The 230,686-nt window shown below is 43.4% G+C and carries 184 protein-coding genes (1 of these 184 cut by a window edge); 86 read left to right on the top strand and 98 right to left on the bottom strand.

Annotated elements, in window-relative coordinates:
* Positions 1 to 29 precede the first annotated feature (29 nt).
* The gene (locus DBR43_RS04030; RefSeq protein ID WP_124578128.1) at positions 30 to 659 is read right to left on the bottom strand and encodes a DUF6266 family protein; all 630 of its coding nucleotides are present in this window, start codon (positions 657 to 659) and stop codon (positions 30 to 32) included.
* Positions 660 to 1,335: 676 nt separating this feature from the next.
* Between DBR43_RS04030 and DBR43_RS04035 the strand changes: the two genes are divergently transcribed.
* The 3 genes from DBR43_RS04035 (at position 1,336) to DBR43_RS04045 (ending at position 3,675) form a co-directional block, all read left to right on the top strand.
* Positions 1,336 to 1,560 carry a hypothetical protein gene (locus DBR43_RS04035; RefSeq protein ID WP_124578130.1) on the top strand — a complete coding sequence of 75 codons (225 nt, stop codon included), beginning with the start codon at positions 1,336 to 1,338 and terminating at the stop codon, positions 1,558 to 1,560.
* A 139-nt stretch (positions 1,561 to 1,699) separates the two neighbouring features.
* Positions 1,700 to 3,046 carry an adenylosuccinate lyase gene (gene purB / locus DBR43_RS04040; RefSeq protein ID WP_124578132.1) on the top strand — a complete coding sequence of 449 codons (1,347 nt, stop codon included), beginning with the start codon at positions 1,700 to 1,702 and terminating at the stop codon, positions 3,044 to 3,046.
* Positions 3,047 to 3,123: 77 nt separating this feature from the next.
* Positions 3,124 to 3,675, top strand: a complete 552-nt coding sequence (locus DBR43_RS04045; protein WP_124578134.1) for a NifU family protein — start codon at positions 3,124 to 3,126, stop codon at positions 3,673 to 3,675.
* 109 nt (positions 3,676 to 3,784) lie between these two features.
* On the opposite strand, the gene DBR43_RS04050 is transcribed toward DBR43_RS04045, so the two are convergent.
* From DBR43_RS04050 to DBR43_RS04070, 5 genes are all read right to left on the bottom strand, one after another.
* Positions 3,785 to 4,585: an inositol monophosphatase family protein gene (locus DBR43_RS04050; RefSeq protein ID WP_124578136.1), complete on the bottom strand. Its 801-nt coding sequence runs from the start codon at positions 4,583 to 4,585 to the stop codon at positions 3,785 to 3,787.
* A gap of 11 nt (positions 4,586 to 4,596) precedes the next feature.
* Positions 4,597 to 5,751, bottom strand: coding sequence for a prolipoprotein diacylglyceryl transferase (locus DBR43_RS04055; RefSeq protein WP_124578138.1), 1,155 nt, complete (start codon positions 5,749 to 5,751; stop codon positions 4,597 to 4,599).
* Between the two features lie 31 nt (positions 5,752 to 5,782).
* The gene (mtaB, locus tag DBR43_RS04060) at positions 5,783 to 7,102 is read right to left on the bottom strand and encodes a tRNA (N(6)-L-threonylcarbamoyladenosine(37)-C(2))-methylthiotransferase MtaB (protein WP_124578139.1); all 1,320 of its coding nucleotides are present in this window, start codon (positions 7,100 to 7,102) and stop codon (positions 5,783 to 5,785) included.
* Between the two features lie 53 nt (positions 7,103 to 7,155).
* A complete protein-coding gene (locus DBR43_RS04065; RefSeq protein ID WP_124578141.1) occupies positions 7,156 to 7,722 on the bottom strand; it encodes a UbiX family flavin prenyltransferase in 567 nt (188 codons plus the stop codon).
* A gap of 179 nt (positions 7,723 to 7,901) precedes the next feature.
* Positions 7,902 to 10,019 carry a sulfatase-like hydrolase/transferase gene (locus DBR43_RS04070; protein ID WP_124578143.1) on the bottom strand — a complete coding sequence of 706 codons (2,118 nt, stop codon included), beginning with the start codon at positions 10,017 to 10,019 and terminating at the stop codon, positions 7,902 to 7,904.
* A 180-nt stretch (positions 10,020 to 10,199) separates the two neighbouring features.
* On the opposite strand from DBR43_RS04070, the gene DBR43_RS04075 reads away from it, so the two are divergent.
* The 3 genes from DBR43_RS04075 (at position 10,200) to DBR43_RS04085 (ending at position 13,483) form a co-directional block, all read left to right on the top strand.
* Positions 10,200 to 11,069 (top strand): AraC family transcriptional regulator, encoded by an 870-nt coding sequence (locus tag DBR43_RS04075; protein ID WP_124578145.1) that lies wholly within the window; start codon positions 10,200 to 10,202, stop codon positions 11,067 to 11,069.
* A gap of 60 nt (positions 11,070 to 11,129) precedes the next feature.
* On the top strand, positions 11,130 to 12,974 hold the full coding sequence (locus DBR43_RS04080) for an alpha-L-fucosidase (RefSeq protein ID WP_124578147.1): 1,845 nt from the start codon (positions 11,130 to 11,132) through the stop codon (positions 12,972 to 12,974).
* A 122-nt stretch (positions 12,975 to 13,096) separates the two neighbouring features.
* A complete protein-coding gene (locus DBR43_RS04085) occupies positions 13,097 to 13,483 on the top strand; it encodes a hypothetical protein (RefSeq protein ID WP_124578149.1) in 387 nt (128 codons plus the stop codon).
* Between the two features lie 103 nt (positions 13,484 to 13,586).
* Here DBR43_RS04085 and DBR43_RS04090 read toward each other — a convergent pair whose 3' ends face one another.
* The 8 genes from DBR43_RS04090 to DBR43_RS04125 all read right to left on the bottom strand — a co-directional run bounded on the left by DBR43_RS04090 (position 13,587) and on the right by DBR43_RS04125 (position 23,164).
* On the bottom strand, positions 13,587 to 14,843 hold the full coding sequence (locus DBR43_RS04090) for a DUF2264 domain-containing protein (protein ID WP_124578151.1): 1,257 nt from the start codon (positions 14,841 to 14,843) through the stop codon (positions 13,587 to 13,589).
* 95 nt (positions 14,844 to 14,938) lie between these two features.
* Positions 14,939 to 16,570: a beta-N-acetylhexosaminidase gene (locus DBR43_RS04095; RefSeq protein WP_233602848.1), complete on the bottom strand. Its 1,632-nt coding sequence runs from the start codon at positions 16,568 to 16,570 to the stop codon at positions 14,939 to 14,941.
* 5 nt (positions 16,571 to 16,575) lie between these two features.
* Positions 16,576 to 18,018, bottom strand: a complete 1,443-nt coding sequence (locus tag DBR43_RS04100; protein ID WP_124578155.1) for a sulfatase — start codon at positions 18,016 to 18,018, stop codon at positions 16,576 to 16,578.
* 4 nt (positions 18,019 to 18,022) lie between these two features.
* A complete protein-coding gene (locus DBR43_RS04105) occupies positions 18,023 to 18,793 on the bottom strand; it encodes an SDR family NAD(P)-dependent oxidoreductase (RefSeq protein ID WP_124578157.1) in 771 nt (256 codons plus the stop codon).
* A gap of 11 nt (positions 18,794 to 18,804) precedes the next feature.
* Positions 18,805 to 19,944 (bottom strand): DUF4861 family protein, encoded by a 1,140-nt coding sequence (locus DBR43_RS04110; protein ID WP_124578159.1) that lies wholly within the window; start codon positions 19,942 to 19,944, stop codon positions 18,805 to 18,807.
* 62 nt (positions 19,945 to 20,006) lie between these two features.
* The gene (gene kduI, locus DBR43_RS04115) at positions 20,007 to 20,849 is read right to left on the bottom strand and encodes a 5-dehydro-4-deoxy-D-glucuronate isomerase (RefSeq protein WP_124578161.1); all 843 of its coding nucleotides are present in this window, start codon (positions 20,847 to 20,849) and stop codon (positions 20,007 to 20,009) included.
* Positions 20,850 to 20,875: 26 nt separating this feature from the next.
* The gene (locus DBR43_RS04120; protein WP_233602850.1) at positions 20,876 to 22,045 is read right to left on the bottom strand and encodes a glycoside hydrolase family 88 protein; all 1,170 of its coding nucleotides are present in this window, start codon (positions 22,043 to 22,045) and stop codon (positions 20,876 to 20,878) included.
* Between the two features lie 84 nt (positions 22,046 to 22,129).
* Positions 22,130 to 23,164 carry a LacI family DNA-binding transcriptional regulator gene (locus DBR43_RS04125; protein WP_124578165.1) on the bottom strand — a complete coding sequence of 345 codons (1,035 nt, stop codon included), beginning with the start codon at positions 23,162 to 23,164 and terminating at the stop codon, positions 22,130 to 22,132.
* Between the two features lie 258 nt (positions 23,165 to 23,422).
* Here DBR43_RS04125 and DBR43_RS04130 point away from each other — a divergent pair, with 258 nt between their 5' ends.
* From DBR43_RS04130 to DBR43_RS04140, 3 genes are read left to right on the top strand one after another with little or no spacing between them, the layout of a single operon-like run.
* Positions 23,423 to 24,163 carry a (Fe-S)-binding protein gene (locus tag DBR43_RS04130; protein ID WP_124578168.1) on the top strand — a complete coding sequence of 247 codons (741 nt, stop codon included), beginning with the start codon at positions 23,423 to 23,425 and terminating at the stop codon, positions 24,161 to 24,163.
* Positions 24,164 to 24,167: 4 nt separating this feature from the next.
* The gene (locus DBR43_RS04135) at positions 24,168 to 25,544 is read left to right on the top strand and encodes a LutB/LldF family L-lactate oxidation iron-sulfur protein (RefSeq protein ID WP_124578170.1); all 1,377 of its coding nucleotides are present in this window, start codon (positions 24,168 to 24,170) and stop codon (positions 25,542 to 25,544) included.
* Complete coding sequence (locus DBR43_RS04140; RefSeq protein WP_124578172.1) at positions 25,537 to 26,127, top strand: lactate utilization protein C; 591 nt, start codon at positions 25,537 to 25,539, stop codon at positions 26,125 to 26,127. Before DBR43_RS04135 ends, DBR43_RS04140 begins: the two co-directional genes overlap by 8 nt.
* Before the next feature lie 6 nt (positions 26,128 to 26,133).
* Here the strand turns inward: DBR43_RS04140 and DBR43_RS04145 are convergent, their stop codons facing one another.
* On the bottom strand, positions 26,134 to 28,056 hold the full coding sequence (locus DBR43_RS04145; RefSeq protein ID WP_124578174.1) for an ATP-binding protein: 1,923 nt from the start codon (positions 28,054 to 28,056) through the stop codon (positions 26,134 to 26,136).
* Between the two features lie 243 nt (positions 28,057 to 28,299).
* Here DBR43_RS04145 and DBR43_RS04150 point away from each other — a divergent pair, with 243 nt between their 5' ends.
* From DBR43_RS04150 to DBR43_RS04165, 4 genes are all read left to right on the top strand, one after another.
* The gene (locus DBR43_RS04150) at positions 28,300 to 29,826 is read left to right on the top strand and encodes a choice-of-anchor I family protein (RefSeq protein WP_124578176.1); all 1,527 of its coding nucleotides are present in this window, start codon (positions 28,300 to 28,302) and stop codon (positions 29,824 to 29,826) included.
* 118 nt (positions 29,827 to 29,944) lie between these two features.
* Positions 29,945 to 30,619 (top strand): response regulator transcription factor, encoded by a 675-nt coding sequence (locus DBR43_RS04155; protein ID WP_124578178.1) that lies wholly within the window; start codon positions 29,945 to 29,947, stop codon positions 30,617 to 30,619.
* On the top strand, positions 30,616 to 31,896 hold the full coding sequence (locus DBR43_RS04160) for a sensor histidine kinase (RefSeq protein ID WP_158622419.1): 1,281 nt from the start codon (positions 30,616 to 30,618) through the stop codon (positions 31,894 to 31,896). Before DBR43_RS04155 ends, DBR43_RS04160 begins: the two co-directional genes overlap by 4 nt.
* A gap of 63 nt (positions 31,897 to 31,959) precedes the next feature.
* A complete protein-coding gene (locus tag DBR43_RS04165; protein ID WP_199756950.1) occupies positions 31,960 to 34,377 on the top strand; it encodes a TonB-dependent receptor domain-containing protein in 2,418 nt (805 codons plus the stop codon).
* Here DBR43_RS04165 and DBR43_RS04170 read toward each other — a convergent pair.
* Entirely contained in the window at positions 34,374 to 34,922 is a 549-nt protein-coding gene (locus DBR43_RS04170) for a GNAT family N-acetyltransferase (RefSeq protein WP_124578182.1), read from the bottom strand. The two genes, DBR43_RS04165 and DBR43_RS04170, sit on opposite strands and share 4 nt — an antisense overlap.
* 143 nt (positions 34,923 to 35,065) lie before the next feature.
* Between DBR43_RS04170 and DBR43_RS04175 the strand changes: the two genes are divergently transcribed.
* Positions 35,066 to 35,617 carry a GNAT family N-acetyltransferase gene (locus DBR43_RS04175; protein WP_124578184.1) on the top strand — a complete coding sequence of 184 codons (552 nt, stop codon included), beginning with the start codon at positions 35,066 to 35,068 and terminating at the stop codon, positions 35,615 to 35,617.
* A gap of 107 nt (positions 35,618 to 35,724) precedes the next feature.
* Here DBR43_RS04175 and DBR43_RS04180 read toward each other — a convergent pair whose 3' ends face one another.
* The 5 genes from DBR43_RS04180 to DBR43_RS04200 form a co-directional block, all read right to left on the bottom strand.
* Positions 35,725 to 37,125, bottom strand: a complete 1,401-nt coding sequence (locus DBR43_RS04180) for a pyridoxal phosphate-dependent decarboxylase family protein (protein ID WP_124578186.1) — start codon at positions 37,123 to 37,125, stop codon at positions 35,725 to 35,727.
* A gap of 101 nt (positions 37,126 to 37,226) precedes the next feature.
* On the bottom strand, positions 37,227 to 37,646 hold the full coding sequence (locus tag DBR43_RS04185; RefSeq protein ID WP_124578188.1) for an OsmC family protein: 420 nt from the start codon (positions 37,644 to 37,646) through the stop codon (positions 37,227 to 37,229).
* Between the two features lie 79 nt (positions 37,647 to 37,725).
* Positions 37,726 to 38,025, bottom strand: coding sequence for a GNAT family N-acetyltransferase (locus tag DBR43_RS04190; RefSeq protein ID WP_124578190.1), 300 nt, complete (start codon positions 38,023 to 38,025; stop codon positions 37,726 to 37,728).
* Between the two features lie 29 nt (positions 38,026 to 38,054).
* The gene (locus DBR43_RS04195; RefSeq protein ID WP_124578193.1) at positions 38,055 to 38,363 is read right to left on the bottom strand and encodes a GNAT family N-acetyltransferase; all 309 of its coding nucleotides are present in this window, start codon (positions 38,361 to 38,363) and stop codon (positions 38,055 to 38,057) included.
* 15 nt (positions 38,364 to 38,378) lie between these two features.
* A complete protein-coding gene (locus tag DBR43_RS04200; protein ID WP_124578195.1) occupies positions 38,379 to 39,251 on the bottom strand; it encodes a pirin family protein in 873 nt (290 codons plus the stop codon).
* Positions 39,252 to 39,528: 277 nt separating this feature from the next.
* Between DBR43_RS04200 and DBR43_RS04205 the strand changes: the two genes are divergently transcribed.
* A complete protein-coding gene (locus DBR43_RS04205; RefSeq protein ID WP_124578197.1) occupies positions 39,529 to 40,500 on the top strand; it encodes a phosphatidylinositol-specific phospholipase C in 972 nt (323 codons plus the stop codon).
* 83 nt (positions 40,501 to 40,583) lie between these two features.
* Here DBR43_RS04205 and DBR43_RS04210 read toward each other — a convergent pair whose 3' ends face one another.
* The 7 genes from DBR43_RS04210 to DBR43_RS04240 form a co-directional block, all read right to left on the bottom strand.
* Positions 40,584 to 41,720, bottom strand: coding sequence for a TlpA disulfide reductase family protein (locus DBR43_RS04210; protein ID WP_124578199.1), 1,137 nt, complete (start codon positions 41,718 to 41,720; stop codon positions 40,584 to 40,586).
* Positions 41,721 to 41,838: 118 nt separating this feature from the next.
* On the bottom strand, positions 41,839 to 42,987 hold the full coding sequence (locus DBR43_RS04215) for a thioredoxin family protein (RefSeq protein WP_158622420.1): 1,149 nt from the start codon (positions 42,985 to 42,987) through the stop codon (positions 41,839 to 41,841).
* 4 nt (positions 42,988 to 42,991) lie between these two features.
* Positions 42,992 to 44,470, bottom strand: coding sequence for a PKD-like family lipoprotein (locus tag DBR43_RS04220; protein WP_158622421.1), 1,479 nt, complete (start codon positions 44,468 to 44,470; stop codon positions 42,992 to 42,994).
* 11 nt (positions 44,471 to 44,481) lie between these two features.
* Positions 44,482 to 45,213 (bottom strand): DUF4843 domain-containing protein, encoded by a 732-nt coding sequence (locus DBR43_RS04225; RefSeq protein WP_124578205.1) that lies wholly within the window; start codon positions 45,211 to 45,213, stop codon positions 44,482 to 44,484.
* A gap of 11 nt (positions 45,214 to 45,224) precedes the next feature.
* Positions 45,225 to 46,646 (bottom strand): RagB/SusD family nutrient uptake outer membrane protein, encoded by a 1,422-nt coding sequence (locus tag DBR43_RS04230; protein WP_158622422.1) that lies wholly within the window; start codon positions 46,644 to 46,646, stop codon positions 45,225 to 45,227.
* Positions 46,647 to 46,662: 16 nt separating this feature from the next.
* Entirely contained in the window at positions 46,663 to 49,929 is a 3,267-nt protein-coding gene (locus DBR43_RS04235; protein WP_233602858.1) for a SusC/RagA family TonB-linked outer membrane protein, read from the bottom strand.
* A 286-nt stretch (positions 49,930 to 50,215) separates the two neighbouring features.
* A complete protein-coding gene (locus DBR43_RS04240; RefSeq protein ID WP_124578211.1) occupies positions 50,216 to 51,436 on the bottom strand; it encodes a FecR family protein in 1,221 nt (406 codons plus the stop codon).
* Between the two features lie 247 nt (positions 51,437 to 51,683).
* Here DBR43_RS04240 and DBR43_RS04245 point away from each other — a divergent pair, with 247 nt between their 5' ends.
* Positions 51,684 to 52,286 (top strand): RNA polymerase sigma factor, encoded by a 603-nt coding sequence (locus DBR43_RS04245; RefSeq protein ID WP_124578213.1) that lies wholly within the window; start codon positions 51,684 to 51,686, stop codon positions 52,284 to 52,286.
* A gap of 19 nt (positions 52,287 to 52,305) precedes the next feature.
* On the opposite strand, the gene DBR43_RS04250 is transcribed toward DBR43_RS04245, so the two are convergent.
* The gene (locus DBR43_RS04250; RefSeq protein ID WP_124578215.1) at positions 52,306 to 53,190 is read right to left on the bottom strand and encodes a helix-turn-helix domain-containing protein; all 885 of its coding nucleotides are present in this window, start codon (positions 53,188 to 53,190) and stop codon (positions 52,306 to 52,308) included.
* 250 nt (positions 53,191 to 53,440) lie between these two features.
* On the opposite strand from DBR43_RS04250, the gene DBR43_RS04255 reads away from it, so the two are divergent.
* Positions 53,441 to 54,349, top strand: coding sequence for a M57 family metalloprotease (locus DBR43_RS04255; RefSeq protein WP_158622423.1), 909 nt, complete (start codon positions 53,441 to 53,443; stop codon positions 54,347 to 54,349).
* Between the two features lie 102 nt (positions 54,350 to 54,451).
* On the opposite strand, the gene DBR43_RS04260 is transcribed toward DBR43_RS04255, so the two are convergent.
* Entirely contained in the window at positions 54,452 to 55,840 is a 1,389-nt protein-coding gene (locus tag DBR43_RS04260; RefSeq protein ID WP_124578218.1) for a M60 family metallopeptidase, read from the bottom strand.
* Positions 55,841 to 55,972: 132 nt separating this feature from the next.
* Between DBR43_RS04260 and DBR43_RS04265 the strand changes: the two genes are divergently transcribed.
* The 6 genes from DBR43_RS04265 to DBR43_RS04290 all read left to right on the top strand — a co-directional run bounded on the left by DBR43_RS04265 (position 55,973) and on the right by DBR43_RS04290 (position 62,682).
* Positions 55,973 to 56,662, top strand: coding sequence for an aspartate/glutamate racemase family protein (locus tag DBR43_RS04265; protein WP_124578220.1), 690 nt, complete (start codon positions 55,973 to 55,975; stop codon positions 56,660 to 56,662).
* Positions 56,663 to 57,394 carry a transporter substrate-binding domain-containing protein gene (locus tag DBR43_RS04270; protein ID WP_124578222.1) on the top strand — a complete coding sequence of 244 codons (732 nt, stop codon included), beginning with the start codon at positions 56,663 to 56,665 and terminating at the stop codon, positions 57,392 to 57,394. It abuts the gene before it with no gap.
* 53 nt (positions 57,395 to 57,447) lie between these two features.
* On the top strand, positions 57,448 to 59,835 hold the full coding sequence (locus DBR43_RS04275) for a TonB-dependent receptor (protein WP_124578224.1): 2,388 nt from the start codon (positions 57,448 to 57,450) through the stop codon (positions 59,833 to 59,835).
* A 379-nt stretch (positions 59,836 to 60,214) separates the two neighbouring features.
* Entirely contained in the window at positions 60,215 to 60,796 is a 582-nt protein-coding gene (locus DBR43_RS04280; RefSeq protein WP_124578226.1) for a Crp/Fnr family transcriptional regulator, read from the top strand.
* A 63-nt stretch (positions 60,797 to 60,859) separates the two neighbouring features.
* Positions 60,860 to 61,831: a zinc-binding alcohol dehydrogenase family protein gene (locus DBR43_RS04285; RefSeq protein WP_124578228.1), complete on the top strand. Its 972-nt coding sequence runs from the start codon at positions 60,860 to 60,862 to the stop codon at positions 61,829 to 61,831.
* Between the two features lie 182 nt (positions 61,832 to 62,013).
* Positions 62,014 to 62,682, top strand: coding sequence for a DUF6624 domain-containing protein (locus DBR43_RS04290; protein ID WP_124578230.1), 669 nt, complete (start codon positions 62,014 to 62,016; stop codon positions 62,680 to 62,682).
* 6 nt (positions 62,683 to 62,688) lie between these two features.
* On the opposite strand, the gene DBR43_RS04295 is transcribed toward DBR43_RS04290, so the two are convergent.
* A complete protein-coding gene (locus DBR43_RS04295; RefSeq protein ID WP_124578232.1) occupies positions 62,689 to 63,294 on the bottom strand; it encodes an RNA polymerase sigma factor in 606 nt (201 codons plus the stop codon).
* Between the two features lie 120 nt (positions 63,295 to 63,414).
* On the opposite strand from DBR43_RS04295, the gene DBR43_RS04300 reads away from it, so the two are divergent.
* The 5 genes from DBR43_RS04300 (at position 63,415) to DBR43_RS04320 (ending at position 72,135) form a co-directional block, all read left to right on the top strand.
* On the top strand, positions 63,415 to 64,596 hold the full coding sequence (locus DBR43_RS04300) for a FecR family protein (RefSeq protein WP_124578233.1): 1,182 nt from the start codon (positions 63,415 to 63,417) through the stop codon (positions 64,594 to 64,596).
* Between the two features lie 168 nt (positions 64,597 to 64,764).
* Positions 64,765 to 68,274, top strand: a complete 3,510-nt coding sequence (locus tag DBR43_RS04305) for a SusC/RagA family TonB-linked outer membrane protein (RefSeq protein ID WP_158622424.1) — start codon at positions 64,765 to 64,767, stop codon at positions 68,272 to 68,274.
* Between the two features lie 11 nt (positions 68,275 to 68,285).
* Positions 68,286 to 69,824 carry a RagB/SusD family nutrient uptake outer membrane protein gene (locus tag DBR43_RS04310; RefSeq protein WP_124578237.1) on the top strand — a complete coding sequence of 513 codons (1,539 nt, stop codon included), beginning with the start codon at positions 68,286 to 68,288 and terminating at the stop codon, positions 69,822 to 69,824.
* 17 nt (positions 69,825 to 69,841) lie between these two features.
* Positions 69,842 to 71,365, top strand: a complete 1,524-nt coding sequence (locus DBR43_RS04315; RefSeq protein WP_124578239.1) for a TlpA disulfide reductase family protein — start codon at positions 69,842 to 69,844, stop codon at positions 71,363 to 71,365.
* 176 nt (positions 71,366 to 71,541) lie between these two features.
* Entirely contained in the window at positions 71,542 to 72,135 is a 594-nt protein-coding gene (locus tag DBR43_RS04320) for an RNA polymerase sigma factor (protein WP_124578243.1), read from the top strand.
* A 116-nt stretch (positions 72,136 to 72,251) separates the two neighbouring features.
* Here DBR43_RS04320 and DBR43_RS04325 read toward each other — a convergent pair whose 3' ends face one another.
* The 5 genes from DBR43_RS04325 to DBR43_RS04345 are packed head-to-tail and all read right to left on the bottom strand — an operon-like array spanning position 72,252 to position 80,595.
* Positions 72,252 to 72,923: a DUF4998 domain-containing protein gene (locus DBR43_RS04325; RefSeq protein WP_124578245.1), complete on the bottom strand. Its 672-nt coding sequence runs from the start codon at positions 72,921 to 72,923 to the stop codon at positions 72,252 to 72,254.
* A 22-nt stretch (positions 72,924 to 72,945) separates the two neighbouring features.
* Positions 72,946 to 74,124, bottom strand: a complete 1,179-nt coding sequence (locus DBR43_RS04330) for a DUF5000 domain-containing lipoprotein (protein ID WP_124578247.1) — start codon at positions 74,122 to 74,124, stop codon at positions 72,946 to 72,948.
* 18 nt (positions 74,125 to 74,142) lie between these two features.
* Positions 74,143 to 76,047, bottom strand: a complete 1,905-nt coding sequence (locus tag DBR43_RS04335; protein ID WP_124578249.1) for a RagB/SusD family nutrient uptake outer membrane protein — start codon at positions 76,045 to 76,047, stop codon at positions 74,143 to 74,145.
* 11 nt (positions 76,048 to 76,058) lie between these two features.
* On the bottom strand, positions 76,059 to 79,520 hold the full coding sequence (locus DBR43_RS04340) for a SusC/RagA family TonB-linked outer membrane protein (RefSeq protein ID WP_233602860.1): 3,462 nt from the start codon (positions 79,518 to 79,520) through the stop codon (positions 76,059 to 76,061).
* A 55-nt stretch (positions 79,521 to 79,575) separates the two neighbouring features.
* Complete coding sequence (locus DBR43_RS04345) at positions 79,576 to 80,595, bottom strand: FecR family protein (RefSeq protein WP_124578251.1); 1,020 nt, start codon at positions 80,593 to 80,595, stop codon at positions 79,576 to 79,578.
* Positions 80,596 to 80,857: 262 nt separating this feature from the next.
* Between DBR43_RS04345 and DBR43_RS04350 the strand changes: the two genes are divergently transcribed.
* A complete protein-coding gene (locus DBR43_RS04350; protein ID WP_124578253.1) occupies positions 80,858 to 81,880 on the top strand; it encodes an LLM class flavin-dependent oxidoreductase in 1,023 nt (340 codons plus the stop codon).
* 364 nt (positions 81,881 to 82,244) lie between these two features.
* Positions 82,245 to 82,940 carry a FadR/GntR family transcriptional regulator gene (locus DBR43_RS04355; RefSeq protein ID WP_124578255.1) on the top strand — a complete coding sequence of 232 codons (696 nt, stop codon included), beginning with the start codon at positions 82,245 to 82,247 and terminating at the stop codon, positions 82,938 to 82,940.
* A gap of 60 nt (positions 82,941 to 83,000) precedes the next feature.
* Here the strand turns inward: DBR43_RS04355 and DBR43_RS04360 are convergent, their stop codons facing one another.
* The 10 genes from DBR43_RS04360 to DBR43_RS04405 form a co-directional block, all read right to left on the bottom strand.
* The gene (locus tag DBR43_RS04360) at positions 83,001 to 84,776 is read right to left on the bottom strand and encodes an SGNH/GDSL hydrolase family protein (RefSeq protein WP_124578257.1); all 1,776 of its coding nucleotides are present in this window, start codon (positions 84,774 to 84,776) and stop codon (positions 83,001 to 83,003) included.
* A gap of 53 nt (positions 84,777 to 84,829) precedes the next feature.
* Positions 84,830 to 86,770 carry a beta-N-acetylhexosaminidase gene (locus tag DBR43_RS04365; RefSeq protein WP_233602862.1) on the bottom strand — a complete coding sequence of 647 codons (1,941 nt, stop codon included), beginning with the start codon at positions 86,768 to 86,770 and terminating at the stop codon, positions 84,830 to 84,832.
* A gap of 29 nt (positions 86,771 to 86,799) precedes the next feature.
* Positions 86,800 to 87,996, bottom strand: coding sequence for an AGE family epimerase/isomerase (locus DBR43_RS04370; RefSeq protein ID WP_124578259.1), 1,197 nt, complete (start codon positions 87,994 to 87,996; stop codon positions 86,800 to 86,802).
* A 10-nt stretch (positions 87,997 to 88,006) separates the two neighbouring features.
* Positions 88,007 to 90,109 (bottom strand): GDSL-type esterase/lipase family protein, encoded by a 2,103-nt coding sequence (locus DBR43_RS04375; protein ID WP_124578261.1) that lies wholly within the window; start codon positions 90,107 to 90,109, stop codon positions 88,007 to 88,009.
* A gap of 28 nt (positions 90,110 to 90,137) precedes the next feature.
* Positions 90,138 to 91,712 carry a sialidase family protein gene (locus tag DBR43_RS04380; protein ID WP_233602863.1) on the bottom strand — a complete coding sequence of 525 codons (1,575 nt, stop codon included), beginning with the start codon at positions 91,710 to 91,712 and terminating at the stop codon, positions 90,138 to 90,140.
* 24 nt (positions 91,713 to 91,736) lie between these two features.
* Complete coding sequence (locus DBR43_RS04385; RefSeq protein WP_124578263.1) at positions 91,737 to 93,002, bottom strand: MFS transporter; 1,266 nt, start codon at positions 93,000 to 93,002, stop codon at positions 91,737 to 91,739.
* The gene (locus DBR43_RS04390) at positions 92,999 to 94,165 is read right to left on the bottom strand and encodes a galactose oxidase (protein WP_124578265.1); all 1,167 of its coding nucleotides are present in this window, start codon (positions 94,163 to 94,165) and stop codon (positions 92,999 to 93,001) included. Before DBR43_RS04390 ends, DBR43_RS04385 begins: the two co-directional genes overlap by 4 nt.
* Positions 94,158 to 95,081 (bottom strand): dihydrodipicolinate synthase family protein, encoded by a 924-nt coding sequence (locus tag DBR43_RS04395; protein ID WP_124578267.1) that lies wholly within the window; start codon positions 95,079 to 95,081, stop codon positions 94,158 to 94,160. Before DBR43_RS04395 ends, DBR43_RS04390 begins: the two co-directional genes overlap by 8 nt.
* 94 nt (positions 95,082 to 95,175) lie before the next feature.
* The gene (nanU, locus tag DBR43_RS04400) at positions 95,176 to 96,747 is read right to left on the bottom strand and encodes a SusD family outer membrane lipoprotein NanU (RefSeq protein ID WP_124578269.1); all 1,572 of its coding nucleotides are present in this window, start codon (positions 96,745 to 96,747) and stop codon (positions 95,176 to 95,178) included.
* Between the two features lie 12 nt (positions 96,748 to 96,759).
* Positions 96,760 to 100,062, bottom strand: coding sequence for a SusC/RagA family TonB-linked outer membrane protein (locus tag DBR43_RS04405; protein ID WP_124578271.1), 3,303 nt, complete (start codon positions 100,060 to 100,062; stop codon positions 96,760 to 96,762).
* A gap of 167 nt (positions 100,063 to 100,229) precedes the next feature.
* Between DBR43_RS04405 and DBR43_RS04410 the strand changes: the two genes are divergently transcribed.
* On the top strand, positions 100,230 to 100,931 hold the full coding sequence (locus tag DBR43_RS04410; RefSeq protein ID WP_124578273.1) for a FadR/GntR family transcriptional regulator: 702 nt from the start codon (positions 100,230 to 100,232) through the stop codon (positions 100,929 to 100,931).
* A gap of 23 nt (positions 100,932 to 100,954) precedes the next feature.
* On the opposite strand, the gene DBR43_RS04415 is transcribed toward DBR43_RS04410, so the two are convergent.
* The 3 genes from DBR43_RS04415 to DBR43_RS04425 all read right to left on the bottom strand — a co-directional run bounded on the left by DBR43_RS04415 (position 100,955) and on the right by DBR43_RS04425 (position 103,008).
* Entirely contained in the window at positions 100,955 to 101,959 is a 1,005-nt protein-coding gene (locus DBR43_RS04415) for an ATP-binding protein (protein ID WP_124578275.1), read from the bottom strand.
* Entirely contained in the window at positions 101,956 to 102,309 is a 354-nt protein-coding gene (locus DBR43_RS04420) for a hypothetical protein (protein ID WP_073231553.1), read from the bottom strand. The genes DBR43_RS04415 and DBR43_RS04420 overlap by 4 nt, the downstream gene beginning before the upstream one ends.
* 246 nt (positions 102,310 to 102,555) lie before the next feature.
* Positions 102,556 to 103,008, bottom strand: coding sequence for a winged helix-turn-helix transcriptional regulator (locus DBR43_RS04425; protein WP_124578277.1), 453 nt, complete (start codon positions 103,006 to 103,008; stop codon positions 102,556 to 102,558).
* 149 nt (positions 103,009 to 103,157) lie between these two features.
* On the opposite strand from DBR43_RS04425, the gene DBR43_RS04430 reads away from it, so the two are divergent.
* The 3 genes from DBR43_RS04430 to DBR43_RS04440 all read left to right on the top strand — a co-directional run bounded on the left by DBR43_RS04430 (position 103,158) and on the right by DBR43_RS04440 (position 107,722).
* Positions 103,158 to 104,015, top strand: coding sequence for an SDR family oxidoreductase (locus tag DBR43_RS04430; protein ID WP_124578279.1), 858 nt, complete (start codon positions 103,158 to 103,160; stop codon positions 104,013 to 104,015).
* 261 nt (positions 104,016 to 104,276) lie between these two features.
* A complete protein-coding gene (locus DBR43_RS04435) occupies positions 104,277 to 107,054 on the top strand; it encodes a two-component regulator propeller domain-containing protein (RefSeq protein ID WP_124578281.1) in 2,778 nt (925 codons plus the stop codon).
* Positions 107,055 to 107,098: 44 nt separating this feature from the next.
* Entirely contained in the window at positions 107,099 to 107,722 is a 624-nt protein-coding gene (locus tag DBR43_RS04440) for a response regulator (RefSeq protein ID WP_124578283.1), read from the top strand.
* Between the two features lie 25 nt (positions 107,723 to 107,747).
* On the opposite strand, the gene DBR43_RS04445 is transcribed toward DBR43_RS04440, so the two are convergent.
* Positions 107,748 to 109,142, bottom strand: a complete 1,395-nt coding sequence (locus DBR43_RS04445) for a serine hydrolase domain-containing protein (protein WP_124578285.1) — start codon at positions 109,140 to 109,142, stop codon at positions 107,748 to 107,750.
* 327 nt (positions 109,143 to 109,469) lie between these two features.
* On the opposite strand from DBR43_RS04445, the gene DBR43_RS04450 reads away from it, so the two are divergent.
* From DBR43_RS04450 to DBR43_RS04485, 8 genes are all read left to right on the top strand, one after another.
* Positions 109,470 to 109,937 carry a RidA family protein gene (locus DBR43_RS04450; RefSeq protein ID WP_199756952.1) on the top strand — a complete coding sequence of 156 codons (468 nt, stop codon included), beginning with the start codon at positions 109,470 to 109,472 and terminating at the stop codon, positions 109,935 to 109,937.
* Positions 109,938 to 110,043: 106 nt separating this feature from the next.
* Positions 110,044 to 110,391, top strand: a complete 348-nt coding sequence (locus DBR43_RS04455) for a hypothetical protein (RefSeq protein ID WP_124578287.1) — start codon at positions 110,044 to 110,046, stop codon at positions 110,389 to 110,391.
* 113 nt (positions 110,392 to 110,504) lie between these two features.
* Positions 110,505 to 111,200, top strand: coding sequence for an ABC transporter ATP-binding protein (locus tag DBR43_RS04460; RefSeq protein ID WP_124578289.1), 696 nt, complete (start codon positions 110,505 to 110,507; stop codon positions 111,198 to 111,200).
* A complete protein-coding gene (locus DBR43_RS04465) occupies positions 111,201 to 113,696 on the top strand; it encodes a TonB-dependent siderophore receptor (protein WP_124578291.1) in 2,496 nt (831 codons plus the stop codon).
* 18 nt (positions 113,697 to 113,714) lie between these two features.
* Positions 113,715 to 115,157, top strand: a complete 1,443-nt coding sequence (locus DBR43_RS04470; protein ID WP_124578293.1) for a DUF3526 domain-containing protein — start codon at positions 113,715 to 113,717, stop codon at positions 115,155 to 115,157.
* Between the two features lie 7 nt (positions 115,158 to 115,164).
* Positions 115,165 to 116,532, top strand: coding sequence for a DUF3526 domain-containing protein (locus tag DBR43_RS04475; protein ID WP_124578295.1), 1,368 nt, complete (start codon positions 115,165 to 115,167; stop codon positions 116,530 to 116,532).
* A 78-nt stretch (positions 116,533 to 116,610) separates the two neighbouring features.
* Positions 116,611 to 117,432: a metallophosphoesterase family protein gene (locus tag DBR43_RS04480; RefSeq protein WP_124578297.1), complete on the top strand. Its 822-nt coding sequence runs from the start codon at positions 116,611 to 116,613 to the stop codon at positions 117,430 to 117,432.
* Positions 117,433 to 117,462: 30 nt separating this feature from the next.
* On the top strand, positions 117,463 to 117,921 hold the full coding sequence (locus tag DBR43_RS04485) for a DUF1569 domain-containing protein (protein WP_124578299.1): 459 nt from the start codon (positions 117,463 to 117,465) through the stop codon (positions 117,919 to 117,921).
* A 44-nt stretch (positions 117,922 to 117,965) separates the two neighbouring features.
* On the opposite strand, the gene DBR43_RS04490 is transcribed toward DBR43_RS04485, so the two are convergent.
* A complete protein-coding gene (locus tag DBR43_RS04490; protein ID WP_124578301.1) occupies positions 117,966 to 119,783 on the bottom strand; it encodes a DUF4153 domain-containing protein in 1,818 nt (605 codons plus the stop codon).
* 104 nt (positions 119,784 to 119,887) lie between these two features.
* Between DBR43_RS04490 and DBR43_RS04495 the strand changes: the two genes are divergently transcribed.
* The 3 genes from DBR43_RS04495 to DBR43_RS04505 all read left to right on the top strand — a co-directional run bounded on the left by DBR43_RS04495 (position 119,888) and on the right by DBR43_RS04505 (position 121,669).
* On the top strand, positions 119,888 to 120,436 hold the full coding sequence (locus tag DBR43_RS04495; RefSeq protein WP_124578303.1) for a hypothetical protein: 549 nt from the start codon (positions 119,888 to 119,890) through the stop codon (positions 120,434 to 120,436).
* Positions 120,437 to 120,710: 274 nt separating this feature from the next.
* Positions 120,711 to 121,184, top strand: coding sequence for a hypothetical protein (locus DBR43_RS04500; protein ID WP_124578305.1), 474 nt, complete (start codon positions 120,711 to 120,713; stop codon positions 121,182 to 121,184).
* A gap of 2 nt (positions 121,185 to 121,186) precedes the next feature.
* Complete coding sequence (locus tag DBR43_RS04505) at positions 121,187 to 121,669, top strand: hypothetical protein (protein ID WP_124578307.1); 483 nt, start codon at positions 121,187 to 121,189, stop codon at positions 121,667 to 121,669.
* 2 nt (positions 121,670 to 121,671) lie between these two features.
* Here the strand turns inward: DBR43_RS04505 and DBR43_RS04510 are convergent, their stop codons facing one another.
* From DBR43_RS04510 to DBR43_RS04550, 9 genes are all read right to left on the bottom strand, one after another.
* Positions 121,672 to 123,165, bottom strand: coding sequence for a PAS domain-containing sensor histidine kinase (locus DBR43_RS04510; RefSeq protein ID WP_124578309.1), 1,494 nt, complete (start codon positions 123,163 to 123,165; stop codon positions 121,672 to 121,674).
* 341 nt (positions 123,166 to 123,506) lie between these two features.
* Positions 123,507 to 124,529, bottom strand: a complete 1,023-nt coding sequence (locus DBR43_RS04515; protein WP_124578311.1) for a DUF4302 domain-containing protein — start codon at positions 124,527 to 124,529, stop codon at positions 123,507 to 123,509.
* A 21-nt stretch (positions 124,530 to 124,550) separates the two neighbouring features.
* A complete protein-coding gene (locus DBR43_RS04520) occupies positions 124,551 to 125,411 on the bottom strand; it encodes a substrate import-associated zinc metallohydrolase lipoprotein (RefSeq protein WP_124578313.1) in 861 nt (286 codons plus the stop codon).
* 1 nt (position 125,412) lies between these two features.
* Entirely contained in the window at positions 125,413 to 126,849 is a 1,437-nt protein-coding gene (locus DBR43_RS04525) for a RagB/SusD family nutrient uptake outer membrane protein (protein ID WP_124578315.1), read from the bottom strand.
* Between the two features lie 10 nt (positions 126,850 to 126,859).
* Complete coding sequence (locus DBR43_RS04530) at positions 126,860 to 130,414, bottom strand: SusC/RagA family TonB-linked outer membrane protein (protein ID WP_158622425.1); 3,555 nt, start codon at positions 130,412 to 130,414, stop codon at positions 126,860 to 126,862.
* A gap of 178 nt (positions 130,415 to 130,592) precedes the next feature.
* Positions 130,593 to 131,726 (bottom strand): FecR family protein, encoded by a 1,134-nt coding sequence (locus DBR43_RS04535; RefSeq protein ID WP_124578318.1) that lies wholly within the window; start codon positions 131,724 to 131,726, stop codon positions 130,593 to 130,595.
* 110 nt (positions 131,727 to 131,836) lie between these two features.
* Positions 131,837 to 132,424, bottom strand: coding sequence for an RNA polymerase sigma-70 factor (locus DBR43_RS04540; RefSeq protein ID WP_124578320.1), 588 nt, complete (start codon positions 132,422 to 132,424; stop codon positions 131,837 to 131,839).
* A 171-nt stretch (positions 132,425 to 132,595) separates the two neighbouring features.
* Positions 132,596 to 133,228, bottom strand: coding sequence for a LysE family translocator (locus DBR43_RS04545; RefSeq protein ID WP_124578322.1), 633 nt, complete (start codon positions 133,226 to 133,228; stop codon positions 132,596 to 132,598).
* Positions 133,229 to 133,312: 84 nt separating this feature from the next.
* Complete coding sequence (locus tag DBR43_RS04550; protein WP_124578325.1) at positions 133,313 to 133,759, bottom strand: DUF1569 domain-containing protein; 447 nt, start codon at positions 133,757 to 133,759, stop codon at positions 133,313 to 133,315.
* Positions 133,760 to 134,076: 317 nt separating this feature from the next.
* Between DBR43_RS04550 and DBR43_RS04555 the strand changes: the two genes are divergently transcribed.
* Positions 134,077 to 135,042 carry a hypothetical protein gene (locus DBR43_RS04555; protein ID WP_124578327.1) on the top strand — a complete coding sequence of 322 codons (966 nt, stop codon included), beginning with the start codon at positions 134,077 to 134,079 and terminating at the stop codon, positions 135,040 to 135,042.
* A gap of 147 nt (positions 135,043 to 135,189) precedes the next feature.
* Here the strand turns inward: DBR43_RS04555 and DBR43_RS04560 are convergent, their stop codons facing one another.
* The 4 genes from DBR43_RS04560 to DBR43_RS04575 all read right to left on the bottom strand — a co-directional run bounded on the left by DBR43_RS04560 (position 135,190) and on the right by DBR43_RS04575 (position 138,704).
* Positions 135,190 to 135,843 carry a class I SAM-dependent methyltransferase gene (locus tag DBR43_RS04560; RefSeq protein WP_124578329.1) on the bottom strand — a complete coding sequence of 218 codons (654 nt, stop codon included), beginning with the start codon at positions 135,841 to 135,843 and terminating at the stop codon, positions 135,190 to 135,192.
* Positions 135,844 to 136,043: 200 nt separating this feature from the next.
* A complete protein-coding gene (locus DBR43_RS04565; RefSeq protein ID WP_124578331.1) occupies positions 136,044 to 136,901 on the bottom strand; it encodes a helix-turn-helix domain-containing protein in 858 nt (285 codons plus the stop codon).
* A gap of 88 nt (positions 136,902 to 136,989) precedes the next feature.
* Positions 136,990 to 138,063 carry an NAD(P)-dependent alcohol dehydrogenase gene (locus DBR43_RS04570; RefSeq protein ID WP_124578333.1) on the bottom strand — a complete coding sequence of 358 codons (1,074 nt, stop codon included), beginning with the start codon at positions 138,061 to 138,063 and terminating at the stop codon, positions 136,990 to 136,992.
* An 89-nt stretch (positions 138,064 to 138,152) separates the two neighbouring features.
* Positions 138,153 to 138,704 carry a helix-turn-helix domain-containing protein gene (locus tag DBR43_RS04575; protein WP_124578335.1) on the bottom strand — a complete coding sequence of 184 codons (552 nt, stop codon included), beginning with the start codon at positions 138,702 to 138,704 and terminating at the stop codon, positions 138,153 to 138,155.
* A gap of 305 nt (positions 138,705 to 139,009) precedes the next feature.
* On the opposite strand from DBR43_RS04575, the gene DBR43_RS04580 reads away from it, so the two are divergent.
* The 6 genes from DBR43_RS04580 (at position 139,010) to DBR43_RS04605 (ending at position 148,257) form a co-directional block, all read left to right on the top strand.
* On the top strand, positions 139,010 to 139,510 hold the full coding sequence (locus DBR43_RS04580; protein ID WP_124578337.1) for an RNA polymerase sigma-70 factor: 501 nt from the start codon (positions 139,010 to 139,012) through the stop codon (positions 139,508 to 139,510).
* A 108-nt stretch (positions 139,511 to 139,618) separates the two neighbouring features.
* A complete protein-coding gene (locus tag DBR43_RS04585) occupies positions 139,619 to 140,602 on the top strand; it encodes a FecR family protein (RefSeq protein WP_124578339.1) in 984 nt (327 codons plus the stop codon).
* A gap of 71 nt (positions 140,603 to 140,673) precedes the next feature.
* Positions 140,674 to 143,241: a TonB-dependent receptor plug domain-containing protein gene (locus DBR43_RS04590; RefSeq protein WP_124578341.1), complete on the top strand. Its 2,568-nt coding sequence runs from the start codon at positions 140,674 to 140,676 to the stop codon at positions 143,239 to 143,241.
* A 20-nt stretch (positions 143,242 to 143,261) separates the two neighbouring features.
* Complete coding sequence (locus tag DBR43_RS04595) at positions 143,262 to 144,743, top strand: hypothetical protein (protein ID WP_124578343.1); 1,482 nt, start codon at positions 143,262 to 143,264, stop codon at positions 144,741 to 144,743.
* A 61-nt stretch (positions 144,744 to 144,804) separates the two neighbouring features.
* Entirely contained in the window at positions 144,805 to 146,070 is a 1,266-nt protein-coding gene (locus tag DBR43_RS04600; RefSeq protein ID WP_124578345.1) for an HmuY family protein, read from the top strand.
* 81 nt (positions 146,071 to 146,151) lie between these two features.
* Positions 146,152 to 148,257, top strand: coding sequence for a TonB-dependent receptor plug domain-containing protein (locus DBR43_RS04605; protein ID WP_124578347.1), 2,106 nt, complete (start codon positions 146,152 to 146,154; stop codon positions 148,255 to 148,257).
* A gap of 2 nt (positions 148,258 to 148,259) precedes the next feature.
* On the opposite strand, the gene DBR43_RS04610 is transcribed toward DBR43_RS04605, so the two are convergent.
* The gene (locus tag DBR43_RS04610; protein WP_124578349.1) at positions 148,260 to 148,850 is read right to left on the bottom strand and encodes a pentapeptide repeat-containing protein; all 591 of its coding nucleotides are present in this window, start codon (positions 148,848 to 148,850) and stop codon (positions 148,260 to 148,262) included.
* Between the two features lie 36 nt (positions 148,851 to 148,886).
* On the bottom strand, positions 148,887 to 149,435 hold the full coding sequence (locus DBR43_RS04615) for a TetR/AcrR family transcriptional regulator (RefSeq protein WP_124578351.1): 549 nt from the start codon (positions 149,433 to 149,435) through the stop codon (positions 148,887 to 148,889).
* Positions 149,436 to 149,521: 86 nt separating this feature from the next.
* Between DBR43_RS04615 and DBR43_RS04620 the strand changes: the two genes are divergently transcribed.
* A complete protein-coding gene (locus DBR43_RS04620) occupies positions 149,522 to 149,803 on the top strand; it encodes a hypothetical protein (RefSeq protein WP_124578352.1) in 282 nt (93 codons plus the stop codon).
* 52 nt (positions 149,804 to 149,855) lie between these two features.
* Here the strand turns inward: DBR43_RS04620 and DBR43_RS04625 are convergent, their stop codons facing one another.
* A complete protein-coding gene (locus tag DBR43_RS04625) occupies positions 149,856 to 150,278 on the bottom strand; it encodes a hypothetical protein (RefSeq protein WP_124578355.1) in 423 nt (140 codons plus the stop codon).
* A gap of 18 nt (positions 150,279 to 150,296) precedes the next feature.
* Positions 150,297 to 150,824 carry a hypothetical protein gene (locus DBR43_RS04630; RefSeq protein ID WP_124578357.1) on the bottom strand — a complete coding sequence of 176 codons (528 nt, stop codon included), beginning with the start codon at positions 150,822 to 150,824 and terminating at the stop codon, positions 150,297 to 150,299.
* A 449-nt stretch (positions 150,825 to 151,273) separates the two neighbouring features.
* Here DBR43_RS04630 and DBR43_RS04635 point away from each other — a divergent pair, with 449 nt between their 5' ends.
* From DBR43_RS04635 to DBR43_RS04670, 8 genes are all read left to right on the top strand, one after another.
* A complete protein-coding gene (locus tag DBR43_RS04635; protein ID WP_124578359.1) occupies positions 151,274 to 151,465 on the top strand; it encodes a cold-shock protein in 192 nt (63 codons plus the stop codon).
* Between the two features lie 133 nt (positions 151,466 to 151,598).
* Entirely contained in the window at positions 151,599 to 152,162 is a 564-nt protein-coding gene (locus DBR43_RS04640; RefSeq protein WP_124578361.1) for an RNA polymerase sigma factor, read from the top strand.
* A gap of 87 nt (positions 152,163 to 152,249) precedes the next feature.
* Entirely contained in the window at positions 152,250 to 153,398 is a 1,149-nt protein-coding gene (locus DBR43_RS04645) for a FecR family protein (RefSeq protein WP_124578363.1), read from the top strand.
* 149 nt (positions 153,399 to 153,547) lie between these two features.
* Positions 153,548 to 156,982, top strand: a complete 3,435-nt coding sequence (locus DBR43_RS04650; RefSeq protein WP_124578365.1) for a TonB-dependent receptor — start codon at positions 153,548 to 153,550, stop codon at positions 156,980 to 156,982.
* A 41-nt stretch (positions 156,983 to 157,023) separates the two neighbouring features.
* Positions 157,024 to 158,859, top strand: coding sequence for a RagB/SusD family nutrient uptake outer membrane protein (locus DBR43_RS04655; RefSeq protein ID WP_124578367.1), 1,836 nt, complete (start codon positions 157,024 to 157,026; stop codon positions 158,857 to 158,859).
* A 36-nt stretch (positions 158,860 to 158,895) separates the two neighbouring features.
* Positions 158,896 to 160,224, top strand: coding sequence for an SBBP repeat-containing protein (locus tag DBR43_RS04660; RefSeq protein ID WP_199756953.1), 1,329 nt, complete (start codon positions 158,896 to 158,898; stop codon positions 160,222 to 160,224).
* 18 nt (positions 160,225 to 160,242) lie between these two features.
* Complete coding sequence (locus tag DBR43_RS04665) at positions 160,243 to 161,676, top strand: right-handed parallel beta-helix repeat-containing protein (RefSeq protein ID WP_124578369.1); 1,434 nt, start codon at positions 160,243 to 160,245, stop codon at positions 161,674 to 161,676.
* Positions 161,646 to 162,200 carry a LacI family DNA-binding transcriptional regulator gene (locus DBR43_RS04670; RefSeq protein WP_124578371.1) on the top strand — a complete coding sequence of 185 codons (555 nt, stop codon included), beginning with the start codon at positions 161,646 to 161,648 and terminating at the stop codon, positions 162,198 to 162,200. The genes DBR43_RS04665 and DBR43_RS04670 overlap by 31 nt, the downstream gene beginning before the upstream one ends.
* A 143-nt stretch (positions 162,201 to 162,343) precedes the next feature.
* On the opposite strand, the gene DBR43_RS04675 is transcribed toward DBR43_RS04670, so the two are convergent.
* From DBR43_RS04675 to DBR43_RS04710, 8 genes are all read right to left on the bottom strand, one after another.
* Positions 162,344 to 163,648 carry an HlyD family secretion protein gene (locus DBR43_RS04675; RefSeq protein ID WP_124578373.1) on the bottom strand — a complete coding sequence of 435 codons (1,305 nt, stop codon included), beginning with the start codon at positions 163,646 to 163,648 and terminating at the stop codon, positions 162,344 to 162,346.
* A complete protein-coding gene (locus tag DBR43_RS04680; RefSeq protein WP_124578376.1) occupies positions 163,638 to 165,830 on the bottom strand; it encodes a peptidase domain-containing ABC transporter in 2,193 nt (730 codons plus the stop codon). The genes DBR43_RS04675 and DBR43_RS04680 overlap by 11 nt, the downstream gene beginning before the upstream one ends.
* 1 nt (position 165,831) lies before the next feature.
* The gene (locus DBR43_RS04685; protein WP_124578378.1) at positions 165,832 to 166,914 is read right to left on the bottom strand and encodes a hypothetical protein; all 1,083 of its coding nucleotides are present in this window, start codon (positions 166,912 to 166,914) and stop codon (positions 165,832 to 165,834) included.
* A 201-nt stretch (positions 166,915 to 167,115) separates the two neighbouring features.
* Positions 167,116 to 168,048: a grasp-with-spasm system ATP-grasp peptide maturase gene (gene gwsG / locus DBR43_RS04690; protein ID WP_158622426.1), complete on the bottom strand. Its 933-nt coding sequence runs from the start codon at positions 168,046 to 168,048 to the stop codon at positions 167,116 to 167,118.
* A gap of 113 nt (positions 168,049 to 168,161) precedes the next feature.
* The gene (locus DBR43_RS04695; RefSeq protein WP_124578382.1) at positions 168,162 to 168,359 is read right to left on the bottom strand and encodes a hypothetical protein; all 198 of its coding nucleotides are present in this window, start codon (positions 168,357 to 168,359) and stop codon (positions 168,162 to 168,164) included.
* Between the two features lie 34 nt (positions 168,360 to 168,393).
* Complete coding sequence (locus DBR43_RS04700) at positions 168,394 to 168,594, bottom strand: hypothetical protein (RefSeq protein ID WP_124578384.1); 201 nt, start codon at positions 168,592 to 168,594, stop codon at positions 168,394 to 168,396.
* A 163-nt stretch (positions 168,595 to 168,757) separates the two neighbouring features.
* Positions 168,758 to 168,961 carry a hypothetical protein gene (locus tag DBR43_RS04705; RefSeq protein WP_124578386.1) on the bottom strand — a complete coding sequence of 68 codons (204 nt, stop codon included), beginning with the start codon at positions 168,959 to 168,961 and terminating at the stop codon, positions 168,758 to 168,760.
* 604 nt (positions 168,962 to 169,565) lie between these two features.
* Complete coding sequence (locus DBR43_RS04710) at positions 169,566 to 171,695, bottom strand: alpha-N-acetylglucosaminidase (protein ID WP_124578388.1); 2,130 nt, start codon at positions 171,693 to 171,695, stop codon at positions 169,566 to 169,568.
* 209 nt (positions 171,696 to 171,904) lie between these two features.
* Between DBR43_RS04710 and DBR43_RS04715 the strand changes: the two genes are divergently transcribed.
* From DBR43_RS04715 to DBR43_RS04725, 3 genes are all read left to right on the top strand, one after another.
* Positions 171,905 to 174,247 carry a beta-galactosidase gene (locus tag DBR43_RS04715; RefSeq protein WP_124578389.1) on the top strand — a complete coding sequence of 781 codons (2,343 nt, stop codon included), beginning with the start codon at positions 171,905 to 171,907 and terminating at the stop codon, positions 174,245 to 174,247.
* A 449-nt stretch (positions 174,248 to 174,696) separates the two neighbouring features.
* Positions 174,697 to 176,610: a histidine kinase gene (locus DBR43_RS04720; protein WP_124578391.1), complete on the top strand. Its 1,914-nt coding sequence runs from the start codon at positions 174,697 to 174,699 to the stop codon at positions 176,608 to 176,610.
* Between the two features lie 18 nt (positions 176,611 to 176,628).
* Positions 176,629 to 177,375, top strand: coding sequence for a LytR/AlgR family response regulator transcription factor (locus DBR43_RS04725; RefSeq protein ID WP_124578393.1), 747 nt, complete (start codon positions 176,629 to 176,631; stop codon positions 177,373 to 177,375).
* A 226-nt stretch (positions 177,376 to 177,601) separates the two neighbouring features.
* Here DBR43_RS04725 and DBR43_RS04730 read toward each other — a convergent pair whose 3' ends face one another.
* Positions 177,602 to 178,993: a sulfatase gene (locus DBR43_RS04730; protein ID WP_124578395.1), complete on the bottom strand. Its 1,392-nt coding sequence runs from the start codon at positions 178,991 to 178,993 to the stop codon at positions 177,602 to 177,604.
* A 173-nt stretch (positions 178,994 to 179,166) separates the two neighbouring features.
* Between DBR43_RS04730 and DBR43_RS04735 the strand changes: the two genes are divergently transcribed.
* On the top strand, positions 179,167 to 180,216 hold the full coding sequence (locus DBR43_RS04735; protein WP_124578396.1) for a hypothetical protein: 1,050 nt from the start codon (positions 179,167 to 179,169) through the stop codon (positions 180,214 to 180,216).
* A 49-nt stretch (positions 180,217 to 180,265) separates the two neighbouring features.
* On the opposite strand, the gene DBR43_RS04740 is transcribed toward DBR43_RS04735, so the two are convergent.
* The gene (locus DBR43_RS04740) at positions 180,266 to 181,405 is read right to left on the bottom strand and encodes a hypothetical protein (protein ID WP_124578398.1); all 1,140 of its coding nucleotides are present in this window, start codon (positions 181,403 to 181,405) and stop codon (positions 180,266 to 180,268) included.
* Positions 181,406 to 181,722: 317 nt separating this feature from the next.
* Here DBR43_RS04740 and DBR43_RS04745 point away from each other — a divergent pair, with 317 nt between their 5' ends.
* Together DBR43_RS04745 and DBR43_RS04750 are read left to right on the top strand one after the other, a co-directional pair.
* Positions 181,723 to 182,391 carry a phosphatase PAP2 family protein gene (locus tag DBR43_RS04745; RefSeq protein ID WP_124578400.1) on the top strand — a complete coding sequence of 223 codons (669 nt, stop codon included), beginning with the start codon at positions 181,723 to 181,725 and terminating at the stop codon, positions 182,389 to 182,391.
* A gap of 105 nt (positions 182,392 to 182,496) precedes the next feature.
* Positions 182,497 to 182,988, top strand: a complete 492-nt coding sequence (locus tag DBR43_RS04750; protein WP_124578401.1) for a hypothetical protein — start codon at positions 182,497 to 182,499, stop codon at positions 182,986 to 182,988.
* Positions 182,989 to 183,026: 38 nt separating this feature from the next.
* Here DBR43_RS04750 and DBR43_RS04755 read toward each other — a convergent pair whose 3' ends face one another.
* The 3 genes from DBR43_RS04755 to DBR43_RS04765 all read right to left on the bottom strand — a co-directional run bounded on the left by DBR43_RS04755 (position 183,027) and on the right by DBR43_RS04765 (position 186,303).
* Positions 183,027 to 183,647, bottom strand: coding sequence for a hypothetical protein (locus tag DBR43_RS04755; protein ID WP_124578403.1), 621 nt, complete (start codon positions 183,645 to 183,647; stop codon positions 183,027 to 183,029).
* A 161-nt stretch (positions 183,648 to 183,808) separates the two neighbouring features.
* Complete coding sequence (locus DBR43_RS04760; RefSeq protein WP_233602865.1) at positions 183,809 to 185,374, bottom strand: MFS transporter; 1,566 nt, start codon at positions 185,372 to 185,374, stop codon at positions 183,809 to 183,811.
* A gap of 95 nt (positions 185,375 to 185,469) precedes the next feature.
* Positions 185,470 to 186,303, bottom strand: a complete 834-nt coding sequence (locus DBR43_RS04765) for an alpha/beta fold hydrolase (protein WP_158622427.1) — start codon at positions 186,301 to 186,303, stop codon at positions 185,470 to 185,472.
* 131 nt (positions 186,304 to 186,434) lie between these two features.
* On the opposite strand from DBR43_RS04765, the gene DBR43_RS04770 reads away from it, so the two are divergent.
* From DBR43_RS04770 to DBR43_RS04785, 4 genes are all read left to right on the top strand, one after another.
* Positions 186,435 to 186,749: a DUF6660 family protein gene (locus DBR43_RS04770; RefSeq protein ID WP_124578407.1), complete on the top strand. Its 315-nt coding sequence runs from the start codon at positions 186,435 to 186,437 to the stop codon at positions 186,747 to 186,749.
* 199 nt (positions 186,750 to 186,948) lie between these two features.
* Positions 186,949 to 187,743, top strand: coding sequence for a phosphatase PAP2 family protein (locus DBR43_RS04775; protein WP_124578409.1), 795 nt, complete (start codon positions 186,949 to 186,951; stop codon positions 187,741 to 187,743).
* Positions 187,744 to 187,856: 113 nt separating this feature from the next.
* On the top strand, positions 187,857 to 188,513 hold the full coding sequence (locus DBR43_RS04780; protein WP_124578411.1) for a hypothetical protein: 657 nt from the start codon (positions 187,857 to 187,859) through the stop codon (positions 188,511 to 188,513).
* 67 nt (positions 188,514 to 188,580) lie between these two features.
* The gene (locus DBR43_RS04785) at positions 188,581 to 189,156 is read left to right on the top strand and encodes a hypothetical protein (RefSeq protein ID WP_124578413.1); all 576 of its coding nucleotides are present in this window, start codon (positions 188,581 to 188,583) and stop codon (positions 189,154 to 189,156) included.
* Here the strand turns inward: DBR43_RS04785 and DBR43_RS04790 are convergent.
* The 8 genes from DBR43_RS04790 to DBR43_RS04825 form a co-directional block, all read right to left on the bottom strand.
* On the bottom strand, positions 189,129 to 189,860 hold the full coding sequence (locus tag DBR43_RS04790; RefSeq protein ID WP_124578415.1) for an SMI1/KNR4 family protein: 732 nt from the start codon (positions 189,858 to 189,860) through the stop codon (positions 189,129 to 189,131). The two genes, DBR43_RS04785 and DBR43_RS04790, sit on opposite strands and share 28 nt — an antisense overlap.
* 183 nt (positions 189,861 to 190,043) lie before the next feature.
* Complete coding sequence (locus DBR43_RS04795) at positions 190,044 to 191,732, bottom strand: sodium:solute symporter family protein (protein ID WP_124578417.1); 1,689 nt, start codon at positions 191,730 to 191,732, stop codon at positions 190,044 to 190,046.
* 10 nt (positions 191,733 to 191,742) lie between these two features.
* Positions 191,743 to 192,645 carry a DUF4886 domain-containing protein gene (locus tag DBR43_RS04800; RefSeq protein WP_124578419.1) on the bottom strand — a complete coding sequence of 301 codons (903 nt, stop codon included), beginning with the start codon at positions 192,643 to 192,645 and terminating at the stop codon, positions 191,743 to 191,745.
* Positions 192,646 to 192,710: 65 nt separating this feature from the next.
* Positions 192,711 to 196,181, bottom strand: coding sequence for a hypothetical protein (locus DBR43_RS04805; protein ID WP_199756954.1), 3,471 nt, complete (start codon positions 196,179 to 196,181; stop codon positions 192,711 to 192,713).
* Positions 196,178 to 198,763, bottom strand: a complete 2,586-nt coding sequence (locus DBR43_RS04810; RefSeq protein WP_124578421.1) for a glycerophosphoryl diester phosphodiesterase — start codon at positions 198,761 to 198,763, stop codon at positions 196,178 to 196,180. The genes DBR43_RS04805 and DBR43_RS04810 overlap by 4 nt, the downstream gene beginning before the upstream one ends.
* Positions 198,753 to 200,405, bottom strand: a complete 1,653-nt coding sequence (locus DBR43_RS04815) for a RagB/SusD family nutrient uptake outer membrane protein (protein WP_124578423.1) — start codon at positions 200,403 to 200,405, stop codon at positions 198,753 to 198,755. Before DBR43_RS04815 ends, DBR43_RS04810 begins: the two co-directional genes overlap by 11 nt.
* 33 nt (positions 200,406 to 200,438) lie before the next feature.
* Positions 200,439 to 203,591, bottom strand: coding sequence for a SusC/RagA family TonB-linked outer membrane protein (locus DBR43_RS04820; protein ID WP_199756955.1), 3,153 nt, complete (start codon positions 203,589 to 203,591; stop codon positions 200,439 to 200,441).
* Between the two features lie 144 nt (positions 203,592 to 203,735).
* Entirely contained in the window at positions 203,736 to 206,012 is a 2,277-nt protein-coding gene (locus DBR43_RS04825; RefSeq protein WP_124578425.1) for an FAD-dependent oxidoreductase, read from the bottom strand.
* A gap of 124 nt (positions 206,013 to 206,136) precedes the next feature.
* Between DBR43_RS04825 and DBR43_RS04830 the strand changes: the two genes are divergently transcribed.
* The 3 genes from DBR43_RS04830 (at position 206,137) to DBR43_RS04840 (ending at position 209,279) form a co-directional block, all read left to right on the top strand.
* Positions 206,137 to 207,168 carry a LacI family DNA-binding transcriptional regulator gene (locus tag DBR43_RS04830; RefSeq protein ID WP_124578427.1) on the top strand — a complete coding sequence of 344 codons (1,032 nt, stop codon included), beginning with the start codon at positions 206,137 to 206,139 and terminating at the stop codon, positions 207,166 to 207,168.
* 38 nt (positions 207,169 to 207,206) lie between these two features.
* Positions 207,207 to 207,875: a hypothetical protein gene (locus DBR43_RS04835; RefSeq protein WP_124578429.1), complete on the top strand. Its 669-nt coding sequence runs from the start codon at positions 207,207 to 207,209 to the stop codon at positions 207,873 to 207,875.
* Between the two features lie 513 nt (positions 207,876 to 208,388).
* Complete coding sequence (locus DBR43_RS04840) at positions 208,389 to 209,279, top strand: heparin lyase I family protein (RefSeq protein WP_124578431.1); 891 nt, start codon at positions 208,389 to 208,391, stop codon at positions 209,277 to 209,279.
* A gap of 397 nt (positions 209,280 to 209,676) precedes the next feature.
* On the opposite strand, the gene DBR43_RS04845 is transcribed toward DBR43_RS04840, so the two are convergent.
* Positions 209,677 to 210,150 carry a DinB family protein gene (locus DBR43_RS04845; RefSeq protein WP_124578433.1) on the bottom strand — a complete coding sequence of 158 codons (474 nt, stop codon included), beginning with the start codon at positions 210,148 to 210,150 and terminating at the stop codon, positions 209,677 to 209,679.
* Positions 210,151 to 210,500: 350 nt separating this feature from the next.
* Complete coding sequence (locus DBR43_RS04850) at positions 210,501 to 212,873, bottom strand: ABC transporter permease (RefSeq protein ID WP_124578435.1); 2,373 nt, start codon at positions 212,871 to 212,873, stop codon at positions 210,501 to 210,503.
* A 450-nt stretch (positions 212,874 to 213,323) separates the two neighbouring features.
* Here DBR43_RS04850 and DBR43_RS04855 point away from each other — a divergent pair, with 450 nt between their 5' ends.
* The 7 genes from DBR43_RS04855 (at position 213,324) to DBR43_RS04885 (ending at position 222,552) form a co-directional block, all read left to right on the top strand.
* The gene (locus tag DBR43_RS04855) at positions 213,324 to 213,635 is read left to right on the top strand and encodes a hypothetical protein (protein WP_124578437.1); all 312 of its coding nucleotides are present in this window, start codon (positions 213,324 to 213,326) and stop codon (positions 213,633 to 213,635) included.
* A 151-nt stretch (positions 213,636 to 213,786) separates the two neighbouring features.
* Positions 213,787 to 214,350 (top strand): sigma-70 family RNA polymerase sigma factor, encoded by a 564-nt coding sequence (locus tag DBR43_RS04860; protein ID WP_124578439.1) that lies wholly within the window; start codon positions 213,787 to 213,789, stop codon positions 214,348 to 214,350.
* 71 nt (positions 214,351 to 214,421) lie between these two features.
* A complete protein-coding gene (locus tag DBR43_RS04865; protein ID WP_158622428.1) occupies positions 214,422 to 215,396 on the top strand; it encodes a FecR family protein in 975 nt (324 codons plus the stop codon).
* A gap of 134 nt (positions 215,397 to 215,530) precedes the next feature.
* Entirely contained in the window at positions 215,531 to 218,980 is a 3,450-nt protein-coding gene (locus DBR43_RS04870) for a SusC/RagA family TonB-linked outer membrane protein (RefSeq protein ID WP_124578443.1), read from the top strand.
* A 20-nt stretch (positions 218,981 to 219,000) separates the two neighbouring features.
* Positions 219,001 to 220,767: a RagB/SusD family nutrient uptake outer membrane protein gene (locus tag DBR43_RS04875; protein ID WP_124578445.1), complete on the top strand. Its 1,767-nt coding sequence runs from the start codon at positions 219,001 to 219,003 to the stop codon at positions 220,765 to 220,767.
* Entirely contained in the window at positions 220,761 to 221,660 is a 900-nt protein-coding gene (locus DBR43_RS04880; RefSeq protein ID WP_124578447.1) for a metallophosphoesterase, read from the top strand. Before DBR43_RS04875 ends, DBR43_RS04880 begins: the two co-directional genes overlap by 7 nt.
* A gap of 49 nt (positions 221,661 to 221,709) precedes the next feature.
* Positions 221,710 to 222,552 (top strand): hypothetical protein, encoded by an 843-nt coding sequence (locus DBR43_RS04885; protein ID WP_124578449.1) that lies wholly within the window; start codon positions 221,710 to 221,712, stop codon positions 222,550 to 222,552.
* A 56-nt stretch (positions 222,553 to 222,608) separates the two neighbouring features.
* Here the strand turns inward: DBR43_RS04885 and DBR43_RS04890 are convergent, their stop codons facing one another.
* Entirely contained in the window at positions 222,609 to 224,981 is a 2,373-nt protein-coding gene (locus tag DBR43_RS04890) for an ABC transporter permease (RefSeq protein WP_124578451.1), read from the bottom strand.
* 229 nt (positions 224,982 to 225,210) lie between these two features.
* On the opposite strand from DBR43_RS04890, the gene DBR43_RS04895 reads away from it, so the two are divergent.
* Entirely contained in the window at positions 225,211 to 225,903 is a 693-nt protein-coding gene (locus DBR43_RS04895; protein WP_124578453.1) for a type II CAAX prenyl endopeptidase Rce1 family protein, read from the top strand.
* Between the two features lie 72 nt (positions 225,904 to 225,975).
* Positions 225,976 to 226,809, top strand: coding sequence for an alpha/beta fold hydrolase (locus DBR43_RS04900; protein ID WP_124578455.1), 834 nt, complete (start codon positions 225,976 to 225,978; stop codon positions 226,807 to 226,809).
* Between the two features lie 20 nt (positions 226,810 to 226,829).
* Here DBR43_RS04900 and DBR43_RS04905 read toward each other — a convergent pair whose 3' ends face one another.
* Entirely contained in the window at positions 226,830 to 227,306 is a 477-nt protein-coding gene (locus tag DBR43_RS04905) for an HAD domain-containing protein (RefSeq protein ID WP_124578457.1), read from the bottom strand.
* On the bottom strand, positions 227,303 to 227,725 hold the full coding sequence (locus tag DBR43_RS04910) for a hypothetical protein (protein WP_124578459.1): 423 nt from the start codon (positions 227,723 to 227,725) through the stop codon (positions 227,303 to 227,305). The genes DBR43_RS04905 and DBR43_RS04910 overlap by 4 nt, the downstream gene beginning before the upstream one ends.
* Positions 227,726 to 227,912: 187 nt before the next feature.
* Between DBR43_RS04910 and DBR43_RS04915 the strand changes: the two genes are divergently transcribed.
* From DBR43_RS04915 to DBR43_RS04925, 3 genes are read left to right on the top strand one after another with little or no spacing between them, the layout of a single operon-like run.
* Complete coding sequence (locus tag DBR43_RS04915) at positions 227,913 to 228,746, top strand: hypothetical protein (RefSeq protein ID WP_124578460.1); 834 nt, start codon at positions 227,913 to 227,915, stop codon at positions 228,744 to 228,746.
* A gap of 25 nt (positions 228,747 to 228,771) precedes the next feature.
* Positions 228,772 to 228,975 (top strand): hypothetical protein, encoded by a 204-nt coding sequence (locus tag DBR43_RS04920; RefSeq protein WP_124578462.1) that lies wholly within the window; start codon positions 228,772 to 228,774, stop codon positions 228,973 to 228,975.
* Positions 228,976 to 229,000: 25 nt separating this feature from the next.
* Complete coding sequence (locus DBR43_RS04925; RefSeq protein WP_124578464.1) at positions 229,001 to 229,204, top strand: hypothetical protein; 204 nt, start codon at positions 229,001 to 229,003, stop codon at positions 229,202 to 229,204.
* A gap of 18 nt (positions 229,205 to 229,222) precedes the next feature.
* Here DBR43_RS04925 and DBR43_RS04930 read toward each other — a convergent pair whose 3' ends face one another.
* The 4 genes in view from DBR43_RS04930 to DBR43_RS04945 are tightly spaced (at most 6 nt apart) and all read right to left on the bottom strand, a layout consistent with a single transcriptional unit that may run on beyond the window.
* Entirely contained in the window at positions 229,223 to 229,801 is a 579-nt protein-coding gene (locus DBR43_RS04930) for a YdeI/OmpD-associated family protein (RefSeq protein ID WP_124578466.1), read from the bottom strand.
* Between the two features lie 5 nt (positions 229,802 to 229,806).
* Positions 229,807 to 230,196 carry a DoxX family protein gene (locus DBR43_RS04935; RefSeq protein WP_124578468.1) on the bottom strand — a complete coding sequence of 130 codons (390 nt, stop codon included), beginning with the start codon at positions 230,194 to 230,196 and terminating at the stop codon, positions 229,807 to 229,809.
* Positions 230,197 to 230,202: 6 nt separating this feature from the next.
* On the bottom strand, positions 230,203 to 230,667 hold the full coding sequence (locus DBR43_RS04940; RefSeq protein WP_124578470.1) for an SRPBCC domain-containing protein: 465 nt from the start codon (positions 230,665 to 230,667) through the stop codon (positions 230,203 to 230,205).
* Between the two features lie 6 nt (positions 230,668 to 230,673).
* Positions 230,674 to 230,686 carry the 3' portion of an ArsR/SmtB family transcription factor gene (locus DBR43_RS04945; RefSeq protein ID WP_124578472.1) on the bottom strand. The gene runs 308 nt beyond the window's last position, so the window shows 13 of its 321 coding nt (coding positions 309-321); its start codon lies beyond the right edge, outside the window; its stop codon occupies positions 230,674 to 230,676.

A 230,686-nucleotide genomic window follows, 5' to 3' on the forward strand; every position in this document is an offset into this window, starting at 1 on the left:
CGCCTTTTTTGTTATAAGATATTTTGTATTTATCCATTCAGGTTTCCAAGATATGTACTATTGGAAATCCGCCTTCCATCAGCCGACTTAAAGCAGATATAGGCTTCTATTGGTTCATTCAACAGAGAGGTTTCCGTTACTTCCATTAAATATTGTCCTGCATCTCTTCGACACGCATTAAGTGTAAAAGTGGCGTACTCACTGAGCGGATGTAAAAGCAGAATCATCACGATATCATCACCATATCCCCCATTTCCATCCCAGCGGATATGAACACCTCTCTTTACCAGCTTCATCTTAAGGTTTGTTGAAACCTCAAGTTCTCCATAACTAAGTACCACTTTACTATAGTCTACACCGATATTAGGATATTCACCCTTCAATGCCTTCTTTTTATTATAAGAAGTAGCCAGGTTGTGTGCATTTTTAATTGTTCCGCTCGCTTCAAGTTCAAAGCTGGAATTGATAAAACCAGTGATAGGTCTTATAAGATCCATGGTAACCGACATGGCCTGATAGTTGGCCAACTGATTTATACTGGGCTTTTTGTAAGTTTTACCGATAGTTCGTACTACAGGCTGTCCATTTAACACATAAAAGACCAGATTTTTTATTTTTCCTCTTAGGGGGCCTAATACCCCATTTGGTGCTTTTGCCATAATAAATTTGATTAAATTGTTTAAATATTAAAGATAACTGAATTGCATGAATTTATTTTATGTCTGAGATATCTCAGCATTCATGTCTGTAACATCAGGCATAGCGCCTTTGTTTTTACCTGAAGTATAGCTTCCGATTAAATGGGTTTAAAAGGGGGAAAAGCCCTATCAGGCCCTCTCAACCCCTACCGTCAGCCTAGCCCTGGCCAGCTTTATTAAGGCAATGTTGTACCATTCTATCAGACTGCATCACCAGATGGGGGACAGGAATAACTGAACCAAAATAAACAAAGTTACCACCTTCTCAAGCCAGCTTTGATTTTAGCTCAGCATTTTACCCGCCTTTAACAGGCTTCCCAGCGGGCATGCACCAAGTATAGACCCTGGTTAGAGCCTGCATAACCACAAGCCGTTTTATTCGGGGTATTTACCAGGTTTTCAGCCTGCCCAAAGCAAAGATTTCAAGGCCTTATTCCTGATCTGACTTTACATAAAAATCCAGTTGATTTTGTGGTATTCCTGATAGCGGTTTGCATTGACCCCGATTCAGACCCGATTCCTCCCCTATTTCCGTCTAAAAAAATATTTTAAAAATATTTTCAAATACCCGGGTTACCTTTCTGACATTAGCGTATTAATCTGTAAAATTAGTTAATTACCTTAAAACAAAAATAGAATGAAAAACGCATTTAAATTTGGCTTTGCAGCTTTAGCAATCACTTTATCAGTAGCAGCTTGTACTTCAGAAAAAACTGGTACTTCTACTGACACTACTAAAACTGATTCTGGTGCAGTTGTTACAACTGTTGATACTACTGTAAAAGACTCAACTGTAAAAGATACTACTGTTAAAACTACAACAGAAGCAACTAAAGAAGCTGCTAAACCAGCTGCTCACTAGTTTAAATAACTTATAAAAAAAAGGCTTTGGAGATATCTAAAGCCTTTTTTTTGTGCCCTGGATTTATTTTAGCCCCCTTTCCCTTCCCAAAAACGGCTAATAATGCGTAACTTCGCGCCTGTAAACAACCATAATATTCATGAATTTATCTCCACTTCAAGCTATTTCTCCAATAGATGGCCGTTATAGAAACACCACTCAAAGCCTATCTAAATACTTTTCTGAATCTGCCCTCATCAAATACAGGGTATATGTAGAAGTAGAGTATTTCATTTCACTATGTGAAATCGGATTACCCGGATTAGCACAATTTGATAAAGCCAACTATGGAAAACTACGCCTGATTCATGAGCAATTCAATGATGATCATGCACAGGAAATCAAAGACACGGAGAAAATCACCAATCACGACGTTAAAGCAGTAGAATACTTCATCAAGAAACAATTTGATGAATTGGGTTTCCAGGACTACAAAGAGTTCATCCATTTTGGACTAACTTCTCAGGACATCAACAATACTGCCATCCCTTATACTTTTAAACTGGCGCTGAATGAAGTTTATTATCCAAACATCATCGGATTGATCAGCAGAATTAAAGAACTGGCTACAGACTGGAAAGATGTTCCGCTATTGGCGCATACCCACGGACAACCGGCCTCTCCTACCAAACTGGGAAAAGAGTTCCTGGTATTTGCAGAACGTCTGGAAATTCAGTTGAACAACCTTAAAAACATCCCGAACAGTGCTAAGTTTGGTGGTGCTACAGGAAATTTCAATGCACACCATATCGCTTACCCTTCCATCAACTGGGTGGATTTCTCGAATAACTTTGTCAATGAAGTATTGGGATTAAGCCGCGCGCAACACACCACTCAAATTGAACATTACGATCAGTTTGCAGCACAATGTGATGCCTTAAAACGAATCAACAACATCATCATTGACCTGGACCGCGACATCTGGGCGTACATCTCTAAGAATTACTTCAAGCAAAAAATCAAAGAAGGAGAAGTAGGTTCATCTGCGATGCCACATAAAGTAAATCCTATTGATTTCGAAAACGCAGAAGGAAATGCCGGCATAGCGAATGCCTTATTTGAATTCTTCGCAGCAAAACTTCCGATCTCCCGTTTACAGAGAGACCTGACCGATTCTACAGTACTGAGAAATGTAGGTGTTCCTATGGCACATACCCTGATCGCTATGGCCTCTACTTTAAGAGGATTGAACAAGTTGTTGTTAAACAACGAAGCAATTGCTGCTGACCTGGAAAACAACTGGGCAGTAGTGGCTGAGGCCATTCAAACGGTATTGAGAAGAGAGGCTTATCCAAACCCTTACGAGGCTTTAAAAGACCTGACACGTACCAATCAGAAGATCACAGCAGAGACGATGGCTACCTTTATTGATGGCTTAAACGTCAACGATGCAATAAAAGCAGAGTTAAAGCAGATTACGCCGTTTAACTATACCGGAGTATTTTAAGATATAATGACCTAAAACAGACATCGATAGCTTAAATTGCATCTTTGAATTATTTATTTTTGTAAGAAAAAAAGACAATGACGATCAACGTATATACAGAACAAACCCCTAATCCTGCCACCATGAAGTTTATGGTCAATAAGTTATTGATCAATGGCAGTGAAGATTTTGCGACTAAAGAGAGTGCTGAGCATTCCCCTTTTGCGAAGGAACTGTTCAAGTTCAACTTTGTGAACGGCGTTTTTTTTGCAAGTAACTTCGTGACCATTACCAAGACTGAAGACGCTGAATGGGCAGACATCGAGCCTCTTTTGAAAGAATTCGTAAAGGGTGCTGTAGAATCAGAATATAAGATCAAAGAAGAAACCAATGAAGTGGCTGCCGCTTTCGAAGGAACAGACATTGAGATCAAAATTCAGCAGATCCTGCACGACTATGTACGTCCGGCAGTAGAACAGGATGGTGGTGCCATCAGCTATAAATCATTTGAAGAAGGTGTCGTTACTGTAGAACTTAGAGGTTCATGCAGTGGATGTCCATCTTCTACCATTACTTTAAAATCGGGAATCCAGAACTTATTACAACGCATGGTTCCTGAAGTGAAAGAAGTGGTATCTGAAGCCTTGTAAAACAAGAACAACGATAAACAGAAAGGCCCATGACAAAAATCATGGGCCTTTCTTATTTTACCTTATCATCGCGAAACAACCTGTTTCCTAATTACATTTTCAAATCAGACTACAACTGGCTGTTAAAATGCGTATTCATCGTCGCTAAAATATCCTCGTGGATCAATCCGTTGCTCGCCAGGATTTCTCTTTTCTCCAGAAACTCTGCTCCACCGGAGAAGTTCATGATATTTCCCCCTGCCTGTTGTACAAGATAAGCTCCTGCCGCCACGTCCCAGGCATTCAGATTGTATTCAAAAAAGGCATCAAACCTGCCACAGGCCACATAAGCAAGGTCTGTTGCTGCCGAACCAATCCTCCTCAGTCCATGACACTTTTGCATCATTTCAGAGAACAACTGCATGTATTGCGCCTGCTTGTCAAACTGGTAATAAGGGAAACCGGTAGCCAGCAGGCTATCCGCCAGTGAGGTCCTGGTAGAAACCTGGATTTCTTTATTGTTCAGATAAGCTGCCCCACCTTTATAGGTAAAGAACATCTCTCCCCTGTTGATCTCATACACCACGCCGATAACCGGCTGGTCGTCCTCATAAAGGGCAACGCTGATCGCATAAGTTGGAATGCCATGGATAAAGTTCGTGGTACCGTCTAAAGGATCTATGATCCAGTTGAAAACCTCTCCCCTGCTATTGATCGTTTCTTCTTCTGTTGTAAATCCTGCACCGGGAATCAGCTTGGCTAAATTTCGCACCAGTTGCTTCTCCGCCGTTTTATCTACATAGGATACCAGGTCGTTCAGCCCTTTGAATTCTACTGCATTCGCATCAAAATTCATGGACTCCTTGCGGATAAAATTGCCGGTCAGCCGTGTGATGGCAACTACTTTAGAACAGAGTAATTCGTAATTCAAATCTTTGGATATTAATAATTTGCATGCTTTTCTTTATTCTTCACAGAATAGAGCACCAGAAGCAGACCAGACAGGAACAAGATGCTGGAAATTAATTCCGCCTGTGTAAAACGGATTCCGGCAACATTGTATTTGGTATTCACCCTGATCAGTTCCACAAAGAAGCGCTCCAGACCATTCATCATCAGGTAAATCCCGAACATCATGCCCGGCAGTTTAATGCGGTCACGGATCTTCCAGAGAATAAGGAATAAGATAAAGCAGACAATCACCTCATAGATGGGCGTTGGATATACCGGCGCGGCTAACTCATGACAAAATTTGCCGATACAGCCGGGAATAAGATTCCCTTCATTCGCCACATTGTTTGGATAGGTATAGGCCCACATCCAGTCGGGAAGCCAGCTAAAAGGTTTAGGGTTAAGATTGGTAATTCCCCAATCCCCGTCGCCCGACATATGGCATCCGATCCGGCCGACACTGTAAGCCAGCATCATTCCGGGACCACCAATGTCCAGCATGTGTAAGATTTTTACATTGTTCTTTTTGGCGATGTACAATACTGCGGCACCACCACAGATCAAACCACCGTAAAAAGTAAGTCCGCTGAAAGAAAGCAAACTGCCGATCGGGTCCTGAACAAAAGTATCCCAATGCTCCAGGTTATCGAATATTTTAGCGCCTAAAAAGCCCCATACTGCTGCCCAGACAATCATATTGCCCATCAGCTCGTAAGGGTGCTGCGTTACCTCTACTGTTTTAGGAGCAGGTAATTTAGTCCTGTTTTTTTCTTTATGGTCCCAGTAAGCAAAAAGACCCGCAAAGAACAGTCCGCCAAGCAGACTTCCTTTGGTAGACAACAATACCGTTTGGGCATCACTTACAAAAAGTTTATAATTTAATAAAGCGTAAACCAGTTTATAGCCGATCAGGAATCCGAAAATACCATTATAGAGCAGTTCGATGGTTGTTGCAGGTTTACCAATGGTGATCAGCTTTTTTATCGGATGTAAAAGCCCCAGGGCCTCTTTACGTTTAAATTCCTGGGTAAAAGCCCAGTAGCCTGCGATAAAAGCCAGCGCAACAAAAACGCCAAATGTATTAAAAGGAAGGGGTACCTGAACGCCGAAAAGATACTCTATAAAATGAGATACGGTTGGAAACATACGGATAAAAAAGTTTTATGCGAATATAGGATTAATGCGCTAAAACTTCTTCGGTTTCTGCAACTTCTACCTCTCCATCAGCAGTAAGTTCGATCAATTTCACTGTTTTGATCTCATTTACCATCACCGGATCATATTTCGCTTTTACTTTCACATAGTTTTTTGTGAAACCATGCATGAAACCATCTTTCTGGTCATCTTCAAAAAGCACTTCACCTACGGTACCAATCTGCGACTGGTAAAAAGCCCTGCGTTTTTTGTCTGATAAGATGTGCAGCATTTTACTTCGGTCTGCCCTCGTGCTTCCGGCTACACGGCCCTTCATCTCTGCCGCCGCGGTCTGCTCACGCTCAGAATAAGTAAACACGTGTAAATAGGAAATATCCAGTTCATTTAAGAACTGATAGGTATCTAAAAAGTCTTCATGTGTTTCGCCCGGAAAACCAACGATCACATCCACACCGATACAGCAATTTGGAATCAATGCTTTGATCGTGGCTACACGTTCAGTATATAGTTCTCTCTGGTAACGTCTTTTCATCAATCCCAGGATCTTATTGGATCCGGATTGTAATGGAATATGGAAATGAGGTACAAAGCGTTTGGAATGTGCTACAAACTCAATGATTTCATTGCTCAGCAAATTCGGCTCTATGGAAGAGATCCTGATTCGCTCAATGCCTTCCACTTCATCCAGTGCCCTTACCAGGTCGAAGAATTTATCTTCTCTCTTGCCATCCCTGATGCCGAAATCGCCCAGGTTAACCCCGGTAAGCACGATCTCTTTCACACCACTTTCTGCAATTTGCGCTGCGCGGTTGACCACATTTTCTATGGTATCACTGCGGCTTCCGCCACGTGCAAGTGGAATGGTACAATACGTACATGGATAATCACAACCGTCCTGAACCTTTAAGAAAGTCCGGGTTCTGTCGCCGATAGAATAAGCTGCAATAAAGTTGTGGTTAACTTTCTCAATGTTCTGCTGATGAATAACGGCCTTAGGCTGTTTGGTCAGGTCGGAGATGTATTCCACGATGCGGAATTTTTCTGCTGCGCCCAATACCATATCCACACCTTCGATTTCAGCAATTTCTACAGGTTTAAGCTGCGCATAACAACCCACAATAGTGATGTAGGCATTAGGTGCATATTTAAGTGCTTCCTTAACCACCTTGCGGCATTTCTTATCCGCATGTTCCGTTACGGAGCAGGTATTGATCACATATACATCTGCCGCCGCAGTAAAATCCACGACTGCATAACCTGCATCGGTAAATAACCTGCCTATAGTGGAAGTTTCAGAAAAATTTAACTTACAACCCAGTGTATAAAATGCAACCTTCTTCATTAGCCCTGATAAATTTCCTTAGAGAATTTGCAAAGATAAGTTTTTAGATGGGATTATTCCTCATTCCAGCGGAAACTATCCATACTAAGCCCGGCCAGGTCAATCACACGGCTGACCACCGTCTGGGCGACTTCTTCAATGCTCTTTGGAAGGCTGTAAAAAGAAGGACTTGCCGGGCAAATGATTCCGCCAGCTTCCGTTACTGTCTTCATATTATTGATGTGAATGAGGCTGAAAGGCGTATCCCGCACTACGGCGATCAATTTCCGGCGTTCTTTCAGGACCACATCTGCCGCCCGGCTGATGAGGTCATTGGAGATGCCATGCGCGATTCTTCCAAGCGTTCCCATGGAACATGGAATGATAATCATAGTGTCAAATTTTGCAGAGCCCGAAGCGAAAGGCGCATTGAAATCCATTTTCGGATAAAAAGTGAAGGGGTAAAGATCATAGTCTGCATTGCCCAGCTCAAAGCGCCAGACTTCCTTCGCATTGTCGGACATCACCACCCCTACCTTTTCAATCTGGTCAGAGAGCTTCAGCAGGTTATCCAGGAGCAATTTAGCGTAAATGGAACCACTGGCTCCGGTGATGGCAACGACGATTTTTTTCTTATTCATAACGCCGGTAAAGGTACGGAACCCCTATGAACAAAAAAGGGTCGAAAATAAATTTCCGACCCTACATCTACCTATGAAAAACATACCCTCGAAAGGGTAAGCCCAAATGTAATTAACTTTTTGATTAAATGAAAGTTTAAACACTTTTTTTTGCAATCTAAATCTTCTAAATACAAGGCTTAAAGCAAATATTTTACGCAATACAGATTTTTGTTGCTTAACAATGACCAATCAGATCTGCCTTCTTTATACTTCAGCACCAATTCTCCTGTTTCTCCCGCCTTTTTCAAGGCATAAATTTTAACCGGATGGTATCCGGCTTTCAACTTCACTGTTGTAAAAATTTCTTTACCCGACGTATATCCAAAGTCCGCATCCAGTAATTCTGCCTCATGTAACCGTACATAAGCTTTACCTTTCGTCTGAAGAGAGAAAGTATAATTTCCATCCTCAGGCGCTTTAAAATAAGCCTCATACAGGACCATCCCATCCGCAGTACCGGCAAGAACCTGCTTTAACCCTCCGGCTCCTCCTTTTTTCTGCGCCGCTTTCTCTTTTTCGGAAATTACCCATGGAAAGTCACCTTTAAAAAAGCGCCAGTTCAAACCAGGTTTGAGTCCTTTGGAAACAGGCGAAGCAGGAATGGCAGCTCCATCATAAGGACGGGGAGCTTCGGCATCCACCCTCCTTAGCTGCAAGACTTTAGCCTTCATTTTTTCCTGCATCTTCTGATAGGCAGGATCAGCAGCAAGGTTCTTTGTTTCTTTGGGATCGGTAACGACATTATAAATCTCAAAATCATCAGCGGCAGATTTGATCTGGTAACGGACACCCACCAAATCCCCGAAACGAATCATCTGCATCTGATCGCGCTTTCTTCCTCTCCGGCTTTCTTCGAACGATTTAAAATCCGGTGTTCTTCCACCTTCAGTATATTCTACATATACCTGTCCTGCTTCCTGTTTGCCTTTTCCGGTCAGTACAGGCAATAATGAGACCCCATCTGTTCTTGCCGGAACGGAGATCTTTGCTGCGTCAGCAAAAGTCGCCATCCAGTCTGACAACATGCTGGGGCTGCTGATGCTTTTTCCCGGAGCAATATGTCCCGGCCAGCTGGCCAGCGTAGGCATTCTCAGTCCACCTTCCCAGACATCTCTTTTGATCCCGTCGAAAGGGCCAAAACTTCCAAAAAACTCCGGACTGTTAGGGGCAAATCCTTTTGGAAGGTAGGATTCTATGGAAGGGCCATTATCTGATGTAAAAATCACCAGTGTATTTTCTGCGATGTTCAGATCCTGCAGCAGTTGGGTCAGATCCCCAACCGCATCATCAATCCTTCTGTTCGCCGTCGCATATCTTTTATACGTATCCGGCCAGGCAACTTCCGGAGTAGCCGCATTCTGATCGTCGTCATAAGTAGCATTCGCATAATCCGGATGCACATAAGTATCAATCTCTCCTGAAGCCGTATTGATCATATTTCCGCCTTTTCCGGTCCATTGCAATCCGCCTTTAAGACCGCTTCCTTTAGGATAAGCCTGAGTTGGCAATTCCAGTACCGCATGAGGGGCATCGTAGGCCAGAAACATAAAGAAAGGTTTTTTCGCGTCTTTTCCCTGCTCATGATCTACGATCCATTTTTTCGCATAGGCCGTCCACAGATCTGTGGTATAACATTTACTCAGCTCCGCAGCAACATTGGTATAATTGTCCCAGACCTGCTTTTTGCCGCGATATAATCCTTCATAAGGATAATGCTCATGGCCATCGGCATGCCTCATATAACCAAAGAACTGATCAAAGCCTCTTTTTGAAGGATGGGCGGGCCAGTTGGGTTCCTCTTTGGTTTCGCCCTGCAAACCCCATTTTCCAATCGCTGCAGTAGCGTAGCCGCCTGCTTTTAACATCCCCGCAACGGTATGGTTGTTTTCGATCTGTTTGTCGAACTGGTTATCTCTTACACTGGCATTGCCCTGGTTCATTCCCGTCATGAATGAAGCCCTGGAAGGGGCACAAACCGGGGCATTGCTATATTGATTTGTGAATTTGGCACCGGAAGCAGCCATCTGATCCAGATGTGGTGTCAATTGAAAAGGCAGTGCTTTGTTTCCCTTCTGCTGGCGCTGATTTTGAAAGAAAACACCAATATCACCATAGCCCAGATCGTCGGTAAGGATGAAAATGATATTCGGGGCAACTGGTTTTGATTTTTTTACCTGCGCCTGCAGCCTTGCAGGAAGAAAAGCAATGGGGATCAGAAAAACCATTACTGAGGTTTTCCAGGTTCTTTTGGTCATAATTTATTCGGTTTGTGTGTTGTTAAACCAAAGTTATTAGTTTTTATGGAATAGCATAACCGGAATTATTCAGCGAAATCGGCAATTATTAAGCAATATTGGCAGATTTAAGTGTAATTGTTAAATTACAAGGTATTTTTAAAAGATTTTTATACTTTTATCATTACCTAACCAAATATCATGAAGCCACAACTACTCAAAGTTTCAAACAACCTTGTGAATTCATTTAGTGCAAGAAGAGATAAGGTTCCTTACATCAACAACCGCTGGCATTACCATGCCGAGGTTGAACTGATCTATTTTAAAAAGGGCAACGGCACCCAGTTTATCGGAGACAACATCAAGCGTTTCAGATCCGGCGATGTCGTACTTGTAGGTGCACACCTGCCCCATTACTGGAGGTTCGACGACAGCTATTTTAATGAAGATGAGAAGAACAATGCCGATGTAGTGGTAGTCCATTTCAATGAGAACTTCTGGGGAAGCCATTTCCTGAACCTTCCGGAGAATAAAGCCTTAAAGCTGACCCTGGAAAAGGCACAAAGAGGGATTCAGATTCCCGATAAGAATAAAAAAGCCATTGGGGAACTGATCGAGTCTATCCTGCTTTCTGAGGGCTCCAAACGGATCATCTTGTTGATGGAAGCTTTGCTCGCGATTGAAAACTGCACGCCAAACCACCTGCTTTCTTCCATCGGTTTCCGCCACGATTTCGAGGAAATTGAGAACGACCGGATCAATGCCATTTACAATTATTCCCTGGCCAACTTCAAAAGAAAAATCCAGATGGAAGAAATGGCTTCCGTAGCCAATATCAGTCCGAATTCCTTTTGCCGTTATTTTAAATCAAGGACCCGAAAAACCTATACCCAGTTCATCAGTGAAATCAGGGTCGGACATGCCTGCAAACTGCTGATTGAGGACAGCATGAATGTAAAGCAGATCTGTTATGAAAGTGGCTTCCACAACTTCGCCAGTTTTCATAAACATTTCAAAATCATCACAGGAAAGAGTCCTTTAACTTATCAAAAATCCTATTTACAAAAATAAGCCTGCCTACAAACACACACACAAATACAACATTAACAAACGAAACCTACACACAATTCTATGAACAAGAAGACCTTACTGTCTTTTCTGTTTTTGCTGGTGTTCTTTTCAGAGAACAAAGCACAGGAAAGCAAAACCCAGGACAAGAACAATGCTAAAAAAATGGAATGGTTTACCGATGCCAAACTGGGGATATTTATCCATTGGGGCATTTATTCGGTCAACGGAATTTCCGAATCCTGGGCATTTTTCAATAATTACATCAACCATGATAATTATATGAAACAACTGGATGGGTTTAATGCCGCCAGTTACCAACCGGAAGAATGGGTAAAGCTCATTAAAGAAAGTGGTGCCAAATATTCGGTCATTACCACCAAACATCATGATGGAATCTCTTTATGGGATACCAAAGCCCCTAACGCAACAACGACGATCAAACATAGCGCTGCGAAAAAAGACCTCATCAGTCCCTTTGTAAAAGCTTTAAAAGCTTCGGGATTAAAAACAGGATTGTATTTCTCCCTGCCCGACTGGAGTTATCCAGATTATGATGTTTTCACAAGAGAGCATAAAAGATACAAGCTTACAGAAGAGCCTAAGCGATGGAACAAATACCTGAGCTATTACCATAAGCAACTGGACGAACTGTCTTCGAATTTCAAACCAGATCTTTTATGGTTTGATGGAGACTGGGAACATTCAGGAGAAGAATGGCAGGCACAAAAAGTGCTCAAAGGATTGCGCAGCTATAACCCCAACATCATCATCAATTCCAGGCTCAACGGCCATGGCGATTATGAAACACCTGAACAGGGAATTCCGGTGGTAAGACCTGCCGGAGATTACTGGGAACTGTGTTATACGATGAATGATTCCTGGGGTTACCAGCCTTACGATTACAAGTACAAATCCCCGAATATGATTGTAAGAACCCTGGTAGACTGTATCAGTATGGGTGGAAACCTATTACTTGACATCGGCCCTAAAGCAGATGGAACCATCCCTGAACAACAGGTAAAAGTGCTTAAAGGACTGGCCCGCTGGACCCAAAAACATGGAGAAGCAATTTACGGAACCCGTGCAGGAATCCCTGCAGGACATTTCGACGGAAAAACCAGTCTTTCCAAAGACCGCAAAACCTTATATCTATATGCAGACTGGGCACCATATGATGGAATTTTATACCTTAAAGGTATCCAGTCCAAAGTTAAATCTGCTAAAGTTGTGGGCAATAACAATCATGTCGAACTCAGCAAAAACGGAAATGACCTTAGTTTAAAGATCTCTGAAAGCTCGGTTGATGCGGATGTAACCGTACTTGCCCTTCAATTTGATGAACCTTTAAAACTGGAAGAAAAAACCAGTGTCAGCGTAAACCTGACGGAAAAGAAAAAAGAACCTGCAAAACAACAGATCACCGAAATTGCCAATGCACTGCAGGATGGAAACAACCCTTTCTTAAACACCAAACTGGCGGTAGACGGACTGGGATTTGAAACAGAAAAGAAAAACCTGAACCCGGAAGTCTACAACTGGATCACCAAAAATGCAGAAGGCCTGTTCCAAACAGGAAAAGGACTTCCTGAAGGACATTATCAGGGCAACAGTGCCTTATCTGCCGATAAGAAAACCGTTTATCTTTTTGTAGAAGGAAAGCCAACAGGCCCTATTGCCTTAAAAGGAATTAAGAACAAAATCGCGAGGATCAGGATTGTGGGTGAAGGCACAATGATGGAGCCTGAAATCTACAATAAACTGTATTGGAGTGCGATTCCTGGAATCATTTACATTCCGGTTCCACAGGACCGTCTGGACAAGAGCTTAACAGTGATAGCAGTTCTTCTGGATGGAGAGGTAGATTTATACCGGGAAAAAGTAGGCGCAATTGAAAGCAATTTATAGGTTTTCAGCGCCTCCCGGCCGGGACGTTTAAACAACTGATTAAAAAACCATTAGCCGAAAAATAAAATCGTTTAGCTGTAGCGTTTATCCGATGACAACCGTTTAGGAAAAAAACATGTTTTATGAAAAAAGGATTACTCTTATTATTCATCGCCATTTCGGCCCTCTCCTTCTCCTGTAAAAAAGATAAGGCTGCACCACGATCCCTTGAGATTTACGGTAAATGGAAACTGACAGAAACGATGACCGATCCCGGCGACGGAAGCGGCAAATACATGAAGGCAACAGGTGAGCCAAAATACCTCAATTTTAATAAAGATGGCAAATTGGAAGGCAATGCCCTCTCTTTTGATACCTTTCGCTATAAGATCCTGGATAGTACAAAGATGGAAGTCCTGTATAACGTTTACCTTCCGGCACAAATTTTCGGTTATAAACTTAGCGAAGAAAATCTGGAGATCTACCCTCGCTGCATTGAAGGATGCGGACTGCGGTTCGTAAGGCAGTAAAAAACAATATTTAATAAAAAATCGGGTGTGTTTTTTGAAACACACCCGATTTTAATTTTAAAAAACCTGTTACCTGTTTTAAATTAAAACCTTGCTGCCTACTTTAGAAATTTACCGCATGGTCTTCCTCGTAAGCCCCTCCCGACCAGGCTTTTTTTCCTGACCATTCTTCTGCCGGACTTGTCCAGAAAACATCATCCGCAGGCAAGCCTAAAGGCAAAAATCCCACACTACATAAATATAAACTTCCGGTACTGATATAGGTTTCGGCAGCCTGTGGCTGATGGCCGCAGAAGCCCAGCTGTAACCATCCTGTTGTACTAAATGTACCTTTCATTTCGAATTGTCTTTTCATGACTGCCGTGAGTGCAGAACGCACCTGTGCCGGACTGATCATCTTTGGCAACTGGCGGTTCAATGCCAGCTGTGCCAGTGGCTGGAAAGCCCCTACCCGATAAACTACAGACCTGCCGATTGCCGGATAAGTCGCCTCAGGAGAGATCATGCGCTCCTGACAGGCTGCATAACGCTGCATTCTTTTCAGCATCAGCTCATATTCCTCCGACTTCGCCAGTCCTTTTTCCGCCAGCACTTTCAGTATATCCACAAGCATTGGCTGGATCACAAAACCATTGTAATAGTCAAAATGAAACTTCTCTCCGTCACCATACCAACCATCACCTTTGTACCATTCCTTATGTTTGTCAATGGCATAAGTTACCCGTTCCTGCTCCCATTCTGCTCCAACCTTTAACAAAAACACTTCTACCATTGCAGAGAACAACAGCCAGTTGCTTTGTCCGGGTTTAATCCACCTCAGGCTTTTAAAAGCGCTGATGACCTGTTTTTTTCCTTCCTCCGGAAGTGGTTCCCAGAGTTGTAAAGGGGCACGTAAAAGAGCGTGCGACAAAAATGCCGCATCCACCAGCAACTGCGATTCTCCCCTTTTTACAAAATCAGTATAATCCGGAGAGGCAGGATTAACGATATTCAGAATGCTCTTCCTGGCCATCTCCGCAAACTCTGCCCTCTTTTTACCTTCTGCACTTTGATCAGCAGGCAAAGACAGCCATCCTGAAATCCCTGCCAGCGTACGCCCCAATGCTTCAAGATAAGTAACCTCTTCTACCTTCTTTCCATAACCCGCAGGTTTTTCCAGAGGCATATTTTTCTTTAACTCCTCTTTGCTCAGGTTTTTCAATACCGGCTCCGCAATGCGGATCATCAATGACACCCAATATTCCCGGTCCGATTTTGCAGGCATGAAAGTTTCCGGAATGGCAGCAATGGCCTTCCCCGGACTTACAAACCCAAACAATCCGGCTAAAGGGGCAATCTTAAAAAAGTTTCTTCTTTTCATTGGAACTTATTTGGTTGTTTTCGTGTTGTTTATTGATTTTTTTCGATCTTTTATTGTTTTTCAATGGTCCTCAAGAGTCCGCAAGCTCAGTTCAATTACAATTCAGTATTGAAACGTTTAACCCCCTTACCCACTTTTACAGGTTCCGGGTATTTACGACTTTGAAATGGATCATAATAATAAATCCCATCAGCCTCATAAAGTGCCAAATGCCCTTTTAAGCGTTCCATAAACTGCGGAAAATCTTTCTTTCTTCCTACAGACCAGGCGGCTTCTGCAAGCGCCGTAATCCTTGGAAAAAGCAAATAATCCAATCTTTGCTCCGTCTGAACCGTTTCTGTCCATAAGTTCGCCTGAATTCCTAAGATCTGGTTTTTATGAAGGGCCTGGGACTGGTAATCTTCCCCCGAAAAGGCGTATACATTTTCCAGCGCGTTATAAGTTTTATTCCACTTCCTGCCGTAACGGTGGGTGCTGTCCTGAACAAAATCAAAGTACAAAGGCAATCGCGGACATAAAACCGTTTCATAGCCTTTATTCAAGGCTGATTTCAATACCTCCGGCTTATCCTGTCTCCACCAAAAAATAATCGTCTTATCCTTTGGCAATCCTGCATCTGTCATCTCATCCCAAACCAGTAATTTGGCATTCATACGGAATAACGAATCCGCCATGCGTTTCATAAAATAAGTTTCTACCTCTTTTGTTCCGGCAAGATTTTTATCCTTCATTAAAGAAAGAATCTCCGGATCAACGGCCCATTTCTGATTGCCATAGCTCACTTCATCACCACCAAGGTGCACCATTGCAGAAGGGAACAACACATTCGTTTCTTTCAGGATATTGCTCAGGTAAGTGTAAGTCGCTTCTTTTCCAGGGTTAAACGTAAACTCCGGATGTCCCGGAGTGCCGCCACCACTAAATTCCGGATAGGCCTTATTCGCTGCTGTCGCATGTCCCGGCATATCTATTTCCGGAATCACCGTAATAAATCTTGCTGCAGCATAAGCCACCACTTCCTTTATTTGTTCCTGGGTATAATACTGTGCTGGAGCAAACTCATCCACATAATTTCCTATTCCCCCAACCAGGGCAAGCTTTGGATATCTTTTGATCTCGATCCGCCATGCCGGTTCATCGGTCAGGTGCCAGTGCAACTTATTCAACTTATAGAAAGCCATCCAGTCGAGGATGGATTTCAGTTTCTCCATGCCAAAGAAATGTCTGGACTCGTCCAGCATAAAACCTCTCCAGCCATAGCCAGGCTCATCTTCTATTTTCCATCCGGTCAAAGTCAGCAGGCCGGCTTTTGTTCTTTTACTCTGCCTGATTACCTGCAATAAAGAAACCGCAGCATAAAACGCACCCGTACTTTCTTTGGCCGCAATCGTAACCCCATCTCTATTGATCTCCAGACTATAAGCTCCGGCAGGCATTTTCTTTTTGGACGACAGCACAAAGCGGATGGCAGGCCCGCCTGTTGCAGGCTGCATGCTCAATGTCATTTGCTGTGTTTTCAATAATTCTTCCTGCAGGTATTGCGCGATGGGCTTAAACACCACATCTCCCGCTATGATTGGGGTATTTGAATTTAATACAAACCGGGCATCTGTTTTTGCCGCGGTTACCGGGGCCGGAATTACCGGACAGTAGTCCTGCGCGGATGCCATTCCGGAGCCCATGATCAGCAGGGCAAAAGACCATGCTTTAATTTTCAATTTCATCATCAACATTAATTTACTTTTCCTGCCGGCCTTCTGTTCGCACCGATACGTTTGGTCAGGCCATCTCCCAGGTCCTGTCTTGCTTCTTCCGCATATCCTTCGATCTTTTTAACGATCTCCGGGTAGCTTGCCTGTACATCATATTGTTCTCCAGGGTCATGCGAAAGGTTGTACAAAGCCATTTTCACCGGAGCATCAGGCGCAGGTCCCGGATATCCGTTTTTACCCGGCAATCCGGCAGTATATGTTCTGGAACTATGCGGAAATACCAGTTTCCAGTTTTTATAACGCACTGCTTTCAGGTTATTGACATCATAGTAATAGTAAAAAACTTCCCTTGGTCCTTTCTCTGTTTTCCCGGTTAGAAGCGAAGAAAAATCCATTCCATCGATTCTGTTTTTAGGCAAAGCTGCTTTCGTGATGGAAACGATCGTTGGCAATAAATCGATATTGACCATCAGCTGGGAGTTGACAGTTCCTGCAGGAATTTTCCCTGGCCAGCGGATGATACAAGGTACCCTTGTTCCGCCATCCCAGGCCGTTCCTTTTCCTTCTCTTAAGCCACCTGAAGAGCCCGCGTGGTCGCCATAGTTTAACCATGGCCCATTGTCGCTGGTAATGATCAGGATCGTGTTTTCAGACAATTTCAGTTCGTCCAGGCGTTTCATGATCTGCCCTAGCGACCAGTCCAGTTCCATCACCACATCGCCAAACAAACCTTGTTCACTTTTCCCTTTGAACGCAGCAGATGCGGCTAAAGGAACATGTGGCATCGGCTGTGCGAGGTACAGGAAAAAAGGATCTTTTTTATGATTGCTGATAAACTCAACTGCTTTCTTTGTTAAGGTGCCTGTGAGTTTCCCCTGGTCTTCCAGGTTGTCATTATAGGCTACTACTTTATCTCCCTCCAGAATGGGCAAACGGGGGTACTTTCCCCTGTAGGTACTGGAGTCCAGTGCTTTTCCATCGTATCCTACCGGCCACATGTCATGAGAATACGGAAGGCCGTAAAAGCTGTCAAAACCGAAATGCACAGGCAGGTAAGGTGCTTTTGAACCCAGGTGCCATTTGCCCAGCATTCCTGTTTTATATCCTGCCTTTTTCAATACGGAAGCAATTGTTTCTTCTGAAGTACTTAAAGCGGTTTTGGCTTCGGGACTTAAAGCATGGGCCAGGCTCAGTCTGTTTGGGTAACATCCGGTCAGCAATGCGGCCCTGGAAGGACTGCAAACTGCCTGTGCTGCATTAAAATGAGTCAGGCGCATGCCTTCTTTTGCTGCCCGGTTAAAATTCGGCGTTGGAATACCGGTCATCCCGTAGGGTTCCGTATCTCCGTAGCCCATATCGTCCATATTGATGATGATGACATTGGGGCGGTTCGTCTTTTTATCCTGCGCATTTACCGACAGTGTCAGCGCAAGTAATCCTATGATCAGTATCGTTTTTTTCATGCGCTTACCTCCCCATCCATCCGCCGTCTACGGTCATCACAGTTCCATGCATATAGTTCGAAGCTTCAGAAGCCAGGAAAACAGTGGGCCCTTTAAAGTCTTCTGCCTCTCCCCATCTTCCGGCAGGAATGCGTTCCATAATCGAGCGGCTTCTGTTTTCATCGGCCCTTAAAGCCGTCGTATTATCGGTAGAGATATATCCCGGTGCAATGGCATTTACATTCACCCCTTTTGATGCCCATTCATTGGCAAAGGCTTTTGTCAGCTGACCAATCGCACCTTTGCTCGCCGCATATCCCGGAACGGTAATTCCGCCCTGGAAAGTCAGCAATGAAGCCGTAAAGATCACTTTTCCGCTGCCTCTCAAAATCATCTCTTTTCCAATTTCACGGGTCAGGATAAAAGGGGCCGTTTGGTTTACTGCAATCACTTCATCCCAATATTCGTCTGAATGTTCTGCAATCGGCTGTCTCAAAATCGTTCCGGCATTGTTCACCAGGATATCAATCACCGGATGTGCGGCCTTCACCGTTTCGATAAAGCTTTTCAAAGAATTGCGGTCATTGAAATCACATTGATAAGCGGAGAAATTCCTGCCCAATGCTTTTACAGACTGTTCAACAGCACTATTTTCCAGTTCCAGGCTCGCAGATACGCCAATGATGTCGGCTCCTGCTTCGGCAAGGGCTTCGGCCATTGCCTTACCAATTCCGCGTTTACAACCCGTAACCAGGGCTATTTTACCTTTTAAATTAAATAAATTCAATACTGACATATCTCTTAAGTTTATTGAACAGTTACTTTTAAAGGCTGTTCCAGTGCTTGTTTAAAATTGTTCAGGTAGTCAAACCATGCAGCTGCAGTGGTGATTTCCTGTGCTTTGTTCCATGCCGTGCCATTGTAATACACGATCGCTGTTCCGTTTTTTGTACTCGTCTGGGTTAGCAATTGTTCGTTGCTCACCTTCATTTTCAGTTTAGGGTCCGCTACGATGGTACCGACACCGGTGATGCCATCTGCGCCATGCTGAGGTTCCCAATAGCCCATGATTCCCTGTTGCTCATCCAATAAAAGCTTTCCGGGTTCTGCCCTTTTGATGATGCCGACTACAACCGGTAAGTCCTCTGTACCTGCATATTCATAGTTTGCTTCTACCTTATTCAAATGAGAACCGGCATCCAGCGAAATCGTTTTGGTTACTTTTACCGATTTTCCATCCACATCCCAGTTGTCGTAGCTCAGCTGGAAGGTAAAGCGCAAAGGTCCCTGATCCAGGATTTTCCAGTTGCGGTAATTCATCGGGTAATAGATTTTATCCTTCACAACAGGCGCAATGTCGCCTCCACCTAAAGTCAGGCCTACATGGTAATAGTCGTTGCCATCCCCATGGTCGACATGGTATTCCCCTCTTTTATAGCGTTCGTTCAGGATCATCCTTGTGGTCCGTTTGCCCCAGATGTCTACTCCATAAGCCATTTCCTTTGGTGTTGCCTCCAAAGCTTTGCCATACATTCTGAAAGCTACTTTATCATTTTCCCAGGCAAAATCATCTTTACGTTCCGGCACATAACGGCCAAAAGTCTTCTGAACAGCTTTGGCTGCTTTCCCCGGAACAATGGATAGTTTAACCGCAGCATTTGGCGCCACATCCAGCTGAACCAGCAATTGCTGAGGATCGTCCTCTCCTTTATAGATCAGTTGAAAAGGGACTTCCTTGCTTGCGGCATTCAGTACTTTAAAATTTCCGGTATCGATGCCCGGGAATTTAGAAAGGATGCTTTTCCAGGAGATGGCCGTTACGGCTCCCGTTCTTTTTATTTTTGAAGTATTCTGAATGCTGACGATCGCTTTGCCGTTTTTTGTTTGCGCAGAAAGCACAAAAGGCAGGGTCGCGCATGCACACAAAAACAAGATTATTTTCTTCATTGGTTCCTACAGTTTAAGTTGATAAGGCTGCCCGGAACATTCCGGGCAGCCTTACAAATGATTTATCTCAGTTCGGTGATGGCACAGTGGTCCATATCTCCGTAATCCAGGTTCTCTCCCGCCATACCCCAGATAAAGGTATAATTGCTTGTCCCTGCTCCGGAATGGATTGACCAGTTCGGTGAAATGACCGCCTGTTCATTTTGCATCCAGATGTGTCTCGTTTCCTGAGGCTGTCCCAGAAAATGACAAACACTTTGTCCTTGTGGCACTTCAAAATAGAAGTATACTTCCATCCTGCGGTCGTGGGTATGTGCCGGCATGGTGTTCCAGACACTGCCACTTTTCAGTTCCGTCATTCCCATTTGCAGCTGACAGGTAGGCAGCACACTGTTCACGATCAGTTTATTGATCACCCTGTGGTTTGCCGTTTCTGCCGAGCCCAGTTCTACCACTTCCGCTTCTGCTTTAGAAACTTTTTTCGAAGGGTAAGTATGGTGTGCAGGTGCAGAGTTGATGTAGAATTTTGCAGGGGCATTGCCATCGGCCGAGCTAAAACTCACTTCCTTTGTCCCTTTTCCTAAATATAAGGCTTCTTTGAAATCGATTTCATAACTCGTTCCATCAGCAACTACGGTTCCTTTTCCACCAACATTGATGATGCCCAGTTCTCTTCTTTCCAGGAAATAGTTTGCTTTCAGGTTTTCCGGATTGGAAAGTAATACCGTTTCTTTTACCGGCATCACCCCACCGAAAATATAGCGGTCGTAATGAGATAAAGTCAGGTGGATGGCATCCGCTTCGAAAAGTTTTTCCATCAAAAAGTTATCGCGTAAAGCCTGGGTATCTAATTGTTTTCCTTCATTAGGGCTCAGTGCGAACCGGCTTTCAAAATATGTTTGCATCTTATCTTTTTTTTGTTGTTAATATTTTATGATTTTAAGTACCAGTTTTTATAACGGTGTAAAGCTTCCAGGAAGTAGTAATCCGCATAAGTTAAAGGCACATCAATTTCTGATTTATGAGGGATGGAACCTACGCTATGCATCAATAGGAAACCACCATTTTCTCCAAGTTTAGCACGATAAGCATCTGAAGCAAGGGAACGGATCATCTTTTCTGCCACAGCAACGTACATTTTACGGTCCTTTTTATCTGAATACTGCGCCAGTTCCAGTAAAGCAGAAGCATTTACCGCGGCGGCAGAAGCGTCGCGAAGTGCATTTGGAATTTCCGGTGCATCAAAGTCCCAGTAAGGCACCAGGTCTTTCGGCAGGTGCGGATTGGTAAGGATAAATTTGGCGATATTTTTGGCCTGGGTCAGGTAGCGTTTGTCTTTGGTAAAGCGGTACATCATGGTATAACCATATAATCCCCAGCTCTGTCCCCTGCTCCATGCAGATTCATCAGCAGCGCCCTGAGCTGTTTGTTTCTTTACAACTTTACCCGTTTTCATGTCATAATCTACCACATGGTAAGAACTGAAATCCGGACGGAAATGGTTTTTCAGGGTCGAGTTGGCATGGGTAATGGCAATCTCTTTATATTTTTTATCCCCGCCATGGTCGCTCACCCAGCTCAGCAATTCCAGGTTCATCATGTTGTCAATGATCACCGGGCCGCCCCATTTCTTACTCGCATTCCAGGATTGGATCACTTTCGCCGCAGGACGGTACCTTGTGGTTAATGAAGCCGCAGCAGTATCGATTGTGGCTTTATCTTCCGCTTTGTTAAAAAGGCGGTAAGCATTTCCAAAACTGCAATACATCATGAAGCCAAGGTCATGGTTTCCGGTATAATGTTTTTCCTTTTCAAGGATGCCAAGACGGGCATTTGCTTCTTTCAGGATCTCTGCATCTTTGGTATACTCATAGATATACAAAAGGGTTCCGGGATAAAAACCACTGCACCACCATTTGGTATCGCTTGTCTGTACTTTATCTGTCTTGGCATTATAGGTCTGAGGCATCACATCTGCCGGTACATTTTTGGCCAGCACCTTGTATTGCTGCTCCGCAAATTTAAATTGTTCATCAATCAACTGTCCCATTCCAATCTTTCCCTCCTCATTCTGGGCCATTAAGACCATACTGTTCATCATCAAACAGCTAAAAAAAACTACAAGCTTCCGCATAATCAATTATTTATTTCAAGTTTTATATTAAACACAGTATTCATTAACATTTTAAGAGGACATCCTTCTGATCAGGTCTACCGGGATCACGTAAGGCTTCGCCTTCAGTTCCGCGTTTTCATGTCCGTTCTTCAGTAAATCCATCAGTACTTCTACAATCTTTTTACCTACCAGATCCGGATGCTGTTCAATCGTGGACAAGGAAGGGGAAATGATTGAGGTTCTCGGGTCATTGGAATAGCCGGTCATTTTCAGCGCATCCGGCACCACAATTCCATTCTCTTTTGCAAATTCCAAGGCCGCAATTGCCGTGACGTCATTGGCTGCAAACAAAGCATCAGGGACTACCGGTCCTCCGAACATTATGGACATGGCTTCCCTGGCATTTTCATGTGTCAGTTCCTGATGAAATACCCAGTCTTCATTTATTGGAAGCTGGTGCAGTTCCATGGCTTTCCGGTATCCTGCCGTGCGGTCCTGGTAAAGGTTAGAGGTCAGTTTTCCGGAAATATGTGCAATTCTTTTACAGCCCGTTTCAATCAGGTGGGACGTGGCCAGGTAACCGCCCCGGAAATCATCCCCTTTAATAAAAGTAGCATTGTAAGGATCCAACGGAACGCGGTCGTAAAAGATCACCGGAATCCCGCTGTCTACCAACCTGTTGAAATGGCTGAAATCCGTGGTTTGTAAGGTACAGGCCACGATCAATGCATCTACTCTCGAAGAATATAAGATCTCTGCCAGCTCCTGCTCCATCGTCAGGAGGTCATTAGATTGACAAATGATCAGGTTATATCCGTGTTTATGTAAGCTGTTCTGAATCGTGGTGATGACCTCTGCATGGAAAAACATAGAAATGCGGGGAACGATCAGTCCGACGGTATGGGTTTTATTGCTCCTTAATCCGGAAGCCATCTGGTTTCTTCTGTAACCCAGTTGAGCCGCCATCTTCAGGATATCATTTTTCGTTTTCTCTTTGACATGAGGATGGTTATTCAGCGCTCTTGAAATTGTTGCCGGAGAAAGCTTTAAAGCTTCCGCAATGTCAAGAATCGTGTTCTCCTGTGGTTTTTTGTCCTTATTCATTAATTAAATTGAAATTATTGGAAATTAAACAAAGGCAAGCTAGTCATTTCTGCAATAAAATGAAAACGTTTTCAGTAATTTAAAGGTGACAATATCTCCTTCATTATTTTGGCAATATATTAAGCGCAATTGACGCAGAATCCTTAAATCCCTGTTCCCTTAAGATCAGGGCCAGAACGACCATACCAACGTTTTACTAAGGTTTTCATAATTCAATAAAAAAATCTACCTTCCATTTTTTATAGGAATTTCCAAGCTATGCACGTAGGCCTTTTTATCCCCTGTTACATCGACCAGTTTTACCCCAATGCGGCAATTGCCACGTTGAAACTCCTGCAGAAATTAGGCGTTAAGGTGAGTTATCCCATTCATCAGACCTGTTGCGGGCAACCGATGGCCAACTCAGGATTTGAGCACCTTACGACTGGCTGCAATGATCTTTTCATCAAAAACTTTGCGGAGTTTGATTACATCGTTTCTCCTTCCGGGAGCTGCGTTTTACATGTCAAAGAACACCTGCACAGTCAGGAGGAGGAAGAAAAGGCGGTCAATGTCCGTAAAAAAGTATATGAGCTGACAGAATTTCTAACCGATGTCTTAAAGGTGGATAAGCTCAGCGCACGTTTTCCTCATAAAGTAGGTGTGCACCAAAGCTGCCATGGTCAGCGCGGATTAAAGATGTCGCAGATGACTGAGCTTGTTGCCGCTCCATTTTCCAAGCCCATGCAATTGCTGCAAATGGTGCAGGACCTGGAACTGGTAGAATTGAGCCGTCCCGACGAATGCTGTGGTTTTGGAGGTACCTTTTGCGTGGCAGAAGAAGCGATTTCCGTGAAAATGGGGAAAGACCGCGTGGCGGATCATGTGAACCATGGCGCCCAATACATCACCGCTGCAGATATGTCCTGCCTGATGCATATGGAGGGAATTTTACGCCGCCAGAACAGTCAGGTGAAGGTTTTACATATCGCCGAGATCTTAAATGCAGAAGAAGTTTAAACAGATGAACACAGGAACAAAGGACCACGCAGGATTAGCCGATATATTTAACGAAGACGAAGCACGTGTAGACTGGCATGATGAAACCCTTTGGTTTGTTCGTGCCAAACGGGATAAAGCAGCACATACCCTTCCTGAATGGGAAGCGCTCCGCGAAAATGCCTCAAAAATCAAAGACAATGTGCTGTCCAACCTGCATGATTATTTATTGCAGTTTGAAGCCAAAGCCCAGCAGAACGGCATCACCGTACATTGGGCCGCCGATGCAGAAGAGCACAACCAGATTGTCCATTCGATATTAAAAGCACAAGGCGTTAGCCGGATTGTAAAAAGCAAATCCATGCTGACGGAAGAATGTCACCTCAATGAGCACCTGCAAAAGAGCGGCATAGAGGTCATTGATACCGACCTTGGCGAGCGCATCGTGCAGCTCGCGGAGGAACCACCAAGTCATATTGTACTGCCTTGTATTCATAAAAAGAAAGAAGAGATCGGAGAATTGTTCCATGAACACCTGGGCACTCCCAAAGGGGAGTCAGATCCTCAGTTTCTGACTGCCGCGGCAAGGGTTCACCTTCGGGAGAAGTTCCTGACCCGGAAAGCAGCCATCACCGGCGTCAATTTCGCCATTGCGGAAACCGGAGAATTTGTCGTTTGCACCAATGAAGGAAATGCAGATATGGGCGCACACCTTGCCGATGTACACATTGCCTGTATGGGCATTGAAAAGATCATCCCGAAAAGGAAACACCTGTCGGTATTTTTAAGGTTACTTGCCAGAAGTGCCACCGGACAACCGATCACCACTTATTCCAGTCATTTTAACAAACCCAGGGCCGGACAGGAAATGCACCTCATTCTGGTAGACAACGGACGGACCAGACAACTGGGAAGAGCCGATTTCCGCAATTCACTAAAGTGTATCCGTTGCGGCGCCTGTATGAACACCTGCCCCGTTTACCGCAGAAGCGGCGGACACAGCTACCATACCGCCATCGCCGGCCCGATAGGCTCTATCCTTGCGCCTAACCTGGACATGAAGGAATATGCAGATTTACCTTTTGCCTCTACCCTTTGCGGTTCCTGCACCAATGTATGCCCCGTAAAGATCAACATCCATGAGCAATTGTATAAATGGCGGCAAGTCATCGTAAAAGAAGGTTATGCCGACACGAAGAAAGCGCTGGCAATGAAGGCAATGGATTTTACCCTATCCAGTCCTTTTCTCTATAAAACCGCAGGAAAAGCCGGCCGATGGGTCATCAAAAATGCACCTTTCATGGTTAACAATAAGCTCAATGCCTGGTATAAGCAACGCGACATGCCGGAGCCCCCAAAACAGTCATTCAGTGAATGGTACAAGAAAAACAACAATGAATAGCAGAGCAGAGATCCTTTCCCGCATCAAAGAAAACCAACCGGAATTAACCAGCTTACCTGCTGAACTGACAGCCCCGCTGCAATATGCTGATCCGGTTGCCATGTTCAGTACCGTGCTCGGCAACATTGGCGGAACGACCGTTCCGGTAAGCAGCTACGAAGAGATTCAGGACCATATAAAAACACATTTTGCAGATCAGAAAAGGATTGTTTCTACCCTGCCGGAGCTTTCCCAGGTGACAGAAGCAGGATGGGAAGGACAAGATCCGCACAGCTATGAAGACATAGACATTGCCGTAATCAGGGCTCATTTCGGGGTCGCAGAAAATGCTGCACTTTGGGTAACTGAGGAATTAATGCAGCAGAGGGTGATTCCTTTTATTTGTCAGCAGTTAGCAGTGGTGGTTCAGCGCAAAGACATTTATTCCAATATGCATGAGGCCTATGGACAGGTTGCTGATTCCGTTTATGGTTTCGGAACGTTCATTGCAGGTCCTTCAAAAACTGCAGATATTGAGCAATCGCTGGTACTGGGTGCACATGGCCCAAAAAACATGACCGTCTTTATTATGGACCTGAATTAACTGTTTTTAGCATACAGACTGAACCGGCAGACTGAAATAGAAATTACTTCCTACGCCGGGTTCGCTTTTCAGCCCGATCTTCCCGTCATGGCGGGCAATGATGTCTGCGCAAAGGTATAAACCGATCCCAAAGCCGGAAGCATTCTTTACCTGCAGGTCATCTATCCGGTAAAAGCGGTCAAAGATCTTTTGCGTATGGTTGTTGTCAATTCCTATTCCGTGGTCTTCCACAGAAACCAGGACCTCATCACCCTGACGTTTTGCGGTAACAAGTACCTTTCCTCCCTGAGGAGAGTATTTAATCGCATTGCTGATCAGGTTGTCGATCACCTGTGTGATCTTATGGCGGTCTGCATAAATTAAAGGCAATTCTTCCGGATCAAAGCTCACGGGATGGTTTTTCTCCTGAAACAGGTAATCACTCGCCACATCAGCAATGATCTGGTTCAGGTCGATCAATTCTTTTTTCAGTTCCGTTTTATTTGATTCTATTTTAGAAAGGTCCAGGAAGCTATAGACCAGTTTGGTCATCTTATTGATCTGTCCTTCTATCCTCGTTCCAATACTGCTCACAAAAACAGGATCAGCCACCCCTTTCCCTGTTTTAAGTAACTGTGCATAGGCTTTTAAAGAAGTGAGCGGCGTTTTTAACTCATGACTGGCGATGGCAATAAAATCGTTTTTTTGAATTTCCTCATGTTTGCTTTCCGTGATGTCCATGACCGTTCCCAGCATCCTCAATGGCGTTCCTTCTTTGCTGAACAAGACTTTTCCCATCACTTTAATCCAGTAAATCACCTTGTCCGGGCGGATGATTCTGGCCTGATAATTATATTTTCCGGAGATCAGTGCGGTTTGAAAAGCAATTTCTACCGCGCCCGTATCTTCAGGATGGATGACCGCGCGAAGTTGCTCATGACTCAGGTCAGTCACTCCGGGATAACCAAACAAATCGGCCAGGCTGGAAGAATAAATGATGTCCCGCGTTTGAAGGTCCAGGTCCCAGCTTCCGATTCCTGTGGCTTCTGAGGCAAGGCGAAGTCTTTCTTCCGCATTTTCGATATTTTTCCTGGTCAGCACCTGTTCTGTAACTTCATTTGCCAGGGACAGCATGCCTGTAATTTCTTTCTTCGGCCCGTATACCGGTTCGAGGTTCAGGTCAAAATAATACGTTTCCATAACCCCGTTACGGTTGTAGGTCACAGGCGATTCTTTGCTGAGGTAAGGAACACCAGTCTCGACCACCTGCTTGTAGATTTCCCGGTAACCGGCTTCATGTAAGGAAGGGATCAATTCAAAAATAGAATGTCCAAGCACCTCTTCCGGCGCTCCTTTGTTCCACATTTTACAAATGGCCTCATTGGCATATTCGATCACAAAATCATCTTTTGAATACAAAGCCATGCCCATCGGGGCCTTCAAAAACATTTTATTTAAGCGCTGCTGCTGCAAAACCAGGTTCTCTTCTGAAGTAGCGGCCATTTCCTTCAGCATCACCTGGGCAGTCACGTTACTCGTGGTATTCACGATATAGCTCACTTCTCCCGTTTCGTTGAAGATGGGCTGATTGGAGTTGGACCAGTAAAAAGGCTCCATCTTACCGGTTTCACTGGAATAGATGTCGTATTTATAAATAGGAAGGTCTACTTTCTTTTTGGTTTTCATGACCTCCCGGATGGCCGATAATGCACGTTCCTTTCCTGAGGGGTCTTTTGTATTGTCCGGAAAAACATCAAACAGGTTTTGTCCGAGTAATTCAGTCCTGCTTTTCAGCGAGATCTCTACAAAGCGGTCGCTGACTGCAAGAATGGTAAAATGAGGGGCATTGGCCTTAATCACTACAGATTGAGGGGAGTCTTTGAAAAAAGACTGAAACATTACTCCTGTGTATAGAGAATCGTCCAAATCTTTTGAGTAACCATTGTTCATATCTGTTGAAATTAACCTTTAAGCCAGGTCTGGAGAAGTACAATTTTTATGCCCATGTTCTTTCAATGGAAAAATAACAGGTAAGTTTTTTCAATAAAGTCATTTTAGGTTAAGCCTTCCGCTATCGTTAACAATATCATAATCCAGACCTTAAAGCCGGATAACATCCCGGGAGTACTTTTGTCGGATTGGAACCACCATATATTTTACCAACAAGCCACATTAATTAAAAAACCTGCTTTTATGAAAAGAAACTTACTATTTGGTTTAATGCTGCTCGCCTTCCTGGGTTGTAAAAAAGATACCGTCAAGACAGTGGAAGAAACGCCTGAAGTCATCGTCAACGAAGATCCTGCCACATTTGCAGAGATCGGCAGCATTGATGTGGGTGATGAAGGGGCAGCAGAAATTACAGCCTTTGACCCGATCACAAACCGTTTATTTGTGGTAAACAATACCGCAAACAACAACAGGATAGACGTAATTGATTTCAAAGACCCGAAAAACATGACGAAAATCGGGAGCATCAGCATGGCTCCTTATGGCGGTCTGGTGAACAGCTTAAGCGTGTACGATGGAAAGCTCGCTGCAGCCATTGAGGCGGTCAATAAAACAGAAAACGGCAAAGTAGCTGTTTTTAAAACTAGTGATTACAGCGAAATTAAAGTGATCAGTGTAGGTGCGCTTCCGGACATGATCACCTTCTCTCCAGATGGAAAATACATCCTGACAGCGAATGAAGGGGAACCAAGTGCAGACTATACTGTAGACCCTATCGGTACTGTTTCCATCATTTCCGTAAATGAGAATTATGCAGTCAACACCCTTAATTTCGCCGGTTTTGCCGGACAACAAGAGGCATTGACAAAAAAAGGCTTCCGTATTTTTGGTCCGGGTAAAGACCTTCTGAAAGACATCGAACCGGAATACATCACTGTGTCTGAGGATTCCAAAACAGCCTGGGTAACCTTACAGGAAAATAATGCCATCGCTAAGATCAATATTACCACAAAAACCATTACAGACATCTTCCCTTTAGGATTCAAGGACTACAATACAGATGCAAACGGGATCGATCCAAGTGATAAAGACAAGGCGATGATTTTGGGAAAATGGCCGGTAAAAGGCATGTACCTTCCTGATGCGATTGCATTGCTGGAATCCGGGGGCACACCTTACCTGTTCACCGCAAACGAAGGTGACGTGAGGGAATATACCGGCGCCTATGTGGAATCGAAAAGAATTAAAGATGTAAAATTAGACCCGACTGCATTCCCTACAGCCAGCCTGTTACAAAAAGAGGATCAGCTGGGAAGGCTCAACATCACGACCACACTTGGAGATACCAATGGAGACGGCATTTTTAAAGAACTTTATTCTTTTGGAGCACGGTCTTTCAGTGTGTGGAACGGCAATACCGGTGCACAGGTGTATGACAGTAAAAACGAGCTTGAAGTAAAAACCATCGCGGCAAATTTATACGATGACAATAGAAGCGACGACAAAGGTGTGGAACCGGAAGGCATCGCAGTTGGTGCAGTAGGCACTAAAAAATTAGCCTTCATTGGAATGGAAAGAGCAGATGCAGTGGCGATTTATGATGTGACCAATCCTGCTGCCCCGACCTTTCTGCAGGTATTAAAAACCGGAGATGCTCCGGAAGGGGTGCTTTTCATCTCCGCTAAAAACAGCCCTACCAAAAAGAGTTTGCTGCTGATCAGCAGTGAGGGCGACGGGATCATCAAAGTATACACGCCAAAAACAATATAACTAAAACAATTAACGCTCAAGCCGTTGTAACGAAGCACCGTTACAACGGCTTTTTTATGCCCAAACCCCAACCCCGTAAATTCAGAAAGAATTCAGAATTGGCTTCTACCTTCGTCAGATGAAGATTTTGATCATAGAAGACGAGCCTGCTCTTGCAGAAAGCATTTCCCTGTACCTTTCCGGAGAAAGCTATCGTTGTGAGGTTGCCGGCAATTTCGATCAGGCCATGGAAAAAATATCCGGATACACTTACGATTGTATCCTGCTCGACCTGATGCTGCCGGGAGGTGACGGCATCCAGATTTTAGAAATCTTAAAAGCTCAAAACAAACAGGATGGCGTCATCATCATTTCTGCAAAAAATGCGCTGGACGACAAGATCAAAGGCCTTCAGCTTGGTGCTGATGATTACCTGGCCAAACCTTTTCACCTCCCTGAACTCGCCGCCAGGGTGTTTTCCATCATCAGAAGGAAACAATTCAGCAATTCCAATATCATTGAACACCATGAACTCACGCTCGATCTACTGGGAAGAACCGTACAGGTAAACGAAACCCTGCTGGCTTTAACAAGGAAAGAATACACTTTACTGCTTTATTTCATCGGAAATCAAAATCGCGTAATCTCCAAAAATGCATTGGCAGAACACCTTTCCGGAGACATCGCAGATATGCTGGACAGCCATGATTTCATTTATTCTCACATCAAGAACCTGAAAAAGAAACTCCATGAAGCAGGCTGCAGCAATTACTTAAAAACGGTTTACGCGACGGGTTATAAATGGGAAATATGAACAAACTGCTCTACAAAACACTAAAGCCCATTTCCATCTATGCTTTGCTGGTCCTGCTCCTCAGCATTCCAGCCTATTATTTCATTGTAGACCAGATCTGGGTAAATGAACTCGACAAACACCATTATGCCTTACGCGGAAAAATTGAATCCAGGTTTACGAAATTACAGCTCGCCGACAGCACGATTGAGCAGACGATTGACATCTGGAACAAAATAGAACCGGGATCGGTATTCACCCCTCATCCTACAAAGAACATCACCAAAGACAGCAGTTACTCCGTTATCCGCTTCGACGATTACCTGCAGGACAGGGAACAGTTCCGTTGTCTTTCTACCAGCATTCTGATCAATAATAAACACTATCGCCTGCTGCTGGAAACGAACATGGAAGAAATGGACGAGACCGTAATGGCCATATCTGTTGTCGCACTGTTCTTTTTCCTTCTGCTCCTGGCCGGATTTATCTTTCTCCTCAAACGCTTTTCCGGCAAAATCTGGCAGCCATTTTATGCGAGTCTCGATGCGCTCAAAGCTTTCCGGCTGAATAGCGATCAACCGATCCGGTTTGAGCCTACGGCGATCCTGGAATTCAACGAACTCAACCAAAGCCTGCAACGCTTAACCGAGCGGAACATCAACACCTATAAGCAGCAAAAGGAATTTACAGAAAATGCCTCCCACGAGCTGCAAACCCCGCTTGCCATCGTGCAGTCGAAATTAGACCTCCTGCTCCAGGACCAGTCCCTCAGCAAGGGGCAGTCGGCCATTGTCGCAGCCGCAAATTCAGCTTTGGCAAGAATCTCAAGGATCAATAAAAACCTGCTGCTGCTGGCAAAAATCGAAAATCATCAGTTCGAAGATGCGGAACAGCTGGATTTGTCCCTCCTGCTTCAGGAAACGGCAGATATCCTTGCCGAACACCTGGACAGCAAACAGCTGTCTTTTGAAATGAACATCCATCCCGGTGTATCTGTTCATGCCAATGGGGTACTTCTGGAAGTGATGCTCAACAACCTTTTCGTAAACGCCATCCGGCATAGCCCAAGGCATGGCAACATCAGCATCAGCCTGGATGCCGGCGGGCTCAGGATCAGCAATACCGGAACAACAGGACTGGAACCTGAAAAATTATTCAGAAGGTTCAGCAACACCTCTCCCCTGAGTCCGGGGACCGGCCTGGGCTTGTCTATCATCAAAGAAATCTGCGACCGGTACAGCTGGCCACTCAGTTATAGTTTTGAAAAAGATCAGCATACGTTCTTCATCCGTCTTTAGTCCAGAATTTCTCCAAAATCATCCGACAACTTTGTACCATCAGTTCCCCATTTATAAAAAACTATGATGATAAAAATAAAACACCTGATCCTCACATTTCTGTTCCTGCCTTTTGCAGCATGGTCACAACAACATATCGTTACGCTTTCCGGAACCGTAAAAGATGCCAAAGACAAAAGCAGTATCCCCTTTGTCAATGTCTTACTTAAAAATGAGAAAGACAGTACTTTCGTGGCCGGTGGCCTGAGCAATGACAAAGGCTTGTTCAGTATAGAAAACCTGAAAAGCGGCAATTACCTTCTGGTGGTTTCCTATATGGGCTATAAAACCAGGATCCAGCAGGTATTGATCGGCAACCTCAGTAATTTCCAGGACCTCGGAACGATTGCACTGGAAGAAGACGCAAAAGCATTAAAAGAGGTTGTCATCAGCGGGGCACAGGGCGATGGTTTAAATGCGAAAATGGATAAAAAGAGCTTTGCCCTTGCCGGAAATATCAGTCAGGCCGGAGGATCTGTGCTGCAGGCGATGAAGAACTTACCCGGCGTTACCGTTACACCCGATGGGAAACTGGAACTGAGGGGAAGCGACAAAATAGCCGTTTTGATGGATGGAAAACAAACAGCCATGACGGGCTTTGGCGGGCAAACGAGTTTAGACAATATCCCTGCATCTGCCATTGAACGGATCGAAATCATCAACAATCCCTCTGCAAAGTTTGATGCCAATGGCAATGCCGGAATCATCAATATCATTTATAAAAAGAACAAACAGGAAGGTTTTAACGGAAAGATCGGGCTCTCCTCAGGCCTGGGTGCCTTGTGGCAAAGGCAGGAAAACCTGCCCGGCATCCGTCCGCAATACCAGGGTACTCCTAAGTTCAATCCTTCGGTATCCCTCAATTACCGCAAAAATAAAGTCAACACTTTCTTCCAGGGAGACTGGCTTTATACCCGGACGCTGAACAGAAATGAATTTGCGGAAAGGACCTACGACAACGGCGACAGGATCGAACAGCAGGTCAAGAGGAACCGCATCACTACCTATGCAACGGCAAAAACAGGGATAGACTGGACGATTAACGAAAACAATACCTTCAATATCTCCGGTTTGTTTAACCGGGAAAAGATTACCGACCGCGGTGATATCCCCTACTTCAACAGCATCAGCAAGGAAAGGTTAAGGCTCTGGCAGTTCCTGGAAGATGAAGTAAAATATACCGCAACAGCTTCCGCCAACTATTCGCATCATTTCCAGCAACCCGGACATCAGCTCAACGCCAGTTTCAACTATACCTTTCACCGGGAAGATGAGAAATATTTTTTCACCAATATCATGCCTTCCTTTACAGGAGAAGATTCCTTTAAATTACTCTCTGATGAACAGGTATCAGACCTGAACCTGGATTATGTACGTCCTTTAAAATATGGCCGTATTGAGGGGGGATTAAAGTTTCGCCACAGAAGCATTCCGGTAAACATGCAGTTCTTCCCGGGACTGAATTCGCCTTTAGATGTCAATGCCGGTGGCTGGGCAGACTACAGGGAAACCATTCCGGCGCTTTACGGAAACTATGTCCTTGAGCACCATAAATTTGAACTGGAAGCAGGATTAAGGCTAGAATATGTAAAAGTAGATTACAAAGTAAATCCCGGTCACAATACCTACAAAAGTGACGGTTACCAGTACACCAAACCTTATCCGAATTTAAGGCTGGCCTATAAGCTGGACGACAGGAATAAGTTTTCCGTTTTTTACAATTACCGGATCGACAGGCCCAATGAAGTGGACATCCGGATCTTTCCAAAATACGATGAGCCGGAGCTGATCAAAGTAGGAAACCCGGCCCTTCGTCCTCAGTTTACCAGCAGTCTGGAACTGGGCTATAAAAACAATTGGGATAAAGGCTATTTATATGCAGCGCTCTACCAGCGGATTACCGATGGAACCATCACCAGGATAGCCACACCGGCTCCGGGAAGCAATATCCTGTACAACATTTTTCAAAATGCAGGACGAAGCTTTAATTCGGGAATGGAACTGATTTTTCAACAGAAACTCGCAGACTGGTTTTCCCTGAACACCAATGCCAATATTTACCAAAACACGATCAATGCTTTTAGCGTAGAGAATAAATACCCGGTACCCGTAATTTACTCCGCTACAAAGGAGCAATTGATCTCCGGAAATTTGAAGCTGAACGGCATGTTTAAGTTTGCCGGAAAATTTGAGGCACAGCTTACAGCCATCTACCTCGCCCCGGATATCATCCCTCAGGGTAAAATCGATTCCAGGTTTTCAATGGATCTGGGACTGAAGAAAAGTATTCAAAAGGGCGCAGGTGAGTTGTTTTTAAATGCAACAGACCTTTTAAACACCCTTAGTATCCGTAAAAACATCACAGGAAATGGATTCCGGATGCAGAGCAGGGACTATTATGAAACGCAGGTGTTCCGCTTTGGCTACAGCTACAAATTTTAAGATCCGGTTTTATTTAGTTCTTTTTTTGAACCAGGCTCCCTGAGCAAAAACCAATGTACCATCTCTTCTTTGATCACTTTCTGATAAAAGCCCAGACGCTCCAGGGTCTTGGTAGAACCTTCATTCACATGCATACAGCGGGCGGTAATCATTTTCACCTGCTGTTGCCTGAAGGCCCATTTGATCAGTCCGGCCCCGGCTTCAACGGCATAACCTTTACGCCTTGCTGCATCAACAATTCCATAACCAAGGTCTATTGATCCTTCCTGATCCGGCAGCCCTTTAAAACCGATATCCCCGATGATCGCTTTACTCTCTTTTTCAACGATCAGCCAGGATTCAAAACCTGAAGGTTCCTCCACCAGTTCCAGGTTGGTTACAATTCTGGGCAGTGTTTCCATCATGTCTTCATCAGGCCAGCCTTTGCTAAGGTTAAAGCCCATACCTGATAAGATCGTGTACTGCTGATTCAGTACTTCCTGTGCAATGGGAATCGTAAATGGAATTAAGTAAAGACGGTCTGTAGTTATCTTCTTGATTTTCATAGTGATTGAGCGTTCAATATTAAGCATATTTTTCTTCCTTAAACTATAGAATCAAAAACTTATTTACAAATAAAAAACGCCACTCAATTGAAATTACAGAAGATTATGCCGATTTTGGCCAGTAGCGCCATAAAAGAAGAGATATGAAAATTTTTGTAGAAACAGAGCGGATCATTATGCGGGAGCTCCTATTATCTGACAGTCAAAAAATGTTTGAGATGGATTCCGACCCGGAAGTCCATTTGTATTTAGGGAACAAGCCGTACACCCAAATTTCACAAAGCGAAGAAAACATCCTGTTTATCAGAAAGCAATATGAAGAAAACGGCATTGGCCGATGGGCAGTAATCGATAAAGAAAGTAATGAATTTGTAGGCTGGGGTGGTTTAAAGTTTATCACTACAGAAACCAATAACCGCAATCATTTTTATGAAGTAGGTTACCGCTTTCTTAAACAACATTGGGGAAAGGGTTATGCCACAGCATCAGCCAAAGCAGCTTTAAAATATGCTTTTGAAGAACTTCAATTAGCTACTGTCTATGCCATGGCACATGGAGAAAATGCAGGTTCCAGACATGCATTGCAAAAATCCGGATTGAAAATCACGGAACAGTTTGACCATGAAGGTATCAACTGTGACTGGTTTGAAATCACAAAGGAAGAATGGTTAAAAAAACAACATGAAGGACAATAAAACCATCATCGCCGCTGCACAATCCACTTCTAAAAAAGCTGATGTAAGCGCCAATACTGAGCATCACCTGCAACTGATTGCCCGCGCTGCGCAGCATCAGGCAGGGCTCAGATCTTTTTTAAGGCCTGATTTAATTCTTCAATCGCCACCAACACATCCTTTTCCGTCGTTCTCCAGTTCACAAAAGCAGCCCTGATCGCATGCTTCCCGCCGTAAACAGTGGGCGTCATAAAGACCACTCCCTGATCGTTCAGGATCCTCAGAAATTCAAAGGCCTTGTCCCCGGCTCCTTTCAGCGTAAAGCAAACTGTATTTAACCTTACTGGTGCTAAAAGTTCAAAGGCATCCTCTTTTTCAATAAATTCTGCCAGTTCCTTTGCCCTGGCAATACAACCTTCCACGATGTCCTGGTATCCTTTGGCACCATAAGCTTTCAGGGAAAACCAGGCGGGCAAAGCCTTCAAACGTCTGGAATTTTCAGGTAAGAAATTCAGGTAGTTAAAGTTGTCCAGGGGATCTCCGAGATAAGGTGCATTGGAATTCTGAAAACAGGCCATCTGCAACAGCCGGTGTTCTTTCTTAACCAGGAAAAAAGCGTTTTCATAAGGAACATTTAACCATTTATGACAATCGACCGTGATGCTGTCTGCCTGCTCCCATCCTTTTAACAGATGCGCATAAGCCGGGGCACAGGCTGCAAAAGCACCAAAAGCTGCATCAATATGCCACCAGAAATGATAGCGCTCCCTTAATTTAGAGATCGCTTCAAAATCATCAAAATCTACCGTATTTACCGTCCCTGCACTGGAAATCAGAATAAATGGAGCACCTTTTAATTCCAGGATCTGTTGTTCCAGATCGTTCAGATCCATGGCCTCCCTATTGCCGGGCATTACCTTTACTTTGATCAGGTTCTGACTCCCCAATCCCAATAAAGCGAGTGATTTTACCGCAGAAGAATGCGGCATTGCCGATAAGACCTTCAATGTTCCGGAGACTCCTGTTTTAGCGATGTCTTCCCCCTGTTGTGCACCAAGCCATTGTCTGGCGACTGCCAGACAGCTGAAATTAGACATCGTTGCACCGGTTACAAAACCACCAAGGTAGGCATCCTCAGGAAGCCTGAGCAATTGCAGCAGCAAGCGCACAGTTTCCAGTTCAATATTAGCAGAAATGTCTCCCTGTCCTTTAACCGTCTGGGTATTCTGATCGTAAACCGTAGCCAGCCAATCCCCTGCAATGGCTGCGGGAGTTGATCCTCCGGTAACGAAGCCCCAATATCTTGGGCCGGTAGAGGCTACAATAATGTCATCGAAACGGGATTTAAAGGCGGCGAGCGCTGCAAGCGTACCTGAACCTTGTACTTCCAGATCACTGTACTCCATCGGCTGAATGTCTGTACTTGTTCTCCTGTCGTTGATCCCATTTAAAAACTCCAGCCCTTCGGCCTTCACCTGATTTAAAATCAATTCCAGGTCATTCAGGTCCCCTTTTAAAATCTCGTTCATGTTATTTCTTGTTAATCGGCAACACAAATCTTCAACAATAAATCTGCATAAAGACAATGCAGATTTATTTATTTTGAGGGTGACAGATGGAAGAGCCCGGACTAAAAAACGTCGTCTATGATCTGCACTTCGTTCTTTAGGATTTTGGAGATCGGGCAGGATTGCGCAATTTTCAGCAGCCTGTCTTTTTGTTCCGCCTCCATCGGCTGATTGAAAAAGATGGCCCTTTCAATTGTAGTGACCAGTTTTCCTGCTTCAATTCTCTGGAAGAGGTTTGCTTTTACCGTAATTTCAGGAACGCTCCATTCCTTACGGTCTATGTACATGCGAAGGGTAGCGAGGGTACAACTGGCGAGGGAAGACAACAGTAAGGTATAAGGATCAGGCCCAAGGTCCTGTCCGCCTAAGCTTACCGGCTCATCCGAAAGCAATACCCCATTTCTCCATTCTATTGTAGTCTGGTATTTGATCTCAGCAATGCTGGCCACCAAAGGTTCGGTCAGAATATATTTTTTTTCCATTTTTAAAAGCGTCTGTTCGTTTTAATAACACATCGCCTCGACAGGTCTGGTATGCCTGCCGAGGCGATGTGTTGTTTATTTATTGTCGGTGATATTCCGGGTCCAGCTGTTTGCGGTATTCCGGGTGTTTCTTAATAAATCCGGAAACAAAGGGGCAATATACCATCACCAGTTTGTGCTGATCTGCAGCATACTGAAAAGCATACCTTGCCAAAGCAGAGGCAATGCCTTTACCTTCCATTTCTTTAGGCACCGTGGTGTGCATCATTGCAATATCTTTCTTATACAAACGATAAGAGAGGATGGCCTTTTCTCCATCCAGGGCAACTTCAAACTGAAGCTGTTCTTTATTATGGGTAACTTCAATATTGTCAGACATCTGCATTTTTCATTTAAGTGTTAAACCTCTTAATGAGGTTTAACACTTGGGTCTAAAATTCTGTTCCAGTCCGGATGGCGTTTCAGATAAGCCGCTACCAGCGGACAGATGGGAATCAATGTATATCCGTTTTCCTCAATGTAGGCCAGGGTTTTCTCAATTACAGCTGTTGCTGCACCTCTGCCCTGCAGTTCTGCCGGAGCTTCTGTATGGATCAGCCAGATCTTTTTATCATGCTCCTTATAATCGATAAATGCTGTATACCCATCGATCTTCAGTTCAAAACGTTTATCTTCCTGGTTCTTAACCAGGGGGATTGCTACATATTCCTCATTCATATCTTTAAATATTAATTAATCTGCTAATACACCAAATTTACCCATATTGAAATCAACGATGGCCTGACTGATTTCTTCTTCTGTATTCATTACAAAAGGACCATAACTTACAATTGGCTCATTCAAAGGTTCACCACTCAATACCAAGATAACACTTTTCCTGTTGGCCTTGATGTGGATTTCTTCTCCTTCGTTTCTGAACAAGACAAAGCTGTGTTCTCCGGCGATCTCTCCATTAACTTCTACACTGCCATTTACCACCAATAATGCGGTATTGTATCCGGCCTGGATGCTGGTACTTACTTCCCCGCCTTCGTTCAGCTTGATGTCAAATAAATTCACCGGGCTATAAGTTTCTGCAGGGCCTGCAACACCATTAAAGTTTCCTGCAATGACATTCACGATACCTGCATCATCCGGTAATTCTATTTTTCCCATTCCCGCAGCAGTCAACTCCTGATAATGTGGCGTGGTAGATTTGTCTTTTTTAGGAAGATTTACCCACAACTGCACCATTTCAAAAGGACCACCTTTTTTAGAGAAGGCTTCTTCATGGTATTCTTTGTGCAAAATTCCATTTCCTGCGGTCATCCATTGTACGTCTCCGGAATTGATGATTCCTGAAGCTCCGGTACTGTCATGGTGCGCAACCGTTCCTTTATAGGCGATGGTTACCGTTTCAAAACCTTTGTGTGGATGGACACCCACTCCCCTCATGTGATTTGAAGGACCGAAATCATATTCAGGATTAAAGTCCAAAAGTAAAAACGGACTGATTCTCTCCTGAGGAATGCCTGCTCCGGGGATATAATTAAATACCCTGAATCCATCACCAACCATATGTGGTCTGCCAGAATTTGTCACGATTTTTTCAATTAACTTTTTCATTTTGTTTCTCCTTGTTTTTTAGGCAATAACCCAAACCATTTTCTTTGTTTGAATTATTGTATACAAAGATACCCAGGAGCCGCTGCCCCCACATTGATGTAGGATAAGAAGTGACGCCCCTGAAACTACCTCAAACCTTAATCACTGATTAACATCACTTTAATGACAGCTCCGTTTATTTAGGGTAATGCCTTTTTCCATTAACCAAAACGCTAAAACGCTTGAGCACAAGAATTTAATTACCTATCTTAATATTTAAATCAAACCCTAAATCATTATGAAAATCAATTCCCTAAAAGTCCAGCTCATCCTGGCAGCAGCCATTTCTTTTACCGCCTGTAAAAAGCAGAACTCCGAAGATGCACCAATGAGCATCAGATCCGAAAAATCAGCAATGGCCCTTCCCACTGTAACCAGCTTTACCATGAACAACTGGATGGGTGCCTTGTCGGACACAATGAGCCTTGCCCAGCTGTCTATTCCCGGCACCCACGATTCCGGTGCCAGGAACGAGCCCATTTCCGGAACAGCAAAAACACAAAACCTAAGCATTGCAGAACAGCTGAACGCTGGTGTAAGGTACCTGGACATCCGTTGCAGACATATCGGTAACAGCTTCACCATTCACCACGGCGCGATTTATCAGAATTTAAATTTTGACGATGTGCTGAATGCATGTATCAGTTTTCTGAACAGCAACCCCAGTGAAACGATCATCATGAGCGTAAAAGAAGAACATACGCCTACGGATAATACGCGTAGTTTTGAGCAGACCTTTGATGCCTATGTTGCACAGAATGCTTCGAAATGGGATTTAGGAAATGGCATTTCTACTTTAGGATCAGTACGTGGAAAGATCAAACTTCTGAGAAGGTTCAGCACAGGGAATACCAAAGGGATTGATGCCACCAACTGGGCCGACAATACCACCTTTGAGATCAACAACCCTGTTGCAAGTTTAAAGATTCAGGATTACTATAAGGTAGATGACCTGAATGCAAAATGGACAAAGGTGGAAAGCCTTTTAAATGAAGCAAAAAACAGCACCGTTAAAAAATTATATGTGAACTATGGCAGTGGTTACAAACCAGGGATCTTCGGAATTCCGAACATCAATACCGTAGCCAATTCCATTAACCCTAAGATCAATACTTATTTCACCAGTGCTTCCCATGGAAGATATGGAATCATCCCGTTGGATTTCATTGACGCTACCAGAAGCCAGTTGATTGTGAATACCAATTTCTAAACAAACCTGAAATACAAAAAGGCCGGCAAATCTGCCGGCCTTTTTATGGTTAACGCTTTTATCTTTAATGATTCTTTAAATCACTATTTAATCACTTCTGCCAGTTTCTTTTCCAAAGCTTCTCCCCTCAGGTTTTTAGCGATGATCTTGCCACTTGGGTCGATCAGGAAATTAGATGGAATGCTTTTTATCGCATACAGATCTCCGGCCCTTTTTTTATTGCTGCGATCCGAATCAATGAGTTGGGTCCATGGCATGCCATCGTCTTTGATCGCTTTTAACCATTTGTCCTTATCTTTTTCCTGATCCACCGATACGCCCAGCACAGTAAAGTTTTTGTCTTTATAGGCATTATACGCTTTTAATACATTAGGGTTTTCAGCGCGGCAAGGGCCGCACCAGGAAGCCCAAAAGTCCAGCAGAACATACTTCCCTTTAAAATCAGATAGCTTTACAGCCTTATCAACCGTGTCCAGGTGCGTAAAATCAGGTGCTGTCTTTCCGATGGCCGTTGATTTATTCGCGGCGATGGAGGCAGCAAAAGCCTGACCTTCTTTTGAACTGCGCTGGCTTGCAGAAAGTCCGTCAAAAAGGGCTTCCACTTTAGTGATGTCAAAATATGGACCGGCTACTTTTTGCAAAGCTTCGAAACAGAAATAGGAATTCGGATTTTGCTTGATGTAGGCCACCAGGCTTTCCTTCTGACCGGCCTCTGCCTGATCCATCTTGTCTTCTATGGTCTTCACAAGAGCACTGTCTTTTTTCTGCTCCGCAGTAAGGCCATAGTATTCCTTTCTTAAGCCGTTGATCGTCATTTCTGAATGCTTTAGCAGGTCTGAATATTTTTTATAATCAGTGTTGATTACCGACCCCGTAATTGACGCTGTTTTAATAGAGTCGGTTACATTCATTAAAATCAGGCCTTTATCCAGGTACATCGACCTCGAGTCACGACCCCTCGATTTCTTATCTGCAGGGCTGTCTTTGCTCACAAAGGTCATGTAAACCTGCTGAGGACCTTCTGTCGGGCCTTTCAATTCAAAAACACCGTTCTGAACAATTGCGCTGTCTCTTTTGGTTACGCCGTCTTTATAGTAATTCAGGTAGACTTTCCCTCCGGCAGCTGCCGATTTAAACTTACCTTTTAAAGTATAAATATTGCCTTGTGCTATTGCCATTACCGGGGCCAACAGCAGTATTGTGATCCATGTTTTTTTCATCAGTATATCATTGTTTTTTTGATCTTTCTATTGTTTTTTTCGATCTTCTATTGGTTTTCAAGAGCTCGTAAATTCGGTTTAATGGTAATGAAGCGATGATCGTTTCATCACCGGAATATTATAAGCTTAATTTCTTTTTGTAGTAATTGATAAAGTCTTTGTAACCTTCCTCAGTTCCGCCAATCTTTTCGCCTTTTTGGAAAAAGGCCAATGCTTTGTCTTTATTTCCATTGCGCTGATAGGTTAAGGCCAGGCTCATGAGTATGGAAACATCGTTTGATTGTTCGATTCCCGGATAGTTAAGCAGCCAGCCTGCGGCCTTTTGATATACTGCTTCCGGCAGGTTTTCCGTCATCAACATACCCGTAGCAGATTCCAGCCTGATTTCCGGAGTAATGGTTTTCGCGGTATCTAAAAAATTGGTTTTCATGATAAAGAAAGCAGGTTCCCTGGGAATATTAAAAAGATAGGTAGCCTGTTGTGTACCTGCATCGTCAAAGAATTGAGGAATCCGGTTCAATACGGCTACAAATCCAGCCGTACTTTTTGCAGTGATCGCCTTTTGCAGTTCAGGGAAAAGACCATAGGCCATTTTACCTTCAATAGATTTGCCATATTTCTTTTTATAGACCGGGTAATTGTCCATAAAATATTTAAAATATTTCTCCGGCATTTCAAAAGCGTTCATTACAGCCCAGGCACTTTCTCCGGTCAGGTCTTTCTGCTGGTCGAGGTAACTGCGGACAAGATTGCTATCCGCTTTTTTACGGTCTTTCTTTTCGCCAAAAGCCGACAGGTAGAACGAAGGAAAATCCAGGTATTTCTGCTGACTGAAGCCGGGTACCCGCTCTTTCTGATTGGTCGCGGCATCCTTTAGCCAGGCATTGAACTTGTCGGCCGCTTTATACCCGGCTTCTTTCCTCAATACCTTTAATGAAGGATCAAGAATTAAAAAGCTGGGATAGCTGCGCACCATATACCTCGCTGCTAAAACCCGCCCCAGTTCATCGGTTTCAGCATCCAGCTTGAGGAAACGATAGTGCTGCTGAAGCGTTGAAGCCACTGCCTGATCCGGAAAGACCCTCTCGTCCATGGCTTTACATGGGCCACACCAGGAGGTAGAGAAATCGATTAAAATGATTTTATCTTGCTTTTGGGCTTCACTAAGGATCTGATCCCATTGAGCAGCTGCCCCTGCTGAGGGCTGCTGAGCCATTGCCGTAAAACAGCTGAGCAACAGCGTAAAAACTGAAAAAATAACTCTCATAAGATTATAGGTTAGGGTTACGGTAATTGATTTGCAGAATGTTGCCAAAGCCGCCAAATTTCTTGCTATAGGTACCATTCGCTACATCACCGATCGGTAAAAGATCAAGGTAATACAGCTCGCCTTCGGCTCCATTATAGGTTGCCACTACCAGGCGGGTATTATACAGCGGATTCGATTTGCCCCATTCCTGCCCTTTAAACATTTTCAGGTCTTTGATCTGCTGGTTAGCAGGAAAAGTGTAGACCAGTCTAGCTGTTTTGGCGAGCACATCGTAAAGGTAAATTTTGTTGGCAACGGCATAATACAACTGCTTATTGACCTCCGAAGCGGCAAAAAGAACAGCTTTATCGATTTCGGGCGCAGCATCCATTTTGTCCATCACACCTGCCGGCTTTTTGTTATTCGGCAACACCGAGCAGAGGTAATAAGCGCTTGCATCTTTCATCACCAGGAAATATTCCGTATTGGGACCTCTGTCTCCCCCGATCATTGTTTTCCCAACATTACTCATGTCAAACGCAATCCCGGTTTCTGTATTTGCAGGAAACGTACTAAAGGAGCGGCTGGTATAAGTGGCATGCAGGAAACGCTTGCCAATATTATCGTAAAATAAGGTCCAGAACTGGTTTCCACTCATAAAATAAGGGAATACCGAATAGCCTGCAGGTCCGTTAAAACGCTCCGAATACTTTGCAATCCCCTGGTTGGGGGCCAAAGTCCCGTATACATTACCATTGCTGACCACGTACTGGTCAAAATTAACGCTGTTTACTGCATAAGCCGGGTTCACTACCGGGTTGATCGGCTTTTCAAAAAGATCCGGAGATTTGCCCGTAAAAGCAAAATCATTGGCACTGAAGCGGTACATTCCCTGATCGGTAAAAACGTTTACATCTTCCAGTTTGCTTTGAATGCCGGAAAAAGCCGCCAGAGGTTTACCGCTTAAGCTCAGGCCGGGGTTTGAAATACCAATGACATCAGGAAAGACAGTTCCATCCTGGCGTACAAAAGAAAGTTCTGTTTTCCCTGCTTTATCGGCCATGACCAGCCAGCCCTCATAATATTTACCATTTATGGTAAGCGGATAGCGGACCGACTGCCTTAAAGTTGTTTTGGTATCGGTTATTGTGTATTGCAGCAGATAGGTACCCGGGGCCGCCAATGCAGGAACCTTCAGGTTCTTTTCTGTGGAAAGGACCGTTGAAGTGGTCGCAGGATTGATCGGCGTAATCTCCCAGCTGTTCAGATCCTTAGACCGGTAAATTTCCCATTTATAGGTATATGGGCCACTTCCGGACTGCGATTCAGTGATGACAGGATTAACACGAATGGTATCCCGCTGAACAACCAGAATTTCTTCTTTCGGGCCGGTAATGTTCAGCTCATTGACATTGCTGTAATTGTATTTATTGTTGTCCTTTTTACAGGCAAACAGAAGGCTGCAAATGCAGGTCCCCCATATGATTTCTTTGATTCGCATAAAGTTCATTTTTACAATGGAAATTCTACTTTTCCGCCATTTTCATCTAGCAATGGCCCATGCTGACTAACATATTCATCAAGTGCATTCCTTAGCCTCCCTTTGATGTTTACCCATTGGGCATAGCCGATGATCCCGCCCTTGGTATCCGGCCTGAAGTCTGACATCCCAAAAACATCGATCATAAACTGATACCTTACGGCACTGTATTCTCCAATGTAATAGGCGATGTAACTCCAATAATCAGGTTTAATCAAGCGGTTGCTGAAATTGACCTTGAACTGAACGGCATTTACCGTGCTGACGTCTGCCGCCCCTCTTGTTCCCACGACCAGGTCTTCGCTCTCTGCAATCTGCAGAACGAGCCTCACTGCTTTGGTGTTTAAATCATCGCTGCTGAGCAATACCAGCGGATACCTGACCTGAAAAGAGTCGGCCGGAAGAACAAAATCGGGCAATATAAAATGGCTGCCCTGGGTCGCTGTTGTCCCTGCACCTGCAATGACTTTAATTTTCCTTGCTTTCCCGGATAGTTTTCCTACCAGGCGCATTTTGATCCAGACAGTATCCCTTGTTTTTGGAACCTTATTGAACTTGAAAGAGTAACTCACACTGTCCTGTTCTGCACCTGATTTATAGTAAAAAGTAATGCCATCCTTTCCGGAAAACACCGCATCCGGATCCTTTTTACAGGATGCCAACATCATCATCAGCATCACAAATATGATTGATAGGTATTTCATGTCCTTTTGGTTTAGTTGTAATTTGGATTAAATTCGAGCTCATTGTCCGGCACGGGAACGATGTAACTGGCTTCTGTAAGGTTTCTGCTGGAAAACTGCATCCTGTTGGCGACCTTGCGTTTATAATAATAAAACAGCTGTCCTTCAGCATAAAAATCCTTCTGATATTCTTTGGTGATCTCCTCGCTGAGGCGCTGGGCAGTGATACCTGCAGCAATCACCGGAATCACTCTTTTTTCCCGAACCTTATTCAGAAAGACCAGGCCTTCATCCGGAGTAGCAGCAGTTTCTGCGAGGATGTAATACATTTCAGATAAACGCATTAAAGAAACGTTCTGGTCCAGACGGTCATTTTCTACAGTACCTACCCATGTTTGCCAGTACTTGGTACAAAAATAGGTCAGTCCATCGGCCTCGATCAGGTTTGCAAAACGAATATCCGTACCCCCGCCTGCACCGGTCTCGTATAAGGTTTGAAAATCGGTCAGGATCCGGGTCAGGTTCTTTCTGTTGTCGCTCACCGACTTGAAATAAGCATTGTCCGTTTCTACCCAGGTTCTCATGTCTTTTACCCTGATGGCAAAGACCTGTTCTGTGGAAAAGGTACGGTCACGACTGGCTGCAGGTGCAGATACGCTTTTAGGATCGATCAGGGTAAAGATACCGGAATTGACCACTTCATTAGCTGCTGCGGCGGCATTGATTTTATCTCCTCTGAACAGATATACCCGGGCCTGAAGGGCTTTAATGGCATAATAATTCATGCGGAAACGCCTGCTTTTTTCTGTCGCAATGGGCTCCTTGCCTTTCATCAGCGCTTCCGCTGTTTTCAGGTCTGCGAGGATAGCTGCAGAGACCTCATCAACGGTAGATGGCACTTTAGATAATGCGTTCAATTCCGTACGAAAAGGAATGGCTTTTTTACCCGGATTGGTTGCAAAGTTGGCACCGAACAAACGCAACAGGTCGAAATGCAGGTAGGCACGTAAGCCCAGGGCTTCTCCTTTGACCAGTGCATAATGATTGCCCGTAAAAATGCTTTGTTTGTTGTCGATCTTGCTCAGGATATTGTTTGCCGCAGCAATGGTATTGTAACCTTTTGTCCAGATTCCGGAAACCAGCGGCACCGCATCATTGCCTTTAAAATTAAGGGCTACAGTAGTGGGAAAGGAAAAAACACCACTTAAACTCGTGCTATAATTTTGCGCAATTAAGCTGCTGAAGCCCATACTGAGGTTATCACCATATAAATCCCTGCTTGCCATTTGTGAATACAGGCCCGTTAATGCCTGCTGAAAGCCAATTTCTGAGTTAAAGAGTTCCTCTTCACCGATGGTGGATTTGGGATCGACTTCCAGAAATTTTTTACATCCTGTGCCCAGAACCACCAGCAACATGGTCAGTGCAGCAAATATTTTGATTTTTGTTTTCATGTCTATACAGTTCATGTTAAAAGCCTGCCCTTACTGACAAGGAGTATGTCCTTGAAAATGGATTATTTGTACCCCGTTCCAGCTGAACAGAGCTCAGGGTAAACAGGTCATTGGTACTTGCATTAATGGATAAACTACTCAGTCCCATTTTCTTCACGAAGGCATGTTTTTGAAAGTTATAACCGATGGCTGCGGAGTTCAGGTTCAGGGAATTATCGTCCTGTACAAACCTCGAGCTCAGTCTGGTGAATACCGTATTCGTTCCAAATTTGGTAAACATAGATTCATCACCGGGTTTCGTCCAGCCCAGGTCGTAAGCCCTGCGGTCTACATTGTACCTGGTATCCGCGCCCTGCACTTTATCCACGAGTGTCTGGTTATAAATCTGTCCGCCAAAACGGTAGCTAAAAATCAAACTGACCTCCAGCCCTCTGTAGTTCAGATTGGTACCAAACGTACCGTTCCATTTCGGATCGGTTACCCCAACGGCAACCTTGTCGGCCGCACTCCAGGTAAAGGTGGTTGTGCCATCTTTTTTAAGCAGGACCTCTGCTCCGGTTATAGGATCTACTCCCAGTGAGCGCACCACAAACAGGGTGTTGATGGCCTGTCCTTCTTCAAGAATCAGATTGGGTACTTTCTGGTTACTACCTGCATTTGCCTTGGTATTACTGGCCTTCAGTTTATTGGAAAGCTCCTTAAGTATGTTTTTATTCGTTACCGCCGCGACATTTACAGACCAGATCAGTCCTTTTTGCTTGTTGTCAATGATCTTGTAACGTGCAAACAATTCGTATCCTGTATTCTGGATTTTGCCCAGGTTTTCAGAATAATCTGCGAAACCATTGGAAGGTGCGAGTGAAACATTGGTAATGGTATTGTGGGTCAAACTTCTGTAATGTTCAAAACGCATATCCAGGCGTTCTTTAAACAGTGTCACATCCAGACCAAGGTTTAAGGTGCGTACATCCTGCCAGCCCAGTTCCGTATTTCCAAGGCTCATAATGCCCGCTCCCAGATCTCCGTCGTAGACATTTTCAACGCCAAAGGTATAACGGGTCTGCGCACGGTAAGCCGGAATATTCAAAGAGCCCGAAGATCCGTAGCTCGCCCTTAATTTCAAGCGGTTCACATTGGGATTTCTTTTAAAAAAAGCTTCATTGTGAACATTCCAGCCCATCCCTGCAGACCAGAAAGTACCGTAACGCTTATTGGCCCCAAACTGAGAAGAACCATCCCTTCTTACCGAAACATCAGCCAGGTAGCGGTTGTCGTAAGCATAATTGGCATTGAGCAGGAGCCCGAGTCTTCTTACCGTACTTTCATCTCCGGTAGGCCGCGCATCTGGTTTATACTGACTCGCGAAAAGCAGGTTATCCAATTGATCGAAGGGAAAACCTACGGTCGATACGTTGTAGAAATTACTCGAAGCGCTGGCAACATTGAGTCCTAAGGTAGAATAGATCAAATGCCTGCCAATGCTTTTGTTGTAATTGGCGGTCGTTAGACTTTCAAAGCCAAGGGAGTTGTTGTTGCCCACATCATAAGATCCTTTTCTTTTCAGATCTTTCTCATTGTTAAACAAGGAATGCTGAGCCGGAAAAAACCGGTCGGAAGAGCCCGTCTGCTTATTGAGGCTGAATGCAGTCTCTATATAAAGTGCAGGCATCACGTTCCAGCGGACCTGCAGGTTATTGGAAAGGCCAAAATACTGTGATTTATTAATTGTATTTAAGCTGGCATCGTATAGCGGATTGCTAAAAGTTCCGATGCTGTTGCTTTCCATGATCTTTATCGGATTGCCATTTTCGTCGAAGGGTTTCCAGTAAGGGTTCATCAATGCGTATTGAGAGAAAGCGCCATAGGGCGATTCATTGGCTACATTTTGAAACAGGCGGATAGAGTTTCTGAAACGCAGTTTTTTCACGTTGTAGCTCAGGTCGAACTGCCCTGAGTAATTGTTGCGGTTCTGTCCTTTCATCACGCCTTTCTGAAGATCCCCGGTCATCTGCAGGCCATAGCGGATAAACTCATCCCCTCCTTCTACATATACCGAAGTCCTGTTGCTGGTTCCGGTTTGTACGGGGAACGACAACCAGTCGGTATTTACCCCGGAGGCAACGGCCCTTGCCCTGTTGTTGTAAATCTCGTCCAGTATAAATTGCTGATTGGACTGAATTCCGGTATAAAAGCCGACTCTTTTTTCAAAATCCAGTTTTTCTGTGGCATTGAGCAGGTTGTATACCGAAAGATCCGGCCTGGTTAACCTGAAATCATTGTTTACCGTGACCTGGATTTTTCCTGCTTTTGGGGTGATGGTGGTAATGACCAGGACGCCGTTTGCGCCCCTTGAGCCATAGATCGCGGTAGCGGAAGCATCCTTTAAAATCGTCACCGATTTGATCATGTTCATGTCCAGGTCAAAAATCCTTTGGGCACCTACCTGGAAACCATCGAGGATGAATAAAGGTGCGTTTGGATTTTCTGCAAACTCACCTGTCAGGTTGGGCAGTGAATTGGCTCCCCTAAGCTGGATTTCCGGTAATTGGTTGATATTTCCACCCATCACGTTGTTCGGCACCAGTCGCAATGCAGGATCCAGCGCTGCAATGGCAGAAAAAATGCTGTTGGAATTGACCCTCTTCAGGTCCTGTCCCTCTATCGTTCTGGCGGAACCGGTAAAGTTTTCTACCGGGCGTTCAAATACCCCCATTACTACCACATCGCTAAGCGATTGCTGATCTTCGACCAGCCTGATGCTAAACAGGAGGAAGTTCCCCAAAGGAATTTCCTGTGTTTTATAGCCGATAAAACGGACCACAAGTGTTTGTGCCCCTTCGGGAACGTTTAAAGTAAACATTCCTCTTTCATCAGTCTGAACAGCATTTTTTGTGCCCTTAATGAGCACCGTTACTCCCGGTAATGGTTTACCGTCTACATTATCAACCACTTTTCCCCTGATGATCTTTACCGCATTAAAGTCGTTCCTTTCCCGGATTACGATGGTTTTATTTTGTACCTCATAGGTAAATGGCTGATTGGCGAAACATTTGTCCAGCACTTCGGTCAGGGAAGCGTTGCGGGCAAAGACATCTACTTTTCTGGCCAGCTTAAGCTGTGGTGTGGCATAGATAAAATCATATCCGCTTTGCTTTCTGATTTCTTTAAAAACCTCCGTCAGGGAAACATTGGTTTTAGTCAGGTTTATTTTCTGTGCATAACTGCTGGCGCTTACCTGGAGCAAGCAGCTGGTTAACAGGATTACGGTGAGGTTGATTCGCATAATCAGTTTTCTTTGATCTGTATTACGAGCCAGCTGTATTACCGCATCCATAATACACAAAATTGTTTGTGCCACGCAGGCAAAATACCCGCGTTTAAATAGCGCATAAAATTTCATACATTTGAATTTTAGGTCCCTGATTAGGTTTAGGGCGTTGGTTTGGTTCTAGTTAATTATAGTGTGCGAAACATTATTCTAAGTAAATCAAGCCATATGGTCAGGGGTGGGTCCAAGCACTCCTGACCTTTTTTTGATTTACCGTTGTAGTTCAACTACGTTTGTAGATTTACTGCATAACGGTCACCCTCCTTCCTTCAATTTTAAAGTGAATTTGTCCGGTGGTTTCAAAACCTTTCAGGATCTCAGAGAGCTTTTTGGTTCTGGAGATCTCTGCATCGAAACCGTAATCGGGTACTTTACCCTGGTACACCACATCGATATCATACCAGCGTGCGAGTTTGCGCATCACTGTCCTGATGTTTTCATCGTAAAAGTAAAAATTCCCGTTTTTCCAGTCGAGCACCTGGTTTACATCCACTTCGCTAACCATAATCTGGTCGGAAACCGCAGATTGCTGACCTGGTTTAAGTATTCTGGCTTTGCCGGCAGTCGCCACTTTCACACGTCCTTCGAGTAAAGTAGTTTTAATCGCCGCTTCGTCGGCATAACTGTCAATGTTAAAATGCGTCCCGAGAACAATGACTTCCTGTTCCCTGCCCGCCCGGCTGGAGCTCACCACAAAAGGCCTGGAGGCATCTCTGGCAATTTCAAAATAGGCCTCTCCGCTAAGGATTACCTTACGGTCCCTGCCATCAAATGAGGTCGGATATTTTAAAGAAGACATGGCATTGAGCCAGACCTTACTGCCATCAGGAAGGTTAATCTGGTATTGTCCGCCCGCTGGCGTACTGATGGTATTGTATTGTCTTGAAGCGGTAGTATTGTTTTTTTCCGTTTCATACACCAGTTCCCCATCTCTGGTTTTGGTGATGGTAATTCCCGACTGACTCGCCAGTTCTCCATTTCCGGCATCCGTTAAAGAGATTTCCGATCCGTCTGCGAGGGTTAAAACGGCTTTATTACCGCCGGGATTCACATCATTACCCTGATGCTGAGCGGTTAAATACTGGTGTTGATCCCTTTGATCACTGTTCCTGTAAAAATAGAACATGGCTGAAAGCACAAGGACTATTGCCGCCGCATATTTTAAATAAGTATGGATCGGACGAACAATGGATTTCTCCTGAACAGCCGGAACAAGCTTTGGTTTTAGCTGATCATAAATCTTCAACATGCGATCCTCCAGCAAAGCATCCTCTGTTGCTGCTTCCGGACTTTTAACGATTGTATCTCTAGTCATCGGATCTCTGGTCATTTCTGCCGCAATCAAGGCCTTGAGTTCAGCTTCATTTTTCAGTTCACTGAAATGCTGCATCAATAACTTAATTTCAAGAGTACTACAATTGTCGTCCAGATATTTTGTAAAAAGTGCTTTCAACTGATCCATAATTTAACAGGGCCTTTAGGGATGTCCTTATATAAACCAATACGGAGCAAAGCACAAATACATTGATGTCTTTCTTGAAATATTTACAATTATTTAATAAAAAGCTAACAATCAGATAATTAAAATCAAAAAATAAATGCAATCATCCTGAGTGTCTGGTTTATAAAAAAATAATCGATATCATTGAAAATGCTTTATCACGAAAAATGTAATTTAGCATAAGGGGAAAATCAGAATACAAACGTCAATGAAATTTTTGGAAGCACAAGCATTGCAGGCTTTGCTATTGCAATTGAAACAAGGCCATGAACCTGCTTTTAACACGTTGTATCTGGTCTATAGCAAACCGTTATATCAAAAGATCAACCGCGTGGTCAAAGATGAATCTGTTGCAGATGAATTGCTGCAGGATTTATTTTTGAAGGTTTGGAAAATGAGGGAAGACATCAGGCCTGAACAGTCATTTGTTTCTTTTCTGCATACCGTGGCGAAAAACCTTGTTTACGATTATTTTAGAAAGATTTCTAAAGATAAGCGCCTGCATGAACGTTTGCTCCTGAACGCCGTTGACTACTACATGCAAACTGAAGAAGCCCTGATTGGCAAAGAGACTTCGGATATCATTCAGCAGGCCATTTCCCGGCTTTCCGAATCGCGCAGGAAAGTCTTTATACTTTGCAAGATGGAAGGTAAATCCTATCAGGAAGCAGCAGAGATACTTGGGATTACGGTGGCCACAGTAAACAGCCACATGGTCAGTTCCATCCGTTCTATTAAAGAATACCTGCATAAGAACCAGGAAATCGGAACGATCATCATCACACTGGCCTTACTGAGGGAATACAAATAAGTCCATTTGATGTTCAAGGTTAAGAAAAGCCTTTAATTGGGGATAAATTGGCGCTCCGGTAATTTAAAGGGCTCTGGCCTGTCATTTCTTTGAAATGACGGTGAAATCCGGCGAGGCTGGAAAAGCCGCTTTCATAGCTCACCTGTTTCACACTTAACTCCCCTTTTCGCAAAAGCTGACAAGCATATTTAAGCCGTGTTTCTATCAGGAAGCGCATATAGGTATGTCCGGTTTCCGTCTTAAAATACCGGCAAAAGGAATTCGGACTGATATTGGCAATTCTGGCCAGCTCTTCGATTTCTATCTTTCGCTGGAAATTGGCCATAATGTATTCACAGATTCCATGGATGGGTTTATTTCCAACTCCTGGTAAGCCATTCCCGGATCCCGCAGCACAAATCAGGTTTTCATCCGTATAGAGGTCCCCGATGTATAACAAGACATCCATCAGCAGCAGGATCCTCGCTGCCCCCTTAACATGAACAATACGGTGCATTAAATAACCGATATACCGGTTTGTGCTGTCCTGTAGAAAAACGCCGCTTTTTGATTTTTCAAATAAGGTCCTCAGGATGGCATTTTCCGGTAAAAAGAGAAATTCTGTTCCCCAGAAGTTCTCCGAAAAATGAATCACAAAAACCTCTACACCTCCGGCGTTCCCATTTAAAAAAGCCGGATCAAACTTACACCAATGCGGCAAGCCAGGACCAATCAATAAGACATCCCCTTCTGCAAACCGCTGTTCTTCATCTCCTATGATCCAGCTTCCCCTCCCCCGTTTCACATAGACCAGTTCCGATTCCAGGTGGTAATGTAAAAAGCTATTGATGTTCGGGGAACGGTCGAATCGCACATGAAATGAGCTTCCGAAATTATCCGCCAATTTGATTAATTGTGGTTTCATTCTGAATGTGAAATTAAAATATTTGGTTTTCAGGTAACAAAGCCATTACACAGCTTCTAAAGAACAGACCCTATTCCAGGTCAAATTGCCTACAGAGGATAAAAATAGTCTTCTCTTTCTACAAAGCATACCAGATAAGTATACTTTCTATACAAAAGCATATACATTATTTACATAATCAGCAGAACCCATGGAGGAAGTATCCGCTTTAAGTATCTTGAATCCATTAACTAACTTATTCATCCCGTTTATGAAAACAAACCTATTGATCAAATCAGGGGCAATCACCCTGGCTGTAATGCTGGCTGTAACCATTGTCATCAGCTGCAAAAAAAACACGAACAACACTGAGCTCCCTACCGAAACAGGAGCAGTTTTAACCAAAGAAGAACAGGTCAGTATTGCCAAAGCCGGTTTTTCGCCAACAGGCGCTTTTAAAGCCGATGGCGGATATATCGTGGAAGGTGACATCTTCCTGAAGCCGTCCGATCTGGCTATCCAGGCAGGTCTGATTAAAGAACTCGCTTCAGGCAAGCCACGCACCGAGCAGTACAAAACCACTTTCCAGGTTACCGGATTGCCGAGGGTCCTCAAAATAAAAGTGAATGCAGGAGCTGCCCAGAAAGTATTTACAGATGCAACCACAGAAGCCATTAAAAGGTATAATGACCTTGGCCTGAAGTTAAGCCTTACTTTACTCGATTCCGCTTCAGCCACAACCGAAGACATCCTGATCAAAGGAGAAACCTTTAGCGATCCGAGGGTTTTAGGACAATCGGCCGGATTTCCGGATGCCAATGGAAATCCTGCAACCCCTATTAAACTCAGCAATACCCATTACAATAAAGACTTTGCCGATAACAATTTACTGGCCACGGTTGTTGCCCATGAAATCGGACATGCCATTGGTTTCAGACATACCGATTATGCAGACCGGACCTATAGCTGTGGTTTAACGCCATGGGAAGCTTTTTTAAGACAGCTTGGAATCAGTGTGGGCAATGAGGGTGACGGCGGAGTTGGTGCCATTCACATCCCCGGAACACCGGTAGCCGGAGAACCAGGGTCTTGGATGCTGGCTTGTTCTGACGGAACGAACCGCCCTTTCACCGCCAGTGATATTGTTGCCATCAAAGCTTTATATCCGAAAACGAATTAATAATGGTTTCATGTGCATCTTCTGATGCAATTAAAAAAGGAGTTGCCCCTGTTCATCCGTTTTACCTATGGAAGAGCTTGTGGCAACTCCTTTTTGATGGACTTAATCCCTCAATGTCGTCAGGTCAACCGCCGGAGCCGGCAGGTTCAAGGCATTGATTTCGTCATAAACAGATGCATTCACGGTAAATCCCCAGGCCTTAAAAAAGGAAACCAGGTTTTTATTGCTGAGCTTGCTGGCATTGATCATGAACAGGCGTTTCTCTTCCTCATCGTTGGCCACGCTGATTACATTTTCCCGGTAGAATTTATGAACTTTAATAAAGAAAGCATCTCCGAAGGCCAGGTATAATTGCTGAAAAAGACCTAATCTCGTGATCAGACTTGTACTGCTGGCTTCGTAAATCCGGCTGGCTGCCGGCTTGGCTAAAAACGTCGTGACATCATTCCATTGAGCGGTAGTTAATCCCGGTGATCCTGGCTGAACAACCCTTCTCGCTGCCAAAGTATAAATATTCGGCATCACCTCACCTACTACGGAATTCCAGGTCCACTGGTGCATTTGATGCTGATGTCCGAATTCATGCCATACGCCCCAGCCATTGGTTTGGAGGTCTGAAACTTTCAGGATCCTTGAAATAGAAGCAGTCACAATTCGGATGCGGTAAGAAGTGGCATCCATATAACCGGAAGTCCGCTCGGTGACCATAATTTTCAATTTTCGGGAAGCATGGGTAGCCGAACTGTTGTCCATGCCGCTAAAGTCATCTTCAGCTTTTAAAGCCGTATCAATTAAGCGCAGGGCGAGGTCCTGGTCCTCGTTTTTAAACTCCAGCGCTTTGGCTTTAGAAACCACCAGAAAAGCACGGTTTGCCACGAGGATCGCATTTTTAGAGGTGGTATCGGTATCACTGGCCAGGGCATCCAGCCATTCCTGATGTGTGGTCTTTCCCAGCTCATAAAAAGGCATTCCAAGATGCCCGCTGTTAAAGGTAATCTTCAGCTTTCCACCGGAAGGACTGGCAGAAGCATACTTAATGTACAATTCTCCTGCATTTGTCGGACTGATGGAGTTGTTGCCGGGCTGGAGGTTATAAGTCGTTACCGTTCCCCGGTCGTAGGATCCGACCATTAACTGAGGCGATGCCGAAGATGCCGTCAGCACCTCCACATGGATCGACAAGGCCACCCCGCTTTTGACCCTCAGGCCTACGGGATCAAAATCTGCCGCTTTTAAAGAGGTCTTTAAACGGCTCTGCTCTGACTCAGTGGTTGGCTTTTCGTTAAAAATCCATTCTGTCTGAGGATTCAGGATGGAATAAACAGCGTTGCTTTTTAAAACCGCAGCTTTAACTTGCTCTGTTTCCAAAGCGGAAGCAGATTTCTTGCAGGAGAGCATTGTTGCGGATAAAATGACAACAGCCAGCAGTGTTAAACGCTGTTTACAGAATTTTTGTCCGGCATCCCGGCTCTGGTTCATAATTTTTTTCATTTCAGGGTGATTTGGTTAGAATTTTATGGTTTACCGAATCTATCTGAATATCAACCGAAAAAAGATGAAAATTCTAAAGGAATAGATAGAGAAATCCAAAGACATCGTATTTTAGTGTTATTAAACGAAGACATGAAACTATTAGGACTTATTGGCGGAACCAGCTGGGTATCAACGGTAGAATATTATACCCTCATCAACCAGGGAATTAACGAAAAACTGGGAGGATTGAATTTCTCGGAGTGTATGATCTATTCCTTTAATTTTGCAGAGATCAAGAAGAATATTGATGCCGGCGACTGGGATACGATTTTCCAAATGTTTTTAAAAGCCTGCAATGCCTTAACTGCATCCGGAGCAGAAGCCATTGTTCTCTGTGCCGCTACGGCACACAACATCGCAGACAGGCTTCAGAAAGAAACCCATTTGCCGATCCTTCACCTGGCTACTGCAACAGCGCTTGAAATCCAAAAACAAGGCTTAAAAAAGGTGGCTTTACTGGGAACACGGTTCACGATGGAGTTTGATTTCTTCAAGACAAAACTTTCAGATCATGGCATTGAAACGCTGATCCCAAATGCCCGGGACCGGGCATATATCCATGATTCGATTTTTGATGAGCTGGGTCAGGGTATTTTCAAAGCGGAAACAAAAGCCCGTTACTTATCCATTATCCGGAACCTGATCAATGAAGGTGCCGAAGGCATCATACTAGGCTGTACAGAAATCCCCCTGCTCCTGAAACCGGAAGACATCCCTGTCCCTTCATTTGACACGGTACAATTACACACCAAAGCAGCCATAGACTTTTCCCTGTCCTAGATGAACACGACCCCACATTTTTACCGGTATTTTCTGTGCTGTATTTTACTGTCCTTACTGCTGCTGGCCTGCAGCCCGAGGATCAGTCCGGATTCCATACTTCGGGTGGGCACTACCGGTGATTATCCGCCACTGACCAGCTTCGATTCCCTGAGCGGTAAATTTAGCGGAACGGAGATCAGCCTGGCTTTAGCACTGGCCAAACACCTGGGCAAAAAAGCAGTATTCGTAAAAACAAGCTGGAAAACGCTGAGCGAAGACCTGCTGGCCAATAAGTTTGACCTGGCCCTGGGTGGGGTTTCCATCAATGCCGCCAGAGCAAAAATATTTAACTTCTCCAGCCCGCTCCTGCTGGACCGGAAAGTGGCCGTTTTTCGCCTTTCAGATCAATCCAGATTCCGGGACTTCAAGACCATAGACCAGCCAAACGTCAGGGTGATTGAAAACATTGGAGGAACCAATGAAACTTTTGCAAGGTTGCACATCCGACAGGCAAACTTGCGGGTGATTCCGGATAATCAGCAGGTTTTTAAAGCCTTGCTGAATGAAACTGCGGATGTCATGTTTACGGATGAGACGGAAGCAAAATATCAGCAAAAGAAACATCCGGAGCTTTCCTGGCTTCAACTGGATGAAAAGATCAGTCCGGCCTATGCAAAGGCCATTATGTATCAGAAGAAAGATACCCTCTTAATGGAAAAAGTAAACAACTGGTTAAAAATTAAACCCTAGGTTATGGAATACTTATAAGAAAATCATCCTGAGTAAAACCAAAACTTACTCAATTGAAAAGAAATCTAGTTACCACTCTTCTGACATTTATCTCTTTAGCTGCATCTGCACAACATTTAATTAAGGGAAAAGTAATCGACGGCAACAACCGGCCTGTAATTTCTGCCAGTATCCTTCTCAAGAAAAAATCAGAAAAATCCATTGTACAAACCAGCATCACCGACAGCAGTGGCCTCTTTCTGCTGAACCCAAAACAAACCTTACAGCATCAACTGTTCATCAGTGCTATAGGTTTTGAACCTGCGTTTGTAGATTTACCGGATGTCCTTCATCAGGACACCATCCTGCTCGTCAGGCTAAATCTTCAGGGCAGACAGTTGAAGGAGGTCAATATTGAGGCTAAACCAGCACTCATCGTCCGCAAAACCGACCGTATTATATTCAATGTAGAAAATAGCTTGTCGGCCATTGGCGGAGATGGAATCGATGCCCTAAGCAAAGCACCCGGTGTCCGGGTCAATGACAATGGCATCAATATCGTCGGCAAGAGCAGCATCAAAATCATGGTCAATGATAAACTGATCCAGCTTTCCGGTGCCGATCTGATCAACTATGTGAAGTCCATCCCCTCAGCCAATATCAAAAGGGTTGAAATTATCACCAATCCCTCTGCCCGTTATGAAGCAGATGGAAACTCCGGCCTGATCAATATCGTGTTAAAGAAAAACGGGGCTCAGGGCTTCAATGGAATGATCAATACCGGCGGCATTGTTGCCAGCAGATATACCGCAGGCCTGACCGGGATCTTCAATTATAACCTGGATAAACTTCACATCAGCAGTAACCTGAGTGGTGTTTATCAGGAAATCGAATCCAGGTATTTCACTGCTTTTTCCAGTTCAAAAAGCTTGTGGGAGCGACAAAGGGAGGAGCTCACAAAAGGAAAAGGCGGAAGAGGAGACCTCAGGGTTGATTACGATTTAACAGCAAACACCACAATAGGACTGAAATACATGGAGGGCGCACGTCATTTTACCATAGACACAAAGGAGAAAAGCGGGTTTTATACTCCGGCCAGGCTTTTAGATTCGACTTTAATTCTTAGCGGCAGAGACAAGTTGAAATATACGCTCAGAAACTTTGAGTTCTACCTTGATCATAAAATTGATACTGCGGGGAAAAAGATGGAATTTAGCTCCAACTATTTTAGATATGGAACGATGGACGACAACCATTTCCAAAGTATCAGCTATACCCCTCAACAGGAATTGCGGAATCGGTACCAGCCCGTTGGTTTAGCCCAGAATGAGCGTTTTGATATCTTTTCCAGCAAATTAGACTTCAGCCTGCCTTATCAATTCGCCAGTTTGGAGCTGGGGGCTAAAATTTCCAATATCAAAAGTAAAAACAACCTGAGCTACGCGTCTACCTCTGATGCGATCGTGCTAAACAACAATCTGTTCGACTATAAGGAAAACACACAATCGCTCTATGCAACGGCAGATAAGAATTTCAATAAATGGAGTATCAAATTGGGTTTAAGAATGGAAATGACGCAGACTACCGGTCGTTCCCCGCTGCAAACATCCACACAGAAAAACGATTACGTTCAATTGTTTCCTACATTTTATCTGAAGCATAGTCCCAATGAAAACCATGTTTTCTCCTTTACTTATGGCAGGAGAATTAACCGCCCCGGTTACAGTCTGCTGAATCCGGCCCGGTTTTATAGCGCGGTTAACGTTTATGAGGAAGGAAACCCATTCCTGAAACCATCTTTCAGCAATAACTTCGAACTGAATTACAATTATAAAGATTGGCTGAGTACTTCTGTTTACTCCAATTTCGTGTCTAACGGCTTTAGTACCCTTGATTTCTTTGATCCTGAAAGCAACATTCAATCCCGTGTACAACGGAATTACGCAAATTCAGTAAGCATAGGTCTGAGTGAAACGGTGACCATCAATAAAGTGAGCTGGTGGGAGAACAACAATCAGCTCAATGTGTATATGGAAAGGTCTGAATCAAATGGCGCCATTGCGGAAGGAACGTTAAAACAATGGAGCGGTTATGTATCTAGCAATAATACTTTTACCCTCAACACGAAGAAAACATTAATGGCGAATGCCACTTTTTGGTATCAGTTTCCTGAGGTGTCTGACCGGCTGATCAGTGAATCCTATTATGCAGTGGATTTAAGTTTAAGGGCTATGTTTATGCAAAGGAAACTAAGCCTCTCTCTCAATTCATCGGATATTTTTAAGACCAGTCAGCGGAAATACAAAGGGATTGTCAACGGTGTTCATCAGTTCAATACACAGTATAGGGACAATAGAAAAACGATGATCAGTATCCTTTACCGTTTTGGAAACAGTAAAGGCAATAAAGCATCCAGAAAGACGGATGATACAGAAACCAACCGGATAAAGCAGGGAATTTAAGGTCCTGCTGATCAAATTAGTACAGGAGGCTGGTCTGTTTTTAAAACCGACCAGCCTCATTTTCAGTTTAGCCTGGTGGAGACTATCTGTCGCAGTTGCAATTGCCTCTTGCGTCACAATATCCGCTTCCCAGACCATCATTTCCTCTGCATGACAAGTCGCATTCGTGATCCAAACAATAATTAGGTCCCATACCACCTAGTACTGCTTTCAACTCAGCACGGTTCAATTTTCTTAGATTTAATGATTTTTCCATTGTTTTAAGTTTAAATTTGGTTTTGTTTTGATTAGAAAAACAATCTACGAATTAATTACGTAAAAAGAAAATACCACCATCATTCTTTATGATTGCCTATTTTAGAGAAAAATAACCATTGATATGTTTTTTCAGTTTAAGGAACAGTTGCCACACCTTGCAAAGTATTGGGATGCCTTTATGGCGATGCATCAGCGTATTGAAGTTCCTGCAAAAACCATTCTTCTGGCGGAGGGCGAGGTTTCAAAGCAATCTTTCCTGATCGAGAAAGGCTGTTTAAGGGTTTGGTTTAACAACAATGGTAAAGATACCACCTTCCAGTTTTTCTTTGAAAATGAGGGTCTTTCTTCTCTGGAAAGCTTCCGGAAAAACATTCCGGGCATGTTTAGCATAGAAACAGTAGAGCCTTGCGTGCTTCATGTGCTTCAAAAGAAAGATTTTGACCGGATGATGGAAGAACTGGAACAGCAGCCTGCAGTGCTCAAAGAAATGATAAATGTGATGATGGAAAGGCAGCTGCATTACATGAAGGAATTTCTGTCCTTCATCAGAGATAGCCCTCAGGAGCGTTATTTAAACCTGCTCATGCAGAAACCAAAGTTAATTCAGCGGGTTCCGCAACATTATATCGCTTCTTATCTCGGAATTACCTCTGTTCATTTAAGCAGGATTAAAAACAAAATCCTTAAAGAAAAGCAGGTTTGATTTGATAACATATGTTATCGTCCACAATGCCTATTGCCGCTACTTTTGTTAAAAAAAGAACAGATGAAAGCAGCGATATTATACGCCCTTGGCGAAACACCAAAATATGGAGATTTTACAACACCAGTTCCCCAAACCCCAGATCAGTTATTAATCAGCATTAAAGCGGCCTCGGTAAAAAACCTTGATAAAGGCATTGCCAGCGGCGCTCATTATTCCAGCAATACGGGTTCATTTCAACCGATCGTTGTTGGCGTAGACGGAGTTGGTCTATTGGAAGACGGCAGCAGGGTTTATGCCCCTGGCCTTCAGGGCATGATCTCAGAAAAAGCCCTGATTGATAAAAACCGGTTTGTCCGCTTACCTGATCATCTCGATGAAGTGACCGCAGCAGCTTTACCTAATGCCGTTCTCGGCGCTGCCGCAGCATTGCGCTACCGTGCAGAAGTTAAACCCGGAGATACCGTATTGATCAATGGTGCAACAGGGGTTACCGGCAGGATTGCCGTACAGATTGCCAAACATTATGGTGCCAAAAGGGTGATTGCTACCGGTAGAAATGCAGCCTCCCTGGAAAGCCTTAAAGCCCTCGGCGCTGATGAAGTCATCTCCTTAAAAGGAAGTGACGATGAAATCATTCAGGCAATCAAAGCAATCCAGCTCCAGACGCCTGTTGACTCAGTGGTTGACTATCTCTGGGGCCATCCGGCCGAACTGATCCTTAAAGCCCTGGGAGGAAAGGGCAATTTCACACATCCCCTGCGTTTTGTTACTGTTGGTGGTATGGCCGGCGACGAGATCCGGCTGTCGTCGGGAACACTGAGGAGTGCTGACATCAGCTTAATCGGTTCAGGAATCGGGAGCTTATCGGAAGCATTGATGCAAAAGCTCTTCAAAGAGGTTTTACCCGAAATGTTCCTGCTGGCTGCCGATGGGAAGCTGAAAATTGAGACCCTAACCGCTCCGCTTCAAGAGATTGAAAGGGCCTGGAAGGAAGACATCGATTCGGGAAAAAGATTGGTGATCCTGATTTAAAAAACAGTGCCATTCCGGGAATAAAAAAGCAGTTGCGCCGACCAAAACGCAACTGCAACCTAAGGTCATCTCTGGAATGATCTCAATAACCAAAATAGTTATGCAGGTTAAAGAAACCTGAAGGTCTGATGGAGACGGAAAAACACGAAAAATAAGTATCTTGCTTTTCAGAATCCAACAACATGAAAAGATTTCTTCTGCTATTTTTTCTCCTGCCGATCGCATCGGCAGCCATTGCTCAGGTCAGCTCTTTCCAAATTGACAGCAGCAAGTTTGATCAGAAACTGATGCGGACGCTCGACAGCCTTCTGGAGGTCGACCAGTCGATCCGGACAAAATGGATGGACCTGGCTAAGGCTAAAGCAAAACCAGCTACAATTGACAGCATCAAAGCAATAGCGAGACGACAGGATTCCAGCAACCTGGTGAAGGTGAAAGACATCATCAGCCAACATGGATGGCTGGGCCCTCAGGATGTAGGCATGAATGCGAGTCAGGGTTTATTCCTGGTGATTCAGCATGCAGACCTGGCGACTCAGCAAAAATACCTGCCCATGATCCGGCAGGCCGAGAAAGAGGGAAAAACCTTATCCAGTAACCTCGCCATTCTGGAAGATAGAATCGCCATGCGTGAAGGCCGGAAACAATCCTATGGCAGTCAGGGTTTTGCTGATAAGGTAACCGGAGCAAAGTACATTTACCCGATAAGGGATCCTGATCAGCTGGACGCAAGGCGTAAATCCATGGGCATGCCACCGATGAAAGAATATGTTCCCGGCTGGGATTTAGAAAAATATAAAACCTTATTGCCTGAGCTGGAGAAAATCGTAGAGGTACAGGGAATCAGATAACCCTGGTCATTTAATCATGAGCCAGGCCAGCAAAATACTGTAAGATACCCCTGAATGTTTGAAATGCTTTCTCAGGTTCTTAAGTGCTTCCACCAAATGGTTATTCACTGTATGTTTGGACAGCTGAAGTTTTTCTGCAATTTCCTCATGGCTCAAACCTTCATAACGACTGAGTTTAAAAATCAGCTGCTGCTGACTGGATAATTTTGCTACGGCCTGCTCGGTGAGCTCCTGAAGATCTGCGAGCAGGATTGCTTCTTCAGTTTCATTATGGGCTTCATTGAGGTTAAGCCAGAGTTTTTCCCTCGCTTGTCCCGCAGTTGCAGCATTACGCAATGCATTCAGTGTTAACCGCCGGGCAATCGTATACAGATAGGGCCCCAATGGATAGCTGACATCCAGATTAAGCCGGTTTGTCCATAAAATAATGAGTGTTTCCTGAACAATTTCTTCGCACAACACGCTATCTTTCAAAAACCTCCATACAAAACTATACAATTTCGATTTATATTTTTCAAAAACGACAGCAAACACCGGTTCTTCACTATTGCGAAGCCCTTCGATCAGCCCGACTTCGCCATGCACTCCCGTAATCATGTTAAATTCCCCCATCGCAATGTAAAAATTATATGGAAGATTATCCAAAACGTTATAAAAAATAAAAAATAATTGACTGACGACTAGTTATGCTTTCGTTTTGCCGTGTATTAGCTCTTATAACACGGAAAAGTAATGGCAAAAAGAACCGATTACCCCCATATTCAAAAATTACTGACGGATTATGTGAGCAATGTCATTGCACCCGCAGATTATGAGGAATTGATGGATTATATCGAACGTTCCAGAGAAGACCGGGAATTGTATCATTTCATGGACCAGGTTTGGAACAGCCGCCCGGTAACAAAATCATTTACGGCCTTACAATCAGGCCTGTTGTACAAAAACATCATCAATGACCCGCGTTTTTCTGCTCCCCCTGTTCAGAAAAATATCCCCTTCTACAAAAACCGGTATTACATCGCGGCAGCGGCATTGTTGTTCATTTGTCTTAGCGCAGGACTGTTGTTTTTTAACAATTACACGCCCAAACCGCAAACACAACGGGACAACCTGGTTCAGAATAACATAGCCCCTGGCAGCAACAAAGCCACACTTACGCTCGAAGATGGCAGTAAAATTATATTAACTGATGCCATCAATGGCAGGCTCGCCAATCAGGCAGGCGTAAACATCAGCAAAACTGCCGACGGGCAACTGGTGTATAAAATCAGTGATCAGGAAAATAAAAAACTGAGCTACAACAGCATTGAAACACCCCGGGGCGGGCAATACCAGGTTAACCTGCCTGATGGCACCCGGATTTGGATGAATTCAGCCTCTGTTCTTAAATTTCCGACGAGCTTTGCCGCTCAGGCCAGTCGCCGGGTTGAATTAAGCGGCGAAGCTTATTTTGAAGTGGCCCATGATCCGAAACATCCTTTCAGGGTAAAAACGGCCCATCAGGAAGTGGAGGTTTTGGGAACCCATTTCAACATCAACAGCTATGCAGATGAAGCCAGCACGAGAACAACGCTCCTGCAGGGCCGTGTAAAAGTAAACTCCACCCTGCTTAAACCGGGACAGGAATCAGTTTTAACGCCAAACTCCATCCTGGTAAAGCCTGCAGATATTGAAACAACGATGGCCTGGAAAAACGGATATTTCCTGTTTAAAAACGAAGATTTGCCCGGCATTATGCGTAAGATCTCACGCTGGTACGATGTAGAGATTGTTTATCCGGAAAGCCTGGCCGACAAGCATTTTGAGGGTTCCATTTCCCGTTTTAAAAATGTAGCTGAAGTCCTCAGAAAATTCGAATTAACCGGAAACATTCATTTTAAAATCGAAGGAAGGAGGATTACCGCTATGCCTTAATTTCTACCCTCCCAAATTGCGGTAAACTTAGAAACCAGGAGTGATTGCAGTCACTCCCGGAAGATCAGGGTTACCCTTTAAAATTGCGTTCACACAACCTTTCAACTAACCCCATTCAAATGTATGAAATTTTATATTCAACGGTGCGTTATACCTAAACCGATCCTCATGCGTATAAACCTAACCTGTTTATTGCTGCTCATTAGCCTCTTACAGGTCAGTGCTTCCGGTTTTGCCCAGAAGATCAGCCTTTCCAAAAAGAGCATCAGTCTTCAGCACTTCTTTAAGGAAATCAAAGCCCAGAGTGGTTACGATTTTTTATATGAACCACAAGACCTTAAGAACATCAGGCCGATAGATGTCAACCTTTCTGGCATAGACATTAAAGAGGCCCTAAACCGAACCTTTTCCAGCCTGCCCTTAACTTTTTCCATTGACCAGAATACCATTGTCATCAGAAAAAAGGAAGTCCTGCTCTTCGGACCAGTCAGAAGCTTTCTTAACCTGGTCAATATCAGAGGCAGGGTGCTGGATGAAAAAGGGAGCCCGCTCCCCGGTGCCACGATAAAACTAAAAAATGGCACTAAAACAGTCATCACCAATGCCCAGGGTGAGTTTCAAATGAATAATATTGAAGAAAATGCCCTGCTTCAGGTCTCCTTCCTCGGCTATAAAATGAAGGAGTTGAAAGCAGATCCTTCCGGCGATATGACGATCCGTCTGGAAGTCAACCCTGCCGAACTGGAAGTCGTAACTGTAGTCAGCACAGGTTACCAAAACCTGCCTAAAGAACGTGCTACAGGAGCCTTTAATGTGATTTCCAAAGAGCAGCTCGACAAGCCAAGCACCAATATTGCCCAGCGGCTGATTGGAACCACCGCCGGTATGCAGGCCACTATGGATGAAGACGGAAATCCCCGGTTTGAGATCAGGGGTCAGACCAGCTTAAACATCCGGGATAACCAGGGCAAATTAACACAAAATGCCTACCCGCTTGTCGTTGTAGATGGCTTTGCCATCCAGGGTGATTTCAGTACCATCAACCCCAATGATATCGAAAGCATTACCATCCTCAAAGATGCAGCAGCGGCTTCCATCTGGGGGGCAAGATCTGCAAATGGGGTGATCGTAATCGTGACGAAAAAAGGAAAAAAAGGAATCCCTTTAAGGATTAACTTTTCTGCTTTCACGAGGGTCGCCAGCAAACTGGACCTCGACTATGTGAACCCGCTGGCCTCTTCTTCAAAAACAGTAGATTATGAAGTTAAAGCCTTTGGAAACTGGAGTTCGGTAACCAATCCCGGCTCGCTGAACAATTATGACGTGACCTGGTCGCCGGTTGGAACAGCGCTAAATGAGCACCTGCTTGGTTTTATCAGCACTGCAGAAAAAGACGCCCTGCTGGATAAATACAGAAACCTGAGCAATAAAAAACAAATTGCAGATGAGCTGCTCAGCAACCCTTTTACCCAACAGTACAATTTAAACCTTTCCGGTGCTTCAGAAAAGATGAGCAACTCCCTCTCTCTTTTGTATGAGAAGAGCAAAACGAATTTCAAGGGCACCGACAACAGCAAATACATGTTCAATTACAGAGCCAATGCCGATGTTTTTAAATGGCTGGAGTTTAGCTTTTCCGGCATGGTCAATTACAATAAGGCCAATAGAAACGGGATCAGACTTGCTGACATTCAGGAAATATCTCCCTACGAAATGCTGAAAAATGAAGATGGCTCACTGAACAACATTTCGCAATATTATACCCCGGTTTTGCAAAGATTTGTCCCTACCAACCTGTTCCCTTATTCAGACTGGAGCTACAATCCGATTCAGGAAATCTCCAACCGGAAATTCAGCAATGAACAATTAAATACACGTCTTCAGGCGGGTTTAAAATTCAAAATTATTAAAGGCTTATCTGTAGATACAAAAATTCAGTACGAACTGAGCAATACCACCGTTAAAGAATTCAGTAATGAGAAGACCTTTAAAGTAAGGGACTCGGTGAACAGGGCTGCAACCTGGGATCAGGCGACCAATAAAATCACGCTGAACCTGCCTAAAGGAGGGATGTTCAATCAGAGAAGATTAAAAACAGAGACCTATAATTTCAGAAATCAACTGAATTATGACCGTCGCTTTGGCGAAAAACATGAGCTTAACATCGTCGGAGGTTCGGAGATCAACAGCATCGTTACGCAAAGCTTTGGCAATCCAACTACCTATGGCTTTAATGACCAGACCCTGAGTGTGGGGACTTTCCCTAATGGCCCCGGAGGTACCACCTTTCCAATTAAGGACTGGCTTGGAACCAATCAGATCTTCAATTACACCAACAGCTATGGGCATGTAACAGAGCGGTACTTTTCTCTTTTCGGGAATGCGGCCTATACTTACGACAACAAGTACACCTTGTCCGGAAGTATCCGTACAGATGCCTCGAACCTGATTACAGACGATCCCTCCTATCGCTATGCTCCATTCTGGTCGGTTGGTCTGGGCTGGCAGCTGAACAAGGAAAATTTCATTAAGGACCTCAGCTGGGTCAATAGATTGAATTTGAGGGCTACTTATGGTTACAATGGAAATGTAGACCGCAGTACCTCCTTTCGTCCTTTGATCAATATGGCCGCGATTCCAAATCCTTATACCGGAAACCCTACGGCTACCATTTCCAGCTTTGGAAACCCAAGCCTGAGATGGGAAAAGACTGGCACCTGGAATCTGGGAATTGATTACTCGCTCTTCCAGGGCCATTTATATGGCAAGGTCGATGTCTACAACAAATCCGGAAAAGACCTGATTGCCAGCATCTCCATCCCTGCAGTAAACGGAACCACCACCCAAAAGCTGAACAATGCCGAGATCTATAACAGAGGGATAGAAATTGAATTGGGCAGCATGCAAAAAATCTATGGAGATGCCGTGGTATGGCGGGGAAATCTAAATTTCTCTTACAACAAAAACAAAATCACCAGGCTGTTTGTGGCCAATTATGCGGCGAGCACCCTGGTTTCAGGTGGCTCAGCAGCCTATGTAGCTGAACAGGACGCCAATTCTTTATGGCGTTTTCAATACGCAGGAATAGAAAACAAGCAGCCGATGGTTTACGGACTGAATGGCGCTAAATATGATTTCGGAGCATTCACTCCCGGTGATGGCCGCGGATATCTGCTAAACATGGGAACCAGCGTTGCCCCTTATACCTTCGGCTTCGTCAACTCTTTCCAGGTCTATGATTTTAATTTATCTTTTATCATTACCGGAAAATTCGGACATAAGTTTCAACGGATGGGATTCAATTACCCGGATACAAGATACGACCGGGTATTGCCCAATAATAAAATAGATGAAGTCCAGAACGGAGATCCGATGAAAATTGTTCCCTTACCGCTGAACCAGATTGAGCCACGGTATTATTTCTGGGACCGCTTTCATCAAAGCCTGAGCTATCTCATTGAAGATGCCTCACATCTGAGGATGCAGGAAGTAAATTTAAGTTACAATTTCCCTGCCGCGGTATTGTCAAAGTTCAAAATGAGCAGGCTCCAGGTATTTGCACAGGGCAATGACCTGTTTACCCTGGTCGCCAATAATGCGGGCGAAGATCCGGAGTATCCGATGGGCACACTGAAGCCCCAGCCAAGGGTATCATTAGGTCTGAAATGTGAATTTTAAAATTAACGATCATGAACAACATCCATACCTCCATCATAAAAATACTGCCTGTACTGGCCACAATTTTTCTACTGCCTTCCTGTAAAAAATTTCTGGAAGAACCACCTTCAAAGACTTCTGCCCTGGTGGTTAAAACGACGGCGCAGATCGATGCGCTGCTGAATTCACAGAATTCCTTCTTTTCGGAAGTGAACTTAACCAATGTATACAGCACCGATGATTGTGGGATTACCCTCGATCTTTACAATGGAAGAAGGGGTACATTTTCCAGTATGCCAACGATACAGGCGCTGCTATGGGATACAGAAAACCTGCCTGACGCACCAAGGGAATCGTTCTGGAGTGGAGAATACAAAAAGATCTTCACCGCCAACCTCGCCCTCAATTCCCTCTCGTCTGTGACGGGAACGGAGGCCGAAAAGGCAATCATCAAAGCAGACGCCCACTTTATCAGGGCCTACAGTTACTGGGAACTGGCCAATACCTTTTGCCTTCCTTACACGGAACAAAATAAAAATGAGAAAGGCCTGGCCATTAAGCTGAGCACCAGCTTTGATGATCCAATAGAACGCCAGCCGCTGGAAAAAGTATACCAGCAGATTGAAGCTGATCTCGCCGAAGCGCTTAAAATTACAGTTCCATTGGTTCAAAATGGAAGGGCTCGTCATTGGAGGGCAAATAAAGCCGCTGTCAATGCTTTTGCTGCCCGGTACTACCTGAACAGGAACAATAATGCCAAAGCTGTGGAATTTGCGAACGCTGCACTCGCCGAGTACAGTACGCTTGTGAATTACAACACAGAAATGAGGTACGGCAGAGACCAGTCGATCTCCATTGATGCCGGAACCCCTCAGGCCAAAACGGTAGTGCTTAAATATCCCTATACCCATGACAATTCCAGTGATCAGACCGATATGATAGGCTGGAAGGAATTCCTGTACTACAGAATGCTGACCAATGAGTCCTGGTGGTATCAGCCAAGCCTGGAACTTTTAAACCTTTATGATAAGGATCATGACCTCCGGTACCAGTACCATATCGTAGAAGGCTATTCTTACGACAGAGGCATGACCAAACCTTCTTATGATTATCCGGGTTATATCTTCTTTTACAAAGACAAACTCCCTTCTGGTCCGACCGTTGCAGAAGTACTGCTGACCAAGGCAGAGGGCCTGGCAAGATCAGGAGATGCAGCCGGAGCGATGGCGGCCATAAATATCTTAAGGGCAAAAAGAATGAAACCCGGACCATGGGTAGACCTGCAGGCATCCGGAAAGGATGATGCCATTAAAAAGGTAGCCGAAGAAAGAAGAAGAGAAATGCCTTTTGCACAGCGTTGGTTTGACATCAGAAGGTACAATAATAATGACGACCCCAACGATGATGTGCTCCTCAGCAGAACATTTTACCCTTTCAATGCCTCGTCTGTACTCTTCAATGAGCCGGTAAAAACCTATACCTTACCCCTAAAATCCAGGCGTTATGCAACGCCGCTTCCGCGGACTGAGATTATCTCCGGCAATGGAAAAATAGAACAAAACACGTATTAATTTTTAAATTTAGAACGATGAAACTGAACCATAAAAAACTAATCAGCAGCGCTGCATTGACAATTATTTTGAGTCTCGGCTTTAACACCACATTTGCACAGTCGGTGGTTACAGACAAGGCAGTGCTTGCAAAATTGCGTGCTGCTGTAGAAGCAAAACCCGATAGCATTAAAGTACATCAGGCCTATATTAAGGCGGTAGGAACCGAAAAACCTGAACTGGAAAAACAATACACCTTATGGACAAAAAAATATCCAAAATCGGCAATGGTCCCTTATGCGCTGGGGAAAGCCTATGAGAATGAAGAAGATCCGAAAGCGAAACCCTGGTTATTGAAAACGGTGGCCATCGATCCTAAATTTGCGGAAGCATGGAGTGGCTTATCTATAGACGCAGAGCGTTGGGGTGAGTTCAGTGCAGGAAGAGACTACATGGCCAAAGCAGCTGCAGCGGCTCCTTCAAATCCCAGCTATGCATTTTACCATGCCTCCTCTTTCAGCAATATTGACGAAACCAAATACAGGACTTTAAGTATGGAGGTAGCCAAACGTTTTCCTGATCATGAGCGCGGCGCACAGGCCTTATACTGGCTGGGAGTACGTTCAAAAAACGTCGAAGATAAAATGAAATATTTTGAGCTGCTGCATAAAAGTTATGCTCCTGAAAAGTTCAACTGGTCTGCCAGCGGCATGACTTCTTATTATGACCTCCTTTTGAGAGAACAACCGGAGAAAGCCCTGAAACTGGCAGAAGAAATGGCGAATAACCCCAAAGCCGAAAAACAATGGATCAACTTAACGGCCCAGGCAAAACTCATCAATGAAGCTAAAAATTTAGTCGCCTTAAAAAAGGGAGCAGAAGCTTTGGCATTGCTAGGTCAGATCAAATTGCCAAGATATTTTGGCTTTAACAGAATGCTGCCGATCTTAAAAGCAGAAGCAAGTGCTCTGGATGGCAAACCTGATGCGGCCTACGATAGCCTGATCGTTGCTTTTTCTAAAAATCCGGGAGTTAAACTGAAGTCAGTCATCAATACTTACGGAACCCGCCTTGGCAAAGATGCCGCACAAGTGGATGCAGACATCTGGAAACGTTTAGATGCCATTGCCCGCCTGGCAACTCCTTTCACTTTAAAGCGTTACCTGACTCCGGGAAATACTTCGATTACGGATTACAAAGGAAAGGTTGTTTTACTGACCTATTGGTTTCCGGGATGTGGGCCATGCAGAGGTGAATTCCCTCACTTTGAAAATGTAGTAAAAAAATTCAAAGGACAAGACCTTTCCTATGTAGGGATCAATATCGTTTCCAGTCAAAATGACTATGTCATTCCATTTATGAAAGCCAGCGGCTATAGTTTCACACCACTGGAAGATGTAAAAGACAGAGACAAAGGAAATATGGACAACCGCGGAGCTGCTCCGGTAAATTTTCTGCTGGACCGGGAAGGAAGGGTAATCTTTTCTGATTTCAGAACTGATGGAGACAATGAAGACGAATTGGAACTGATGATCAGCACCTTGCTTGCCCGCAAAAAATAACATCATTTTTTAACGCAGAAAGGCCGGTAGGAATACCGGCCTTTCTGCGTTAAAGTGCTTTGGCGAAATAGATCAGTCCGCCAAAATCACTTAATCAATAGACAAAATGATAAACTAAACTAAGCCATAAAATGCGTTCTTTGAAATGACCAAAAATAAATTTCAAAGAAAATCAGATGTCTACCCTGGAAGCAAAGATGAAGATCGATCTTAATGACCAGCAGTCATTATGGATCGGGTTGAGAGCAGGAGAAGAACCTGCACTTTTCAACTTATACAAGCAACTCTACAATCCCCTGTTCAATTATGCTTTTATTCTTTTTAAGGAAAGGGAAAATGTAGAGGATGCCATTAATCAGATGTTTCTGGAACTCTGGGAAAACAGGCTGAGCCTTAAACCCGTGACTAATGTAAAAAGCTATCTGTTTACTTACCTGCGGCGGAAGATCAGCAGGGAAAAAGCAATAGTCAGCAGAACCCAGCTGCCCAGTGTAGAAACCTTTGAAAAATCCATTATGGATTACATCATCGAGTTACAGGTGGAGGAAGAACTCCGGGAAAACATATTTAAGGCAATTAATAAATTAACAGGGCGACAAAAGCAGCTGATCATGCTCCGGTTCTATGAGGACCTGGAATACTCCGAAATTTCAGAAAAAACAGGACTGGCTACCCAAAGCGTTTACAATAACATCCATCAGGCGATAAAGATTCTAAGGGCTGATTTGAAGATCCCGATGTATATCCTGATCTGGCTCCTCAAAAGATAATAGATCCTGTTCATCAGAAGATAATAAATCCTGTTCCTTAAAAGACAAGGAAAGAGGTGGAGGATTAACCCCTGCCCCTTTCCTTGTTTTTGCCGGCAATATGTTTAGGCCGGAAACTAAGGATCAACCAATAGCAAATCCTTTTTTGCCACCCTGAATGTATCGGTCGATAAAGCTTCCGGAAGGTAAAGCCCCTCAAGGGCAAGATAACTTCCTTTTTTAACCCTTTTGACCACCGATTTCAGCTCCGTAGATTTCACAAGAACCCTGTGGGCTATCCCCTCAACATCGGTATAGGTCAGTGCTGTAGCTACATTTCCGCGCTCTGCACTGCCCCAGTTGATCAGGACGGAATCCTTGTTAATCAGCGTAGAAATGATATTCCTGTTTAGAATAGAATTCTGGTAATTGCTGCCATAGGCACTTCCTGCAAGGGTTAAACTAACCGATTTATTCCCGATCCTGTCTTCCGTAAACACTTTAAACAAATAGGATCCTTCAGCCATAGGCTCCAGAAGTCCTTCATATAGCCCATTCGCGGAAGCGGGCAAAATAATCTCTTTTGTATTCCTACCTGCATTCCATTGAATGATGGTTTTAACAGCCGTTTTATTGGGCGGAAGAATCCAGGTCAGCCGGATTCGTTCCCGTCCTCCAATCACCTTCAGGGAATCTACACGGGTTGCGTAAATGAGCTCTCCACTCTTTACATATTCGGCAATGGGATCTCCCATTTTGGAGCAGGAGACCAGCACAACTGCCAGCAGCAATAGGTTGATATATTTCATGATATGTAGTTCTTTAATTGGTTTATAATTCAGGTTGCCCCCAGAACTGTAGTTCCATAATGTGTATAAAGTCGGTATTAGACCAGTTTTGAAGCATTTTAAGACGGATATACCTGACCGGTGGATTATTGATATCGAAATTAAACTCTTCTCCTGCCTGCGCATACTTGATGTCTTCAGATGAATTCTGCCCATTGGGAAGTCCGGAGGGCTTCAAAGACTCATATTCACCCAGTTTAATCCAATTCGTCCAGCTTCCATCCGAAGGAGGATTATTGGATCCCCAGAGTTCAAATTTCCGGACATTGCCATGGTTAAATTCATAGTAGTTTTCTCCGCGCTGATATTCTTTAAAGCGGCTCAATTTCGCTTTCGTTCCAAGATCAAAGGTGAACCAAAGCGGCAGCCCCAGGCCGGGATTGGTATGAAAACCAGTTCCACCGGTAGAATTGTTCCATAGATTTTCCATCACCCAGCCATAACCATCTCCACGATCCGTAGGGAGCTGCACTTTTTGGAATTTCGTACGGTCGAGCCTGATTTCCAGAATGGGTGTAATCTCTTTAAACAAGGTATCAGACAAGTTGCCAAAACGGTCCCTGATATAAGCCCCTACCCGTATCGGTTTTGGCTCATATCCTCTGAGACTAAAATTCCCCAGTTTTGCTTTCGTATAATAAGTATCAATCGCAGCCAGCTCTCCATTTTTATCCGGCATAATCACCACAATGGCAATATCCGATTCGTTTTTGTTTTTAAATGCGACATTCATTCCTCCGAAATCATCTTTCAAAACCAGTTCCTTAAAAGCCTCTGTAAAAGGAGGACTTAATGGATTTACCGTAACCGTTACGGCATCCGACAGGTTCTCTCCTTTATCTACGGCATACAGCTTCACCTCATAAGCTTTGGTCTGTCCGAAACCATCTACAATCAGGGAATCATTGCTGTAAGAAGCTTTTACTTCTCTTTTTACTCCAGGACGGATTTCATATTCTGCCTTGATATAGGAAAGGTCATTGTCTGCCGGAATCTTATAGGTAATCTTTGCAGCCCCATTTTTATTCGTCACCATCACGCTTGTAACCACTCCAGGTTTTTGCCCGTCTTTGTACAAAGGCTTATTCAATCCATTGTCTTCCTTACAACCATACATCATGGCGAATAAAAGCACAGGAACCATTAATTTATATATTTTCATAATGCTGTTTTCTAATGTCTACCAACCAATATTTTGAGCCAGATTTCTGTTGACCGTGATGTTACCTTCCTTGATCGGCCAGAAATAATCTTTCAGGCCGAAGGCCTGTACATACAATGTTTTTTGCCGGTAATATCCTTCAGGTGTAGCCTGTTCCAGATCCCATCCTTTTACCGGTCCGTTGAGCACGGCAGGTGCCTCCTTCCAGCGGCGAAGGTCCCAGAAGCGGCTCCCTTCAAATGCCATTTCAATCAGTCTCTCCTGGTGGATGATTTCTCTTAGTCCGTCTTTTGATCCTGGTTTGGACGGGTTTGTAGAAAAAGTAGTCCAGGACTCGACCACGCCTTTTAAGCCGGCCCTGTTTCTCACCTTATCCAGGTATTGATAGGTTTGCTGTCCGGGGCCATTGAATTCGTTCGAGGCTTCTGCCTGCATCAGATAAAGATCGGCAAGGCGGACAATTGGCCATGGATAATCCAGAACCCTATAATCAGAACCATCGTTAATGACATTTAAATAGCTGACCAGCTTTTTGGGCCAGTATCCCGTTACGGAGTAGAGCTGCGCTCCTTTTCTTGAGGCTGTGCCTCCTGCACGTGCTTCTATAGGCCATACATCGCTTCCGTCTTTAAATTTCCCCAGACCATACCAGATTCCTCCGTCAAAGCCCAGATCGGCGTAAAAACGGGATTCTCTGTCGAAATGCAATTCAACGGTCTGGTAACCCGGTTTGATATAAAATTTCTCATTTGCCGTACCTGTTCTCAGATTCAAGCGGTTGGCATAATTCCAGGTTTTATCTTCTGTAATCGGTACGCCATTACGGGTATAAAACAGCTCTGCAATCTTAATCGGTGGAGCAAGAATAGACTGTACCGTTTCATTCAGGAATTTTGAGGGGTCTAACCTTGCCTGGGCTTTCCTTTGCAGATCGTAGGTACGGCTGTTGGAAGCCCCCCAAATCTGTTCCGTATTCCACCTTTCCGTCACGGCATTCTGGATGCTCAGCGTTCTTAACGTTTCCGGAGAAAGTGCGCCCGTGGTTGCGTTAGGTATAAATTCATATAACTTAACGCCCGCACTTTCTGCTGCAGAAATCGCTTCGTTACAGGCCAATAAAGCGCGTTCCCATTTTTTCTGATCAGGAACCGGGTTAAAAAGTACTGTTCCATCCGGACTCTGTAAGCTGGAGAAATCAGGATTCCCATTAAAAAGAGGGCTGGCCACAAGCACCAGCATCCTTGCTTTTATAGCCAGGGCAATCGGTTTTGTAATCCGTCCAAGATCTGTGGTCGGCTTATCTAATATGCTGGGTAAATCTGCTGCCGCTTCATCCAGCAATCCGGCAAGGTAATCTGCACATTTATCGATGGGCTGCCGAAATACCTTGACCTCTTCAGGCGAAGCCGACACGGGCATATTTTTATCAATGATGGGAATTGGTCCATACATCCTCATGAGGTAGAAATGATAATAGGCTTTTAAAAATTTCACTTCTGCCCTCCACTTTTTCTTCTCAAAATCACTCATATCCAATACTGAATTGATGTTTTCAAGAAAGATATTGCAGTCTCTGATCCCTCTGAACAAAGGCTGTCCCAGATTCTCTCCATCCCAGAAGTTAAGATAAGGGCTTGTGATGCCCTGCTCCCCTTTTGCAATGCGCCAGGCCGTAGGGTCAATATTTTTAATGTTGTCAAAAAACCAGTATTCATCGCCCGCAAGCATGGCCGGGTTTTCACTGGGAGAGCCTTCTCTTGGCAGGTAAGAATAACAGGTAAACAGGAATTTCTCTGCCTGCGACCTCATAGAAAATGCGCTGCCAATAGTGGCAATGTTATCAGGCACAACATCGAGGTATTTCTTACAGGAGTTCAACGTAGAAAGTACGATGATCAGGATTAATATATTTAGTTTCTTCATTTCTTTAATTGTTAAAAGGTCACATTAACACCAAAATTGAATACCCGTTGAACCGGATAATTGAAGGCATTACCGCCCAGCTCCGGGTCCCAGAGTTTGAATTTGCTGAACGTGAGCAAATTGCTACCGTTGGCATAAATCCTGAGTTTCTGAATGTAGAATTTGCTCGTCATTTTGGTAGGAAAGGTATAGCCAAGCTCTACCTGTTTTAACCTGAGCAAAGCGCCGTTACGCATAAACCAGGTACTTGTCTGACTGTTATTGGCAATATTATTGGTCGATAAGCGTGGCCACAGGGCGTATAAATTTCTGTTGTCTTCAGACCAATGGCTGTTCGCATAGGCAGATAGCAAAGCTCGGCTGTCATTGATGAAAGGAGAAGTATCTCCATTTATGGCCAGGTCACCATCCGTCTGATAATTGGTAATCCAGAAAGAGGTACGGCCGAAGCCATTAAAGAAACTCGAAAAATCGAAACCTTTATATCCGACAGAAAAACCAAATCCATAGACAATCTCCGGAGAGGTCGGGAAACCGAGGCCTACCCTGTCGGCGGGCGTAATCTGTCCGTCCCCATTCATGTCCCGGTATTTGATATCGCCGGGCAAATAGGTTCCGAAGGTCTGTACCGGTGAATTTTTAATGTCTGCTTCATCGATAAAAAGGCGTTCGGCAATGTATCCTTCCTGCTGACTCAAAGGGCGGCCCACTAAACTGCGGTAAGCTTCTTCATACTCGGGTTCTTCCACTTTCAGGTAGCTGTTGGTGGCATAGGTAAAGTTTGCTGTGGCACTCACAAAAAAGGAATTGTCGAAGCTCTTCGTATAATTCACAGAAGATTCAAATGCTTTAGACCTCGCCTGCCCCACGTTTGCCCTGACCCCGGCAGACAGGCCCATGGTAGAAGGAATAAAAGCCCTGTTCATCAGGATGCTCTCCCTTTTATCGGTAGAATAATCGGCGGTAATGTTAAAATCTTTGACCTGCAGATCAAAGCCGAGGTTGAGCCTTTTTGCCGTCTCCCAGGTGATGTTCCTGTTGTCGTATCTGTTCACAGACACACCCGGACGGTAATATTCGAAATTCTGCCCGAAGGTAGCGCCTCTGTCGCCGTTGTTCAGGTTCACATCAGAAAGGTAAAAGAAACGGTCATTCTGATCACCGATTGCATCATTTCCGATTAGACCATAAGTGGCACGGAGTTTAAAGCTGGAAACCGTTTTCTTTAATCCGGCCCAGAAAGCTTCATTGGAGATGTTCCATGCAATTCCTGCAGATGGAAAAAAGCCAAACCGTTTGTCCTCAGAAAAACGTTCCGATCCGTTGTAGCCAAAGTTCAGCTCTGCTGTATACCGGCTGTTGTAGCCATAAGAAAAACGTCCCGAAAAGCCCACATTCCGGAAAGGAAGGGAAGCCTGCAGGGAACCGGAGTTCGCAGCAATGCTATTGCGCAGAATGCCGACCAACATCCCGCTGATGGCATGTTTACCACCAAAAACTTCATCATAATTCAATGCCGTCTCCATGTAGGAAGAAGTAGAAATCTCTTTTGAACCTTCCCTATAATCCAGGGTTTCGGTTCCACTGGATTCGTTGAGAACATTCAACACATATTCATTCGTCGTCTTGTCGTAATTGCTTAAATTATAATAGAAAGGATTATACGTTCTTTGAACATCGAAGTAAGACCTTCTTTGTGTGCTGGCCATTAAACGCGCTTTTATTCCGGGGAAAAGTAAACCGGACAGGTCCTGTTTAATCTCGATCTGTGCCAGCATCAACGACCTTGAAGAATCTTTATAGCCTTTTACCATATCTGCATAAGGGTTCAAAAAGCCTCCGGTCTCCGAATTCCCAAACAGAATGTGCTGTGTATGCTGGTGGGCTGCATCCGGCGCATAATAAGGAAGGAACAATACGGGATTCGTATTCATGATTTTCTTATACACCCCTGTTCCACCATCAACCGGACCGGTATAATCGTCGAAATTGCCATAAAGCCTGACCGCCATCTGGGTAGTGGGGGTAATGTTCACATCCACATTCGAGCGCAGGGAATAAGAGCTCAGTTTGATGTTGTTGTTGAAATTATTACGGCTGTCGACCTTCATAATCCCATTGTCCTTATTCATCGTTCCGGTTACAAAGTAGCTGGCTACCTTACCCCCACCTGTAATGCTCAGGTTGCTTCTCTGGTTCTGTGTGGTTTTCATCAACAGCAGGTCCATCCAGTCGGTAGCAGGATAGACAACCGGATTAATTCCCGCAGCCGTGGCATCAATTTTATTTTGCGAATAGAGCAGTTTCCCCAATGGATCTCTGGTAGAAATCGCTTCATTATGCAGCTGCATAAAGGTGATGGGATCGGCGAGTTCAATATTCCGGGTAGGCTGAGATAAAGAGTAATTGTGTTCCAGGTTAATTCTCGCCTTTCCATCGTATCCCCTCTTGGTGGTTACGAGAATAATCCCATTGGCGCCCCTGGCACCATAAACGGCAGCAGAGGTCGCATCTTTAAGGACGGAGAAACTCGCAATATCATTGGGTTGTAAGCGGGCAAGATCTGTTGCTGTCAATTCCAGTCCGTCTATTAAGATAAGGGGTTCTTTTTTATAGCCGAAGGTTGCCGCGCCGCGAATAAAGAACTCTGCATTGTCCTGCCCCGGTTCTCCGCTGCGCTGGTAAGCAATCATTCCGGCTACACGTCCGGACAAGGCAGTGGTGAGGTTACTGGAAGGAACTTTGAGTTCAGAAGGTTTGATGGTGGTGATCGCCCCTACCACACTTTCCTTTTTCTGCGTTCCAAATGCCACCACCTGAACCTCATCGAGTGTAGAATTATCTTCTTTCAGCGAGACATTGACAATGGGCTGATTGGCGGGTTTCTCTACGGAAATGTAACCGACCATTTTGAAAACGAGGATGGAATTTGCAGGTACTTTTATGGAGTAACGCCCGTTCAGGTCTGTACTTGTTCCTACACCCAGCTTGGTTTTTACGTAAACGGAGACTCCAGGAAGCGGTCTTTGCAGGCTATCCAGGACGACACCCTGAATCAGCGTATCCGCTTTTACTTTTTGCACAGGGATGGCTCTTTTCTCCGGCTCAAAGGGAAAATCTTTCCGGGGAAGGACCGCAACCAGGTTCTTTGAAATGTTGAAATTGAGTCCTGATTTGGTACTCAGTTCCTTTAACAGCTGAATGATGTTTCTTTCTTTCTCTGCCATCGTAATCGGGACTACCTTTTTCATGTCGTCCAGGCTATACGAAAACCGTAAGTCGGAAATACGCTCGATTTTGGAGAAAACCTCCAGGATGGGTTCCTTATTAAAGCCGATGGAAAAGACCTCCTTTTTTTTCAATCCTGTTGCCTGTGCAGTTGAGGTGGTCAGTATAGAGGGACCGGTCAGCAACAAGAGTAACAGTAAAAAGGAGAAAAAATCGTCCGCATGAAGTAGCTGCTTTTTTCTCATAGATTAGGTTGATTTGGTTGGTTTATATTTGGTTAATTAGGTTCCTGGGGAGTTGTTATGGTAATGGTTCGAAAATGATGTGCTGCTCTTCATCAATGCGCCAGCTCAGGCGGTTGATGTAAGCAATGGAGCTGAGGATATTGGAAAGCGGCTGACCGGAATAATCTCCTGTGATTTTTTTCAGTTCGCCATGACAGCGGCTGATGTCGATTTCGGCACCATAATAGAGCTCCAGCTTATCGATTACATTGAGGGTATTGCTGTCGTTGAAATAGAGTTTCTGCTCCAGCAGTTCGCTCAGTTCCTGCTTGCTGACGGTTCTTTTCTCCGCAGCCCTGGTTTTGTTGTTGACCAGCATCATCGTTCCTGGCTCCAGAAATTCGACCTGCTTACCTCCCGGTGCCTGTACTTTTACATTGCCGTTGACCAGAATGACCGCGGATTGTGTTGTATTTTTGAAATCCCGGACATAGAAAGCCGTTCCCAATGCGGTAGTGGTTGTATGCTTACTGTAAGCGATGAAAGGTTTGTCTTTCTGAGGAAAAATTTTAAAATAGACCTGCCCGGATACCGCAACTTTTCGGAAACCATCATTGTAATCATCAGCGATGAGCAATTTCGCACCCGGATAAACAATCGCTTCTGTACCATCCGCCAGGGTAATACTTTTTTGACTGCCCTTGCCTGCTTCAATAGATTTTCCTGCTAAATTCTCATAAGTGCTGAGCGGCCGTGTTCTGTTTTTAAAAAGAATGATGCCCATGCAGAATACAATGAAAAGGGAGGCGGCAATTCCTATCCACAGGAATGGAGGGCTTTTTTTAGCCTTTTCCTGCTGTACTTTTCTAAACAATGTAATAAAGTTAAGCTGCTTCGCTTCGATCAGCGCTTCCGGCATTTTTCCTTCCAGCAACGATATACATACTTTTGCTTTTTCAAAAGTCTTTTCGTTCTGAGAATGATCCAGGAGCTGCTGCCGCCATTTGCCGGGAACCTGCCTGCTTTCCGTTAAACAGTAATCTATAAATTCAGGATCGTTCAGTAATTCTTCAATAGTAAGTTCAGGCTGTTTCATTAAATCATGTCGTTGGTATTTTGATAGTGCAGAAATGAGCTTTGTTCTACTCGTTTTTTTTTATAAAAAACACAAACGACTGATAATGAGATATTTTATTTTAAAAATCCACCAGTAAAGCAGATCTTACCATACCTCAAGATCAGTGTGATTTATCTTCCTTACGTTTGTATGTGCCGGGTGTTGAAGCGCTAAATATTTAGGAAGCACATCAGAAAAAATTAATTTTCAAAAAAAGACAGCAATTAAAACGAGGTTTGATATGGAATTAGGAATAGATAGTTTTGCAGCGAAGTTTAATATAGACGGGCCGGATGCCCTGACCGACGCAACAGCAATTGCGCAGTTACTGGAGAGGATTGAATATGCCGATCAATCGGGAATTCATGTTTTCGGAATCGGGGAACACCACAGGCGTGAGTTTCTGGATTCAGCTCCAAGTAACATCCTTGCTGCCGCAGCTGGCAGAACGAAGAACATCAGGTTAACCAGTGCGGTAACGGTTTTGAGTGCCGCTGATCCGGTACGGGCCTTTCAGGATTTTGCTACCCTGGATCTGATTTCTCAGGGTCGTGCAGAAATGGTCGTTGGCCGCGGTTCATTTACAGATGCCTTCCCCTTATTTGGTTATAAACTTCAGGATTACGACCAGCTGTTTACCGAAAAGCTCGATTTGTTATTGCAGATCCGTGACCATGAAAAAGTAACCTGGTCCGGTCAGTTTCGCCCGGCTTTAGTAAACCAGTCGGTCTATCCAAGACCAGTTCAGGAGAAATTGCCGATCTGGCTTGGTGTTGGTGGTACGCCACAATCTTTTGCCCGTGCCGGAATGCTCGGATTACCTTTGATGGTGGCCATTATCGGGGGCCAGACACACCAGTTCCGCCCGCTGGTAGATTTATACCGTAAAGCAGGAAAAGAAGCCGGTTTTTCAGAAGATCAGCTGAAAGTGGGTGTCCACTCCCTTGGATATGTGGCCGAAGGAAGTCAGCAGGCACAGGATGAATTCTATCCCGGATATGCTAAATCCATGACCAATATCGGTAAGGAACGCGGATGGCCACCGATGACCAGGGATCGTTTTGAATCTCAGTTGGGCCCTCAAGGTGCACTTTTAGTGGGTAGTCCCGAAGAAATAGCCTCAAAAATCCTCAGGCATTCGGAAGCACTCGGTGGTATATCGAGGTTTACTTTCCAAATGGATACCGGAAATTTATCCCATGAGCAACAACTAAAATCCATCAATCTGATCGGTACAGCATTAGCACCTTTGTTAAAAAAATAATCAAAGGCGCAGAGCGCTTAAATAACAGGGCCGGGCTGTTCAGAAAAATGCTGCTGCTGAAGTCAGAAATTAAGTAGCATATGCAGTTGATTTGCGCTTTGTTGCTTTTCATCATCCATTGGGGAATGAAACAGGGTTTAGCTCCCTGAGAACAATCAGGGAGCAATCCTCCTATTAAAGAGGAGTCATCGTTCAATTGAAAGTAAAAGGAAACAAAGCGCAAATACAACGAATTTTAAGCAGGCAGGGAAAAAAAGTTAAACTCTTTTTCCCTGCTTTTAAACCAGCTTTAATTTTGTTTAATCTGTGCATACGACTATATTTGAGCTCCAACGCATAGGTTGTTGTTAAATTAATTCCCGATATGGAGCTTCTTGAATCTATTAAACTCGTTGATACCAGTTCTCTTGTTGATCGTGTAGAGGCCAATTTAGTTCAGCTGCTACAGGTAAAGAAACTAAAAATCGGCGACAGTATTCCAACGGAAATGGAACTTTGTACTTCCCTTGGCGTGAGCCGGACAGTAGTAAGGGAAGCCCTTTTACGATTAAGGATGATGGGATTAATTGAATCTAAAAAAAAACGGGGAATGATCATCACCAGCCCCGATCTGTTTGGGATCCTCAGAAAAAGCATGAACCCTCACATCCTGGATGAGGAAACTTTAAAGGAAATTTTTGAAATCCGCCTGGTTTTAGAAATAGGGATGGCTGATTTCTTATTTAACCGCATCACTGCCGATGACATTAAAGATCTGAAAGAAATCATTGAAAAACAACCTGAAGCACCGAAGGATTACATTTTCGAAATAGAGCATGAGATCACTTTTCATGGAAAACTATATGAGATCGCAGGGAACAAAACATTAAAGAATTTCCAGAAAATGCTGTTGCCCATCTTTGATTATGTACACAATAGCGGTCTGCTCAAAGAATCTGTGAGCATTTCTAAGTTTGTATCTCACAAAGGCCTGGTCGACATTCTGGAAAACGGTTCTCCTGAATTGTTCAGAAATGCCATGCGCAACCACCTGGAAACTCATTTCCAGCGCTTGTTCTAAATTAGCAATCCCATTCCATCAGTTCTATCGGCAGCTTCAGTTAGGCTCTGGTAGTTTTTGTTATTTTTTCAGGCTGATGCGGCTACTGATAAATTTCCCCAAACGCTCGTATCCGTTCTCATTTGGATGTAAACCATCGCTAAATAGAGCTTCATCAAGCTGCTGATTTGATTTTAAAAAGAGTGTTCCTGCGTCTGCATATGGAATTCCCTTCTTCTTAGCCATCAGTGCAATTTTTTTATTGAGATTTGAAACCCTGAGTTCCATCCCCCGGCGGGGCAGGATTCCCATACATAACATTCCTGATCCAGGTTGTCTGGAACGAATGGCCTGCGACAGAAAATCCAGTCCTGCTACGATCTCTTCGTCGGTATTGACCTCCAGGTTATTGGTGCCGATCATCAGCACGATCTGCTGAGCAGAAAAACCGTCCAGTTCGCCATGGTAAATCCGCCATAAAACATTTTCAATGCGGTCCCAGCCAAAGCCCATATTCACGGTCTTAAGCCGGCCGAAATAGGTGGACCATGATTTTTTCCCCCTTGCAGCAGGTCCTTCGGGCAATCCTCCCCAGAAATGAGTGATGGAATTTCCGATGAGCACAATTTCCGGCTGCTGTGCCGCCGTATATTTTAGTACCTCCCGATGACGTGTCTCCCAATCGTAGGTAGCTGCATCTCTTCTTTGAGTACGGGGAATTGTGATGGAATTTCCCCCTTCAGTTTCTTTAAAAATGAATTTAATTTTCTTTTCATAGGCATTTGCATAATTCATCATGCCCAGATCATTCGGATGCACCCCATCCACCATGCTCTCTATATCCTGTCCGATTTCCGCTTTTGAAAGCAGATAGATCTGCTTTACTCCTGCTTTTTTCAGCGAATCAACCGTCAGATCCATCAGGAGGTTCACCCTTTCATATTCCTTTTTCTTCACCGGCTGCATTTCTGCTTCCGAATATCCATCATGTTCCGTTAAGAGGATCGGGACTCCCGGCCTTTTGAGCTGAATGCTGGCCACTGCATTTGCAATTCTCTTCCTGATCGTCGCATCAGTCATCGTCGGAGCAGTCATATTCGGCAGGCAATCCAGCACATATAACCGGGCATCTATCTGTGTGATGTAGTCCAGCACTTCTGGTTCCAGCATTCCATTTCCGGAAAAGCCCAGATTGACCATCTGCCGGTCCAGTTTCCTACCTAATATAGAAGTCCAGGCCATCCCCGGACGCGAAGCACATGCCCCCTGGGCGATGGAAGTCCCATAAACCACAATTGGTTGCTCCGGATTGGCAGGCAGTGCTTTAAAATCACTTGCTTTCGGCACTTCAATTTGCAGCCAGCGGACACTATTGTATAAAGGCAGATACAAGGTATACTCCCTGTCTTTCAGATGCTGGTCATTTCCGGAAATCTGGTTGAAGCGGTAACTGATGGTATCACCGAAGGAAAATCTCCCCGCACACCAAAGCCATTTCCCATTCAGGTCTTTGGCGTACAAATCCACCCCACTTACTCCTGTAGCAGGCATATGAGGCATTTGAAGCGCCCCTTTAACTGCAAATTTAACGACGATATTTTCGGCGTTTGTCCTAAACCTTAAGGTCAGTCCGGCACTGTTTTCAGCCAGATTCCAGACTGCTTTCCGAACCTGCTTTTCTGCGCTGGCGGGTAAGCGGTCGTAATCACTTTTAAACCCTTTGGACCAGCCCCTTCCCTGGATCACATTCAATGTATCATTTACAGGATTCCATGATTTGAAATCGCTGTTGTTTTGTGCAGCACAAAAGCCACAGGAAATCATTGTGAGGGTCAGGATCAAAAAGTATCTTTTCATTTTTAAGGAGTTATGGCGGACAAGGTGTACTAAGATAAAAGAAAGATTTCACATCAATAAGGTACCATTGTAAACATCCATTTTTGGGGATTTTTCCAGTCAGCTCCTTTAAAGGAGCCTATAGGCAGTTTGATCAGCACTTCGTTCCAGCCTTTTTTTAACCTTACTTTTGTGGGCTTCCGGAATTCGTATCCCTCATCAGTTAGTGGAATTTCCAGATTTCCTTTTAATCCCGATTGGGCCCAGTCTGGCGGCGCGATTGGCACTCCGTTTACCTGAATACCACTTTTACGACCGTCCCAGGTTCCTTTTTCCGGTGAATCGGAAGCATAAGAACGCGACAGGTTATTGAATCCAATCCAAAAATCTTTGCTTCCCTCCTGATCGGCCCATAATTTCGTATAGGCATACCAGGTGGTATTTTCCTGAGGATTTTCCAGCTCCGCTTTAACCTCTGGTGCCCACCAATGTCTCAGGATGATCGTTCCGCCAACCGCTTCGAAAGCGACAGGAAGCTGGTCTCTATCCAGTCCCTGATGCTCCGGTATAAAGGAGGCAGAAAGGTCTCCTGCATTGGCAAAGGGACCAAAAAATTTCCATTTCATCCCCGACTGGCGGACATAGGGAAATGGAAGTTTGGAAAAATACCGTTCCTTGTGGACTAATAAACGGTTTTCAAAGGCGGCAAAGCGGGTTGCATCATCGGATTCTACCCGGCCAATATTGGCGATCCAGCCTGGCTTTCCGCCGCCTCTCCAGCTGCGTTCTGCAAAAGCCAGCATTGCCGGATAAACCGGATTCTGGATCAAGGCATCTTCCGCTTTGGCTACCCTTCGGTCGGGCCAGTTGCAAATAATCCCACCCAGCGCATTTTCATTTCCCTGATCCAGGTTGGCAATTTTTCTGTTAAAAATGGTGACGACGCTTTCCAAAGGGTCCATGTGGTTCAGGTAAAGGTGTCTGGAATCAATGTACTGGATATTTTTATTCCGGCTTACTTTAGTTGCCTCCTCCATCCAGAGCTGACGGATCGTGCCTTCTGTAAAGTTTCCGCCAGGTTCCCATCCAATGATCTTCTTATTCAGTTTTTCAAGGGTTGCAGTGACCTCCGGGAGAAAATTGGCATTCGTGATCCTGACCTCATCCGCACCAATGTGCAGGTAAGGAAGGTCATAAGTCTGACAAAATTCAGTAATGATATTTTTAACGATGTGCAGTCCGGTATCGCTTTGCATCTCTGTTTTCATTGCTCTTCTGAAAGCGGCACTATGTCCGGGCATGTCAATTTCAGGAATCAGCTGAATATGCCGCGCTTTACAAAAAGCAATCAACTCCTTCATATCTGCCTCAGTATAATAATTCCCTTTGTTTCGAAGCATATTTTCAGGTGCATTGAGCTTCGGATAAAGTTTACTTTCCAGTCTCCAGGCGATATCTTCTGTGAGATGAAAATGAAAGACATTTAGTTTATAAGCCGCCATGACCTGGATCTGTTGTTTTAACAAAGCAACAGGCTGGAAGTTCCGGCCCACATCTGCCATATAACCCCTCCAGGAAAAAGCGGGCCAATCGACGATTGTACAGGCAGGAACACTTTGGTCTTTAGCAAGCAATTGCCCCAAAGTTTGAAAACTATAAAACAAGCCTTTTCTATTGAATCCAAGAAGTCTGATTTTCTTTGCATCCACCTGGATCTGATAGGATTCTTCCGGAAAGGTTGCATTTTCTACCCTTCCGGTATCCAGCAGAATAAAGGGTGATCCCTGAACGGGGCCTGTACTGATTTTCAGATTTAATCCAAGGTTGGCCAGCATCTTTTTCAGGATGCCAGCTTCCTTCACCAGGCTTTTGTGCTTCAGTACGATAAACTTACAAGTCTTCAGGTCAAATCTACCTTTTTCCCATTTCAACTGTTGAGGCAATGGGATTAAGGCAGGCCGCTCTGCCTCTTTCCACATGGTCTGTGCAACTGAAACATTAGCTAAAAAAGCCAAAAGTCCAAAGATTACAAATTTTCGGAACATCATACCCGGGACTCTTTCTGCAGGTATTCTTCCAGTAGTGTCGTACAATACCATTCCTGTCTTGGCAGGTGAAAAGGCCCTTTAAACAGGTTTCCTTTGGCGGTCTGGGCCAAAGTTCCATCTTTATGCAGGTACCCAAACCATTCCCCGTTTTCTTTATCGTGGAAATGTGCATAGGAATAATCGTGCACCATTTTATGCCATTTCGCGTACTTTTCATTTCCGGTCATGGTATAGGCCAGCAAGGTGGCGATGATCACCTCATTGTGTGGCCACCAGAATTTCATATCCTGCCAGTATTCCTGTACCGGTTTATCGTAAACGTCTCTGAAATACAGGATTCCTCCATGTTCTTTGTCCCATCCCCGCTCCCACATATAGTCCAGCATCCGGCAGCCAAGGTCGATCAGGCGGGGATCATTGTCCCTGTATTTGGCTTCATGGAGAATGAACCAGGCGCCTTCTATCGCATGGCCAGGATTTAATGTTCTTCCGTCAATATGGTCGATGATGCTTCCGTCCGGCGCCACCTGTTCCATCACACAACGGATGTCGTCCTTTACAAAAAAGGTTTCAATTTCGTTGATCCAATAGTCGATCCATTCGTCACATCTGGGATCACCAATGGTTTCCCTCAGCTGTTGTGCGGTATTCATCATGATCATGGGCACACCAATTCCTTTGGCAGGTCTGGTATCCGTAAACTTGGGCGGAAGCAGTCCTTTTTTGCTGGAGTATTCAATACATTTCCCGAACAGGTAGCGTGCTTTTTCGGCGGCTTCGGGATCTCCGCTTGCCTTTGCATAAGCGGCATTGGCAATTACGGCAAAGGTTTCTGAAAAGTAATATCGCCGCTTACGGATCGGTTTACCATCCCTTGTGACATGGAAAAACATCTGTCCATCCGTATCAAAGCAATATTTATTGAGAAAATCTATTCCTGATTTGGCGGCTGTTAACCATTCGGCTTTGGCTTCAAAAGTATTGTACAAGGTAGAAAGCAACCAGGCTGCCCTACCCTGGATCCATACGGCTTTATCGTCGTCGATCAATGTTCCATCCTGATCACGCATCAGGAGATAGCCCCCAAATTCGGTATCCACAGATCTGGGAAACCAGAAGGGAACCGTATCATTTAATAATTGGTGTTTATAGAATTGACAAAGCTCCTCTAAGTTCTCTTTGGTATAGTTCATTTTTGTAAGTTTAATTGATGGGGACGGACATGGTAAATGTGGAGGCAGGTAATCCGGATTTGCCGGTCAGGTTTGCCCTGTTGAAGGGTCGCCAGCCATAGCGGACCGCTTTTACTTCCTTCCCAGCTGGCAACCGCAGCTGAACCTTATTGTCAATTATTGTTCCCGGTACGGGCAGTGTTTCTCCTTTTGTGGTATACAATTCAAAACCTGTTAAAGGTTCCTTATTTTTCGTACTGAGCATTGTGCCCGGTGCAAATGAAATCAACAGGGTTTCTTTGTATTTTCGGACAGCAATGGCGATGGGGCCTTTTGCAATCACCGGTTTATGATAGGTATTTTTCAGGGCGAGTAAAGCCAGCCGCATTCCGATTTCTTTCTTTTTCTTCGGATGGACATCCAGGGAATCTCCAAGATCGGAGCTTACCGCCATGCCGCTATGGACAATGGATTTTTCCAGTCTTTGCTGCACTGCCCTGAACTCCGGCCAGGCCGGATTGTCGAGCGCAGAAAGCTGGACATAGTAAACCGGAAAATCGTAACCCCATTTCTTTCGCCAGCTATTCAGCAGGACGGGAAAGCTATGTGCATACAGTTCCGGGTTGTGCACATTGCTCTCTCCCTGATACCAGATCAGGCCTCTGATTGGAAATTCAATCAATTGAGAAATTCCGGATTCATAATTATAGGCGGGCTCATAAGGATGTCGTTGTCTGGCTTTAGCACTATTTTTAAGGTTGACATCCACCCTTCCCCTGGCCCATTCCATCATAAAGTCAGACTTCCGCCAGTTGGCCAGGACATCCACCAACTGCGCATCCTGTTCCAGGGTACTGCGGTCTATCCAGGATTCTATCGTCGATCCCCCAACTGCCAGCTGGATCAGTCCGACAGGAACATTTTCGGACTTCCCGATTTCCTTTCCAAAATAATAAGCGATGGCAGAAAAATCGGCTGCATTGTCTGCATTGCACAGCTTCCAGTCGGCGGAGAAATAGTTCAGCTGGTTGGTTTTCTCCAGGGTCAGGCTATCCCAGGCTGAGTTATTGGTTTCGGCAATGGGTTTAAACTGCATCAGGCGCATGTTTTTATGTTCCGATAGTCCGCTCAGTTCTGCTTTTCCCGTTTCCGCATTCCGAAGTGGAAAAACCATATTTGACTGGCCTGAACAGAGCCATACCTCCCCCATTAGAATATCCTTCAGGGTGATGCTTCTTTTAGCGGTTGTTACCCTGAGTTCGTATGGTCCTCCCGCAGGCATTGCCGGAAACCATACTTTCCATTTCCCATCCTTTCCCGCAGCAGTAATTTGTTTTCGATGATTGAAAACAACCTCTACCCTTTCAGCGGCATCTGCCATTCCGAATACGGGAACCGGTTGGTTCCTTTGCAATACCATATGATCGGCAAATACTACCGGGAGATTTAACCCTCCCAAATTTCCACACAGGTTTTGGAAGACCGTTTGCGCAATGATCGCTGCCCCTTCTTTGTCCGGATGAAGGTTGTCGGCAAATAAATCCGGCCTGCGGTGCAGCGGGGTATTGAGGTCGATCAGTTCCGTATGATTTGCTTTGGAAATGACCGGAATGAGTTCCTGAATCTGTCCGTACCATTCCCTCGTACCCGATTTAAACCTGGGATGTTCGCTAAAAATGGGCGTTAACCGGCAGATGTACAGCTTAATTTTAGGATTACTATGTTTAAGTGTATCCAGCAACCAGGCGTAGTCCTTTTCAAAATCATTCCGGTATTGCGGCCAGTTCCTCGGATCAGTATCGTTTAATCCAAGATGGACAACCGCTATATCGGCTTTGAAATCAATTGCCTTGGCGAATACTTTTGTTTGAGCATAAGGCTTATGCCCTTTTTTTAACAATGTCGCACCGCTAAAACCAAAGTTTTGAACGTCATAATCCTTTCCCAGTAAATTTTGTAATACCGAAGGATAGGCTTCCTGATCAGGTGCTTTTAATCCATAACCGGCGGTTACAGAATTGCCGATACAGGCTATTTTTATCTTTGCGTTTTGTGCCCATACCTTGCTGTGGAAACACAGCAGGCACAGGCAATAGCATCCTGTTTTTTTCAAAAGGTTGTTCAGACTGATCATTTGATGTCATTTGATGGAATGATCTTGTTTATTTGATGATCTCCTTCACGGGAATGCGGACAAAATAAAGGTCCCGGATTCCTTCGTATAAAATCCCCAGGGTATGGTCGTCGATCTTTGTCAGCGCCGAATAACCAAAAGAACCTCTTTCATCAACAAGCAGTTGATTTGCATCCATCCAGGTTTCTCCCAGATCCAGACTTGCTTTTATCGTCAGGTCTTTACGTTCGGAAGATGAATTCGGATTGCTGAAAAAAAGTACTTCTCTCATTACGCCCTTCACTTTGACCTTTGCTTTGATCAGACTGCCCATACAAACCGGATCTGCAAGGGTATGTCCGGAGGTCGGGTGACTGTTCCAGCTTTGGCCCATATCGGTGGTTGTGGCCACACTTCTGAACTTGCCTCGGTTATCTCTCATATTTAACATGATCGTTCCCGGACGGGTTTCTACCAACTGACTTTCGGTGGTATTCGATTTCGCACCCAGGCCTGCTTTCCAGGTTTTACCATGGTCATCACTATAGATCAAAGTGGAATGTGGCATTTTCTTTTCATCCCAGTATTGTGCAGGAAAAACGAGCTTTCCATCTGCCATGGCAATCCCATTTCCCGGCCCCGGAAAGAACAATCTCCATAAAGGGTTTTTCACCTGAGCAGTGATGCTGTAAGGTTTAGCCCAGGTCAGGCCATCATCGCTGCTGCTGGTCACTGCAAATTGCCCGGTCTCGTCTTCTGATAAACCCGGGCCGGAACCGGCAATCGAGCGGTTTCCTTTGCTCCATAATGCAGCAACCCAGATTTTCTTAGTTACAGGGTCAAATAAAACGGAGGGGTCTCCTACGCCATTGTTTTCGTGGGGAGCACCCATATCCATGATCACTTTCATCGCTTCCCAGGTTTTCCCTCCATCTTTGCTCCTGCTCATTGCCACATCAATATTTCCCGGCAAGTCAGCGCTGTTTTTATAACGGGCATCATATACGGAGATCAGGGTTCCCTGATCTGTGGAAACAATACCTGGGATCCGGTAAGAGTTTACGTCGTCATCATTTGGCTTTCTCAGGGCAATTCCGATTCTGCTGTCGCGAAAATGCGGATTGCTGATCTGATGGGATTTATTTGCATCATCAAGGATGCTCAACAGCTTAATGGCCACCTGATGATCCAGATCAGCCGTTTCTTTTATACCTGCACTGATCCATAACAGGTGTTTACCTGGTTTCAGTTTCAAGGGCAATTCCATTTGGAAATTTTGCGATGACAAGCTGAGCCTGCTCAGTAAATTCCGGGAATCCAGTTCCTGTTTTTCATTGCTGCCATATATTTCCAGGCGCTGAACGTCTTGTAATGTTTCTTTACTGATCGCAGCACGGATCGATTTAAATGAGGTTTCTCCGGCAGCTTCGGGAATATCCAGAGTGATGCTGAGCAAAGGATTTATGGCATTCCTTGTCAGAATTGGATGAACCGGAGTACGCGTGGTAATTTTGATCCGGCCGGCAAGTTGCTGCTCCGTAATTAATTTTTGGCTGCAGCTGCTCAGTCCGACCGTAATCGAGAGCATGGAAAAAAGGAAATATTTATATTGTTGTGAAATCATTTCTTTCAATTTTAATTTAAGACACTAATTTTCTGCAAAGTCGTTGACTTTGGGACGAAGGAAATAGAGTTGTACGATCAGGGCAAGAAGGACGATAACCGCCAGCATGGCAAAGTCTTTCCCCAGGCTACCGGCATCCGATGATTTACCCAGCAGATCGGTAATAAAAGCCCCAAAGAATACGCCCGTCATGTTCATCAGCCCATAGGCTGTTGCCCTATATTTTGCAGAAACAAACTGACAAAGAATGGGCATATTATTGGCATCAAACATACCGAAGCCCAGGCCAAAGCAAAGTGCAGCACCAACCACATGAAAAAGGGAATGGCCAAAACCTAAAAACAAGAGCGAGGGGATCGTTAGTCCCAGGCCGATGGCACTGGTATAAATTCTTCCCCTAATGTTTTTCTGAACCCATTTGTCGGACAATATTCCACCGAATATCACGCCGATAAATGAAGAGGCGGCGATCGTGATGGTAGACAAAGGACCAGCGGTAGCCATAGGAATATCCAGGTTTTGCGCAAAAAGCGTGGGCAACCAGTTCTTTGCTGCCCATCCGGGAAGGCTTGGGATGGCAAAATAAAACAGGATGATCCAAAAGGAGATGTTGGTAAACAAGATGGCAAAACCTTTAAACAGCGAAGGTTTCATGACCTTCTGCAAGTTCAACTTTATACCATCGTCAGAGGCATTAGGGACATCCTCCTGATCCGTAGCTTTCTTTTCTCTCAGAAAGAAAACCAGAATCAGGGAATAAACTACTCCAATAATTCCAAACGAGTGGAAAGTGGCCTGCCATGAGAATCTATCGGCGATAGTCGCCCCAAATCCACCCAGCGCCTGGCCCATATATAAACCCGTCATATGGATTCCAATCGCCAGAGACCTGGTTTTCGAAGAATGGAAATCAGCAATCAGCGACAGTCCGGCGGGAATGTACAAAGCTTCGCTTACGCCCATTAAAGCCCTGAGCCAATAGATTTGATTGAAGGTGGTTGCATATCCCATCAGATAGGTAACCAAAGACCAGACGAACAGACTTCCTACAATCAGCCATTTCCGGTTAAACCGGTCTGCAATAATTCCGGAAACCGGGCTCATGAAACCATAAATCCACAGAAAAATTGCCATCAGATAACCAAAATTGGTGGCCGACTGCAATTCTGCGATGTCCATTTGCATGGCTGGTTTCATCGTAGACAACATTTGTCTATCCATATAATTTAATAAAGCCACTACCCATAGCAATCCGACAACTACCCAGGCATATCTCTTTGAGTTCTTCATTTCTTATTTGTTATTTTCCCCGACATGATATTGGGTGTCCGGACTCCTGGTTTAATTTCTCCGCTGGACAGCATCATCTTCCCCTCCCATTTTACAGCGCTGGCGGTTACCTGCGCAGGAAAAGGTAATTCACCTATTTTTGTCCAGGTATTTGTGCTGATCCGGTATTGCAATATCCCCCGGTAAAAACCCTGATGCTGCGTACTCAGCTTATTTTTTTCTGTAGTTAAGCTCGCCCGTTCTGTGGCATCCTCACATTTTGAAATCTTAGAAAGATAGGTTTCAATCTGATGAAAGACCTTTCCATTATCGCCACCAAGAAGAAGGATCTGGTCCTGACCGGCCATGATCCCCGCTCCGGCAGAGAAATTAAGCGATTTTTCACCCTCTGAAATGTCCGCAAGCCGGGTCCAGCTTTGTTTAAGGGTATCATAGACAAAGGTACTGGAGTTTAAGCCACTGATTCCCGAAGGATTTTTTGTTCTTCCACCGATCACATAAATCATTGTTTTTCCATCTGTAACCACCACTGCATTGGCCAGCGAAACCGGAAGGTTGGGATGTGCTTTCCATTGTGCAGCCGGTGCTTCCAGATCCAGGCTAAAAATTGCATCTGAGGAATGGGTAAGCCCATCTCCGCCAACGGCATAAACAACCTTTCCAATGGCAGTCAGGGCCAGATTGGTCAGTGCTAAAGGCAGGTTTGGTAAAGGTTTTACTTCGATCTTATCAGCTGAGGAATTCCAGTTGAGCAGGAAAGCCTTATCGGACAGTCCCTGTTCATTTTCTCCTCCTGCATAAACCAGTCCCGCTTTCGTCGAGGTATTTCCGCAATACGCAATCGCCTCCGGCAACTGTCCGGCCGGCTTTTTCCATGTGAAACTAAGGCCTGATTTTTCCAGGATATGGATTTCTTTTGAATACTGTTTCCTGCCACCTTCCCAGGGCATTTTATCCGGAAAGTTAGCACCACCGGCAATGATCAGCTGATCGGCCAATACGGCATTGATCGCTCCTGCAAAACCAATAGAGGTGCTTCCATCCTCATTTTGCAGTTTGGCTGCAACAGACCATTCGATTTGTTGCAAGGGAGTTTTCTGAGCGAAAACAGCTGTTGTCGTCAACATAAGGGAGATCGATAGGTAAGATAAGTAATTACGCATTTGATTTGAAAGTATCGAAGCCAAGTGCTTCTACCTCATTTTTGAAACCCATGAACTGTTCTTCAGTCATATTTTTTACCGGCAGCCTGAAGCCGCCACAATCCAGCCCTACGACTTTCATATAGGCCTTACCGGTAGCAATTCCTCCATATTTACCTAATAATCTGATCATATCAATTGATTTTTGCTGGAGCAGTTGTGCTCGTTTAAGGTCGTTATTTTCAAAGGCGGCGATCATATCGTAATACAATGGCGCGGCATAATTGAAGGTACTTCCTACTGCGGCTTTAGTACCTAAGACCAATGCCGACAGCATATTTTCATCACGCCCCCAAAGCATGTCGTATTTACCATCGTTGAAATGTATACAAGATAAGAAATCCATAAAATCTTCGTGGGTATATTTTACCCCTGCAAAATTAGGGACCCTTCTATCCACTGCCTGAAGCAGATCGTACATGGCAAAGCCCACGCCTGTCAGCACAGGAATATGGTAATAATAAAAAGGCATTTGTGGCACTACCGCAGCGATCTCTGCGCAAATATCTGCCAGGACCTGCACGTTTGCCGGTTTAAAATAAAACGGAGCCGTAAAAGAAATGGCGTATAAACCGATTTGCTCGGCATATAACGCCAGATCCTTACAGTCAGCAACGCTGGTTCCCCCCAGAAACATCATTACCTTAAAGTCTGTATCTTGTGTCGTACAATCGGCCCATGCCTTTGCCACCTGTTTCTTTTCAGTCATACTGAGCGAAACCCCTTCTCCTGTGGAACCATAGATGAAAGCTCCGGTTACCTGATTTGATTTTAAAAACTGATAATATTTGGGAATCAGGTCCAGGTTAACTGCGCCATTTTCGTGCATTGGGGTAAAAGGGGCGGCAATCAGGCCTTGTAGATGTTGAATTGTCATTCTATATAATTTTAGCGTTCAAAATGTATTTTCTTTCAGGAATGGCCTGAACTTAGCGTTCCGCCATTCCTAAGGTATGGCTGCAATAAAAAGATTAAAACTGCGGATAACCCTCCGTCTGAGTCAAGGCCCTGTTATTGGTTAATGAGGCCCTGTCTACCGGCCAAAGTAATTTATAGGCCTGTGCGGACGACAGTGCGGTATTGGCAAAAACAAAGCTATCGCCCATGCGTCTGAGGTCATACCAGCGCTTTCCTTCTCCAATAAATTCGAAAAAGCGTTCTTTCAAAATGGCTTGTTTGACATCGGCATCGCCTGGCATATTGGGGAAGCCCTGAACAGCGGCGCTGTAATTCGCGCCATAAGCTCTGGCCCTGATTTCGTTTATTTCTGAAGCCGGGCTCTCTCCCAATACCTCTTTCGCTTCTGCCAGCAATAAGAGCAGATCTGCATACCGGTAGATTGGAAAATCATCCGTATACTTTCTGTTTCCTGCATCCTGCTGTCCCTGATATTTTCTTAGGAAACATCCTGCAATCTTATACGTTCCCGCCGCAGGCAAGGTATAAGCCGCCTGAATAGAAACATCCCTTCTTGTATCCTTTTCATTGAATTTACGGTAAGTAGCGATTTTTACCGGAGCACGTAACAGTCCTCCATAGTTTTCGGCCGTTACCGTGAATTTCCTGTTCGCTAAAGAGTCATAAAAATTGGCGATCAGTCCGCCCTGAGGAGTGAATGCAGCGGGGATGAAAGTCATTTCTGCTTCGTTCAAGGCATTACGGCTGGCCAGAATAATTTCCTTATTTCCTTTATTTGTTCCGGAAAAAACTTCTGCATAAGGTTTGTTCAAAGGATTGGCAGAGGTGGTCAATAATCCCAAACCCGCTACTTTCGACTGGATGTCCGTCAACGCTGTTTTTGCAATCAGCGCATCGGCAGCTCCACCAGCTCTATGCGCAGTCCATAAATAAACATCAGCTTTTAACATCAGTGTGGCTGCTTTAGACCAGTATCCTTTATTTCTCTTAATGGTATAATCTGTTCCGAAATTATCCTCAGAGCGGGTTATGTCCTCCTTAATGAGTTTCATGACCTCTGTTTCAGGCGATGCTGCTTTGGCAAGGTTAAACAAATCCAGAGAACCCGCATCCACGAACTCGGTTTGAATCACTGTTTTACCCCAACTGCGGTACAGCTGATAGTAGTATTGTGCACGCATGCCATAAGCAATGCCCAGGTAATATTTCTTATTTGTTTCAGTAACGACACTACCGGTATTGAGTTTATTGATAAAGAGGTTCAACTGGTTAATGTTCGTATAAAAACCGCCGAAATTACTCACCCCGGGAATATCCAGGTTCAGATCATGGAGCCACATGCGCTCCAGTCCCTGGGAAGCTTCCCCGGTAAAAGAACCCGTAGTTCCCGGATCATTTCCATAGATATCCGACCTGAGTTCTCCCAGGAACATAAAGCTGGAATTGTGGCCGCGGAATTTACTATGCATCCCCGAAAGAAATGCATCGTACTGATCGGCTGTTTTCCAGAAGTTCTCATCACTCAGGTTACTCACCGGTGCTAAGGCCAGGTCTTTTTTACAGGCACCTAAGGTGACCATCAGCAGGCCTGCAGCTGCTATTAAATTTCTATAATACTTTTTCATGAGCTGTAATGATTAAAAAGAGACTTCCAGTCCGAATACAAATGATCTTGCTGTTGGGTAAGTTCCGGTATAAATACCAGTCATATTGTTGTTGGCATCTATCGGTGCTTCCGGTGTCGGTCCGCTAAACTTTGTTATATAGAACAAGTTGGTTCCCGTCGCATAGATTCTGGAATTGGCCAGAATTTTTGTCTTTTCCATCCATGCTTTAGGCAAGGTATACGATAGCGTCACTTCCCTTAGCGCCAGGTAATCTCCTTTTTCATAGAACCTGGAATTGTTGCCGTTTAAGACTGAACCTGCATTATTTGCTCTTGTATAATTTTGTTTTGAGCCGACTACCTGATCTGCGAAATACACTTTAGGGATATCTGTATCAGTATTCGTTGGTGTCCATGATTGTTTCATCAGGTCGATGTAATTGAATGTCCCCTGATAGTTCCCCATCGTTCTTGCAACCAGGTCATTGTAAATCGTATGTCCTAAGGCGAACTCAAATCTGGTATATAAAGAGATTCCTTTATAGCCTGCATTGATGTTAAAGCCACCCGTCCATTTCGGCATGATATTTCCCAGATATACCTGATCACGGGAGTCAATGATGTTATCCCCATTTACATCTTCCCAGTTTACATCTCCAGGCGTAATCTTCCCCCCTGTTCCTGCCGGAAGGTTTGGACCGGTAATGTTGGCAATGGCGTCCGTTCTGTTTCCTGCTATCCTGGCAACTTCCGCTGCATCCTTAAATATAGAGAGCTGTCTGAAGCCATAAATGTCGCCTATGGCATGTCCTTCCTGAATTCCACCCACCCAGATCAGCTGACCGGATTTCTGATCAAAAACCTGTAAACCACCTTGTCTGTTGTTTTCATTTCCATTAAAAGGGAGTTGCAATACTTTGTTCTTTACGAAACTGGCATTTGCGCCCAGGCTCAGGTTAAACCCACTTTCTGTACTCAGCACCCTTGCATTTACGGCAAATTCATAACCTTTATTCTGAAGTGTTCCTGAATTTGTTTTTAGTGGCGGATAGCCGATATAGCTTGGCAAAAGAAGGTCCGTGAGCAGGTCAGAAGTCCTTCGGTCATAATAGTCGAACAATAAGGTAACCCTGTCGTTCAGCAAACCGATGTCGATTCCTGCTCCGGTAGTTTTGCTTTTTTCCCACCTCAGATCCTGATTGGGCAGTTTATCATGGAAAAATCCACCAACCCCATCGTAATTTGCAGGGGAAGTATAGACGCCCTGAACTTCATAGCGGCCAAGGCCGGCAATGTTACCGTTTACACCATAGCTCAGGCGGGGCTTTAGGGTAGACACATATTTATTCAGGCCTGATTTACTAAAGAATTCTTCTTTATGTACATTCCACCCCGCAGAAATTCCGGGAAAATAACCCCATCTGTTTTGTTCCGGCAAACTCGATACCCCATCCGCTCTGAACACTGCTGTAAACAGGTATTTTTGATCGTAATCATACACAAACCTGCTGAATACCGAATTGATCTGGTATTGAGATTTTTCACTATAATTCACTTTTTCCCCGTTCAATGTAGCAGGGAATACCGTAGAAGCATTGATGGTAGGAATCTCATCTGTAGGTGCATTTTGACCATACAACTGTGAATTTGTGGTCTTCACTAAAAATGTTTCCAGTCCTCCCATGACATTAAAACTGTGCTTGCTGACTGTTTTATTGTAATTTAAGATTCCGTTAAATTGTGTCTGAAAATCTCTTTTTAAGGTAGTCTTAGCATCTCTGCTGCTGCTGGCAATTGACTGGGGATTAGCAAAGATATTGGTGTAAAGCTGGGTTGATTTCTGAAAAGATTCATCCCTGCGGTCCAGTAAATAGGCATTTCCTGTTCCTTTAAAATATAAGCCAGGTAAAAGGTCCCATTTTACAGAAGCATTTGCCACCACTTTATTCACTTCATTGCTGCGTTTTAAGCGGCCCAGCCAATACAAAGGATTTCCATCACTCACGCCGTTTCCCGGATTGGGTTGGGTCCTGGCTTCATCTATCCATGGATTAAAAGTAGGCCATATGGCCATGCTCCGGTACAGGGAATTCACTTCACCACCCACGGTTCCAATTTGTGAAGAGGTAGAAAGCGTTACGCCTCCGGCAACTTCAACCGTTGGTTTCACTTTATAGGATCCGTTTATATCACCCGTATAACGTTTATATTTAGAGCCGACAATCACGCCATCTTCGTTGTAGGCATCAAAAGCGGCGAAAAACTTGCCTTTATCGTTCCCACCCATGGCATTGATGTAATGGTCTTTGGTATAGGTATTTTGGAATACCAGGTTTTCAATTTCCCCGCCATGATCTTTATACATGATCTGACCACCATAAGGATCATCCATAACATCCCATCCGGAAGGGAGTTGTGTTGTTCCCGGAACATAAGTACGGATGTCGAAACTCGCCAGGTTGGCCACATCAGTGAGCAGGCCCAGGCCTCTTGAACTGTTGACCTGAGCCAGGGTTCTGTTGGCATTCAGATAACCCTGACGGGTATAATAGATATAATCTTTTGCCCCTAAATATTGGTAACCTTCCCGGTTTTGGTTGTATCCGCCTGTAAATTTATAAGAGAGCTGCGCGGCACCTGTTTTACCGGTTTTGGTGGTGATTAAAATCACCCCATTATTGGCCCTCGCTCCATAAATTGCAGTAGCAGAAGCATCTTTCAGGACTTCCATAGAAGCAATGTTTTCAGAAGAAATGTCATTGTAATCCCTGATCACTCCATCTACGATCACCAAAGGTGAACCCGGACTATTGATGGAGGCCCCACCCCTGAGGAACACAACTGGCCCGGCACCGGGCTGTCCTGTTTTGTTAATGACCTGCAGACCGGATATGGTTCCCTGCAAAGCACTCCCGACATTTGAGCGTGGCGCGTTGGCCAGTACCTCTTTATCCAGCTTTGCAATAGAACTCGTTACACTGCGCCTGTTTTGCGTACCGTATCCCACCACCACCACCTCATCCAGATTTGCGGATGCAGGTTTCAATACTACTTTTAAATTGTTTACGCTCCCGACCTTAACTTCCTGAGTCAGGTAACCGATATAAGTAAAGACCAATACATCGTTTAAGGAAGCTTCTATGCTAAAGTTTCCACGGAGGTCCGTTTGTGTACCTGACTTTGTTCCTTTCAGGGAAACACTTACACTGGGAATGGACTGCCCATCATCCTCTCCGGTAACCGTTCCGGTTACCTTTTTGCTCTGTGCGAATACGGCCGTCGAAAACAGCAGGCCGCAGATCAGAACAATTGGTTTTAAGTAAAACTGGTTCATACTATTGGTTTATGGTTAGCATTATGTTATACATAATAGTACTAATATGAGGGTTATATTTATTGAATGCAAGAAATATTTAAAGAAAAAATCTCTTAATATTGATAAAACGCCTTAATTATACTATTTTAGGGTATTATTCAATCACCTTATTGTTATACATAATAATGAAAACCGAGACACATACGTTTAGCCAACTGGACACCAGCAGTTTGGTGGATAAGGTGGAAGCCAATCTTGTACAATTACTGGTCGATCAGAAGCTAAAAATTGGCGATGTGATCCCTACAGAAATCGAATTGTCCAAAAACCTGGGGGTAAGCCGGACAGTGACCAGGGAAGCCCTCCTGCGGTTAAGGATGCGGGGGCTGATTGAAACAAAAAAGAAAAAAGGCTCGGTGATCACCAGTCCGGACATTTTTGGCATCATCGGAAAGACCATGGATCCACATTTACTGGACCAGGAAACTTTAAAGGAAATTTTCGAGCTCCGGCTTGTGTTGGAAATCGGAATGGCAGATTTCCTGTTTCAGAAAATTACCGCAGCTCATATCCGGGAGCTGAAAGCGATTGTAAAAAATGAACCCGATACTTCCGAAGATTATGTGTTTCATATCGAACATGAAATTGCTTTTCATGGGAAGCTTTATGAAATTACCGGTAACCAAACCCTTAAAAAGTTTCAGAAAATGCTCTTACCGGTATTTGACTATGTGCACAATAGTGGTCTGCTGAAGAAGCCGGCGACCATAAAGAAATTTGTTTCCCACAAAGGATTGATTGATATCCTGGAAAACGGATCCCCTGAACTGTTCAGGAATGGAATGAGAAACCACCTTGAAAATCATTTTCTAAGGATCTTCAGTTAGCATATCAGCTGGAAGGACAACAATTAAAGTGGCAGAAAAATAGAGAAGGAAGTTCCGTTTTTTCCGTCACTTTCCACCTGAATACTGCCATCATGCAGTTCTACAATTCTTTTGGTCAGATACATCCCTAAGCCCGTAGTAGGTTCACCTGCGGTTCCCGGTCTTTTGGCGCGGGTAAATTTATCAAAAATCTGTCCCTGAATATTTTCGGGAATACCGATCCCATTGTCCTTTACGACCAGTTTCAGCATATTGTCGGTAATGACCGTAGACAGCTCAATTTTCCCATGCTGATTGGTAAACTTAATGCTGTTGGAAATCAGGTTGTAAATTGCCCTTTTAAATTTGGGCCGGTCCATTTTAACCGATTTGCCAAATTTCAGATTCGTTTGCAACACCAATTGCTTTTTTTCCAGTTCCGTAGAAAGACCAGCCGCACATTCTTCCACCAGTTCATCGAAATTCTCTATCGAATAATTCACCATTTCTTCGAAAGTCTGCTCTGTCAGCAGGATATCCTCTATTATTTTCTGCGCAAAGTCACAGCTTTGGTTTAAATAATCCACCAGTTGTTTATTTTCAACCAGGATCAGGTTCTCCTGCAGCATATTCCCCAGCATTTTAATCGAAGCGATCGGACTCCTCAGGTCATGGGCCACCGACTGCAGCGAAAGCCGCTGACGGTTAAGGTTAGCATGCAGGTGATTGAGGATGTCATGCTGGGAAATGGTACCCAAAAAAACCTGCTGGTCATAGACCATCAAAACATCATGCCCGCTCCCTTTCATCACATCCAGCACCTTACTGATCTTGTCTGCTTTATCTACAGTTGGTTTCGGACTTAAACAGTCCATAATGATCATGTGGTGTTTTCTGGCCAGGTCTACCGAGGTCAATACCCCAACAGGGATGTTTTCATCCAAGACAACAAGGCCATTTGCGATGGCCATATGCCCCCTTGCAATGTGCACTCCCTGGTAACCATCAAGACTCGCATAATCATATCTAATGAGAGAAGCTATATTCATAAATCCGAATCTTTAAAGACGATATCTTTCACTGAAATATTTACTTTGAAATTCACACTAATGAGCTCTCCTTCTGAGATAAAAGGGAACACATTATTTTGCAGAATCTGTATCACTTTTTCTTTTGAGATCTTAGCAAGGATATTCCTATGGACAAAAATGGTTTCTATCATGCCATCATTGATGTCAATGATCTCGAAACCATTTGGCACGAGCAATTCAAATGATTTAGAAAGTCCTATTTTCCCCTGTACCGAGTTTTTCGCAAGCACCAGAATATCCTGAAATGGCGGGAGCTTTATTTCCTCGAAACTTAAATTAATATTATAGGTCCTATCCACTTCATTCATAAAACGATTTTTTAATTAATTATTGAATCAAATATACATTTATCTACCAAAAAACAGACACTTCGCGACCGACTGTCGCCTTTTCTTTTTCCTATTTCTTAATCATATTCCCGAACAGTTTCACATTCAAACCTTTATAAATCCGGGCAACATCCCCTTTTTATCCCTTCTGTTTTATGGAATTCGTAACCGATAGGTGTAGATTTATCCTCAGGCAAAACGCAGAATGTATGGGAAAGGTTTAGTTTATTTTTTATTTCGGAAAGCAAGAATCTCCGGAGCATTTGCTTCTGCCCAGCCAATGATTCCCGACAACTGCTGCATCAGGCTATGTCCCAGTGCAGTTAGTTCATAATCCACCCTTGGAGGGACCTCTGCATGAACCGTTCTTTTGATAAAGCCATCCCTTTCCAGATTTCTAAGCGTCACGGTCAGCATTCGGTGGGAAATGCCATCAATCTTTTGAATCAGCTCACTGAAGCGAAGTTTCCCGTAAGCACCCAGGGCATAGATGGACAAAATGCTCCACTTATCGCTGATCCTGGCAATGACATCCCTCACGGGGCAAATCTCATTGGCAGTGGTATTCGCATTCTGAAAAATTTCCTGTAACTTTCTACTGTCCTTAAGCCCTTCATTCCCAGCAATAGTTACACTGGTGTTCTTAGGTAACGTCGCTGTACCTTCTTGTTTATCCATTGGTTACCTCTTATTATTGTATTACTAAAAGTAACTATTGAAGCCGTCATGATCTTACAAATCACATAACAAAATGATTATCAGGATCATGTCCACTTCATAAGCTTTAGAAAACAAATATATTCCGATGAAAATAAAATACAGAAAAAATGGCAAATAAAATTTTAGTAACAGGTGCTACAGGCGCAATTGGCAAAGCACTCATCAAAGACCTTCAGGCAAAAAACATCCCCTTTCTTGCAGCGACCAGGAATGTAGAAGAATCGAAGGCAAAGCTTGGCTTATCAGATGAACTGGTTCATTTCTCTTTTGATGATCCGTCGACTTTTGAAGCGGCGACCGCCGGAGTAGATAAAGTTTTCCTGCTTGGCCCTGCAATGGTCCTGGAAATGGACCAGCTGATCAATCCTTTCCTTGATTTCCTGAAATCAAAAGGGATCTTAAGGGTAGTTTATTTATCTGCCTTAAAATCGGAAGAGATGGGTGAACGCGTGTCCTTTCATCTAAAAACAGAAGCCAGGCTGGCACAAGAAGGCTTTGATTATACCATTCTGAAGGCTTCATTCTTTGCACAGAACTTCAAAAATTACGAATGGGAAAACATCACACAAAGAGGAATTACCTTTGCTACTGCCGGTGATGGTAAAGTAGGTTTTATCGACGTCGCAGACATCGCCGCTACGGCTGCAGCTGTACTGACTCAGGAAGGCCATAGCGGAAAAACCTATGAACTAACCGGTCCGGAGCCTTTAACTTATTTTGATGCAGCGGCAATCCTTACCGCGGCAACCGGTAAAACAGTGGTTTATCCTCAACCTAGTCCGGAACAATACATCGCTGTGCTTAAAGAAGCAGGTGCCCCTGATTTCGTGGCACATTATATGAATTCCGTATACTCTGTGATTGCAAATCACCATGTCGGCTTTACGACCGATGATGTAGAAAAGGTAACCGGAAAGAAACCAAACACATTGAAATCAGTCATCAGCAACGATTTCTCTCATTAGTTATTTCTACAGATATCCCCGTTTAAGTCTGAACAGGGAAACACCCTACAAAAGTGCCCGGTTGAGCAAAGTCTCCCCGGGCGCTTTTGCATTCTCCTTTTTTACCGGTGGAAAATTATAAAGGCGATTAGAATTCCATATCTTTAAGTAAATTTAACTATCAAAACGCCGCTCCTCCACCTCGCCTTTTTATGTTGTTTTTGTATCCTTACAAAAGCACAGCCCTACTTTAAATTAAATGCACTCAGTACAAATGAAGGTTTGCCAAGTAATCATATTTACGACATTGTGGAAGACAATAAAGGTTTTCTATGGCTGGCAACGGACAATGGGGTTTCCCGTTTTGACGGCAGGTATTTTCAGAATTTCTCCGTCCGGGATGGCCTGCCATCGAATGATGTTTTACAGGTTCTGAAGTCTGCGGACGGGACCATTTGGGTAAATGCCTACAAACAAACTCCTGCTTATTTTGATGAGATCAACAACAAGTTCATCAGTTATCAAGGCAGTCAGCAATTAATAGGGATGGCAAAATCCCTGCTCGGAATGACAGGGATGGCAGATGGTACGATCCGGTTTCATAATGATTTGGGCATTGTATTCATAAAGAACAAACAGGTAACACAGCAGCGCATTAAAGATGAAGGCTTTTATGCCATCCGCGTTAACCATGAAACCGTCGATTTTACAGCTACAGAGGTTTTTCTAAAAAATAAAGGGCGTTGTACAAGGATCGGTTTTAGTCAGAAAGGCAAAGAAACAGCGCATACATTGATTCCCACAGGCCCGGGGATTATTCCGAGAACATTGGGGAATAACGACATCTACCTGTTTTCTGACGAGAATGTTTACAAGATTTCTGTTCAAAGTATCCAACCACTGGCGTATACCCTGGACTCCGTTACCAAACTGGGCCCGAATTACTGGCATAAGTTTTCAGGGCAGAACCTGAATGTGATCAACAATAAAGGAATTATCTTTATTATGGATCGAAAAACACTGACTTTGCGCCATACCATTCCCAGCCGGTTTGCCGTAAATTGCGCTTATATCGATCGCCACAAAAACCTCTGGGTAGCCACGCTGGATCAGGGACTTTTATATTACAGTCAAAATGGAATCCGGAAAATCACGAGCAATCCCGACTTTGTAAACCCCAATTTTTTAAGTCTTGCAGTAAACGCAGATGGGGAGATCTTTGCCGGCAATTATTATGGTCAGGTTTTACAGGTAAAGAACGGGCTATACCTGAAACACGACATTGCCGTTAACACGCTTTTTCCCTGGCACAGAAAAATCATCAATATTGGAAAGGACATCGTCACCATCAGCGATGCAGGTTATAGCCTCAATTTCCGGAAGTATGTTAACGTATTGAATGTGAAAGGCGTTCGTGCTTCCTTAAAGACAGCCATTGCGCTCAACGATAGCCTCATTATTCTGGGCAGTACTGCCGGATTAATCGAATTAAACCTGCGCACAAAAAAAACCAGAGCACTAAACAGCACTTACGACAGGACCTTAAACCTTGTTAAAGCCGGCGAAAATGTGATTTATTACATTGGGTCGAAGGGTTTGTATAAGTACCGTCATGACCTCAATGTCTCGGAATTCATTCCTTTTAAAGGTTTCTCTGAAAAAAAACTGACCTCTTTAACCTATGCTGCAGATGGTACTTTGTGGGCAAGTACAACCAGCGGCAGTCTCGTTATTTTTAAAGATGACCAGGAGATCGCCAGCATCAGTGAAGACATTGGCTTGCCCGGAAACATCACCAGAATGCTCGCTGCCGGAAACAAACTCTGGATAGGCAGTAAGAACGGAATCAGCATTCTGGAATATGCCGGAACTGCGCCGAACTTCCGGTACTCTTTAAAGAATTTATCAAAAACCGATGGCCTGCCATCCAATATCGTCAATGACCTGGCCCTCCACCGGGATACATTATATGCAGCAACCGAAAATGGAATCGCCAAAATTCCGGCAAGTTATCGGAATCCCGGTTTCGAAGTGATTCCTGCACTAACGGGTGTCAAAATAAATCAGGTTAAAACTGCCATCAGCGATGATTATACGCTGGAAAGCCATCAAAACAACATTACGCTTCAGTTTGCGGGGATAGAACCCAGCGGGCATTTCAAGAACCTTCAATATGCCTTAAATGGTCCGCATCACTGGAACAAGATGGAGGGAAATATCTTGAATATCCAGCTCAACAGCGGCGACAATGATTTATACGTCCGCGCAGTAGATGTCAACAATCACATCAGTAAGCAACAGCTGAAAATTCATTTCTACCTGAAGACCCCCTTTTATATGGCTAAATGGTTTTGGATATTGATGGTTTTTCTTGGCACAGGTCTGATCTTTTGGTGGCTCAACCTGAGAAAATTAAACCGTCAGAAGATCGCTTTCGAACAGCAATTTGCATTGGAGCAGCAGCGCAATAAGATTACGGCCGACCTGCATGACGATATCGGTGCATCACTCAGCAGCTTACAGGTCAACAGTGCTGTAGCCAATCACCTCCTGAATAAAGATCCGAAACAGGCGAGAAAGATCCTGGAAAAGATCGAAGACCAAAGCAAGAACCTTGCAGACAAAATCGGGGATATCATCTGGAGTATGAAACCCGGGAAAGACGAATTTATGACCATGAGCAGCAGGATAAAGAACTTTGCCAATGACATCTTAAGTGCAACCGAGATCGACTATAAGATTAAAATAGCGACAGAAATAGACAAAACCGTTCAGGACATCACCCTCCGGAAGAACATCGTCCTGATTACCAAGGAAGCCATCAACAATGCGGCAAAATACAGCAAGGCCAGCCAGCTAAACATACGCATGGAAATGGCAGAGCAGCAGATTAAACTGAACATCACGGATAATGGAATTGGATTTGATGCGGGTGCACACCAGGGAAATGGCTTAGCCAATATGCGAAAACGAACGGAGGAATTACATGGGCTTTTCCTGATCAGCTCTGAGCTGAATAAGGGCACCAGCATATCGGTCAGTATTCCCCTTGTCCCTTAAATTAATTACAGCTTAGTGCAGGATCTGCTTTGTATATTTGAATTATGAGTATTCGCATTTTTATATACGATGATAATGCCGACAGACGAGATAGCCTCAGGGCTTTATTAAGTCTGAATGATCATTTTCTATATGTAGGTGAAGCATTGAACTGCAAAAATGTGCTGGCAGATATAGAACAGTTTTATCCGGATGTGGTGCTCATGGACATCAATATGCCCGAGGTAGATGGCCTGGAGGGATTGAGGTTAATCAAGAGCAAGTATCCTGAGGTAAAGGTGTTGATGCAAACTGCCTATGATGACAATGAAAAAATCTTTACCAGTATAAAAAATGGTGCCAGCGGTTATATTTTAAAGAATGATAAGCCTCAGCGGATCTTACAGGCCATAGAAGAAGTAAATGAGGGTGGTGCTGCAATGAATCCCGCAATCGCACAAAGGGTGCTCGACTATTTTAAGCCTTCGGATAAAAAGTCTCCATTAAGTCCGAAGGAAAATGAGGTTTTGTGTTTACTGGCTGAAGGACTGAGTTATAAAATGGTTGCCGCAGAGCTTGGACTAAGTTTTCATACCATCAATACCCATACTAAACGTATTTACGAGAAGCTGCACATTTCATCCCTGGGTCAGGCGATTGCTTATTATTATAAGAACCTTAAGTCTTAACCGCTTTCCGGCCGGGCACCTATATTTAGGGAGTTGTTCCTGTTATTTTTCTCCCCTGATCATCCAATCCGGATTCTTTCTCCAGTATCCGGAACTTAAGCTCGTTATCTTCCTTAAAAAAACGGTAAATCACCGAATGAGGAAGGCCGCTATCGATAAACAACCGATTTCCGATTGGAATTAACTCCGAAATATCCAGGGGGTCAGCCAAATCCAGCTGAACATACAGTTTCCCATCTGCTACGGACAGGATCCGATCCTCACCGGAGCCCATTTTATATTTCCCTGAATAGCTCTTTAATGCGTTCGGATCAATGGGAACCCTCGCCGGGATAGGCCTGTTGTACAATATGTTCCGGGTATTTTTAACAGGAATACTCACTTCATCATAGTTTTGAAGTACGATGATGGTCTTATCCCGGTCCAAATGTCTTTCAATATACGTGATGTAACCTGCCCATCCCCCACTGTGTGAGGCAATCTTGCCATAAACTTTGTTGTCTTCCAGGGCCCAGCCGTAGCCATAATTGGTCTCTGTTCCGGTATTGGTCTTACCCGAGCTGAAGATCTTCTTTTTATCTTCCGCATTAATCAACTGATCGGTATATAATGCCCGGTCCCATTTTAACAGGTCTTCCAGTGTGGAGTTGACCATTCCATCTCCTACAATTCCGTCCAGGTAATGGGTATAATATGTTTTGCCCATCTCGTCCGGAAGGATCTTTCCTTTAACAGGATCCAGCGTATAACCCTTCGCATAGTTTTTTATCGGCTGTGGCTGATACCTGCTCCGGTATACCAGGGAATTTTTCATCTTCAATGGGATAAAAATATTTTCCTTTAAAAAATCGGCAAAGGATTTTTTCGACACCCTTTCAATGATGCTCGCCAGTAAAAGATAACCCGTGTTGCTGTATTCCCATTTTTCATTGGGTGCAAAATCAGCTTTAGGCTTTAGTTGCTGAAACAGGTCGATGACATCCTGATTCACCGCAATCTTTGACTTATCACCCTTCTCTTCAAACAATTGCATATAATCAGGCAGGCCAGCCGTATGCTGCAGCAAATGCAGGATGGTGACTCCTTTATAGCTGTTTAATTCAGGAATGTATAAGGCGAGTTCATCCTCATATTTCAGTTTTCCCTGTTTTTCCAGCAATACGATTCCCATTGCGGTAAATTGCTTGGAAACCGAGGCGAGTTCAAATACAGTATTGCGGTTTATTTTTCTTCCGGTCTTAAAGTCTGCAAAGCCGAAACTCTTTTCATAAATGATCTTTCCTTTCTCAGCGATGAGGACATTGCCATTGAATTTATTTGCCTTAAACAGGCTGAGGTATAAACTATCAAATCTGGTGGTTTTCTGTGCAAAGCTGAAGTTAAGGGAGAGCAGGAGCGGCAATAATGTTAATCTTTTCATCTGAAAATTTAAAAGTGGGTACGCGACCAAACGCACCCACAACCTAAACTACCATAGCGACCAAGCCATGATATTTCCTTTATAATTCCATTACGATCAGCCAATCCTAATGATTTAATCCTTTAAAAGGGTAGAGATAATAAATAAGGACGAAAGTAATGATTTTCTTTAAATAATCTTATTATAATTTCATGAAAAATATTTGTGCATATTTACAATAAAATGACGATTAGAACAAAAACACACAGAATTCCAATGCGGATAATGTAAATTTAATGTAGCAAAACAGCAAAATGGTCTGAACTTTAATTAATTTTACCTTAAAAAATGAATAAGTTATTATTTACGTTCCTCTTATTTTTCCCGATAGCTATGAATGCCCAACAAAAAAGCAATCCCGTAAAGTTCTTTAATTCTCCCGCAGTTGCTCCCCCTAAAGGGTATTCCCAGGCAGTTGAAATTGACTTAGGCAATAGCCGTATGATTCTTCTCTCCGGGCAGGTTCCACTGGATGTTAAGGGGAATCTGGTTGGAAATGGCGATGTCAGCAAACAAACGGAACAAATATTTGAAAACATAAAAAAAATAATAGCTGAAGCCGGCGGAACCATGAATGATCTTGTAAAGATTGCCATTTATATGACTGATATCTCTCAGGTTCAAAAGTTCCGTGATGTCAGAGATCAGTACATTAATTTAAAGCAACCACCAACCAGTACTCTGGTAGAAGTGACTAAGCTTTTCCGGGAAGATGTGCATATTGAAATTGAAGCGACTGCAATCATCAAAAAATAAAAGAGTTGCCGATATTGACCGCAATGCGGTGTTTATCAATAGCTAACATGCTGCGAATATAAGAAAACTTGGTCAACAGGAATATAATTGTAACTTTGTTGCATTAATGAACTTTAAACCGAGATATCTATCTGTCATCCTCCCTCAGGCAGGGGCGGTTTTCCTGTTGCTTATTTTTCTCAGTACCTTGCTGATTTCTGCCTTGCACCATCATGAAGACTTCTCTTCCCCTGTTGGCAAACATCAAAAGGAACAACTCAAAACCTTTTATTCTGCCTGTAAAACCTGTGACCTGATTAAACATCAATCTACGGATCTGAATTATACCGCCCCTCAAGCCTTCAGTTTTACCCCTCCCCCATTGCAAAGTAGAAGAACATTCCTGATTCCTCAGCTCAGGTCCAGCTTTATACTGAAATGCAGTAATAAAGGTCCGCCGGTCCTGCACTCCTAATGCTTTAGGCTTCCTGTTTCTGACAGTTTGCCACCTTTCTATTCCTGAATTACCATTCCATTGCCTTGTCTTTCCAGGTAATGCATTTCTATATATGCTAATTTTTAAAAAAAATGCTTCAAGCCATCTCCTTATCTAAACATTACCAGTCCCATGTTGCACTGGACAACCTTAATCTCGAAGTTAAGGCAGGTGAAATCTTTTGTCTTCTGGGTCAGAATGGCGCAGGCAAGACGACCACCATCAATCTTTTCCTGGGATTTACAGCCGCCAGTTCCGGGAAAGCGCTCATCAACAGCAAAGAAGTCCGGGCCGGATCCGAGGAGACGCGGAAGCACCTCGCTTATATTCCCGAAGTAGTGATGCTTTATGTCCAGCTTACAGCATTAGAGAACCTGGATTATTTCAGCATGCTTGCAGGTTTCAGCTACGACAAAGAAAGTTTATCCTCCTTTCTTTCCCAATGCGGTCTGCAGGAATCGGCACATTACAAACCACTTTCCGGATTTAGTAAAGGCATGCGCCAGAAGGTAGGCATTGCCATTGCCCTGGCAAAAAATGCGGCTGTCATCCTTATGGATGAGCCAACCAGCGGACTTGATCCAAAAGCGACCGACGAATTTACCGAGCTCGTAAAAGTACTCGGAGCGAAAGGCAAATCCATACTCATGGCTACTCACGACATCTTTAATGCGGTTAACATTGGCAGCCACATCGGAATTATGCGCCAGGGAAAACTGGTTCACACCCTTAAAGCTTCAGACATCAATGCCAATGACCTTCAGAAATTATACTTAGAAACCATCTAGATGACCTTCCGTTATATCAAATTCATTTTAATACTGCTCCTGCCTCATCTTTTCTCTCGCTCTGTCCAGGCACAGACAAAAGTAAGCGGAACGGTCACCGATCAGCAAAACCGTCCCATCAGACAGGTAACCCTGAAATTCAGAAATGGAAAAGACCTGTTAAATACTTCCAGTGATTCCAGTGGTCGTTTTCAATTTATATTGCCTAAGGCCGGTGATTATATACTCAGGGCCAGTGCTGTTGGCTTTACAGTCTTCCAGCAGGTCTATCAGATTCGGAAAAGGCAAGAACTGCAAATAGATACCATCAGGCTTTCCCCTTCCAATGAAGAACTACAAACTGTAGAAGTCATCGGTACCAGCGCAAAGAAATACTATGGAGATTACTCTTTTTCCGCCACTAAAACGGCTTCCTTAAATAAAGATATCCCACAGGCAATCTCTTCTGTATCCAAGGAACTCATTGCCGACCGTCAGGCTTTCAGCCTCGCAGATGCGATAAAAAATGTTCCGGCGGTTACACAAAACAGCTTCTACAACCAGTTTTCCATTCGGGGAATTAACCAGAATGAAGAAGGGGCTATTATTAACGGCATGCGAACCAGACAACATTACTTCCTCCAGCCATTGACGAGTAATATTGAGCGGATAGAAGTGATTAAAGGACCTGCAAGCGCTTCTTTTTCCAGCTCCGATCCGGGTGGAACCATTAATCTTGTGACCAAAAAACCACTCAGCGAAGATAGAAAACAGGTGAGCATTTCTGCGGGAAGCTTCAGCACCATCCGGGGCGCCCTGGATTTTACCGGACCGCTCAATAAGGAAAAATCCTTGCTTTACCGTTTAAATATCGGTTATGAAGACAGCAAAAGCTTTCGGGACCTTCAATATAAAAAGGCCTACCTCATCTCTCCATCTTTCTCTTACATCCCCAATGAGCAAACCGCTTTGAATGTGGAACTTGTTTTAAACAACAACAAAACAAGGTTAGACCGCGGACAAGCGATCTTTGGCGCCATTGCCGGTCAGACTGACCTTAAAAGTACTCCCATTACCTTCAATATGGGGGCCAGTAACGACCGTTACCGAACGAGCGACATCATGCTCATGAGTAATTTATCGCATGCCTTTACCAAAGACATCATCTTTAACATCGCTTATATGAAGCAGACCTGGGATGAAGACCTGCTCGAGCACCGCACCACCAATGTATACGGTGTGGATGAGGCCGGAAATGCCATCCCTACCCTTGCAGGCCTCAGGGCCATTCAAAGACAGCAAAGTTTAAATACCGATAACATCAGCAGTTATTTCGCGATCAATACCGCAACAGGGCCACTGCAACATAAGATCGTTGTTGGATACGATCGCATTACTGTTCAGAAATACCGGGGGGCTGCAGAAAGTTCGGCTCAGGGTTACCGCTTGAAAAGTGGCGGAATTGCTCCAAAATATGATCCTTTAAAGAAAGACCTCTATGTCTTTCAAACAGTTAACGGGATGAACATTCCCGTTCCAAACGTTGCACATTTTAACCTTGCCAAACCGCTCTATACCCTCCGGGATCTGAGTGAATATGTTTTTACACAAAACGAGATCTCTCCTGCATATGCGCTGGCGAACGGCATTTATATTCAGGACCAGATTAAATACAACAAATTAACGTTTTTGCTCGGATTGAGGCAGGAATGGCATGACGACTACAGCAATTATAAAGTCGGCAATGAGAAAAAGAGCTCCAGAAAAAAAGTATTGCCAAGATTTGGGATCACTTATGAGCTTAACCCGAATATCAATCTTTACGGGACTTACCTTCAGGGTTATCAGCCACAGGGCAATACTTCGAATTTAGTGGTCGTCCCTCCACCTGCAGGAACAAATTACAAACCATTAATGAGCGACCTGAAAGAGATTGGTGCCAAATCAGAATGGATGAACCGCACATTGATGGTCAACATTTCCGTTTTTGAAATTAACCAGAAAAACCTGTTGATGAATGCAAATGATCCGGTTGACCCGAACTTATTGATTGAACGTGGTGCACAGCGCAGTCGCGGAATTGAATTAGAAGCCTCTGGTTTTATCTTACGAAACTGGCAGTTTAATGCAGGCTATAGTTATGTAGATGCCCTGATTACACAGGATTACAACCCCATCTTAAATGGTCAGCGCGTACAGAATACGCCTCAGCACAGCGGAAGCCTCTGGACAAGATACGACCTTAATGACAACCAGATTTTAAAAGGCATCGGAATTGGTGCCGGGATTCAATACAGCGGAGATAAACTACCCTGGTATACCAGGGATTTTACCCTTCCGGCCTATACTCTTGTTGATGCGGCATTGTATTATTCACCTCCTAAATCAAAGGTTCAGCTCGCCATGAATGTCAATAACCTATTCAACCAGACTTATTGGGTAGGCGCACAAACTTACCTGAGGTTATTTCCCGGAACACCGAGAAATGTGATGTTCAATGCTACTTACCGATTCTGATCCTTTTATATAAAATCTATGAAAACGATATTTATCATTGCCAGGAGAACCTGGAAAACTGCCTTCAGCAATCCCGCCACTCTAGCACTTACGCTCATTCTGGGTCTGGCGCTATGCCTGGCTACTTTTATTGGCTGGCAAAATTTTAAGACTCAGAACGCTCAGCGTTTAAAATATAAGGAGCTTGTGCGCGAAAAATGGCTGGCAAAGCCAGATAAGCATCCCCATCGGATGGCCCATTACGGCTATCTTGCTTTCCGGGACAAGCATGAACTCAGCTTTTTTGACTTCGGTATAGAAAGCTTTGCCGGGGTCTCCATTTTTCTGGAGGCCCATAAGCAAAACACTGTTAACTTCAGCGAAGCTGGTTTTTCTAATGGCATGCTTAGGTTTGGGGAGATGAGTGTAGCCATGGTGCTTCAGCTGCTTGTTCCTTTATTGATTTTTTTTCTGGGTTACAGCAGCATATCATCCGAAAGGGAGGCAGGAACACTCAAGATCATCCTCTGTCAGGGTGTGAGCTGGCGACAACTCCTGTTCGGCAAAACGCTGGGCATCATCAGCCTGAGCTTCAGCCTGTTTATCCCCATCATCCTGTTAACGGTGCTGTTATGGGCCATGCTGAGCGACTGGCAGGTGAGTGCTGATTCTTCCCTGCGCCTTGTCTTCCTTGTGCTAAGCTATACCATTTACTTTATCATCTGCGCAGGTATTGCAGTGCTCGTTTCCGCCTTTCACCGAAGTTCAAAAGCGGCTTTAACCAGCCTGCTCGTTTTATGGGTTTTCTTTGCCATTGTCATGCCCCGCATTACCCAGGCCCTGGGCGTAATCTTATACCCCGCACCATCAAAAATGGAATTTGCTGCCGCCATCGGATCGGATCTTCATGAGCAGGGAGACAGCCATGATCCGGACGATCCTCATTACGCGCAGTTAAAAGCAGCCGTGTTAAAGAAGTACAAGGTAGACGATGTTAAAAAACTGCCTTTCAACTATGGCGGTTATGTCATGGCCGAAGGCGAAAAGATCTCCGCAGGGATTTACAACCAGCATCAGCAGAAACTCAATCAGAACTTTGAACAACAAAACAGTTTCAGCGTAGCCGCCAGCTACCTGAATCCCTTTTTGGCCATTAAAAACTTATCCATGGCATTGACTGCCGCTGATTTCAAAACCTATATTGATTTTCAGGCTCAGGCAGAAGCTTACCGATATGGTCTCGCGCAACGCATGAACAAACTTCAGATTGAAAAAATCAGCAATATTGCGCCCGGAGAAAAAGAGAAGCCACTATCGATCAGCCGTTCCAACTGGGCAGAACAACCAGACTTCCAATACCGGTTCAAACCCGTCAGCAGCGTAATTTCAAACCATATCTGGAGCATTGTATCGCTTTTCTGCTGGTTTTGTGCTGTATTGATCGTCCTGGGTTTTTCATCACGCTGGGTAAAAACATTATAAAAGTAATATGAATCCAACAATATATCGATTAGAATTTAAACTGTTCTTTAGAAATAAAGCGGCCTTGTCCGGCATCCTGATCCTTCTGATCAGTGGATTTGCCGGCTTATACTTCGGAAAGAAATTTATCCATCAACAGGACCAGGTGATTGAAAAGGCCAGCAGAATGCAACAGGAGCAAACGGGTACAAATATCAAACACTTTGGCAAAGACCCTGGCTTATTGCTGTACCACAACAAGTTCTCCATGGTTAATGTTCCTGACCGCTGGGCCGCGTTTGCAAACGGGCAGAGAGACATCAATCCTTACCTCCTTTCCGTGACGATGCTTGCGGTGGAGGGGCAGATCTACGACACCGACCTCAGCAACCCTTCTACCCTCTTACTGGGAAATATGGACCTTGCTTTTGTCTTCATCTTTCTGTTCCCGCTGGTGATCATTGCCTTTACTTATTCCCTGCTTTCTTCAGATCAGGAATCGGGTATCTGGGCACTCGTTAAATCACAATCCGGAAGCCTGATGCAGGTCCTCTGGCGCAAGCTTTCAATCAGGATCATCAGCATCTTTGCTGTAGCGGTAGTATTGATGATCAGTGCCATTTTTTACCTCCATTTACCTGTGGACCTTCGTTTTCTGCTGATCTTCCTGCTGCTCAGTCTCTATCTGCTCTTCTGGTTTTCTTTATCCTTCTGGGTGATTTCTCTGGGCAGGTCATCAAATTACAATGCGGTGCTCCTGATTTCGTTCTGGGTGGTCCTGAACGTCATTGCTCCTGCAATGCTGAACGTTTGGCTCACACAAAGATATCCCGTTCCTGAAGCATTGGAAACACTGGTAAAACAAAGGGAAGGATATCACGAAAAGTGGGACATCGATAAAAGCAAGACCATGGATAAATTCTATCAGCACTATCCTCAGTTTAAACAATACCCTTTTCCCGCAGAATTGAGTTTCAGCTGGTACTGGTATTATGCCATGCAGCAAATGGGCGATGATGAAGCCTTGGCGGGCGCAATATCTATGTCAGAAAAGCTGGTCAAAAGGCATCAGTTTACAAACCTGACTGCCCTGTTCTTACCTGGAATCCAGACACAACTGAGGCTCAACGAAATGGCTGGCTCCGATCTGGAAAACCACCTCAATTTCCAGAAAGCTGTAAAGACCTATCATGAAAAGATCCGCTTGTATTTTTATCCATTGATCTTTCAAAACAAAACCATTGAAAACGTTCAGTGGGACAAATTTAAAGTAGCTACATACCAGGGATATGCGACAGGAAATGTCTGGCAACATATTTTGTCTGTTGGCATTTTAATACTGTTATTTATGCTTCCGGCCATTTACAATTTCAGAAAAAGGATCAGCTTGTTTTAGCCTTTTCTTAAAAATTAATCTCTGGCATTCTTAAAATTGCCAGAGATTAATTTGCTTTTTATTTTATAAATTAACCTCATGAATTCATCACGCAGACATTTCATCAAGAACATCTCCTTTGCGACTGCTCTACTTGTGGGAGGTGGTGTTAAATATTTAAGCGCATCGGAAGTCCATGAACTGAAGCCAGATGTCAGGCTTCGCTTCGTTGTCGCCTCCGATGGTCATTACGGACAACCAAAAACCCAGTTCGATGAATCCTTCGCTGCCATTACACAACACATTAATCAGTTTCATGAGGAACATCCACTCGATTTCTGCGTCATCAACGGTGACATCATCCATGATGATAAAGATTTGCTGCTGACTGCCAAGCAGAAACTGGATCATCTGACCATGAAGTATTATGTCACCAGGGGGAATCACGATAAAGTGACGCCTGCCCATTGGGAATCCGTTTGGAACACGCCCTTAAATCATGACTTCGTCGTTAAAAAAAATGCAGTCCTGCTTGGGGATACCTCTAATGAGAAAGGAGAATACCTGCCACCGGACCTGAAATGGATGGAGACGAAACTAGAAGCCCATAAAAACCTGGAGCATACCTTTATCTTCCTTCACATCCCACAAGCCAAATGGACTGCCAATGCCATTGACACCCCCGCTTTCTTCGAATTGCTAAAAAAACACCCGAATGTTAAAGCCGTTTTTCACGGTCACGAGCACGATCAGGATGGTGTTAAAATGAAGGACAACATTCCTTTTTTATTTGACAGTCATTTTGGTGGCAACTGGGGAACAAATTATAAGGGCTTCCGGGTGGTGGAATTGCTAAAAAACCATTCGATGCTGACCTATCTGATGAATCCTACAGAAAAAATTAACCAGAATACTTATTAGTTGTATTTTTATCGAAAGATATCAAACCATATGGCCTTACCAAACATTTTCAGTCAGCCCGTTGCTGACTACACCATTCAACGCATCAATACCCTCCGTTCGGATACTCCTGCACAATGGGGAAAGATGAATGTTTCCCAAATGCTTGCACATTGCTGTGTAACATATGAATTGGTCTATGAGGACAAACATCCGAAACCGGGTGCCTTTATGAAGCTGATCCTGAAATTACTTGCCAGAAACAAGGTGGTTAGTGAAGCACCTTTCAAACAAGGTGGTCCAACGGCACCTGCATTTATTATAAAAGATCAAAAGGATTTTGAACTGGAAAAAAGCCGGTTAATTGCATTTATTCAAAAGACACAACAATTGGGCGAAGCTGAGTTTGACGGAAAGGAATCGCATTCCTTTGGAATCCTGAATAAGACAGAATGGAACAACATGTTTTATAAGCATCTCAACCACCATTTGACTCAGTTTGGTGCCTAAAAATTGGCAGAAATAGTAGCGCTCTGCTGAGCGAAGCAGGTTTACTATTTCTGCCTGATCAGTAAATAGCCTGAAAAGCTAACCGAGCCATCCTTTCTTGCTCCCTCTTTAACATCTTCAAACAGCCTGATAGAAGAGGCCACAAAGGTCAGTTCATAATGCTCAAGCTGCCTGGTGATGCTCATGGATTCCTGGGGTAAACTGTACCTATCTTCAAGCCCCCTTAGCGGCTTAAATTTTCCATCCCCAGATCGCTTATATTCAGCGATTAAAGCTTTTCCCAGTAGAAAAAAATCAAAATCAGCCTCCACATTTTCAGCTATTTTCACTTTCAGTACCGCATCTGAGATTTGTCGCTCGATAAGGAGTGGCTTTCCGTTCAATATCTTTTCCAGCTTTCCCTGATAGAGACCAATCTCAATTACATAATCATAACCTTTTACTGACACCAGCTTCTCTTCCGCGGTAACAAAAGTGATAAACCTTCTTTCCATCGCAGACAATTCTTTGTCAATTTTAAGCAGCGCAAGCGCTGTATCTCGTTTATCATATTTTAAACTGTAGAAATCATTCCTCTTTCTTTTCCGGTCCATCCTGGCTTCCAGCTCTTTCAGGTTTACTTTTGTAAAGGGTTGTATGGCAGTTAATCCATGCCGATCTACCAGATACTTCACCACTTCCTCCCGTTGCAGGACATCTTTCTGAACCTTAGAAGCAAACAGTTTTTTCAATCTGCTGACCTGTGCATATTTCGATACCGAAGAAGCACTTTGAGGGCCATAAATGGCCAATGCGCTAAGGATACACAGACTGATCGGGATCAGCTTTATGTTTTGAGCTTTGACCAGCAGGAAATACCCTGTCATAAACAACAACCAAAGGGAAAGCACAATTAAGACATACCTGGATTCCGTAATTCCATAGTTCCCTACCCTTTTCCAGATCGCCAGCAGCAATAAGATCACCAAAGGGATCATCATGACATAGAAAAACTTTGAAAACAGCTTGATCCATCCGTTCCCTGCTTTCTCCCGGATGGGATAAATCAGTAACAAGGACAAGATTCCAAATATAGCATAACCTAAGATCAGCGAAGAGACCAGTCCTTTGGGAAGCTCCCAGTTGATGATGATTTTAGCTTCATAAACCAGCAGGATCAACAAATAAACTGTCATTAAAGGGATCAGTACATACTGCGTAAATATTTTAAGCCCCTTGGGGTAAAATTCCTCTTTGTCCAGCGCCTCGAAATCTTTTGGCACACCGGCCAGGAAAAAGACGGTCATAAACCCGGAAAAAACAACCGACATTAACCTGATATAGGTAGCACCTTCAATCTGTACGTTGAACAATCCATTAATAGAGACCAGGGCAATAGCCAGGCCGGCATACAATACGGATGCATATAAAGCAGAGGTTAAAAATCTTAGAAATAAGGTCTTGTTAAACTGCCAGAAACCGTTTAGGTTTCCCTTCCTGATGAAGGGTGCAAAAGCGACGAGCAGATGTCCGGTAAGGGCAAGAAAGGCCACACGATATAGGTCTGAAGTGAAGCGTATGGGGTGCAAGGCAAAATACAGGCCTGTACAAAGCAGCAAAATCAATAACCGAAATCCCCATTTCCTTTTAACATCAAAGCCGTTCGCTTCTGCATACAGATCGGCCGACAGTAAGAACGTTAAAGCTAAATTGCAAATCAGGATGATCTTGGACAGGTATTCTTCTTCGATGGCCCCTTTATGAGAATCGGCGAGGTAACAACAAATTCCCGTTGCAATCACCGCAGCAAGCACCTGAAGGGGAAAACGAAGCACAACCTGTTTTGCACTTAACCAAAGAGAATAAATTGAAGGAAGTTTCATATTATGATTTATAAATGCAAAGATGTAATTTACAAATTAATTATTATACCATTAAGGATGGTCACCTTCCTCTATTGATAACAAGGAAGCAAATAAGCTCTTTTATGGCAACAACAGCATTATCCAAAACAAGACTTAAATTAACAATTGATATTTACCATTACGCTATTATGAAAAACACGCTGATCCTTTTGTGTCTTTTCCTGCTTACCGCCTGTAAGAAGGACAAACAGGACGCAAATTTTAATGTCCAGGCCAATATCGATATTGCGGTTTTTGATCCCTCAGGAAATGATCATCTTAAAAAGATCGGAGAAGAAAGCATTTCGAAGATCAGGTTATATTACCTTATAGATGGAAAAAAGGTATTGTTTAACCGTTCAAATCTTGATGCACCTTATGGATTCTTAACCTTTAAACCTGAAAAAGAAGGAGATCGTTACTGGTTAAGGTTATTTTTGTACAATACGGAGAAAAATGGTTCAGCGGTAAAATCAACTACTTACCTGCGTTGGGAAGACGGCAGGGAGGATGAAATTATCGCCGAATTTAACAACAGGTCGAATTCCAGGGTACTTGTAAAATTCTGGTACAACAAAAAGGAGATCAACCGCACAGAAAACCAGCGCTATTTTCAGATCACATCTGAATAAGAAACAGACAATTGATGACCAGCAAATAAAAGCTTTTTATAAATTCCCATACAGAGCCGGTATTCACCATTATTCATAAGGGAGAATAAAAATCATTTTTATTAACCAACAACTTAACTTGTTAACAGGTATTCATAAATACCTGTCCATTAAGGGCAACCTTTGGCATTAATTTTGTCATTACAGATCTTTTCTTTGATAGAAAGGAATATATTTTAACAATCATATATTTTATTATTCTAAAATTTAATCTTAAACGTTTAACCATTTCCCTATGAACAATTACAAATACTTTGAACAAGAAGGCAACAAATATCACCTGAAGACACAATTCGTTTTTATCGGATTTATTGGCGGGCTGTTCTTACTCGGCGGACTTGCATTGATTTTCACTAAAGGAATGACAGACAAAGCGAACATGTGGATCGGCATAGGTATGGCGGTATTAGGAGCCTTGTCCTTACTTCGCCTTACGGCAAAAACAACCATAGACATGCAGTCTAACCAGATCCTCATGAAAAAGAACTTTTTCTCTTCTGAAGTGGCCTATAGCTTAGACAATTTTGAAACCTTTCTTGTTTCCCGGACAGTTTCGCTATTTGGCCTGACGATGAATGGTGCAGGAAGTATGGTACTCAACATCAACGGCAAAGAAAAAATCCTGTTGCTGAACCATTCCGTTTTCACAATAAAACCATTAAACAATATGGTTAATGAAGCGTTGCATATCATGAAAATTGAGGACTAATTATGGCGCTCTATAATTTAGAATATTCGGGCAACAGGATGAGCTTCCAACCCAACCTGAGTATATATACTAAAATAAAGGCATTCTTATTCGCTATTGTCCTCTGCTTTGCGGTTGTCCCCTTCTTACCGATCGGGTTCGATGTAAAGCGGATCGTTTACCTGATTGGGGCAGGTTTATGCGGCTATGTGGTATATGATTTTGTCTTCATAGCCCGGGTTACCATGATTTTCGACAAAAACACCCGCAAGGTGTCTAAGAAAATACCAGGCATCTACACCAAAACATTGATGGACTTTGATGAATTAAGATTGGTCAATGATACCAGTTATGGGACATTGATGTATACGATTGGTGCAAAAAACACCCGTTTTGTAAAAAACTATCCGATTAGTGATAATTTTTCAGACAACAAAAAAGGCATCAAAAAGCAGGAGGAATTTGAAGTAACGATTCTGGAGCCTTTACTGGAATTCATCAAATAAGTTTAGTCCTGTGAATGAAGCGGCAGCTGAAAAGAAAAGGTTGAGCCATTCCCAGGACTGCTCTCCACCCAGATTTTCCCCTGATGGCGATCAATAATTTCTTTGCTGATGTACAATCCAATTCCCAAGCCTGATGCATTGCCGTTAGGCTTTTTTATTTGATAGAACCTGGAAAAGATATGTTCCTGCTCCGGCAGGTCTATTCCCGGTCCGAAGTCCTGCACAGACAGTTGCAGGTGCTCCTGAACATTCAGCACCCCGATCTTCATTTTATTTGTGTTGGGCGCGTATTTGATGGCATTGGAAACGAGGTTAATGATCACCTGTTCCAGGCGTTGTTTATCTGCATATACGTTTAGTATTCCGGCCGGATGATTCAGGTTGATCTCATGACCGGGATGGTTCTGCTGCATTACTTCGATCACTTCTTTTAATAAGTCGTTAAAATCAAAACTGGTAAAGGTATAGGCTAATTTCCCGGTCTGGATCTTCGTCACGTCCAACAGATCGGAGATCAGGGAAATCAATTTTGCAACCTGATTTCTGGCCTTCAAAACCAGCTCTTTATCTTTATCTTCTAGCTTGAGTGAACGCTGTACCAGTTGCAGGAAAGCATCGATACTCGTTACCGGTGTTTTCAATTCATGGCTGGCCATCCCAATGAATTCGTCTTTTCGGGAGTTCATGGTCTGAATGTCATCGTATAACTTTTGCAGCTGCGCTTCTGATTGCTTCTGGATACTGATGTCGCGCGCAATTTTAGAAGCTCCGATAATCCGCCCCTTTTGGTCCCTTATTGGGGATACCGTCAGGGAAATCGGCACAGAGGCCCCATTTTTTGTGATGCGAACGGTTTCAAAATGTTCGACGGTCTTATTGTTACGAACGCGGTCAATAATCAGGTTTTCTTCATCGAGGCGATCTTTAGGTATCAGTAGAGAGATGTGCCGCCCCAGAACTTCCTTTTCTGTATAACCGAATAGCTTCTCTGCGCCCTGGTTCCAACTGGTTATTAAACCATCCAGCCCTTTGCTCACAATCGCATCTTCAGAGCATTCAATGATTGCCGCCAGCATGGCCTGTTTCTTCTCCCCTTGTCGCTGTTCTGTAATGTCCAGCAGTGTATTTACAGCACCCCGCAATACGCCTGATTCGTCAAACAAGGGAACCGGGTTTGGCAATACATTTTTCATCGTTCCATCGGGACATTGAATCATGATCTCTTCCTCTATCACAGGCATCCCTTCTTTCAGGGTACGGGCCATAGGACAGGTATCCGGTGCCATCGGGGTTCCATCCGGCCAGAAAATCTTCCAGGAACCGCACCAAAGATCTTTCCCCAGTTCAGGCTCCCTCCCCCATAAATTTGCGGCAGCTTTATTGTAAAAAGTCAGATATCCCAAATGATCACACACATATACCGCCACAGGCATACAATCAAATAATTCAACAGGCAACAATCCTGAACTTGGGTTAGCGGGAATTTTCGTTATCATTTGTCTGATCCGGTCTCATTAGGTTATCCTAAGAACAAGTTAAACAGTTTTTTTCTGAAAACGTTTAATCAGCGGGAAATTATGGAGGTTCGCAAACAAAAAAACAGGCTTTCTATGTAAGAATCAGACTTGTACAGACTACCAGAAGCCTGTATAACATAGCAAAAGGGGCTGAACTTCGTGATTAAAGTTCAGCCCCTCAGTTTTACCGGTCTTCGATTTTGATAACTTCCTTTATAAAAGATAAATCAAAGCGTGCTTGTTATCATAACAGAGGCCACTAAAACAAAAGGAATAATCAACAAAAATAATGGCACTCATTATTTTCATTACCCCAGGGTTTAATTGAAATTCTTATATTCTCCGGTGATGTATTCTTTTCCTGTTTTATCGTAGGAAGCTACTTTAATGGTCACATTCGTACCGTTTCTAATCACCTCATTGATGACGAAATACGGCGTTTTAATGCTTTTAACGAATTTGGCATTACTGGTCGAAGAACTCGCATTTCCGCTAAAAGGAAGGTAACACAGGGCATTGTAGCCCTGTCTTGCCACTGGAGTATCTTCATAAACGGTCTGAATGGTTCCGGTGTTGCTGTAATTCACAGGATTAAAGAAAATATAAAACTTATCGAATACATTTGCAGAAGCATTGTTATAAAAAGGATCTACTGCCTGCCAGGCCGCAAGGTTACTGTCAAAACTATTCCTAAAACTGAAACCCAGATTTACCTTTTTAGAAGTTGGAATATAATTAAGGGTTAAAATGCCATTTACATTGTTTAGACCTACTTTTGCTTCAGCAGTTTTCATGTCCAGTAAGGTCACATCATCGGCCCATTTCCAGCTGTCCGGTCTTTTAAACAAGGTATAAACCTGTCCCCCTTCCTGTTTATATGCTTCACCACTTTTCAAACATTGGATTTTAATCGCGTCAGAACTAACTGCCAACACTTTAAAGACATAATCGGTCACATCTCCGTAGCTTCGATCCATCCGCATCAAGGAGGAAACGATCGAACCGCCCGAAAAATTAAGCAAAATTCCAGAGACTCCTTTATTGATTAAATAGGTAGATTTATTGTTCGGCGTTGTACCATAAACGCTTTTCATTTTCACCATATTTTTAGTGGTATCAAATTGCATTACCACCGGAATACAGGCGGTATCTGCCAGGGTGCTTTTGACCATCATCACCCAACCGTTCGGCGATTTACCCAAGACTTGTTTCAAATCTGTTTCCATTTGTTTTTCTGTACCCACCAATTCTTCCACTGTAGTGGTGATGTTGTCTTTTTCGCAGGAAGCAAAAAGCAAAAGCAACAAAGACAGGAAACCTGATATTTTTAGTATATTTTTCATATCTATAAAGATTTATAATGATTAATTTTTGTAGATAAGGTCATAGATAACGCTCTGTAGCTTATGCAGGTCCATACCTTTATCCAAATAGAACTTAGTGATCAGGTTATATTTTCTTTTCAGCTTTTCGTTTGAATTGATCAGTGTCAGCACATCATTCTTTGGAAACCTGGTCAGGTGTTCTACTGTAGTCGCAAAATCCTCTTCAGGTGCAAACCCACCATATTTTCTAAAAAACCCATCAGCCACTGCCTGAGCTTCCGTTTTAGTGTTCCATGCTTCTTTATAATAAGTACCTACGGAAATCCGGTCAAAAATCTCTCCTCTTCCATACTTAACATCCTGGTTATGCGCGTGCTCATGCCATAAAATTACAACGTGATCATGAACAGCTGCTTTATTGGACAAGTCAAGGTTATTGATTCCTCCCATCCCCAGCCTATAGAATTGCCCGTTAAAACCTGCACCTGCTGCTATCGCCGTATTGGTTGGATGCCCATGGTAAAAGCCTCCCATGAGGATAAATTCTATAGGCGTTTCCTTTTTAAAATAATCAGGGAAGTTTTTCTTCAATGGCTCCAGCCACAATGTTTTCATGACCTTTCTGGTATAGGCTAAAGCCTTATCATAAGCAGGAGGATAATAGAAGTCGTTGGGCCTGATCATCTGAGGCGTATATTCATACACAATTTTCACCCCGTAATCCCGGTAAAGTGTATCACACAAAGAATCCAGGGCATTCCATTTTTCCTTTGGTTTATTCGTGATCGCAAAATAATCCAGGTTTTCCTTTTCCAGGCTCACTTTTTCTTCTTTGCTGCAGGATACGAAGGCGCTCATGCCTGCTAAAATCAGTAAAGTATATATAAATAACTTTTTCATCTTATCTGGGATTTAATTGATTTTCTAAAACCGGATTTCCAACCCTTGCATTCACCGGGATTTGCAATGCAGATCGTTTATCATTTGGGAGCAAAGTAGCATCGATCACACTGGAATTCTGATCCATCTTATGTGCTACACTGAGCCCAAGACGTTTAATGTCATACCATCTTAATCCTTCGGTCAGGAATTCAACACGACGCTCTTTATACACCTCTGTAAGCAACTCAGCATTGCTCATGGCACCAGTATTTAATGCGGTGTAATTTATCAGTCTTACTTTTCTAAGTTCTTCCAGATCAAGGACTGCATTGGCAGGATTTGGTGCAGTTCCCCTGAGGTTGCCTTCTGCCCGGTTGAGCAATACTTCTTCCATATTAAAATACACATACCTCGAAGTCTGCCAGCCTGTATTATTTTTAATGATAAATGTGGCATTATCAATCACAGTACCTGCATTTGAGGCAATGCTTCTTCTGTAATCGTTGTTTGCAATTTGGGTCAACACCTCCGGTGCCAGATAAAATCCGCCCCAGTTGTTACCAAAAGGATGATGTACATATTCGGACTGTACCGCCATGATGATGTTTGGATGCGCCGAGGGATCATTAAACTGCTGTGCAAAGAATTCCCAACCTGATTTCAGCAATACATCGTAATCCGTTTTAAGGGTTCTCAATACCCTTCCTTTCTGTCCGATTGCTTTATCTGCATAAAGCACCGTTTTAGCAAAATCGCTTTTGTATAAGTTCAGTCTCGTCGCAAATGCATAGGCCGCTCCCAGAGAGAAACGATAAGGATTTGTCGGAACAACTGCAGGGTTTTTCTCGTAAATTTCAATTGCCTTATACAAATCTGCTTCTACCTGATCATAGACTTCTTTCACTGTTGATCTGGAGTAAGAGGGCCTGTTTTCCTTATTCACTTCCAGAATCAGCGGCACAGCCAAATCAGTACCAGAGGTGGCCGGGTTATAATGCATGCCAAAGAGGTTGGTCAATATGAAATAACAATACGATCTTACCAATAACGCTTCGGCCAGGACTGCATCTTTTTCCGCTGTTCCTCCCTGGCTGCTCAGTACCCCATCTATGACCAAATTGGCCATATAAATCTTGTTGTAGAAATGGCTGTAAGCCGTTGCCGGAGAAGTATAGCCCAGGGTATGCTGATAATCGTCCTTAAACATATAAATCGGGATGTATAAAGGTTTCCATGCATCCTGCATCAGGTTTGGTACAAGCTTAAAGTTATCCGTCAGGACCTCATTGAACAGGTCGAACCGTGTAGGGTATGACTTTTTAACTACCCCTGCATAATCTTCAATATTTTTGAGCTCCAGTCTGTTATCGAATGGCTCATTCAGAAACTTTTTACAAGAGCTGAGTGTAGCGGTACATATCAAAAATATGAAGACACTAAATAAATATTTTTTCATAGTTATATAATTAAAAACCAACGCTTAAACGGAATGAATAGGTTCTGGGATTCGGTAAATTCACCCCGGTGATATAGGTATCAGGATCGACACCTCTTAGCCTTTTACTTCCCCAAAACGCAATATTGTTAGCAGACACGGAGAAACGGGCACTTTTCAAAGCAGGCATTCCTGCCAGCATTTTCGGACTTAACCGATAGCTCAGCATCAGTTCACTTAGCCTGAAATGACTCGCATCCACCACACGTTCTGTGCTTCTGTTATAAGCCAGGTCATCTATGGCAAAAAATGTAGAAATATAACTCTGCTGAACTGTAGTCAATAATCCGGGAATATTCGTCTGAGCTTCATTTCCAGGTGTTCTCCACATGTAATTTAAATCAGCACTCTTAGAACTATTGTCATCATACCCCAGTCTGGCAATCGGATCCTTGAAAACTTTATGGCCTAAAGCATAGGTTACAAAAGCCCTGAACTCTAACTGCTTGTAGGAGAAATTTGTAGAGAAGGAGCCCGTTGTTGTCGGGGTCCGGGATCCCACATACTGGATCAGGGACCGGTCTCTTTCAGAAGGTAAAATGTCTTTGACTACTTTATCCCCTTTGAGGAAAGTAGGCCTTCCCAATTCATTCAAACCTGCAAATCTAAACGCATAAAGTCCTTCTAACGGATAGCCATTAAGCCCATATCCGTTGGGTCTGGTAATCGTGGTTAAATTGATAGAGGCCAGCTCACCATCAACAATTTTATTCTTTACATAACCAAAGATCAGGTTAAATCCCCATCTGAAATCCTTGCTTTTTAATACGTTCACGATGCCAACGGTTACATCGATTCCTCTATTCTTCATGCTCGCCCAGTTGATCTGCTTGGTCGTAAATCCTTCTTCCAGGGAGGTATTAAAGCCTGTAATTAAATCTTTGTTATTTCTGTTATAGACCTCGATAGAGCCCATTACATTGTTATCAAACAAACCAAAATCCAACCCTAAATTGGTCACATAATCACGTTCCCAGTTCAGGTTAAACAACTCAGGAGAAAGCACGTTTACCCCGATATCATTATTTTGAGTATCATAGCGAACCAAGTTCGAATAATTGGCATTTAACATTGGTGAGGTCTGGAAGGTATTTCCACGCAATCCATAACTGGTTCTGAACTTCAGGGCGCTTACCGTTTTACTGATGCCACTGTTTTTGAAGAAGCCTTCCTGATCTATATTCCAGGAAAATCCAAAGGAATAGTTTGGTAAAAACTTGGTCCGTACATTTCTCCCGAAGATATTACTGCCATCCAAACGTCCGGCCACTTCCAGGTTGTATCTGGAATCGAAACTATATTGATGGGCCATATACATCCCCACCACATTTTCGCGGTTAAATCCTTCCACATGCAGCAATTCATTTTCATTCACTGCCCTGATATAAGCCAGCCTTGAGGGAGAGGTTGTTCCTCCGCCATATTGCAGGAATCCGTAAGCTTTGTTGTATTCATTGTTCGTCTCATCAGAACGAACCTCCATCCCGACCATTGAATTCAGGAAATGTTTCTTCCAGCTGTTGTTGTAGGTCAGCTGATTTCTGACATTATAAAACTGACTCGTGGAGTTGTTTGTGGTCCTGATTCCTCCAACCGGCAAAATGGTTGCCTTTATTGCATTCGGATCATTTGGATCCAGGTATAATAAATCATTTGCCTGCCTTAAGCTATTGTTATAATCCACACGGTAAGCATTCGCAAGGTTCGACCTTTCCGTCGCCGTTTGGGTCCTGTTATTTATCGTAGCACGGATAGACCCTGTAAATTCATACGTAAGATGCGGGGTAATTTTGACCGTTGGCTTCACCATTAAACGAAATTCCTGAGCCTTTAAGTCCGCAAAGTTCTCCTGCAGTTCTTTCACAATATTAAATGGTGCAAGGTTATTTAAGTAAAATTTAAGGCTTCCATCTTCATTGTAAGGATACATTGCCCTACTGGTAGAGGTGGCATAAGAACCGGGATTGATCTCAAACTTCCTGGTCAGATCTCCATAAGTCGTTGTTGCATTCTGAGTTCCCGGCGTATTCTGATCTCTGCGTACATAATTGGCATTGATATCAATACTGAGGGCTTTATTGATATTTAAGATCTGTCTGAAATCCGTGGTATACCTTGTGTTTTTGAAACCCATAGACTGACCATTATCATGCACATAACTTCCCGAGATGTAATAAGTGCTCTTTTCGCTTCCTCCGGAGAAAGATAAATTATGTTCCTGCACCAGGTTATTTCTGAACAATACATCAAACCAGTTGGTATTGATGGTTGCCGACTTATCCAATTCCCGGTAAGATTCTGCCAAAGTTGTTTCTCTCAGCCCATACCTTCTGAAGGCCTCCGTTAAAGAACCCGTTCTTGCCGGCCAGTTGGCATTTGAAAAGTAACCTGCATCATAAAGACGTTTGTATAAATTCATCTCTTCCGCAGAGTTCATCAGGTTATAATTATTGATATCAGGCTTAAGGCCAACATTAAAGGCACTGTTATAGTTAACGCTCATCCTTCCTGCCTGCCCTTTTTTGGTGGTGATAGAAACCACTCCATTTGCAGCACGTGTTCCATATAATGAGGTTGCAGCACCATCTTTTAAGATCGAGATGTCTTCAATATCCTGTGCATTTAATCCGGCGATAGCAGATCCCAGTAATGCCGCCGCATCACCGGAGTACAGCTGACTGGCGCTAATATTGGAGGGAGAAGAAATTGGAATTCCGTTTAACACATACAAGGGCTCCTGATTGGCAGAAATAGAGGCATTTCCACGGATCCTGATCTTCGGGGAAGTTCCAAAAGTTCCCGATACGTTCTGAACTGAAACCCCTGCCGCAGCACCCTGCAGCATTCTCGAAACGTCGATATAGCCCGTCCTGTCGAACACCTGTTTATCGATCTGTACTACAGAGCCTGTAAATTTTCTTTTATCGATCTTCTGGAAACCGGTAATAACGATTTCGTCCAGTTTCTGATCATTGGCCTGTAATACCACTTTCATGGCATTATTGCTGGCAGGCAGTTCCCGCGACATATAGCCCACGTAACTGAACACCAGGGTTACGTTTTCCTGTGCAACTTTAAGGCTAAAATCTCCATTGCCATCCGTGATCGCGTAGTTTTTGGTTCCCTTTTCCGTTACGGTAGCACCGGGCAGAGGAAGCCCCTTATCATCCGTGATCCGTCCTTTTACAATGATGACCGCCAGCTCAGTGCTTACTTTTAACGCTGCAGACTCTTCTTTCGGGAGAATGAAAACTGTTTTATTTTTGATGACATAAGTCAGCTTCCTTGCAGACAGCAGCCGGCCAAGTGCAACTTCCAGCGGCACATTGACGAGGTTCACATCCAGACGGCTTTCAGCATTGACTTTTTCAGGCTGCCACATCACATCGTAGCTGGTTTGTTTTCTGATTTCGGAGAAGACCTCTTTTAGGGTAATGTTCCCCTTTTTGAGGGTTAAATTCTGAGAAAATCCCGCTGCGCTGACCTGCATTATAACGGCCACTGTGAGTATGAAGACTAATCGCATAACTAGCAGAATTTTAGGGACGTACTTTCTCCGTACGTCCAATTTGGTCATAGAAATTTTATACATTTGTTTGGTTTTGGTTATCAGTTGATATTAGAGCAAATTATATTGGTATGGTACCAGAATCCGGTCAGTGGTGTTAGCGCACTGCTGACCTTCGTTCTTCATCCAGGAGTAATTATTTGGTCACGATGATCCTCCTTTCTTCCAGGATAAACCGGACTTCTTTACTTAATTCTAAAATTTCCAGGATTTTCGAAACATTGGAATACCGGGATACTGTTCCGCTAAAGCTGAGCTTTTCGAGCCGCGGATCTTTGTAAACGATTTCGACATCATACCACCTTGATATGTTGCGCATAATGCTGCGTAAATCCTTTTTATCAAACCTGAAATAACCCTCCTTCCAGGAGATGGCCTCTTCCACATCAACCTGTTTCAGCAATAAAGAGCCGGATTCAAGGTAACTGGATTGTTCGCCTGGCTTAAGGACAGTATGCTTGTTTATTTTTACAGAGCCTTCCAGCAAAGTTGTTTTGATGCTGTGCTCATCGGCATAGGCATTCACATTGAAATGTGTCCCAAGAACTTCTATTTCCTGTGCTCCGCTACTCACGACAAAAGTATGGCTCTGATCTTTCTTTACTTCAAAATACCCCTCCCCCGTCAATTCCACTCTTCTTTGTGCAAGCCCTGAAAATGAGGATGGAAATTTTAAAGAAGAAGCGGCATTTAACCAGACACTCGTTCCATCGGGCAACAATAACCGGTATTGCTCCCCATTGGCCGTAGATAAGGTATTCATTTCTGTAGAAGAACCAGCCTGCTGGTCCCTGATTTCATAGATCAGCTGCCCCTCGGCGGTTTTCGTGATGACCACCCCGGATTCCTTTGCGAGTTCTCCGTTTACTGCATTGGAAAGCAATATCTTTTTCCCGTTGGCTAAAGTTAAAGTTGCCGTATTCTTCCCGGGAGCTATGTCCTTTACCTGAGCAGCGATCAATTGGTCAGTTTGCCCGGATTTCCTGATATTGAGGTATAAAAAGGTGCTGAGGCCGATTACAATTGCTGCCGCAGCAGCAATTCTGGGCCATTTCCAATGTTTAACACGTGGTTCGGAATGAAGTTGCTCCAGGGCTAAAATTTCATGAAGTCCTTTCTCCTTTTTTGCCAGCAGGTCCTGAGGATAATCCAGTTCCGTATTTTGATGTGCGTTTTGAGTATACCAGGATTCGAGCATTCCTGTTTCTTCCGGACTTGCATTTCCAGCCAGGTATTTATCTATCAGTCGTTGTACGTCTTTATCCGTCATGTTAAAAGCCAATAAGGGTTTTATAACACTATGGAACTTCAGGAAGACCTATAGGGGACAAGAATAAAAAAAATATTTATTTATTTCTCCGGCGCAAGGATTTGGAAGGATTAATGGAGCAAATACAACAGAATATAAAGTAAGGAATAAGGATCCTCAACCTTTACCCTCAGTACTTTCAGGGCCCTTTTCACCTGTTCCCGAACTGTGCTTTCAGAGATTGCCAGCTGCATGGCAATTTCTTTGTGAGACAGATGTTCTTTTCGGCTGAGGTTAAATATCTCCCGCATTCGCGGAGGCATCCTGTCGATTTCGGATTCAATGGTCCGCATCAATTCTTTATAACGCAGGGCTTCATCTACATGGTAGTTACCTTCTTCGATAAACGCAGCGATGTCTTTAAAGTAGTTTGCTTTTATCTTATGATGACGGATGAGGTTGAAGACTTTATTACGGACAGAAGTATACAAATAAGATGAAATCGTGCTGTTAAAGTCAAGCGTAGGCGCATGTTGCCAAACCCAGGTAAAAACTTCCTGAACCACATCCCCTGCGAGATCCTCGTCTTTTACCATTCGCTGAACGTGAAGAAACAGCAATGGCCAGTAACGGTTGTAGATTTCGGTGAAAGCAGCGTGGTCACCTGCCTTTACCATCACGACAAGCTCGTCATCAATTCGTGTGCTGTATGCTCCCATCTAGTTGTATCCCAGACTGCAACATACAGAAATTTTACATTAAAATAAAGATCATTTAACAGAAATACGTTGATTTCCGCATTTCTATCGGTTCAGAAAAATTCAGATCAGTTGAATCAGTCCATTTACATCAGAAGAAAACAACCGTTTAAAATCTTGTTCAATCAGTTCTTATTTTTTCGATAAGGCTACTTTTAATCCAAGAAGAATAAACACAACTCCAGTAGTTTTATTCATTATCGCCTCTGCTTTTTTATGTCTATTAAAAAAAACAGCCACTTTACCTCCCAATAAGGCGAGTATGATACACCAAACCAGGGTGAAAAAAAAGATAATGGAGCCGAGCAATAAATAAGGCATTGGATGATTAATTGCCGAAGGATTGATAAACTGCGGTAAAAAAGCCAAAAAGAAAATGGCAATCTTTGGATTTAAAACATCGCTTAAAAATGCAGTAAACAACATTTTACCATTTCCGGCCGGTTTTGCCTCTGCAGAGGTCATTTCAGTTTGAGACGTTTTGGCAGTGAGGGATTTATATCCGATATAGATCAGATAGGCAGCACCCAGGTATTTAATCAGGCTGTAAGCAAATGCAGATTTTGCAAGTATTACGGATAGTCCAAAGGTAGCCGCGCAGGTATGTACCAGCAGGCCTAAACTCACTCCGATTGCAGAATACAAACCTGCAGTTTTGCCCTGAGAAATGCTTCTCGTTAATACCATGATCGTGTCTATTCCAGGAGTGATGACCACTATAATTGCTGCCAGAATAAAAGCAGGAAGATTCTCTATACCATACATAATGATTCGCTTTTAAGCTAAAATAGCATTTTCATTGCGAATAAAGAAACTACAACATGAAAGCTAAAAAAATAAACCTTCCTGTTAACTGTTAAATTGTCGAAGGTGGTGATCCGTATGTTTATACACCAATATCCCAACTTGCTCTTTTGTTAATTTTCCGAAAAATGAATGTTCAATATCAGTACATGCGGTATTGGGATACTCTTCCAGCAAAGCAACCCATTTTGTTCTCTCTGCAGTTACATCTCCATGAGCGGCTTTTACTTTAAGTTCAGGAAGTGTGGGTACGTTGCGTTTGATCAGGCTTTCGTCCTGTGTAAATTCTTTCAAGGCCATTTTACCAAACAAACGACCTATGAATGCGCGTTTATACCTATTCTTCCCCAGCATCATTTCTTCATAGACGGTACAATGTTTCAGCATCTGATAGATGTTCATTTTCCCCCAACTGGAAGTACTGTTTTCGTTCAGGGTATTGATCCGTTCAATCAAACCCGCCCTCGTTGTGCTGTCAAATATCGATTTCATCTTTTCTACGTTTATAGCTAAAAGTTCACTGAACACCAGCCCATAGCTGCATCTATCAGGCATTAAACAAATGTATGGTCAATCTCCCGAACTTAAGAGGTGCAAGATTGCCATTTACAGGTGTTGTTCAGGACAATCATTTACAAACCATTTCAGAATGGCCATGGGTAATTTTACGAGCTCAGCTGGCAATTTCCTTATCAGACGGGCTTTTTCTTTGAAATAAAATGCTTTTATTTATCTTCGAATTGAATTTATAAGATATTCGGCAGCTGCCATAGCATAAGATCTATATGACTAAAGTCAAAATTTCAGGAATGGTGATAATTGCTATGGCAAGCTTGACGGTTGCCTGCACATCACCTGATCAAACACCGAAAGAAGCTGTAAAGAAAGCTTCACTGACTGCTGACACACTCAAATCTGCAATTAAAACAGATAGCCTGACTGCCAAACAGCTGACGCTGGATCAGTTGATCGCCTTATTTCAAAAAAAACCTTCTTTCCCCGTACTTGATTCGATTGAAAATGCCATACAAATACAACTTCCGGGGCTTGCTATAGAACAGCGGTATAAATTATTAGACCAATGGCAAAAAGTATTTAGCCCGAACATCAACCGTCTGGATCCGGGGCAAACGAAGCTGCTCCCCCTTTTTGACCAGTTGGAGGTCAGCTGGATTGATGGAGAAAGTGCCAATAACCGCAGGAAAAGAGTGGAAACGAAATTCCAGAAAGGCTTGTCTCCGGAACAAAAAACACTTTTTCAGCAACTCCTCAACCACCACATTGAAATCAAGCATGAAGAAGAAACAGGCGCCATTTTCCACCTTAGCCCCAGTTACTGGAAATCGTTATTTGCCTCAAATCTACTGAAGGACGACCGTAAGTTCTGGGACCAGACCGCCCTGGAAAATGACCCTGTAATTGATTATGATGCCGGTTTAGCGATAGATAGGGTAACGCTTGGCGACTGGGCCTTTTACTGGGAGCAGTTCTTAAAGCAATATCCAAAGAGCCATTATAAAAAGGAAGCACAACGGAACTATCAGAGCTACCTGAGCCATCTGTTGGTTGGCCTGGAAAACACCCCTACTACAGAAGACAATTCCAATAAGGTCTTAGCGGAAGTAGCGCAGGATTTTGATAAGATCAGCAAACGTCATCCCGGCAGTGATGTTGCCCTTTCAATTCTCGCTTTTAGAAAGACATTAGCGGCATCTCCTGAAAAAATCGACCTCTATAACCTGAGTAAGTCGTCAATTATAACTGCAACTAAATAATGATCAGGACCCTTCGCCAATTCTTCAGCTACTGATTGCCATGAGCAACTAACAGGATCAAAACCATCATCTCATCGCCCAGCTTTTTTCATGATAGCATGCTACACATTTTTCCAGGAAAAAAAATAGTCCTCAAACAACAGCAGATCAACTGACCTTAAGGTCCTCACGTTTTATACCTACAAATCTTACTACAGCACCTTTCCCATTGTGATACTTTCCCTCATTTAAGAGGATTTCCTCTTCGCACAGCATTAAGAGGTCGTAGTTTTCAAAGTCAGCTATGATTTCTTCCTTAGAAAGCAGCATATCGAGTTCCGCAGGGCCGCCAACTTTAGGGTCAAGCGCCTTTAATTTCAGGTGTTCCTTGCAGAAGGCTTCCAGGATAATGAGCCCGCCAGGTTTGAGGTATTCGTTTAATTTCTGATGAAATAAAGATTTCTGATCCGCAGCAAAATGGGCATAGATCAGGCCAATGGCATCAAATGAGGCCGGTTCAAACGTTAACTGGTCCAGATCTCCAACGATATAAGAAATGGCAACGCCTTCCGCAGTGGCGAGTTGTAATGCCTTTGACTGCCCTTCCACACTCAGGTCAAAGGAGGTCACCTCCCATCCAAGTGCTGCAGCGAAAACGCCATTCCGTCCTTCACCATCGGCCGGCATCAATACCGATCCGGGTTTAAATTTCTCAATCCATTCTTTAAAAAATAGATTTGGCCCTTTTCCGTAGGCATATTCTTCCTCTTTATAGCGCTCGTCCCACCTATTTTTATATTCCTCATTCCAGGATTTATTCATGTCTGTTCGTTTTAAATGTTTAATAATAATTTTATAGTTTGTTATTCCCCGGCATTGTTTTGCCCGGGGCTCATCCTGTCCTAAGCTCAAACTGCCGTCAAACCTTGTCGGACATAAATCTTCCGGCTTTTGTGCTTATTCAACAAAAGTAAGATCAGCACTGTGCTGAAGCGTAGGACAAAAATTCAGTTGTATAGGATTTATCTAAAGTTTTGCCTGAAGGCCTCCGGAGAATGTCCTGTATACTTTTTGAAGAACCTGATAAAATAGGAAACATCTTCGTAGCCCAAACTGTAAGCAATCTGATTGACCTGATTCGATGTTGCCAAAAGGTGTCTTTTGGCTTCCAGTATCAGGTATTCATTGATCAGCTCCGAACAGGTTTTCCCCAATGTTGTCTTCGCGATTGCATTCAGCTGATAGGTAGAAAGGTTCAACATCTGCGCATATTCCGCTACTTGCTTATGACTAAAAACATGACGCTCTAAAAGCGACAGGAACTTTTCCAGACCCTCCTGATTATAAAGGCTCACCTGATCAGCAGGATTGTGCTGCTGTGCCCTGAGCAACTCGATAAAGAAGATTCCCATATTTGCTTTAATCACCTCCTGATAGCACTCCTGCTTATCGGTATACTCCTCAAAAACAGCAAGCAGCACCCGCATCAGCTTCGGAAACTGATCCGCATTCAGCCCGTAATGGTTCAGCTGACTTAACTTCCGCAGCAGCTGGCCGGCATGCTGATCATGAGGCAAATAGAATTCATCTCTGAAATGGATCAGATACCCTGTGCTACCCGCATTTAGCTCAATCTGATGTACCTGACCGGGCCGCATAAAGAAAACAGTATGGTCAGTAATGGGGTAAGACCTGAAATCTATTTCATGCTGTCCTTTCCCATTTTCTATCACCAGAATATAGAAGAAATCATGCCTGTGAAGCTCCTGCAGCATGTCTTTTCCGTCAAGTAAATCAACAATCTTCCGGATCCCGAAGTTTCCAAAAAGATCTGGTTCTGCCTGTGTGCTACTGAGATGTCTGATCGGGATTCTTTCCATTTAAATCATTGTGCTGAAATAGCGGATATAGCGCTTAAGCTAATGTTTAGCCAAATGTAACGACATTTGGCTAAACATTTCAGCGGAATTAATTCTTTGCTTTCAGCGATGCCATATCGATCACAAAGCGGTATTTCACCTCTCCTTTTAACAAACGCTCATAAGCATCGTTCACGTCATCCACACCGATCAGCTCAATGTCGGAAACAATATTGTGTTCCGAGCAGAAGTCCAGCATTTCCTGTGTTTCTGCAATACCGCCGATCATTGATCCGGCAAAGCTTCTTCTTCCTAAGATCAGGCTAAAAGAAGTCACAGGAAGTGGTTCCATTGGGGCACCAACCAATGCCAGGGCGCCATCAACTTTGAGCAGGTTAAGGTAAGCGTCCATATCGTGTTGCGCAGATACACAATCTAAAATAAAATGCAGGCTTTTCGAGTACCTGGCCATTTGTTCCGGGTCGGTGGACAAAACAACTTCGTCCGCACCCAGACGTTTTGCATCTTCCTGTTTAGACAATGAAGTGGTGAAAACCACCACATGAGCACCCATCGCTTTCGCGATTTTAATCCCCATATGTCCAAGACCACCGATACCTACAATTCCTACTTTTTTCCCAGGGCCAACGTTCCAGTGCCTTAACGGCGAATAGGTCGTGATCCCCGCACAAAGTAAGGGTGCTGTTGCGGCAAGGTCCAGGTTTTCCGGTACCCGTAAAACATAGTTTTCATCTACCACTACACTTTCGGCGTATCCGCCAAAGGTTTGTCCGCCAAGATGTTTGTCAGCTGAGTTAAAGGTTAAGGTACTTCCCGGTTCACAAAATTGCTCCAGACCTTCCCTGCAATATTCACATTCCCTGCAGGAATCTACCATACAACCTACTGCCGCCAGGTCCCCTATTTTAAACCTGGTTACATGTGGCCCTACATTTGTAACCCTTCCCACTATCTCATGGCCGGGAACTATGGGATAAATGGTATTGTGCCATTCATTTTTTGCAGAATGTAAATCTGAGTGACAGATGCCGCAAAACAGGATTTCAATCTCCACATCATGTGCAGTGACAGTTCTACGTTGTATGTTCAGTACTTTTAGAGAATCAGTGGCCGCAGCCGCGCCAAAGGCTTTGATATTATTTACTGTGCTATTTCCGTTCATGATCTTTTTATTTTGATCCCACAAAGGTCTGCGGAAAGCAGGCCGTTCACAAATAGATTTCAAACAGAAAAGTAAGAATTTCAAACAATTTAAGCACGAAGTGATTTGGGAATTGTCCCGGTGATCCTTTTAAAGAAATTATTGAAATAGGTGGGATATTCAAAACCGAGCGCATATCCGATGTCTGCGATGCTCCAGTCTGTATGGATCAGCAGGGCTTTTGCTTCGCTGATCACCCTTTCAGAAACATGGGTAGTCGTGGATTTCCCAGTCACTTCTTTCACTGATCTGTTGAGGTGATTCACATGTACCGCCAATCCATTGGCATAATCCTGCGCTGTTCTTAAGCCCAGAGGTTGCTTCGGACTTTCTATTGGAAACTGTCGTTCCAGCAATTCAAGAAATAGGGAGGTGATGCGGGCCGAGGCATTTTTATGCTTAAAGAAATTCTCCGTCGGCTGCATTTTTAATGCTTCATGGATCAGACTCCTTCCGGTATTGATACAGATTTTATAAAAATCCCTTCTGTTATAAGTCGGCACCGCACTAACGCCGGTCCCCACTTCATATACTTTAAAGCCTTTTAGTTTCAGTTCGCCCGCATTACAATCAGCTGTCCCGGAAGAGATCTTCTTATCCATAACACAAAGTTAAGAAAATCAAACGCAAATGCCGGTCATCAGGAAGACAAGACTTCCATACAAACCCTCCATTTGCAATTGGTTAAGCCGGAAACAGGCAATCCGGGGTTATTGTCTGTAGCATATAAAATTCCTATAGGTTGAACAGAGAAATCAACAACGAATTTTATTAGCGTAATAAATGATCTTATCGAAGATTTTACAAAACAATTTGCTTTTTGTTGTTTTATTTAGAATGATTATAAACAAAGATCCTATCTTTGAACCGGTACAATATAGTCAGGCGCACAACTCAAAAAGGGAACATGGATCACAGCAGTTTTGAAAACACATATAATTTGTATTGGGAGGAATTGTATGGTTATTGTCTTCATCATTGTAAAGACAATTATCGGGCTGAGGAAATTGTACAGGATGTGTTTTTATCACTTTGGGAGCGGCAGCATCAGCTTTTGATGGAGGGCAGCATCAAGTCCTACCTGTATAAGGCAGTCAAAAACAAAGTATTTGACTTTTACCGGGAGCAGGCAAAAAAGAACACCTTGCTCGCCGAACTGCGGTTAAAACTCTGTGATGATACCTGTCTCACCGAAAATGAGGTGTACTTCAACGATCTGAACTCAAACCTGGGTAAGGCCATAGACAGCCTTCCATGTCGCTGCCGTGAAGTGTACCAGCTCAGCCGGGAAGGCGGACTGAACAATAAAGAAATTGCCATTCAGCTCTCCATATCTGAAAAAACAGTTGAACAGCACATGACCAAAGCATTACGTTCTATTCGAAAAAAAATAGATTCACACGCTTAAGCATAAAAATAAAACAACTGATTTACAGATAATTAAATAAAACTTCATTTTTAAACTAAGGGTAAAGCAGCGATTTTACGATTAAGGTATGTATAAAGCAAAAAAACAATGCAGATCAGCCCACAACTACTTGAAAAATATCATCTGGACCTATGTACGCCACATGAGAAAGAAGTAGTAATGGCCTGGCTTGACAATGATGATGTATTGGGTGACTTTGAAAAAGACAGCCCGCTGCATCAGTCAAAAGGACAAGCCAATACCAATATGCGTCGTTTTCTGGCCGAAAAAACCGGTGTAGACCTTTCCGCTGCCAGGTCTTATGACCACAAAAAACAAGTGTTCCCTACCCTGCGAATTGCAGCCACCGCTTTATTGTTTGGTCTTTTTGCAGGCATCTGGTTTCATTACCAGTCTTCTGCCAAACCAAAGCTTTCTGCGATGAAAGACATCAGGATCCCTTTTGGAAAGAAAGGCAAGGTTACCCTTTCTGATGGCACCGATATCTATTTAAATTCAGGTACGGTATTGTCTTATCCGGAAAGATTTGACGACAGTACCCGTCAGGTTATCCTCACCGGTGAAGCTTTTTTTAAGGTAGCACCTGATGCCAGACATCCTTTCATTGTAAAAAGCAGTCACCATACACAGGTAAGCGTACTTGGGACTGCATTTAATATCCGTGCCTATGGCAACGAAAATCAGGTAGAAGTAAGTGTAGAAGAAGGAAAGGTAAAATTCCTCAATGCAGCCATGCAGTCGGAGCACCTGTTACTCAGTGCCGGTCAGTCTGCAAGTTATTCCGTACAAACCGGAAAGATGAAACGCAGCTCTGTTGAAACAACTGCAGTTACCTCTTCCTGGAAAAACAATCAATTGAGTTTTCAGGGAGAAAGGATGAAAGATGTAGTGAAAAAGCTGGAACGATGGTACAACATAAAGATAAAAATTGACCATGAACAGTTGCCGGGAATGAGGTATTCAGGCAGTTATTCCAACCCGGAACTCTATCAGTTGCTAAAGAGCATGGGTTTTGTAATGGGATTTAAATATAAGGTAAACGAAACAGACACACTAATCACGATATATTAAGGATAAAAAAAGCCACGGTGCTCGTCGCTAAACATCACCGTGGCGAAATGAAACACAGTTAAATCATAAATATGAATCATTTTGACAAATGTAGGAAATCTACATTGGTTAGGGAATGTACTGTCCAAAAAATAATTGGACAGTCCTTCAGACTAACGCTTTGCCTGGCTTTATTCCTGCTGGGCAGTTTATCTCTTTTCTCTCAGCAATCGGCCTTGCTGGAGCAAAAAATCAGTATAAAAACAGGCAGAATCAGTAAGGCAAAAGCGCTTGCTGAACTTGGCCGCAATGCGAATTGTACTTTTTCTTATGCCAATGACCTCATTCAAAGTGAAGCCCTGGTCCAACTGGATTATAAAAATACAGCACTCAAAACCATTCTTAAAAAATTGCTTGGCGTTGGGCCGGATCTGCTCCAGGTTCAGGGCAATACCATACACATCAAGGCTGTAAAACCAGCCCGGGTTAAAGCGAAAGTCCTGGTTAAGAAAGACTCCGCAAGCCTGTCCGGCAACTTCGACCTCAACCCGGTAGTCATCACCGGTCAGTACCGTCCTCAGGCACTGAACAAGTCCATATATCGTGTTGAAGTGATTGGCAAGGCACAAATCCGGAATATGGCAGTAAGTAATGTTGCGGAGCTGCTCAAGCAGCAATTGAACATTGAGATTGAAAATCAATCGGGAATGGGCCGCTCCAAGATCAGGGTCCTCGGACTGAACAGCCAATATACCAAAATCCTGATGGACAATATCCCCATTGCCGGCGACGAGAATATGGGTAGCGATGTCGACCTGAGTACCATCAGTCTTGACGACGTAGAAAGGGTGGAAATCATCAAAGGTGCCATGGGCGTAGAATACGGGGCAAACAGCGTTGCCGGAGTCATCAATATCATTACGAAGAAAAATTCAGAACAAAAGACAGACCTCAGCCTCGAAATTCAGGAAGAGAGCATCAGAAATGAATACAACCTCCAGACTTCTGATAAAGCCAAGGGCAGGCATATCCAGAGAATCAGCGCGAGTCATAATTTAACCGGGCAGCTGTCTTTTGGAGGATCAGTTTCCAGAGATCAGTTCAACGGATACTGGGGAAGCTATACCGGGGCTGGTATCAGCAAAGAAATCACCGAAAAAAGAGGCTATGAATGGTCGCCCAAAACCTCCTGGAACGGCAATGTATACCTTTCTTATACCCGCAAAAATTTCTCGGCCTTTTATAAGTTCAATTATTTCAGTTCCGACCTCACCAATTACGGGCATTTTGCAAATGGCTTTTTATTAAAAGATGAACAGATCTACGTCAATGCCTCAGTAAATAATGATTATCACAATGAACGCTATAATCATCACCTGAACCTCCGGGGTGATTTCTGGAAAGATGCTTATTATAGCCTGGATGCTTCCTATCAGAAAAACGGACTGGAACACCGCAGGCAAGCCATCAACCTGCAGGACAACTCCGTAATCGATAAAGCCAATGGCATTCCCGGAAGCGAGAAACTCCAGGCCACCGACTGGCAGAAATATTATCAGTCTGCCGGCTTTTATGCCAAAGGCACTTTTCTAAAACCCATCCTCCATAAAAAACTCGATTTTAATGCTGGTTTTGAAATGGACCACACCAAAGGCAACCAGGGTTACACCAATTTCTTCAACGACGTATCCCTGAGCAGCCCTATTGAGAACACCCTTTTTACCGGTTCCGGTTATACCTCATTTGAGTGGAATGTTTCACCTAAAGTCATGATTCGTCCCGGTTTCAGGTTCAATTACAGCAATAAGCTCAAAATGAGAACCAACCAGTCGGTAACAACGAGGTACAGGCTAAACGAGCAGAACGATGTCAGACTGATCATAGGTACCTCTACCCGCTTCCCCAATTACGAGGAATTGTACTCCTGGTTTGTCAACAGCATCCATGATTACCGGGGCAATCCGAATTTAAAGCCTGAATATGGCAAGTCTGCCGAGTTTCAATGGTCATTCAAAAAGAAATTACCCGGGGCCATTCACCTGGAGACCAATCTGAGTTCCATGTTCCAGCACATTACCGACCGGATCGTCAATACCGTTTACCGGGTTGAGGGAGAAAATACACTGACAGGCAGAAATACCTATGCCAATGAGAACAAATACTATGGTTTACTCAACCAGGTAGACCTTAACCTCGTCTCAGATCAGTTTCATTTTTCCCTGGGCGCTTCTTTACATGGCTATAAAGGAAATGATGGTGCTTCAGTCGATGCCTACAAAAAGTTCTTATGGAATACCCAGATCAACGCGCAGCTCAGCTATGTGCTTCCGGCAGGCATCAGAACAGCACTTTTTTTCAGACATGTGGGCAGACAGCCGCTATACGAGATCGTGTCGACCGGCAGGGGTTCCGACCTTCAGCCTACCGGATTTATAACGATCCTGAATAAAACAGATGCCTATCAAAACCTGGATTTCAGCCTGGCAAAATCCTTCCTGAACAAAAAGGTGGACCTGCGACTGGGTGTCAAAAACCTCTTTGACGTGACCGATATCAAATACAAGTCCGTCAACAAACCAGACAACATTTACTATACCCTCAGAACGCTAAGGCTTTATTACGGCCGGAGTTACTTCCTGAGACTTTCCTACAAAATTTAAAAAACAAAAAATTAAACATCATGAAACAGCAACATTTATTTTCCATATTTCTCCTCTGTATCACCCTTCTTTTTGCCTGTAAAAAGGACAAAAGCACTGAAGAGCGCATTGACTACAATACCCTTACCGAAAAGAGGATCATTGAAGTCTCAGAGCAGGAAATCATTAAAGACGAAGACCTTCCTCCACTGGAACGCCTTCTTGAAAAAGTAACGCAGAAGGAAACAAAAGACAAATTGACCCTGTTACTGGCTGATGTAAAACAAGTCAAAGAGATCCTTCCGGCTATGGTACAGCTGCGTACCAATCCTGAGATTGATTTCGAGGGAAAATATAAAGAAATTCAGGCATTGCTGAATCAGATCAGTAACGGGTTGCCACGGAAGGCGAGATTGCAAAAGGACCTGGAAGATGCCAAGGGCTCCTACAACACAGAGGAAGTGGAGTTTGATAATACCAAAATACCAGGATCAGAACCCTTTGTAGATTACATCACCAAATTCCTTGAAAAGACTTACAAAATCAAACCCATTGCCGGCAAACCAAACCGTTTCCTTCGTTCAGACATTGAAAAAGTAGACAGCCTGGCATCTCCGATGACCCTATTGAACAACATCAAAAAATTCAAAGGTTTGAAATACCTTTCCGTTGCCATTGTCCAGGGCCCTGCAGATTTTAACAGCCTGATCCATCTGGAGACCGTTAAAATAGGCTGCGACCAGGAAGTCAAAATCGATCAGCTTCAAAAACTAAAACACCTGGAAATTTCCCAAAGCAGTCAGGTGAGCTGGGACTTCAGCGGCAAAACCCCGCTACTGGAAAGCCTGACCATAGGCGAAGGCCTTTCCAATAAAATCACTACCCTGCTCCTGCCAAATCAGAAAAATCTGAAATCACTGCATATCGGGACTTATTTAAATCCGCCAAAAAAATTGACCAGACTGGTCGTTACCGGCAATGGGAATACATCTGTGTCCGGACTACTTTTTGAATCAGAGCTGGAGGAGCTCAGACTCTCGGGCATCACCGGGATGCTGGGCATAAACGGCAACAGACCCAACAATGCTCCGCTGAAGATTAAAAACTTTGAGCTAACCGCTTCCCCAAATATAGAGCGATTGGATATCGGAGGACTTGATTTACCAAAGGCACCAGACCTTAGTCAGTTCACAAAACTAAAAATCATCACCATCCGCCCTATTTCTATCAGTTCAAAAGAGCTCGAACTCAATGAATTACTGAGCCTGATGAACCTGAAAAATCAGCAGCCTTCCCTGGAACAATTCAGTGCTGATTTTATCCGGATTTCAAATGGCAGCTTAGACCTGGGGAAATTCAGTAAGCTGAAAACAGTGACCATCTCTTCAAATACACAGGCACCATTGCGCAAGCTCATCCTGAACAGGGCCATCTCCAAAATGGTAGATCCCGGCGATGGCAGCTGTGACGACTGCGGGGGCATTTACCTGGATGGAAATGCAGAAATTATATTCACCGACTAAATAAGAAACACAAGGATAGCATCAATATAAATCAATAGTTAAACTTTTAAAATTAAGAAACATGAAAAAAAACAGTTTTTATGTATTGGCATGGGCATGCCTGATATTTGGCGCCAGCTGCAAAAAACAAGACAACCCGGCAATGGATAAATTGAGCCTCAATAACGGCGCAATAGCCTTCACACCGGTCACGGAGCCCATCACCACCAGAAGCATTGGCCCCTCTAATCTGTCCAATATCGTTTCCAGCGATCAGGTTGCAGCAACGATAGACAATTCACAGGCCTGGTTTGATTTTACCAGCTCTGCTTTTGCAGCAGCTTCAAAGCGTGACTCCTGGCACCTCGGCTTCTGGAATGGCAATGGCCTGAACAGGGTGATCCTGAATTATTCGGTCACCACTCAGGCGTCATTAATCACTGGTGCCAGCACACTTAATGCGGCAAGAGCAAATACCACTCAAATGGAGTCTGCTTATGGTTTAATTAATGGGGGTACAATGGGAATGGGTGACCTGAATACTTTTGACTTCCATCGTGAAGGCCAGTTTGTGATCGGCAGCCCTGCCGCTACCAACAAAGTTTACCTGATCAAAACGCCACCTGTGCAGGTACATCCGGACACTGCCGGAGTTGCACCAGTATCGGTTTCTTACTGGCTGGCAGCAGTGCAATACAATGGTACCACATACGGACTAAACTATCAGCCGGTAACCCGCAACGCATCAGGTACCTGGAGTTTTGTTTCCAACAACCCTACCCCTGTTTCTATTGCAAAAAACACAACCCACCAATATCAGTTTATCAAATTTGGCGTAGCAGGTACGGCTACGGTGCAGCCAGCACAAAGCGAATGGAACCTGGGGCTAAGTGCAGTAACACTTAAACGTTACATGAGCACAGGTGATGCTTATCCATTTGCATTAAAAGGTCTGGTGTTAAACAACAATCCTGGTGTATCTATATATAGGGTACAAACTACAGGAAGTACCGCAGGCGCACCGGGTCCGTACGATCCGAATTATACCTGGTCAAATGATCCTGCATTAAATTCAGGCAACTCCATTGAAAGCCAGTTTGCGGCCTTCAATTCAGGTAATATCGACAACACCAAATTCAGCAATACCAGTCAGGAGGAAATCGGACAATACTGGAGACACCTGGATATGGGCAATTACAAAATATTTGTAGACCGTTTCTATGTGATCAAATTGCCAAATGGCGACGTCTATAAATTTAAATTTGATAACCTGTCTGCCACCAGCACGAGCAATCCTGTAAATAACGGAATCAAGTTTAAATATGCTAAAATAGCCACTACCCCATAATTTCAAATCTTAGTCCTTGCGTTCAATCCTTATCCGGACAGTTGTGTAAAAATGACTGTCCGGATTTGATGTTTTTTTATAATGATGATGTTCAAAAAGATACAATGTGTTTTTGCCTGCTTATGGATCTGTTCACAGCTTCCGTTATTGGCCCAGGAAGTCTATAAAAGAGAAAGCCCGCTGACTTTCTCCAGCGTAAAAAAGATAGACAAAGAAAGTATCCGTCAAATGGCGGCCAATAACCTTGCGGAAGTGCTGAAATATCAGCTGAATATAGAAATTGAAAACTCTCCTGACCTGGGTGGATCACGGATCAGAACGGCCGACCTGAACAGCCGGCATTTTAAGATTCTGGTGGATGGCATTCCTTTAAGCAGTCCGGATATGTTCGGCAGCCATACTGACCTGAGCAGCATCCCGATGCATGATGTTGATTTTATAGAGATTTTTCAGGGTGCCAAAGGAACGGAATATGGCAGTGGCAGTTTCGCAGGTCTGGTCAATGTGGTCAGGACTAAGATCCAGGATAAAAACGCGATCCGCTTTTCCCTTCAGGAAGAAAGCACAGGCAATGAATATAATTTAAAGTCCGGAAACGGAGCCAAAGGAAGACACCTGCAAAACCTGGGTATCCATTATTCTTTACTGAAGAACTTACAGCTGGGCATAAATATCAGCAGGGATCAGTTTCAGGGATACCAGGGCAAATACAAAGGCCCGGGTTACCTTGCAGAAAGCAGCTACCAGAGAGGCTATGAATGGTCGCCGAGAACTTCCCGCAACATCACAGGTCAACTGAATTATCAAACAAAAAACATGAGGGCCTTTTATCAGTTCAGCACATTCAAAGCAGACCTTACCTTCTATGGCCACAATGCAGAGCAGGAGTTCCGGGACAATGTACTTTTACCTTTATTTACTGCCGAAGACTTCAGCTATCTAAACAACAGCTCAAAACACCAACTCAACTTCAAAGGTACTTTCCGGGGAAATGCAACCTATTCTTTAGACCTTTCTTTACAGGAAGCAGCCAGCAAGAGAAACATCAGAAAAGTAAATACTGCCAGTCATGAAGCATTAACACAAACCGGCTTAAGAAAGCTATACGCCAGTAATACTTTTTATTCGAGGGCAATGATCAGCAAGCCATTGTTACCAGATAAACTGAGATGGGAACTTGGATACGAAATGGACCATACCAGGGGAAATATCGCTGTAGAGCCCGGCACCTATCTGAGCTCCTGGATCAATAAAGGCCTGCTTTCTTTGTCGGTATTCACGCAATTCCAGTGGCATTTATCAGAAAAACTGGCCATCCAGCCCGGCCTGCGACTGAGCCGTTATCATCAGCCCAAAATCTTCGCCGCTCCAGCTTTAAGCCTGAATTACAACTTAAACGAACACAACAACCTTAAGCTCATCCTGGAAAAAACAGACCGGTCGCCAAACCACAGAGAACTTTTCAGCTACCTTGAAAACGAATTTAACCTTCTTGAGGGAAACCCCGATTTAAAACCTGAAACAGGAAAATCAGTTTTACTCTCCTGGCAGAACACTTTGAAAAACACAGGAGAAATTGCGATAAAGACTACACTCAGTTCCAGCTTTAAACAACTCAGGAACAGAATCATCATCAGCCCTGCGACGCTTAAAATACCGACACAGGATGCCTACAGGTATACCAACCTTAACGAATATTATGGCTGGTTAAACCAGATTGATATCGACCTTTCTTCCGATCGGATCAAAGCAAACCTGGGCATTTCTCTATTGGGCACCAGGGGTGATGATGTTGGCAGCAGCAAGGCATACGACCGGTACCTCTTCCACCTGGAAAGCAATTCCAGCATTGCTTATCACTTTAAAAACAATTACCGGATCAATGCGAACTATCGTTTTATAGGTAAACAATCTATCTATTCATTTGAACGCGATGGTTATAGCATGGTAAAAAACCGGGTATTGAACCATATGCCCGCTGCACATCTTCTGGATGTACATACCGGAATTTCCTTTTTTGCCAAACGCCTGGATGCCGCTATCGGGGTAAAGAATCTTTTGAATACCACTGCGCTGAATTATACCGCTGCCGATGGACAGGAGCATTACAGGGGCGATTTAAGACCACAATACATTGGCTATGGGAGGAGCGTTTACCTGGGTTTAACCTATCGCATCAGTCATTGATTTTAGCCATCGTAATCAATATCCAGCTGAAATTGGTAAAGCAATCCGGCCAGGTTCAATGCCGAAAATTTCGCCTGTTTTACTTTATTCATCGCCGGGTCCAGACTAAAGCTCCTGGCCGTCCGGAAATCGGTCTTCTCCAAAACGCACCTTACAAAACTGGCGCCCGATAAGTCACAATTGTGAAAAACAGCAGAGGTTAAATCTGCCTCTTCAAAATCGGTTTCTTTAAGCGAGCAATCCGTAAACTTAGTCTTCCGGAGTTTAGCGCCATAAAAGATCGAGTAATCCAGGTGACACTGCTCAAAATGGAAAGAAAACAAGAACTTATTGCAGGTAGAAAAATTGATGCCCAGAATTTTACAGCCTGTAAACCGGGCATCTTTAAATCCGGTGCCTTTAACAATGGTCATGGAGAAATTGCATTGTTTAAAATTACACTCCATGAAATCGTTATGACTTAAGTCGCTCCTGGAGAAATCGCAGTTGATAAATTCACATCTGATAAACTCCCGGTTTTCCAGACGCTTTTCCGCATAATTAACTCCGGTAAATGTTTTGTCCTCGTGGACGATAGTTTCTTCAAATCCCATGATGATCTATTGTTAAGGGTATGTTTATTTAAGGTTTTATAAGGTCAATAATTTATCGATGATCTGCATTTTCTTTTCCTCGCTGAGATGATACATGCCAAGATTGTCTGCAAACCAAAGGCCATCGGCCACCAGCATAATGATCAAACTATTGACAGGTTGATCCTCCACAATACCAGCGGTAATGTGCTCCGTAAACCAATTGTCCCACATGGTCCTGTAAGCTTCATTGACCAGTGCTGCCTGTAAAATTACTTTCATCGTTCTCCGGTAATGCAGGTCGCCGCTCTTTTTGACTACAAAGCGAAGGAATGCCATAGGAGCCACCTCAATGCCAGAGGTTTTCTTTTCTTCTGTAATCCATTCCGTCAGTTCAATGAGGCTTTGCCGCAGCAATTCTGCAAGTAGCTCTTCCTTGTTGCGGAAATGGTGCATAATGCCACCTTTACTCAATCCGATTTTATCTACGATGGCCTGGAAAGTCACCTGATGCCAACCGGCTGTGGCTCCGATTTCGGCAGCAGCTTCAAGGATCAGCTGTTTATTAACCTCTGGTTCTTTCTTTCTTTTATATGGGTTTTCCATTCAGCAAAGATACCGTATGGTTTGTTTGTTTGCAAAAATATGATACATTTGCTGCCTCAGTTCTGCATATTCATTTAACTTCAGTTATGTCCAAGCACATCATCATCCTATCCACTACAGTCAACAACTCCGTTGATTTACAACAGGTTTCCCAGGTCATCTCAGGCTTTCCGGAGATCGGTGAATGGTCTGTTGATCTTGAAGATTGTGATAAAATATTACGGGTAGTTTGCGGCAATAATATCGGAGATAAACTGGTAAAACAGTTTGCTGTACTCGGAATGTATGCAGAAGTGCTTGAAGTTTTTAATGAAAATGGCAGGTCCTTAAGCCGGAATCCGGATATGCTTGCGGAAAAAAATCTTTGAAACCATTACCTGGAGATGCCAGACAGGAGTCTTTCATCCATTCCCCTTGTCTTTAACCCCTTTTTCTTTCTCTGAGGTAACGGAATACGCCGGTAGACCACAATGCCCAGATGATCAGCAAGGGCTGGAAAAACAATCGAATAAGGCGAAGCTTATCGGAATTCAGTCCAAAGGCATCCGTTCCGTTCAGGTACTGGGCAATGTTTCCGGGGAAGATCAATAAGAAAAATGTGGCTAGGGCAAGACCAATTCTTAATTTTTGGTTTGTCAGGAATACCATTCCAAGGCCTAGTAATACTTCAAACACGCCCGATAAAATCACCACCAGATCTTTACTCAGCGGAATCCAATCAGGTACCTGTGCCTGAAAATCTGTTCTTTGATAAGTAAAATGACCAAAGGCTGCAAAAATCATCAAAAAGCCTAAAACCAACCTCATCACATTTTGAATTAAGCTTGTCTGAACATTTTTCATCTTTGATTTATTTAATAATTATTCAAATTCAATCCATTTCTTATCTATAAATACCTTGCCCAAAATCGCTTTCTCCTTCTCCACGTTCACTTCTATGAACTTGTCCCCGTCCAAAACAAACCTAAGCTCCAGGCCATCCATTTCATTGGTTTCATAGAACGAACCATATGGACACCGGTATGGGTTTCCCTTTACATCGCTGGTGAAGATCGACAATAAAATCATCTTCCTGGAATTGGTATCCGGCTTTTCATAGCCAAAGATTCTATGGTCAAGTCTCATATTTGCGGATAACCGGACCAGGCTATCCCTCATAGAAACTTCCGCTTTGTTCAGCTGGTCTTCGCTAATGGCTTCCTTAGACCCAATAATCGCCGTATCGGCAGGAACCCTTGTCATTTCCGAAGTACCTTTATTTGCAGCCGCTTTCTTTACTCCCGCAGTATCGGCAGTGGCATCCCCCCTCTGCACCTGATTGGTTTCAGCCCGATCATTGCAGCTCAAAAAAAGCAGTGAAAGGAGTATTGTTGTCAGTTGTATTTTCATTGTTTAAATGTAATTTAAAGAAAAAGTTATCGAATGGAAAAAAGCAAAATAAATAAAATCGCAGTTATTATTTTTTTCAGCAGCCTTGTATTGATCATCATATCCCGTCTGATCATTGAATTGCTGTTAAGGGATTATTTTTCTGATCATGCAGGCGAGCTCATCTATTCAATATGCTATGTGGTCATCTATGCCGCGCTGTTTCTTTCCTTAATATCTTTCATTATACTCCTTGTTCAATTTCTAAGAAGGCCGAAGTAAAAAACGCTGCTCTCCCTAAAAAACTGGTCCATTGTTAAAACTGTTTTAATATTTGACCATAAACCGTTTATGCTGCAGTTAAAAGATAAGATTCCTGAATTTCAGTTTATGCTGATTTAAATTTTCATAAACAAAGTATAAAACTAAACTGTTATATAGGATCAAAAGAATCACTAATTAAAAATACCATGCCACAAGGAACAGTAAAATTTTTCAATGAAACAAAAGGATTTGGTTTTATCGTACCTGACAACGGGGATCCTGAACTATTTGTTCACGTTTCGGGATTAACGACCCCGGTAAGAGAAAACGACAAGGTTAGCTATGAAGTTGAAAACGGAAAAAAGGGGCTTAATGCAACCCAGGTAAAGAAAATCTGATCGCCTAAAGATCAGTCTGGAGCATCCCTGAAAAGGGATGCTTTTTTTGTGCCTAAAAAGTCAGGCACCGGCAGCTCCCATCTTTTATTTTGATCAAAAATAATATTTATGTACGTTAGTATATCCAAACAAAATGTACTACAAAAGCCGTAATGATCAGGAATTAGCAGATTTACTTAAGTCTGATGACAAATTAGCTTATGCCGAAATTTATAATCGTTATCATGCTGCCTTATACATTCATGCTTATAAAAGACTTCAGTTAAGGGAAGAATGCAAAGATCTGGTTCATGAGCTGTTCACCACCCTATGGCACAAACGTCAGGAGATTACTTTTAAAACAAGCCTGTCTGCCTATCTCTATACTTCGGTTAGAAATAAAATATTTGACCTCCTTGCAAAGCAGAAGCTGAAAACATCCTATACCGAGTCTATTCAGTCTTTTGCAGAAACCGGAGTCGTAACCACAGATTACCTCGCCAGACAAAACCAGCTTACTGCCCTGATTGATCAGGAAATCGCAAACCTTCCGGAGCGGGCACGTCAGATATTCGAGCTGAGCAGGAAGAAATTCCTCAGCCATCAGGAAATTGCAAAAGAACTTAACCTATCTGAACAATCCGTAAAAAGTGCCGTAAATGGTGCATTAAGGATTCTTCGCATTAAGTTTGGCTCCATGCTCTTCCTCTCCTTATAATTTTTTTTATTTTCTTTACCCCCCAAGGCCATTCTGCTTCGTCTCTACTCTCTAAATACGGAAGGTACGCTCCTTCCCTAACCAAGAATGATGCAACAAGAGGAAATAGATCAGCTTTTAGAAAAAAAACATGCAGGCAACTGTACACCTGAAGAAATCGCTTTTTTAGAGAGTTGGTATGTCCAGTGGAACAGAGACCTTCCGCTGGGCTTAACTGCAGAAGAGCTGCATGAGGACCTGCTCGACATCAAGACGATGAACACCATCCTTCCTTCAGAAAGCAAGTCCAAAAAATTAAAACAAGGCTTATTGATTGCCGCATCGCTCTTCCTGATCCTGAGCACCGGCCTGTTCTTTTACCTGCAAAGCCAAACCATGAAGAACGGTACCGATCAGCTGGCGCTTCATGATATTGACCCCGGAAGCAACAAAGCAACCGTCACCCTGGCAAATGGACGGAAGCTGCATTTAAATGACCTTAAAGGTGGCATCATGATCGGCAACTCCGGCCTCGCATATAACGATGGAACGGACATCAGCCAGCTCTCCCCCGCTCCTAAAGGAACAATACAGCAGCTAACACTGGCTACCCCCAAAGGAGGCCAGTACCAGATCACCCTGTCTGATGGCACCAGGGTATGGTTAAATGCAGCATCAGCTTTAAAATTCCCCTCCAGCTTTGCCGGACTTAAAGAACGCAGGGTTGAGTTAACCGGAGAAGCCTATTTCGAAGTCACTCACAACGGCAGACAGCCATTCCGCGTCCAGACGGCAACACAGATTGCAGAGGACCTTGGAACATCATTTAACATCAATAGCTATAGCGATGAAACCACCGCCAGAACGACACTGATAGCTGGTGCCATGCAAGTTCAAAGTTTGAAAGACCTTCAAGGTAAAAAACAAGCCCCACAGGTATTGATCCCTGGTCAGCAGGCTTCCATTGCCCCGGGTGGGACTATCAGCCTGCGGTCGGTAAATACCGCTGAAGCCCTGGGCTGGAAAAACGGGGATTTCGTATTCGATGGTGAGAATTTGAAATCTGCCATGCGCAAGATTGCCAGGTGGTATGACCTGGAAATTGTTTATGAAGCCGGCGAAAAGACCAGCTCAGCACTGATTCTGGATGGATTGGTATCCAGGAAAAGCAAATTATCAGAAGTACTGAAATGGATAGAAACCGTAGGCAATGTTCGTTTCAAAATAGAAGGAAGGAGGGTAACTGTGACGGAATAACTACCACCTGTAAATGCCAAATCACCAGGGGTGCTGGAAACACCCCCGATAATTAGCTGGCATCTGTTAATAAAATAATTCTACTAACCGAACCTGCAGTTGCCGAACAATTCGACCTGAGCGGCCGCTGCACAACCAAATATAACAAAATGTATAGATTTTATGCCAGCAAGCCGGGTATAACAGACCGTTATATCCGTAAAATATGGATGATTATGCGCCTAACCACCACCGTGCTCCTATTCACATTAATGCAGGTCAGTGCGGCTACCTTCGGGCAACGCATTACCCTTAATGAACATCGGGTTTCCTTAAAAAATGCATTGGAAAAGATCCGCAATCAAAGCGGGTACAATTTTCTGTTTGACAGAAAAGTCATCAACGGAATCGACCCCATTACTATTTTCGTGAAAAACGAAGAACTGGAAGTCGCCCTGAAAAAAATCCTGAACGACCTTCCCCTGACCTATGTCATAGACGGAAAAACCATTTTGATTAAACCCAAAGAAAGCTCAGTGCTGGATAAGGCCGTAGACAAACTGGTGGACCTCTTCACAACGCAGGAAATCCGGGGTCAGGTAACCGATGCTAAAGGTATGCCCATTCCCGGCGCAACAGTGTCGGTTAAAGGAAGCAAAAAAGCAACTTCTACAGATTCCAATGGAAATTTTAAAATCCAGGTAGATCCGAAAGACATCCTCCTGGTCCAAATGGTAGGATTTATAACCAAAGAAATCCCTCAAAATGGCCGTACGGAAATCAACATTACCCTTACTGAGGAAGACAAAGCACTGGATGAGGTGGTGGTGGTCGGTTATGGTAAACAGAAAAAAGTAACCATCACCGGAGCGGTCAGCACCATCAACATGACAGATATGCTCACGCCTAACCGCTCTCTTTCTAATGCACTTGCCGGTAAAGTAGCTGGGGTCATCTCTATGCAGAGAAGCGGGGAACCCGGATATGACAACGCTTCTTTCACCATCAGGGGGATCGGGACTTTCACCGGTAATGCTGAACCCCTGATTATTATTGACGGAGTACAGCGGGATGATGTAAACAGTAATTTTGGCGGTTCCTATAACAACATAGATCCGGAAGACATTCAAAGCATTTCCTTACTAAAAGATGCATCCGCAACGGCTGTATATGGCGCCAGAGGTGCCAATGGCGTCCTGATCATCACCACCAAACGTGGCGTTGCAGGTAAACCACAGATTTCCATTAAAACAGAAGCCTCCATGTCTGGTCTCACCAAAACGCCAAAAATGCTGGACGGTGTTTCCTGGATGCGGTTATACAACGAAGCCACTGTAAACGATGGCAACCAGCCTGTATATTCTGAAGAAATCATCCAAAAAACAGCCAGTGGCCTGGATCCATACCTCTATCCAAATGTGAACTGGATAAAATCTACCTATAAAGACTGGGCACCGGGTTTCAATACCAATTTAAATGTAAATGGCGGATCCGAAAATGTAAGGTATTATGTTTCTGCTTCTTTTTACAATCAGGATGGCAGTTATAAAGTCAGCAAACAAAACGGCTACGACCCGAATTTAAACTTTAAAAGATATGATTTCAGGACCAACCTCGATATCGATCTAAGCCCTACCACGCTGTTGTCGATGAACCTGGATGCCATGCTCGTCAGTAGCAGATACCCTGGCCTGTCTGCCAGTAAAATCTGGTACAATGCCTATTTAACCCCACCCATTGCCTTTCCGATCCAGTATCCTGACGGCTCATGGGCAGGCCCTTTTAACAATGGAGGCACCAACCCACTCAACGAAATCCAGAATTCCGGTTATGCAGCCGAGTTCCGGCCAACCATACAGTCTATTTTCTCCGTTAACCAGAAACTAGACCGCCTTACAAAAGGATTAAGTGCCATGGCCAGGTTCTCTTTTGATTCCTACAGTGAAAATGACAATAGAAGATCAGGAAGAAACAACCTTTTTCTCGCTACGGCAAGAGATGCTGAAGGCAACCTGATCCTGAACCAATCCAGGGTTGGAGATCAGTTCCTGGGCTATTCCCAGGCCTCACAGGCAGAAAAAAAGATGTACCTGGAAACCAATATCAATTACGACCGCAGCTTTGGCAATCACCATTTCGGAGGTTTGTTTTTATACAATATGCGCTCAAGGGTAGTGAGTTCCGCAGGAGATGTCATTTCTTCCATTCCTTACAAAAACCAGGGCATGGCATTCCGGGCGACTTATGCCTATGCAGATCGATATATGGTAGAATTTGATGCAGGTTATACCGGCTCGGAAAACTTTGAACCGGGTAAAAGGTTTGGTTTTTTCCCTTCCTTTTCTGCGGGCTGGGTGATCTCCAAAGAGCCCTTTTTCAACAAACTATCTTCCAGCATGAACCTCCTGAAAATCAGAGGCTCTCATGGTATTGTCGGAAATGACCAAATCGGAAACACGCAGGGTCTGAAAAGATTCCCTTACCTCAATCAGTTTGGTCCGGGCCGTTCTATAGGCCTGGGCTATAACGGTGCCATTTTTAACGGGGTGACCGAAAGTGTGATCGGCGTAGAAAACCTCACCTGGGAAAAAGCCACCAAAGACAATATCGGGATAGAAATCGGTTTGTTCAATAAACTGAACCTGACGATAGACCTTTACAAGGAAAGAAGAAAGAACATTTTAATTTCCCGCAGTTCCCTCTCCGGAATCCTCGGCGTAACCGGAACTGTATATGCCAATTTAGGCGAAATGAACAACCACGGTATCGATGCGAATCTGGAGTATAATGAAAACATCGGCAATGTATCTCTTCGTCTCTACGGCAATTTCACCTATAACAACAATAAAATCATCCAGCGGGACGAGCCAAGACAACTGTATGCTTATCAACAGGCGACCGGACAAAAGTTAGGCGACAACCTGATGTACGTTGCCGAAGGCTTATTTACCTCCGCAGCGCAAATTGCAGGCAGTCCTGGCCAGTTTGGTGCAGCATTGAGACCGGGCGACATCAAGTACAAAGACGTGAACGGCGATGGCGTGATCAACCCTTTCGACCGGGTATATACCGGCAAATCAGACATTCCAACCATCTTGTATGGTTCAGGATTTACAGTAGGCTATAAAGGCGTAGACCTGTCCCTTTTCTTTCAGGGAATTTCAAATGCCACCTTTATGGCCAATGGCGCTGCTGTGACAGGTGATGGGGCAAGCGGAGCCGGTATTGTCCCTTTTACCGGGATGGGCCAATATCCTTCGGGAATGCTGGCCAGTCTGGAAAACAGATGGACCGTTGAAAGTCCGAGACAGGACGCCTATTACCCAAGATTAGGGATCGCCAACCAAAACAGCAATAACTACCAACCCAGCACCTGGTGGTCTAAAGACGGCAGCTTCGTTCGTTTAAAACAGGCCACTTTAGGGTATAAATTTTCAGATGCCTTTCTTACCAAATCCGGTATTAAATCGGTCTACTTTTACCTGACCGGCCAAAACCTGCTCACCTTCTCTAAATTTAAATTGTGGGATCCGGAACTCGGTGCCAATGCCTCAGGTTATCCGCCTTTAAGAACATTTGCCCTCGGACTAAAAGTATCGTTTTAACAAGAACCATTGATCAATTACAAGCATTAAAAAATATTCCGATGAAACAGAAAAATATATCTCTATTCATTATCGCCGTAGGATCATTGTTTTTAACAAGCATTTTATCCTCCTGCAAACACCTGGACGAAAAACCGGATAACTTACTGACCTCAGACATCCTCTGGAGCAACCGGGCCAACGCAGAATCTTACTTATACAACATCTATGGTGCAGTACTTGAAATAGACTATGCACATATTGGGATCAGTGATGAGGCCTCGGTTTCCATCCCAGGCACCAATATCCGCCAGATGGTGGCCGGAAACTGGAGCTCCGTAAATGCCTATTACGACCATTGGGACAATTATTACACCGCGATCCGCTCCTCCTTTATCTTTGAAGCCAATGTAGACAGGGTACCGGATGCTCAACTTGGTTCAGATCTGAAAGCCCAGTATAAAGCAGAGTCTAAATTTTTAAGAGGCTGGTTTTACTGGCAGCTGATCAAACAATACGGGCCGGTTGTGAAACTAACAGGTCCCCTTGCTTTAGACGAAGACTTCAATAAATATCCAAGGGCTACGTTCGACGAATGTAAAAACTACGTTAACCAGCTAATGGATGAGGCAGCAGTTGATTTACCTGTCAGCTGGGCTTCTTCCAGCAATTATGGCCGCCCTTCAAAAGGATCTTGTCTGGCCGTTAAATCGCAACTCGCACTTTGGGCGGCCAGTCCATTATGGAATGGAAACCCTGCATTCAGTTCCCTCAAAAATCAGGACGGCACAGCACTCGCTCCCGCCACATACGATGTCAACAAATGGAAAATTGCGGCAGATGCGGCAAAAGCGGTGATAGACCTCAATGCCTATAAACTATTTACCAACCTGGACAATGGCGGAACCACCTTTGATCCCTATCTTTCCGTACGGGACCTTTTCCTGACCAACTGGAACAAGGAAATCCTGTTCTCCAGAAATTCCTGGAACTATTGGGGATATACCAAAGCCTCCTCTCCCAATCCCGGAGGGATTAACCTGTACAATGCCACTCAAAACGTAGTCGATGCCTTTTACATGGGCAACGGACGCAGCATTGAAGATCCTTCTTCCGGTTACGACGAAACAGGTTTTGCGGAAAACAACAGCAGTCAGTACTGGGCACATAAAAAAGGACAGTGGAATATGTATGCCAACCGTGAACCTCGTTTTTATGCTTACATTCAATACAATGGCCGCCCGGTATTACCTGCGCCGACCATCGATGATAAAAATTACTACTCTTCAGCAGCCAATGTAGATGGTACAGGCCGCGTGGAATTTTATTACAGCGGCAAAGCCGGAGCCAAAGCGACGGGAATTACCAATACCATTACCGGTTACAATTTCCTGAAAAATGTAAGTCCGGCGGATAACATCAGACAGGATGCCACCAATTACAGACCCTTTATCCTCATGCGCTTTGCGGAGATCCTCCTGAATTATGCAGAAGCGCTGAATGAATACGCGCCTTCCAATCCGGATGTGGTCAACACGCTGAACCTTATCCGCTCCAGAGCCGGACTGCCGGGAATAGAAACCGTTTATCCCGCCGCAGTGGGCAACAGGGAACTGATGAGAAAATACATCCTGAAAGAAAGACAAGTGGAGCTCTGTTTTGAAGGAGACCGGTACTATACCCTCATCAGAAGGTTACAGCTGGGCGCTGCAGAAAATCAAACCATCTATGCGATGAATGTGAATGAAGACGATGGAGGTCAGGGATTTGGTTTTACCCGCTTTTATAACCGGACATTCTTTCAAAAAAGAGTATGGGCCGATAAGATGTACCTTTTCCCTATTTCCCAATACCAGCTGGACCGCGACAGGGCCCTGGTACAGAATCCAGGTTGGTAACACCGAAGTATCATTATGTATTTTAAAAAGCAATCCATGAAAACATTCATCAATATAAAGGAAGCGCACATGCCTGTCTTCTGCGGCATCGCGCTCCTGCTCCTCTTTTTTACAACTTGTAAAAAAGACAAAACCACAGGGTATAATCCTTCCTCTCCCATCAGCATTTCGGATTTCATTCCTAAAAAAGGTGGAGGTGGCACAGAAGTACTCATTACCGGAAGTAATTTTTCTCCCGACCTTTCCAAAATCGCTGTGACCCTGAACGGCATGCCCCTGAAAGTAATCGGTGCCAGTGCCACACAGGTAATGGTCGTGATTCCTAAAAAATCAAAGTCAGGACCAATCAGCATAAAAATAGAAAACGGAGAAGCCTCCAGTCAGGCCATTTTCAATTATGAGTATACCCGGACGGTGAGCACCCTTGCCGGCTCAGGCGCTGCAGGATTTGCCAATGGTAAAGGAACAGATGCCTCATTTAACCTGAACGGTCAGAACTGGTACCGGAGTTCAGGCATTGTAGTCGACGAACAGCTCAATGTCTATGTAGCCGATCCGGGCAACCACTGCATCCGGAAAATTGATCCTGAAGGAAATGTAAGCACTTTCGCCGGCAATCCCAATCTTGCAGGTTATGCAGATGGCAAAGGCACAGCGGCAAATTTCTCTTTGCCTTATGACCTGGCTATAGATGGACAGGGAAATCTGTATTGTGTAGACCCTGGCAACTGGGACATCAGAATGATCACGCCAGACGGACAGGCCAAAACCTGGGGCTTTGGAAGCCAGGAACCATGGAGCGTGGCTTTCGACAAGGTGGCTGGAAAGCTTTATTATTCCAGTTGTTCCAGTCCTGGAAATATCTACGAGATCAATGCCCAGGGAACCAGTAACGCAATCATTTCCGGCCTTAACTATCCCGCAGGGATTAAATTCGACAATAAAGGCAATTTATTTGTCAGCGGACATGGCGATCAGGTAATCAGGAAGTTTAGCGCAGGTACCTGGCAGGGCAGCATTGTTGCCGGTCAGCAGGGAAATGTCGGTTATATAAATGGACCGGCTACGGCTGCGCAGTTCGCCTATCCATGGGGGATTGCCATAGACAACAACAATAACATCTATGTGGCCGGTAACGGAACCGGCGGCGGAAGTACCAGTAATCCGGACCAAAGCATCCGTTACCTGCAGGCTAATACTTATGAAGTCGGCACATTTGCCGGAAGCAGCAAAGCAGGTTATACCGATGGATTTGGCGGACTGGCCTCTTTTAGTGCACCCGGCGGAGTTGCCGTAGACAAAAACGGAACGGTGTACGTACTGGACAAAAACAACAACAGGATCAGGAAAATCATTTCTGAATAACACAATCTTAATCAGCACATGAAACCATACGCTTTTTTAAGCCTGGTTTTAGTTGTACAAACGCTCGTTTGTACAACTAAAACCTTTGCGGCTATACCCAGTCCCCGCAAGTATTATGTAGCCATAAATGGCTCGGATAACAATCCCGGAAGTATCAGCGCGCCTTTCCAAACGATAAATATTGCCTTAGGTCATGCTGTCCCCGGCGATCAGGTCATCGTCAGGGCCGGGACTTACCATCAGGAGGTCAAATTCCCCAAATCCGGTGAACCCGGAAAAACCATCAGCCTGCAAGGCTACCCGGGAGAAAAACCAGTGATCGACGGCAGCAGGATTACCGTTGCCGGATGGCAGGCCCTGGTTACGGTCAATAACGTAAGCTATGTCACCATCGATGGCTTTGACATTTGTAACCTCCACAGTTCTGCGGTGAATACCGATCCCCAGGGCATGGCGATTATCGGCAGCGGACAACACATCACGGTTAAAAACTGCAATATTTACAACATCAAAAACAATACGACACTGGCGCAGGGACGAAGCGGACATGCCATACTCGCCATTGGAACCGGAAAAACGCCGATCTCAAACCTCTTGATTACCGGCTGTACTGTTCACGACACCCAAACCGGAACAAGTGAAAACGTAACCCTTGCGGGAAATATTGATGGTTTTATCTTCAGTCACAATCAGGTATACGATACAGAGAACATAGGTGTAATTGTTGCTGGCGGCGACGGACTGAATCCTCATGGTGCTGTCGAAAGCAATTATGCACGTAACGGTGTGATCAGGGACAATATTTTTCACCACAACACCATGACCAGAACACCGGAAACATGGGGCCCCGACCGCTTTGGTGCAATTTCGATTTATGTTTGCGGAGGGGCAAATACCCTCATCGAAAGAAACATTGTTTATGAGAGCGACAGGGGAATTGGCCTGGTCAGTGAAAGCAAGATCTACCCTACAAGAACCACTACGGTAAAAAACAACCTTGTTTACAACTGCTACCGGGCAGGCATTTACATGGGTGATTATTTAAATTACACCATCGCCGGAACTAAAAATTGTGCGGTGCTGGACAACACCCTATTTCAGAACAACCGCGTTCCCGGCGCATTTGGAGAAATCGAAGGAGAGATCCGGCTTACCGAACACTGCGACAGCAATGTGGTTCAGCACAACAGCATCTATGCCGGTCCTAAAGATGTCCTGGTTCATAAATACACCTTAACCGGAAGCCATAACCTCATCAACCACAACCGTTACTTTAGTACAGGTCAACCGCAATGGATCTGGAACAGTACCAATGGCGCTCCCATTACCGACTTCCAGACCTGGAAAAAAATCAGCGGTCAGGATGCCGGTTCCAGTCATGAAACAGTGAGCCCAAAGTTTTATTCTAACCTCCTCAGAAAATGGAAAAGATCCCTACAATCAAAGATATAGCCAGACAACTGAAACTGGATCCCTCTACCGTTTCCCGGGCATTGCGCGGACATCCCAGCATCGGACTGGTCACGACCATGAGGGTCAATAAAATGGCCAAAGAGTTAAACTTCCAACCCAACCAAAACGCGGTCTTCCTGAAGCAGGGCAAGACCTTTACCATAGGTGTGGTTTTACCCGACATCGGAGAAACTTTTTACTCTTCCCTGCTCAGTAAAATCGAGCGTTATTCCCACAGCAAGAATTACAATGTAATCTTTGGCCAGTCATTTGAAAAACAGGAGCGGGAGAAACAGGTTCTGGACAATATGAAGAACCTGAGGGTAGATGGAATTCTGATTGCAGCAGGCAAAGCCACAGTACCTTCCGAGCAGATTGAACAGCTCAGAAGGTACAATATTCCTGTGGTTATGCTGGAGCAAAAGAATACGGACCAATCTTATCAGGCTATTGAACATTTGTTTTCAATGCTGGAATTTCAGCAATCATCTGATCCAAAGGCTTCGCAGAACTTTCCGGTTTAATCTCCATATTTCGCTCTACCCATGCACGCTCCCACCAAAAAATTCGGGAGCCTTTCCGGGCTCCCGCTGCATGGCGTTTTGTAGAGGACTGATGTACAGTTTGTGCAATAAAGTCATCATCAGATTTCAACCCTTGATTCACATTAATTGTGATTTTCAGTAAGTTTTCTGATTTGATAAAAGAACCGTTCAATTAATCTTAAATCTTGTGTTACAATTTCTGCGTTGCCTTTTAATTCTTTGTCAAAAATCAGGGTTTTGTGGTATGAGGTGGTTAACCCTTTGGGTAAATTAACATCTACATAATAATTTCCTTTTTCATCCGGAGTGAAGGAAATATTTTGTACCCGGCCTTCTACAATTCCATATTCTTGAAAACGATAATTATCCAGTTTGATCAGCACTTTTTCGCCGCGTGCTATTTTACCCGAGTTGGCTGCAGGAACGATCATTCTGCCAATTAAAGCTTTTTTGTTGTCTGGCAGTATGGTTAAAATAGCATCACCGCTTTTTAAAAATTGATTTTCACCCCAAAATTGCTGAAAACTTGCCAAACCATCTGTTGAAGAGATGATTAAATAATTTTGTTCCCATTGTCTTAAAGACCTTTTCAATTGTTCAAACAATTGTAAGGTTTGCAAAGCAAAATTGCTTTTGTCCTTCTCATGATTAATGTTTGTTCCGCTTCTTGTTTTATTGAGATTTGCAATCGCCTCCTGGGTTTGAGACAAGGAAATTTCTATATTTTCCAAGCTCTGCTCCGCCTGTATAAATTTAATTTTTTCACTCTCAAATTCGGAAGTCGAAATTACTTTTTGGCTTACGAGTTGCACCGTCCGCTGATAGTTTTTCTTAATTAGCTCGAATTTCGCCAATTCCAGTTTTTTTTGCTGCTTTAAGGCGACTATCCTGTTTTTACTGGCATCGATATTTTGCTCAGTGGCCTTGTTTTCCGGTTCATAGGGTTTTAGGCTGACAAACAATTTCTCGTCTTGAAATGCCTTTGCAAAATTATTATAGTCAGCCTGAAGCTCACCTAATTTAAAAGTTGATATTTTATGAACAGGAAAAGAGGACATATGAGCTGGTGATATTGAATCAATTACTTCTTTAAGCTGTAAAATGTCTTTATAATTAGCGGTAGACTGTAAAACCATTAAAACCTGGTTTTTTTTAACTTGTTGATGGTCTTTGATAAAAATCTTTTCCAGTTTAGAATTTATTCGTGCTTCTAGTTTTTCCGGAGGGTTTTGCGAGGTTACGATAATAGTTGCAGGCACAAATTCTGGATATTTGATGAAATAGCTCATCATAAAGATCATTAACAGAATCGCCAAAATCACCACATTGCCCCAGCGGAACATCCAATGTGGTGGCTCTGCCAAAACATCCTGCACACTCTCCGAGCGAAGATTGATCTCGTCTAATTTATCTTTTTTAGTTTCCAAGTTCGAGCTGATTTTTAATTAGTCTGTAATATTCTCCCTTTTGGGCCACCAAATCCTGGTGATTGCCCTCTTCGATAACCTTTCCCTTATCCAGTACAATAATTTTATCGGCATGTTTAACGGTAGATAGCCTGTGCGCAATAACGATAGCCGTTTTACCTTTAAAAAACTGTTCCAGGTTTTCGATGATGATCTTTTCGTTGTTGGCATCCAGGGCGCTGGTGGCTTCATCGAAAAAAATATATTCGGGCGACTTGTAAACTGCCCTGGCAATGAACAAGCGCTGTTTCTGACCGCCGCTTATCCCGACGCCCTCATTCCCGATTTTAGTATTGTAACTTAGCGGCAAACTTTCTATAAAGCCCTGTATGTTGGCAATTTCGATTGCTTTTCTCAGTTTTTGCTTGTCAATGGTATCTTCGCCAATGGCGATGTTGTTGGCGATGGTATCGTTAAATACATAACTTTCCTGCATCACCACCCCACAGTGATCCCGCCAAAATCTGGGCGAAATATTCTTCATCTCGGTACTGCCAATTTTGATATCACCCTGGTTAGGTTCGTAAAATTTAGTGATGAGTTTTAAAAGCGTTGTTTTACCACTACCACTGGCCCCGACTATGGCCGTGGTTTTTTGATAGGGTATAACCAGGTTTAAGTCCTGAAAAACAAAAGCATCAGAACCCGTATATCTAAACGAAATATTGGTTAACTCGATATCTTTTTGTGGAATTTCAGAGGCATACTGTTCATCACTGCTTTCCTCGTCTTTTTTATCATGTATTTCGCCCAGACGTTCAAGCGATATTTTAGCATCCTGCGTTTGTTTAATAAAATCTATTAATTGCAGTAAAGGACTATTGAGCTGCCCGATAATATACTGCACAGAAAGCATCATCCCAAGGGTGAGGTTTCCACTTAATACCAGTTTTGCGGCCAGGAAACTTACCAGAATATCTTTAATCTGGTTAATGAAACCTCCACCAACAGATTGCCATTGCTCTAAAGAAAGCGCCTTTATTTTGATTTTAAATAACTTTACCTGTAAAAACTCCCAGCCCCAGCGCTTCTGTTTTTCAGCATTGTGCATTTTTATCTCCTGCATACCGTTAATGAGTTCGATTACGGTACTTTGCTCTTGCGCTACCTGCGAGAACATTTTATAGTCCAATTCTTTCCTCTTTTTAAGAAAAAAGCTGATCCAGACAATGTAAAGTATTGCACCAATTAAATAAACCACAAACAGACGGTAATCGTATACCAAAAGCACAATGCTAAAAATGATGAGATTAACCATGGAGAATAACGTATTTAACGAGGAGCTGGTTAATAATTGCTCAATCCTGTGATGATCGTTAATGCGTTGCATGATGTCTCCTGTCATTCTGGTATCAAAGAAACTGATGGGAAGTCTCATTAATTTGATAAAGAAATCTGATATGATGGAGATGTTAATCCGGGTCGAAAGGTGCAGTAAAATCCAGCTTCTGATAATATCAATGCCCATTTTGCCCATAAAAAGCATCACCTGAGCCAATAAAATTAAATAGATGAAATTAATATCCTGATTTTGTATTCCAACGTCTACAATACTTTGGGTTAGAAAAGGGAAAATAAGTGACAATAAACTTCCTGCCAGCAGTCCGATTGCCAACTGGATAACAAGTGATTTATATTTAATCAAATATCTGGATAGGAATGAGAAACTTGTTTTTTTCTCCTCCTCCTCAAATTCGTTTTTATAAAATGATGGACTGGTTTCTAAAATTAGCGCAATACCTTCTTCGGTTTTTTCATTCGCATTTTCGCCGATCCAATGTTTAATGAATTCTTCTTTTGGGTAGGTGATTAAGCCATAACTGGGGTCTGAAATATAAACCTTTTCGGCTTTATCAATTTTATAAACCACCACATAGTGGTTTTTGTTCCAATGTACAATACAAGGCAATGGCGCATCTGCAACCAAGGTATCAAAATCTATTTTAACCCCTAAAGTTCTAAAACCTAAATTCTCTGCGGCGTTGCTAAGCCCGAACAAACCACTTCCTTCTCTGGTAGTTTCAGATAGTGTTCGTAAATGCTGAAGCGGAATACTTTTTTTATGGTATTTTGCTATAATACGCAAGCAGGTAGGACCACAGTCTTTTGCGTCTGGTTGTTTATAAAAGGGGAATTTTTTCATTCTATTCTGACCAGATTTTATTAAAGGTTTCGGATAATTTGTCTTCATTTATAGCACAACCTGATGCAGATACAGTTATCCCGGATTCATTTAAATCAAGGTAACCTTCTTCATAGTTCCACCTGGAAATAAAAGGGTTATAAGCACATTCAAAATGATGAAACCAGTATTCGGCTCCCTTGTCAGGCACGCGTATATCGGTACACATATATCTAAATTCGCAGTGTTGGCAAACAAGGGTTTGATTCTTGTTGAGGTTGCCAAGCTCCAAAAATTGATTGCTATTGATGGTTTGATGAAATTCATCATAGCTCATGGAAGTAATGTTGCCGAAACTTTGTGTATTATTAAGTCCGTTCTTAATATTGCCACTTTGGTCAATATAAATTTTGCCGTTGTAATACGAGTGTTTGTTATAAGCTTCCAGAAAAAAATCCTGATTTACAAACAATTTATCTACGGTAAGCAGCTGTTGGTAGTCTCCAAAACTTTCAGTAAAAAAGTTGTAGTAAATGTTGTCTTTCAGTTTGGTGTGCGCCTTATCTGTCCCAAAAAAATTAACTGAAAATATAGCAGGCTGCCGAGCCAATTCCCGCTCATATTCGTCAAGTTTTTCTGCATCAAATCTTTCAATATAAAGATATATACCATCAATTTCCAGATAGGCAAATGACTCAATCAAATTGATTAGTTTATCGTCTATTTGCGCGGAAATTATACTTAAGTTTTGAAGGTGATTCTGACTTATAAAATCTATAAATTTGTTGCTCACATCGACATGTACTACAGCATGCGTTAGCTGGTTAGTATGATGTAAGGCTCTGGATATTTTCGGAAATCTTTTCTCTTCCTGAGCAGATGCAACCTCAAAAATAACCTCTAAATTTAAAAGAAACTTTATCAGTTCGCTACGCTCAGATTGATCAGAAATCCTATCAAAATTTATAAAGCCATCGGTGTTTAAAATATGGTAATGCTCGATTGAAATAAAATGATAGTCTTTGCGACCCAAATCGTAAATTATAGCCCTGTTAAACCCAATTACCGGAATGCACAGTTGGTTTCGAAGATATAATTTCATCATATCGGGGATTTAAAGTATAGGTCAAGCTGTAAGCAATTGGTATGATAGATTTTAGAAACCCTCGTTTTAATAAGGTAGGTAGGTTTAGGCTTTTTTACCAATGATTTTATGTGCAATGGTGCTTGCCCGGTATCTATTAGGTCTTTTATTTTTTTCATAGGTTTTATCGATAGGGATTAATCAAATCAGATTGGGTAAAAATTAAAGTGCCAGTGCAATCTCTTTCTCCAAATTGTAATTACAAGGGCTTGATACCATACCAAACTGGCCAACTGGATTTAAGTCTAAAAAATAATATTCAGCATCATCACCAGAGTAAATCACATCAAACGACGCACAGTTAAGTCCGTATGCATCAAGCATCTTTTTTAGTTTTTTTTCATATGTTTTTTCTAAGCTGTACGGTGCAACCCTGTTTGGTTTATCTCTATCATAATTCCTGAAATCGACATTGGTATTGCTATTGTTTTGGGAGAATATGGCCATGGCGTAAAATTTACCATTTAGGTAAAAAACCCTGATCTCATAAGCTTTAGGAATGGCCTGCTGAAAAAAAGTGGGCACAAATTGGTTTGGGAGGGCATCAATATCTTCACGGTTAACCATTAAGGTATAGGCCATATGTGAGAAATCTTCCTCGTCTTGTAACGAAAACGGCGTGCTAATGGGCTTAGAAATAATACGCTTTTCTTGCTCGAAAAATTCAGCAACTGTGTTTTTGCAGCCCGTAACTAAGTATTTAGGAGCTAAAACACCGTATTGCTGACAAAGATCCATTAAATATAGTTTGTTGATATCGCTGTTTTTGAATCTATTTACCGAAGGGATTTTATCCAGCCTATGATAAAAATATTCTATCAGGGCGGTATGCTCAGTACGCAGGTAGTCTTTAATTAAAACGTTCTTAAATTTGGCAAAGAGATCCAATCCGCCCCTGCGGTACCACATTTTGGTAATTTGGCTGCTCAAAACTGTTTCCCCATTTATGGCGATGGCAAAATCTGAAGAGGTAAGCCAAAGAAGTTCCAATATGGTATCTTCATTGATTCGGATAAACGGCTTTTTGAGCCGTATAAGCCAGCTGATTACAGAACTGGTAGAATAATCACTGTTAATTGAAAATATTAATATCACGTAACTCGATTTTATAAGTTTTAATAGCCAGTTTATCCAGCCACCTATGTTTTGCCTTTTATTAATGAAACCACCAGGCTTATTATTGCCCGGTGGTTAATTGAACTAGTCAATTATGTTTGCCATGATGAAGTAGCGGGAGAGCCAATTGTTTGGCCCTGATCGTTGTACATTGTTGTTGTTTTATCGGCACAATGGTCACCGTAGCTATATTGGCTGCATACAGCGTGGCTTCCCATAGCAAGGCCACCGTTAACCCGGCAGTTATCCAGCTCTATTTTTTTCTTCAACAATTTTTTGCTGTTTTTCATATTTTATAGATTAAGGTTGTTTAATGGATGGTGATTATGGGCAATTTGAGAAAAAGCACTCTTCAACGAGTTGATTCCCATCTGTCCGTACTTCTGCTACTGTTAAAGTACAACCGTTAGGGTATGTATGGGTTGTGTTTACGTTTTTGTAAGTTCCAGCCGCCGCCAGTCCACCACTAATTTGACTATTCTTCAGTTCGATTTTTTTCTCGAACAATTTGTTGCTGTTTTTCATTTTTTTCTGATTAAGTTTCGTACTTCATTATTCATTCGATTGACAACTTTTAAATGTTTGAAACTTTAAAGATTATCCTGATAGCTTTGACATATTTTGCCGCCATCGCTAGACCAATTGATAATCAAGAGATCAAATTTTAAAAGTTTAGAATAAGCAGTGACTAGTTTCCTGTTAAGGCAGTGTTGTAACCAATTGGCAGGTTAGTCCCAGGTTGGTCAAAGCCAATGTCTGTACAAGTATCAGGGTTCTCTCTTGTTCCTGTTTCTGCTACAGATAATTGATTGCTGAATCCAAGTTTGCCGCCGTTGATTTGGCAGTCTTTTAATTCGATTCTTTTTTCGAATAAGCTTTTGTTTGTTTTCATAATAAAACTTGAGTTTAATAATTAGATCGCCAACGTACCCTGGCGTTTGGGTTTTTGCTGATCAGCCATTTATAACTGCGTGTTTTGTACGTCTACAAGCACATGATATAAATTGCATATTTAGGTTGCAATTAAATCCCGAACCAAGGGTTACACGTTTAATTACATCTTAAAATTCGGCACAAACCATTAATAACACAAGTGAGAGTTATTATGTGAGGGCTTTGAACCCATATTCGTAAAGTATCTGAGAATATTCGCTAAGGAAATTGCTGAAGCATCCTTTTATTTCTTAATATGTAATTAAATATAACATAAAATGAATTTGAATACACCTAAGCGCAATTAAATGCATTTCATGTAAAAAAACAAAACCTTAACCATTGAACTGGTTTTGCCTGATATCCGAGAAACTTTTTACCATTCCATCCTCCGTAAGATAGAAAGCTATTCCCGCAACAAGAACTATAACGTAATTTTTGGCCAGTCATTTGAGAACCCGGAGCGGGAAAGACAAATCCTGGACAACATGACGAACCTCAGCGTGGATGGTGTTCTGATATGTTCAATGATTAATCCTGCAAGGTTATTGAACAGCTGTTTTTCATTTTAGAATTTCAGCAGTTACCTGATCTAAAGGCTTAACCGGGTTTTCTTTTTTGAGCTCCATATTTTGTTCTACCCATGCCCGTTCCCACCAAAAAAAGTCGGGAGCCTGAGTGGGCTTCCCCTGCAGGGTATTTTGCAAATGGGTGATGTACATCTCCCAGCGTACCAGGTAATAGTCTTTCATTAGTCCTCCCCATTCTTTATAGGCATATTCATGGAGATTATCTTCTGCCGGAATGTTTTCTCCCCAGTAGGTGATCAGCATCATGGCATTTTTGATGTTGAGTTTTTTCTCTTCTTCCGTCTTTCCTAAACTTAAGGCCTGGGTTTTGTAAGTATTTAACCGGTAATAAGGATGGACAGACAGCAGCTCATCTGTAAGACGGATCAGGTCCAGAAACTGAGCAGATATTTTGCTAAACTGTTCCGTGTTTTTCTCATTGTAGGCCTTTACCATCGCTTCAAATACCTGTTCCCCATCATTGGCTAAAACCTGTCTTAACACATTGATGAGGTCAATCTGATAAGTATCGGAGTTTTTAAATTCAGGTGCTGCTTTTGCAAACTCCATGGCCGCTGCTTTAAATTTTACCAGATCATAAGTCCTTACACGGGTTCCCCAGCGGGAGGCCGGTTTGGAATCCAGCGCAGGGCGGATACAAAACACCGATTCACTTGCCCCCTCCTGATAACCTGGAATACTTTGATAAATGGTTTCCAGGAATCCCTGCCATGCCAGATCAATATGAGGATTTGAACTTCCATAACGATATTTAGCATAGCCATTCAGCCATTCTTTCACATCCACATGGTCTTTTCTCCAGCCCAGCTCCAACATCAGATCGTATACCGGAGGATTGTTGTTGAGCCCTTCGGGCATAATCCCTACCCCTTTTAACACATCTTTATACGGGCCTTTTCTGATCCGGTCTACTTCATCTGCAAAGCGTTGCAGCTTACCATACAAACCTGGTCTTTCACCGAAATTGTTTACCACACCCCAGATAAAGGGTGTAGAATCATAACCCTTTCTTTTCTCCCAGTTATTGGTGAACTCACCAAACAGTTCCTGTACCAGCACATGTGATTTATCCAGGCCATCCAGCATTTGTTGTTTAGGATTGTCCTGCCAGCCCTGTAGCACCCATGTTGATCCGGGAAAGCTCTTTTGCATCTCTGTCTGAATTGATTTCCCTGCCGCCTTTAAATCTATACCAGCTGTAATCCCACCTTCATGAAAAGGATCTCCCGCAAAAAAACGATTGTTTTTGCCATATGCTTTTTGTAATTCCTTATAATATATTCCCGCTATTCTGGAAAATTCAGGACGGTCAGGAACTAAAATATCCGGACGTTTAAATGCACCCCAGGTTTTCTGGTCAATGATCTGCGCCTTGCTCTTTTCTTTTAAAGATCCTGGCACCATACCATAGAAACCTTGCAATACCGGCTCTATCCCCAGTTCTCTCATCCGTCCCATCATCTTTTGCTGTAAGGCTTTCCGGCCATCAATCTGGCTCTGAGGCATCGGGCCTCCCCAGCTTTGTATATTACCCATCAGCCACCATGCCGTATATGCCGGGCCAACTAAAAAATCATTTACTTCCTGATCAGTGTATCCAATCTGTTTCAGTGTATTTTGCCATACGGCTTCCATCCCATTTACAGTGAGCATCAGGTTTACCCCATTTAAGGCCATCCAGTCCAGCTCATGCTCCCACTCTTTCCAATCGTAAAAGCTCATGGTATAGTTATAGGTACAATAGTTTAAGGCATAACGGTATTTGGCCGGAGCCTCCACACGTACTTTTTCTTTAACTACAGGAATTGGATAAACCGGAGCAAGATTATCTCCCATGTGCGACATGGAGCGGTTACAATAGTATTTTAAATACCAGTTCAATCCCACTGCTGCTGCATTTGGTCCGGAAGCACTGATGACCAGTTTATCTCCTGAACTCTGCAATTCAAACAGGTCTTTCTGATCGTCTTTCAGCAGTTTAAACACCACCTGATCTGCCAGCCAGGGCGTTCTTCGTTTCAACAGTTCCTGCACCGGTTTAAATTGCTGCGCCAAAAGGTTCAAAGGGAGTAAAAACAACAGCACACAGCTAAATTTTCGCATAAAAAAGTTTGATTTTCTACTTTAAAAAGACCGAAACTAATTAAAATATACGGCAATAAAATCCCGAAAAAAGCCCTTTAATCCAGGTAAAAACTACACAATCGATTGTTCTGTATCGTGCAATCGTTTGTGTAATTTTTCAAATTTTATTTCTTATTTTTTTGCTTAGCATTGTAATAAATGTCCTTGATTTCACCATTACTCTTTATATGAAGAAGCAACTAACCGGTTTATTATTTTTTATACTATCTGCATCCTGCTTTCAACCTGCTGTTGCCCAACAAGCGCAGGATGCACCTTTTAAGATTAGTACAGAATCCTTTGTTTTAAATGGTAAACCTTATGTGATCCGTTGCGGTGAATTACACTTCGCCAGAATCCCAAAAGCCTACTGGAGACAGCGTTTAAAAATGGTCAAGGCCGTTGGTTTAAATACCGTTTGCGCTTATCTGTTTTGGAATTTCCATGAAACCAGTCCCGGAAAATTCAATTGGGAAGGACAGGCCGATGCGGCCGAGTTTTGCAGAATCGCACAGGAGGAAGGATTGTATGTGATCCTGCGTCCGGGCCCCTATTCCTGTGCCGAATGGGAGTTTGGCGGTTTCCCATGGTGGCTGCTGCAAAAGAAAGACCTCAAACTACGGACCCAGGACCCTTATTATATGGAACGCAGCCGCCAGTATTTAAAAGAAGTTGGCCGGGTGCTGGGTCCTTTGCAAATTACCCATGGTGGCCCGATCCTGATGGTACAGGTAGAGAACGAATACGGAAGCTATGGCACAGATAAAGATTACCTGTTAAAGCTCAGGGATTACCTGAAAGAAGCCAATTTTGATGTTCCTTTTTTCACCTGTGATGGCGTAGTCCAGCTAAAAAACGATGTCCAGAAAGACCTTTTTGCAGTGGTCAATTTCGGTAGTAATCCGGAAGCGGGCTTCAAAGCTTTACGCGAAGTACAGCCCGAAGGGCCTTTAATGTGTGGCGAATACTACCCCGGATGGTTTGATTCCTGGGGCAATGCCCATCATACCGGCTCCAGCGACCGCATGGTCAAAGAGCTCGACTGGATGCTGGAACAGAAAGCCTCTTTCAGCATTTACATGATCCATGGAGGAACCTCTTTCGGTTTATGGGCCGGTGCCAATTGCCAGCCCTATTTGCCCGAAACTTCCAGCTATGATTACGATGCCCCAATCAGTGAAAACGGATCGGCTAACCCTAAATTTTACGCCTTGCGGGACATGCTCAAAAAGCATCTTCAGCCAGGAGAACATCTGCCAGAGGTACCCGCAGCCATACCTGTTCAGAAGATCGCAGCATTTAACCTGACTTCAGTAGCTCCGGTACTATCGCAATTGGGTAAGCCTGTACTTTCTGATACCACGCTGTATATGGAAGACCTGGGACAAGGATATGGAATGATGGCCTACGAAACCACGCTTCCGGCCGGAGCGAAAAGCACCCTTGATTTTACAGCAGTCCATGACTATGCCGAAATATATCTGGACCAGAAACTCATTGGCGTATTGAACAGAATGAAAAATGAGCATAGCATCGTTATTCCTGCACTGTCAAAAAACACCAGACTCCGCGTATTGGTAGAAGCCATGGGCCGTGTGAACTATGGTGATTACATGCACGACCGCAAGGGACTACAAGCTGAGGTTTACCGCATTTCCAATACCGGAAAATTGCAGCTCAAAGGATGGAAACACTATTCCATTCCCTTAGGAGAAGGCAATCCGGCTTTCAAATATCAAAGCATAACAACGGCCGGAAAACTTAACGAACCAGCATTTTATAAAGGTAGTTTCAGCGCCAGACATAACAATGATTTTTACCTGGACATGCGCTGGTTCAAAAAAGGCGTGGTCTGGATCAATGGACATTGCCTTGGCCGCTACTGGAATATTGGCCCTACCCAAACCATGTATGTTCCAGGGGTATGGTTAAATGCAGGAAAGAATGAAGTGGTGGTACTTGACCTTCACCGCCCTGTTGCCCCACGTTTACAAGGCCTGGAAAAACCAATTCTCGATAGCCTTACGGAGGTAAAAGCCATGAGCAGCAACCATCGCAAAGCCGGTCAACAGTTTGGCAACAATACGGGCAGTATGATCTATAGCGGAACAATGGAAAATTCTGCCAAATGGCAAAACTTTACTTTTCCTTTGAAGACGGGCAGGTACATCGCCATAGCAGCATTGAACAACTTTGCTGAAGATGCCTATACGTCAATGGCCGAGCTGGAATTACTGGATGAGAACGGCAAGCAAATTCCAAGGAATTTATGGAAGGTAGTGTATGTAGACAGCGAGGAGCTGAAAAGCCAGGATGGTAAATCTGAAAATGTTTTTGACCTCCAATACACCAGCATCTGGCATAGCCAGTGGAAAGACAACAGCCCTAAACATCCTCATCAGATCGTGATTGATTTAGGTGCACAAACCAGTATTAGCGGGATTAAAGTGTTGCCCCGCCAGGACATGGAAACAGGGAGAATCAAAGACTTCAGACTTTACCTGTCCGGCAAACCGTTTAAAGGCTTATAAATTGTTAATGCAATTACAAGTCCGGGAATTCTTTTTCAGGATTCCCGATGCTCTCTCTTTCCTCCTGATCATCGGATTCTATTTTTCTTTTCTTCAGATAGAGATATTGGGTGGTTTTAGGAATAGCATATAGCCTTTGTGTGTGTATGTTTGATCATCTGACAATTTCAGATATCAGCTAAATCACCACGAATATCCATTCATACATCCCGGAAATCAATTTCATGTTTATCGCCAGACAATAAACACATAAGTTAGCACCAATAGTCTAATTGCAAAAATAAATTTCCTGAATATTTGTCTTTGATGAAGCAGCAATTGCTCTGAATGCGAATAATGAAAAATCGTTAAAGAAACCTCATTTGTTTCTTCAAAAGCTTGCTATTTTTACACTTGAAATAATTTAACAGATCGCCTTTGCAACAACTCAAATAACTAATACCCCATTGATGAATATAAGAATTGTTTTTGCTTTATTTTTTATTTTATCGCTGCTAATGGCTTCGTCTTGCAGGCAACAAGAGCAATCTAAGACTGATCAGGAGACTTCACTTAAACCTAATCCTAAAACAGATTACCTGGCCCTTGCCATTTCTCTGGATACCTTATCCCGTGCTGAATATAGAAAGCGCATTAACGAGGAAGAACATCTGCTTCGCTCCGCTTCAGATGCTCATGGCAAAGCATTTTATCATTATTTCAAAGGCCTAAAGTATGAAACGGAAAAGCAATTGGATAGTGCCCGCATAGAATATGAAAAAATGGCTGCAACTCAGCCCGGAGATGAAATCGATCTGCTCAAAAGCTATAAATTGCTCGACCTGAGCACCAACTATGGTGTGATTGTGGAATTTCCGGTAATGAACAAAATACTTGCGCTCCTTAAAAAGGCAGAACAGGCTGATAGCAGGATTACTTACCACCTTTACGACCTACTGGCCAAAGCGTACTTTCAGAACGACAATGATAAAGAGTCCCTAAAATATGCCGAACACTATTATAGTAGTCATCCTTACAAATTTCATCCGGAAATCAAACAAAGGTATTACGACATCTCATACCTTCTTGCTTACAGAATAAAGGATTATGAGAAAATGATGTCTTACAATGTGATGGCACGTAACCTTGCCTTAAGTCTGCATGACAGTCTGGCCATAGCCCGTACTTATGACAATGAAGCGCAAATATATGACAGCAAAGGGCAATTTGGAAAAGCACTAGCCTCCAGCAGGGCCTATGTGAATTACCTGAAAAAGACCAACAACCTCAACGACATCGCTTATAGTAATCTTGCCACCAGCTTTATTCATAATCAGATGATGGATTCTGCGATTTACTACTTTAAGAAAGCAATCGTACTCTCAGAAAAAAATCCAAAAGGCAGAAAAAAACCGACTTATTTCAACGGACTTATAGAGGCATACAAGGCAAAAGGTGCATATGCTGAAGCCCTGGATGCCGCAGAATCTGCTTCCAGGCTGCAAATCCGGGACCTTTTAGAAAGGGACGCCGTAAAGGTGGCAGAAATACATGAAAAATATAATACAGAAAAGAAAGACAGGAACATTGATGACCTAAGGAAGCGGAATGAACTTAGTGAAAAGATTATCCTTCAGCAAAGATGGACTATGGGCCTGGCTTTGCTCGTTTTTGTGGGACTGCTCTTATTTTTCTATATTTTACACAGGCAATACCGCTTAAAGGAAAAGAATCAGCTGCTACAGTCGGAAAATAAGAGGCTAAACATTGAGCAAAAACTCCTGCAGGTACAGCTAAACCCACACTTCATTTTTAATTCCATCGCCAATCTTCAAAGTTTGGTTGCAACAGGCGACAGAGATGAAGCAGGACGTTACCTGACCGTTTTCTCGGGACTCCTGAGGAACATTTTAGAACAAAACCGTAAAGATTTTATCAGTCTGGAAGAAGAGATCTCATCGTTGGATAACTACCTCTTGCTACAACAAATGCGCTTTCCAGGTCTTTTTGAGTATCAAATCATCCTGGATGAAAACATCTATGCTCCGGACCTTCTCATCCCACCCATGCTGTTACAACCATTTGTTGAAAATGCAATAGAACATGGCTTTAGGAATATTGATTACAAAGGGCTTTTGTCCATATCATTCCGTATTGAGAATGGAGTAATGAACATTATGGTAGACGACGATGGGATAGGCTTGATCAATAAAGATATTCCTAGCCCTAAGAAACAGTCGCTGGCAAGTATTATCCTAAAAGAAAGGCTGGACCTGCTTTTTACATCCCCGGGTCAGGAAGCAAAATTTGAGATTGAAGATAAAAAACATAAAAAGGAACATGGTGTTACCGTACACATCATCATCCCTGAAATAAAAGAATAAACCTGAAAACTGAAGCACATGAAACTTTATCTTCTTGAAGATGAAACCCGTATCCTGGAACATCTGTTACATATTCTGAGCAAAATCTCTTACATACAAGTGATCGGATCAGCAGCAGAAGTAGCAAAGGCCTCCAAAGAAATACCGGAATTAAAACCCGATCTGATCCTGGCAGACATCCGCCTAAAAGATGGCGACAGCTTTCGTTTGTTTGATGAACTGGGAGCTGAAGATTTTCAGGTCATCTTTCTTACCGCATATGATCAGTATGCCATCCAGGCGTTAAATATGGGCTCCTTTGGCTACCTGCTAAAGCCAATAGATGAAAAAGCTTTGACCACCATGCTGGACAAATGTTTTCATCACCGTAAACAAGAAGCCTTTGACCGGCAACAACTCGCCGTTGCCAGAGACCAGTACCTTGCACAAGGTATAGGCGCAAGCAAACGCATTGCATTGAAAAGCCTTGAATATATAGAGATTGTAGCTATGGAAGACATCATCTATTGTAAAAGTGACCGGGGATATACCACGTTCTACCTGAACAATAAGCGTGAGATCCTCGTATCTAAAGGCTTGAAAGAATACGAAAGCTTATTGACTGCCTTCGGCTTTTTACGATGTCATCAGTCCTATATGGTGAATTTTCAATATGTGATCAGATATTACAGAGAAGGTTATTTACAAATGCAGACTAAGGAACAGATTCCTGTTTCCAGTCGCAAAAAGGAAGAAGTACTCCGATATCTGGAAAATATTGCCTAGTCGGCCAAACCACCAAAAGTCCTGATGCAAGCCCCAAAAGTGTCATTATGATGCGCAGTCTGCCATCTAATAGCGGAGTTAAATACTGCCCCGTCAGGATATAGAAAGCGGATGGATTAAAGATTTCAAACTTTACCTGTCCGCCAAACTGCTTAAAGGGTTATAAATTGCATCCCTGATCAAATTTCCGGTCGCAAGAACCCTGGATATTAAGCGTTTACAGATGCTACTTAATTCCGGAATATCCAGGGTTAAGTTCTGTAACAGCGGGAGCTTTCGTTTTCTGATCTAACTGTTTAAGTAATTCCAGCAGTTCTTTTGTTTTTCCCGGAAATTTTTCCGCGACATTGTTTCGCTCTCCGACATCGTCTTTCAGGTTATACAACTGTAATGAATTGTCTTCAAAATAATGATGCAGCTTCCAGTTCCCTTTACGCAATGCTTCTCCGGGCCTGGTCCTGAAAACAGGATCATTGCTTTCCTGATTTCCGCCTTCCAGATAAATGGGAAAATACCAGTACAAGGGCCTGTCGGCCAAAGCCGCTTCCGGCTTTTGGGTTTGTAAATAGGCATACAGGCTATGACCATCCAGCTCTTCCGTTGTACTTGCCTTTGCGACTTCCATTAAGGTTGGATAAAAGTCCAGATTCGTGACCGGCAGATCAGAATGAGTTCCTGCTTTAACCTTTCCTTTCCATATAAAAGCGGTAGGTACCCTGATGCCGCCCTCAAAATAACTCCCTTTACCGGCACGTAGCGGATGTTGAAAGGTAACCTGATTCAGTCCGCCATTGTCTGAAGTAAAAATGATAAACGTATTGTCCAACTCTCCTTTGGCTTTTAATGCGCTTAATAAGCGACCAATATTCTGATCTTCATTCTTCAGCATAGTCGCATAAGCTTTATTGGATTGCCCCTCCCAGGCCTTTTTGTTTTCAAATCTGTATAGGAGGCTATCGATCTTTTGTATAGGTGTATGCACCGCATAACTCGCGTAGTACAAGAAAAAGGGTTTATCTCCGGATACATTTTTAACATAATCGACGGTTTTATCCATCACCAGATCGGTAAGATACCTGTTATCCGGACCAGTCAGTTTGATGTTTTTATAGGGTGGATAGTAACTCGCCGGACTCCCAGCATGTGAACCGCCGATATTTACCTCAAAGCCATACTGTACAGGATCATCACTCAAATGCCATTTGCCTGCCAGACAGGTGTTGTAACCATTTTCTTTTAAAGATTGCGCCAATGTTTTAAACTTAGGATCCAGGGTCAGCGTATTCACAACCGGTACTAGTTTTCGATCTGCAGACTTTCCCCTGTCTGAATTTCCAACCGTATAGATTCCATGTCTCGGCATCCATTTGCCGGACATCAGGCTGGCACGGCTTGGCGCACAGTTCGCTGCTGAAGCATAACTATTCGTAAACACCATCCCCTGCCTAACCAATGAATCAATTACCGGTGTTTCATAAAACTCAGAGCCCATAAATCCGGCATCACGCCAACCCATATCATCAACGAGAATAATTAGAATATTGGGACGTTTATGCTGAGCTACAGCAAGGTTGAACGCAAAACATAAGATAACAACAATTTTTAACCCGAGTTTCATAGCTGATTTTAAATATCATCCGGCAGGCAAATTAGATCAACCCGCTCTTTTGACTCAACCAAGATAATGAATCCTGATATAATGTCTCCAAAAATCCATCCTCCGCCCGGGCATATCGAACCAGTAAGCTATATTTACAGTTTTAATAGCTAAGCTTAAAAGAATACACACCCATGAAAAACAAAATTCTGATCCTTCTCCTTATTTTACTTGCAGGCTGTAAGAAAAACAACAATACCAGCCAGCCGGCAGTCGCAGAAGTGGTCACAACAGAACTTTCATTTGACAATGACAGCAACTCCAAACTCATGTTTCAGGATGGCGAATCTACCGCATTGTTAACAGCCGAAGCGCGCAGGTATGAAATTGGCAAAGTTTTACGGGTAAAAGCAATAGATGAAACCACTATTGAGGTCGCCAATTTTGCGCCTGTTGACATCGAAAATGCAACCATTTTACTCCGCATCGAAGGATCCGCAAAACCGGTCAGGCTTTTTAAAATAAAGAAAATCAGGGCACATGCCGTACAGGAAATAAAGTACCCTTTTATTAACGGGACCTCCCAATTTCTCGACATCGACCATGCGCCTGTAGACTTATCGGCTTACAAAACTACCGGCTTAGTCCCCGGAAAAGTAAGTTTTGATTTCAGCGGAGAAACCGAGCTGATTGTCAAATTAAAAAAACTGGCAAAACTAAAATGGAAAGTGAAATATCATGATTTTGATTCCAATGATAATACGGAAGACAATTGGAAAGAGAATATCGATGCAAAAGATGTAAGAAGGTTTTCAGGATTTATCATCAACCTGGCTTACCTGCTTCAGGCAAATGAAACCAGGACTTCCTATGTTGCAGAACCGATTACCGGCAATGACGGTGTGACCTTCCTCAGCACAGCCGAAAAGGAAACCGCATTCCAAAAAATGATAGATATCCCGCAGTTTAATTGTGGCGTGGTGGTAAACGTTTCAGGTTTGGGTGGCGGCTATACATTTGGTGTAGCCAATCACATACTTAACGATTACCTGAACAAAGATGTATGTTTCATCGTCGTGCACGAAGTGAGCCACATGATCGGTTACAACCATGATTCTACCATGACCTATCCAAAAAATGGAAAAGGGGCTACAGAGGCCTGTTCCAGAGTCTATAAGCAGCTGTTATCCGCGAATGAATTTCCAATAAAAAAAGCAGCCTATTATAAACAAAGTGATTTATAAACTCACTTAAAAAGCCTCTTGTCAAATTTTCAGGATCCCGGCAAAACAGCTACCGGACTTTTGAGTAATAAGTACGAAATTCATCCAGCGAAACTTTAAATGTTTTAAACGTATTGTCCTCAGCCATTACAAAAACATGGTAATAATAATCATTCAGGCTTTTGGAAACCCGGATACAAGCAGCAGCTTTCCATTTATCATTACCTCCGGCAAGTTTATCAATGAGCAATTCATATGATCTGTTTTCCAATGGATCTTTACCGAAATTTTTTGAGAATGTATTGTACACTCCGGATTCGAAAAACCTATTGTGAAAAACAAAGTCGCCCACAGCATTTCCATACGAACTATAGGTGCTAGTGAGGTCCAGGTAACTAAAGCCCTCCTCTATCTTTACAGGACTAAATTTTTTCGATGCTACATTGTATAATTTGAAAGATTCAAATCGTTTTTCTCCATCCTTTATGTAGGAATCACAAGGCAGATACCCTATTAAAAACCAATTTTCATAAAAATGTTCTATATAGTGTATGGATTTATCTTTAAAAAGAGGATTAAGATCATGATCTACAATATCATAATACCTTAGGTACCATCCCTTACAATATTCTGATGTTCTATATAAGATCACACCAGTTTCAGCAGGATGTAAATATCGTGCAACCGGCTTATCATCCAGTTTCCAGGTACCATAGGCCCTATCAATTTCAATCTGAGACGCATTAGGCCCGGGGCTAATCTTACCTTGTTCGTTGTAAAAATAATTTCCACCCCCACCGCCAGACATAAACCGCTCGCTTTTAATCGCATTTGGTTCAATTTTCTTCGGGGTAGTATTGTTTTTAACCACAGTGCGCGTCGGAATGCTGACGGAGACTTCAGTTACCTTATTCTTTTTCGCTATTTCTTCCTTGTTTTTCTTAAAAGCAACAACACTCTCCTTCTTTAACTTTTCATTGTTCAATCTGTTCGCCTTATCCGCTGCCTGATCATCTGCTATCTTCTTTTTTCTGGCATCATCATCTTCTTTCTGACAGGCAGGGCACATCAATTTACCTTCACTATTGTTGGAACCTTTTGGGGCAAACCTACAGTTAAACCGTGGATATTCACTTTTTGAAACGTGAGACTGGGCATTTACCCCCAGCACGAAAAAAAACAGTAAAATGGTCATCGCTAAACGCTTCATCTGATTTGATTTAAATTCATTTAAAACTATGGAAAAGCGAAACAGGTGCATATACCTACAGATAGGTATATTCTTCCTTTAAAATTATGTTCTTCATGCTGAATATAAAAGCGATGCTAAAAACATTAGAGCTAAAAAAAGCCAACAGGCTAATAATGAAATGACAGCGCAATATGATTTTATCAGTAAATACAGATTTCCTACATATTGTGTTCGTATTATGCGAATGATATGTTAATCAGGAGATAATAAACCCAATTGTGATCAAGCAACGCATTTTTAACCTTTGGCCAAGAGTAAGTTTTTTTATTCTACTAATGATCCCTTTTTGGTTCAGCGCCTCCCTATTGCTTATTCATCTGGGCTATATTGGCAGTTTTCTCTTTTTAAATCAGTACCATCCGGAGGTCCTGGACAATTTTATGCTTCAGGTTACGCGCTTTGGCGATGGAGCCTTTCTGATTCCTCTTTTTACCTTCATTTTATTATGGAAAAAACCAGGGGTTATCATTACCATGATTATTGCTGCGCTTGTTTCCGGTATAGTCACCTATTCTTTAAAGACCTTTCTGTTTTCCTGCTGGAATCGTCCGCTATTAGTGGTCCGGAATCCCGAAATCATCCATACAGTTAACCATTATCTGCTCTACAGGCATAGCTTTCCATCTGGCCACAGCATATGTATAGCGACGATTATAACCGCGTTGGCAGTACCATTTTACAGATCTAAACCTACGGTCTTTATCCTCAGCATGTTCATGCTTCTGGTATCCTATTCGAGAATATACCTGGGGGTTCATTTTCTGGCCGATGTATTGGCTGGTAACCTGATCGGGATCACGATCTCATTAACGGTTATCCTGCTTTGGTCAGAACAAATAAACAACTGGATAAACAGGCTGGATTCATCAAAAGCGTCTTTTGTCAAAATAATTATTCTGGTTTTATCAGTCATCACACTACTTGTAAATACCTGGTACGGATAGATCACAGCAAGTGTATGGTTGTTTATAAACGATCGCTGTTAATAGTATGGTTCTCCCGTCGGTAGAAAGTTTATTATTTCCTAATTTAGCGGAAAAATTAACGCAATGAAAAAGCTCCTTTTATTATTTTCGCTTCTTGTATCTTTCAGCTATGGTTTTAGCCAGCATGCTGTAAATGTAAAGAAGTCGGCATCGGCCATGCTCCAGGCAGATGAGCAGAAAGACTACGATACTTATGTGAGCTATTTTTATCCATCAGAACTAAAACGCAGAGGAGGTAAAGCGACCTTTATTCAACAAATCCAAACCAATGAAAGACAAGCAAAGCCAATTGGCTTTAGCCCGGGTAAGCAAACGCTTGGGAAGGTATCAAAAATCTATAAAGCCGGCAAAGAGCTACATTGTACAATAGAATGGATCAGGAGGACTAAAGGCCCGGAAGGAACGCTTGTGAACAGATCGCATTTCCTAGCCATTAGTGCTGACCAGGGTACAACCTGGAAGTTCATTATGACCGGCGGTAAGACCCCGGCTGAAGTCCGGGCTATGGTTCCAAAATTTAATGAAGGCCTGACCTGGGTAGATACTTATGAATAGAATAAAATGCCCCCGGAATAGATATTCAATTCCATCACTCAGTCGACATTAAAAAAAAAAGCGTCTAATGGCGCATAAAGTTTTGTAAGTCCCCAAGCACTGACCAATTTGAAATTTTTGCACAGACTCAGCTCCTCCGAACCAATACTCTGAAAATCAATACTATAACAAATATTCTCTACCGAATTCCAATTTGAAATCCCTTTGAATTTGTGCACAGAATGCCCTAAGTACAAAACCTTCAGCCGTTCCATCTTCGGAGCCTGTACAAATAGTTCAACATCAAAATATTCTGTAATACAAAGGACACGAAGGTTCTGAAATCGACTTAAAGGATAAGCCTCCTTCAATCCACTACATCCCAGGACAAGACATCTTAAATTTAGAATCTCATTTACGACTTCTTCGGTAACTATAAATTCATCTAACCTTTGTCTTATTCTTTTATTAAATGTAGCGCAATAGGCAGAATATATTCCTGGGCTACGTATGGTGTCGAATATCCTGCAATAGTCCTTACCAAACTTCTTGCTAAAATCCAGATTTGCTAAAAGATTCTTTTTCCAATTGTGATTTAATCCTTTCCACCAATCGATGGTACTTCCGGTCAAATTGTTAAATATCTGATCTTCCTGATCCGCTTTGTCAATGTTTTGCATACCTACAGTTATGTTTTAATCGTTTGTTTATTTTTCAAACGTACAGCACTGTTGCGTAACCTATTTGCGTACCCATTAGATTGCCTGTTATTATTCGATTTATTGTGCTTTGGCCAGTATCGATAATTTACAGGCCAAAGCAGTCAAATAAGATCCTGACGCTACTGAGAATTTATACTGATTTCCTGTACCCTCTTCCTGCCAAAGGTGACAAAGCTTAACAGAGATAAGATCCAAACACCAATACCGCCATATAACAAGATCCAGTCAAAGCCTTGCACAAGTGCTGCATGTACCACAGTTCCGGAGGGATCTAAAACAGACAATTTTGGAAAATCGCGTTTAAGTATATCAAAGCTTCCGGAGGCTATTTTTTCGGCCAGAGAGCGCAATGGCAATCTATGGAGAGACTCCTGCGCAAATGCAGTTTTCAAATGAGACAAAATTCCTTCTACCAGAATAAATCCCATAAGCGCAATATTAACGGCCAATGTAATTAACCTCGCACTCATATCTATTCCAGAAGCCATTCCCGCCCGATTACTGGAAACAGAACCCGTCGTGGTGTTGGTTACAGGTGTATTAGTTAAGCCCAATCCAATACCAGCCAACAGAGAACCTGGGAGCATCGTGAGCCAGCTGGGCTGATCAGCAAGACTTCCATACCTCATCACAATAAATCCCAGGCCAATCGTAAACAGCCCGAAAGGAATAACAATACCAGGGCGATACCGAGCAGAAAGACGCTCGGCTAAAGGAGGTATAACCAAGGTAGGAAGTGTATAGGCCAGCAAAGAAAGCCCCACAGTGATTACATCGTAACCCAAACAGCCCTGAAAATAAATAGGCAGGTAAATGATGAATGGCCAAAAGCTAAAATTCATGCCGATAGAACCAAAAATGGCCCCAGAAAAATTACGAATCTTAAATACCGAAAAATCGAACATTGGGTGCTCATTGTTTTTTTCAGCCCATACAAAAATGATAAAGCTTATCGCGGTAGCAATGAGGATACCGATTGCAATGGGGCTGGTAAAACCAATATCACCTCCCTGAGTGATAAAATAGGTTAAGCCAAAAACGGATAGGGATAAAGTAACCATTCCTAAAATATCTAGCCTTTTTGCGTCGGGATCTTTGGATTCGACCACATTGCCATAAACAAGAACTGAAGCAAGAACGGCGATTGGCGTGTGTATCAGGAACACCCATTTCCAGGATAGTAAACCGACAATTCCGCTACCTATAATCGGCCCGAAACCCAGACCTAGTCCGAGGATGATGCCCCAGATACCAAAAGCCCGACTGCGCTCTTTTCCTTCCTGAAATTGGTGCGAAAGCGCTGATATCTGACAAATCAACATAGCACCCCCACTTATTCCCTGAAAAAAACGGCTTACAATCAATACAGATGTACTTTGTGCAAAGCCACAAACCAAAGAAGCAATACCAAACAAAATCAGGGTAATCAGGAGTATTCGCTTACGGCCATACTTATCAGCCAGCGTCCCTGCCGCCATTAACACTGTTGTACAACCAATCGTATAAATATTCATGATCCATTGCATGTCTTTAAGATTTGCCCCTAATACCTTCTCAAGGGTAGGGAGTATGACCGGGACACTGGAAATTTCTAACGAAAACATTAGTGTAGCCATACAAATAGCAATCAGAGCAATGTTGTTATTACTCAGGTAGTTTTGATTTTTCATTTTTACATTCATCATATGAAGCAAAAATAAACTGAATATAACCAAAACGTCAGTACATTTCAATGATAAAGAGGTAATTTTACCTTATGAAAAAAAATAGCGATGTGCTGTTATCTTTCAATCTCTCTTAACAAAACCTCCCAAATCCTAGCTCTTGATGGCTCCTGAAAGATCCCGAAATGCCCTATTCTCTCCATCCCAAAGTCAACAGGTATCAGGTGGATCCTTTTAACTTCTGCCCCGCTATATTGCTCCGTTAACCAGTCCACATTTTGTATAGGCGCAAAGGTATCATCGGCTATACTGATGGAGGTTAATGGCGCAGTTATATTTTTAAAATACAAATCGGCTTCCGGGATACTTCCAAAAAGGTACTCCGGATCCATACACCATTTGCACCATTGTCTGGCCACATGTTTTGGCAGGTTCTCCATACCCATTAGTTTCTTCGAAGGCATATAGCCAAAAGTATAGACCAGTGCAGGAAAAAGAATATTCCAGTTGGCCCACATCCTGTACCTTCTGAAACCGGTCCAGAATTTCCAGTAGCCCGTTTGAGCGGCGACAAGAATAATTTTGCTGGCATCAACAGCAGATTTTGAAAGACCAATAAGCTGTCCGCCAATACTATGCCCGATAATGTTGATTCTTGATTCCGGATAATGTTCTTTTACATATTGAAGCATCGCCTCCAGGTCTATCCTTCCCCAATCCGATGCCTGGTTGTTATTTTCCTTAATGGCTCCTGTTAAAGAATGTCCAATTCCTGAATAGTCGAACGTAATTACCGTTATTCCGCTGGCAGCAACGTATTCCGAAAATCGTTTGTAATAAGATTGCTTTACGCCTGTGGCGGAGGAGATCAGCAGGATTGTCCGGCTTCCTTTCGCCTCAAAGATATTTGCGGTAATAAAATATCCCTTTTCCGTTTTAATTTGCTCCATGGTCATAGCTTCGACAACACCTTATGTGATAAAGTTATAAGAATTAATTAAGCGTTTTCTATAATAGAATAAACTTTCATGAGATTGACAGATCTATGAAACTGTGTTTCTATATTTAGCCAAAACTACCTGTGAAGCTATTAGCCTGCATATTGTCCTTAATGATCATTGGCCTGACTTTCATGCCATGTGAGGATGAGCAGTTGAGCAAATTATCTTCAAAATCGGTGATCAGCAAATCTGACACCCATGATCAGAACGATCCTTTAAAAGACGGTTGTCCTCCTTTTTGCATTTGTTCCTGCTGCAATATTATGGCCATCCTGAAAGAGGAAGTCATCACTTTAAGTGTCCCCTTTAAGCAATGCACCCCCAATTCAGCTGCCTACCCCGGCGACATTACCCATGCAAATTTTTCCATCTGGCAACCGCCTAAGTTCAGCTAGACCGAAACTCAAAACCCCGTTCTTTTTTCACCGCAAAGGCTGAATGATGACCTCTTACCATCGGTTTTGAGCAGCTATTCCATTGCTTAACATTAACTAACAGACAAATGAAACTGTCATAATCTTACAGATCATACTATGAAATGAATGGTGTGAAGATCATGATCACTTCATAACGTTTAAAAAACAATATACACTAATGAAAAATTACTTCTCATACTCAGCAACGGTGTTGCTGATCATCTGGACGACCACAATATTTGGTCAGGATGCATCTCCTCTTCTTTCGACAAAAACAGACACCTTAGCTCAACATAAACAATTACCAGGACAAGGTTTTAAAAATACCATTCCCTTATCTGCAACGATCATCCCAACAGTAGCACTGGCCTATGGCTTTGTCAAGCTGAACAACAATGCCCTGACCAACCTTGATGAAAAAGCCAAACGGGAATTCTACAGCGAACATCCTCACCGCAAATTCAGAGTGGATGACTACCTGCAGTTTGCTCCCGGAGCAGCAGTCTTTGCTTTAAACGGCCTGGGCATTAAAGGGAAAAACAGCCTGCTCGATCAAAGCGGAGTTTACCTGCTCTCCAACATCATTCTCAATTCCACGACTCAAAGTCTTAAAAGAATAACGAATGTAACCCGTCCCGACGGTACCTCCAATGCTTTTCCTTCAGGTCATGCCGCAGAAGCTTTTGCTTCGGCAGAATTTCTCCGGCAAGAATATGGTGATGTCTCTGTCTGGTATACGGTTTCCGGATATTCTGCCGCTTTTGCTGTGGGCTATTTAAGGATGTACAACAACAAACACTGGCTCAGCGATGTCATTGCAGGAGCTGGTCTTGGTGTCTTGTCTACTCAGGCTTCCTATTGGTTATATCCCAAAATCAAAAGGATGTTTTTTAAGAAATCCAAAAATAATACCCTCATTATGCCCTCCTATAACCGTGGCACTTTTGGTGCAGGGATGATAAAAGTCTTTTAACAAGAAAGCCAATTGTAAAGAAATTAATATAAATCGTAATTATCTGACACATTTTCCTTTCAATCTCAAGATAAATGGTTTCATTTACGTTACACACAAATAAAATCATAATAATGAAAAAATCATTTAAACTATTATCACTTGCAGTGGTGATTGCTACAGGAATTGCGGCCTGTAAAAAAGACAATCCCCCGGAGGAGAAAAAGAAACCACAGCCGAAGCATTTAATAATGAAGAGCCTGACCTTCAAGAATGAAATAAGGGTTTATACAAAAGATGGACAAATTACCGACCCTGCAATTGTCGCCAAAGCCATTGCAGCTTCCGGAATGAACTCCATTGTTCATAAACTCTATGAAAAAGGCCCGCTTATTTTCATCGATCAAAACACCTTAAAAATGGCCAGCTATGCCTATGCCATTAAGAAGAATGAGGATCAGTTTTTATTTACGATGGCAGATACACTGTCCATCCCGACAAATGACCTCAATCTGATAGCAGCACCGTTTTTTAAGTTCAAAGGACTCGGTAAAGCAGGTACTAATGGAAAAACAGCCTACAATAAACAGTTTGTAGCTTATGGTGATCAGAATGAGATTAAACTTAGTGCAGTAGACATCTATCATTTAAGAAAATTCGACAATACACCAAGAACTGAAAGCTGGCTGGCAGAATCCGCCCTGAACGAATTTGATGTTAAAGGGATCTCAACACTGGGTTTGAGAGATACACTGACCGTTAGAGAGTATAGCTATAACTATTCGAAATAATTTCCAGTGCCGTTGAGCAAATGCTCAGCGGCGCTATTTTTATATGATAAATACAGTACTATTGAAAATGAAATCAGCACAAATTATTAAACATTACCTGATCCTATTATTATTCCCACTGATCATTTCCTGTCAAAATCCGGGTAGAACCGATTACAAATACACCGAACAGGAAACCGCAGCATTCCTGAATGATATTACCAAATATGCAGGCGCCAGCATCAGCAGTTACACCGAATCCAAAAAAGCGCTTACCAACGAATTCTATATTACGACCAGGTATCCACTCTCTAAACCTCAACTGGAAGAATACAAAAAAAACAATGGTACAGTTCACAACAAGACAGACGACATTTCAGATTTCACCTCTTATACCGTTAAGGACTACGAATTGCTCAATGAGAAGAATGAAAAGCTTCAGTTTGCAGACAACGGACAGGCTACCTATCTCCAGGAAATGAACTTAGTAGAATATGATAAAATCCTGTTCCAGAACCTGGGAATCGAAGTCAAGCTGAACAAGCAGTTTGAAAAACTGAAAGGAAGCATCACTGTAGAATTTGAAATGCCCGGAAACATCAGGCGTACCGCCAAAATACCGGTAAACATTTCGATTTACGACGAAGCACCTGAATCCTTCTGATCCTGCTCTTCATCATCGTATTCTTCGTCATCTTCGTCCTCATCAGAGGTATAAGACCAATCTATATCCAGGCGCTCTAAGATTTCACCAAAGCGCTCCCGGTCGGCAGTTCCTATAAAGGCGGCGGTACAATTTTGCTGTTCATCAAAGCAGAGACTGATGATTTCGTAAAAGTCATCTGTATAGACACGTTGCTTTTCCCAGCTTATTTCCGGTACTTCCGCCCAGTTTTGTTTGATATAGCTGACAACGCTTTCATCAATTTCAGTAAAGGAATTTGCATGGTGTTTCAATCCGCCCATCGTTCCGTTATATGCCGCCATCAGCAGGAAAAAGATGCCTGTTGTCTTCGCTTCCATCACCCAATCCGGATTTTCATCTGTACCATAATTTCCCCAAACCGGAGGATCAGGGAGTTTTAAATCCTCTTCTTTAATCCCCCAATAGGCTACAGTCTGATTTTCTTCATAAAAAACCAGATAGCGATCCTCAGAAAAATCGATTTCCTGATCTGGTTTCAGAAGCCTGTTGTGTACATAATTAATCTGTCCGTTCTTTCCTAAAGTAAGGTAATAGTCTTTTAGTTTTTCCGGAAGCTGCACATTTAACCTCGTTTCAAGCCTGGCGATTTCGTCGTCTGAGAAACCATAATTATGATCTTCGGATAAAGAATAAAGTCGTTTTATCTGCTGTAATGTTGTCATTAATCCTCTTTTTCTTTCTTAATCTAAGCACATAGACTTTCGGCTATACCTTCCGATCCATAAGCGTCCGGTCTGTTTTGATCGCCTTGCCAGGTAGATACTATTTTGGATTCCATGCTGTGTTCTTTAAAAGTAAATGTCTGTAATATCTGTTTTTAAAACAACAGACACTACAGACATTTATTATCCCTCTACCTGAGTTTTCCTCGAGGCATTCAGCGGAATCCAGGCACTCAGCAATATGATCGTCGCTATTCCGGCCACCATCCCTGTCCCTTTAGCCGTAAAGGCACAAAGCACATATAACATCAGCGCAATAAAACCCAGTGAAAAGGAAATGACCTGTAAACCAAACTTATTTTGTCTTTTGATTTCAGCGGCTTCTTTTTCATCAACAACGATCACCTTCGCATTTCGCGAAGCTTTACGCACCTGTAATTGCAGGTATTCTGAACTCGTTAAGCCTTTTGAACCAGCGTACAGTTCATAGGCCAGTAACAATAGAAAAGGAAGCAATACCCCCAGCAACATTTCATTTGCACGGCTCAGTTTATCATCTGTGATAAGTGGCAGTATGATCTTAAAGACCAGGTTCACCGCCAAGCTGATCATGGTAATCCAAATGGTCGCTTTACCCGTGATCCGTTTTGAAAACAAAGCCCAGATCGGCGGCGCAAGCAAAGGCCCGCCAGTAATCGCGCCTACGCTCAGCGTAAACTCCACAATCCCCCCGATATAGGGCACAATCAGCGCAATCAAAATCATCCCGAAACCAAAACACCAGGAGGATGCACGTGCTACTTTCATCAGCTTTTCATCGGATGCCCCGGGGTTAATCGTGCCTTTGTAGACATCATTGGTAAACACTGCAGAAACTACATTTAAAGCAGTATTTGCAGAAGCTGAGGTAGAAAAATACATCCCTGTCAGGATCAAGCCCATCAGGCCTGCCGGAAGCACCTGCTTACAAACCATTAAATAGGCATTTTCTGTTTCCAGTCCCGTTAAGCCTGGATTAATCGTTTGATAAATCATTGGCGGAAGCATCCACAAAACCGGACTTACAATATACAATCCCGCAAAAAGGAAGGCCACTTTAGAAGCTGATTTCGGGGTATCCACACTCGTGTACCTTTGTACAAAGGTCCAGTTTCCACCGATATAAAAGATATGGTAAAGTGCAAAAGCACCGATAAAACCCCAGGTATACTCGCCATTAACGACATTAAAAAAGTTATCAGGAACCCTGGATACAAAGGAATGGATCCCTCCTGCTTCTGTAAATGCCAATGGAATAATGAGCAGCACTGCGGTTGTTAAAATCGCAAACTGTAAAATATCCGTCACCATTACGGCCCATAAACCACCCACAGCAGTATAAGCAATCATAAAGATCCCCAGCACGAGGGTCACCGGGATCAGCGGAAACTCCAGCGAGGAGCCGACCAGTTTAGAGACAGAATAAAGCACTGAACCTTTAATGAACAGCGACACCAGCATAAAAATATAGATGAAACTCTTTTGAACGTTTTCTCCCAGCCTGTCCTTAATAAATTCCGCAGCGGTCAGGCTCCCTGTTGCTTTCCATTTAGGGGCAATGTACAATCCGGTTACCAATCCTCCTATACACATCGTCCATTGAATGGTAACTGCTACCCAGCCGTATTTATAGGCAATTGATCCCCAGGCCACAAAAGTACCTGCAGAGAAAAAACTCATAAACAGCGACAAACCTCCGATAAACCAGGGCACCGCCTCACCACCTGCAAAAAAAGACTTAAGGTTCCGCCCTGTACGTGAAAACAGTAAACCTATAATCATAATGAATACTGAAAATACAACGATAACTGTGGTGTCTATTACTGAGTTCATATTTTTCTATTTATAAATCCTTAACTGTTTTTGCCGCAACACTTCTTAAATATGCAGCAAATCCTGCAGGAACTTCCTTGGGTACGTATTGTATTTTTTCAGGCGACTCCTTAAATAAAAGCGCATACCAGATTAAAGAACCCAGATATCTCCCTGCTTCATTGGCATGATTGGGATCAAATACCAGGGCATTGTCTTTCCAGTAATAGCCCATATTTAAGGAATTGGTCTGAACCGGAAGATTTGGAGAAACCGGATGATCATAATCAAAATTCATATCTTTCGTAAAGCGGTATTCACTACCCGTAGCGACTGTATTAAAAGCATCTCCCACAGGGATCAGACCCACTTTCAACTGCTTTGCTATTGCATGATAGGCAGCCCTTGATTTCTGCCACATTTCGCCCTGTGTTTTAGCGGGCTGTTCAGGAGCAACACGACCAAATTTCTTTGCGTCCGAGCGGTATGCCCATCCCTGATGCAAAAGAACCTTTGCATTTGGCTGCAATGATTTAATGTAATCGTAAAGCTTTTGGGCATAAGGGCTGTAACTGTCCACATCTGCCGACAAATAAGAAAACTGCTGCATCGTTACCACATCCCAGGTACCTGCTGATAACAGCATCCGCAATGATTTTCCATTGTAGGGCTTACCTTTAGGGTCTTCAGGATTGGCTTCCGCAGCTTCCACATATTCCCAGTGCTGCTGTAAAGAGTGACCGCCAAGTTCAGCACGGCCAATCACCAGTTGCTGGTTATTTTCCTTTACCAGTTTAGGCAAATAGGCCGTTGCATTTTGCGAAAAACTGTTGCCGATAATAAACAACCTCAAGGCTTTTTCGGCGACCTGTCCGAATGAAACATGGCTGATCAACAGCAAAGAGAGCAATAAGGTTTTTTTTAAGTATTTCATCTTTATATATTCTGGTTTTAATTCTCAATATTTTTCATGACTGTTCAGCCCTTCCTCTTCCGGCGTTATTTCTTATCAATATCAAATACCACCTCTACCTGCTGAACCTCTGTACTTCCTTTAGTTTTCAGCTTTAAGCTAATAGAAGCAGGTTTAGCAGGGTCTATCCGGGGGAAAGACCATTCAAAAGGATAGCCCACACGCTTCACAACAGTAGCCGCATCTTCATTCAACTCCATCTCCGCCTCTGCTCCTGTCAGCGCCGGCGTACTCAGGTAGGCATAGATAGAATCCCAGCCAAAAGGCGAGCGGATCCTAAACGCATGGAGCTTGCCCCATGGTGCCCCAATATTAACTTCCTGCATCCCGTTTTTAACCGGCAGCAATACCTTCTCTGCCCCAGGCTGTTGAAGCGGAAAGGAATAGGCGGTTAGCCCTTTACCTGCAATAACAGATTTCATTTTCTTTCCGGAAAGCACCGTGCTTTCTGGCTTAGCAGCTGTCCCCTTGTAAAATTTAACCCCGGTACTTTTAAGCGCGAGTTGATCCGGATCCAGTCCGATTTCAAACTCCTGCTCCTGCTGGGCTTCATTTAACAGGACCAGCCAAAAACGATCATCAGAAATCCCTGTAAGATAATTAATCGCAGGATTATCGATCGTAACCAGGCCTTTCTTTAGCCAGAGTTTTACACGGCTATCGTCAAAAATAGTTCCTTTACCAGCCCCATAAACGCGGTTGTTAAACCAGACAAAGCCTTCCTGTTTCCCCCATGGGAAACTGATGTTCCCCTTAGACCGCTGAATTGCCTCTGTAACCAGAAAATCAAGGGTAAAAGCCAGGTGCGGCGAAATGTGGTGGTAATAAATAGAATTGATATCCGGCCCTTTATAAGGGTAATCTTTCTGGTAGGTCAGGTCGGTATATCCTGTAGCATAATACCCCGGATAGTTGGAGAAACGGCCAATGATGGAATTCCTCGCATAGATTTCAAAAATATCCTTGTTGCTTTCCGCAGACAAGCGCAGTAAATGTGGCGCCCAGGTCGACATGAAGATATGGCGTACATTTTTATTGGGAAGGAAAAAGGTGACAGGTTGTTCCAGGCCCAATCCTACCGGAGAGACCAGCGATTGAGGAACTTCCTTTTCTGTGACATCCCCATCTACGCGTGGAAATCCTAAACGGAATTTCTCTCCGTCTTTCCACCACAAATTCGTATTGCCCTCATAGCGCCCTCCCTCATGAATCCGTTGCTTTTGATTTTGAACAAGCGGATAGGAACGGATCCCCGCGATGGTAAAAAATGAGGCATATTTAGCGGCATCTAAAAAGGTTTTGTCTTTATTGATTTCATACAAATCCATCAGGTCCCACCAATAGGGATAAAATGAAGTATTGTAAAATGGCTGTGCCGTTAACAACTGTGTCTTTTGCCCGTAAACTTCTTTTTGTACAAATTCTTTCGCATGTAAAACTGCTTTATCGAGCCATTGTTTATCCCTGGTAAGCCGGTAGGCCGCCAATTCCTGCGTCCATGCCGGAAGGTTTACACTATAGCCAGATAATTTTCTGGGCTGCTGATCCGGCATCCCTACCTGAACCAGCCATGGGTTCTTCTGATCCAGCAACTGGTTTAACGCATCAAAATAGGCCGTATTGAACTGTACGTTTTTATAAGGATCCAATACCAGTGAAGCCTCTTTGAGGTTGTATGGCGCACCAACCGCCTTAGCCCATCTGAACGCACTTCTAGATAACGTATACTCTATGGTAGGCAAAGCCCGGCTTAAATAAAGTTCTTCATCCCGGCCCATTACCGCTGCAGAGATCACCGCCAGTGGGGCCGACTGTGCAACTGTGGGTGCGATCTTCGGGTCTGCTTCTATATCGTAAAAGCCTTTCAACTGTGCGTTCCATCCCGAAGCATTATCATTCCTGATCAGATCGATCATGTTAAACGCCGCATTGGTTAAAGAGCTGGAGTCCTGAGCACGGTAGTCCTTTACCTGATAAATAGCATTCGAGATGTACTCCAATGCCCCGTTCCAGTTTTCAGGTAGGGCTCCGAGATTGAATGTTCTTTTTAAAGACTGACCTGCTTTTAGTTTCGAATCTTCCAGGCCCAGAACAGGGGCAAATGCAACAGGCTGAACCTTATTAAACGCATTTTTAAGGGAGAAACCAAAGCGGGAGGTATTGTCCTTGCCCCAGTCTAACGGAAAATCAGTTAAAGAACCCGTTACAAAAAAGCTCAGTGGCCTGTTACTCCGGCCAAGCTCCACGATCGCCAGGGGCTGGGGAGTCATGGCTCCCGGAATCAGGATCGGGTCTGTTGGTAAACGTTTATAATTAAACATCGGGGGAAGCTGTACCTGGGTTACCTCCTGCTCAGCAACATCCTGGAAGGCCGAAACCACAAAGCTGTAAAAACCGGGTTCTTTGGCCGAATAGCTTAAACTCAGCTCATAATGCGATGCACCGGGTTTAAGTTTCCAGATTCCTTTAACCTCCTGACCCTGATCGGTCAGGTATGTTACCCAAAGCTCTTCAGGGGAAACCTGTTTCACCGCTGAAGGATGACAAGCCGAAATTTCTCCCGACAGAAAAGGATTCTTCGCCCCGTTCTGGTCCATAGGCTTATAGGTTTTACCTTTCACCACAAACTCCGTTAAGCTGACAGAATTCTTCCAGGAAGCAAAATAGGCCCCAAATTCTATTTGAGATTTTTTAGCACTCAACAGGAAAATCCGGTTTTCTTCTATCCCTGCTTTCAATGTCGCCCATCGTTTATCCTGAAAGATGGCTGTCGTTGCCACAATCTGAGCTTTTCCCGTTTTATCGTTCAGCACCTTTTCAAAACTCAACCTGAGCTGATCATTGGAAAGTGTACCCAGGAGCTTTTCCTTTTTTGTAAAAGAGGCTGCTTCGTTGATCGTCAACACTGCCGGAGTTTCCTTTACCCGGGTTGGTTTTATTGCATAGGCAGTGAGTGCCACACCTTCCTTACCCGGGTTAAAAGCCTCGTCGGTGCTGAGCAATATGGCATCACAACGCACAAAATTCCTGCTCGTATTTTTCAGTTGCAATACATTTTCACCAGCATCAAGATCAATGCGACCTACCTTTTCCCATGCATATCCTTCTCCAAGATGTGTCCCCGACTCCCGGCTCATATCCTGCTCATTTACCGATAAAATGTATTTCCTCGTTCCCGGTTTATTCTCCGCATAATCCCTGGACCTCGTCCATACAAAAAAGCTGCCTTTCGTTTTAACAGAGATCACGGTCATTGCATCAGGAACCGGATCCTTAGATGATCCTGCAAATAAGGCCCCTTTGCCGGAAACATTTGTCCCTGCTTCCTTACTAAAGACCCAACCTGCCGGAAACTGGAAATCCTCTGCTTCTATAAAATAAGTACTTTGTGCCTGTCCATATACTTTACCCGAGGTAAAAACACAACAGGAAAATACCACATATCCCAAATAATAGCCGTAGCCCAGGTTGTTTGTCTTCTTTATGATCTTTTTCAATAACATACTTCTATTACTTTTAAGCCAAAAGGGGCTAATTCAATATTCAGGGAATTGGAATTGCTGCTCAATACCGTTCGTTTGCCGGTTGCATCCATTAGGGCAGGTTCTTTTGACAAGGCCCCGGAAAAGCCCGGAATTTTCCCCGGATTCAACAATACCTGTGTCTTCAGGGGCTGCTCACTGTTGTTCATCAGGACCACAAAACACTTGCGTTGATCTGCATTAAGGGCCGTTACATATTCTATATAAGGACTTTCGGCCTTAACCAGGCCTTCCCTTAAAATTAAGGAAGCGGTTGTCCCGTATACTTTACCCGGAGCGAAACCATAAGTCTGATGCGGACCTACTTTAGGGGTAATGAATCCCCGCGGAAAAGAGATCTGCCCCTGCGAGCGAAGGTTTACCTCTGACAGTAAATAATCCATGATCCAGCCAATCTGCCACCAGGCATGATGCGGAAATGGCCCGGCTCCCTTATCCATTGCATCCCAATAATAAGAAGCCACTCCTGTTTTTTGATCCACAAAAGCATCTCTGCCCCATGCTGCAGCTCTGGACATCGTTAGGAATAAGGAATCTTTGGTAATGGAAAACATCCGCAGAAACATTCCCGCATGACTCGCCAACAGAATCGGCCCATGGTGATTTGCAGATCCAAGGATCCCTCCATGCTCAAAACTCAATCCCGCCTGACTGATTTCCCAGTCGGCCCTCTTAACTCCATTCACCTCTTTTTGAGCCAGGGAAGGAATGGGATGGGTATAAACAGATGCGGTATAAATTTTAGCTGCAGCAATTGCCGCATTTTGATATTTGGGTGCTTTAACCACCTCGTAAAGATCCAGCAAAGCCTGCACGCTCTGTGCAGTTGCAAAGTCGGGCGCAAACCTGGTATCCCCGCAAACACCGATAAATGATCCTTTACTGATGGCCTGTTCGATATACCAATCCGCTCCTTTTTGTGCGGCTTCCAGGTATTTTTTATCTCCTAATAATTTGTAGGCGATGAACAAGCCATAAAAGGTAGGCCTCAGGTCTAAAACATCCTTAAACATCGCTTCATGGGTCTTATTGTCGTAGGCAACTTCCCAGCTTCCATCAGGTTTCATCCAGGACAATAATTTCTCTGCCGCCAGCTTTAGTTCCGCACGCAAACTTGCGTCCTCCGGATTAAACAACAACATGTTTCCTATGTCCATCATCAGGTAATAGGTACTTCCGATAGGCTCTGTATAAGGTCCCCACTCTTCCGTAAATTTCCCGCTGTTTTGTAAAAAGTATTGCCCTTCCGAAGCACCATAGAAAAAACCTTTATCGGAATTCTGTTGTGCCAGTTTAAAGTTCCGGGCATAAGGAAGGCGGCTCCTGATCAGTTTCTCATTGCCTGTCAATTTCGCCAGCATCCACATCGCCCCATAGTCTGAATTTTTAACCGCATCTTTTTCGGAGCCATACACCCCACCCAGATATTTCTGAGCACCGATTTCCAGATTCTTGTAGGGCGACAACTGCCACATGGAAAGGCTGTCGTCCACTACATAGTTGGCCATTCTCAGGACGCGGTTCGTCAAAGACGAAGCTGTTTTCTTCAGGACAAGCACCTCTTTAAACCGATAGACATCATTTGCGGCATGTTTCATCACCGCAAACCAGTCCTCCGCCTGGATGGTGTACCGAAAAGAAAAGCTAAGCGAATCGTTTTTCGCGAGGTAAGAATTTGCCTGTCCCAACACAGGGTGATAGACTGTTGGCATCATATTGCCCTTTCTGTTCAATACCGATAAGCCAATATTCCAGTTTCCCTGAGTTTTGCGATCAAATGCCCAGGGATCCCTTCCGGTCCCAGGTTCCGGAATTACCGCCATGGTGATGTTTTGGCTGTTTTGCACCAGGGGCGATAATGTTGAAGCCGTACGCTCTCTCACCATAACCGGCACATCAGGGATCCCCTGCCCGTAGGCATAGGCATTGATAAAACTGGTATTCAACTGATTCCCCTGGAAAACTCCCGGAACAGTAGCCCATTTAAAATTACTTTTATCAAAAAGAGCCAGCTCCGGCGAAGCAATGGAATAATAACCAGCCTTTTTGGCCTTCAATTTCACGGTCACTTTCAGGTCGTTCGGATGTTGCGCGTCAAAGGCCCATAAAGAGCTGAGCGAAAACAGCTCATGTTCTTTCTGAAAAACCAGTTGCCCTTTGATTTCCTTTTTCCTGTCAGGATAAAAGTCGATTGCTTTTCCGGCCTGATTCATCTGAACAGGAGAAATCGCCTGCTTCCAGATCGGAATGATGTAACGGTAAATAGATTCCGGAAAATCAGCCCCCTTTGTTACAGGTTTTACCTCCTTCAGCGACAGCGTGTCCGCAGCATACAGGACAGAAAACTGCCCTGAGGTTTTTGCCGACAAATCCATCCATGATCCTTTATTCAGGACCGATATTTTATTCAGGTGATACCCTTTTGCAGAATTCAGCCATTCTAAATGCAACTGGCCATTAGCAAGCGAAGGCCCTTTGGACTGTGCAAAAACGGAAAACGGGAAAAGGCATATCAGCCATCTTAATCTACCAGCCATTGTTTTGTTTGATCAGCTTGTTTACAGTTAATTCGGTAGTAGGGATTGGAAAGAACAGATCTCTTTCCGTCGTATTTTTACCGGCATTTGCAGCATATTTATAAGTTGAGGGCGCTGTAGCGGTGATGCTTGTCCCTAAATCGTTCATTGTTTTCACATAGATGCCCCATCTGATCAGGTCATGCTTACGAATTCCTTCAAAACACAATTCTCTCAAACGTTCGTCCTGAATGGTCGCTAAAAACTGTGTTTTGCTTTGACCTGCCGGGATATCACAAATCGCATTGGCCGTACCCAAAGGCTTGTTAAAAGCCCTTCTTCTCACATTATTGATCGCATCATAAGCAGCCTGTGTAGGGCCACCATTGACTTCGTTTTCCGCTTCTGCTTTCATCAGCAGGACATCCGAATAACGGATCACCGGGAAATTAGTAGAGGTAAAGCTGCGCGCTTTGGATCCGGTTTCGTACTCTCTTCTCCATTTACCGGGATTGCGGTCGTAGATCTGCGTTGCGGTAAAATTAGACTTTACCGTATTCCCTCCGGAGGCTACAAAGCGGTACGGTGCGATGCTCCAGTTTCTCCTTGCCGTATCTGCCGTACCAAAAAGCTGATACAGTTTGGCCGTGATCTTCATCGCACCTCCCGAATAGCCTATGGCTTCGCTTGGACACTCAATCCCGTTTTCTACGCCCATAGATCCTGCAAGGTCTACCGTTCCTACTTTATTGCCATACATTCCGATTTCCCAGATGCATTCTTTCTTCTCGTTGATGTCCTGGGTATGGTTGATGAAAATCTGTTTATAGTTCAGATTAAGCGCATGTTTATTCGATGCGATCACTTTGTCTGCATATTCCAGCGCATCTTTATAACGGCTCGGCTCATTTAAAGGTGCTCCTGCCATTTTCAAAAACACCCTTGCCAGGATCGCCTGTACACCTGTTTTGGAGATGCGCTCATTATAGGAGAAGTAATCGATATCATTCACCAGCTTTTCTGCCTGCTGCATGTCATTCACAACTGAAGCATATACTTCCGCCAATGGGGCACGGGGAAGGTATGGATCGTTGGGCGATTTGGTGGAACTCAGTTTTAAGGGAACAGGGCCAAAAAGATCCGCGAGGAGGTAATAATAATAGCCCCTTAAAAACAAGGTTTCCCCTTTAATCGCATCCCTTTGTTTCGGGTCCATGTTCACGTCATCTACCTGTTCCAATAGTAAATTTGCGCGGTTTACTCCTTCGTATAAAACTTCCCAAAGCCTTCCGATATCCAGATGGCTTGCATCCATCACCATTACGCGGATGTTGTTGATGGAAATGCCTTTAAAAAACGCTTCATCGCTCACTACAAAATAGCTGTACAATCCACGTCCATACATCCTTCCGTTAGGATCAATTAACCTGTTATACACCCCGTTCAGGCCATTTCTCAGGTCTTCTTCCGTGTTATAATAAGTATCCGGCGTTACAAAATCAGGATCCTTGTTCAGCAGTTTGGAGCAGGAAAGCATCATGATACTCATCAGCAGTACTAATATTTTTGTTTTCATCTGTATATAATTGCTTTTTAATGGTGATGAAGTGATCATCAGCATGGTCGTTACTTTTTGTAAATGGTATGCTGATGATGGTTTCATATCTCTATTATTTTCTTTGATGATTGCTCTTGTTTAAAAATTGGCGTTCAATCCTATCGTGACCGACCGCGGTCTTGGATATGGCGACCAGTCGAATCCCGGAGTCAGGGCAGTATGTCTCGTCGAAACCTCCGGATCCAGACCGGAATACTTGGTCCAGGTGATGAGGTTCTGAGCAGACACAGAAAACCGCAGGCTCTTCATTTTTAAAGATTTCATTACCGATACCGGTAATTTATAGCCAAGAGACACCGTTTTTAACCGGATAAAAGAGCCGTCTTCTATCGTACGGGAAGAATAATAGGCCGGGCCTTGTCCGCCTAACCGGTATAAATCATTCGTCTGATTTTCAGGGGTCCATCGATTTGCAAAGGAAGCAAACATGTTCAGCAGGTTTCTCTGGGTAGGATCTCCCCCCTCAAACTCTATGCGATTGGCATTTAAGATGTCATTGCCATAGCTCCATTGCAGGAAAACATTCAGGTCAAAATTACCATAGCTGAAGTTGTTGCTAAAACCGCCGATATGAACAGGATTTGGATCCCCTATTACACTGCGGTCTGCATCATCGATCTGGCCATCCCCATTAATGTCCTTAAACCTGATGTCGCCGGGAAGGATATTCGCCCTTGGATTTCCATTGTTTGGCACATTTGGCTTCAATACATAACTTCCATTTGGCTGAACATCAAAATCGCTATACTGATAAACACCATCGAACTTCATCCCATAAAACTGGGCAATGGGCTTTCCCGGAACAGCAATGTATGGGAAGGCATTGTTAAAGTTCCCCCAGGTTACTCTCGATAGCAGGTTTGGCTCGTCGTCATTCAGGGCAAGCACTTTGTTTCTGTTAAAGGCAATGTTGAAACTGGAACTCCAGGAGAACTTCTCTCCCTTAATGTTATTCGTGGTAATGCTCAGCTCAATACCACTGTTGGAGACCTTACCTACATTTTTAAATGCGGTTAAGAAACCCATACTTGGTGGCAAGGTGGCATTCAACAACAGGTCATGTGTTTTTTTATGGTAGTAATCAGCAGTTAGGGAGATTCTGTCTTTAAAGAAACTCAGGTCGATCCCAACATTAGATTGCACCGTTGTTTCCCATTTCAACTTTGTATTTCCAAGGTTCACCGGCACGATTCCTTTTCCCGGAACATTTCCTGAAGGATATCCCGATGAAGGCAACATTTTCAAAGCGGTAAGGGCAGCATAGTCATCCACCCGGTTATTCCCGGTATGTCCATATCCTATCCTCAGTTTTCCATCACTTAAAAAGCCGAGTTTCTTCATAAATGGCTCGTCGGTAAAGCGCCAGGCAAATGCTCCTGAAGGAAAATAGGCCCATCTGTTTTCTGTCGGAAACCTGGACGACCCATCAGAGCGGAAAGACACCGTAATTAAATATTTCGATTTATAATTGTAGTCTATTCTTCCAAGGTAGGACAGCAAACCGTTCCTCAGGTCTGAAGTTGGTGCCACCGTAATCTGCCCCTCGCCTATTCCATTCATGCCCAGCGATTCGTTGGGAATCAGAATGGAAGAAAAGCCGTTGGAATAGTTCCGGACATCCTGCATCGTTAAACCGGCAAGCACCTTTAAGGAATGTCCTCCTTTAAATTTGGTTTGATAGGTCAGTGTATTTTCATTCAGAAGGTTTGTGATGTCGGTATTGTTAACCGAACCGTTTACTTTATTATTGTTGTTTGGATTTCCAAGACGGGAGGAAGAATTATTAAAAATCTCCTGTCTGATGTTTGCCTTGTTCAGTCCGCCGGTAATTCTTAACGACAGGTTTTTCAAGATTTTATAATCCAGGTAAGAATTGATCACCAGGGTATTATTGAAAAGCGGCTTATACTCGTTCTGCGCAGCAAGGAGTGGATTGATCCGGTAATCGGCAGTCGCGCTTAAATCCGGGTCATAAAGCTCATCGATCATATTGGCATCGAAATCAATATTTCCCGTCACCGGACGAAAGCCCCAGGCGCTATACATTAAACTGGCAGTAGGACTGGTTTGCGACTCTGCCACCACTGTTCCGAATTTCTTTGAGGACACATAGTTCAGGTTTACGCCTGCTTTCAGCTTTTTATTGACCACCTGATCCAGCACGATACGCCCCTGGTAACGGCGAAATCCGCTATTGATAATGAGCCCCGGTTGTTCTAACACCGATCCCGAAAGCGCATATTTCGTTTGTTCTGTCCCTCCGCGTAAGGAAAGGCTATGGTTCTGAATATGGGCATTGCGAAAAATCTGATCCTGCCAGTTGATCCCTTTCCGGTCTCTGTAGCTTTCGAGTGTTTGCCCGTTTTTAAGGTAAATGTCCCCGTACAATTCCGGGTTTAATTCCAGCTGATATTTCACAAACTCGTAAGGGCTCAATACGGCTTGTTGTTTGATGATGGAATTGATTCCTGCCCAGCCGTCATAGCTGATTTGCGGCTCGCCGGCTTTTCCTTTTTTGGTCGTGATCAATATAACGCCGTTGGCACCACGTGCCCCGTAAATGGCAGTCGCCGAAGCGTCTTTCAGAACTTCAATAGATTCAATTTCTTCGCTGTTGATGCTGTTGGCCACAGCACTTTCCGTAGGAAAACCATCGATGACATATAAAGGTGCATTGTCCTGGGTAACAGAATTGGCTCCCCGAATCACGATATTGAGTTCATTTCCCGGTTGCCCGTCAGTAGAAGACACCTGGACCCCGGCAATTCTACCTGCCAGAGCTTCGGTAAAAGTACCCACAGGGGCTTTGTTCATGTCTTTTATGTTTGCTGAACCCACCGAGCCGGTCAGGTCCCGTTTTGCAGCGGTACCGTAGCCAATCACGATCACTTCATTCAATCCTTTGGGATCTTCATTTAGCTTCACATTATAGGTGCTTCCTGCTGCTAAAGTGAGCTCTTTTGCCACAAAGCCGACATAGGAGAACACCAAAATTCCTTTCCCACCGGGAACGCCAATTCTATAGACACCATTGTTATCGGAAGAAACGACCGTTGTTTTCCCCTTTAACTGGACGCTAACACCAATAAGGGGCTTTCCTTCCTCATCGGATATTGTTCCGGTGATCAGTTTGACAGGTAAACCTGACTGTCCGTAGAGCAATTGCAGGGACATACAGAGGACCATTGATAACAATAGCCTTGTTCCAAAAATCGGGTAAATTTTTCTCATGCACTTAGTTTATATTTGGTTATTTGGTTCAGGATCATTGGATCCGGGGTTTTATCTTCCCCGGATCTCTGGCGGTTTATGCCGAAAATAGCAAAACAAGGTTATCTAAAGGATAACAAATGCTTTACGCAGGTTCATAAAAACCTAACTATAGCATCGGATTGCAAATAATGCAGCCGGAATCTCCGCCGATGGATGTTCAAATTGCAAAGTCAGTTCATCGGTTAACAGGGTCTCTTTCAGCTCAATAATATTGATGGATTGGTAATTGTCTTTTTTCACAAAGAGCTGATTTCCGTTCCCATCTGTGATGGTATAATTTCTAATACAAAAAGGCATTGTTCTTTCCGGATGAGTCATCAGCACGGATTCCATAGGATGATCGTAATCGGTATCAAAACAAAGTTCTATTCTGTTGATGCTCCTTTGATCCGCCCATTTTAAAGAGATCTCCGGTTTTTCATCACTGATGCTTGATACCCAGGCATTGGGTTCAGTGACCGGCCTGCCGATTCCATTTTTTAATTGCTCAACTGTGAAGGGATGTAATGGCGGATCTATTTTTAAGGCGATATTATGTCCTTCAGGCCTGCGTTGCGGGCACCAGAATTCAAACTCGTCTACGCCAATATCTTCTGTTGGTTTTTGACTGCCGAAATTTGAAACTGCTTTATTTACGGAGTTGAAAACAGACAACACGCCTGTGATGCGGGTATTGGAGAAGCCGAGTTTAACCGCAGGATTTTTCCGGAAACAAAGGTATACATAGGCATTTTCGTTCAGCTTGCTACCAAAGGTTGTACTTAATACCTGCCTGCCTGTTTTTACCGGAATTTGCTGGATTTCTAACAATTCATCCGGACTAAAGTTCCCGGATTTAGCACTGATTCTGAGTTCTACCTGTAAGGTAGTTTCTTCCGATGATTCCAGTTTAAAGGTAAAGGAAGGAATTTTACCAGCCTGCAAAGGGATCATTTGTCCGGCCGAGATGTCGAGGTTCTTCATGAAATCAAAAGGAATTTCATCGAGCTGCATTTCAGTGGAAGCGGTAATACTTGCGGATTGAACCAGGTCTGTTGCATCAATTAATGTTAATCCCGGAATGTGCTGACCGCTCTTCATCAGTTCGAGCTGCAGGGATTTCATGATTCCCTGTTCATTAAGTTCTCTGGGTTGCAGCTTGTTTTTCTTTGCAATAAAGGCGGCCATGCCAACGGCTTGTCCGAGGTACGCTCCTGTTGCCATTACCCTCGAAGAGGCAAAAGCGACATGGCTTGCACTGATGATCCGGCCGGTAAGGAAGAGGTTCTTGATGTTTCTGCTGTAAAGACACCTGTAAGGAATCTGATAAATGCCCTTGCTATGCCATTGATTGCAGCCTGGTTTATTGCTAAACACCCCATCTGCCGGATGCAGGTCAATAGACCAGCCCCCATATCCGATGGCATCTTCGTGCAAATGCTGGGAAACGATATCCTGCTGATTGAGCATGTAATCGCCTTCAAATCTCCGGCTTTCTCTTTTTCCGGGGATGCTTCCCACCCATTCCAAAGTCATGGTTTCTGCCTCAGGAAATTCGCCAGAATTTTTAATGTAATTCCATACGCCGTATACGACCTTCCAAAGCTCCTGTTTGATGTTTTCACTTTCATGAACGGTATCCATACGTCCGCCATATTCCAGCCACCAGAGTTTGCATCCAAACTCTTTGGCATTGAAACTTTTGAACCTTGGGATCTTGGTAATGTCGGCCAATGCAAAGGAAGGTGCGATGTACCTGACAGGTTTTCCGGTGTCTTTGCTGTAGAAATAAATGCTATGTCCCAGCAGTTCTCCGTATTCCTGGTCAGGCGCAAACTTCTCTCCGAATTCATCTTTATTCTCTGCACCCATTCTAAATGCAGCACCTGCTAAAAAGCCTAAGATGCCATCGCCTGAAGCGTCACAAAAGAGATTGGCAGTTAAGATGTATTCGGTTGAATTCTGACTGCAGAAACATTTCACGGAAGAAATTTCATCGGCATCAGATTTTTCAAGATCATAGACCACTGTATTTAAAAGCAGTTTAATATTGGGTTCCTGATATATTTTATCGAGTAATACGGTATCAAAAATTACGGGGTTACCTTCGGGATTACGTTGCATATTTTCGAGGAGGATTTCATCAACCACTCCTCCTTCTCTGGCCCAGCGGTTGTTGTTTCCCATATGGGATGTTGCGCCCAGGATCCATAACCTCACTTCACTTGAGGAGTTGCCGCCTAAAACCGGCCTGTCCTGTACAAGCGCTACTTTGAGTCCTTTTCGTGCAGCGGTGATGGCACAGCATACACCGGATAAACCTCCTCCTACAACTACCAGGTCATAGCCGGCAGATGCTGATTTAACAGTTCTTTTCTTTTGAGATTCTTCCCTGATCATTTAGAAATATATTTGGTATTGGATTCAAATGTATCCGGTACCTGATAATTACGTATTGAAAATCAGGGCAAAATAAATTGGGAGCGCTCCCAATTTTAGGGACCGCTCCCATGAAACAGATTTTATGATATATTTGATTTACATGAAAAATCATCAAATCACCATATTTGACCTGGCCAGAGAGCTGAACATCTCTAAATCAACGGTATCGAGGGTATTGACGGGTCATCCAAACGTACACCCGGACACCAGGAAAAGGGTGCTGGACCTGGCGGAGAAACTGGATTACCAGCGCAATATGATTGCGATACAATTGGCGACGCAACAAAGCAAGACCATTGGGATTATCATTCCCGAGATTTTGAGTTCGTACTTTCCACATGTAATTGCCGCGATTCAGGAGGAAGCACGAAATGAAGGATACAATGTGATCATCAGTCAGTCTAATGAGTCGTATGAGACGGAAGTAACAAATGCGAAGGTCATGCTGGATAACCGGGTGGACGGGGTGATTGTGTCTATTACTAAGGAAACATTGAACTTCGATCATTTGAAAGTGTTTCAGAAAAAAGGAATCCCGATCGTGTTTTTTAACAGGGTGTGTAATGAGATGGTGGTACCGAAGGTGATTGTGGATGATTATGAAGGGGCATTCGGCGCAGTGGAACATTTGATCTTGTCGGGCAGAAAAAGGATAGCCCATTTGTCCGGCCCCTCATCATTGGCGATCAGCGTAAAAAGATTGAATGGTTATCTCGCGGCCCTGAAGAAACACAATATTCCGGCAGATCCGGAACTGATCATATCTTATGATTTCAGTAAGGAAAAAATAGCCATCTATGTGAATCATCTGATTAATTTAGCCAATCCACCAGATGCAATTTTTGCCATCAATGATCCTACTGCGATTGATACAATTCAGATTATTAAAAAGAATGGTTTGAGCGTCCCGGAAGACATTGCTGTTGTTGGATTTAGTGATGATTATGTTTCTGCACTGATTGAACCACCGTTGACTACGGTTGCGCAGCCGGTGCGAGAGATTGGGATCACTGCAGCCCAGTTGTTGTTTGATCAGATCAAAAAGGATTCTTCGCAATGGAAGACGCCGGTTAAGGTGCTGAAGACGAAGTTAATTATTAGAAAATCATCATAAACCGATTACTTATCAACCATCATGTTACGCATATGATCATGAAAATCAAACAGCTCTCCATCGTCATCTTTACCCTATTCCTTTTCAGTTGCGAAGGCGGATTTGACAAATCATTGATTTCAAATACTGAAAAACTCATTTCTCCCAATGGAGAATATACACTTTGCAGTTATCATGTCGCTAGCCCAATGGCATTTGGTTCAGGCCTCTCCGTTATCAATATATTTAAATCTGATGAAAAATTTGACTTTACAGACCGTGACATTTTAAGATTTGGAAAAGCACTTCCATTTTGGATAAAATGGAAAGACAATAAGACTTTAACTGTTAAATGCTTAATGGCAGGCGATGGATTACAAAAACATCAACCTTATAAAACCGACGTTATAGCCTGGAAAGAATGGATTTTTGAAGTTGAATATTATAGCATGTATTCTTCCGGTGCCACAGGATACTTTTCATTTGAAGACTATTCAATTGATAAAAACAAAATAAAGTTCAAATCAAAAAGTGATTCGCTGGTATTTAATAAAGATGAGGTACAATTTTCATTGGACAGCAACCACATATATGTAAAAGAATTTAAAACCGTTGGTTTTAATAATAAACTGGGACTTTCATTTAGTCATTATGATTTAACCGCAAAAGGAAGTTTTAATCAGAAATTCATTCAGGGAGAACAACCATTTGTAAGAATAAAACCTTAACAGACGTTTTGATTACAGTGTTCCTGAAAGTTTTAGCATTTCGAACTTCTTTAACTTGAGATTTCGTATAAACAGCGTTTAAAAAGCCTTGCTTTCTGTTTAACAAATACTGATACTCCAGTTAATGAATAAAAGTAAGTAGCAGGTTAAACAAAAGAGCCCTGCTTCTTATCGAAAAACGTTTTTTTTGTTTGTGAACCCAACCAGGCGTTTCCCGAACCATTTCCTAACTGATTTGCATTTAACCGGGGTTTCCCCCCCTGCTGCTTTCCTTTCATTCATTACTGCAATACTCAGGCAGGCCTACAACGCTTTAAAATGGCAAAGACGCATCTTGCCGATGCATTTAAACCTCAATAAATGCCATTTACGTTTAATAAAATACTTATATAATTGATTAAATAAATCATAATAAATTATTGATAATTTAAATTAAATCATAAAATTTATATCATGTGATTGGCCGATTCACAAACTAACCATTTGTAAACCATAATTTTAAATTCATTCCTAATGAAAGTTAAATATTTAAGCCTATTGCTTACGGGACTTATTTTTAGTTCTTGTGAAAAAAGTATTCAAAATTCCCAAAATCCGGCATTCCAGGAGTTAGCCACTAAAACCAAATCTGATATTTCCATCGCAGCAACCGGTGTGACTTTAAATGCCGATGGCCCGGGAAATACCTATAGTTTAATCAATAGTGTACTGGGCGGAACAGCCTATGAGGTACCTGATTGCGGACATGCCCAGAACCACATCAGTGAGGTTTTTGATCCCGTACTCAATACCAATGTATTTGTATTTTCCGCACATGTTGCATTGGACGATGACAGATGTCAGGCCACCGATCGTCAGCGTACGGAAATTAAAACTTATGGCCCTTCTCCGGCGAACCTTAAAGCCACTAATGGTGAAACCGTTACGTATCGCTGGAAATTTAAGATAGATGCGGGTTTTAAGGCTTCTTCCAGCTTTACCCATCTTCACCAGATCAAGGCCGGTGATGGTGATGATGCCGGCGCTCCACTGATTACCATTACACCACGTTATGGGGCTAATAATACGGACAAAATGGAGCTGATTCACGTCAACTCTTCAGGTACAAGCACTAAAGTTAAGATTGTTAACCTGGCACCTTTCAAAGGCAATTGGGTAGAAGTTGTAGAAACAATTAAATTTGGTTCCTCCGGGACCTATAACATCGCGATCAATAAAGTAAGTGATGGAACAAGTTTGCTATCCTATAGCAGTTCCAATATAGATTTGTGGAGATCAGGTACAACTTTTTGCCGGCCAAAATGGGGAATTTACCGCAGTCTGAATAATCCTTCCCAATTGAGGGATGAAGACGTTCGTTTTGCTAATTTTTGCATTGCAGAAGGAAGCGCTACCTGCCAGTAGTTTTGCCTGCAGAAATCCCAAAGCACCTATCTTATCGTCTCGATACTAAAGATCATCTTTAATCAGATAAAATTTTCAGCAAACAATTGCTTATTAAAATTTAAAAACCGTTTTTCTTTTAGGAAAACGGCTTTTTAAGCTTGGGCCTAACCACGCGTTTCCCGAACCATTTCCCATCTGGTTTACGTTTTATTGCAGAGTTGATAAGAAAAAATGGTGAATCCAATGATATGCTTCCCAGGGACTCATCGATATAAAATGACGCGTCTCTGCGAATAAAACATCAACTATCTTTAATAAAGTAACGTGAAGCGACATTTTAATCTCTGAAAACTTGTTTCTATGAAAATTTTAGAATGGTTTTAGTATATTTTGGGTAAATCTTCAATGATGTACTTCATTCTTTGAGGAGCAACTTCAAATACGTAAAAATCCTCCCACTGTGCTCCGCTTCGTGATAGTTAGCGGCTTGTAATGCCTGAACATGATTTTTCACCTGAAATCCTATGGGTAACTCAAAGGGCGTATAGCTGACAAATAATCCGGATTCCAGATCTGATTCAAGGTAGTCAACTGTATCAATCAATAAATGTTTCACCTCATTAACATCCGGAGTAATTTTCCAGGAAGCCGGAGACGATCCAATTTTGAAGGACTCCATGAATTCTTTAGAGATATACATTGGCAATCCGCTACGCATATACATATGTCTCTGTTGAGAAGTAATACAATGACCAATTTGCCAAATTATATTATTGTTAAAGCCCTCTGGAATTTTAAACAACATTTCGTAACTACTCGTTTCCATTAATTGCAATAGCCTGGTCCTGCTAGCTCTTAAAATTTCACATTCGAAACGTTCATTAATCATTTAAATTGGTCTAAGTTCTTAATAACGGAAGAAGCCGTAATGTTCTCTAAAGTAAGCTTTTCGCACTAAAGTTCAAACCTTACCTCCTTTTAGGAATCTATGTGCAGATTATACTGACTGATCGTCTATGATACGCTTCACAAAGCCGGGCAAGGCTATTTTAAAGGCATACCGTTCTATAGTATGAAGTAATATGAATACACAAGTGTTTCGTGTTCTATCAAAAACGGTCATTTTCTGATGTACACTTTTGTATTTTCTCAAATGATTACTACTTCAGACCATAACGTTTACATAACATCGTTCTCTTATGCTCCTACTCAAATTCAAACACATCATAATCTTAATTCTTACTCATACTTAAGTGCTTCTACGGGATTAGCATTCGCAGCTTTATAAGCTTGAAAACTAACAGTAAGAAATGCGATCGTGGCAGTCCCTACTATTGATATTAATATAACCAAAAACGATATATTTGTTCGGAATTCAAAATTAGTGAGCCACTTGTTCATCAGATAATAAGCCAAAGGAACGCCAATACAGGCTGCTACAAATACCATTTTAAGGAACGAAACTGACAGCAATCTCATGATATTGCTCACTGAAGCGCCCAACACACGACGCACACCAAATTCCTTCGTTCGCTGTTCCGCGCTGTAAGCCACCAGACCATAAAGCCCCAAGCAAGAAATAAAAATAGCGATGCCGCCAAACAGGTTAGCCAATATGCCCAGTATCTTTTCGGACTGTAATTTTTGGGCGTAAAGATGGTCCACAAACTTAATATCAACTGGATAGGCCGGATTCAGTCGTTTTGTCACGGCTGAAATCAGTTCGACATTCCGACTCAAACTGTTGGCAGGATTAAGACGCATATTGATATTATAGCCTGCGTGCCTGTTAAAATTGATAACCATTGGTTTTCCAGCCTGGTATGGCGAATCCCAAATGAAATCTTTGAAGACCCCAATTACCTTCAAATCGTTGCCATGTAGCTTAACTATAGTGCCAAGGGGACTTTGAAGATTCATCACTTTCACTGCCGAGCTACTCAGCAGAATCCCTGCAGTGTCCGAGGCAAAGTCTTTGGAAAAATCACGCCCTGCGACGAGCTCCACCCCACTAGTCTTGACCAAATCATAAGTAGTTTCCAAGCGGTTGAAAACAACATCCTGTCCTCCCAGAGCCATGTTGGGCCATTCGAATCCCGTAAACCAGTTACTTACGCTTGAAAAACTGCCCGAGGATTGGTTAACGGCGATGACCCCACCAGTTTTGAGGACCTCTGATTTGAAGACCTCATATTTGTGGGAAAGCTCGCCCTCCTGCGGCATTTCTGCCAATAGTTTTGCGTTGTATCCAATCGGCCTGTCCTTGATAAAGCTGATCTGTTTATATATTACCAAGGTAGCTATGATCAGCATAATAGCGAAGCAAAACTGCCCCACAACCAATATCTGCCTCAAATTCACAGGGATTGCCTTTGCCCTTGCGGCCTTTCTTTTTAAATTTGAAACCGGATTGAAAGAAGAGAGGAACAGTGCAGGATATAATCCTGAAAGTAATCCGGTTAACACTACCACACCGAAAATTACCAACCAATCCCAGATATTGCCATAGCCTACGGAAATCTCTATATCTAACAAATTGTTGAACATAGGCAAGGTCAGCTCTACAATGGTTATCGCCACTAACACACTCCCCAATGTCAGTATCATCGCTTCGGTAAGGAATTGTATAACGAGTGAAGTCCTTGTGGCGCCAATAGCTTTCTTGATGCCCACTTCTTTTGCCCTGCGTTCGGATTTGGCAGTCGCCATATTCATAAAATTGATGCAGGCGATAAACAGGATACCAAAGGCCAGACCAATAAATAAATAAATTTTTTCTATGTCACCGCCAGCATTTGTTCCGTTGACGAATTTACCATAGAGGTGCATTTTATTAAATGGAAATATGAAATTTTCCCCTTTCGTATCTTGGCTTCTTTCATTAAATAATCCTTTTATCTTACTGTTGATCAATTCGACTTTTGAAGGGTCGTTTACTTTTACCATCACTGGCCAGCTAAAGCTGCCCCAACTCCAAATTCGGGCATTTTCATTTATCGACTCAAAGAAAGACCAAGGCAATACATAATCGAATTTAAGGGTAGCATTGCCAGGAAAGTTTTTGATCACACCAGTGATGGTAAGGTATCTTTCATTTTTGTATTTGATACTTTTGTTAAGCACATTGACCCCGCCAAACAATAGCTTTGCCGTTTGTTCCGTTACAATAACAGAATTGGGTGCATCAAGTGCAGTAGCGGGATTACCAGCAGAAAATTCGAAATTGAAGATCTTCAGTAGCTCAGGATCTGCAAATACTACCTCCTTTTTGAAGCCTATTCTGCCATTGGCAATGAGAGTCTCCCCACCTCCGGCTATGCGAGCAACCGCATCAACTTCTGGGACACGTTTTCTGATCGCTCCGTCTATGCCATTCCCTGGAGCACCATACGTACTGGTGACTTTTCCTGATGCATCCTGGAAATTGATCATTACCTGATAAACCTTGTCGGAATCTTTGAATCCCTTATCGTAATTCCATTCGTAGTTCACATACAAGAGCAATAAAAGGCATGAGGACAGTCCTATTGCCAGGCCAATAATATTAATTAAAGAAGAAGTCTTATTTCTCCAAAGGTTTCGCAAAGTTATTTTTAAATTCAGGCTGAACATGGGGGCAAAGGTTTATCGGTTAAAGATAAGGTTGAACTATAGTTTACCAAGTTTGTGCCAATAATAATGATGTAGTGTGAAGTGTTTTGGGGACTGATTTGGCAATAAGCAATTAGCAGAAGTGTTCAATATCGAACAGCGGATGAACGATGGCGGACAGTTGGTATAAAACAAAAAATCTCACACCCTACCTAAGAGACCACCGAAGATACTCGATTAAAATATCTAGACATCTCAACTTACTAACTTACAGAAGGCAACTAAAGTACTATCAAAAAACGGTGATTTTCTGATAGTCATCTTTGTATTAATTCATAAACTAAACTTAAATAGAATCGAGTTTAAGAATCAGTTTGTTCCTAGGTAGTCAAACCAGATTCAGTAACCTTTTTAAAATCCTGAAAGCTCATTTCAAAAATTCTTAATTCAATCACCCTAACACACACACAAATGCAATTACACGATTTTCTTTCCACCATCATTACCCTCCTTAAGGAACACAGTTCCCTATTCAAACAATTAGCAGACCGGCAAAACAACAGCCCACAACCGCTCCAGCTGATCTCTCCTCCAAAAGACGAAATTCTCGACCTTAAACAATTCAGGGACCTCATGAACATCGGACCTTCTACCTACAGGCGAAGAATACTGGATGGCACCTTTGTGCCTAAATTAATAGGCGGAAAAAAGTACTTTCTCAAATCGGAGATAGAACACCTCATCCGGCATAAGGAAAACAAGAAACCTAAAAAACCAAAGTAACACCATGAACAACAGCAGCCCACTTGATAAATCAGCAGGCGAAAAACCTGCTGATTTATCCCTTAACATTACTTTAACAAATGTTTATTACCTTGCCCCAACCAAACACAAATGGCAAACCAAATAAATCACCGGTCATGAGCAAAGCTTTATGCAGACTTGTATAAAAGAAATCGATTACGGACAACTTGTGGCCGAACATACCGGCAGGTTACTCAGCATTGCTTATGGCAAACTTGGCGACCGTGACGATGCTGCCGACATTGTTCAGGAATTGCTCATCCACATCTGGGTAAAAAGAGACAAACTGGTAATCACCGGTTCTTTATCTGCCTATTTGAATACCGCCCTTAAAAACAGGATCCTCAACCACCTCTCCAGGGTAGACCTCCACCAGCGGGCAGTAGAGAAGATGATGATGACCACACGGAAAATGGAATCCCCGGTCCTCGATTTATTAATAGAAAAAGAACTCAATACGAGTCTTTCCGAAATCATCTCTGCCTTACCTGAAAACATGCAAAAGATTTATGCCATGCGCAACGAAGACTTCTCCCTCAGGGAAATTGCAGAAGCCCTAGGCCTGGCAGAACAAACGGTAAAAGGCTACAGTGTAGAAATGTTCCGGAGGATTAAATTATCGCTCCGCCAAAGACATCCGGACATAAACCACCCACTCTGCATCACTTTATTTGCCTTACTGATAGACAATTAAAAGATTTTTTAAATTTCTTACATACCTCGCGCCATTTCTAATTGTCTTAGGGTTAGATAATGCCAGAGGCGATGGAATTTAAAGATTTACAAAAACTCATACAGAAATACCAGAACGGAACAGCTACACCTGCGGAACGCTTCATTGTGGATGTATGGTATCAGTCTTTAGATGAGGAAGAAGCTGAAAGCCCGGATGCAATCACACCGGAATTTATTTCAGAAACGGAACAGCGTATTCTTTCGCAAACAGTCCTGGCGACGAAAAAACCAATCATCAAACGCTTGTTCCGGAGCTGGGCCGCCGCAGCAGCATTGCTCCCTCTTCTGGCCCTTTCTTATTACCTGTGGTTTAAACCCGATCCCATAACAACCGCATTCGACAAGGTACAGAGGCAGATCGCAAAGACCTACCAAACCGGACCAATGGAACAAAAAACGATCCTGCTGGCCGATAGCACCATAGTCCAGCTCAATGCCAATACGAAATTACAGGTCCTGGATGGTTACGAGCAGGAGATCAGAGGGGTAATTTTAACCGGTGAGGCCTTTTTCGACGTAAAAAAAGACCCTCATCACCCTTTTGTGATCCGTGGCGGAGAACTGGATGTGCGCGTTCTGGGAACCAGCTTTAATGTTCAGGCCTACCCCGGCCTGAAAAATACAAACGTCATGGTGCACAGCGGAAAAGTACAGGTTTCCAGCAAAGACAAGGTGCTTTCGGAACTTAGCCCTAATAAGGAACTCCGGTTTGACCGGAATGCAGGAACTTACCGGTTAATGGACAATGCCACGCCTGTCAGCGATTCCTGGATTTCTGGTGTTGTAATCCTGGACAGGGCCACTTTCCAGGAACTGAGCCAGACCTTTTACAATATGTACGGCCGTCAGCTGATCACAAAAGACAAAGGTTTACTTAAAGACCGGTACAACATTACTTTCCGGAAATCAATTCAGCTCAATGATATGCTGGAGCAAATCCTCAGGCTAACGGAAAAAAATTACACCAAAAAAAGGGAGGACAGCATTCAGATAGTACTCTACTAAGCCAAACAAACAAGGCTGCATAGTGCAGCCCTGTTATGAATTTTATACCACCTGAAGGAAAGCTTCTGACCCTTTCCAACAGATCTGTTTACGTCAACCTTTAAACGTCTTGTAAAACAACTCAAAGTTAGCAAATGCAACGCATCAAATTAAGAAAAAAATTAAAAGAGCCCGGCGGCCCTTCGGCGCTGTCTGTTGCGCTCAGTTTACTCCTTGTTTTTTTCATGACCATGCCGGCAATGGCGCAATCTCTGGAAAAACGATTGAACTTAGTCTACAGAAATACAACAATCCATGAGGTCATTGTTGACCTGCAAAAGAAAACCGGAGTAGACATTGCCTTTACAGAAAAGCTGGGGCTTAAAAACAGAAAGGTCGACAAGCTGCTGATCAAAGACGAATCCCTGGAACAGGTCCTTCACCGGATTCTGGATCCGCTGGAGGTGAAGATCATCAAAGGAACAAATGGCCTCGTGCTCATCAAAAAAGACCAGGAAAAAGCCCCCGGAATACTCAGCGGAAAGGTCCTTGATTCGGATGGAGCAGGCATCCCCGGAGCAAGTTTAAGGTTGAAACAAGGGAAAGTTTCGGCGGTGTCCGACAGCAACGGGGCTTTTCGCATCTCCGCTCCCTCAGCTCAGGATACCTTACTGATCAGCTATCTCGGATATGCGACTGAAGAACTTGCCATCAACCCATCATCTGAAAACCTGAACATCATCCTGTCCACAGCAAAAGCCAATACGCTAACCGAATTAGTGGTGGTTGGATATGGTACACAAAAGAAAGCCAATCTGACCGGATCAGTGGAAGTCATTGATGCCGGCAAACTGAAAAACCGCCCGGTGGTCAATGTCAGCCAGGCCATGCAGGGAACTGTTTCCGGCGTACAGTTCAATTATGGTTCCATGGGATATGAACCTGGCGCAAAAATGGGCATTCAAATCCGCGGACAAGGATCACCATTTGTAGTCATAGATGGTACCGTTGGCGACCTGAACGATGTCGATCCGAACGACATCGAAAGCATCTCCGTGTTGAAAGACGCTGCAGCATCAGCAATTTATGGAGCGAGAGCGCCTTACGGAGTCGTTTTGATCACCACCAAATCCGGAAGCCTGGGAAAAAAGGTGGCGGTAAATTTTTCGACCAACAGCGCCTTGTCTACCCCAATTGATAAACCCCATACCTTAGATGCCTATACCTTTGTGAAGGCCATGAACGAAATGCATGACAACCAGAGTGTGGCCAGGTTATTTACCGAGGAAACGGTAGACCGCATTATCAAATACATGAAAGACCCCAGCGGCCCGCAAACCATTCCGGATCCGGGGAATCCGAAGAACTGGGCCACCTACCTCCTTTCCAACGGGAATAACGACTGGATGGACATTCATTTTGGAAATGGAAATCGAACTCAGCAAAACCTCTCGGTTGCCGGAGGAGGAGACAACAGCTCCTACTTCATATCTGCCGGACATACGTATGAAAAAGGGATCATGAAATTCGGCAAAGACGATTACAGAAGGATCAACCTCAATTCCAAACTGGAGGTTAAACTTAGCGACTGGTGGAAATTCAGCTCCAACACCCGGCTGGTACAATCCGACCGGAACAAACCAGGCATTGATGGCGATTATGCCCTCGCCCTGCACCATGTCCTGCGTACCCATCCCAATCAATGGCTCGTTTCGCCAAATGGACACTACTCCAACCTATCCAGAATTCCGGCCATGCTGGCTTCATCGGAAGGAACGACAGAAAGAAGTCTGACACAACGTTTTGCCACAGAATTTAAACCGCTGAAAAACTGGGACATCAATGTAGATTACTCGATTGACCTTCCCTATACGGATTATGAAAAACGCTACCTGACGGCTTATGAAGACCGGGTAGACGGCTCTATGTCGGCAATACAGGCCACTGTACCTTCTTACATCACCAAAGAAAAATCAAACACCTTTTACAATTCCCTGAATGTCTACACAACCTACAGGTACGACCTGAAAGAGGACCACCATTTCTCCCTGATGGCCGGATATCAGCAGGAATCCAGCCGGCGGGATTTGCTGGGAGGATTAAAGAGAGAACTCATCGCCCCTTCCGTTCCTTCAATGACCACCGCTATTGGCGAAATGCGTGCCTATGATGAAATGAGCCATTGGGCAACAATGGGCTACTTTGCCCGCTTCAATTACAGCTACCGCGATAAATACCTTTTGGAAATCAATGGCCGTAACGACGGGACTTCCATCTTCGCGAAAAAGAAACGCTGGGGCTATTTCCCTTCCCTTTCTGCAGGTTGGAACCTCCATAAGGAGAACTTCTGGACAAGGGTAAGCCCTTATGTAAACACCATGAAAATCAGGGCCTCCTGGGGAAGACTGGGCAACCAGCGGGTAGCTGCTTATCAGGACCTGCCACTGTTGGCGATAGAACCTTCCCTAAACTGGATCCTGAACGGAGGAAGGCCTGCCTATACCACCGGCCCCAATCTGATCAATCCAAACCTGACCTGGGAGTCTTCGGAATCTACAGACCTGGGGATAGAGATGAGCTTTTTGAAACAACGCCTGAACTTTGTGCTGGATGTATACCAGCGAATGACCTTCAACCGCCTTGGCCCGGCAAAAGCTTTACCTGCCGTACTTGGAGCCACGGTACCAAAAGAAAACAATTCAGAACTGAGAACAAGGGGATGGGATCTATCATTATCCTGGAAAGATAAGATTGGTGATTTCTCTTATGGCATCAGTGCCTTACTGTCGGACTACCAGTCTGTAGTCACGAAATATAATAACCCGACAGGCATCCTCAGCACGGATTATGTTGGCAAAAATATCGGAGAGATCTGGGGATATGAAACCGTAGGCCTGATCCGTACTGCCGAAGATGCAGACCGCATCAACAAAAGCAAATCTCAAAGTTTCATTAGTGCACAGACCTGGCGCACCGGAGATGTGGAATACCGCGACCTCAATGGCGATGGAAAAGTGAACCAGGGAATGGGAACCTTAACAGATCCCGGCGACCGCAGGATTATCGGGAACTCTACCCCCCGCTATCAGTATGCCTTAAACCTGAATGCCAGCTATAAGAACTTTGACATCTCTGTATTTTTTCAGGGGATTGGAAAAAGAGACTACTGGCTGTCAGGAAACATGTTCTGGGGCTTTAATGCCTGGAATCAAACCTCTTTATTTCCTCATCATTTAGATTATTACCGGGATACTGAAGGTTCTACCTATTCCGGACTGGGAATCAATACCGATGCTTATTATCCACGCCCATATAGCGACAATGCGCAGTACCGGAAAAATCAGCAGAACCAGACGCGTTACCTGCAAAGCGGGGCATACATCAGGTTGAAGAACCTGCAGCTCGGATACTCGCTTCCAAAAACCTGGATCAGCAAAATCGGCCTTCAGAAAGCAAGGATCTTCATTTCAGGAGAGAACTTGTGGACAAAATCGTCGATTACCAAAGGTTTTGATCCGGAAACAGCCTCCTTAGGGGAATATGGCAGTGGCAAGAACATGTTTGTACAGGCGGTTTATGCCGCCGGACTAAACGTCTCATTTTAAGCATCTAATTCTAAAAAGCGATGAAAACAAATATATACGCATACTGGGTTTTCCTTCTTTTCACAGTAACTGCGCTCTCTTCCTGCAAAAAAGACTACCTGGAAAGAAATCCCTTAACCCAGATATCAAATGATGAATACTGGAAAACTGCTACAGATCTGGACAAGTATATCCTTCAGTTCTACACGACCTTTCCGGTGATTGAATCCGTAGGCACTTATACCGGTCTCACGAGCTGGGATGCCGTCAGAGGTGCAGACACACAGATTTCAGGTACCGCGAGCACCATGTGGAATGGCGCCAGGACACCGGTAACCTCAGGAGGAAACTGGACCTGGACAGACATCCGGAATGTGAATGTCTTCTTTGAAAACTACCGGAAATGTAAAGACCCTTTTCACCGCTATCAACAGTATGTTGGCGAAGCGCATTTCTTTAAAGCCAAGTTCTATTTCGACAAGGTCTTGACCTACGGGGACGTTCCCTGGTACAACAAACCGCTGAGCATGGATTCAGAAGAGCTTTATAAAGCCCGTGATTCAAGAAGTCTGGTAGTGGATTCCATCTTATCGAACCTTGATCAGGCCGTCACTCATTTGAGTTCTTTGAAAACAGTAGCCGGAGGATCCAACCGATTAAGCAAGGAAGCTGCACTGTTGTTTAAATCAAGAGTGGCGCTTTTCGAAGGAAGCTGGCAGAAGTACCATAGGGGAACTGAATTTGCAACTGCCGGAGCCGATCCGAATAAATATTTCAGGATTGCGAAACAGGCGGCGGAAGAGCTGATGAAACCGGAGTACAAAACAGGAATTTACAACAACTCCGCACCAAATGAAGATTACAACAGGATGTTCTCTTTATCAGATCAAAGTGCCAACCCGGAGGTCTTGTTATGGAAAAAGTTTGACCGCACGCAGAACCTGTCGCACAGCTATCAGATTTATGTATCGGACCGTACGGCAGGGATTTCGGTAACGATGGAGCAAATCCAGCAGTACCTGGATAAAACCGGCGCTCCCTACGATTACCTGACCCTGGCAAAAACTGTAAAAGGAAATAAGTTCCTGACAAAGATTGCGCAGGACTGCGATCCAAGGTTATCCCAGCTCATCTGGATTCCCAATATGCTGATGTGGGACAACAGTTATGGCAAAGGTACATTTGGCAAACCCTTTCTGGACAAATCCGGGGAATACCTCAACAACACAGGTTTTCAGATTAAAAAAGGAAATGACCCCAAAGACCCGCAGGCAGGAAGTGGAGTGGCCTGGAACACGAACAGCATCACGAGTTCCATCATTTTCAGGTACGCAGAAGTATTGCTGAACTATGCGGAAGCGACAGCCGAACTCGGCGAAACGGTGGATTATGAGCGCTCGATCAACTTGTTACGCCGGCGCTCAGGAATGCCAGCCTTTGTCGCCAATACCGATCCCTATAAAAACCGATACGCGGATTATGGCTATACCATCTCCAATGAGCTTCATGAAATCCGCAGGGAACGCGCCGTAGAATTGGCGGCAGAAGGCTTCCGCTATGATGATTTAAGACGTTGGGCCGCCCATAAGTTAATGCTCGGTAAACGACCAAAGGGCTATCCCCTGGATCAATCAGAATGGACAGGACAAAAGATCAACTACCAGGTAGACAACGATGGCCTGATTGATCCCTATGTAAAACAGCTGCCTTCGGGATATCAGTTCAATCCCCGCCGCGATTACCTGGAATGTATTCCGACAAACGAAATCACCTTAAATACAAACCTTAAACAAAACCCCGGATGGTAAAAACAAATTGCTATAGCATTCTGATATGCTTTCTATTGCTTGTTCATGGAACGGCTCAGGGACAGAAGTCGAAACCGATCCTGCGTTTTGGCGTACTTGCCGATATTCAATATGCAGATAAAGACACTTATGGAAGCCGGTTTTACAGGAATTCCCTGGAGAAAATGGGCAGCTGCATTGCCAACTTAAATCAGGAAAAACTGGCCTTCAATGTGGTATTCGGTGATCTGGTAGACCAGGGGCCTAAAGACCTGCAGCCGGTTATGGATCAGCTTAAAACATTGAAGGCACCATATCGCAACGTGCTGGGCAATCACGATTATGTGGAGGTCACAGACAGAGAACAGCTCTACAGGCAGTTTAATATGCCTGCGCCCTATTATGCTTTTGAAAAAGCCAGCTGGATGTTCATCGTGCTCAACACGAATGAAGTTTCTGAATATGGTTCTAAAGCGGGCTCCTCATTTCAAAAAGAATGGACAGTCCTTGCCGACAGCTTAAAAAAGGCTGGCAGGAAAAACGTACTTCCCTGGAATGGAGGAATCAGCGGGCAGCAGCTGATCTGGTTAGAAAAACAATTAAAGAAAGCACAGAAAACAAAGAAAAACGTGCTGGTGTTTAGTCACCATCCCCTATTCCCCGAAACCGGATATGAAGCCCTCAATAACCGGGAGATCCTGAACATCATCGAAAAATATCCGAATGTGAAAGGCCTCCTGTCCGGACATCACCATACAGGCAATTTTGCTTATTACCATAAAATCCCTTCGATTACGCTGGAAGGAATGATCGAAACTTCTAAAGAAAATGCCTACGGGGTGATCGAACTCTACCCGGATAAAATTGTCCTGATCGGTCGCGGCAGGATGACCTCAAGAACGCTTAATTTTTAAATCAAAATCCCTATAAACAATGAAACCATTAAAAACCAATTTCCCCCCAATGAAAACAACAGTAAAAACCCCTAAAAGACTACAGACCGCTGTAGTCGCGATGTTAATGATTTGTACCGGCCTGATGAGCTGTTCCAAACAATCCAATGTAGATGAGCTCCCTGCAGGAGCTACAAAAAGCAATGCAAAAAGCAGTGCGGCGAACACCCTGCTCAGCGGACCGATTGTGGCGGCGCACCGCGCAAACAACCTGATCAAAGTAGATGAGATTATCGCTGCAGGTGTCAAAAGTCTGGAAGTAGACATTTTTGTGGGTACCAGAAACAACAAACCGACCCTTCTGGTGGGACATGAAGCAGCTACGGCAACAGGACAGACTTTAGAAGAGTATTTCGCAAACCTAAACCAGAAAATGCCAAACTTCGAGTACCTGTGGTTAGATTGTAAAGACCTGAATGGTGCGGCCAACGAGCAGGTATTCATGACAACCTTAAACAAAATGGACAGCTTGTATTCAATCAAAAGCAGGGTTTTGGTAGAGAGTCAGTACATTTCGTACCTGGTAAATTTCAAACAGCAGAACTGGAATGTAAGTTACTACTGTAACTGGTCCTCTTTAAGCGGAAAAACTTCAGCTCAGCAGTTAACGATCCTGAACGGATGGCATGCAAGCATGACGACTTACGGTATTGACGGCATCAGCTATGATGCGACTGTGGATACGCCGATGAAAAACTACTTTATCAATAAAACAGTAGGAACTCAACCGGTGAGAATGTACGCATGGGCATTGTCAAGATATTATGGAGAGGCAAACCTGGCCACAAAACTGGCGGTTTATAATCACCTGAGCGTACTTTTAATCACTTTCAAAAGCAATAACAACACCTAAACACAACTCCCCCCCCTTAGTTGGGCCCCGGAACTGGTATAGTTTCGGGGCTTTTTTTATTCGTATTTCAGGGCTTCAACAGGATTGGCTTTTGCTGCTTTATAAGCTTGAAAGCTGACGGTCAAAAAGGCGATGATGACCGTTCCGGTGATGGAGACCAATACAATTGGCCAGGATATCGTGGTTCTGAACTCGAAACCTGTGAGCCACTTGTTCATGAAGTAATAAGCCAGAGGTACACCAATACAGGCGGCAATAAATACCATTTTCAGAAAGGAAACCGAGAGCAATCTCATGATATTGCCAACGGAAGCGCCCAATACGCGACGTACCCCAAACTCTTTGGTACGCTGCTCTGCACTGTAAGCAACGAGGCCATAAAGGCCCAGACAAGAAATGAGTATCGCGATGCCGCCAAACAGATTGGCCAGAATGCCCAGGATCTTTTCCGACTGTAGCTTTTTCGAAAAAAGGTCATTGACAAACTTGATTTCCACCGGGTATTCCGGATTTATCTTTTTGGTAATGGCCGAAATCAGCTCCACATTCTTACTTACACTGTTGGCAGGATTTAAGCGCATATTAATACGTCCTCCCGGGTTTTTATTAAAAATGATCACCATCGGATTTCCGGAGCGATAAGGAGAAGACCAGATAAAATCTTTAAAAACGCCAATCACCTTCAGCTGATTTCCGAAGAGATTTACATTTATTCCTAAGGGATTTTTAAGCTTCATCATCTTTACCGCTGTACTGCTCAGCATAATTCCGGCACTATCTGAGGCGAAATCCCTGGAGAAATCGCGACCGGCCAGCATTTCTACACCGTTGGTCTTTACGAAATCATATTGGGTCTCCAAACGGTTAAAAACAATCTCCTTCCCCTTTTCTTCCATTCCTGGCCATTGGAAACCATAAAACCAGCTGCCTACATTGGTCATGCCCCTGGAAGATTTGTTGAGGGTAGTAACTGCTCCGCTTTTTAGCAATTGTGATTTTAATAGCTCAAACTTAGGGTTCAATTCCCCATCCTGAGGCATCTCTGCCAGCAGATTGGTGTTATAACCTATCGGTCTGTTCTTGATAAACTGCATCTGTTTATAGATCACCAGCGTAGCGATGATGAGTATAATGGCAAAACAAAACTGTACCACCACCAGCACTTGCCTGATGTTGAAAGGAATGAGTTTGGCCCTTGCCGTTTTCTTTTTTAACGTCTGAATCGGGTTAAAGGAAGAGAGGAACAATGCCGGATAAGTTCCGGATAAAAGACCGGTCAGCAATGCTACAGTCAGGATGCCCAGCCAATAGCCGGTATTGGTATAACCAATTGCAATGTCCGTCCCCAGTAGGTCATTAAATAAGGGCAAAGTAACCTCCACAATGGTCACCGCAATTAAGACCGCTAATGCAGTGAGGACCATCGCTTCGGTGAGGAACTGAATCACCAAAGAAACCCTGGTTGCGCCGATGGTCTTCTTGATCCCTACTTCCTTCGCCCTGCGCTCTGATTTAGCGGTGGCCATGTTCATGAAATTGATGCAGGCGACAAGCAAAATACCAAAGGCCAATGCAACAAAAAGATAAATACGTTCTATATCCCCACCTACACTTTTGCCGTTCAGAAATTCGCCATGCAAATGGTTATCGGCTAAAGGGAATAAGAAATTCTCGTTCTTTTGAGCGGTATAGTTTTCATTGAACAGCTTCTTCACTTTAGAATTAATCAGGTCGATATTGGCCGGATCATTGACTTTGACCATTACAGGAAAGTTGAAATCTCCCCATTTCATGTTTTTAACATAGTCGTTTATGCTTTCAAAAAAAGACCAGGACATCAGATAATCAAACCGTAGGGAGACATTGAGCGGCAAGTCTTTAATGACACCGCTAACCTTTAAATCATTCCTATTTTGATACCTGACCGTTTTGTTCAGCACATCAGTACTGCCAAATAAAAGTTTCGCGGTAGTCTCCGTCAATATTATAGCATCAGGCGAATTCAGTGCAGTGACTGGATTGCCTGTAATGAACTCATAATTGAAAACTTTCAGAATCTCCGGATCGCCAAAGAGATCCACTTTTTTAAACACTTTGTCCTTATTGGCAATGAGCGATTCATCATTACCAGCAATCCGGGTGACCTCGTCTACCTCTGGAATTTTGGTTTTAATGGCCATGGCGATTCCATTTCCCGGCACCCCTCCCGTACTTGTGATCTTTCCGTTAGCATCCTGAAAATTGGTCATCACCTGATAGACTTTATCCGAATCCTTAAAGTGACGGTCGAAGTTCATTTCGTAATTGACATATAACAACAACAGCAGACAGGCAGACAGACCAACTGCCAAACCAACAATATTAATAACGGAAGAAGTCTTGTTTCTCCAGAGATTACGCAAGGCGATTTTTAAATTGAGTCTGAACATGGCAGCAATTGGTTTGTCAATTAAACAAATACGATTGACCTGCAATTTACTAAGTTTATGCCAAGAGTGAACTAGATTTCAAACAACTGAAAAACAACCACTTAATTGTTTTCGTTTTATCAAACCGTTCATTATCGAACGGTAAGCGTACACTGTCGGACAGTGGAGATTTAAATACCCATCCAGAATCACACATCTTTATATATCTTTAGAAAATCACGATACTGAAATGATTGAAACCCTCTCCGCCTACTGGAAATTTCTAAAATACCCTCGCTTACCCCGACAGCTCGCAGACAAAAAAGCAGTCTGGAAAGAACTGTTATGGCTCCTTATTTTAGACCTGGCATTTGCCCTCCTCATTGTCCTGACGTATTACACGCTCCTGAAATTCCAATTAATTGTGAAATATGAGGATCCGGATCTCTTTAAATATGGGTTTCCTGCAGCTATGCTTTTGGCAGTGGTATTAGCACCTTTTTTTGAGGAGCTTGTCTTTAGATGGCAACTTAGAAAACCTAAGGTAAGCATCTGGTTTGTGGGGATCTCAGCTGCGCTGGTTACCGGCTCTTTCATTAAAAATGACAACGTGCTATTCGCTATATATATCGCCTTTTTTATCGCTACGCTAACAGCAACTATACTGACGGACAAACTGAAGCGATTGAAAGCTGTTCATGTATTCCGAAACTATTATGTATTCCTGTTTTACTATACGGCAATTATTTTTGGTTATGTACACATGAGTAACATCAAGGGCCTAACCTTGTCTGATCCTTCTTTTATACTGTATATTGGTTCTCAGATATTCGGTGGTTTAACTATGGGATATATCCGGGTCAAATATGGCTTAAAGTATAGCATGTTGCTCCACGCAGTTTTCAACGCAATCATGGTCCCTCTAGCCTGGCTCAGCATGTAAATAAATTAATTTATTAATATAGATATTTCCGCTTATTTATTTAATAGAAGTAGCTTTACGAAAAAAACCGGAATGAAAAACGCTCGAACAAAAATGATATTTATGGCTTTGGCCAGCCTTTTTTTTGTTTCTTCCTGTAAAAAAAAGAATGATCCAAAACCAGCTTTTACCGAAACGAAGATCAGTTTAACCACCCACAAACTGGCCTCATTCTCCGCAATAAAAAACTCGAAGTATCTGGTTGTTTTTGAATCCGGATTAGGCAACGACCATACCGTATGGAGCAACAATGCTTTTGCTTCACAAATAAGCAGCATTACTGATATACTCATGTACGACCGGGCAGGATATGGAAAATCAGAAAATGGTCCGGGCCCAAGAAATATCGACCGGTTACGAAGCGAATTGGAAAACGTTATCGATAAGTTTTCAAACGGAAGAAAGGTCATATTGATCGGACATTCATTGGGCGGTATGATCATCAGAGACTATGCGATAAAAAACCCGTTCAAAACGGCAGCACTATTGTTTGTTGATCCTTCACATGAATTTTACAACCATCCAACTCAAGCTGAGGAAGATGCACTTTATGAGGCTTCCAAAAATGCCAGTGGTGCAAATTTCGGAGGAACACTTGAAGCCAGGGAATTCATAGAAGACTTACAATACACGGGCACATTACCTTCTTTGCCAGACGTACCGGTAGTTGTGCTAACCAGCATGAAGGTAGATGCCAGCACTTCATCATCAATCAGGCAAACCTGGTATAATGCACACGAATTATTAAAAAACGGGGTAACCGATTTCACTCATATTGGCACCACCAATTCGGGACACTTTATCATGATTGACGAACCGGGTCTGGTGGTTAACAATTTAAAATTATTGATTTCAAAATTGCCATAAAATAATGAGTGCAGGTCTGATCAATTAGAGGAACCTTCTTTAGGTGTTCTATTTAAAATTCTGCTTAAATCCGAATTGCTGTTCAAACCGATATAAGGATCTGTTAATACCAGCCTTTGCTTTAGATGAGGCGGCAATTCATTTAGCGATTTATCATCGTCAATAATGACAATTTCCTCCGGGCTAAGCTTACTTTCATTCAGCCAATTCAGGATTTCGGTCTTTCTATTGGACTTATATTCAAGTGGCAGATTCAAGATGGAGAGTTTATTGATGGTTATTCCTCTACTCAGGAAAATTGCTTTCCATTGTGGGATATCAAATCGAAACCTATGGGAAGTTGACAATATGAGTTCGTCTTCAATCTCGTCTATCATCGAATTCAGGACTTCGACGGCCAGCGGATTAAACTTATAAAATCCATCTTCCTCCAGTGCTACAGGTCTGTGTGGATTGGCATGAACCATCACTCCGTCTATATCTAAGAAGATCTTCATCTGGATTTAAAAATTGGCTGTCCTTTTCGCAACATTGCGCAAGTTAGTTCAAAATTGAATCCGTATTCTTTCAGGTATTCGTTGGGGTCGTTTAAAAAACCGGCTGAGAATTGCATTTCGACTGCTTCCCAGGGAACAATATTATAGGTCTCCCCTTCCGGCTCCTTCCCTTCATTGGATAGCAAAGTCGCCGATGTTTTCAAATATCTGGCGTATTCGGATTCAGTTATAGAAATGTATCCCTGTTTTAATAAGCGCTCAAGAAAGCCAACAGACATTTTTTCATCTTTCTCCCAGATTTCAAGTATACCTGATGTGGTCCGGAATCCATTCATCTGAAGATTTAATTTCCCATCGATGGTATCTGAGGCAGCTACAAGTCGTATTTCGACTGGTGTCTGAAGAATGAAGTATTTCATATAAAAGTAAATGGTTAACCACTTCGTGTCGTGGGTAAGGAATATGCTTTAATCAAATATATTACTAATCGGAAGAAGTTTAGGCGATCGTTAAAGCAGAACGTTAAAAATCAACAACAAAGACTTATTAATAACCTTTAAAGAAATATAATGTATTTATTATTTTAATTATTTATATATTTGTTTAATGCTAAAGCAAAACAACAATAGAAGACAGGGTAGTCAATACGACAAAATCATCAGGGAGAATCTTGAAGTTACGCTTCCGATGATTGTCCGTGATGTGCTGAATCTGAATGTTTTGGTCAGTGAAGAATTGCCTGATGACATACAACATACTAAAGAGAGAAAACCGGACTCACTTAAAAAAATAACTGATACTGAAGGTAATACGTATGTATTACAGGTAGAATTCCAGCTTGAAGATGAAAAAGAAATGGTTTATCGGATGGCAGAATATAACATTATGCTAATGCGTAAATATCGGCTCCCCATCAAACAATATGTGATCTTTTTAAAAGAGAAGAAACCAGGCATGCCGACTTTCCTGGATACACCAAATCATAAATACAACTACAACCTTATTTTGATTACAGAAATAGATTACAAACTATTTATAAAATCAGACGATATAGAAGTGAAAATGTTAGGTATTTTAGCTAATTTTGGAAAACAAAATAATTTTTATGCAATAAATTACATAATAAAGGAATTAAAACACCTTTCAAAGGAAGATTTTGCAACAAGTAGATATTATAAACAATTGCGTATTCTCGCAAAATTACGCAGAAGTATTAAACTAGAAATTGAAGAAGCTATGCAGTCAGTAAGTACATTTTTCAAGGAAGAAGAAGATTTCCTTTATCAAAGAGGTGAAAAAAAAGCTAAAGAAACGAGGAATCATGAAGTAGCAAAGAGCCTCATACTGGAACTTGATTTGTCTGATGAACAAACAGCCCGTATTGCGAAAGTCGATGTGAGCTTCGTTAAAAAGCTCCGTTCTGAATTGAATAACAAATAAAAACTCCCATAAATTTGAAAATACTATGCAGTCAGTAAGTACATTTTTCAAGGAAGAAGAAGATTTCCTTTATCAAAGAGGTGAAAAAAAAGCTAAAGAAAAAATGAGCCATGCTTTTGTAAAAAGTCTCATATTGGAGTCTGATTTATCTGATGATCAAATAGGGCGTATTGTAAAAGTCGAGGTGGATTTTGTTAAAGAACGTCGTGCCGAATTGAATAACAAATAAAAGCTCTCGTAAATTTGAAAACACTATGCAGTCAATAAGTACATTTTTTAAGGAAGAAGACGACTTCTTTTGTTGCAAAGTTGAAAGAGAGACTAAAGAAAAGAGGAATCATGAAATAGCAAAGAGCCTGATATTGGAACTTGATTTGTCTGATGAACAAACAGCCCGTATTGCGAAAGTCGATGTAGACTTTGTTAAAAAAATCCGCGCTGAAATGGGAAACAAATAAGGCTCCTATATACCATTACTAATCATCTATGCCTTTTCCATTGAGGATCTGCGGCATATACTTTTCAACTCTCGACTCCCGGGTTTTCGATTGTTTGGCGGCAGAAAAGTGCAACAGATACCCTCTTTGCCTTCCCGGCGTCAATGCCTCAAAAGCAACTTTTAAGGCAGGAATCTGATCTAATTTGCACTGAAATTCAGGAGACATCTGAAATTCAGTCGTCTTTTTAAAATTAACTTTCAAACCTGCCTTCTCTACTTCGATAGCTTCCTGAATATAGGCTTTTAAGGTCGCCTTCATTGCCACTACTTCCAGCACATTGCTGAACCGAACTTGCCGTGTTGCCTGTGTATTTTCTGATTGCCGGACCAAAATACCGCCAGCATCACTTAACAAGGCGCCTTTGAAAAACAAAAGCGCACAATACTCTTTAAACACATGTATTAAAACAATGTTGTCTCCCTTAAAGGTATAACAGGGAGAACCCCACTTCAATTCTTCAGTGAGTCCACAATCCAGAACGATCAATCTCAATTCTTCTATTGCTTTCTGCCACTTATTGGCTTCCTTAAAATAAAAATCTGCTTTAGGGTTCATATGATTTATGGATTAAGATTAACGGAAACAACTTTCCTGTCCGCAGGCCTGAAATACCAGGATACTACAGTAAGCGTTAGCAATAACAACGAAGGCAATATTTCATTTATCGGATTACCAGATGCAATATGCGAACATATCGCCCCGGACATGGCAAAGAAAAAGCCTGCATAAGCCCATTCCTTTACCAAAGGAAATTTAGGAATAAGGACTGCGATAACTCCTAAAAATTTCCAAATACCCAATATGGTTAAAAAATAGACCGGATAGCCCAAATGTGTAATCGCATCTACTTCCGTTTTCACCTTGAATAGCTGTACACCGCCGGTTGATAGCATTCCCAATGCAAGCCAAAGGGTAGAAATCCAATAGATAATTTTGTTTCTCTTTGTCATAATCTGTTATTTTAGTTTGTTAACGATATCCTGCAATCTGTTGTGTGCCATATTGAGGCCCGGTGCAAAACCCATTTTTATCATTTGATCTCTGAGTTCAGCAGACCTGTACACAATATGCATATTGAGTTTACTGGTGTCTTCTGTCAATGGTTCAAATGCTAAGAACTCCAGTTGGACAGCAAAAGCAGAATTCTCTATCTCAAATGTCCTTGTAATTTTCTCTTTCGGAACGAACTCATGAATTACCCCATTGAACCCATGTTTGTTTCCTTTAGGATCTGTCGTTTCAAATTGGTAACTGCCGTGTATTTTACTCTCGAGTTTCAACACTTTAGTCCCCATCCATTGCTCCACAATTTCGGATTCTACATATGCTTTGAAAAGTAACTCCACCGGTAAGTCAAATTCCCTGGTAATCGTTAACTCCTGTCTGCCCTCTTCGGCCTTGATTTTTGTTTTCATTTCCATATCGCTCTATTTTTTCTTG

This window comes from Pedobacter sp. KBW06 (assembly GCF_003852525.1).
GTDB lineage: Bacteria > Bacteroidota > Bacteroidia > Sphingobacteriales > Sphingobacteriaceae > Pedobacter.

Coding starts and splice junctions, on each gene's coding strand:
- DBR43_RS04030 (WP_124578128.1), bottom strand. CDS start 659: ATGGCAAAAGCACCAAATGGGGTATTAGGCCCCCTAAGAGGAAAAATA.
- DBR43_RS04035 (WP_124578130.1), top strand. CDS start 1,336: ATGAAAAACGCATTTAAATTTGGCTTTGCAGCTTTAGCAATCACTTTA.
- purB (WP_124578132.1), top strand. CDS start 1,700: ATGAATTTATCTCCACTTCAAGCTATTTCTCCAATAGATGGCCGTTAT.
- DBR43_RS04045 (WP_124578134.1), top strand. CDS start 3,124: ATGACGATCAACGTATATACAGAACAAACCCCTAATCCTGCCACCATG.
- DBR43_RS04055 (WP_124578138.1), bottom strand. CDS start 5,751: ATGTTTCCAACCGTATCTCATTTTATAGAGTATCTTTTCGGCGTTCAG.
- mtaB (WP_124578139.1), bottom strand. CDS start 7,102: ATGAAGAAGGTTGCATTTTATACACTGGGTTGTAAGTTAAATTTTTCT.
- DBR43_RS04065 (WP_124578141.1), bottom strand. CDS start 7,722: ATGAATAAGAAAAAAATCGTCGTTGCCATCACCGGAGCCAGTGGTTCC.
- DBR43_RS04070 (WP_124578143.1), bottom strand. CDS start 10,019: ATGACCAAAAGAACCTGGAAAACCTCAGTAATGGTTTTTCTGATCCCC.
- DBR43_RS04075 (WP_124578145.1), top strand. CDS start 10,200: ATGAAGCCACAACTACTCAAAGTTTCAAACAACCTTGTGAATTCATTT.
- DBR43_RS04080 (WP_124578147.1), top strand. CDS start 11,130: ATGAACAAGAAGACCTTACTGTCTTTTCTGTTTTTGCTGGTGTTCTTT.
- DBR43_RS04085 (WP_124578149.1), top strand. CDS start 13,097: ATGAAAAAAGGATTACTCTTATTATTCATCGCCATTTCGGCCCTCTCC.
- DBR43_RS04090 (WP_124578151.1), bottom strand. CDS start 14,843: ATGAAAAGAAGAAACTTTTTTAAGATTGCCCCTTTAGCCGGATTGTTT.
- DBR43_RS04095 (WP_233602848.1), bottom strand. CDS start 16,570: ATGATGAAATTGAAAATTAAAGCATGGTCTTTTGCCCTGCTGATCATG.
- DBR43_RS04100 (WP_124578155.1), bottom strand. CDS start 18,018: ATGAAAAAAACGATACTGATCATAGGATTACTTGCGCTGACACTGTCG.
- DBR43_RS04105 (WP_124578157.1), bottom strand. CDS start 18,793: ATGTCAGTATTGAATTTATTTAATTTAAAAGGTAAAATAGCCCTGGTT.
- DBR43_RS04110 (WP_124578159.1), bottom strand. CDS start 19,944: ATGAAGAAAATAATCTTGTTTTTGTGTGCATGCGCGACCCTGCCTTTT.
- kduI (WP_124578161.1), bottom strand. CDS start 20,849: ATGCAAACATATTTTGAAAGCCGGTTCGCACTGAGCCCTAATGAAGGA.
- DBR43_RS04120 (WP_233602850.1), bottom strand. CDS start 22,045: ATGATGAACAGTATGGTCTTAATGGCCCAGAATGAGGAGGGAAAGATT.
- DBR43_RS04125 (WP_124578165.1), bottom strand. CDS start 23,164: ATGAATAAGGACAAAAAACCACAGGAGAACACGATTCTTGACATTGCG.
- DBR43_RS04130 (WP_124578168.1), top strand. CDS start 23,423: ATGCACGTAGGCCTTTTTATCCCCTGTTACATCGACCAGTTTTACCCC.
- DBR43_RS04135 (WP_124578170.1), top strand. CDS start 24,168: ATGAACACAGGAACAAAGGACCACGCAGGATTAGCCGATATATTTAAC.
- DBR43_RS04140 (WP_124578172.1), top strand. CDS start 25,537: ATGAATAGCAGAGCAGAGATCCTTTCCCGCATCAAAGAAAACCAACCG.
- DBR43_RS04145 (WP_124578174.1), bottom strand. CDS start 28,056: ATGAACAATGGTTACTCAAAAGATTTGGACGATTCTCTATACACAGGA.
- DBR43_RS04150 (WP_124578176.1), top strand. CDS start 28,300: ATGAAAAGAAACTTACTATTTGGTTTAATGCTGCTCGCCTTCCTGGGT.
- DBR43_RS04155 (WP_124578178.1), top strand. CDS start 29,945: ATGAAGATTTTGATCATAGAAGACGAGCCTGCTCTTGCAGAAAGCATT.
- DBR43_RS04160 (WP_158622419.1), top strand. CDS start 30,616: ATGAACAAACTGCTCTACAAAACACTAAAGCCCATTTCCATCTATGCT.
- DBR43_RS04165 (WP_199756950.1), top strand. CDS start 31,960: ATGATGATAAAAATAAAACACCTGATCCTCACATTTCTGTTCCTGCCT.
- DBR43_RS04170 (WP_124578182.1), bottom strand. CDS start 34,922: ATGAAAATCAAGAAGATAACTACAGACCGTCTTTACTTAATTCCATTT.
- DBR43_RS04175 (WP_124578184.1), top strand. CDS start 35,066: ATGAAAATTTTTGTAGAAACAGAGCGGATCATTATGCGGGAGCTCCTA.
- DBR43_RS04180 (WP_124578186.1), bottom strand. CDS start 37,125: ATGAACGAGATTTTAAAAGGGGACCTGAATGACCTGGAATTGATTTTA.
- DBR43_RS04185 (WP_124578188.1), bottom strand. CDS start 37,646: ATGGAAAAAAAATATATTCTGACCGAACCTTTGGTGGCCAGCATTGCT.
- DBR43_RS04190 (WP_124578190.1), bottom strand. CDS start 38,025: ATGTCTGACAATATTGAAGTTACCCATAATAAAGAACAGCTTCAGTTT.
- DBR43_RS04195 (WP_124578193.1), bottom strand. CDS start 38,363: ATGAATGAGGAATATGTAGCAATCCCCCTGGTTAAGAACCAGGAAGAT.
- DBR43_RS04200 (WP_124578195.1), bottom strand. CDS start 39,251: ATGAAAAAGTTAATTGAAAAAATCGTGACAAATTCTGGCAGACCACAT.
- DBR43_RS04205 (WP_124578197.1), top strand. CDS start 39,529: ATGAAAATCAATTCCCTAAAAGTCCAGCTCATCCTGGCAGCAGCCATT.
- DBR43_RS04210 (WP_124578199.1), bottom strand. CDS start 41,720: ATGAAAAAAACATGGATCACAATACTGCTGTTGGCCCCGGTAATGGCA.
- DBR43_RS04215 (WP_158622420.1), bottom strand. CDS start 42,987: ATGAGAGTTATTTTTTCAGTTTTTACGCTGTTGCTCAGCTGTTTTACG.
- DBR43_RS04220 (WP_158622421.1), bottom strand. CDS start 44,470: ATGCGAATCAAAGAAATCATATGGGGGACCTGCATTTGCAGCCTTCTG.
- DBR43_RS04225 (WP_124578205.1), bottom strand. CDS start 45,213: ATGAAATACCTATCAATCATATTTGTGATGCTGATGATGATGTTGGCA.
- DBR43_RS04230 (WP_158622422.1), bottom strand. CDS start 46,646: ATGAAAACAAAAATCAAAATATTTGCTGCACTGACCATGTTGCTGGTG.
- DBR43_RS04235 (WP_233602858.1), bottom strand. CDS start 49,929: ATGCGAATCAACCTCACCGTAATCCTGTTAACCAGCTGCTTGCTCCAG.
- DBR43_RS04240 (WP_124578211.1), bottom strand. CDS start 51,436: ATGGATCAGTTGAAAGCACTTTTTACAAAATATCTGGACGACAATTGT.
- DBR43_RS04245 (WP_124578213.1), top strand. CDS start 51,684: ATGAAATTTTTGGAAGCACAAGCATTGCAGGCTTTGCTATTGCAATTG.
- DBR43_RS04250 (WP_124578215.1), bottom strand. CDS start 53,190: ATGAAACCACAATTAATCAAATTGGCGGATAATTTCGGAAGCTCATTT.
- DBR43_RS04255 (WP_158622423.1), top strand. CDS start 53,441: ATGAAAACAAACCTATTGATCAAATCAGGGGCAATCACCCTGGCTGTA.
- DBR43_RS04260 (WP_124578218.1), bottom strand. CDS start 55,840: ATGAAAAAAATTATGAACCAGAGCCGGGATGCCGGACAAAAATTCTGT.
- DBR43_RS04265 (WP_124578220.1), top strand. CDS start 55,973: ATGAAACTATTAGGACTTATTGGCGGAACCAGCTGGGTATCAACGGTA.
- DBR43_RS04270 (WP_124578222.1), top strand. CDS start 56,663: ATGAACACGACCCCACATTTTTACCGGTATTTTCTGTGCTGTATTTTA.
- DBR43_RS04280 (WP_124578226.1), top strand. CDS start 60,215: ATGTTTTTTCAGTTTAAGGAACAGTTGCCACACCTTGCAAAGTATTGG.
- DBR43_RS04285 (WP_124578228.1), top strand. CDS start 60,860: ATGAAAGCAGCGATATTATACGCCCTTGGCGAAACACCAAAATATGGA.
- DBR43_RS04290 (WP_124578230.1), top strand. CDS start 62,014: ATGAAAAGATTTCTTCTGCTATTTTTTCTCCTGCCGATCGCATCGGCA.
- DBR43_RS04295 (WP_124578232.1), bottom strand. CDS start 63,294: ATGGGGGAATTTAACATGATTACGGGAGTGCATGGCGAAGTCGGGCTG.
- DBR43_RS04300 (WP_124578233.1), top strand. CDS start 63,415: ATGGCAAAAAGAACCGATTACCCCCATATTCAAAAATTACTGACGGAT.
- DBR43_RS04305 (WP_158622424.1), top strand. CDS start 64,765: ATGCGTATAAACCTAACCTGTTTATTGCTGCTCATTAGCCTCTTACAG.
- DBR43_RS04310 (WP_124578237.1), top strand. CDS start 68,286: ATGAACAACATCCATACCTCCATCATAAAAATACTGCCTGTACTGGCC.
- DBR43_RS04315 (WP_124578239.1), top strand. CDS start 69,842: ATGAAACTGAACCATAAAAAACTAATCAGCAGCGCTGCATTGACAATT.
- DBR43_RS04320 (WP_124578243.1), top strand. CDS start 71,542: ATGTCTACCCTGGAAGCAAAGATGAAGATCGATCTTAATGACCAGCAG.
- DBR43_RS04325 (WP_124578245.1), bottom strand. CDS start 72,923: ATGAAATATATCAACCTATTGCTGCTGGCAGTTGTGCTGGTCTCCTGC.
- DBR43_RS04330 (WP_124578247.1), bottom strand. CDS start 74,124: ATGAAAATATATAAATTAATGGTTCCTGTGCTTTTATTCGCCATGATG.
- DBR43_RS04335 (WP_124578249.1), bottom strand. CDS start 76,047: ATGAAGAAACTAAATATATTAATCCTGATCATCGTACTTTCTACGTTG.
- DBR43_RS04340 (WP_233602860.1), bottom strand. CDS start 79,520: ATGAGAAAAAAGCAGCTACTTCATGCGGACGATTTTTTCTCCTTTTTA.
- DBR43_RS04345 (WP_124578251.1), bottom strand. CDS start 80,595: ATGAAACAGCCTGAACTTACTATTGAAGAATTACTGAACGATCCTGAA.
- DBR43_RS04350 (WP_124578253.1), top strand. CDS start 80,858: ATGGAATTAGGAATAGATAGTTTTGCAGCGAAGTTTAATATAGACGGG.
- DBR43_RS04355 (WP_124578255.1), top strand. CDS start 82,245: ATGGAGCTTCTTGAATCTATTAAACTCGTTGATACCAGTTCTCTTGTT.
- DBR43_RS04360 (WP_124578257.1), bottom strand. CDS start 84,776: ATGAAAAGATACTTTTTGATCCTGACCCTCACAATGATTTCCTGTGGC.
- DBR43_RS04370 (WP_124578259.1), bottom strand. CDS start 87,996: ATGAACTATACCAAAGAGAACTTAGAGGAGCTTTGTCAATTCTATAAA.
- DBR43_RS04375 (WP_124578261.1), bottom strand. CDS start 90,109: ATGATCAGTCTGAACAACCTTTTGAAAAAAACAGGATGCTATTGCCTG.
- DBR43_RS04380 (WP_233602863.1), bottom strand. CDS start 91,712: ATGATTTCACAACAATATAAATATTTCCTTTTTTCCATGCTCTCGATT.
- DBR43_RS04385 (WP_124578263.1), bottom strand. CDS start 93,002: ATGAAGAACTCAAAGAGATATGCCTGGGTAGTTGTCGGATTGCTATGG.
- DBR43_RS04390 (WP_124578265.1), bottom strand. CDS start 94,165: ATGCGTAATTACTTATCTTACCTATCGATCTCCCTTATGTTGACGACA.
- DBR43_RS04395 (WP_124578267.1), bottom strand. CDS start 95,081: ATGACAATTCAACATCTACAAGGCCTGATTGCCGCCCCTTTTACCCCA.
- nanU (WP_124578269.1), bottom strand. CDS start 96,747: ATGAAAAAGTATTATAGAAATTTAATAGCAGCTGCAGGCCTGCTGATG.
- DBR43_RS04405 (WP_124578271.1), bottom strand. CDS start 100,062: ATGAACCAGTTTTACTTAAAACCAATTGTTCTGATCTGCGGCCTGCTG.
- DBR43_RS04410 (WP_124578273.1), top strand. CDS start 100,230: ATGAAAACCGAGACACATACGTTTAGCCAACTGGACACCAGCAGTTTG.
- DBR43_RS04415 (WP_124578275.1), bottom strand. CDS start 101,959: ATGAATATAGCTTCTCTCATTAGATATGATTATGCGAGTCTTGATGGT.
- DBR43_RS04420 (WP_073231553.1), bottom strand. CDS start 102,309: ATGAATGAAGTGGATAGGACCTATAATATTAATTTAAGTTTCGAGGAA.
- DBR43_RS04425 (WP_124578277.1), bottom strand. CDS start 103,008: ATGGATAAACAAGAAGGTACAGCGACGTTACCTAAGAACACCAGTGTA.
- DBR43_RS04430 (WP_124578279.1), top strand. CDS start 103,158: ATGGCAAATAAAATTTTAGTAACAGGTGCTACAGGCGCAATTGGCAAA.
- DBR43_RS04440 (WP_124578283.1), top strand. CDS start 107,099: ATGAGTATTCGCATTTTTATATACGATGATAATGCCGACAGACGAGAT.
- DBR43_RS04445 (WP_124578285.1), bottom strand. CDS start 109,142: ATGAAAAGATTAACATTATTGCCGCTCCTGCTCTCCCTTAACTTCAGC.
- DBR43_RS04450 (WP_199756952.1), top strand. CDS start 109,470: ATGAATAAGTTATTATTTACGTTCCTCTTATTTTTCCCGATAGCTATG.
- DBR43_RS04455 (WP_124578287.1), top strand. CDS start 110,044: ATGAACTTTAAACCGAGATATCTATCTGTCATCCTCCCTCAGGCAGGG.
- DBR43_RS04460 (WP_124578289.1), top strand. CDS start 110,505: ATGCTTCAAGCCATCTCCTTATCTAAACATTACCAGTCCCATGTTGCA.
- DBR43_RS04465 (WP_124578291.1), top strand. CDS start 111,201: ATGACCTTCCGTTATATCAAATTCATTTTAATACTGCTCCTGCCTCAT.
- DBR43_RS04470 (WP_124578293.1), top strand. CDS start 113,715: ATGAAAACGATATTTATCATTGCCAGGAGAACCTGGAAAACTGCCTTC.
- DBR43_RS04475 (WP_124578295.1), top strand. CDS start 115,165: ATGAATCCAACAATATATCGATTAGAATTTAAACTGTTCTTTAGAAAT.
- DBR43_RS04480 (WP_124578297.1), top strand. CDS start 116,611: ATGAATTCATCACGCAGACATTTCATCAAGAACATCTCCTTTGCGACT.
- DBR43_RS04485 (WP_124578299.1), top strand. CDS start 117,463: ATGGCCTTACCAAACATTTTCAGTCAGCCCGTTGCTGACTACACCATT.
- DBR43_RS04490 (WP_124578301.1), bottom strand. CDS start 119,783: ATGAAACTTCCTTCAATTTATTCTCTTTGGTTAAGTGCAAAACAGGTT.
- DBR43_RS04495 (WP_124578303.1), top strand. CDS start 119,888: ATGGCAACAACAGCATTATCCAAAACAAGACTTAAATTAACAATTGAT.
- DBR43_RS04500 (WP_124578305.1), top strand. CDS start 120,711: ATGAACAATTACAAATACTTTGAACAAGAAGGCAACAAATATCACCTG.
- DBR43_RS04505 (WP_124578307.1), top strand. CDS start 121,187: ATGGCGCTCTATAATTTAGAATATTCGGGCAACAGGATGAGCTTCCAA.
- DBR43_RS04510 (WP_124578309.1), bottom strand. CDS start 123,165: ATGATAACGAAAATTCCCGCTAACCCAAGTTCAGGATTGTTGCCTGTT.
- DBR43_RS04515 (WP_124578311.1), bottom strand. CDS start 124,529: ATGAAAAATATACTAAAAATATCAGGTTTCCTGTCTTTGTTGCTTTTG.
- DBR43_RS04520 (WP_124578313.1), bottom strand. CDS start 125,411: ATGAAAAAGTTATTTATATATACTTTACTGATTTTAGCAGGCATGAGC.
- DBR43_RS04525 (WP_124578315.1), bottom strand. CDS start 126,849: ATGAAAAAATATTTATTTAGTGTCTTCATATTTTTGATATGTACCGCT.
- DBR43_RS04530 (WP_158622425.1), bottom strand. CDS start 130,414: ATGCGATTAGTCTTCATACTCACAGTGGCCGTTATAATGCAGGTCAGC.
- DBR43_RS04535 (WP_124578318.1), bottom strand. CDS start 131,726: ATGACGGATAAAGACGTACAACGACTGATAGATAAATACCTGGCTGGA.
- DBR43_RS04540 (WP_124578320.1), bottom strand. CDS start 132,424: ATGGGAGCATACAGCACACGAATTGATGACGAGCTTGTCGTGATGGTA.
- DBR43_RS04545 (WP_124578322.1), bottom strand. CDS start 133,228: ATGTATGGTATAGAGAATCTTCCTGCTTTTATTCTGGCAGCAATTATA.
- DBR43_RS04550 (WP_124578325.1), bottom strand. CDS start 133,759: ATGAAATCGATATTTGACAGCACAACGAGGGCGGGTTTGATTGAACGG.
- DBR43_RS04555 (WP_124578327.1), top strand. CDS start 134,077: ATGGTGATAATTGCTATGGCAAGCTTGACGGTTGCCTGCACATCACCT.
- DBR43_RS04560 (WP_124578329.1), bottom strand. CDS start 135,843: ATGAATAAATCCTGGAATGAGGAATATAAAAATAGGTGGGACGAGCGC.
- DBR43_RS04565 (WP_124578331.1), bottom strand. CDS start 136,901: ATGGAAAGAATCCCGATCAGACATCTCAGTAGCACACAGGCAGAACCA.
- DBR43_RS04570 (WP_124578333.1), bottom strand. CDS start 138,063: ATGAACGGAAATAGCACAGTAAATAATATCAAAGCCTTTGGCGCGGCT.
- DBR43_RS04575 (WP_124578335.1), bottom strand. CDS start 138,704: ATGGATAAGAAGATCTCTTCCGGGACAGCTGATTGTAATGCGGGCGAA.
- DBR43_RS04580 (WP_124578337.1), top strand. CDS start 139,010: ATGGATCACAGCAGTTTTGAAAACACATATAATTTGTATTGGGAGGAA.
- DBR43_RS04585 (WP_124578339.1), top strand. CDS start 139,619: ATGCAGATCAGCCCACAACTACTTGAAAAATATCATCTGGACCTATGT.
- DBR43_RS04590 (WP_124578341.1), top strand. CDS start 140,674: ATGAATCATTTTGACAAATGTAGGAAATCTACATTGGTTAGGGAATGT.
- DBR43_RS04595 (WP_124578343.1), top strand. CDS start 143,262: ATGAAACAGCAACATTTATTTTCCATATTTCTCCTCTGTATCACCCTT.
- DBR43_RS04600 (WP_124578345.1), top strand. CDS start 144,805: ATGAAAAAAAACAGTTTTTATGTATTGGCATGGGCATGCCTGATATTT.
- DBR43_RS04605 (WP_124578347.1), top strand. CDS start 146,152: ATGATGATGTTCAAAAAGATACAATGTGTTTTTGCCTGCTTATGGATC.
- DBR43_RS04610 (WP_124578349.1), bottom strand. CDS start 148,850: ATGGGATTTGAAGAAACTATCGTCCACGAGGACAAAACATTTACCGGA.
- DBR43_RS04615 (WP_124578351.1), bottom strand. CDS start 149,435: ATGGAAAACCCATATAAAAGAAAGAAAGAACCAGAGGTTAATAAACAG.
- DBR43_RS04620 (WP_124578352.1), top strand. CDS start 149,522: ATGTCCAAGCACATCATCATCCTATCCACTACAGTCAACAACTCCGTT.
- DBR43_RS04625 (WP_124578355.1), bottom strand. CDS start 150,278: ATGAAAAATGTTCAGACAAGCTTAATTCAAAATGTGATGAGGTTGGTT.
- DBR43_RS04630 (WP_124578357.1), bottom strand. CDS start 150,824: ATGAAAATACAACTGACAACAATACTCCTTTCACTGCTTTTTTTGAGC.
- DBR43_RS04635 (WP_124578359.1), top strand. CDS start 151,274: ATGCCACAAGGAACAGTAAAATTTTTCAATGAAACAAAAGGATTTGGT.
- DBR43_RS04640 (WP_124578361.1), top strand. CDS start 151,599: ATGTACTACAAAAGCCGTAATGATCAGGAATTAGCAGATTTACTTAAG.
- DBR43_RS04645 (WP_124578363.1), top strand. CDS start 152,250: ATGATGCAACAAGAGGAAATAGATCAGCTTTTAGAAAAAAAACATGCA.
- DBR43_RS04650 (WP_124578365.1), top strand. CDS start 153,548: ATGTATAGATTTTATGCCAGCAAGCCGGGTATAACAGACCGTTATATC.
- DBR43_RS04655 (WP_124578367.1), top strand. CDS start 157,024: ATGAAACAGAAAAATATATCTCTATTCATTATCGCCGTAGGATCATTG.
- DBR43_RS04660 (WP_199756953.1), top strand. CDS start 158,896: ATGAAAACATTCATCAATATAAAGGAAGCGCACATGCCTGTCTTCTGC.
- DBR43_RS04665 (WP_124578369.1), top strand. CDS start 160,243: ATGAAACCATACGCTTTTTTAAGCCTGGTTTTAGTTGTACAAACGCTC.
- DBR43_RS04670 (WP_124578371.1), top strand. CDS start 161,646: ATGGAAAAGATCCCTACAATCAAAGATATAGCCAGACAACTGAAACTG.
- DBR43_RS04680 (WP_124578376.1), bottom strand. CDS start 165,830: ATGAAAAAATTCCCCTTTTATAAACAACCAGACGCAAAAGACTGTGGT.
- DBR43_RS04685 (WP_124578378.1), bottom strand. CDS start 166,914: ATGATGAAATTATATCTTCGAAACCAACTGTGCATTCCGGTAATTGGG.
- DBR43_RS04695 (WP_124578382.1), bottom strand. CDS start 168,359: ATGAAAAACAGCAAAAAATTGTTGAAGAAAAAAATAGAGCTGGATAAC.
- DBR43_RS04700 (WP_124578384.1), bottom strand. CDS start 168,594: ATGAAAAACAGCAACAAATTGTTCGAGAAAAAAATCGAACTGAAGAAT.
- DBR43_RS04705 (WP_124578386.1), bottom strand. CDS start 168,961: ATGAAAACAAACAAAAGCTTATTCGAAAAAAGAATCGAATTAAAAGAC.
- DBR43_RS04710 (WP_124578388.1), bottom strand. CDS start 171,695: ATGCGAAAATTTAGCTGTGTGCTGTTGTTTTTACTCCCTTTGAACCTT.
- DBR43_RS04715 (WP_124578389.1), top strand. CDS start 171,905: ATGAAGAAGCAACTAACCGGTTTATTATTTTTTATACTATCTGCATCC.
- DBR43_RS04720 (WP_124578391.1), top strand. CDS start 174,697: ATGAATATAAGAATTGTTTTTGCTTTATTTTTTATTTTATCGCTGCTA.
- DBR43_RS04725 (WP_124578393.1), top strand. CDS start 176,629: ATGAAACTTTATCTTCTTGAAGATGAAACCCGTATCCTGGAACATCTG.
- DBR43_RS04730 (WP_124578395.1), bottom strand. CDS start 178,993: ATGAAACTCGGGTTAAAAATTGTTGTTATCTTATGTTTTGCGTTCAAC.
- DBR43_RS04735 (WP_124578396.1), top strand. CDS start 179,167: ATGAAAAACAAAATTCTGATCCTTCTCCTTATTTTACTTGCAGGCTGT.
- DBR43_RS04740 (WP_124578398.1), bottom strand. CDS start 181,405: ATGAAGCGTTTAGCGATGACCATTTTACTGTTTTTTTTCGTGCTGGGG.
- DBR43_RS04745 (WP_124578400.1), top strand. CDS start 181,723: ATGATCCCTTTTTGGTTCAGCGCCTCCCTATTGCTTATTCATCTGGGC.
- DBR43_RS04750 (WP_124578401.1), top strand. CDS start 182,497: ATGAAAAAGCTCCTTTTATTATTTTCGCTTCTTGTATCTTTCAGCTAT.
- DBR43_RS04755 (WP_124578403.1), bottom strand. CDS start 183,647: ATGCAAAACATTGACAAAGCGGATCAGGAAGATCAGATATTTAACAAT.
- DBR43_RS04760 (WP_233602865.1), bottom strand. CDS start 185,374: ATGATGAATGTAAAAATGAAAAATCAAAACTACCTGAGTAATAACAAC.
- DBR43_RS04765 (WP_158622427.1), bottom strand. CDS start 186,303: ATGGAGCAAATTAAAACGGAAAAGGGATATTTTATTACCGCAAATATC.
- DBR43_RS04775 (WP_124578409.1), top strand. CDS start 186,949: ATGAAAAATTACTTCTCATACTCAGCAACGGTGTTGCTGATCATCTGG.
- DBR43_RS04780 (WP_124578411.1), top strand. CDS start 187,857: ATGAAAAAATCATTTAAACTATTATCACTTGCAGTGGTGATTGCTACA.
- DBR43_RS04785 (WP_124578413.1), top strand. CDS start 188,581: ATGAAATCAGCACAAATTATTAAACATTACCTGATCCTATTATTATTC.
- DBR43_RS04790 (WP_124578415.1), bottom strand. CDS start 189,860: ATGACAACATTACAGCAGATAAAACGACTTTATTCTTTATCCGAAGAT.
- DBR43_RS04795 (WP_124578417.1), bottom strand. CDS start 191,732: ATGAACTCAGTAATAGACACCACAGTTATCGTTGTATTTTCAGTATTC.
- DBR43_RS04800 (WP_124578419.1), bottom strand. CDS start 192,645: ATGAAATACTTAAAAAAAACCTTATTGCTCTCTTTGCTGTTGATCAGC.
- DBR43_RS04810 (WP_124578421.1), bottom strand. CDS start 198,763: ATGGCTGGTAGATTAAGATGGCTGATATGCCTTTTCCCGTTTTCCGTT.
- DBR43_RS04815 (WP_124578423.1), bottom strand. CDS start 200,405: ATGAAACCATCATCAGCATACCATTTACAAAAAGTAACGACCATGCTG.
- DBR43_RS04820 (WP_199756955.1), bottom strand. CDS start 203,591: ATGAGAAAAATTTACCCGATTTTTGGAACAAGGCTATTGTTATCAATG.
- DBR43_RS04825 (WP_124578425.1), bottom strand. CDS start 206,012: ATGATCAGGGAAGAATCTCAAAAGAAAAGAACTGTTAAATCAGCATCT.
- DBR43_RS04830 (WP_124578427.1), top strand. CDS start 206,137: ATGATATATTTGATTTACATGAAAAATCATCAAATCACCATATTTGAC.
- DBR43_RS04835 (WP_124578429.1), top strand. CDS start 207,207: ATGAAAATCAAACAGCTCTCCATCGTCATCTTTACCCTATTCCTTTTC.
- DBR43_RS04840 (WP_124578431.1), top strand. CDS start 208,389: ATGAAAGTTAAATATTTAAGCCTATTGCTTACGGGACTTATTTTTAGT.
- DBR43_RS04845 (WP_124578433.1), bottom strand. CDS start 210,150: ATGATTAATGAACGTTTCGAATGTGAAATTTTAAGAGCTAGCAGGACC.
- DBR43_RS04850 (WP_124578435.1), bottom strand. CDS start 212,873: ATGTTCAGCCTGAATTTAAAAATAACTTTGCGAAACCTTTGGAGAAAT.
- DBR43_RS04855 (WP_124578437.1), top strand. CDS start 213,324: ATGCAATTACACGATTTTCTTTCCACCATCATTACCCTCCTTAAGGAA.
- DBR43_RS04860 (WP_124578439.1), top strand. CDS start 213,787: ATGCAGACTTGTATAAAAGAAATCGATTACGGACAACTTGTGGCCGAA.
- DBR43_RS04865 (WP_158622428.1), top strand. CDS start 214,422: ATGGAATTTAAAGATTTACAAAAACTCATACAGAAATACCAGAACGGA.
- DBR43_RS04870 (WP_124578443.1), top strand. CDS start 215,531: ATGCAACGCATCAAATTAAGAAAAAAATTAAAAGAGCCCGGCGGCCCT.
- DBR43_RS04875 (WP_124578445.1), top strand. CDS start 219,001: ATGAAAACAAATATATACGCATACTGGGTTTTCCTTCTTTTCACAGTA.
- DBR43_RS04880 (WP_124578447.1), top strand. CDS start 220,761: ATGGTAAAAACAAATTGCTATAGCATTCTGATATGCTTTCTATTGCTT.
- DBR43_RS04885 (WP_124578449.1), top strand. CDS start 221,710: ATGAAAACAACAGTAAAAACCCCTAAAAGACTACAGACCGCTGTAGTC.
- DBR43_RS04890 (WP_124578451.1), bottom strand. CDS start 224,981: ATGTTCAGACTCAATTTAAAAATCGCCTTGCGTAATCTCTGGAGAAAC.
- DBR43_RS04895 (WP_124578453.1), top strand. CDS start 225,211: ATGATTGAAACCCTCTCCGCCTACTGGAAATTTCTAAAATACCCTCGC.
- DBR43_RS04900 (WP_124578455.1), top strand. CDS start 225,976: ATGAAAAACGCTCGAACAAAAATGATATTTATGGCTTTGGCCAGCCTT.
- DBR43_RS04905 (WP_124578457.1), bottom strand. CDS start 227,306: ATGAAGATCTTCTTAGATATAGACGGAGTGATGGTTCATGCCAATCCA.
- DBR43_RS04910 (WP_124578459.1), bottom strand. CDS start 227,725: ATGAAATACTTCATTCTTCAGACACCAGTCGAAATACGACTTGTAGCT.
- DBR43_RS04915 (WP_124578460.1), top strand. CDS start 227,913: ATGCTAAAGCAAAACAACAATAGAAGACAGGGTAGTCAATACGACAAA.
- DBR43_RS04920 (WP_124578462.1), top strand. CDS start 228,772: ATGCAGTCAGTAAGTACATTTTTCAAGGAAGAAGAAGATTTCCTTTAT.
- DBR43_RS04925 (WP_124578464.1), top strand. CDS start 229,001: ATGCAGTCAATAAGTACATTTTTTAAGGAAGAAGACGACTTCTTTTGT.
- DBR43_RS04930 (WP_124578466.1), bottom strand. CDS start 229,801: ATGAACCCTAAAGCAGATTTTTATTTTAAGGAAGCCAATAAGTGGCAG.
- DBR43_RS04935 (WP_124578468.1), bottom strand. CDS start 230,196: ATGACAAAGAGAAACAAAATTATCTATTGGATTTCTACCCTTTGGCTT.
- DBR43_RS04940 (WP_124578470.1), bottom strand. CDS start 230,667: ATGGAAATGAAAACAAAAATCAAGGCCGAAGAGGGCAGACAGGAGTTA.